Origin of the sequence: Rhodococcus sp. 1R11, from assembly GCF_004563845.1 — a bacterium.
In the GTDB taxonomy this organism is placed as follows: domain Bacteria; phylum Actinomycetota; class Actinomycetes; order Mycobacteriales; family Mycobacteriaceae; genus Rhodococcoides.
Window position 1 is genome coordinate 115,161 of the sequence record NZ_SPNG01000007.1, and the last position, 200,833, is coordinate 315,993.

A 200,833-nucleotide genomic window follows, 5' to 3' on the forward strand; every position below is an offset into this window, starting at 1 on the left:
TGTTCGAGTGCTGCGCTGGATAACTGCCGGAGAATCCCACGGACCCGCTCTCGTCGCCATTCTCGAAGGAATGGTCGCGGGAGTCGAGGTGACCTCGGACGACATTGCTCGCCAACTCGCTCGCCGTCGCCTCGGCTACGGCCGCGGTGCCCGTATGAAGTTCGAAGCGGACAAGGTGACCCTCACCGGTGGTGTTCGACACGGCCGGACCATGGGCGGGCCGGTGGCGATCGAGGTCGGCAACACCGAATGGCCGAAGTGGGAGCAGGTGATGTCGGCCGACCCCGTCGACGAAGCCGTCCTGGCCGATCTGGCCCGCAACTCTCCGCTGACTCGGCCTCGGCCCGGGCATGCCGACTTCTCCGGGATGCTCAAGTACGGCTTCGACGACGCACGTCCAGTGCTCGAGCGCGCCAGTGCGCGTGAGACCGCGGCGCGTGTAGCAATCGGAACGGTTGCGCGACTGTTCCTGAAGCAGGCGTTCGGCGTCGACGTCGTCTCGCACGTGATCTCCATCGGTGCCTCGGATCCCTATGTCGGCCCGCCGCCCGCGGGCGCGGACATCGATGCCATCGACGAGTCTCCGGTGCGGGCCTTCGACAAGGCCACAGAGGAGTCCATGATCGCGGAGATCGAAGCCGCGAAGAAGGACGGCGACACCCTCGGCGGCATCGTCGAGGTGGTCGTGCACGGACTCCCGGTCGGCCTCGGCTCGTTCGTCTCGGGTGAACGCAAGCTCGACGCCAGACTTGCAGCTGCGCTGATGGGTATTCAGGCAATCAAGGGTGTCGAGGTCGGTGACGGTTTCGAGACCGCACGTCGACGCGGCAGCGTCGCACACGACGAGATCAAGCCAGGGCCCGACGGAGTTCTCCGCTCTACGAACCGTGCAGGCGGGATCGAAGGTGGAATGACCAACGGTGAGGCGCTGCGGGTGCGTGCCGCGATGAAACCGATCTCCACGGTTCCCCGTGCTCTGTCGACGGTGGACATGTCGACCGGTGACGAAGCTGTGGCCATTCACCAGCGCTCGGACGTGTGCGCTGTTCCGGCCGCCGGAGTTGTGGCGGAGACGATGGTTGCCCTCGTGATCGCGCAGGCCGCGTTGGAGAAGTTCGGTGGAGATTCGCTGGCGGAGACGACGAGCAACGTCGACCACTACGTGAAGGGCACCGCCGCCCGACCCCCGCGATGAGCCCGTACGCGGTCCTCGTCGGACCGCCGGGTGCAGGAAAATCGACCATCGGACGGCGGTTGGCCCAGGCGTTGAATCTGGATCTGTTCGATACCGACGTGGCCATCGAGCGAGACACCGGGCGAACGATCGCCGATATCTTCTCGCACGACGGTGAGCCTGCATTTCGCGAGATCGAGGAGCGGATCGTCGCCGGTGCGCTGGCCTCGCACGACGGCATCGTCTCTCTCGGCGGCGGAGCCGTGTTGTCGGCTGCGACCCGAAAGCTGCTCGCCGCGCACACTGTTGTGTATCTGGAAATCAGTGTGTCGGAAGGGCTTCGGCGAACCGGAGCCAACACGTCTCGGCCGTTGCTCGCCGGCCCGGATCCACGTGCCAAGTATCAGGAATTGATGCGTCACCGCCGCCCCCTCTATCGCTCGGTTGCCACCGTGCGAGTGCGGACGGACAGTCGCAGTCCGGCCCGAGTCGTGGGCCAGCTGGTGGCCAAGCTCACTGCGCTCGCACCTGCGCCCGTCCGTGAAGTGAACGACGAAACCCCCAGTAGATGAAGGTGATTCGATGACAGAGCCCGTACGCGTCCAGGTCGAGAGTGCCAACCCGTACCCGGTGATCATCGGCCGAGGCCTGTTGACGGACCTCGTCGACGAGCTCGCCGGAACCGCGACGGTCGCGATCTTCCACCAGCCACCGCTGGCCGAGACGGCAGAAGCGGTACGAGCAGCGTTGGCGGACAAGGGGATCGATGCACACCGCATCGAAATTCCGGATGCAGAGGACGGCAAGGACCTCGCAGTCGCCGGATTCTGCTGGGAGGTGCTCGGACGCATCGGCCTGACCAGAAGTGACGCCATCGTCTCGCTCGGCGGCGGCGCGGCCACCGATCTCGCCGGTTTCGTCGCGGCGACGTGGATGCGTGGCGTGCGAATCGTCCACGTTCCGACGACTCTGCTGGCCATGGTCGACGCCGCCGTCGGCGGAAAAACCGGCATCAATACCGATGCCGGCAAGAATTTGGTCGGCTCGTTCCACGAACCGGCCGCGGTGCTGGTCGACCTCGCGACACTCGAGACCGTGCCGAAGAACGAGATCGTGTCGGGCCTGGCCGAGGTGATCAAGACCGGCTTCATCGCCGACCCGGTGATTCTGGACATCATCGAAGCAGATCCCGCTTCGGCGCTCGATCCGACCGGCGACGTATTGCCGGAGCTCATCAGACGGTCCGTAGAAGTCAAGGCCAGGGTCGTGGCCGCCGATCTGCGGGAATCGAATCTACGGGAGATCCTCAACTACGGTCACACCCTCGCCCACGCCATCGAGCGGCGTGAGCAGTACCGCTGGCGTCACGGCGCCGCAGTGTCGGTCGGTCTCGTGTTCGCCGCCGAGCTCGGTCGTCTGGCCGGTCGGCTCGACGACGCGACCGCAGACCGCCATCGGGCGATCCTCGAATCGGTCGGCTTGCCGGTGAGCTACGACGAGCACGCGTTCGCCGACCTGCTCAAGGGAATGCAGACGGACAAGAAGAACCGGGCCGGCTTGCTTCGCTTCGTCGTCCTGGACGGATTGGCCAAGCCCGGTCGCCTCGAGGGCCCGGACCCGGCTCTGCTCGTCGCTGCCTTCTCGGCCGTGGGTCGCGAGGCTCCGGCGGCCGGTGGTTCCGCCATCATGTTGTAGACCTGGGTGCTGTACGCCTGGGACACCCTCCGAACACACAACGGGCGGTGGTCGATGCACACACTGCATCGACCACCGCCCGTTGGACGTGTGCCGAGTGGATCAGGAGCCGTCGGCGCTCCCGTGGCGGTTGCTGCGCTTGTCCATCCGGGGCTTGCCGTCGGCGTCGACAGCCGAGAAGACCTCGGTGTCGGCCTCGCCGTGCTCGGGTGCCCATTGCGGTTCGGCCTGCGACCGCGTGCCCGCCTGGTCTGCCCGCTCGGCCGAGCGGGCGTTCACGAGCTGGCGCTCGTGCGTGCGCTCGGCGTCGGAGGCGGCCAACTTCTTCTTCGCCTCGCGGTTGACGATCTGCCTGCCGACGAACATCGCGATGCTCGCGACGACGAAGACCGTCAGGATCGTGAACGCCGCGCCCGAGGTCAGCTCGAAGATCAGTCCGTTCTGGCCCAGGCTGAAGTCGACGAAGAAATCGATGATCCAACTGAGCAGTCCGGCGAGCAGCCCGCCGACCACAGCAGCCTTGAGCCAGACCATCGTCAGGTCCTCGCCCTTGTCCGGGTCGGGGTTCCTGCGTCGGTCGCGGATCCCGTCGATGCCGGCCCAGACGGCAATGACGAGCACGACGAGGGCATACGCCACCCATCGCAGCGCCGAACCGCTCAGAGGCCACATCGACACCGCTGCCCCCAGCAGCAATCGAGCGACGACGTTGATCAAAGCCATACCTATGCCACGCACTGCCCACCCAGTCATGCGGCACAGCATATCCGCACGTGGCCGGTTGTGTGTCGGGGCCCACAGGTTCGCCGTGGGGGCGGCGCAGCCGAGGCTTCCGATCCGTTGCCGGCCGACCAGTAATGTCGGGAACATGTCTGCTGATTTCGGTGCCCGCCGCGGTGCCTTGCGAGAGCTGTTGACCCAGGACGGCCTCGACTCGATTCTGATCACCGACCTGCTCAATGTGCGCTACCTGACCGGCTTCACCGGTTCCAATGCCGCGCTGCTCGTGTCGACCGGTGGTGACGAGCGAACAGTGATCTGCACCGACGGCCGCTACGTCACCCAGGTCGCCGAGCAGGTTCCGGATCTGCGCGCGGAGATCGACCGGGCTTCGGCGCTGCACCTGCTCGGTGCCGGTATATCCGGTCGCGGCACCCGTGTCGGCTTCGAGAGTCATGTGGTCACGGTCGATGCCCATCGTGCGTGGGCTCAGCTCGACGGCGGCCTCGAACTGGTGCGTGCGCCCGGAGTCGTGGAATCGCTGCGCATGGTCAAGGACGAGTACGAGGTGGGTGTGCTTCGAGACGCGTGCCGCGCCGCCGACGACGCGCTCGCCGAGCTTCTGAGCGGCGGCGGGATTCGCGCGGGCCGGACCGAGCGCGAAGTGGCTCGCGAGCTCGAATCGCTGATGCTCGATCACGGAGCCGACTCCGTCTCGTTCGAGACCATCGTTGCCGCCGGGGCGAACTCCGCGGTGCCGCATCACCGGCCGACCGACGCCGTACTGGCCGAGGGGGACTTCGTGAAGCTGGACTTCGGCGCGCTGGTGGCCGGATACCACTCGGACATGACGCGCACCTTCGTCATCGGCGAGCCGGCGCAGTGGCAGCGGGAGCTGTACGAACTGGTGCAGCGGTCGCAGGCCGCAGGCCGAGAGGCGCTGGCACCCGGTATCGAGACCGCCTCGGTCGACGCTGCATCGCGGTCGGTCATCGAGGAGGCAGGGTACGGCGAGTACTTCCTGCACGGGCTCGGTCACGGAGTCGGCCTCGAAATTCACGAAGCGCCGGGAATCGCGAAGTCGAGCACCGGTACACTGCTGAGCGGTGCAGCGGTCACCGTCGAACCGGGTGTCTACTTCTCCGGCCGCGGCGGCGTTCGGATCGAGGACACACTCGTCGTTCGCGACGAGGGTCCGGAACTGCTCACCCTGACAAGCAAGGAACTCACGTCCGTCTAGCGCGCGGGCGGGAGCGAATCCCGCACGTGACCGACGGCGCGTCACGCGCACAAACGATTGAGGAGACGCGAAGCAAGTGGCTTCCACCAGCGATTTCAAGAACGGACTGGTTCTCAACCTGGAGAACCAGCTGTGGTCGATCATCGAATTTCAGCACGTCAAGCCCGGTAAGGGGCCTGCGTTCGTGCGAACCAAGCTCAAGAACGTGCTGTCGGGCAAGGTCGTCGACAAGACGTTCAACGCCGGTGTGAAGGTCGAGACCGCAACGGTCGACCGACGCGACATGACGTACCTCTACCACGACGGTAGCGACTACGTGTTCATGGATGCCGACACCTACGACCAGCTCTCCATCGGTGAGGCGACCGTCGGCGACGGTGCGCGATTCCTGCTCGAGAACCTCCGCGTCCAGGTCGCGATGCACGAGGGCGTTCCGCTGTACGTCGAGCTTCCCGTCACCGTCGAGCTCGAGGTCAAGCACACCGACCCCGGCTTGCAGGGAGACCGCTCGACCGGTGGCACCAAGCCGGCCACGCTCGAGACCGGAGCCGAGATCTCGGTGCCGTTGTTCATCAACACCGGCGACAAGCTCAAGGTCGATTCCCGTGACGGCAACTACCTCGGGCGTGTGAACTCCTAACGTGTCATCGAAGAAGTCGACATCCTCCGGTTCGCAGAACGGCGTCCCCGGCGCGAAGAAGCTGGGTGCGCGCCACAAGGCCCGCAAGCGTGCCGTGGATTTCCTGTTCGAGGCAGAAGCGCGCAACGTCGACCCGGTGAATCTGACCAGCGAACGGATCGAACTCGCCCGCGGCGACGACACGATCGCACCGGTCAGTGAGTACACCTCCACACTGGTCGAGGGGGTGGCGGAGAACCTGGACCGACTCGACGGCGTGATCGCCGATCATCTCAAGGACTGGACGATCGGCCGCCTGCCCGCGGTCGATCGGGCGATCTTGCGGGTCGCGGTGTGGGAGCTCTTCCACGCCACCGACGTCCCACCGGTCGTCGCTGTCGACGAAGCGGTGGAGCTCGCCAAGCAACTGTCCACCGACGATTCGCCGGGCTTCGTCAACGGTGTACTCGGCCAAATCGTGCTCGTGGCACCGCAGGTTCGCGCGGCTGCGGCTGCTGTGTCGTCGCGTACCCAGGCCGCAGGCCCGGACGATACGACGGTCGACTCCGATCAGTGACACACCCGTCCACGGGAGTGTGACCGAACGCTCTGCGATCCTGGTGAGTCCGGTTCGCAGGGCGTTGCTAGGCTTTGTGCAGTTCTAGAGTCAGACATCCTTTAACGATCCGTCCAGAGAGGCGGAGAAGGAGGTCGTAGTTTGCCTGCGCCCGAAAGTTCATCCGCCGATCCTGCCGTCCGTGAGCTGCTGTCCGCGGCCGATGTAGGTCGGACCATCTCTCGCATGGCTCACCAGATCATCGAGAAGACCGCGCTCGACGCCCCCGACTCACCGCGTGTCGTGCTGCTGGGCATTCCCACTCGCGGCACCACTCTGGCCGAGCGTCTCGCCGAACGTATCGAGGCGTTCTCCGGCGTGCGGCCCCCTCTCGGCTCACTCGACATCACCCTGTACCGCGACGATCTGCGCAACAAACCGCACCGTCCACTCGAACGCACCTCGGTGCCCACCGGCGGAGTGGACGATGCTCTGGTCGTTCTGGTCGACGACGTGCTGTTCTCGGGCAGAACAGTCCGCTCCGCGCTCGATGCGCTACGGGATCTCGGTCGTCCTCGCGCCGTGCAGCTGGCGGTTCTCATCGACCGCGGTCACCGCGAGCTTCCCCTTCGCGCGGACTACGTGGGTAAGAACGTTCCCACCGCGCGCACCGAAGACGTCTCGGTACTGCTGTCCGAGCACGACGGGCGGGACGGCGTCAGCTTGTCCGAAGGAGGATCGGCGCGATGAAACACCTGCTGTCGGTCGCCGACCTCACCGCAGAATCCGCCACCGAACTACTCGACGAGGCCGAACGTTTCGAGCAGGCACTGCTCGGTCGCGAAGTCAAGAAGCTGCCGACATTGCGCGGCCGGACGATCATGACCGTCTTCTTCGAGAACTCCACCCGAACACGGGTGTCGTTCGAGGTCGCGGGCAAATGGATGAGTGCCGACGTGATCAACGTCAGCGCCAGTAGTTCGTCGGTATCCAAGGGGGAGTCCCTCCGCGACACTGCGATGACCCTGCGCGCGGCCGGTGCCGACGCACTCATCGTGCGCCACCCTGCGTCCGGTGCTGCTCACCAGATCGCTCGGTGGACCGCCGATCAGGGGGCTGGCCTCGATGGTCGTTCCGCAGGCTCCACTCCTGGCGGCGGTCCGGCGGTCATCAATGCGGGCGACGGTACCCACGAACACCCGACTCAGGCGTTACTCGACGCTCTGACGGTCCGACAACGCCTGGGCGATATCGCCGGTCGCCGCATCGCGATAGTCGGCGATGTTCTGCACAGCCGGGTAGCGCGATCGAATGCAATTCTCCTGTCCACCCTCGGAGCCGACGTCGTGCTGGTAGCGCCGCCGACTCTGCTGCCGGTCGGTGTCGGGGGCTGGCCGGTTCGGGTCTCGCACGACATCGACGCCGAGCTACCCGGGTTGGATGCGGTGCTGATGCTTCGCGTGCAGGCCGAGCGGATGAACGGCGGGTTCTTTCCGTCGGCGCGGGAGTACTCGATCACGTACGGGCTCTCACAGCGCCGACTCGACTTGCTGCCCGAGCACGCCGTGGTGCTGCATCCGGGGCCGATGCTGCGCGGTATGGAGATCGCGTCCTCGGTGGCCGAATCACCCAAAACCGCAGTCTTGCAACAGGTTACGAATGGAGTTCACGTGCGGATGGCAGTCCTGTTCCGATTGCTGGTCGGTTCGGACGGGGGAGCATCATGACCGCTCCGGCACCGTCGGTATTGCTGCGCGGAGTCCTGCTGTACGGCGAGGGCCCCGAAACGAACGTCCTGATCACCGGCGAGGAGATCGTCGAGATAGGGCCCGATGTCGACGCCGACGGCGCCGACGTGGTCGAGGCGCGCGGCCAGGTTCTGCTGCCCGGATTCGTCGACATGCACACCCATCTGCGGGAGCCCGGCCGGGAAGACACCGAGACCATCGAATCCGGCTCCGCCGCAGCTGCTCTCGGCGGGTACACCGCCGTGTTCGCGATGGCCAACACCTCGCCGGTCGCGGATTCGGTCGTCGTGACCGACCATGTGTGGCGCCGCGGACAGGAAGTCGGACTCGTCGATGTCCACCCCGTCGGAGCCGTCACCGTGGGGCTGAAAGGCAAGCAGTTGGCCGAGATGGCCACGATGGCAGCCGGGGTCGGTCGGGTCAAGATGTTCTCCGACGACGGCCACTGCGTCGACGACCCACTGATCATGCGTCGCGCACTGGAGTACTCGAGTTCGCTCGGAGTGTTGATCGCCCAGCATGCGGAAGAGCCACGATTGACCGTCGGTTCGGTCGCTCACGAGGGTCCGAACGCCGCCCGGCTCGGTCTCACCGGATGGCCCCGTGCCGCCGAGGAATCGATCGTTGCACGTGATGCCCTGCTCGCTCGGGATGCGAATGCGCGCGTACACATCTGCCATGCCTCCACTGCCGGCACCGTCGAGCTGCTGAAATGGGCTCGGGGGCAGGGTATTTCGATCACCGCCGAGGTGACGCCCCATCACCTGCTCCTCGACGACTCGCGTCTGGAGACGTACGACGCCGTCAACAAGGTGAACCCGCCGTTGCGCGAGAAGTCCGACGTGGACGCGTTGCGCAAGGGACTGGCCGACGGTGTGATCGATTGCGTGGCAACCGATCACGCACCGCATGCCGAGCAGGACAAATGCTGTGAGTTCTCCATCGCCCGGCCCGGAATGCTCGGACTGGAGACCGCACTGTCGATCGTCGTCGACACGATGGTGAACCCGGGTCTGCTGGACTGGCGCGGTGTGGCGAGAGTCATGAGCGAACGTCCGGCCGAGATCGTCGGCCTCGCCGATCAGGGCCGTCCGATCGGGGTGGGCGAAATCGCCAACCTGACGCTGGTCGATCCGAAGGCCGACTGGACGGTGTCGGGCAAGAAGCTCGCGAGCATCGCACACAACACACCGTTCGAGGACATGAGCTTCTCGTCCAAGGTGACCACCACCGTCTTCCGTGGACGTATCACCGTCCGCGACGGAGTCGTGGCGAACAGGGCAGGGGAGTAGAGCCGTGGACAGAGTTCTCATCGTCATCGGCTTCATCCTGTTCTGGGCGCTGATGATCGCGCTGATCTTCTGGGGTTGGCGCGGGCGGCAGAAGCGCCAGGAAGGACGCATCGGCGAGTTCCCGGCCGTGCCGGACGACCTGGGTGCCAATCGAATTCAGCCGGCCACCGGGCTCTACGTCGGCAGCACCATTGCGCCGAGTTGGCAGGACCGCATCGCCGTGGGCGATATCGGCCACCGCGCCACCGGGGAGCTCTCCCGACACGACAAGGGAATCCTCCTCGACCGGGACGGCGAGTCACCCATCTGGATTCCGACCGAATCGATCCGGGCGATCCGTACCGAGCGCGGACTCGCAGGCAAGGTCATGACCAAGGACGGTCTCCTGGTGATCCGCTGGGAGTTGCCGACGGGGACCGAGATAGACACCGGCTTCAGGGCCGACGACAAGCAGATCTACCCGGTGTGGACAGAGAGTTTCACCGGAGAAACCAAGGAGGAAACCGCGTGAGCAGCGCAGTTCTTGTTCTGGAGGACGGCCGGACGTTCCGCGGCACCACGTTCGGGGCCCAGGGGCGCACGCTCGGCGAAGCCGTCTTCTGCACCGGTATGACCGGATACCAGGAGACGCTCACCGATCCGAGCTACCACCGCCAGATCGTGGTGGCCACGGCTCCGCAGATCGGTAACACCGGCTGGAACCAGGAGGATGGTGAGGCGGCCAGTGCCCAGGATCCCAACAAGATCTGGGTCGCCGGTTACGTCGTCCGAGACCCGGCGCGCCGGACGTCGAGCTGGCGCTCGACCGGAACGCTGCAAGACCAGCTCGAGGCGCAGAACGTCGTCGGCATCGCCGGAATCGACACGCGCGCTCTGGTGCGGCACCTGCGTACTCGCGGTTCGATGCGGGCGGGAGTGTTCTCGGGCGACTCCCTCGGCACCTCCGAGGAGATGCTCGAGCAGGTGACCGGGCAGCAGTCCATGCTCGGCGCGGATCTCGCCGGCGAGGTGACCACCGGTGCCGGGTACACCATCGAACCGACCGGCGACGCTCGATTCACCGTTGTAGCAGTCGATCTCGGCATCAAGACCAACACTCCGAGGATGTTCGCCGAGCGCGGTATCCGCGTGCACGTGGTGCCGTCGAACACCAGCATCGAGCAGGTTCTCGAACTGAACCCGGACGGTGTGTTCCTCTCCAACGGCCCGGGCGACCCGGCCACGGCAGACACCAGTGTCGCGCTGACCAGGCAGGTACTCGAACGAGAGCTGCCGTTGTTCGGCATCTGCTTCGGCAACCAGATCTTCGGGCGGGCACTGGGTCGCGGCACGTACAAGATGAAGTTCGGCCACCGCGGCATGAATATCCCGGTGATCGAGCACACCACCGGACGGATCGCGATCACCGCTCAGAATCACGGGTTCGCACTAGAAGGTGAAGCAGGCGAGGAATTCGACACCGACTTCGGTCGAGCACGAATCAGTCATACCTGCGCCAACGACGGCACCGTCGAGGGCGTCGAGCTGATCGGCGGCAGCGCCTTCTCAGTGCAGTACCACCCCGAGGCCGCGGCCGGCCCACACGACGCCGCCTACCTCTTCGACCGTTTCACCAGCGTCCTTCAGGAGAAGAAGTAATGCCACGCCGCACAGACCTGAACCACGTCCTGGTCATCGGATCCGGCCCGATCGTCATCGGCCAGGCCTGCGAGTTCGACTACTCCGGCACCCAGGCCTGTCGAGTGCTTCGTGAGGAAGGCCTGCGGGTCAGCCTCGTCAACTCGAACCCGGCCACGATCATGACCGACCCGGAGTTCGCCGACGCCACCTACGTCGAGCCGATCACCGCGGAATTCATCGAGAAGATCTTCGCCCGTGAGGCCGAGCAGGGCCACCCCATCCAGGCCGTGCTCGCGACCCTGGGTGGACAGACGGCTCTCAATGCCGCTGTCGCTCTGCACGATCAGGGCATTCTCACCAAGTACGGCGTCGAACTGATCGGTGCCGACTTCGACGCGATCCAGCGCGGTGAGGATCGACAGAAGTTCAAGGACATCGTCGCCAAGGTCGGTGGAGAATCCGCCAAGTCGGCCGTCTGCTACACGATGGACGAGGTACGCGAGACCGTCGCCGAACTCGGCTTCCCGGTCGTCGTCCGGCCGTCGTTCACGATGGGTGGTCTCGGTTCGGGACTGGCCTACAACGACGAGGATCTGACCCGGATCGCCGGCGGCGGCCTGGCGGCCTCGCCGACGGCCAACGTGCTGATCGAGGAGTCCATTCTCGGATGGAAGGAATACGAGCTCGAGCTCATGCGCGACGGCCGCGACAACGTGGTCATCGTCTGTTCCATCGAGAACGTGGACCCGGTCGGCGTGCACACCGGCGACTCGGTGACCGTCGCGCCCGCGATGACGCTGACCGACCGCGAGTATCAGAAGATGCGCGATCTCTCCATCGACATCCTGCGTGAGGTGGGCGTCGACACCGGCGGCTGCAACATCCAGTTCGCGATGGATCCGGCCGACGGCCGACTCGTCGTCATCGAGATGAACCCCCGCGTGTCGCGCTCGTCGGCGCTGGCGTCGAAGGCCACGGGCTACCCGATTGCCAAGATGGCCGCCAAGCTGGCCATCGGGTACACCCTCGACGAGATCGTCAACGACATCACCAAGGAGACGCCGGCCTGCTTCGAGCCGACGCTGGACTACGTGGTCGTCAAGGCACCGCGATTCGCGTTCGAGAAGTTCCCCGGTGCCGACGGCACGCTGACCACGACGATGAAGTCCGTCGGCGAAGCGATGTCCATCGGCCGCAACTTCACCGAAGCCTTCGGCAAGGTGATGCGCTCGCTCGAAACCAAGCGCGCGGGCTACTGGACCGGCCCCGAGGTCGAGGCAGAAAGTCTGGAAGCGTTGCTGCAGGACCTGTCCGTTCCTCAGGACGGTCGGATGTACGGGATCGAGAAGGCATTCGCTCTCGGTGCCACACTCGAGCAGCTGTTCGAGGCGACCAAGATCGACCCGTGGTTCCTCGACCAGTTCCAGCAGATCCACGAACTCGGCGTCCAGGTTCGCGAGGCCGCAGAATTCGACGAGGCGCTGCTGCGTCAGGCCAAGTACCACGGTCTGTCCGATCGCCAGATCGCCGCTCTGCGCCCCGAACTCGACGGTGAGGACGGAGTGCGGGCGCTGCGCGACGAGCTCGGTGTGCACCCGGTCTACAAGACCGTCGACACCTGTGCGGCGGAGTTCGAGGCCAAGACCCCGTATCACTACGGCACCTACGAGCTCGATCCCGAAGCCGAGACCGAGGTTGCCCCGCAGCCGGACCGCCCCAAGGTCCTGATCCTCGGATCCGGTCCCAACCGTATCGGTCAGGGCATCGAGTTCGACTACAGCTGTGTGCATGCGGCGCTGACGCTGTCCGAGGCCGGCTACGAGACGGTCATGGTCAACTGCAACCCCGAGACCGTCTCCACCGACTACGACACCGCCGACCGCCTGTACTTCGAGCCGCTGACGTTCGAGGACGTCCTCGAGGTCTACCGAGCAGAGGCGGCGTCGGGCACGGTTCGTGGAGTCATCGTGCAGCTGGGCGGACAGACCCCGCTCGGCCTGGCGAAGCGGCTGAAGGCCGCGGGCGTTCCCATCGTCGGGACCTCGCCCGAGGCCATCGACCTCGCCGAGGACCGTGGCGAGTTCGGCAAGGTCCTCGACGCTGCAGGCCTGCCGGCTGCCAAGTACGGCACCGCGACGACGTTCGACGGAGCCCGTGAGATCGCGTCGGGCATCGGCTACCCGGTACTGGTCCGCCCGTCGTACGTACTCGGCGGACGCGGAATGGAGATCGTCTACGACGAGGCATCACTCGCGACGTACATCTCCAATGCGACGGAGATCTCGGACGACCGCCCGGTGCTGGTCGACCGTTTCCTCGAAGATGCGGTCGAGATCGACGTCGACGCGCTGTGCGACGGAACCGAGGTGTACATCGGCGGGATCATGGAACACATCGAGGAGGCCGGTATTCACTCCGGCGATTCGGCGTGCGCGTTGCCGCCTATCACACTCGGCAAGACCGACATCGAGAACGTTCGGCGGTCCACCGAGGCTCTCGCGAAGGGAATCGGTGTGCAGGGCCTGCTGAACGTGCAGTACGCCCTCAAGGACGACATTCTGTACGTCCTCGAGGCCAACCCTCGGGCCAGCCGGACGGTGCCGTTCGTGTCCAAGGCGACGGCTGTGCAGTTGGCGAAGGCGTGCGCCCGAGTGATGTTGGGGGAGAGCATCGCCGAACTTCGGACGGCGGGAATCCTGCCGGCGACCGGAGACGGCGGCACCGTCCCGGCCGGAGCTCCTATCGCCGTCAAGGAAGCGGTGTTGCCGTTCAACAGGTTCCGCCGCGCGGACGGAACCGGCGTCGACACTCTGCTGAGCCCAGAGATGAAGTCCACCGGTGAGGTGATGGGAATCGACTTCGATTTCGGTACTGCCTTCGCCAAGAGTCAGACCGCCGCATACGGGTCGCTGCCCGCCGGCGGTGCGGTGTTCGTGTCGGTGGCGAACAAGGACAAGCGGTCGCTGATCTTCCCGGTGAAACGCCTCGCCGATCTCGGGTTCGACATCCTGGCCACCGAAGGAACCGCAGATGTGTTGCGGCGCAACGGAATCAAGTGCGAGCAGGTGTACAAGCAGTCGGGCGAGGATGTCCCGGAGGGTGAGCATACGATCGTCGACCGCATTCTGGCCGGCGACATCGCGATGGTCATCAATACCCCGTACGGCAACTCCGGTCCCCGCGTCGACGGATACGAAATCCGTAGTGCCGCTGTGGCGCAGAACATTCCGTGCATCACCACGGTGCAGGGTGCGTCGGCGGCGGTGCAGGGCATCGAGGCCGCCATCGCCGGTGGAATCGGTGTTCGCTCTCTGCAGGATCTGCATGCGGGTCTGAAGGAAGGCCTGGTTCTGCCGTGAGTCATCACCACAGTTGGTCGGACCGGCTCCGAGCAGCGGTCGCCGCGCGCGGTCGGCTGTGCGTCGGTATCGATCCGCATCCGGCTCTGCTCGAGGCGTGGGACCTGCCGCGGTCGGCGGACGGTCTCGAGGTGTTCGCCGAGCTGTGTGTTGAGGCGTTCGTCGGTGAGGTGGCTGTCGTCAAGCCTCAGGTGGCGTTCTTCGAGTCGTACGGTTCGGCCGGCTATGCGGTTCTCGAGCGCACCGTCGGGGTGCTGCGGGACGCGGGCACGTTGGTGATTGCCGATGCCAAGCGAGGCGATATCGGAACGACGATGGATGCGTACGCGCAGGCGTGGCTGGAGCCGGGTTCTCCGTTGTCGTCCGATGCCGTCACGGTGTCGCCGTACCTGGGGTTCGACTCCTTGGGTGCGGCTATCGACCGAGCTGTAGCTCACGACCGCGGTGTGTTCGTCCTTGCCCGGACGTCGAATCCGGAAGGCGCCGCGCTGCAGCACGCGTCGATGTCGGCGGGTGGGTCGGTTGCGCAGTCGATCGTCGACGCGGCGGCTGCGCGCAACCGTGCCGATGCAGACACGGTGGGCCTGGTGATAGGGGCCACCCGCGATCACGGCCTCGATCTGTCGAGCTACCGCGGGCCGGTGCTCGCGCCGGGCTTGGGTGCCCAGGGTGCCACGGTGAACGATCTGGCAGAGATCTTCCGTGATTGCCGAGAGCTGCTGTTGCCGAACTCCTCTCGGAGTGTGCTGGCGGCGGGTCCGTCGGTGACGGCGTTGCGTGCGGCGGCGACGCAGTTGCGTGACGAGATCGAAGCCGGTCTCGCATAGTCCATGGTCGCGTCGTCGAGCGTGTGGGGGTGGGTTAGCGGTGAGCGCCCGTCGTCGGTACGGTCGCTAACGCTGCCGACGACAATGCGAATCGACCGGGAACCCCCTGCACGGATGGTCCTCGGCAGGCACCTACCGATGAGCGGCGTACCGATCCTGATCGGACCGGTCGCTCGCCCCGAACGAGAAGACGGAGGAACCGACAGTGGCCCTTCCCCAGTTGACCCCCGAGCAGCGCGCTGCTGCCCTCGAGAAGGCAGCAATCGCCCGCAAGGCTCGCGCCGAGCTCAAGGAACGCCTCAAGCGCGGCGGCACCGACCTCAAGCAGGTTCTGAAGGACGCCGAGACGGACGAGATTCTCGGCAAGATGAAGGTATCCGCATTGCTCGAGGCGTTGCCGAAGGTGGGCAAGGTCAAGGCCGCGGAGTTGATGACGGAGTTGGAGATCGCGCCCACTCGTCGACTACGCGGACTCGGGGATCGACAGCGCAAAGCGCTGTTGACGAAGTTCGATTTCGAGGCCTGACGACGGTGACTGACACTGCGGCGACGTCCGTGCCGGAGAAGAAGCGGGGCCGGTTGGTGGTGCTGTCCGGCCCCTCCGGCGTCGGCAAGTCCAGTGTCGTTCGGCTCGTGCGCGCCGCTCTGCCGGAGCTGGTTTTCAGCGTATCGGTCACGACGCGATCGCCGCGGCCGGGCGAGGTGGACGGTCAGGACTACCACTTCGTGTCGTCCGAGGAATTCGACCGGATGATCGCCGACGGTGAGCTGTTGGAGTGGGCGAGTATCCACGGCGGCCTGCAGCGATCGGGAACACCTGCCGCCGCAGTGGACGCGGCCTTGGAGGCCGGCAGCCCGGTGCTGCTCGAGCTCGATCTGGCCGGTGCCCGCGCCGTTCGGGTGTCCAAGCCGGAAGCTCTGCTGGTGTTCATGGCACCGCCCACGTGGGAAGACCTGGTCTCTCGTCTGGTCGGTCGAGCGACGGAGGAGAGCGCCGCCACCGAGCGCCGATTGGAAACGGCGAGGGTGGAATTGGCGGCGCAGGACGAGTTCGACACGGTCGTTGTCAATACCGATGTCGACCATTCGTGCGAACAGTTGGTATCCTTGTTGGTCGGTAGGTCGTCGGTCGGCAACAGCTGACCATTTTCACGGCGCATGAGGCCCCGACCAGCTAGTTCGTAGCACCAACGATGCAATTTCAGGAGATCATCAGTGAGCAGCACTTCAGCGGCCGTTTCCGACTTCGACGGACGCAGCGCTCTGCCGGCCTACGACACGCCGCTCGGCATCACCAATCCACCCATCGACGAATTGCTTGCGCGCACCTCGTCCAAGTACGCGCTCGTCATCTACGCAGCCAAGCGCGCACGCCAGATCAACGACTACTACAACCAGCTCGGTGACGGCATCCTCGAATACGTGGGACCGCTGGTCGAGCCCGGTCTGCAGGAAAAGCCGCTGTCCATCGCGCTTCGCGAGATCCACGCCGACCTCCTCGAGCACACCGAAGGCGAATAAGAACCCGACAGGGGACACCTGACGTGCATGTGGTCGTCGGAGTAGGCGGCGGTATCGCCGCCTACAAGAGTTGTGCACTGATCCGAAAATTCACCGAGAACGGCCATCAGGTTCGAGTGATTCCGACTGCGTCGGCGCTCGAATTCGTCGGCCGCGCAACATTCGAGGCACTGTCCGGCCAACCGGTGCACACCGGTGTGTTCGCCGATGTGCCCGAGGTTCCGCACGTCCGGTTGGGGCAGGAGGCGGATCTCGTCGTCGTCGCGCCGGCCACCGCGGACCTGATGGCTCGAATCGCGGGTGGTCGAGCGGACGACCTGCTCACCGCAACGTTGTTGACCGCTCGGTGCCCGGTCGTACTGGCCCCGGCCATGCACACGGAGATGTGGGAACACCCGGCCACCGTCGCGAACGTCACCACGCTCCGATCGCGCGGTACCCAGGTGATCGAGCCTGCGTCCGGCCGGTTGACCGGACGCGACACCGGTTCGGGCCGACTACCCGAGCCCGAGGAGATATTCGCTCTCGCCATGCTGCTGACCGAACGTGCGGACGCGATGCCACGCGATCTTGAGGGACGGCGAGTATTGATCTCGGCCGGTGGCACCCGGGAACCCCTCGATCCCGTTCGTTTCTTGGGGAATCGGAGCTCCGGCAAGCAGGGGTACGCGTTGGCTCGAGTCGCTGCCCAGCGCGGTGCCCACGTGACCTTGATCGCCGGGTACACCAGCGACCTCGAGGCGCCCGCGGCGGTCGATGTGGTCCACGTGAAGACCGCGGCGGACATGCAGGACGCCGTGCGCTCGCATGCGACCGACGTCGACGCAGTCGTGATGGCGGCTGCGGTCGCCGACTTCAGACCCGAGTCCATCGCGAGCAGCAAGATCAAGAAGGGCTCGAACGAACCGTCGTCGATTCCTCTGGTCCGCAACGACGACATCCTCGCCGGTCTCGTGTCGGCTCGGCACAGCGGAGACGTCCGATCGTCGACGGTGATCGTCGGATTCGCCGCCGAGACGGGCGACGCAGACGGTGACGTGCTCACCTACGCGCGAGCCAAGCTCGAACGCAAAGGTTGCGATCTGCTCGTCGTCAATGCGGTGGGCGACGGCAAGGCCTTCGAGGTCGACCACAACGACGGCTGGTTGTTGGGATCCGACGGCTCCGAGGCCGCGCTGGGGGAGGGCTCGAAAGCCCTCCTCGCCAGCAGGGTGTTGGATTCGGTCGCCCAGATGCTTCGTTCCCGTGATACGCGGCCGACTTCGGAGACCCGCTGATGTCGAGGGTGCACGATCGATGTCGTAGCAGCTAGCGTTCTGGGTACCAGGGCGACAGCGCCGTAAAGGTTTGCGTGGCTCCCACAGGGGCGATAACACCGAGGGAACATCAATTTTCGTGGAGTGCTCGGCCGGCATCAGCCGTCGGGTCGGGCAAGAACATGCGTCGAGAGGAAGTCCGTGAGCAAGTCCGGTAGTCGGCTTTTCACCAGCGAGTCCGTTACAGAAGGTCATCCAGACAAGATCTGTGACGCCATCAGCGATTCCATCCTCGACGCTCTTCTCACCGAGGATCCGCGAGCCCGAGTGGCGGTGGAGACGCTCGTCACCACGGGCCAGGTCCACGTCGCAGGTGAGGTGAACACCACCGCCTACGCGGACATCCCGAAGATCGTGCGCGAGAAGGTGCTCGAGATCGGGTACGACTCGTCCGCCAAGGGGTTCGACGGAAACTCCTGTGGTGTGAACGTCGCCATCGGCGCACAGTCACCCGAGATCGCGCAGGGCGTCGACCATTCGCACGAGGCCCGCGTCGAGGGATTGTCCGACGACGAGATCGACCGTCAGGGTGCCGGCGACCAAGGATTGATGTTCGGCTACGCCAACACCGATACACCCGAGTTCATGCCGCTGCCGATTGCGTTGGCACACAGGCTTTCTCGGAGACTGACCGAGGTTCGCAAGAGCGGCGTGCTGCCGTATCTGCGTCCGGACGGCAAGACTCAGGTCACCATCGAGTACGACGGGGACGACGCCGTTCGTCTCGATACCGTCGTGATCTCGACGCAGCATGCGGCAGACATCGACCTCGACAACCTGCTCACTCCCGACATTCGCGAGAAGGTCCTGGGCTCGGTACTCGCAGAGCTGGACGTACCGACTCTCGACACCTCGAACGTCCGGTTGCTGGTCAATCCCACCGGAAAGTTCGTGCTCGGTGGTCCGATGGGAGACGCCGGTCTGACCGGCCGAAAGATCATCGTCGACACGTACGGCGGCATGGCTCGGCACGGCGGCGGAGCATTCTCGGGCAAGGACCCGTCGAAGGTCGACCGTAGCGCCGCATACGCGATGAGGTGGGTTGCCAAGAATGCGGTCGCAGCCGGTCTGGCCGACCGCATCGAGGTACAGGTGGCCTATGCGATCGGCAAGGCAGCACCGGTCGGTCTGTTCGTCGAGACGTTCGGCACCGAGAAGACCGATCCCGCGCGTATTCAGGCGGCGATCAGCGAGGTCTTCGACCTCCGTCCCGGTGCCATCATCCGCGACCTCGACCTGCTGCGCCCGATCTACGCGCAGACGGCCGCGTACGGTCACTTCGGACGTACCGACATCGATCTTCCGTGGGAATCCACCGATCGCGCTGACAAGCTCCGGGATGCGGCAGGCCTGTAGGTCCCTCCACTCCGGGAGCGACGCTGCCGCACGTACCCTGTTCGCACCGGCTCGGTGCTCCCACGGCGAGTGTGGGGTGACGATCGAGAAGGAGGTGCGGTGGCTGGAGTGACGCCGGTAGCGGCAACCGATCTGCCGATCGCGCGCATTCTTCCGATGCTTCCGCTGCCGCACCTCGACCGCGAGTTCGATTACCTCGTTCCCCAGGACGCCAGCGACGATGCCCAGCCCGGTGTGCGGGTGCGGGTGCGCTTTGCCGGCCGGCTCGTCGACGGGTTCGTGCTGGCCAGGTTGGCCGAGACCGACCATCCCGGTCGTCTCGGCTGGCTCGACCGGGTCGTGTCCGCCGAGCGCGTCCTGACTCCCGAGATCGCCGAGTTGGTGTCGGCGGTGGCCGATCGCTACGCAGGAACGCGAGCGGATGTGCTGCGTCTGGCTGTCCCGGCTCGCCACGCACGGGTCGAGGCAGAGTCCCCTCCGGTCATCGACGAGGCAGCAGAGCCGGTCGTCGATCGCACGGGCTGGGCGGCATATACCCATGGCTCCAATTTCCTCGATGCCCTTGGCGAGCACCGTGTTCCGCGTGCCGTGTGGCAGGCCCTACCCGGCGAGGTGTGGCCCGCTCGATTGGCCGAATTGGCTGCCGTCACCGTGGGGAGCGGACGGTCCGCAGTGGTCGTGGTGCCCGATCAACGGGATCTCGATCGTCTGGAGGGCGCATGCGCCGCGGCAGTCGGGACCGACCGCGTGGTGGCGTTGTCGGCCGGGTTGGGACCGGCCAAGCGCTACCGGCAGTGGTTGCGCTGTCTGAGGTCGGGCCCTGTGGTCGTGGTGGGGACCCGCAGTGCGGTGTTCGCGCCCGTGTCGAATCTCGGCTTGATCGCGATCTGGGACGACGGCGACGACAGTTTCGCCGAACCGCGCTCACCGTATCCGCATGCACGTGAGGTGGCGTTGCTCCGCTCGCACGTGTCGGGAACCGCAGTCGTCGTCGGCGGGCACTCCCGGACGGCCGAGGCCGAGGCCCTGGTCGATTCCGGCTGGGCCCACGACCTGGTGGCCCCACGTGAGCTGGTGCGTGAACGACAACCTCATGTGGTCGCGCTGGCCGATTCGGATCACGCCCTCGCTCGGGATCCGGCAGCCCGGGTCGCGCGGCTACCGGCGATCGCTTTCGAGGCCGCACGTGCGGCGCTGAAAGCGGATACCCCTGTGCTGGTTCAGGTTCCACGCGCCGGCTATGTCCCGTCGCTCGCGTGTGCGAAATGCCGCCATCCGGCTCGGTGTCGACGCTGCAACGGTCCGCTCGCCCTGCCCTCGGCTCCGGGCAGCGACGGGGCGGGCAGCCCGACGTGTTCCTGGTGCGGAATCGCCGATGCCGCACACCGCTGCACGGTCTGCGGGTCTCGCAACCTGCGCGCAGTGGTGATCGGAGCTGGACGCACGGCCGAGGAGCTCGGCCGTGCCTTCCCTGGCGTGCCGATACACAATTCCGGTGGGGCCACCGTCCTCGATACCGTGCGCCCCGGTGGCTCGCTCGTGGTGTCGACCGTCGGTGCCGAGCCGACCGTGGACGGCGGATACGGGGCTGCGCTGCTGCTCGACGGTTGGGCGCTGCTGGGCCGGGCGGATCTGCGTGCGGCAGAAGAGACACTGCGCCGCTGGATGACGGCTGCGTCGATGGTTCGGCCCGGGTCGGCTGGGGGACGTGTGGTCGTGGTGGCCGAGTCCGAGATCCCCACCGTCCAGGCCCTGGTGCGCTGGGATCCGCTGTGGCACGCCCGCAGTCAGCTGGACGAACGAGTCGAGGTTCGGTTTCCACCGGCCGTTCACGTGGCGGCGATCGACGGGACCACCGACGCGATCACAGCGTTGGTCGACAGTGCAGATCTACCCGAGACGGTCGAGGTACTGGGTCCCGTCGATCTTCCGGACGGTCAACGCGCACCGGCGGGTAGCGGCGAGGACGGGTTGTCCGGAGACGTGCAGCGGCTCCTGATCCGGGTCCCGCGAAGCACCGGAGCAGCGCTGGCGCGAGCGCTGTCGACTGCGCAGGCGTCCCGAAGCGCCAAGAAGCTCGGCGCGGGCGTACGGATTCAGATCGATCCCATTCGGATCGGGTGATTAGGTTTCTCTGTCCTGACGAAGTTTCCGACGGCGAGATACGGAGGCAACCTCAGGACTTGTCAAAGTGCTATTGCCGATATATCGTCGACTTGTTCAATCGATACGAAGGAGAACGAGATGAACTACGCATTCGAAGGCTTTGCACACGAATTCGGACGCCGCGGAGGTCCCCGGATGGGCCCTTTCGCAGGTAATCGGCACGGAGACCCGCGCCGACGTGGCGCGCCGTTCCAGATGTGGGTTGCGCAGGACGATGAGCACGGCCCCGCAGAAGACGGAGGACCGGAAGGCGGAGAACGACACGAGAGGGGTCGGGGAAGGAGAGGTCACGGAGAACACGGCAGACGTGGGGGAGGTCCTGTCGGGCGGGGGCGTGGCGGTATGTGGCCCGGTGGTGTCGGGGCCGGTGGTTTCGGGCCGAATGCCGACTTCGGTCGTGGTCGGGGTCGAGGTGGTCGGGGCCGACGCGGCGATGTACGCGCTGCGATCCTCCTGCTGCTCGAGGACCGGCCGATGCACGGTTACGAACTCATCCAGCAGATCGCCGAGAAGAGCAACGGCACCTGGAAGCCGAGTCCGGGATCCATCTACCCGGCCCTGTCGCAGCTCGAGGACGAGGGCTTGGTGCTGATCGACAAGGTCGCCGGCCGCAAGACGGCAGCACTGACGGCCGAGGGCAAGCGTCATGTCGACGACCACCGAGCAGATCTCGGCAGTCCTTGGGACGACGTAGCCGATTCCGTCGGCATCGATGCGCGTGATCTTCGGGCACTGATCGGACAATTGATGGGAGCGGCCGGTCAGGTGGCCGGAGTCGGAACCGTGCGTCAGGTCGACCAGGCAGCCGAGGTGCTCATCGAGGCACGCCGATCGCTGTACCGCATCCTGGCCGAGGATGCTCCCGACAGTTCCGACAGCACTGACGCGACGTGATCGTCGGTGCGGAATCGTCGCACGTAGCCGTGACTCCCTAGGATGGACAACCGACATCGTTTCGACCATCCCAGGGAGTTGCCTTCAGTGCGCGTCGTCTTCGCCGGAACACCGGAACCCGCGGTCCCGTCACTCGCGCGACTGTTGGAGTCCGAACGGCACGAGGTGATCGCCGTGGTCACCCGGCCCGACGCCGCAGCCGGCCGTGGACGCAAGACGGTGCGCTCTCCTGTCGGAGTGTTGGCGGACGAGCACGGCATTCCGGTGCTCACTCCCGCGAGGCCGTCGGACCCGGAGTTCGTGGCAGCACTGACCGACCTCGCCCCCGACGTGTGCCCGGTCGTTGCGTACGGCGCGTTGTTGCCGCAACAGGTACTCGACATACCTCGATACGGCTGGATCAATCTGCACTTCTCACTGTTGCCCGCGTGGCGTGGCGCGGCACCGGTACAGGCCGCGATCGCTGCAGGCGACGACGTCACGGGAGCATCGACGTTCCTTCTCGACGTCGGGATGGACACCGGTCCGGTACTCGGCGTCACCACCGAACGGATTCGGGATTCCGACACCACCGGTGATCTGCTCGGGCGTCTGGCGGCGAGTGGAGCCCACTTGCTCGCCGCGACGTTGGACGCGATCGAGGACGGAACGGCGGCAGCGCTACCGCAATCCGAGGACGGTGTGTCCTACGCAAGCAAAGTGACAGTCGATGCCGCGCGCATCGACTGGACGCGATCCGCGGCATTCGTCGACCGACACATCAGATCCGTCACCCCGGCCCCGGGAGCGTGGACGACCATCGGTGATCTCCGCGTCAAGATCGCTCCTGTTCAACTGTCGCCGGACACGTTGGAGCCGGGAGCAATCGACGTACGCAAGACCGGTGTACACATCGGAACCGGAACCGGCGCAGTCGTTCTCGGTGATATTCAACCTCAGGGCAAGAAGGTCATGAGGGCACTCGACTGGGCGCGCGGCGCTCGGCTGGACGATACGGCGGTGGCACGATGACAGAGCCCGACAGGCCTCGAAAGCGCGAGTCGAGCCAGCCCCGCAAGTACGTCAAGAAGTCACCGGGGGCACGTGGACCCAAGGGGAACCGGCCGCCGCAGGGCACCGGACCCCGTGCGGTCGACGCGATCGATCCGGCGCGGCGTGCGGCCAGAGACGTGCTCAAAGCAGTTCGGGAGCGCGATGCGTACGCGAACCTGGTGCTGCCCGGGTTGCTCCGCGAGCGCAAGTTGGATTCGCGCGATGCCGCGCTGGCCACCGAACTCGCCTACGGCGCATCTCGCGCTCGGGGTGTGCTCGACGCCGTGATCGCGCACGCGGCCGGGCGGCCTGCCGCAGAGATCGACGGACCACTGCTCGACATCCTCAGGCTCGGGGCCTATCAGCTGCTGCGCACCCGGGTTGCCCCGCACGCAGCCGTCGCTACGTCGGTAGACCTCGCCCGCTCCGAATTCGGTTCCGGAAAGGCAGGTTTCGTCAACGCCGTGCTGCGGCGGGTGTCCGAGCGAACCGCAGCGCAATGGGTGGACGAGCTGGCACCGGCGACGACGGCGGATCCGGTCGGTCACCTGGCATTCGAATACGCCCATCCCAAGTGGATTGCGCAGGCCTTCGCCGATGCGCTCGGAGCAGATGCCGGCGAACTCGCCGCGGTGCTCGAGGCAGACGACGCGCGTCCCTCGGTCCACCTCGTCGCGCGACCGGGAGAGATTTCCGCCGAAGAATTGGCGCTGATCACCGGGGGAGAGGAAGGCCCGTACTCGCCGTACGCGGTGCACCTCGACGGCGGCGACCCCGGCAAGCTCGATGCCGTCCGCGACGGTCTGGCCGGAGTTCAGGACGAGGGCAGCCAGCTCGTCGGGCGCGCGCTTACGTTGGCACCGTTGCTCGGCGACGACGGCGGCCGATGGTTGGACCTGTGCGCCGGTCCGGGCGGCAAGGCCGCCCTGCTCGGTGCCCTGGCGGAGATCGACGGCGCACGGGTCGATGCTGTCGAACCGACGCCGCACCGCGCCGACCTCGTGTCCAAGACCACCAAGGACCTACCGGTGACGGTCCACACCGTCGACGGCCGCGACTCCGGCCTCGACGCGGGTTACGACCGCGTACTCGTCGACGCGCCGTGCACCGGTCTCGGCGCGTTGCGTCGTCGCCCCGAAGCGCGGTGGCGTCGCCAACCGTCCGACGTGGCGGCATTGGTCACCCTGCAGAAGGAACTGCTGGCGGCAGCGATCGACCTGGTCCGGCCCGGCGGGGTGGTGCTGTACTCGACATGCTCGCCGCATCTGTCCGAAACGACGGCCGTCGTCGCCGACGCGGTTCGCCGTTACGGTGTCGAACAACTCGATACCCGCGCACTCGTGCCGGGCGTACCGCAACTGGGCGACGGCACGTCGGTGCAACTGTGGCCGCATCGGCACGGCACGGACGCGATGTTCATGGCGGCGCTGCGCAAGCCGGTCTGATCACCCTCCGGCCAGAAACGCCTCGGCCACGTCTGCGGGTGCGTACACCAGCCACCCGTCGACGAGGAGTTCGCGCAGTTCGTCGTCCTCGGCGTTGTCGACGTCGATCAGGACGGCGGAGAACCCGTCGAAGTGCGGGATCGTGAAGCACGAACGCGGATGAGCTGCAAGGATGGCTTCCTTCTCGTGGAGGTCGGCGGTCCTGACGGCCAGGATCGGTCCACTGGGCGGGGTGTCGTCACCGAATCGCTTCAGGTCCGCCTTGCTGAACGGCCGCACCCACGCGAACACGTTCTTACCGACGCCCCAGGCGGAATGCCCGTACCGAACGCTTTCGGTGATGTCGGGCAGTTCGGCGAGGATGGCGCTCGCGGAGTCCATGGTGGCCATGTCGGCACGATACCGGCTCGACTAGGCTCACCAGTCGTGGTTTCCCCGATGATCGCTCCCTCGATTCTGTCCGCCGATTTCGCGCGCCTTGCCGCCGAAGCAGATGCCGTCGCGGGGGCCGATTGGCTCCACGTCGACGTCATGGACGCACACTTCGTCCCCAACCTCACCCTCGGGCTTCCGGTGGTGGAGAGTCTGCTGAAAGCAACGAGCATTCCCCTCGATTGCCACCTGATGATCGAGGATCCGGCGCGCTGGGCTCCGCCGTATGCCGAGGCCGGGGCGTACAACGTCACGTTCCACGCCGAGGCGACGGATGACCCCACCGCCGTGGCGCGCGACATCAGGGCCGCCGGTGCGAAAGCCGGCCTGTCGGTCAAGCCGGGTACCCCCATCGAGCCGTACCTCGAGATTCTGCGCGATTTCGACACTCTGCTGGTGATGAGTGTGGAGCCCGGTTTCGGCGGGCAGTCGTTCATGCCCGAAGTTCTGTCCAAGGCCAAAGCTGTTCGGGCACTTGTCGATTCCGGAGATCTACGATTGGTGGTCGAGATCGACGGCGGCATCAACGCCGACACCATCGAGCAGGCAGCCGAAGCCGGCATCGATTGCTTCGTCGCGGGTTCGGCCGTGTACAACACTGCCGATCCCGCCGCCGCAGTGCGTGATCTCCGCGGCCGGGCCGCCCGCGCATCCCACCACCTGTCGTGACCGACGCCCCGGGCCCGGCCGTGTCGGTCGTCGAGGCGATGGCCCTCGCGGTCGAGGCATCCGAGGCAGCTCGGGGTATCAGCAGCCCCAACCCCGCGGTCGGTGCCGTGATCCTCGACGCCCGCGGCGTCGTGGTGGGCACCGGCTCCACCCGTCCACCCGGCGGCCCGCACGCCGAGATCGTCGCACTCACCGAAGCCGGCGACCGTGCACGCTGCGGCACCGCGGTAGTGACACTCGAGCCCTGCAACCACACGGGCCGCACCGGACCGTGCTCGCAGGCCCTCGTCGCTGCCGGGGTCGCGTCGGTCGTGTTCGCGGTGGCGGATCCGAACCCGCTCGCGTCCGGCGGGGCAGACGCACTGCGGAACGCCGGGATTCGCGTCGAACAGGGTGTGGGGGCGCGCGAGGTACAGCAGGGGCCACTGCGAGCCTGGCTGCACAAACAACGCACCGGACGGCCGCACGTGACCTGGAAGTACGCCGCAACCCTCGATGGGCGCAGCGCCGCCGCCGACGGGACGAGCCAGTGGATCACGGGTCCGCAGGCACGGGCACACGTCCACGTCGAGCGGGCCAAGCTCGACGCCATCGTCGTCGGAACCGGCACCGTGCTGGCCGACGACCCACGGCTGACCGCCCGTCGTCCCGACGGCACCCTGGCATCGCATCAGCCGGTTCGAGTCGTCGTCGGATCGAGGACCGTACCGGCGACCGCCGCGATACGCGGTCCAGAGGCACCGACGGTGTTTCTGGACACACACGACCCGGCCGCGGTGATCGACGCACTGGGCGAGTACACCGACATCCAGATAGAAGGTGGCCCGACTCTGGCCGGTGCGTTCTTGTCCGCCGGTCTCGTGGACCGCATCGTCGCCTACGTCGCACCTGCGGTGTTGGGCGCCGGCCCGGCTGCGGTGGAGAATGCGGGAATCGGAACAATGACCGACGCGATTCGGTTCTGCACGGAGACAGTCACCATGATCGGCAACGACGTTCTTCTGAGTGTCGTGCCCGAAGGAGCAAAGTAGATGTTCACCGGAATCGTCGAAGAGCTGGGCGAGATCGTGGCCAAGGACGAACTGCCCGACGCCGCTCGCTTCACAGTCCGGGGCCCGGTGGTGACCTCCGATGCCGGCCACGGGGATTCCATCGCAGTCAACGGCGTGTGTCTGACCGTCGTCGAAGTACTTCCCGACGGCGGATTCACCGCCGACGTCATGCAGGAGACGTTGAACCGATCGAGCCTCGGCGCTCTGGATGTCGGCAGCCGCGTCAACCTCGAACGGGCCGCGGCGCTCGGCAGCCGGCTCGGTGGACACCTCGTTCAAGGCCACGTCGACGGAACCGGAACCGTCGCCGGCCGCTCACCGTCCGAGAACTGGACCGTCGTACGGATCACCATGCCCACGTCGGTTGCGCGCTACGTCGTCGAGAAGGGATCCATCACGGTCGACGGTGTCTCGCTCACCGTGTCCGGGCTGGGAGTCGACGACGGCGTGCACTGGTTCGAGATCTCGCTGATCCCCACGACCCTCGACCTGACCACACTCGGCACGGCCGAGGTGGGTTCACCGGTCAACCTCGAAGTCGACGTCATCGCCAAGTACGTGGAGCGGCTGCAGGCGATCGACGCACAGTAAGTACTGTTGAAGTGCACGCAGGTAACGGTGCATCGGAGACATTTCCAGGGCGCTGAGCCAGGCCCGAGACCTATGGAGCGCACTTTCGTGACCAGGTTCGACAGTATCGAGCGCGCAGTTGCGGACATCGCTGCGGGCAAAGCAGTGGTGGTCGTCGACGACGAGGACCGCGAGAACGAAGGCGACCTCATCTTCGCCGCTGAGAAGGCCACCCCGGAACTGGTTGCCTTCATGGTCCGCTACACCTCGGGCTACCTCTGTGTCCCGTTGTCCGGTGAGGATTGCGACCGACTCGGCCTGCCGCCGATGTTCGCCACCAACCAGGACAAGCACGGAACGGCGTACACCGTCACCGTCGACGCGCGAGAAGGTATCGGAACCGGTATCTCCGCCTCCGACCGAGCAGCCACGATGCGCCTGCTCGCCGACCCCGACACCGGTGCGAACGACTTCACCCGCCCCGGCCATGTCGTCCCGTTGCGCGCCAAGGAAGGCGGCGTACTGCGCCGCCCCGGCCACACCGAAGCGGCCGTGGACCTTGCCCGCATGGCCGACCTCCGCCCCGCCGGAGTCATCTGCGAGATCGTCAGCCAGAAGGACGAGGGAGCGATGGCGCAGACCGACGAGCTGCGGGTGTTCGCTGACGAACACGACCTCGCACTGATCTCGATCGCCGATCTGATCGCGTGGCGTCGTAAGCACGAGAAGCACGTCGTCCGCGTCGCCGACGCGCGCATCCCCACCAGCCACGGCACCTTCCGTGCCGTCGGCTACCAGAGCATCTACGACGAGGTCGAACACGTCGCGCTGGTGCGCGGCGACATCTCCGGCCCCGACGCCGACGGCAGCGACGTGCTGGTCCGGGTGCACTCCGAATGCCTCACCGGCGACGTCTTCGGATCGCTGCGCTGCGACTGCGGCCCTCAGCTCGACGCCGCTCTCGAAATGGTGGCCGCCGAGGACAGGGGAATCGTGCTGTACATGCGAGGACACGAAGGACGCGGAATCGGCCTGCTGCACAAACTCCAGGCCTACCAACTCCAGGACGCAGGCTCGGACACCGTCGACGCCAACCTGCAACTCGGTCTGCCCGCGGACTCCCGCGACTACGGAATCGGTGCCCAGATCCTCGTCGACCTCGGGGTCTCGTCCATGCGCCTACTCACCAACAATCCGGCCAAACGAGTCGGGCTCGACGGCTACGGCCTGCACGTCACCGAGCGGGTGCCGATGCCGTTGCGCGCCAACGCCGAAAACCTCACCTACCTGCGCACCAAACGCGACCGCATGGGCCACGACCTGGTCGGCCTGGACGATTTCGAGCAAAATGACCCCGCAGGCTCCACTCCTGGTGACAACGGTCATTCCGCAGGCTCCACTCCTGCCCGCGAGAACGGGGTCAACCCATGAGCGGCGACGGCGAACCCACCCTCCAGCTCGTCGGCGCGAGTGATCTCAAATTGGCGGTCGTCGCCGGTCAGTGGCATCGGACGGTCTCCGAGGCGCTGCTCGCCGGTGCGCTCCGCAAAGCTGAGTCCGCCGGGGTACGCGACGTCACGATCATTCGCGTCGCCGGGGCCATCGAACTACCCGTCGTCGCCCAGGCCTTGGCTCGCACCCACGATGCCGTCGTCGCCCTCGGCGTGGTCATCCGCGGCGGCACACCGCATTTCGAGTACGTCTGCGATGCCGTCACAGCGGGCCTGACACGGGTGTCGCTCGACGAGGGCACTCCGGTCACCAACGGGGTGCTCACCACCAACGACGAGCAGCAGGCGCTCGATCGCGCCGGTCTGCCCGACTCGTTCGAGGACAAGGGCGGGCAGGCCACCGCGGCCGCCATCGACACGGCCTTGACCCTCAAGCATCTCCGGCAACCGTGGACGAACCAGGACTTTCAATGACGCGCGAGGAAGACACGTCCGAATGGGACATGGAAGTGAAGTCCCGTAAGTCGGCCCGGTTCGCGATCGCCGCCGCGGTGTTGCTCGTCGTCGCTCACTCGACCGTCGCGGTGCTTCTTCGGGTGTCGCCTACCGGGGTGTACTTCAGGACCGCCGATCAGCTGGCGATGGCTGGAATCGGACTGCTGCTGGCGGGCCTGGCCCTGCTGCTCACCCGCCCGCGCATTCGCGTCGGCCCGGCAGGTGTGGCGGTTCGAAACGTGTTCTCGGAGCGGATGATCGAGTGGGATCTCGTTCGCGGACTGTCGTTTCCCGATGGGGCGATGTGGGCCAGGGTCGACATCCCCGACGACGAGTTCATCAATGTGATGGCCATCCAGTCCAACGATCGTGAGCACGCTGTCGCGGCCGTTCGAAAGTTCCGTGCGCTCGAGCGCGAGTACGCGCCCGCTCGCGTCGATCAGGACTGACTCTCTGCCGCACGCTGTCGTGCACCGCTGCTGAGCTGGAGATGCGGAGAACGTCGGACCCGACCGCTAACGTGGAAGGCGTGTCCGACCCCGCTACCTATCGTCCGGCCACCGGAACCATCCCGGTGGAACCGGGCGTGTACAAATTCCGCGATCCACACGGTCGCGTCGTCTACGTAGGCAAAGCCAAGAGCCTGCGCAGCCGCCTCAATTCCTACTTCGCCGACGTGGCCTCGCTGCATCCGAGGACCCGGCAGATGGTCACCACCGCGGCGTCCGTGGAGTGGACGGTGGTCACCACCGAAGTCGAGGCACTGCAACTCGAGTACAACTGGATCAAGGAATTCGATCCACGGTTCAACGTCCGCTATCGCGACGACAAGAGCTATCCGATGCTCGCGGTGACGATGAACGAGGAGTTCCCGCGGCTGTTCGTCTACCGCGGACCCCGCCGTAAGGGTGTGCGCTACTTCGGTCCCTACGCTCATGCCTGGGCCATCCGCGAGACCCTGGACCTGTTACTGCGGGTGTTCCCGGCCCGAACGTGCTCGACCGGAGTGTTCAAGCGGCACAACCAGATCGGTAGACCCTGCCTGCTCGGGTACATCGACAAGTGCTCGGCGCCGTGTGTGGGCCGCGTCAGTGCCGAGGAACACCGCAATACCGTCGAGGACTTCTGCGACTTCCTTGCCGGCAAGACCGACAAACTCGTGCGGCAACTCGAGAAGAAGATGCAGGCGGCCTCGGAGGATCTCGACTTCGAGACCGCAGCACGCTTACGTGACGACGTGGGCGCGCTGCGTCGGGCGTTGGAGAAGCAGGCCGTGGTGCTCGGTGACGGTACGGACGCAGATCTGGTCGCGTTCGCCACCGATGCCCTCGAGGCCGCCGTTCAGGTCTTCCACGTCCGCGGTGGCCGCGTAAGGGGACAACGCGGGTGGGTGGTCGAGAAAGCCGGCGAGGTGATCGAGCGGCAGGACGAGGCAGACCTCCCCGCCCTCGTCGAGCAGTTCCTCACCCAGTTCTACGGCGAACAGGCTGCGTTGTCCGCGCAGACCCCGGGCGGCGACGACGGCGGGTCCAACGCGGTTCCGCGTGAGGTACTGGTGCCGGTGTTACCGGACAACGCCGACGAAGTGCAGGTGTGGCTCAGCGAGTTGCGTGGATCCAATGTCACGTTGCGGGTTCCGCAGCGCGGCGACAAGAAGGCATTGGCCGAGACCGTCGAACGCAACGCCAAAGAGGCTCTGCAGCAGCACAAGCTGAAGCGTGCAGGTGATTTCACGTCGAGATCTGCTGCGCTGCAAGGTATTCAGGAGGCGCTCGATCTCGATTCGGCACCGCTGAGAATCGAATGCATCGATATCTCGCACGTACAGGGCACCGATGTGGTCGCGTCACTGGTCGTGTTCGAGGACGGATTGCCTCGCAAGAGCGACTACCGCCACTACGCGATCAAGGAAGCGGCAGGCGACGGGCACTCCGACGACGTCGCCAGCATCGCCGAAGTGACCCGGCGTCGTTTCCTCCGTCATTCCGCAGACGGAGCCAACGCTGTCGGGAGCGGTGGCGATCTGGCTCCCGAAGCCGCGCTCGATCCCCAAACCGGGAGGCCACGCAGGTTCGCTTATCCGCCCAACCTGTTCGTCGTCGACGGCGGTGCACCGCAGGTCGCAGCTGCCGCAGCAGTGCTGGACGAACTCGGTGTCACCGACGTCGCCGTCGTCGGGCTCGCCAAACGACTGGAAGAAGTGTGGGTACCGGGGGAGGAGGATCCGGTTATCCTGCCGCGTACGAGCGAATCTCTGTACCTCCTGCAGCGAGTGCGCGACGAGGCGCACCGATTTGCAATCACCTTCCATCGGAGCAAGCGATCGCGCCGTATGACTGCGTCGGCCCTCGACTCGGTGCGCGGGCTCGGCGAGTCGAGGAGAACCGCCCTGGTGGCGCACTTCGGATCGGTGGCCAATCTCAAGAAGGCAACGGTCGAAGAAATCGTCGAGGTCCCCGGAATCGGCACCACCACCGCCAAGTCGGTGCTGGCCGCATTGGGTTCCGACCCGAGCGGGGCCGATGTAGGCGATGATGGCAGCGCAACGGCAACGACACCGGGCGAGAACACGGCCGACCATGCGATCGAACCGCGTGTGGAATCGGCGGGACAGGCTTCGTAGTGAGCGAACAACAGACACAGGCACACCCTCCGTCCGAGCCGCACCCCGGAAACCCCGACGAGCGGGCCGACTCGCCGCACGACGGCATCGAAGTGGCATTGGTCACGGGCGTGTCCGGCGCCGGGTTGCGCACGGCCGCCAAGATTCTCGAAGATCTGGGTTGGTACGTGGCCGACAACCTGCCGCCCGAGCTCATTTCCAAGATGGTCGATCTCGGGCTCGAATCGCAGCCCCGTATCGAGCGCCTCGCACTGGTGATGGACGTGCGCAGCCGCCTGTTCACCGGCGACCTGGGCTGGGTTGTCAAAGAACTCGACTCCAAGGGTGTGCGCAATCGCGTGCTGTTCCTGGATGCGTCCGACGCCGTGCTGGTCCAGCGATTCGAATCGAATCGGCGCAGTCACCCGTTGCAGAACGACGGCCAGGACGGAACCTTGACCGAAGGGATCACCGCCGAGCGTCTACGGCTCGCGCAGGTCAAGGCGGCTGCTGACCTCACCGTCGACACGACCTCGTTGTCGGTGCACCAGCTTCGGCGCAAGATCGAAACGGTCTTCGGGGACGCCGACACTGTCGGCGTCGGCGTGACGGTCCAATCCTTCGGCTTCAAGTACGGGCTTCCGATGGATGCCGACCTGGTCTGCGACGTGCGTTTTCTGCCCAATCCGCACTGGGTGCCCGAACTGCGCGAACACACCGGCCAGGACGCGGACGTACGCGACTACGTCCTGGAACAGAACGGGGCACACGACTACCTGCAGACGTACACGCACCTGTTGAATCTGACCATCGAGGGATACGTGCGGGAAGGCAAGCGATACATGACGGTGGCCGTGGGCTGCACCGGAGGAAAACACCGAAGCGTCGCGATGACGGAGGCCCTGGCCGGCATTCTCGCCGAGCAGGGGGACGTATCGGTCCGCGTATTGCACCGTGATCTGGGCCGCGAATGAGCGATACTGCGCACCGTCCGGACTCGGGTTCGAATCCCAAGATCGTCGCGCTGGGCGGCGGCCACGGCTTGTACGCGACGCTGTCGGCAGCGCGACTGCTCAGCAGCGATGTCACTGCAGTGGTGACGGTCGCCGACGACGGCGGGTCCTCGGGTCGTCTGCGTGCAGAACTCGGCGTCATCCCACCCGGAGATCTGCGGATGGCACTGGCTGCCCTGGCCCGCTCGGACGCCAGGACCCAGCTGTGGACCGACGTCATTCAGCACCGATTCGGGGGCACCGGTGCCTTGGCCGGCCACTCGGTGGGGAATCTGGTTCTCGCCGGGCTCACCGAAGTACTCGGCGACCCGATAGCTGCCCTCGACGAGATGGTGCACATGCTCGGTATCGACGGACGAGTGCTGCCGATGTCACCGATCGCGCTCGATATCGAAGCCGATGTGTCCGGCCTCGAGGACGACCCACGCGTGAGTCGCGTCATTCGCGGTCAGGTAGCCGTCGCCACGACGCCCGGCAAGGTCCGGCGCGTGCGGCTGTTGCCACCGGACCCGCCGGCCACGGCGGAGGCGCTGGCCGCCATCGCCGCAGCGGATCTGATCGTGCTCGGTCCCGGATCGTGGTTCTCGAGTGTCATTCCCCACGTGCTGGTGCCGGATCAGCTCGCTGCGCTGGCGCGCACGAGCGCGCCCAAGGTGCTCGTCCTCAACCTGGCACCGGAGCTGGGGGAGACCACCGGATTCTCTGCCGAGCGCCATGTCCACGTACTCTCCCAACACGCACCTGATTTGGGAATCGACCACGTGTTGGTCGATTCCGCCTCGGTCCCGGAGGGCAGCAACCGCGAGCACGTAGCGCGCGCCGCTGCCCGGCTCGGCGCTGGGGTCGTCTACGTCGACGTTGCCGAAACCGGCACTCACGCACATCATTACGGAAAGCTGGCTGCTGCTCTCGGAGCCATCGTGTCGTCCACCGACGGCTCGGCAACGACAGCGGCGCGCAGAGAGGGGATCACTTCGTGGCCATGACAGCGGAGGTCAAGGACGAGCTGAGCAGGCTCACCGTCAGTCAGGTCAGCTGCCGCAAGGCCGAGGTGTCCGCCCTGCTGCGCTTCGCCGGCGGGCTGCACATCGTCGCGGGTCGAGTGGTGGTGGAGGCCGAGGTGGATCTCGGGTCCATCGCACGGCGGCTGCGACGCGAGATCTTCGAGCTGTACGGCTACTCCTCCGACGTCCACATGCTCAGCGCCGGCGGCCTGCGCAAGACGTCGCGGTACGTGGTGCGCGTGGCCAAGGACGGAGAGGCTCTGGCTCGCCAGACCGGGCTGCTGGACCTCCGCGGCCGCCCCGTGCGGGGCCTGCCCGCTCAGGTCGTGGGCGGCACGGTCGGCGACTCCGAGGCCGCGTGGCGCGGCGCGTTTCTCGCCCATGGCTCGCTCACCGAACCGGGACGATCGTCTGCACTCGAGATCAGCTGCCCAGGACCGGAGGCGGCGCTCGCCCTCGTCGGTGCCGCTCGGCGCCTCGGAGTGGCAGCCAAGGCACGTGAGGTGCGCGGCACCGACCGAGTCGTCGTACGAGACGGCGAAGCCATCGGAGCGTTGCTCACGCGCATGGGCGCACAGGACACCCGGTTGGTGTGGGAGGAACGCCGGATGCGCCGCGAGGTTCGGGCCACTGCCAACCGTCTGGCGAACTTCGACGACGCCAACCTGCGCCGGTCCGCTCGGGCCGCAGTTGCTGCCGCCGCACGCGTCGAGCGGGCCCTGCACATTCTCGGCGAGGACGTACCCGATCATCTTGCTGCAGCGGGTTCCCTCAGGGTCCAGCACCGTCAGGCGTCACTGGAGGAACTCGGCCAGCTTGCCGACCCGCCGATGACCAAGGATGCGGTGGCCGGTCGGATCCGGCGCCTGCTGTCCATGGCAGATCGGAAAGCGAAGGAGACCGGCATACCCGACACCGAGTCGGCGGTCACCGCGGAGCTGCTCGACGAGGCGTAGAGCGCCTCGATCGAGTGATGCGCGCGCTCCGCCGGAGCGCACACTAGGGTAGGAACAGCGTGTGGCACCCCGCATGCAGGCACGACCAGACACTTGTTTTCACAACTTTTAGGAGCGAACAGTGACGATCCGGGTAGGCGTCAACGGCTTCGGCCGCATCGGGCGTAACTTCTTCAGGGCAGTCGACGCGCAGAAGGCGCTCGGTACCACCGACATCGAAATCGTTGCTGTCAACGACCTGACCGACAACGCATCGCTCGCACACCTGCTCAAGTACGACTCGATCCTGGGCCGCTTGCCGCACGACGTCTCGCTCGAGGGCGAAGACACCATCGTCGTCGGCGGCCAGAAGATCAAGGCTCTGTCGCTGCGTGAGGGACCGTCCGCACTTCCGTGGGGTGACCTGGGCGTCGACGTCGTCGTCGAGTCCACCGGCATCTTCACCGACGCTGCGAAGGCTCAGGGTCACATCGACGCCGGTGCCAAGAAGGTCATCATCTCCGCGCCCGCCAAGGGCGAGGACATCACCATCGTCATGGGCGTCAACGACGACAAGTACGACGGCAGCCAGAACATCATCTCCAACGCGTCGTGCACCACCAACTGCCTCGGCCCCATCGCCAAGGTTCTCGACGACGAGTTCGGCATCGTCTCGGGCCTCATGACGACCATTCACGCGTACACGCAGGACCAGAACCTGCAGGACGGCCCGCACAGCGACCTCCGTCGTGCACGTGCAGCAGCGCTGAACGTCGTCCCCACCGGTACCGGTGCGGCCAAGGCCATCGGCCTGGTTCTTCCGCAGCTGCTCGGCAAGCTCGACGGCTACGCGCTCCGGGTTCCGATCCCCACCGGCTCGGTCACCGATCTGACCGCTCTGCTGAAGAAGAAGGCCAGCGCGGACGACATCAATGCCGCGATGAAGGCAGCTGCAGAAGGCCCGCTGAAGGGCATTCTGAAGTACAACACCGATCCGATCGTGTCCTCGGACATCGTCACCGACCCGCACTCGTCGATCTTCGACGCGCCGCTGACGAAGGTCATCGACGACCAGGTCAAGATCGTCTCCTGGTACGACAACGAGTGGGGCTACTCCAACCGCCTCGCCGACCTCATCGGTCTCGTCGGCAAGTCCTTCTGACACCGATGGCTGTCAAGACACTGCAGGATCTGCTCGATGCCGGTGTCGAAGGCCGTGGCGTCCTCGTGCGATCGGACTTCAATGTCCCGCTCGAGGACGGCACGATCACCGATCCGGGCCGCATCCAGGCGTCGATCCCCACGCTGCGGGCGTTGGTCGAGGCCGGTGCCAAGGTCATCGTCACCGCTCACCTCGGTCGCCCCGACGGCAAGCCCGACGCGAAGTACAGTCTGGCTCCGGTCGCTGCCAAGCTCGGCGAGCTGCTCGGCCGGCACGTCCAGCTCGCAGGAGACGTGGTGGGTCAGGACGCCGAGGCACGCGCCGAGGGCCTGACCGACGGTGACGTACTGCTGCTCGAGAACATCCGCTTCGATCCGCGTGAGACCAGCAAGGACGAGTCCGAGCGTGCCGCTCTGGCTCGCGAGCTCGTTGCTCTGGCCGGCGACGATGCGGCATTCGTCTCCGACGGATTCGGCGTCGTGCACCGCAAGCAGGCGTCGGTCTACGACGTGGCGCAGCTGCTTCCGCACTACGCGGGCACGCTCGTCGCGGCCGAGGTCGAGGTGTTGGCCAAGCTGACCGAGGATGCGGCTCGTCCGTACGCGGTGGTGCTCGGCGGCTCCAAGGTCTCGGACAAGCTCGGCGTCATCGAGGCGTTGGCTCCCAAGGTCGACACCCTCGTCATCGGCGGCGGCATGGCGTTCACTTTTCTTGCCGCACAGGGTTATTCGGTCGGCAACTCGCTGTTGCAGGAGGATCAGATCGGGGTCTGCAAGGACCTGCTCGAGCGCTTCGGCGATGTGATCCACCTTCCGGTCGACATCGTCGTCGGAGACAAGTTCGCGGCCGACGCCGAGTCGAAGACTGTGAAAGCCTCCGAAATTCCGGACGGCTGGATGGGTCTGGACATCGGACCGGACTCGGTCAGTCGTTTCGCCGTCGTGCTGTCCAATGCGAAGACGATCTTCTGGAACGGTCCTGCAGGTGTCTTCGAGTTCGACAAGTTCTCGGCCGGTACCAAGGGCATCGCGGAAGCGATCGTCGGAGCCACCGAGAAGGGCGCGTTCAGCGTGGTCGGTGGTGGTGATTCCGCGGCTGCGGTACGTACCCTCGGACTGCCCGACGACGGCTTCTCGCACATCTCCACCGGTGGTGGTGCATCCCTCGAATACCTCGAAGGCAAGCAACTGCCCGGTCTATCCGTCCTGGAGGCGTAACGCATGGCACGTAAGCCGCTCATTGCGGGCAACTGGAAGATGAACCTCAACCACCTCGAGGCCATCTCTCTGGTGCAGAAGATCGCCTTCTCGTTGCCCGAGAAGTACTTCGACAAGGTGGACGTCACGGTCATTCCGCCGTTCACCGACATCCGCAGCGTCCAGACGCTGATCGAAGGCGACAAGCTCCTGCTCACCTATGGTGCTCAGGACGTCTCCGCCGAGGACAGCGGTGCGTTCACGGGCGAGATCAGCGGATCGATGCTGGCCAAGCTGGGATGCACCTTCGTCGTGGTCGGCCACTCCGAGCGACGCACGTTGCACAGCGAGGACGACGCCGTCGTTCTCGCGAAGACGAAGGCTGCTCTGAAGAACGGGCTGACTCCGATCGTGTGCATCGGCGAGGGTCTGAACATTCGTGAGGCCGGTGAGCACGTGGCGTACAACGTGGCTCAGCTCCGCGGTTCGCTCGACGGCCTCACGGCCGATGACATAGCCAAGGTCGTCATCGCCTACGAGCCGGTGTGGGCCATCGGCACTGGACGCGTGGCCTCGGCATCGGACGCTCAGGAAGTGTGCGGTGCCATTCGGGAGGAACTGAAGGAACTGGCGTCGGCCGAGGTCGCTGCCGGCGTCCGCGTGCTGTACGGCGGTTCGGTCAACGCCAAGAACGTCGGCGAGATCGTCGGCCAGCCCGATGTCGACGGTGCACTGGTCGGTGGAGCGTCGCTCAAGGCCGACGAGTTCGCGACGCTGTCGGCAATCGCTGCAGGCGGACCGTTGCCCTGATCGGCCATCGTCACTGCTGCACGGAACTGACTTCGGACATCCCGCTTCGGCGGGGTGTCCGAAGTCGTTCTCGGGGCCAGGTAGGCTGCTGAGGGCATCGAATCGAGTTTGAGGTGGACATGGATCTGTTTCTGGATATCCTGCTGGTCATCACCAGCCTGGCGCTGATCTTGCTGATCCTGCTGCATCGCGGCAAGGGTGGAGGTCTGTCCAGCTTGTTCGGTGGCGGCGTGCAGTCCAGTCTGTCCGGCTCCACGGTCGTCGAGAAGAACCTCGATCGCCTGACGGTCTTCACCGGCCTCATCTGGTTTATCGCGATCCTCGGCATCGGTCTCGAGATCAAGTTCACCTGATCCGATTCGGCTCCGAGTGCGAGTTGACGGCCGAGCGACGATACTGGGGGGATGAGCGAATCCTCTTACGAGTCAGTCGGTTCCCCGGCATTCGTCACACCGACAGCTCGTGGTCGAGAGTTGACCGAGCCGCTACGGGAGGACATCCGCTACCTCGGCGGCATTCTCGGTGAGATCATTCGCGAACACGAGGGCGACGAAGTCTTCGAGCTCATCGAGTCCGCACGAGTGGAGTCCTTCGCGGTGCGTCGCTCCGAAATCGAACGCGACGACTCTGTCGGCCGGTACAACGATGTCGAAGTGGCTCGAGCTGTTCCGCTGATCCGCGCGTTCAGTCACTTCTCGTTGTTGGCGAACCTTGCCGAGGACCTCCACCGCGAGCGTCGCCGAGCCATTCACCTGGACAACGGAGACCCGCCGCAGGACAGCAGCCTGGACGCAACGTGGTCGAAGATCGACGCCGCCGCTCCGTCGCGCGAGCAGGTCGCCGCCGCGTTGACCGACGCGTTGGTGGCACCGGTCATCACCGCGCACCCCACCGAAACGCGTCGCCGAACGGTGTTCGACGTCCAATCGAAGATCACCGCACTGATGCGTCGGCGCGAGGTCGCGTCGGCTGCCCCGGAGGGCAAAGCCGCCGGAGCCGCAAAGGAATTGGCCGCGATCGACGTGCAGATTCGCCGGCAGGTGCTGACGCTGTGGGAGACGGCCCTGATTCGGCTGTCGCGGTTGCGCATTCAAGACGAGATCGAAGTGGGTCTGCGCTACTTCGAGTCCTCGCTGTTCGATGTCATGCCCGCCCTCAATGCCGATGTCCGCGCGGCGCTGCGAGCGCGATGGCCGGAGGACGACCTGCTGCCTCGGCCGATACTTCGGCCGGGGTCCTGGATCGGCGGAGACCGCGACGGCAATCCGAACGTCACCGGCGAGGTGGTGCACACGGCCACCCATCAGGCCGGTTACGTGGCGTTCGAGCACTACCTCGACGAACTCGTCGCGCTGGAGAATGAGTTGTCGATGTCCGCGCGACTCGTCGCGGTCACCGAGGAACTCGAGGCTCTGGCCGAGGCGTCCGCGGAACCGGACGATCGCCGGGCCGACGAACCGTACCGCGTTGCCGTAGTCGGTATCCGGGCCCGTCTCACGGCCACGGCACGGGCGGTGCTCGATGCGGTTCCGGTGTCCGGAATCGATCTCGGTGCCAACCAGTATGCGAGCCCGCAGGAAGTACTCGACGATCTCGACACTCTCGACCGGGCGCTCCGGGCCGACGGAGACGGACTGATCGCCGACGATCGCCTGCTCCGGCTCCGGCAGTCGGTCGAGACGTTCGGATTTCATCTGCAGGCATTGGACATGCGGCAGAACTCCGAGACCCACGAGGAAGTGGTCGCGGAGCTGTTGGCCTGGGCCGGGGTTCATCAGGACTATATGTCTCTCGACGAGGACGAGCGTGTCTCGGTGCTCTCGCACGAACTCGCCACTCGGCGTCCCCTCATCGGGCCCACTGCGCAACTCAGCGACCTCGCTGCGAAAGAACTGGGCATCGTCAAGGCGGCCAAGGAAGCCATCGACCACCTGGGCCCGGACACCGTTCAGAACTACATCATCAGCATGTGTCAGTCGGTCAGTGACATGCTCGAGGCGGCCCTGCTGCTCAAAGAAGCAGGGATCTTCGATCCCGGCGTCGATGGTTCGGCACCGACCTCGACGGTGGGTGTCGTGCCGCTCTTCGAGACGATCGAGGACCTGCAGCAGGGTGCCGCGACGCTGCTCGCCACTCTCGACGTTCCGATCTACCGCGCTCTGGTGGCCGGTCGCGGCATGAACCAGGAGGTCATGCTCGGGTATTCGGACTCGAACAAGGACGGTGGCTATCTCGCGGCCAACTGGGCGCTGTACCGTGCCGAACTCGACCTGCTCGAAGCGTCCCGAAAGACAGGAATTCGGTTGCGGCTCTTCCACGGTCGCGGTGGCACCGTCGGGCGCGGCGGCGGCCCCAGTTACGACGCGATTCTGGCGCAACCGCCCGGTGTGGTGCAGGGATCGCTCCGTCTCACCGAGCAGGGTGAGATCATTGCAGCGAAGTACGCCGAACCGTCGATGGCGCGGCGCAACCTGGAATCGTTGGTCGCGGGCACACTCGAATCGACGCTGCTCGACCTCGAAGGATTGGGTGACGGCGCCGAGGCCGCCTACGACGTTCTGGACGATCTCGCGGCCAAGGCTCGGGCAGCGTATGGCCGGCTGGTGCACGAGGAGCCCGGGTTCGTCGAGTACTTCCGCACGTCCACGCCTGTTGCCGAGGTCGGCGAGCTGAACATCGGGTCGCGTCCGGCGTCGCGTAAGCCGACGAATTCCGTGTACGACCTGCGTGCCATCCCGTGGGTGATGTCGTGGAGTCAGTGCCGCGTGATGCTGCCCGGTTGGTACGGAACCGGATCGGCCTTCGAGGAGTGGGTCGGTGACGACGACGCCAGGCTGGAGGTACTCGCGGAACTGTATCGGAAGTGGCCGTTCTTCCGCACTGTGCTGTCCAACCTGGCGCAGGTCATGGCCAAGTCCGATCTGGGCATCGCCGCTCGGTATGCGGAACTCGTTCCCGACGCCGACCTCCGCGCACGCATCTTCGGCATGATCGAGGCCGAACACGCCACCACCGTTCGGATGTATCTGAAGATCACCGGTCACAGTCGATTGCTGGAGGACAACCCGGCGCTGGAGCGATCGGTACACAACCGGTTCCCGTACCTGGAACCTCTCAACCAGATGCAGGTCGAGATGTTGCGTCGATACCGCAACGGTGACGACGACGAACGGGTCAAGCGCGGAATCCTGCTGACGATGAACGGACTGGCCACGGCGCTACGCAACAGCGGCTAGAGCCGCACGTCTCGCTGAGCCGCCACGGAACCGGTGGCCGACGGTCTGCGTCCAACCGGGTATGAGGACGTGCAGAAACACTCTCGACGCGTGGCGGGACGGGACGGCGTATCGGGTGATCGCTCGATCGCGGTATGCGGACTTCCGAGACACGCTCGGTGACGTCGGCGAGTCCATGGGTGGTTCTACTGGGACTGGTTCGAATGGGACTGGTTCGAACGACTGCGGCGTCGATTCAGGGGAGTGAACTCCTGAATCGACGCCGCAGTACGTGTGCTGTCAGCTGTGGATCGAGGATGTCATCGGTCCAGCTGTGAGGCCGCGGCCTCGTCGACGAACCAGACCGTCGATTCCGCGCCGACGGCTCCGGCCGACGGCCAGTCGTCCGACGCTGCTCCGCCGACGGCGGCAGCTACCGCCTCGGCCTTGCCGTCGCCGGACACCAGCAGCCACACGTGCTTGGCCCTCCGGACGGCGGGCAGGGTGAGAGTGATGCGCACCGGCGGCGGCTTGGGGGAGTCCTCGACGGCCACGACGAAACGATGCTGCTCGCGGACCGCGTCGGTGCGCGGGAAGAGCGAGTTGATGTGGCCCTCGCCGCCCATACCCAACAGGTGGATGTCGAAATCGGGGCATTCACCGTCGGCGGCTCGTGAGTGCAGCGTCTGCGCATAGGCCGCTGCAGCCGTTTCCGGGTCCGAGCCGTACGCGCCGTCCGACGTCGCCATCGTGAACAGTCGATCCGGGTGCACGTCGACGTGCTTCAGCAGCGCGTCCGATGCCTGGACTTCGTTGCGCTCGGGATCTCCCGCGGGGAGAAAACGCTCGTCACCGAAATAGATGTCCACCCGTGACCAGTCGATGGTCCCGGAATCCGCGCGCAATGCCTCGAGGAGGGCGATGCCTGTCCCGCCTCCGGTCAACACCACCGACGCGACACCGCGCTCGGCTTGGGCCGCGACGACGACGTCGACGAAGCGAGTGCGGGCGGCATCGACCAGCCCCTGTGCGTCGAGGTATCGGAGGACCGACTGATTACTCATAGCTCACTTTCGACAGACCATGGAGGGCGAGTTCGTAGATTTCGTCCGTGTCGAGCCGCCGCAGTTCCTCGGCCAGGCACTCGCGGGTGTTGCGGCGCGCCAGAGCCACCTGGGCGTCGGGCTGACCGGTACGCCGCAGGGTGGCGGTCTTTCCGGTCTGCGGACGGGTCAGCGAGATGCTGCTGTTCTCCCTGTTCAGCTCCACCTTGAGCTCGCCTGCTCGGCGGTAGACCGGCACGTCGAGCTTCGCTGCCAGCCAGCCGGCCAGAATGTCGAGTGCGGGCTCCTCCGCCAGTCCCGACACGGTGGCCGAGGTGACTGGCTCGAACGGTGCCTGGTCGAGGGCAGTTGCCAGGAGACCGCGCCAGTAGGTGATTCGGCTCCAGGAAAGATCCGTATCGCCCTCGGTGTAGCTACTCAGCCGTCCCTTGATCGCTGCCTTGGTATCCGACGAGTTGGTAGCATCGGTGATCCGCCTGATCGCCAACCGGCCCAGTGGATCCTTCGCCGGTACCGTCGGTGCCTCGTCCGGCCACCAGGCCACGATCGGCGTATCCGGCAGCAGGAAGGGAATGACGACGCTGTGTTCGTGATCGGCGAGCTCACCGTTCAGCCGCAGTACGACGACCTCGGACGCGCCGGCGTCTCCACCGACGCGGATCTGGGCGTCGAGACTCGACTCGGCGGACCGATCACCGTGTATCAGGACGATGACGCGACACGGATGTTCCCGGCTCGCCTCGTTCGCGGCATCGATCGCTCGCTCGGCCTTTCTCGCATCACGGCTCGCGACGATCAAGGTCAGCACGCGGCCGATGGTGACCGCGCCACCTGCCTCACGAACCTCGACGAGCTTCTTGCCGACCTCGGCCGTCGTGGTGGCGGGAATGTCGACAATCACGGCCTTCTCCATTCGCGTCCGGTGCGGTGCATCATCTCGTCACCCGAGGACGGACCCCAGGTGCCGGCCTCGTACGGTTCGGCGGTGCCACCCGAGGCCCAGTACTCGAGAATCGGGTCGAGGATTTTCCACGACAATTCCACTTCCGCGTTGACCGGGAACAGCGAGGGCTCGCCCAGGAGAACGTCGAGTATCAGTCGCTCGTATGCCTCCGGGGAGGACTCCGTGAACGCCTGCCCGTAGCTGAAGTCCATGCTGACGTCGCGCACCTGCATGCTGGACCCGGGGACCTTGGAACCGAAGCGCATCGTGACACCCTCGTCCGGCTGGACTCGAATGACCAGCGCATTCTGGCCGAGTTCCTCGGTCATCGTGGCGTCGAACGGGAGATGTGGGGCGCGCTTGAACACCATCGCGATCTCGGTGACTCTGCGGCCCAACGCTTTTCCGGTACGCAGATAGAACGGAACTCCACCCCAGCGCCGAGTGTCGACCTCGAGGGTGATGGCGGCGTAGGTTTCGGTGTTCGACTCGGAGTCGAATCCCTCTTCCTCCTTGAGCCCCTTCACCTTTTGACTGCCCTGCCACCCGGCTGAGTACTGCCCGCGGGCGGACGTGCGATCGAGCGGCTCCGCGAGCTTGGTCGCCGAGAGCACCTTGATCTTTTCGGACTGCAGCTCGGTGGGATTGAAGCTCACGGGCTCCTCCATCGCAGTGATGGCGAGCAGCTGCAGAAGGTGGTTCTGAATGACGTCGCGGGCTGCCCCGATTCCATCGTAATAGCCTGCGCGACCGCCCAATCCGATGTCCTCGGCCATCGTGATCTGCACGTGGTCCACGTAGTGCGCGTTCCAGATCGGATCGAACAACTGATTGGCGAAGCGCAGCGCAAGGATGTTCTGCACTGTCTCTTTGCCGAGATAGTGGTCGATCCGAAAGACGGTGTCCTCCGGAAACACTCGGTTCACAATCGCGTTGAGTTCCTTGGCGCTCTGCAGATCGTGACCGAACGGTTTCTCGATGACGACACGTCGCCAGTTGCCGTCCTTGGCCTGAGCCAGGCCGGATCGCGAAAGCTGTTGCAGTACAACAGGGAACGCGCCGGGTGGGATCGAGAGGTAGAACGCATGGTTTCCGCCGGTACCGCGAGTGGCGTCGAGTTCGGTGAGGGTCCGCGACAACTCGTCGAATGCGGCGTCGTCGTCGAACGAACCCTGGACGAACCGGAAGCCCTCGGCAAGAGTGCTCCACACCTCTTCGCTGAACGGAGTCCGGGCATGATCGCGCACCGAGTCGTGCACGATCTTCTCGAAATCCTGGTTCTGCCACTCACGGCGGGCGAAGCCGACCAAGGCGAAACCGGGGGGTAGGAGCCCCCGGTTCGCCAGGTCGTACACCGCAGGCATGAGCTTCTTACGCGCGAGGTCGCCGGTCACTCCGAAGATGACCATGCTGCACGGCCCGGCGATGCGGGGGAGCCGCTTGTCTCGCGCGTCGCGAAGTGGATTGCGCCAATCCGCGGAATTCAGGTTTTCTGTGTCTGCGGTGGGCACAGGTCAGCTCTTCTGACCTGCTTGGCGGAGCTGCTCCTCGGTAGCTTCGAGCAACTCGTTCCAGGCACCCTCGAACTTCTGGACGCCCTCGTTCTCCAACGTCAGGAAGACGTCGGTGAGGTCGATGCCCAGGGCGGAGATGCGGTCGAAGATCTCCTGCGACTCCGGTCCCTTACCCGAGACGGTGTCGCCGACGATCTTGCCGTGGTCTGCGACTGCGTCCATTGTCTTCTCCGGCATCGTGTTCACGGTGTTCGGAGAGACGAGCTCGGTGACGTACATGGTGTCGGGGTAGGCGTCGGACTTCACGCCAGTCGAGGCCCACAGCGGGCGCTGCGGACGCGCGCCGTTGCCTGCGAGTTCGCGGAAACGGGGAGCCACCTCGAAGACCTGCTGGTACGCCACGTACGCAAGGCGTGCATTGGCCAGGGCGGCCTTGCCCTTGAGAGCCTCGGCATCGGGGGTGCCGATGGCGTCCAGCCGCGAGTCGATCTCGCTGTCCACGCGGGACACGAAGAACGACGCCACGGAATGGATCTTGTCGAGGTCGTGACCGGCGGCGCGGGCGGCCTCGAGACCCTCGAGGTACGCATTCATGACCAGCTCGTAGCGCTCGACGGAGAAGATCAGGGTCACGTTGACGCTGATTCCCTCACCGATCACCTTGGCGATGGCGGGGATGCCTTCTTCGGTTGCCGGAATCTTGATGAGGAGATTCGGACGGTCGACGATCTTCCACAGCTCGACGGCCTGCTCGTACGTCTTGTCAGCGTCGTGCGCCATGCGGGGATCGACCTCGATCGACACGCGGCCGTCGACTCCCGCGCTGGCCTCGTACTGCGGTACGAGGATGTCGCACGCCTCACGGACGTCGTCCGTGGTGACCGTGCGAATCGTGGTTTCGACATCGGCACCTTCGCCCGCAAGCTTGGTGACCTGCTCGTCGTAGGCGTCGCCCTTGCTCAACGCAGCCTGGAAGATCGACGGGTTCGTCGTCACACCGACGACGCTCTTGGTGTCGATCAGATCTTTGAGGTTGCCCGACCGAATGCGGTCGCGGGACAGGTCGTCCAGCCAGACCGAAATTCCGGCGGCGGACAGCTCGGCAAGGTTCTTGTTCTGGGTCATGAGTTATCCCTTCACGTTGGTGATGGAGCGCTGAGCGGCCGCGACGACGGCGTCGGCCGTGAAGCCGAACTCGCGGAAAAGTGTTGCCGCATCGGCAGATTCGCCGTAGTGCTCGAGCGAGATGATCTCGCCGAACCCGCCGACGATCTTCCACCACGGCATCGCGATGCCGGCTTCGATGGATACCCGCGCCTTGACGGTGGGCGGAATGACCTGGTCGCGGTAGTTCTGGTCCTGGCTCTCGAACCACTCGACACACGGCATCGACACCACCCGGGCAGCGATGCCCTGGGCCTCGAGCTGCTTCTGCGCTTCGACTGCGTACTGCAGCTCGGAGCCGGTGCCGATCAACACGACGTCCGGTGTCGCCTTGGAGGACTCGACGAGGATGTAGCCACCCTTCGAGACACCCTCGAAGCTGGTGCCGTCGAGAATCGGGATGCCCTGACGCGTCAGTGCAAGACCGACGGGACCGCTGCTGCTGGACTTCGCCAGCACGGCCTGCCACGCGAATGCGGTCTCGTTGGCGTCACCCGGACGCACCACCGACAGGTTGGGGATGGCCCGCAGCGCTGCGAGATGCTCGACCGGCTGGTGCGTCGGGCCGTCCTCGCCCAGACCGATGGAATCGTGGGTCCACACGTAGATGGGATCGATGTCCATCAGGGAAGCGAGCCGAACGGCCGGCCGCATGTAGTCGCTGAACTGCATGAACGTGCCACCGTAGGCGCGGGTCGGACCGTGCATGACAATGCCCGACAGGATCGCACCCATCGCGTGCTCACGAATGCCGAAGTGCAGCGTGCGGCCGTACGGCTCGGCGTCCCAGTCGTCGGTGGAGATCGACGTGGGGCCGAAGGACTTGGCACCCTTGATGGTGGTGTTGTTGCTGCCTGCGAGGTCGGCCGAGCCGCCCCAGAGTTCCGGCAGAACCGGACCGACTGCGTTGAGGACCTCGCCCGACGCCGCACGCGTGGCGACGGCCTTGCCGCCGGCCTCCCACGTGGGAAGTACGTCGGTCCAGTTCTCGGGCAACGTGCCCTGGGTGAGGCGGTCCAGCAGCTTCTTGCGCTCGGGCTCGCGTGCGGCCCAGGCGTCGAACTGGGTGGTCCACTCGGCGTGGGCGGTGCGGCCACGTTCCTGCAGCTTGCGGGTGTGCCCGATCACCTCGTCGGTGACCTCGAAGGTCTTGGAGGGGTCGAAATCGAGAGCCTGCTTGACCTTGGCGATTTCTTCGTCGCCGAGCGCGGCACCGTGGACGGCACCGGTATTCATCATGGTGGGGGCCGGGAAGCCGATGATGGTGCGAAGCACGATGATCGACGGCTTGTCGGTGACGGCCTTGGCTGCCTCGATGGCCTCTTCGATCGCGGTGACGTTCTCGCCGCCCTCGACCACCTGCACGTGCCAGCCGTAGGCCTCGTAACGGGCAGCCGTGTTCTCGGACAGAGCGATATCGGTCGAGTGCTCGATCGAGATCTTGTTGTCGTCGTAGAACAGGATCAGGTTGCCGAGCTGCTGCGTGCCTGCGAGCGACGATGCCTCGGAGGTGACGCCTTCTTCAATGTCGCCGTCGGAGGCGATCACGTAGATGAAGTGGTCGAACGGGCTCTCGCCGAGCGCAGGTTCGGGGTCGAACAGGCCGCGTTCACGCCGCGATGCCATCGCCATTCCCACAGCGGATGCCAGTCCCTGGCCGAGAGGGCCGGTGGTGATCTCGACGCCGTCGGTGTGGCGGAACTCGGGGTGCCCCGGGGTCTTGGACTTGTAGGTTCGCAGTGCTTCGATGTCTTCGAGCTCGAGACCGAAACCGCCCAAGTAGAGCTGCAGGTACAGGGTGAGGCTCGAGTGACCGCACGAGAGCACGAAACGGTCGCGGCCGATCCAGTGCGTGTCGGTGGGGTCGTGGCGCATGGTGCGCTGGAAGAGGGTGTACGCGAGGGGAGCCAAGCTCATCGCGGTTCCGGGGTGGCCGTTGCCGACCTTCTGCACTGCGTCCGCTGCCAGGACACGAACGGTGTCGACCGCCCGGGTGTCCAAGTCCGTCCAGTCGCTGGGGTGGTGCGCCGTGGTGAGGACGTCAATATCGTCTGTGATCGACACGAGCAGAAATCTCCTGACATTCGTTCGAGTTGTGGCTCCGAGGATTCGTCGCTCGGCGGTAACTGCACAGCGCCTGCGTGAGGCGTGAAAGTAGTCGATGCCGAAGGACGTCCCCCACCAGCCTAGTTCCGTCCGACCCTACTGTCGTGCCTTCCCCCGTCGGAGCACGAACCTGTGGTGTCGCCGCGTCGTTCCTCGGTTTGGGTGCCCTGCGAATTGGACGTGCAAACCCCGCCGTCTACCATCGTCCGTAGTAGGCGCATGTTCGACGGCTCCCGGGGGCAATTTCCGAACCGGGACCATCCGCGTGCGCGTCGGTGGCCGAGGTCCTCGTGAGGCGGGTTCTCCCAGGATCGGTCGGCCGCCAGGAACGAACCCGCGTGCCCGACGGCGCGTGGCAAGTGGCCGAGCGCCAGAGAACGACAGTCGTGCGAGGAGACGCAGTGCGAATTGGGCAGCAGCCGGGCGGACACGGTTTCGCCGGCGGCCCCGGATTCGGAGCAGACGACCAGGGCGACACCGAGCACACCGCACCGGCGTCGGCACCGCGCAGAGCGTGGGCTCTGTTCCTGGCCTATGTCGCGCTGACGAAGCCTCGGGTCATCGAACTACTCCTTGTCACGACCATTCCCGCGATGCTGCTGGCCGATCGGGGTCACGTGGACCCGTGGCTGATTCTCACCACTCTGTTCGGTGGAATGTTGGCCGCTGCCAGCGCGAACACCTTGAACATGGTGGTGGACGCAGACATCGACAAGGTGATGAAACGCACCGAGAAGCGGCCGTTGGCCCGCGGTGCGATGCCTGTGTCGCACGCACTGGTGTTCGGTCTGGTGCTGGGGGTGTTCTCGTTCTTCTGGCTCTGGGCGACGACCAACCTTCTCAGCGGCGTGTTGGCCGTCGTCACGATCTGCTTCTACATCTTCGTCTACACCCTGGTGCTCAAGCGTCGAACATCGCAGAACGTGGTGTGGGGCGGAGCCGCGGGTTGCATGCCGGTCATGATCGGCTGGTCTGCGGTCACCGGCACGATCGGTTGGCAAGCGCTCGTGATGTTCCTGGTCATCTTCTTGTGGACACCACCGCACACCTGGGCCTTGATGCTTCGCTACAAGGAGGACTACCAGGCGGCGAACGTGCCGATGCTTCCCGCCGTCGCGTCGGAGACCAAGGTCACCAAGCACATCGTGCTCTATGCGTGGGCCACGGTTGCTGCGACGCTGGCACTCGCGCCCGGCTCGGGCGTCGTCTACGCGGTTGTCGCAGTGACGTCGGGAGTCTGGTTCCTCGTCGTAGCGCACCGCCTGTACGCAGGCGTGCGTGCGGGAACTCCGGTGAAGCCACTCAAGCTGTTCATTCTGTCCAACGAATATCTGGCGCTGGTGTTCTGCGGTCTCGCCGTCGATTCTGTCCTCGGCTGGCAGACGCTCGCCCAGCTGGTCTCCTGAGCGAGCGCCTCCTTACTTCGGCACCTGCTCAGGGGACGAGAACGATCGATCCGGTCGTCTTGCGCGCCTGCAGGTCGGTGTGTGCCTGCGCGGCATCTTCGAGCGCATAACGGGCGCCGACCTCGACCGTCAGAGCGCCGCTCGACAACGCGTCGAACACATCGCCCGCACGCCATTCGAGCTCGGCTCGGTCCCGTATGTGATGCGCCAGGGTGGGCCTGGTCAGGAACACCGATCCGGCACCGTTGAGACGTTGCGGGTCGAGGGGCGGCACGGGGCCGCTCGCAGCACCGAACAAGGCCAACGTGCCGCTGATACGCAGCGACGCCAGACTTGCGTCGAACGTGTCGGCTCCGACACCGTCGTAGACGGCGTGGACGCCCTCGCCGCCGGTGAGTTCGCGGACCCGGGCCGCGATGTCGTCGTCGTAGCGAAGTACGTGGGCAGCGCCGGCCTGGGCGGACCGATCTGCTTTGGCATCGGTGGACACCGTCGTGATGACTCGCACGCCTTTTCTGACCGCCATCTGGGTCAGCAGAAGACCGACGCCTCCCGCGCCCGCGTGCACCAGGACCGTGTCGCCGCTGCGCGCCGGGTAGGTGGACTCGATCAGGTAATGCGCAGTAATGCCCTGGAGCAGCGCCGACGCCGCCTGATCGGGCGGAACGCCGTCGGGAACGGAGATGGCCGAAGAGGCGTCGACGAGCACGAATTCGGCGTAGCTACCCGGTGCCGCCGCCCAGGCGATGCGGTCTCCAGGAGCGAATGCGGTGACGTCCGGACCGGCCTCGTGGACAACTCCGGAACCCTCGTCGCCGGGGATGTAGGGCAGCGACCGTGGATACAGACCACTACGGAAGTAGGTGTCGATGTAGTTGATGCCGATGGCGTCGACTCGTACGAGAACCTGCCCTGGTCCGGGCTCGGGAATGGGAACGTCCACGACGACCAGGACTTCGGGTCCGCCGGTGTTGTCTACTCGAATGGCGCGCATACCCCTGTTCTACACGGGAGCGAAGTGAGTTCGAGGGCGGACGCGCGCTCCCAGGACGGGGGAGACAAGTTACCGAGCAGTAGCGATTCGTCGGGCCGATGCCGCCACGGTGGACGACCTCGGTATCGTGTCTGCATGGCTACCGAAATCGACAGTGCGGGCAACGAGAAGGACACGTCCAACGAGGTTCCCAAGGGAACTCTCGCGGCGGTGAAGGCTTTCCTCGCCGATCATGGCAACTCGGCCAACGTGGTGATCCAACCCATCGGTCGGGCGGGAACCCGGCTGACTCTCATCGGTGCCGACGGAGTGCTCGGAGATCAGGTGGTTCCGTCGACAGCGGTGGCACACGCGATCGTTGCCCGGTTCGACGAACTGACCGAGGCGGAGTGGGACCGCGAGCTGGTCAGTTCGGTCAATCCGGCACCCGGCCACTACGAGAAGATGGCCGGCTGGGTCGCCCGACAGAAGAAGTTCCCCAAGGCCCGTAATCAGGCCATCGTCGGGTAAACCCCGCTCGCAAAACTGTTTCGATTCGACGGGAACCATCTCGCCTGCCGGTGCGTCGAAGTCAGTGGAGGGGCAGTCGGCCATCTGAGGGGGAGGTCGGCTGCCCCTCCGCTGTAATTCGAAGCTGCTGTGTTTCGAAACCCAGTCTCCGAGCCGGTGTTCGCCAGTCGGCACCCGGAGACTGTTGGGCCTCAGGACGCTGCGGCGACCCTGTCGACGTCGTCTTCCCGGTCGGCAACCGCAGGGCCGCGTGTTCTGCACGAGGCCCACAGTGCAGCCGTGGCAGCCGTGCAGGCTCCGGCACCGGCAACGTGGAACGCGACGAGTACAGCGGGCACCCCGGTGAAGTACTGCACCAGACCGATCAGGGACTGGGCCAGCACGATCGCCACCAGAACGTGCAATCGCTTCTTGACCGCGGTCGGCGCGCCGACCGCGTACAGCGCGAAGCCGAGCCCGACGAGCAGCGCGAGATACCCGACCAAGAATTGTGAGTGCGCGTGCACCAGCGTGACGATCTCGATGCCCAGACGCGGTACCGGCTCTTCGATGCTCTTGTCGCCGGCGTGCGGGCCGGCACCGGTCACCATCGTCCCGGCGATCAGTACGCCGGTCAGCGCGACGCCGGACAGGGCAGTGAGCCCACGTAGCGCCGCGGGGACGGTGGGCAGCGAGTCCGGCGCAGCGTCGGTCTCACCCACCTTGACGAAGAGCAGAGTAGCCAGCCAGACCATCGCCATCGACACCACGAGGTGAATGGCCACCGTCCACCACAACAGTCCGGTCAGCACGGTGAAGCCGCCGATGACGGCCTGCACGACGGTGCCGAGCGGCATGAACCACGCGAACAGCAGGACCTCGCGCCGCCGAGCCGCACGGGTTACAGCGAGAACGACGGCCGCAGCGGCGATGACCACCACGAAGGTGAGCAGTCGGTTGCCGAACTCGACGGCCTGATGCAGCACCGGTACCTCGGACACTCCGACCGGCGTGAAACTTCCGGGGAAGCACTGCGGCCAGGTGGGGCACCCGAGCCCGGAGCCGGTCACTCGAACCACCGCCCCGGTGACGGCTATGCCGCCCTGGGTGAGGATGGCGATGAATGCCAGCACTCGCTGTACCCGCAGCGAGGTCAGGGGCAGATAGGCCACGAGGCGCAGAAATACGCCGTAGAGCTTCCGTAGGAGGTAGGGCACTCCACGATGGTAAACGCCGATCAACTACACAGCGTCGTTGGGTAGAGCGGCCGGCGGGAAGACTCGCTCAGGTGAATTTGAACGTTCGGACCGCGAGAGTGCCGCAGACTGCAGCCCAGACGATCAGCACGGCGACCCCGAAGAGGTCGAAGGACGAGGCCACGCCGCGGTTGAGCGCCTCGCCGAGCGCGCCGGACGGGACGATCCGTGCAACGTTCTGCAGGCCCTGCGGGATCTGATCGTCGACGAACACCGCGCTGCCGATCCCGAGCATCACGAACCAGGCGACGTTGGCCAGCGCCAACACGATCTCCGCCCGCAGAGTGCCGCCGAGCAGCAACCCCATCGAGGCGAACGTCACCGTTCCCAGAGCGATGACGACCGCGCCGAGCAGCAGGCCTGCCGCACTCGGTCGCCAGCCCAGCGCGACGCCGATCGCGCCCAGCAGAACCGACTGCATGATCACGACGATCACGACGGCTACCGACTTGCCGCCGATTATTCCCCAGCGGGGGAGCGGCGTGGCACCGAGTCTCTTGAGGGCACCGTACCGTCGATCGAACCCGACGGCGATCGCCTGTCCGGTGAATGCTGTCGACATGATGGCCACCATCATCACCGCCGGCACGACCCGCGCGACACGGTCGTCGCCGAGCTCGCCGAACGGCAGCAGGGTGAGTCCGATCAAGAGTGTGATCGGAATGAACATCGTCAACAGCAGCTGCTCACCGTTGCGTAGCAACAACTTCAACTCGAGACGTGACTGCGCGAACAGCATCCGTGCGGCCGACGCCGGCTGTGGGCGCGGCGCGAACAGTCCTGTCTCGAAACGGTTGTCGGCGAGCCGGGCTTCTCTGCGCACCGTCACATCCTCAATTCTCTGCCGGTCAGTTCGAGGAACACGTCCTCGAGCCGCCGCTGATCGACCTGCAACTCCGTCGCCAACACGTTCTGCTGTGCGCACCACGAGGTGACGACGACCAGGATCTGCGGCTCGATCACTCCGGTGACCACGTACGACCCCGGTGATGTCTCCGAAGGTACGTAACCGGAGGGCAGGGCCGCGTCGAGCAGGGACAGTTCGAGACCGGGGGGAGCGGAGAAGCGCAACTGTCCCTCGGCTCCTTGCTTGGTGAGCTCGGACGGAGATCCGGAGGCGACGACGCGACCGTTGTCGATGATCGTCAACCGGTCCGCAAGCTGCTCGGCCTCGTCCATCAGATGTGTCGTCAGCAGGACGCCGACGCCGTCGCGTCGAAGTGCGTCGATCAACTCCCACACCAGCAGTCGAGCCTGGGCGTCGAGTCCCGCTGTCGGTTCGTCCAGAAACACCAACTCGGGGCGGCCGACGATGGCACAGGCCAAGGCAAGCCGCTGCTGCTGGCCACCGGACAACCGGCGATAGGGCGTGCGGACCGCCGAGGTCAGGCCGAGGCAGTCGAGGAGCCACGCCGTGTCGAGAGGGTCGGCCGAGTACGAGGCGACGAGCTCGAGCATTTCGCCTGCCTTGGATCCCGGGTAGGCACCGCCGCCCTGAAGCATGACGCCGATGCGCGGTCTGAGCTGTGCGGATTCGGCTATGGGGTCGAGGCCCAGGATTCTGACCGTGCCGCTGTCGGGTACGACGAAGCCTTCGCACATCTCGACGGTGGTGGTCTTTCCGGCTCCGTTGGGGCCGAGCAGCGCGAGAACCTCACCGGCACCGATGCTCAGACTCAGTCCGTCGACGGCGGTGGTGCCGTCGTAGGACTTGCGCACGTCGGTCAACTGCACGACAGGTTGCGCTGCATTCGACATCCCGGAGATCACGAGGACTCAGCGTATTCGTCGGTGCGTCGCTCGGGTGCCGGTGGTCCGCTGCGCGTGGGCCACGGCAGCCGGTTCCGTGTCAGCAGATACAACACGACGATGGTCAGGATGGTCATCACTGCGGCCTGCACGATCTGGAACGGCTGGTACTCGCTGCCGTTCGGCATCAGGATCACGCTGACCAAGGACGAGAAGGCGATGGCAGGACGCCGGAAGGACGGAGTGGTGGCCCATGCGGCCAGCGGAATCACCGCCCACAGCAGGTACCAGGGCTGGACTACCGGGAACAGCAGAACCACTGCTCCCAGCGCCACCCCCAGCGCTCCCACCGAGTGCAGTCGGCCCCTCAGGACAGCGACGAGCATGCGGATGACGATGACGCCGGCGACGACGGCTGCGATCGGTCGAGTGAGACTCAACACAGCAGTGGTGTGATCGCCGAGGCCGAGCAGCACGCCGACGAATCCGGTAGCCAGGCCGAGAATCGTGGGAATCGACATCCAGCTGCGCACCACCCCCGCGGTACCCAGAGTGTGTATCCAACCGAATCCGAGTCCGCTACCCAGGCTCACGACGACTTGGACGGCGACGGCGATCGTGCCGAGCAGCAGCGCAGCGTATGCGACCGATCTCAGTGTGCCGCCCCACCGTCTCGACAGCGCCATGCCGACGAACCCCAGCGCGATCAGCGAAGGGATCTTGATCGTCGACGAAAGTGCGATCACACCCGCTCCGCCGACGAGGAACGCGATATCGGTGCTGCGCAAGGCACCCGGGCGCTCGATCGCACGCAGCGCCAGTTCGGTACCCGCAAGCATGAGACCGATCATCAGGGCCTCGTTGTGAATTCCGGCGACCAGGTGGAACAGCAACAGCGGGTTCGCGGCACCGAGCCACAGTGCCGTGACCGACGCGACTCCGCAGCGGCGCGCGAGACGTGGCAGCGCCCAGACGATCAGCGCGACTCCCGCCAACGCGAGCAGTCGGTGCAGGAAGATGCCGGCGACGATGTTCTCGCCGGTCAAGTACGTGATCCCGCGACCCATCCACAGGAACAGTGGGCCGTAGGGTGCGGGGGTCTCACGCCAGATGTTGGGGACTGTTCGGGTCAGGACGTTGTCGGCCCCGAGCGCGTTCACCGGGCCGATGTCGTAGGGGTCGAGGCCGCGGGCGGTGATCTCACTCTGCGCGAGGTATGAGTAGACGTCGCGCGAGAACATCGGCGGTGCAACCGTGAGCGGCAGGATCCACAGCAGCAGCGTCCGGTCCATCTGGGACCGGCTCAAACGGCGGGGAGTGGCCCCCGAACGCGTCTGCCCCAGTGCGAACCTGCCGAGCAGCAGCCACGCGAGCACCACGAGCACGGTCCCCGTCATCGTCACGGTCAGAGCCGACGTGGCCATGCGCGACGGCAGACTCAACAATCGGACGCCTGCGATGGGGTTCTGCAGCACCGGCTGCGCACCCGCGCCGAGAGCGCCGATCGCCATCAACAGGGCACCCGCGGCTCCGAAGCGGCGAATGTTGCGCAGTTGAACGGTCTCGGCAGGATCGAGACCGGGTGCCTCCGGCTCGTCGCCGTGCAGCGTGGCGACACCGGCACCCGGAGGGGTCTGTTCCAGGCCGAACACGCGCCGAGCAGGGGTGAGAATCACCCTCTGCAGCACGGTGGCGCGGTCGGATTCGGGGTGCTTCGGATCGGGGAACGAGCTGGCACCGGTCGCGGAAGGCGAGTTCTCGGAACTCTGCTCACTCTCGGTCGATGGCACAGTGGGAGCGTAACGGTGTGCCCGTGCGCGATTCACCCGGTCCTCCGGACTCCGCGGCCTGCGTCGCCCGGCCGGGAATCGCACATGGGATAGGGCACCCTTGCTGGACCAGGTAAAACAATTCCGTCACACTGGTGTTGTGAAAACAACCGAGAGTTCGCTCGTGCGTCCGGAAAGTGTCGATCCCTCGACCGCCGGAGCAGGCGCGTCGTCGGTGCGACCGGCATCGGCCCCCGAGGGTCAGACCCGGGGCGCGGTGGTCACCCTACTGCTCGAAGAAGGCCCCATCACCGCGTCGGACATCGGCACCCGCCTGGGGTTGAGTGCCGCTGGTGTTCGACGTCACCTCGACGCGCTCATCGATGCAGGCGAGGCCAGGATCACCACCCCGGCCGGAGCCCGTCAGCGTGGACGCGGCCGACCTGCCAAGCATTTCCAACTCACCGCCGCCGGCCGTAATCGCCTGGGCCACACCTACGACGATCTGGCCGGAGCTGCGATGCGGCAACTGCGCAAGATCGGCGGCAACGACGCGATCGAAACGTTCGCACGTCAACGCGTCAACACCATCGTTGCTGACGTCGAACCCGCAACCGGCTCCGACGCACATGCCGTGGAGACCGCGGCGGGACGAATTGCCGATGCGTTCAGCGCAGCGGGCTTTTCGGCCACCACGCGACAGGTCGGCAACGGAGTGCAGATCTGCCAACACCACTGCCCGGTCTCGCACGTCGCGGCGGAGTTTCCCGAATTGTGCGAGGCAGAACAGGCCGCGTTCGCCGAGATCCTCGGCACGCACGTGCAGCGTCTTGCCACCATCGCGAACGGCAACTGCGCCTGCACCACACACGTACCGCTCACCACGACCCGATCGAGGAGCGGTCGATCCGATACCGACGTATCGACAGATAGTTCACACAAGATGACCTCCGACACGCAGCCCCGCGTCGGAGAACGCACACGCCTCCGGAAGGAGCCCGCATGACCGTCACACCAGACCAGGTGACACCCGCCGCGCCGCTGACTCAGGACGAGACCATCGCCTCGCTCGGCACCTACGGATACGGCTGGGCCGATTCCGACGTGGCCGGCGCAAGCGCGAAGCGCGGCTTGTCCGAGGCCGTCGTTCGTGACATCTCGGCCAAGAAGAGCGAGCCCGAGTGGATGCTCGAAGCCCGCCTGAAGGCGCTCAAGGCCTTCGACCGCAAGCCCATGCCCAACTGGGGTTCCGACCTGGACGGCATCGACTTCGACAACATCAAGTACTTCGTGCGGTCCAGCGAGAAGCAGGCTGCCACGTGGGACGACCTGCCCGAGGACATCAAGAACACGTACGACAAGCTCGGCATCCCCGAGGCCGAGAAGCAGCGCCTCGTGTCCGGTGTCGCCGCGCAGTACGAGTCCGAGGTCGTCTACCACTCGATCCGTGAGGATCTCGAGGCGCAGGGCGTGTTGTTCCTCGACACCGACACCGCACTCAGGGAGCAGCCGGAGCTGTTCCGCGAGTACTTCGGCACCGTCATTCCGGCAGGCGACAACAAGTTCTCTGCGTTGAACACCGCAGTGTGGTCCGGTGGATCGTTCATCTACATCCCGCCGGGCGTGCACGTCGACATCCCGCTGCAGGCCTACTTCCGGATCAACACCGAGAACATGGGCCAGTTCGAGCGCACGCTGATCATCGTCGACGAGGGTGCCTACGTGCACTACGTCGAGGGCTGCACCGCCCCGATCTACAAGTCGGATTCGCTGCACTCCGCCGTGGTCGAGATCATCGTCAAGAAGGGTGGTCGTTGCCGGTACACGACCATTCAGAACTGGTCGAACAACGTCTACAACCTGGTCACCAAGCGCGCCAAGGCAGAAGCAGGCGCAACGATGGAGTGGGTCGACGGCAACATCGGCTCCAAGGTCACCATGAAGTACCCGGCTGTGTGGATGACCGGCGAATACGCCAAGGGCGAGGTTCTCTCGGTTGCGTTCGCAGGGCCCGATCAGCACCAGGACACCGGTTCCAAGATGCTGCACCTGGCACCGCACACGTCGTCGAACATCGTCAGCAAGTCCGTCGCCCGTGGCGGTGGACGGACGTCCTACCGCGGTCTGATCCAGATCAACAAGGGCGCTCACGGCTCGCGTTCGACGGTCAAGTGCGACGCCCTGCTGGTCGACACGATCAGTCGGTCGGACACCTACCCGTACGTCGACATCCGTGAGGACGACGTGTCGATGGGTCACGAGGCCACGGTCTCGAAGGTCAGTGACGATCAGTTGTTCTACCTGATGAGCCGCGGCATGACCGAGGACGAAGCGATGGCAATGGTCGTTCGCGGATTCGTCGAGCCCATTGCTCGCGAACTGCCGATGGAATACGCGCTCGAGCTCAACCGGCTCATCGAGTTGCAGATGGAAGGGTCGGTCGGATAAGTGAACAACCCCCTCACCGGAGTCATGGGTGCTGTGGCATCGGAAAACCCGGCATCCGAGAACCCCGATTCCGCCAAGGAAGACAAGTCGAAGCTCGTCGCGAACAAGGGCGCTCAGTTCACGTCGTACGACGTGAACGCGTTCGAGGTGCCGTCGGGCCGTGACGAGCTGTGGCGCTTCACGCCGCTGCGTCGCCTTCGCGGCCTGCACGACGGTTCCGCCGTCGCCGACGGGACCGCTCAGGTCACCGTCGGTGCTGCCGACCAGGTGGTCGTGGAGACCGTGGGACGCGATGACGATCGACTCGGGAAGGCCGGCGTGCCTGCCGATCGGATTGCTGCGCAGGCATACTCGGCCTTCGCCGAGGCAACGATCGTCAGTGTTCCGAACGAGGTCGAGGTAGCGGATCCGATCGAGATCACGATCGACGGACCGGGCGTCGACCACGTCGCCTACGGACACGTGCAGATTCGTCTCGGCACGTTTGCTCGCGCCACCGTGGTGATCGATCAGCGCGGCAGCGGCACGTACGCCGAGAACGTCGAGTTCGTGCTGGGTGACAGCTCGCAGTTGCATGTCGTGCTGATCCAGGACTGGCAGTCGGACGCTGTGCACGTGGCCGCTCATCACGCCCTGCTCGGACGTGACTCGGTGTTGCGCCATTACAACGTCAGCCTCGGCGGCGATCTGGTGCGCATCAGCCCGACCGTGCGCTACAGCGCACCCGGCGGTGACGCGAACATGCTCGGTGTGTACTTCGCCGACGCCGGCCAGCATCTCGAGCAGCGTCTGCTTGTCGACCATTCGGCTCCGCACTGCAAGTCGAACGTGATGTACAAGGGTGCGCTCCAGGGTGAAACCGGACCCGGCACCGTCGACGCGCACACCGTATGGATCGGCGACGTTCTCATCCGCGCCGAGGCCGAGGGCACCGAGACGTACGAACTGAACCGAAATCTCGTGCTCACCGACGGTGCCCGCGCCGATTCGGTGCCGAACCTGGAAATCGAAACCGGCGAGATCGTCGGGGCAGGGCACGCCAGTGCTACCGGCCGATTCGATGACGAGCAGCTGTTCTACCTGCGCGCTCGCGGCATCTCGGAGGAGGTGGCCCGCCGACTGGTCGTCCGCGGCTTCTTCCACGAAATCATCGACAAGATTCCGGTCCCCGCCGTACGCGAGCGTCTCGACGCTGCCATCGAGACCGAACTCGCCGTCGTCGGCGCGTAGGTCCACCCGAACCTTTCTCGACTGCACAAAGGAACTTTGATGTCCACACTCGAAATCCGCGATCTGCACGTCAGCGTCGCCAACACCGACTCGTCCGCCGAGCCGATCGACATCCTCAAAGGTGTCGATCTGACCGTGAAGTCCGGCGAGACCCACGCGATCATGGGGCCCAACGGCTCCGGTAAGTCCACCTTGTCGTACGCCATTGCGGGCCACCCGAAGTACACCGTCACCTCGGGCACCATCACCCTCGACGGTGAAGACGTGCTCGAGATGAGCGTCGACGAGCGCGCCCGCGCAGGCCTGTTCCTGGCGATGCAGTACCCGGTGGAGGTGCCCGGCGTGTCGATGTCGAACTTCCTGCGCACCGCCGCCACCGCCGTGCGCGGCGAAGCCCCCAAGCTGCGGCACTGGGTCAAGGAAGCCAAGACCGCCATGAGCGAACTCGAGATCGAGGCCAACTTCCTCGAGCGCAACGTCAACGAGGGCTTCTCCGGCGGCGAGAAGAAGCGGCACGAGATTCTCCAGCTGGGACTGCTCAAGCCCAAGATCGCGATCCTCGACGAGACCGACTCCGGCCTCGACGTCGACGCTCTGCGAGTGGTGTCCGAGGGCGTCAACAAGTATAAGGAACGCGAAAACGGGGGAGTGCTGCTGATCACGCACTACACCCGCATTCTTCGCTACATCAAGCCCGATTTCGTGCACGTCTTCGTCAACGGTGAGATCGTCAAGTCCGGCGGTGCCGAGTTGGCCGACGAGCTCGAGGCCAACGGCTACGCCGGCTACACGCAGGCCGCGACCACCGGAGCATGAGTATGGCTGCATCGGCAGCTGTGGCGGTAGCGGCATCGTTCGATGTCGCTGCCGTTCGCCGCGATTTTCCTATCCTCTCGCGCACCGTCCGCGACGGAAAGCCGTTGGTGTATCTGGATTCCGGCGCAACCTCACAGCGGCCGGTGCAGGTACTCGACGCCGAACGCGAGTTCCTCACCACTTGTAACGCGGCAGTGCACCGCGGGGCGCATCAACTGGCCGAAGAAGCCACCGACGCCTACGAGGGAGCCCGGGCGGCTATCGCCGAGTTCGTCGGTGCAGACGTCGACGAGATCGTCTTCACCAAGAACGCGACCGAGTCGCTGAACTTGGTGACGTACGTCCTGGCCGATCAGCGCTTCGATCGTCATCTCGGGCCCGGGGACGAGATCGTCGTCACCGAAATCGAACACCACGCCAATCTCGTTCCGTGGCAAGAGCTTGCGGCCCGTACCGGCGCAACCCTGCGGTGGTACGGCGTGACCGACGACGGTCGAATCGACCTCGACTCGCTGGAATTGTCGTCCGCGGTGAAGGTCGTCGCCTTCACCCACCAGTCGAACGTGACCGGTGCCGTCGCTCCCGTCGAGGAGTTGGTGCGTCGCGCCCGAGCTGTCGGCGCGCTCGTCGTCCTCGACGCGTGCCAGTCGGTGCCCCACATGAAGGTCGATTTCCACGACCTCGATGTCGACTACGCAGCGTTCTCCGGCCACAAGATGCTGGGACCCTCGGGTGTCGGAGTGTTGTACGGCAAGGCCGCATTGCTCGAGGCGATGCCGCCGTTCATCACCGGCGGGTCGATGATCGAGACGGTCACGATGGAGAAGACGACGTTCGCGCCGCCGCCACAACGCTTCGAGGCCGGTGTGCCCATGACGTCGCAGGTCATCGGGCTCGGTGCCGCCGTACGGTACCTCGACAACATCGGCATCGACGCCGTGGCAGCTCACGAAAAGACCTTGGTCGCAGCGACTCTCGCCGAGTTTGCAAAGATCGACGGCGTTCGAGTCATCGGCCCGACGGAGAACGTCGACCGTGGTTCTGCGGTGTCGTTCGTCGTCGACGGTATCCACGCACACGACCTGGGGCAGATTCTCGACGACGAAGGCGTCGCCATTCGCGTCGGGCATCATTGCGCATGGCCGCTGCACCGGCGCTTCGGAGTGGCAGCGACCGCGCGGGCGTCCTTCGCGTTGTACAACACCGTCGAGGAAGTCCAGGTGTTGGCGAACGCGATACGCCGCGCGCAAACGTTCTTCGGCACCGACCGCAGTGAGGAGGGACGCGCCTGATGCGAATGGAACAGATGTACCAGGAAGTGATTCTCGATCACTACAAGCATCCGCACGGTCGTGGACTGCGCGAGCCGTTCGGCGCGGAGGTGCACCACGTCAATCCCACGTGTGGTGACGAGGTGACTCTGCGGGTTCACGTGGACAACGGCACCGTTGCAGACGTCTCGTACGACGGCCAAGGTTGCTCGATAAGCCAAGCCGCCACGTCGGTGCTGACCGATCAGGTGGTCGGATTGTCGGTCGAGGACGCCTTGAAGACAGTGGATTCGTTCAGCGAGATGGTCGGCAGCAGAGGTACCGTCGAGGGAGACGAAGACGTCATCGGCGACGGCATTGCGTTCGCCGGTGTGGCCAAGTATCCGGCTCGCGTGAAGTGCGCCTTGCTGGGTTGGATGGCTTTCAAGGATGCGGTTGTTCAAGTAGTGGACGCAGATACGCCAGCTACGACGGGCGGGATCGCCCAGTCGGCACTTTCCGGAGGACAGCAATCATGACCGACGCAACAGAGACCACACCGGCTCCGACGACGACGCCGGTGGAACTCACCGCCGACGAGATCAAGGTGCTCGAGGACCTCGAAGAAGCGATGCGCGACGTCGTCGACCCCGAGCTGGGAATCAACGTCGTCGATCTCGGTCTGGTCTACGACATCAAGATCGACGCCGAGGACATCGTGACCGTCGACATGACACTGACGTCGGCGGCCTGTCCGTTGACCGACGTCATCGAGGATCAGGCCCGTGGTGCGCTCGTGCGCAGTGGGCTCGCCGCCGACCTGAAGATCAACTGGGTCTGGATGCCGCCGTGGGGACCGGACAAGATCACCGACGACGGACGCGAGCAGCTTCGGGCTCTCGGCTTCACCGTCTGACGGTCGACTCTCGCTGCCCCGTCATGCACCCTTCGCTTCATCGGTGGACGGGGCAGCCTTTTTCGCTGCGGCCTTCTTTGCCGGAGCTTTTTTCGCCGGGGTCTTTCGCGCGGTGGTCTTCTTGGCAGCAGTCTTCTTGGCCGGTGTCTTGGACGACGACGATTGTGACGTCGACGAATCGGACCCCGACTTCGCGTTCTTCCCCGCGGCTTCGACGCTGCGCTGGAGGGCCGCCACCAGATCCACGACCTCCGCGTCTTCGCCGTCGTCCTCGGATTCGGCCTCGGTGTGGATGACCTTCTCGCCACCGTTCGCCAGAGTCTCGTCGATCAGTTTGCGCAGTTCGATCTGGTAATCGTCGGTGTACTCCGTCGGATCGAACTCCGAGGACATACTCTCGACCAGCGACGTCGCCATCTTCACTTCTTGTGGACGCGCCGACGGTGCGTCGTCGAGTGACGGGAATTCTGCTGCCCGCACCTCGTCCGGCCACAGAAGAGTCTGGATGACCAGCACGTTGTCCCGGACCCGGAGTGCTGCCAGCCGCGTCTTCTGTCGCAGCGTGAAATGCACGAGCGCGGTGCGTTCGGTTTCTTCCAGCGTCTCACGCAGCAGTACGTATGCCTTGGGCGACGACGAGTCGGGCTCCAGGAAGTAACTCTTGTCGTAAAGGATCGGATCGATCTGCTCGGTCGGAACGAATTCGAGCACCGGGATCTCGTGCTTCTCGGCAGCGGGGAGTTTGTCGAAGTCGTCGTCGGTGAGGATCACACGCTCGCCGTCGGGGGAGTCGTACGCCTTGTCGATGTCGGCGAACTGAACCGACTTCCCGCACTCCTGACAGATGCGGTCGTACTTGATTCGTCCACCGTCCTTCGCGTGCACTTGATGGAACCGGATGTCGTGTTGCTCGGTGGCCGAGTAGACCTTGACCGGCACGTTGACGAGTCCGAAGGCGATCGAGCCTTTCCAAATGCTGCGCATGTGTTCATGATCGCCGACCGGGCACCTGTGTGTCGACCGTTGACGAGAAACTCAGCCGCGTCTCGGAGCGTGGACGACGGTGCGTGCGATGGCCAGCCTGGCCGAGACCGGAAGGGTGGGAAACATTCTCAGCATTGCGGTCATGGTCCCGATGGCGTCGTCGTGACCGGACAGGTACGAGCGTTGCAGTTCTACCGGCAGCGAGAAGAAGCTGGCGAAGAACTGCGGCACCATCTCCGGCTCGAGGCTCAGCGCAGTGCGCAGCCCCAGGTTGCGTAGCTTCTGCACCGTCCAGGTGTGGAGTGCGCGTCGGCTTCCCGGCTTGCCGGTACGAAATCCGTCGACCAGGTGATCCGCGGACGCCAACGACGCCGCGACGCTGTATCCCGTCGCTGGATGCATCAGATTCGACCGCGACCCGAACAAGACGGGCCCGCTTCGTGGGGTGCGCAGCCGCGAGCGCGGCGGAGGTTCGACCGAAAAGCGCACCCGCTCCACGTACTCGGTCCCGGTCGGCACGAGATCGCGTCGGGCGAGACGATGATGCAGACGAGTCCGGAGTGCATCGAGGTGGAGGGCAGGCCTGCCGACCAGACATGTTTCTTCGAGCAGAACGCGTCGATCGTCGAGCGCGACGGCATAGAGAAAACTCGGGACTTCACCGGGTCGTACGCCGTTGTCGGTGCGCCAGTCCATGAACCAGGCGTCGGAGCCTTCCAAAATGGGCTCAGCGCGTTCGCGATCTACGACGATTCCGTAGGCCGTCTGCTGCGCCAGATCACGCGAGTCGAGCGTCCCCCGCGCATCGACGACGTGGCGAGCAGTGACGACGGTTCCGTCGACGGTGGTGACGCGGGTGCCGGTGACATCGACTGCGGTGCCCGCTTGCACTCGGACGAGGTCGAGAGACAGTGAGGTCTGCAGGGCACGCGTGTCGAGCACGCAGTAGGTGCGGTCGATGACGCGGTGCCGATCGGTCCATACAGCGGGCCTGCACGCAGTCGAGGCGACTGCTGACTCCGACAGCCATGACGGCAATTCGTCCGCCCATGCCGAGTAGGTCGGCGTCCAGGTTCGAGACGGGTGCGGATCGACTGCGAGAACGTCCATTCCCGCGGCCGCGCAGCGGTGGGCGATCGCGCGACCCGCCGGTCCCAGGCCGACCACCGCGACGTCGGCTGACAGGTCGCTCACATTCCGCCGGTGGCGAGCAGGCCACCGTCGACGCGCACCGTCTCGCCGGTGATCCACGAGGACGCGTCCGAGACCAGGAACGCGACGAGCGATGCCACGTCATCTGGGGTACCGAGTCGCTTCATCGGGTAGCCGGCTGCTGCTGCTTCCTCGCCGCCGGCGAACAACGCCTCGGCGAACTTGGTCTTCACCACGCCCGGCGCCACCGCGTTGACGCGAATCTTCGGCCCGAGCTGCCATGCCAGCTCCTCGGTGAGCCGGATCAGCGCAGCTTTGGATGCGCCGTACGCGGCAATGACTCCGGTGGAGCGGATGCCTGCGACGCTGGCGATGTTGACGACCGCACCGCCGTGCTCACCCATCCACGCATGGAACGCGTTCTGCACGAAGCCGAGCGTGCCGACGACGTTGGTGTCGAAAATCTTGCTGACACCGACGAGGTCGGCATCCATCAGCGAGCCGTAGACGGGGTTGATACCGGTGTTGTTGACCAGGATGTCCAGCGAGCCGAAGGTCTCGACGGTGCGGTCCACCGCAGTGCGCCGGTGTTCCGAGTCGCCCGCGTTACCGTCCAGCGCGAGTACGGAGCCGCCGAGTTCCGCCGCGACGGCCAGCAACTGTTCCCGCTTGCGTGCAGTTATGGCCACGTTGGCGCCGCGTGCGAGCAGTTCTGCGGCGATCGCTCGGCCGATGCCTCGACTGCCCCCGGTGACCAGTGCGGTCCGTCCGGTGAGGTCGAGGGGCAGGGCTGGGCGGGCAGCGGCCGTATCGGGGACGTCGGTCATCGCTCAGACGTTACCGGGGTCACCTGCGTTCCTGGGTAGAGGCACGTGAATGCTGAGCTAAAATGGGGGTTTGCTGTGCCGACCTTCGGCGCTTTCATTGCTTGCTCGTCGGTCGACGAGCAACCATTTTGTTCGGCAATCGCTAGGAGCTCACGCGTGATCACCGCCACCGACCTCGAAGTTCGTGCCGGTGTGCGGACCCTTCTGTCCACCGAGGGGCCCGCGCTCCGCGTGCAGGCAGGTGACCGCATCGGGCTGGTCGGCCGCAACGGCGCCGGAAAGACCACCACGCTGCGCATCCTGGCGGGTGAGGGTGAACCTTATGCCGGCGAGGTAGTACGTACCGGCGACCTCGGCTACCTCCCGCAGGATCCCAAAGAGGGCGATCTGGACGTGCTGGCCAAAGACCGGGTGCTGTCGGCCCGCGGGCTGGACACCCTCCTGCACAGTATGGAGAAGCAGCAGGCGCTGATGGCCGAGGTTGCCGACGAGACATTGCTCGACAAGGCCGTCCGTAAATACGGCGAGCTGGAAGAGCGGTTCGCGTCCCTCGGCGGCTACGAAGCAGAGAGCGAAGCGGCCCGCATCTGCAACAGCCTCGGCTTGGCCGACCGCATTCTCGGTCAACCGCTGCGGACCCTGTCCGGTGGTCAGCGCCGACGCGTCGAACTTGCTCGCATTCTGTTCGCCGCGTCCGACGGCAGTGGCGGACGCTCGAACACCACATTGCTGCTCGACGAGCCCACCAACCACCTCGACGCCGATTCCATCACCTGGTTGCGCAGTTTCCTGCAGAACCACGAGGGCGGACTCATCGTGATCAGTCACGATGTCGAACTGCTCGGTGATGTCGTGAACCGGGTGTGGTTCCTCGATGCAGTGCGCGGTGAGGCCGACATCTACAACATGAACTGGAAGAAGTACCTCGACGCACGCGCCACGGACGAGCAACGGCGCCGTCGCGAGCGAGCGAACGCGGAGAAGAAGGCAGGTGCGCTGCGCGTCCAGGCCGCCAAGATGGGTGCCAAGGCAACCAAAGCCGTTGCGGCACAGAATATGGCGAAGCGAGCAGACAAGTTGATGGCCAACCTCGATGCGGAGCGCGTATCGGACAAGGTTGCGCACATTCGCTTTCCTGAGCCTGCCCCCTGCGGCAAGACACCGTTGATGGCCAAGAACCTGACCAAGATGTACGGGTCGCTGGAGATCTTTGCCGGCGTCGATCTGGCGATCGACCGGGGGAGCCGCGTGGTGGTGCTCGGGCTCAACGGTGCCGGTAAGACGACACTGCTGCGCATTCTGGCCGGAACCGAGAAGGCCGACACCGGAGAGATCGAACCCGGCCACGGCATGCGCGTAGGTTACTTCGCCCAGGAGCACGACACCCTCGACGACATGGCGTCGGTGTGGGAAAACATCCGGCATGCGGCACCCGACACCGGCGAGCAGGAGCTCAGATCGCTACTCGGTGCCTTCATGTTCACCGGACCCCAGCTCGAACAGCCCGCAGGAACGCTGTCCGGCGGCGAGAAGACGCGTCTGGCGCTGGCCGGGCTGGTGTCTTCGGCTGCGAACGTTCTGCTACTCGACGAACCGACCAACAACCTCGATCCGATCTCACGCGAGCAGGTTCTCGACGCACTGCGCAGTTACAAGGGTGCTGTCGTTCTGGTGACTCACGATCCGGGTGCCGCCGAGGCGCTCTCACCGGAACGAGTCATCCTCCTTCCCGACGGCACCGAGGACCACTGGTCGCAGGACTACCTGGAACTGATTCAGCTGGCCTGACCCGGGTCGCGCCTGCGCACCGATTCCTCGACCAGATCCAGAATCGCCGACAGGTTCGACCCGCCGTTACCCGACGCGATTCTGGCGACCAGACCGTCCAGAACCAGGTCCAGGTAGTCGGCCAGAACGTCGTTGGCAACGTCGTCGCGTAGTTTTCCTGCCGTCTTCTGGCGCTCGAGTCGGCCGAGCGTCGCGTCGGTCAGTTCGGCCGAACGCTCGGCCCAGCTGGTTCGGAAGTCGGCGTCGGTTCGTAGTCGTCGGGTGATCTCGAGCCGCGTTCCGAGCCACTCGAACTGCTCCGGCTGGGCCAGCATGTCTCGCATCACCTGAACCAGACCCTGCGTCGAGGCGACCTCTGCCATACGCCGGGCGTCCTCCTGCGCCAACGCGAGGAAGAGACCGTCCTTGTCCTTGAAGTGGTGAAAGATGGCTCCGCGGGAGAGGCCTGTCGCCTCTTCGAGGCGTCGCACCGTCGCGCCCTCGTAGCCGAACTCTCCGAAGCATTTACGCGCACCGTCGAGAATCTCGCTGCGGCGGGCCGCCAGGTGGTCTTCACTGACCTTGGGCACGTGTGAAACTCCTACTTTCCGATGAAGGGCCCGTACCGATACGGCGATGGGCCCGAAACACGTATCGAGTTCCGGGCCCATCGCTGTGCGTGGCGTCTGTCTACAGTGCCGTGTGACTAGCCTCTGATCATGTTGCGGAGGACGTACTGCAGGATTCCGCCGTTGCGGTAGTAGTCCGCTTCACCGGGGGTATCGATACGGACCACGGCGTCGAACTCGACCTTGGTTCCGTCCTCCTTGGTCGCGGTCACTGCCATCGTCTTCGGGGTGGTGCCCTCGTTCAGCTTTTCGACGCCGACGATGTCGAACGTCTCGGTGCCGTCGAGCTTGAGCGACGCTGCGCTCTCGCCGGCCGGGAACTGCAGCGGAACGACGCCCATGCCGATGAGGTTGGAGCGGTGGATGCGCTCGAACGACTCGGTGATGACGGCCTTGACGCCGAGGAGCGAGGTGCCCTTGGCCGCCCAGTCACGCGAGCTTCCCGAGCCGTACTCCTTGCCGCCCAGTACGACCAGCGGAATGCCGGCCTTCTGGTAGTTCTGCGACGCGTCGTAGATGAACGACTGCGGGCCACCGTCCTGGGTGAAGTCGCGGGTGTAGCCACCCGAGACGTCGTCGAGCAACTGGTTCTTCAGACGGATGTTCGCGAACGTTCCGCGAATCATGACCTCGTGGTTACCGCGGCGCGATCCGAGCGAGTTGTAATCCTTGCGCTCGACGCCGTGTGAATCGAGGTACTGAGCGGCAGGCGTGCCCGCCTTGATGGGTCCTGCCGGGCTGATGTGGTCGGTGGTGACCGAATCGCCGAGCAAGGCCAGCACGCGGGCACCCTTGATGTCCTCGACCGGAGCCGGGTCCATCGTCATGCCGTCGAAGTACGGAGGCTTACGCACGTACGTCGAGTTGGGATCCCACTCGAACGTGTCGCCCTCGGGGGTCGACAGGTTCTGCCAGCGGCTGTCACCGGCGAAGATCGTCTCGTAGGACTTACTGAACATGTCCCGGCTGATCGACGACTTGATGGTGTCCTCGATCTCCTGCGACGACGGCCAGATGTCCTTGAGGAACACCGGGTTGCCTTCGTGGTCGTTACCGAGCGCGTCGGTCTCGAAGTCGAAGTCCATCGTGCCCGCCAGGCCGTAGGCGATGACCAGAGGCGGCGACGCCAGGTAGTTCATCTTGACGTCGGGGGAGATGCGACCCTCGAAGTTGCGGTTGCCCGACAGCACGGCGGTCACCGAAAGATCGTTGTCGTTGATCGCCTTCGAGATCGGCTCGAGCAACGGGCCCGTGTTGCCGATGCACGTGGTGCAGCCGTAGCCGCCCAGGAAGTAACCGAGCTTCTCGAGGTACGGCCACAGGCCGGCCTTCTCGTAGTAGTCGGTCACGACCTGCGAGCCGGGTGCCATGTTGGTCTTGACCCAGGGCTTGGTGGACAGGCCCTTCTCGACGGCGTTGCGAGCGAGCAGTGCTGCGCCGAGCATGACCGACGGGTTCGAGGTGTTGGTGCAGGAGGTGATGCCTGCCACCACCACAGCACCATGGTCGAGAACGAACTCGCCTGCTTCGTCGGTGATGACACGAACCGGCTTGCTCGGGCGACCTTCGGAGCCGTATGCGGCCGACCGCACGTCGACTGCATCGTCTTCCGCGAAACTCAGCGAAGCGGGGTCGCTGGCCGGGAACGACTCGTTGAGGGCCTCGTCCAGCTTGCTGTCACCCTCGTGCGCCGGGTGGTTCTCCTCCACGTAGTTGTGGATGTCCTTGCGGAACGCAACCTTGGACTCGGACAACAGGATTCGGTCCTGCGGGCGCTTCGGGCCTGCGATGGACGGGACGACCGTGTTGAGGTCGAGCTCGATGTACTCGGAGTACACGGCTTCGTTCTTCGGGTCGTGCCACATGCCCTGTTCCTTGGCGTACGCCTCGACGAGAGCGAGCTGCTCGTCGCTGCGGCCGGTGAGGCGCAGGTAGTTGATCGTCTCTTCGTCGATCGGGAAGATGGCTGCGGTGGAACCGAACTCCGGGCTCATGTTGCCCAGGGTGGCGCGGTTCGCGAGCGGAACCTCGGCCACGCCCTCGCCGTAGAACTCGACGAACTTACCGACGACGCCGTGCTTGCGCAGCATCTCGGTCGCGGTCAGCACCACGTCGGTCGCGGTGACGCCGGGCTGGATCTCACCGGAGAGCTTGAAACCGACGACGCGGGGGATGAGCATCGAGACGGGCTGGCCGAGCATGGCTGCCTCGGCTTCGATGCCGCCGACGCCCCAGCCGAGCACACCGAGGCCGTTGACCATCGTGGTGTGCGAGTCGGTGCCGACGCAGGTGTCGGGGTATGCCTGGCCCTTGCGGGTCATGATGGTCGGTGCCAGGTACTCGATGTTGACCTGGTGCACGATGCCCATGCCCGGGGGGACGACTTTGAAGTCGTCGAAGGCGCCCTGTCCCCAACGCAAGAACTGGTAGCGCTCGCCGTTGCGCTCGTATTCGAGGTCGACGTTGCGCTCGAGGGCATCGGCGCGGCCGAAGACGTCGAGGATGACCGAGTGGTCGATGACCATGTCGGCGGGGGAGAGGGGGTTGACCTTGTTGGGGTCGCCGCCGAGGGTGGTGACGGCCTCACGCATGGTGGCGAGGTCGACGATGCACGGAACGCCGGTGAAGTCCTGCATGATGACGCGTGCAGGGGTGAACTGGATTTCGAAGCTCGGCTCCGCGGACGGATCCCACGAAGCGATCGAGCGGATGTGGTCGGCGGTGATGTTGGCACCGTCCTCGGTGCGAAGGAGGTTCTCCGCGAGGACCTTCAGCGCATAGGGCAGTTTCTCGGCACCGGGCAAGGCCGACAGACGGAAGATCTCGTACGAGTTCTCTCCGACTTCGAGGGTGCCCTTTGCACCGAATGAATTGTTACTTGCGGTCACTTCAGCTCCACTCGTCTATGAGGCACACCGCCGACGGGGCTGTGTCGACGGTTGAAGCGAGGCTCTGTCCGTGTGTCTCGGCATGGCATCCGGCGTACGTATTGCCTGCGGACGCTCGGGCAGTGTCTCGATGAAAGTCTAACAGTACGCTTGTCCTGTGAAAACGTGCGGGTTGTTTTCGCGGCGGACACCGAGAGAACGACCCGCGTCACAATCCTCACGTAGTGCTCCGTGCGACGCAATGAAGGGCGGCCTCAGTTTGCCGCGTCGGGTGTGCCTGCCTCCCGAGAATCGACTGCGCTGTGACGTAGGGTTCCACGCGACTGGTTCCTACCGACTGGACGAGAGATGCCTGAGCCGATCCACGCTGTTTCCCCGCTTGCCACCGATATCCCGGCAGGTGTGGACGTCGACTCCATCGTCGCCACGGTGCGTGAGTCGAGAGTCAGCGCTCCTGCGGACGAGCAGGACGGGCTGACTGCCGCCGTGAACCGAGCCGAGGACCACGGAATCGATCTGAGCATCGTGATCGTCCCCGACGAACCACGCCACGACTCGCAGCTGCGCGATCTCGCCACTGCGGTCGGTGCCCGCGAAGGCGGAACGGTGCTGGTGCTGAGCCCGGGCCAGGTCGGAACGTTCAGCGACTCGATCAGCCGAGTGACACTCGAAGCCGGACAGGATCGCACGTACACCGGGAATCACGTCGTCGCCGCCGACAACTTCGTCGACACCCTCGTCGAGGACCAGACTCCGTGGGGCTTGCTGACGGGCGGACTGGTGGTGATCGTCGCCGCCGTGGCCGCGTTGACAGCCGCCGTGAAGGTCCGGCGCTACCGCGCGCGGTCGGCCACTGCCGACCAGCACGACGCGCAGCCCGTCGAGCGCTGACGTAACGCGCAGATTCGTCATTCGACCGACCGACGCCGACGCGGTGGTGCTCCGCCGGACGTCGGTCCGGAAAAAGTTCGAAAAATTGTTTTCGGCAAACCCCGAGTTCACGGCATTGTGCCTGGTGGAATTACAAATGTGTCATTTGTGACTGGAGTTTCTTTAGTGTGCGAAGTGTCGTACGGTGCCATTGGCACTGCTGGGGAAGGAGTGTCGCAGAAGGCAGGTGTCATCCGTGGGGAACTCGGGAGGCCACTGCTTCGGGTGTGACTGACGTGGTTCGCACCTGTCGTGTCGCTGCGCGCCACTTTCCCGCCCGGCGAACATGTTCACCGTCACCTGCGATCGGGGTGGGAACGGGGAACGCCTCGACGGCACGACGGTCTTTTCGGGACCCGAGTGAATGCCGGACCCGAGGGAGACATTTGTGAGCCGACGTCCAGTTCGCGGCACGCGCCGCAGAGCGCTCGTCCGTACCCGATTCGTACTGGCAGGTGCCGGTCTGGTTCTCGCGCTGACCGCGACCATGCCTGGAGTCGCCGCCGCGGTACCGCCGCCTCCACCCAACCCGTCGGACACCGACATCGCCGCGGCCGGAAGCGCGGTCGACTCACGCCTGGGGCAGGTCGGGCAGCTGATCGACGCGATCGCATCCGCCAACCAACAACTCGCACAGCTCGACGACGAGGTCGCCGTGAAGCGAGAAGGCGTCAACAAGGCGCTGGTCGATCTGCAGAACGCACGGGACGCCGCCGACGTCGCCGCAGCAGTCGTGGGAGCAGCGCAGCAGGCCCTCGCCGATGCCGGCACCCAGATTCAGGCAGCCCAGCGCAAATTCGACGAATTCGCCAAATCGAGCTACACCCAGGGCTCGGGCGTCGCCTCGATGGCGTCGTTTCTCGGTTCGAGCGGACCGGACGACGTTCTCGACCGCGCCCAGGTTCTGAAGGTGCTGTCCAACAGCCAGAACGCCGTGCTCGACGGCCTCCAGCGGGCCCGCACCGAGCAGGCGAACCGGGACTCCGCCGCTCGCGAATCCAAGCAGCAGGCCGACGCGGCAGCGTCCGAAGCCGAGTCGAAGAAGGCCGAGGCCGAGCAGGCCATCGCTGCGGCGCAGGCGGCACTCCAAGCCGAAGCCGATCAGAAGGCCGCGATCGAGTCCCAGCGAGACGCCGCTCAGACCGAGCTCGACGCAGCACGGAGCAACGTTGCCGGTCTTCAAGGTCAACGAGCCGCGTACAGCGACTGGGAGGCGCAGAAGGCGGCCGAGGACGCAGCAATGGCCGCAGCAGCAGCTGCCGCTCGCGAGGCCGCGGTTCAGGCGGCGGCCCGGGTGTCGGCCAACCTGGCTGCGCAACAGCGAGCCGCCGCGATCGCCGAGGGCCAGCGCTCGCATGTGGATGTCGACGACGATTCGAATTCGTCCACCGACTCCGACAGTTCGAGCGGAACCACGACGACTCCGACCAAACCTGCCCCCAGTAAGCCCAAACCCTCGACCACTCCGTCGGTCACGGGCAGCGCGGCCGTCGAATTGGCGATCGACCGCGGGATGAGCCAGCTCGGTGTTCCGTATTCCTGGGGCGGCGGCGACGAGAACGGGCCGACCAAGGGAATCCGAGACGGCGGAGTCGCAGACAGTTACGGCGACTACAACAAGGTCGGCTTCGACTGCTCCGGACTCATGATCTACGCATTCGCAGGTCTGGGTATCTCCTTGCCCCACTACACCGGCTACCAGTACACGGCAGGTAAGCAGGTTCCGTCGTCGCAGATGAAGCGTGGCGACATGATCTTCTACGGACCGAATGCCAGTCAGCACGTCGCGCTCTATCTCGGCGACGGGAAGATGCTCGAGGCTCCGCAATCCGGATCGGTGGTCAAGGTCTCCGACGTCAGATACAGCGGTATGACGCCGTACGCCGTGCGCATGGTGTCCTGAGCTCTCTGTCACTCCCGAGGTCGATGTTGGGTACTTCTGCGTCGTTCCGCAGGCTCCACTCCGGCGCGCGGGTCAGGGGTGGGTTTCGGCGCGCGCGAGCATCACCTGGAATAGTTGATCGCGGCGGTAAGGAACGTGCCAGACGATGATCGACTGAAAGCGGTGAATTCTTGGTGACATCACGTGACGGCCGGATTTCGAATGACGAGGAGCCGACACAGATCGGGTCTTCGAGTCCGAATCCGCAGGGTGGGGAGCCGGAGCGGGTGGACAGTCCCGATCTCGCCGAGGACGTTCAGCTTCTCGAGAAGGCCGTGTACGAGGTCAAACGGGTGATCGTCGGTCAGGATCGCCTGGTCGAGCGCATTCTGGTCGGCTTGTTGGCCCGAGGTCACGTGCTGCTGGAAGGCGTTCCCGGGGTAGCGAAGACCCTCGCAGTCGAGACGTTCGCCCGCGTTGTCGGGGGCTCGTTCTCCCGCGTCCAGTTCACCCCGGACCTGGTACCCACCGACCTGGTCGGAACCCGTATCTACCGCCAGGGCCGCGAAGAGTTCGACACAGAACTCGGCCCGGTCGTGGCGAACTTCGTACTCGCCGACGAGATCAACCGGGCGCCGGCGAAGGTGCAGTCGGCACTGCTCGAAGTCATGGCAGAGCGGCACGTGACCATCGGCGGCAAGACGTTCCCCATGCCCGACCCGTTCCTGGTGATGGCGACGCAGAACCCCATCGAGAACGAAGGCGTCTACCCGCTCCCGGAAGCCCAGCGCGACCGCTTCCTGTTCAAGATCGTCGTCGACTATCCGACGGTGGAAGAAGAACGCGAGATCGTCTATCGCATGGGGATCAAGGCGCCCGAGCCCAAGCAGATCCTGGACCCTGTCGAGTTGGTCCGTCTGCAGAACCTGGCCAGTTCGGTGTTCGTGCATCACGCGCTCGTCGACTACGTGGTTCGGGTCATTGCCGCCACCCGCACACCCGAACAGTTCGGGTTGGACGACGTCGGCAGCTGGATCGCGTACGGGGCCTCCCCGCGTGCCACCCTCGGCATCATCGCTGCGTCCCGCGCTCTCGCCCTGCTGCGAGGCCGCGACTACGTCGTCCCTCAGGACGTGCTCGAGGTCATCCCCGACGTGCTTCGGCATCGGCTGGTGCTCTCCTACGACGCGCTCGCCGACGAGGTGACGCCCGAGACCGTGATTTCCCGCATTCTGCAGGCCGTCGGACTACCGCAGGTGTCGCCGCAGGCGGTTCCGATGTCGCACGACAACGGCACCTCTGCACTCGGTCAGCCCTTCGGTGGACAACAGGGCACACCGCAGTTCCCGGGAGCAGGGCCGCAGTATCCGGCCCAGGGACAGTTTCCGGGCCAGGGACAGGGTCCGGCCCAGGGGCAGTACCCGGGTCAGCCGCAGTTCCCCGGGCAAGGGCCCGGCTCGGCACCCCAACCGACACCTGAACAGCGCAACCCGAACGGCCCGGCCGGCGAACCTGCTCCGTCGCTGCACAAGCCGTCCGGTGATGCATCGTCGACCGGTTCGCCGGGTCAGTGAGCGCAGCCGACAGTGCCGGCCGAGGTGCGGTCTCACGGCCGCCGTCGTTTCGGTCCGGCGAGCTGCGTGATCCGAAGTTGGCCGCCGCGCTGCGCACGCTCGAATTGACCGTGCGTCGGCGTCTCGACGGGGTTTTGCACGGCGACCACCTGGGCCTGATCCCGGGCCCGGGGTCCGAACCCGGGGACGCCCGTGAATATCAGCCCGGCGACGACGTTCGGCAGATGGACTGGTCGGTCACTGCGCGTACGACGCATCCCCACGTGCGTCAGTCGGTGGCCGATCGCGAACTGGAAACGTGGCTGGTGGTCGATCTGTCGGCCAGCCTGGATTTCGGAACGGCCGGGTGCGAAAAACGCGATCTCGCCGTCGCGGCCTCCGCCGCCATCACCCATCTGACCGGCGGCGGCGGTAACCGGATCGGAGCCGTGGTGGCCACCGGAGCGACGACGACGCGAATCCCGGCGCGTGGTGGGCGAGTGCACAGCCAGTCGATGCTGCGGACGATCGCCACGACACCGTCCGCTGCGGACGGTGTCCGCGGCGATCTGCGCGATGCCGTCGAGGCGCTGCGGCGTCCGGAACGCCGCCGCGGTATGGCCGTGGTGATCAGCGACTTCCTCGGCCCGATCGACTGGGAACGATCGCTGCGAGCGATCTCCGCCAGACACGACGTCTTGGCCGTCGAGGTGCTCGATCCACGGGACCTCGAACTGCCCGATGTCGGCGACGTAGTCCTGCACGACCCGGAGTCCGGCCGTACCCGAGAGTTCGCTGCGACACCCCGGCTTCGCGCCGACTTCGCGCGAGCAGCCGCAGCACACCGCGACGATGTGGAGAAAGCGTTACGCCGATGCGGAGCACCGCGTCTGACTCTGCGCACCGACGGTGACTGGATCGCCGATGTCGTCCGCTTCGTCACTGCTCGCAGGCACACCATCGGGTCCGGTTTCACCAACACCGCTCGGGCAGGTTCGCGATGAGCCTCACCGATTTCTCCGCACCGTGGTGGCTCGCGTTTCTCGTCGTCGTCCTGGCCTTGACAGCGGGGTACGTCTGGATTCAACGCCGCAAGCAGAAGCACGTGCTGCGCTTCTCCAACATGGAGTTGCTCGAGTCGGTCGCGCCCAACCGGCCCAATCGTCTGCGTCATCTCCCGACCGCACTGGTACTGGTCGGGCTGCTGTTTCTGACCGTCGCGTTGGCCGGCCCCACCGCAGATCAACGTGTTCCTCGGAACCGAGCGACGGTGATGCTCGTCATCGATGTGTCGCTGTCGATGGAGGCGACAGACGTCGAACCCACTCGATTGGCTGCGGCGCAAGAAGCAGCCAAGTCGTTCGCCGACGGCCTCACGCCCGGCATCAACCTGGGTCTCGTCGCGTTCGCGGGCACCGCCTCGGTACTGGTCTCACCCACGGCCAACCGCGAAGCCACCAAGTCGGCAATCGACAAACTGCAGCTCAGCGAGCGTACGGCCACCGGTGAAGCAATCTTCACCTCGCTGCAGTCGATCGATACCCTCGGCGCGATCCTCGGGGGTGGCGACGCCGCGCCGCCGGCCCGCATCGTGCTGCTCTCGGACGGTAAGCAGACCGTGCCCCAGAACCTCGACGATCCACGGGGCGGCTACACCGCGGCACGCGCAGCCAAGGACAAGGGAGTGCCGATCTCGACGATCTCGTTCGGTACCAGCTACGGATCGGTCGAGATCGAGGACGAAGGTGGGGGCGGCGTCGAGCGCGTCCCCGTCCCGGTAGACGACCCGTCGTTGCGTGAGATCGCGACTCTGTCCGGAGGAAGTTTCTTCACGGCCTCCTCGCTCGAGGGCCTCCGAGACGTCTACGACACCTTGGAGGAGCAGATCGGCTTCGAGATCACCCGCGGGGACGCATCGCGACCCTGGTTGATCCTCGGCGTCCTGTGCATCTCCGCCGGGCTCGGTTCGGCGTTGGTGATGCGGCAACGATTGCCGTGATCGCTGTTATTACTCACCAGTAAGTTTCGCTTTGTCATTCCAGGACGAACAGATAGGTTGCTAGGCATGTCCAAACCTGACTTCATCGCGCGATCGGTACTCGTCACCGGAGGTAACCGGGGTATCGGTCTGGCCATCGCTCAACGGCTCAGTGCCGACGGACACAAGGTGGCCGTCACCCACCGCGGATCCGGGGCTCCCGACGGATTGCTCGGAGTCGTCTGCGACGTCACCGACTCCGATTCGGTCGACGCGGCCTTCAAGGAGGTCGAGGAGAAGCACGGACCCGTCGAGGTCCTCGTGGCCAACGCGGGCATCACCGACGACACCCTGCTGATGCGTATGACCGAGGAGCAGTTCCAGCGTGTCATCGATGCGAACCTGACCGGAGCCTTCCGAGTCGCCAAGCGCGCCAACCGGGCCATGCTGCGCGCGCGCTGGGGCCGGATGATCTTCCTCAGTTCCGTCGTCGCGATGGCCGGCGGGCCGGGGCAGATCAATTACGCGGCGTCCAAGGCCGGCGTCATCGGCATGGCCCGGTCGATCACGAGGGAACTCGGTTCGCGATCCATCACGGCAAACGTCGTCTCCCCGGGATTCATCGAAACCGACATGACCGCAGAGTTGTCGGACGATTTGCGCGGCAAGGCGAAGGAATACATTCCACTTCAGCGTCTCGGACAGCCCGAGGACGTCGCAGCAGTCGTGAGCTTCCTTGCGGGCCCGGACTCGTCGTACGTATCCGGTGCCGTCATTCCCGTCGACGGCGGCATGGGCATGGGGCACTGAGAATCGCTCTCGCACAACGATTTCGATAGATATTCACCTCCGAATTAAGGAACGCAGCATTATGGGCGGATTGCTCGAAGGCAAGACCATTCTCATCACCGGCATCATCACCGACGCGTCGATCGCGTTCCATGCCGCGGCCATGGCGCAGGAGCAGGGTGCCAAGGTGATCATCACCGGTTTCGATCGGCTGCGGCTCATCGACCGCATCGCGCAGCGGCTACCCGAGGAGGTGCCCCCGGCAATCGAGCTCGACGCCACCAACGAGGAGCACCTCGCCGCGCTGGCGGACCGAGTCCGTGAAGTAGCGCCGGAGGGTATCGACGGCGTTCTGCATTCCATCGCATTCGCACCTCGCACCCTGATGGGCCCTGATGCCAAGCCGTTCCTCGAGGGGCCGGGTCCCGACGCGGCGAGGGCATTCGAGATCTCGGCGTGGAGTTACGCGTCTCTCGCGCGCGCCGTGCTGCCGGTCATGAACGAGGGTGGCTCGATCGTCGGTATGGACTTCGATCCGCGTACCTCGATGCCGTATTACAACTGGATGGGCGTAGCCAAGGCGGCTCTCGAGTCGGTGAACCGTTACGTGGCACGGGAAGTGGGCGCAGCCAAGCGCATTCGATCCAATCTCGTTGCTGCAGGACCGATCAGGACTCTTGCCGCCAAGGCGATTGCAGGCACTGCGACCGGCGATGCGGCCAAGATGGACCAGCTGAACGTGTACTGGGACGGCGCAGCTCCCATCGGATGGGACGTCAACGATCCGACCGTCGTCGCCAAGTCGATCGTCGCCTTGCTGTCCGATTGGCTGCCCGGAACCACCGGGTCCATCGTGTACGTCGACGGCGGAGCGAGCCACAACACGTACCTGCCCGAAAACATGTGACACGTCGGTGAGCGGAGTCCGACGTGGGCTCGCTCACCGAAGGTTTCGTCGACCGATTGTGCCCCTGCCGCAGCCCTGCTGCGGCAGGGGCACAATGGATTCATGACCACCCCTGGAGATTTCGACGCACTGTTGGTGCTCTCGTTCGGCGGACCGGAAAAGCCTGCCGACGTTCGCCCGTTTCTCGAGAACGTCACTCGCGGACGCGGTGTGCCGCCCGAGCGTCTCGACGCCGTCGTCGAGCACTACATGCACTTCGGTGGCGTATCACCGATCAACGAACTCAATCGCGACATCATCGCCGCACTGCAGGCCGAGTTCGATTCGGCCGGAATCGAATTGCCGATCTACTTCGGCAATCGCAATTGGCATCCTATGGTCGAGGACACCGTTGCGACGATGAAGGCGGACGGCGTCCGCTCTGCGCTCGTCTTCCCGACTTCCGCGTGGGGCGGGTATTCCGGGTGCAGGCAGTACCACGAGGACATCGCGAGGGCCCGCGCGTCGGTGGGGGACGACGCCCCGCACTTGCTCAAGATCCGTCAGTACTACGACCACCCGTTGATGGTCGAGGCGTTCAGCGACGCCGTTGCATCGGCGCGAGCCTCACTGCCCGAGCAGCACCGCGCCGGTGCACGTCTGGTGTTCACTGCACACTCCATCCCCTCGGCCGCCGACGCCAACGCCGGCCCGCCCGAGGACGGCGGTCACCTCTACAGCCGTCAGGTGGCCGAGGCGTCGCGTCTGGTGGCGGCCGCATCCGGCAGCACCGAATACGACCTGGTGTGGCAGTCCCGTTCCGGACCACCGCAGGTTCCGTGGCTCGACCCCGACATCTGCGATCATCTCGAAGCGTTGTCGGAGAAGTCCGTCGACGCGGTGATCGTGTGCCCGATCGGATTCGTGTCCGACCACCTCGAAGTGGTGTGGGATCTCGACACCGAGGCCGAGGAGAAGGCCAGTGAACTCGGGATGGCGTTCGCTCGCGCGGGTACCCCCGGCTCCGATGCTCGATTCCCGAAGATGATCAGGGAGCTGGTGGACGAGTATCGCATCGGCGGCACGTGCCGAGGGCTCGGTAGCGTGCCCGGCTACGGTTCGACTCTCGACGGCAGTCGGTGTGCCGTCGGATGTTGCGAGCAGCCGACGCGTCCGTCGCGGCCTGCAGCGGCCCCTGCCTGACCGGTGGTGCCGGCCTGACTGGCGGCTCCCGCCTGAGGTTGGCCTCTTGCCTGTCTCGCGGCCCAGCCCCGACAGGACCGCTACGTGTCGGTCCTGTCGGTCCTGTCGGTCATCGGGCCGACTGCATCGAGGCACCGATGGACGTCGCCACGGCGATGGTGCGGGCCGTGCGCACAGCGGCCCACAGCGGCCGGACCAGTTCTTCGCGGGCTGCCGCCGCGGCGGCAGTCGGTGCCTCCGAGGGAGCCGATCCGGCTGCGACCGTGAGGACTGCCGCGACCCGATCGGCCGATTCGAGTACTCGGAAGGCGCGTTCGGACATCTCGGGGGGATAGCGGTGCCGCGCAGCGTCGGCGATGAGCTCGGCGATGCGAGTGCGCGGGTCCGCCTCGAGAGTGCGGGTAGGGAGCGATTGCATCCGAGCGAGTGCATCCGCCGCGCCGCGCACGGCCTCGCGCATCTCGTACTCGGCCTCACCCAGACCTCGATCTCGGTGGGCGTGAGCGGGAACGTCGATCGAATACACAGTCCAGCGCAGCACATCGGGACCTTCGACAACGGGAACCACGCCGATTCCGGACGAACCCGGAGTACCGATCATCACCGCCTGCTCGGCACCGATCGCTGCGCGAGAGAATTCGGTCCGGGCCGGCAGTTCGGCCACTGCGCCCGCTGCGGGCAGCACCAGACGTATCCGTTCCTCCCCGGCTGCGGGTGAGGGTCCTGCGTTTGCGGCGGTTCGGACAGCGGCGAGCGCCCCGGCGATGCCCTCTGCGTAACCCGGAAAGCGCAGCCCGTACGTCGTTGCTGCTTCGGCGTCACCGGCACCGACCAGATGCATCGGTGCCCACTCGGACAACGCGTCGATGACGTCGTCCGGCGAACCGACACCCGCCAACCAGGAACCGGCCCACAGGGCAAGACTTGCACTCGGAGAACACACGACTCACGAGCATAGGTCGGCGTGGCGAACCGTGCTCGGGACGCCGGTATCGCTAGCGTTGGTCGCCGTGAACGACATGTACGGCGGAGACATTCTCAAAGGGCACAGTCGCATGCGGAAGGTTCCGGCACCGGAGGTGCCGGCCGAGCGCGGCATGGTGGTCGAGGACGCGGGTTCGGGTTATTGCGGTGCTGTGGTCGGCTTCGAGCGCACGTACGACGGAGATTTCGTCCGACTCGAGGACGGTGCCCGAACGACGCGACTGTTCGCCTTGCGCGAGGCCGCATTTCTGATCGACGGCCGCCGGGTGACGCTGATCCGGCCGAAGCCCGCGACCGCGGCGAAACCGACCAGATCGGCGTCCGGATCCACCAAGGTCGAGGGCCTGCGAGCCCGGACGGCTCGCGCCAGCCGTATCTGGGTCGAGGGTGTGCACGACGCGGCCCTGGTGGAAAGCGTATGGGGACACGACCTTCGGGTGGAGGGCGTGGTCGTCGAACATCTCGAGGGCCTGGACAATCTGGGGGAGCGGTTGGCCGATTTCGGCCCGGGCCCGGGCCGCCGCGTCGGAGTTCTGGTGGATCATTTGGTGACCGGGTCCAAGGAATCGAAGATGACCAGATCCTTGGGCGAACACGTTCTCGTCACCGGCCATCCGTTCATCGACGTGTGGGAGGCCGTCAAGCCGTCGGCAGTCGGTATCGCGGCGTGGCCGAAGATCCCGCGCGGTCAGGACTGGAAGACCGGAATCTGTCGAGAGCTGGGGTGGGGAACTCCACAGGAGGGATGGCGTCGGGTCTACTCGTCCGTCTCGAGTTTCCGAGATCTGGAGGCTCCACTGATCGGTGCCGTCGAACAACTGGTCGATTTCGTCACCGAGTAGCCGTTCCGACCAGCTGATCCGTCGGTGGATGTCCGATTCGTGCCAGGATGGACCTTGTGGCAGCGATCTTGTGGCTCATAGCGGCGGTTGTGCTCGCCGGTGCCGAAGCACTGACCGGGGACTTCTTCCTACTGATGATCGCCGGCGGTGCGCTCGGTACCGCCGGGGTGTCGGCGTTGACCGACTTCCCGGTGTGGGCCGATGCAATCGTGTTCGGTGTGTTGTCGTTGGCGTTGGTCCTGGGTCTGCGCCCGATCTTGTTGCGGCGCTTCGCACATCCGCCGGAGACCCCGATGGGGGTCGCGGCTCTCACCGGTAAGAGTGCAGTCGTGCTCGAACAGGTCACTGCGCACGAAGGCCAGATCAAACTCGGTGGCGAGGTGTGGACCGCGCGTCCGTTGGACGAGACAGAGGTCTACGCCCCCGGTACCACAGTGACCGTGATGGAAATCGACGGTGCCACCGCCGTCGTATGGAAGGGACCGTAAAGCCAGTGGAAGCACTCATAGCACTGGCCGTCATCGTTGCGTTCGTCGCCGTGTTGATGGCCAAGTCCATCTCGATCATCCCGCAAGCCGAGGCAGCAGTGATCGAAAGACTCGGTCGGTACACACGTACCGTGTCCGGTCAGCTCACGTTCCTCGTCCCGTTCGTCGATCGCATCCGTGCGAAAGTCGACTTGCGCGAACGAGTCGTCTCGTTCCCGCCGCAGCCGGTGATCACCAAGGACAACCTGACGGTGTCGATCGACACCGTCGTGTATTTCCAGGTGACCAATCCTCAGTCGGCCGTGTACGAGATCAACAACTACATCGTCGGTGTCGAGCAGTTGACGACCACCACGCTGCGTAACGTCGTCGGCGGAATGACGTTGGAAGAGACTCTGACGTCCCGTGACTCGATCAACGGTCAGCTCCGAGTGGTGCTGGACGAGGCCACCGGCCGGTGGGGTCTTCGAGTCGCCCGCGTCGAGCTCAAGAGCATCGATCCGCCACCCTCGATTCAGGAATCGATGGAGAAGCAGATGAAGGCCGACCGCGAGAAGCGGGCGACCATTCTCACGGCCGAGGGCCACCGTGAATCGGCGATCAAGACAGCCGAGGGCGACAAGCAGAGTCGCATCCTCGCCGCCGAGGGCGGCAAGCAGGCGGCCATCCTCACGGCCGAGGGTGAGCGCCAGTCCAGAATTCTGCGTGCTCAGGGTGATCGCGCCGCGAAGTACCTCGAGGCGCAGGGTCAGGCGAAGGCCATCGAGAAGGTCTTCGGTGCCATCAAGGCCGGTAAGCCCACTCCGGAACTGTTGGCGTACCAGTACATGCAGACGTTGCCTCAGATGGCGCAGGGCGATGCGAACAAGGTGTGGATGATCCCGAGCGATTTCGGCGACGCTCTCAAGGGGTTCGCCAAGACACTCGGAGCCCCCGGCGAGGATGGCGTGTTCCGATACGAGCCCAACGAATCTGCGGGCAACGAGCCCAAGCCCGAGGACGACTCGGACGAGGTTGCGGAGTGGTTCGAGACGAAAACCGATCCGGCCGTAGCCGAAGCGGTCAAAGCCGCCGAAGCGGTGGCCCGCAAGCCGGTGGACACGTCGTTGGCTGCTTCTCCGGAGCTGTCCAAAGGTCTCGACCTCGGCGCATTGTCGGCATCTCCCGAGGCGGAACCGGAACCGCGCTGATCACGAGTTGATCGCGAATCCCACGCCCGCTGCCGCCAGTGCCCACAGAACGCTGGCGAAGGTGCCGATGATGAACTGTTCGGAGGCGTGGGATTCGCGCAGTTCGGGGTAGCGCGCAAGTCCTTTGACTGCAAGTACGATGGCAATTCCCTCGGGCCAGCCGGCGAGAATGGATACCGCGACGGCAACACGTTCGAGAATTCCTATCGTCAATCCTCCACGCAGCGGCTCGACCGGCTCGTCGTCGGTCGAGTCGTTCTGTCGTCTGGCGACACGAAAGACGCTGGGCACCACGGCGGTGCCGCCGACGGCGGCGACGACAACGCTCAGGACGACTCCGACTGCATGACCGACGCCGTGTGCCGGCCCGGCGAGGCTGGCAAGTACGGCGGCTGCGGTGAGCAGAGTCGACGCCACCGCAGTGGGGACCCACGGCCTGACGCGGTCGCCGGTCGGTACGAGGGCGACACCTGCCGTCAGAACCAATAGGACGAGGGCGACGATGATCATGACGTGTGACTTCCTGTCGCGTTCGCCGCGGTCAACAACCTCGCGGCAAGGGTACGGCCGGCATTTTCGACGTGCCAGCCGGCAACGGAAAGTCGTTGCGACATAGCCTGTTTGCTGATGTTCAGTCTTTCGGCTGCGTCGGTCTGCGACAAGCCCTCCGCCATGAGCGCAACCGCTTCTCGGCCCTGGTCCGAGCGTCGAACGACGAGCAGGGCCACCAAGGTCGACGCGGTTTCGGCGTCCTCGGCCGCTGCCGGCTCGGGTCCCGTGACGGCCAGCGCGGCGGGGGAGTTCTTTGCCCTGGTGACGGCGTCTCGGGCGGCCTCGAATGCCTGGCCACGGCCTGCGCGCGTCGTGTTGGGTAACGGGAGTTCGACCGATCCGACGCCGATCCCCACGCTCCAGTGTGGCGTCGCCACCAAGTCGAGAGCGATCGCGACGACGGTTGCTGCGTCGTCACAGACGGCCTGCACCTCGTCGCCTGCGGTGCGATCGAACGGCCGAACCAGATCGAAGTCGCGGTAGCGGTCCAACAGTTCGGGCACGCGATCGACATCGCGTCTGCTGCGACGCTGGTCGACGGTCAACACGAACATGCGACAAGGCTAGGTCGTTGATTTGACCAAGTCAAGCTTCAAGGCTTGATTATCCCAAATCAAGGTTCTCACCCTGACGCCCATTGTCGGATGCCGCCGCGGCCTCGGGCGTTCGCGACAACCGCCAGTCGACGAACAACCCGCTCACGCCGATCGCAATGCAGATCCCCGACAACACCAGCAGTGCCGGATGACTCTGCCCGCCGATGGCTCCACCGATCACCACGATCCCGAGGGTGCCGGGCAGCATGCCGACGGCCGTGGCCAGGGCGAAGGGGGCGAGCCGAACCGCGGACACACCGCAGGCGTAGTTCACCAGCGAGAACGGCACCGGTGCGATCAACCGCAAAGAGCCGACCGCGAGCCATCCTCGTCGACGCAGGCTCTCGTCGACCGAGTCGAGAGCCGAATGCGACATTCGAGCCGCCACGGCCTCTCGTCCGATCGCCCGAACCAACAGCAGGGCGAGGACTGCGCTGACCGTCGAGGCGCCGATCGTCACCGCCAGACCGGTGAAAGGCCCGAACAGCACTCCTGCGCTCAACGTGAACAGGGTTCTGGGAATGGGTGCAATGGTCACCAGTGCGTGGACAGCGAAGAACACGAGCGGAAACGCAGGACCGACCGAAGTGCCCCACTGGCGAATCTGCTCGACACTCGGATGCGGAGCGAACACTGCAACGACAGCCAGGACGACGATCACCGCCAGTAGCGCGATCAGTCGAAGGTCGCGCAGGTGCCGGGTCACGAGAGGCAAGAGTACCGGCGTGAGATGACAGAACGGTTCGGGAGCGGAGCCTGCGGAGTGACCCAGGGGTTTCGCGGGAGCGGAGCCTGCGGAGTGACCCAGGGTTTCGCGGGAGCGGAGCCTGCGGAGTGACCCAGGGTTTCGCGGGAGCGGAGCCTGCGGAGTGACCCAGGGTTTCGCGGGAGCGGAGCCTGCGGCGTGGGTCACCGAACGTGAGGTGATCCTCACGATAACCTGCCTGTAGGTGGGGTTAGCATCACTTCAAGTCGGGTGTAGGACTGCCCGCCGAACCGAGGGAGCAGCACACGTGTCCATCGCGTCGCAGGAGGATGCCGCACGCAGTGCCCACGCGGCCTGGCAGCAGGCGGTGGCCGGGGTCCTGGCCAAGTCTCGCCGGGTCGATGTGGCCGATCTGCCCGCCGATCCCGAACATCTTCTCGATTCCACGACGTACGACGGAATCACGGTGTCTCCGCTGTACACCGCGTTCGACGAGCGCCCCGAGGGTCCGTTGCCGGGGCAGTTTCCGTACCTGCGGGGGCGTGATCCGCATCGGGACGTCAACGCGGGCTGGAAGGTGTGCACGCGTCACGGTTCCGACGTTCGTGACGGTGTGCCCGCGCTGAACGGTCAGATCCTCGATTCGCTCGCCAACGGAACCAGTGCTCTCTGGTTGACGGTGGGGTCGCGTGGGTTGGATCCGTCGGATCTGCCGGAGGCATTGCGTGGTGTGCTGCTCGAGCTCGCCCCACTGACGATCGATGCCCGCAGGGACGTTCGCGCGGCAGCGACGGCACTGTTCGGCGTTCTCGACTCGGCAGATATCGAGGATCGCGCCGCCGTCGACGTCAGGCTCGGAGTGGACACTCTCACTGCTGCAGTGGCAGGCACGGAATCCATAGAGATGGCCGAGGCGCTCGACCTGGCCCGCGCGTGCATCGACCGCGCCGAGTCGATGCGTGCCATCACCGTCGACGGCACCGTGTTCCACAATCAGGGTGCGTCGGATGCGCAGGAACTGGGTGCGTCGATCGCTGCCGGGCTCGAGTACGTGCGATCGATGACCGAGAACGGTGTGACTGTCTCGGATGCTCTGCGCCAGATCGAGTTTCGATTCGCAGCAACCGACGACCAGTTCCAGACCATCGCCAAGTTTCGCGCCGCTCGCATTCTGTGGGCCCGGATTGCGCAGGTGTGCGGTGCGCCCGACGCCGGTGACGCTCCTCAGCATGCGGTGACGTCGGAAGCGATGATGTCGCAGCGCGATCCGTGGGTGAACATGCTGCGTACCACTCTTGCGTCGTTCGGCGCCGGAGTGGGTGGTGCGGATTCGGTGACGGTGCTGCCGTTCGACGCGGCACTGAACGGTGGCGCCGCCGGAGTGTCGAAGACGTTTGCTGCCCGTATCGCGAGAAACACTCAGTTGCTCCTGCTGGAGGAAGCCCATCTGGGTCGAGTTCTGGATCCGGGTTCGGGCTCGTGGTACGTCGAGGAACTCACGGCTGCGGTTGCCGCGACGGCGTGGGAGTTCTTCCGGGGCGTCGAGGCTTCGGGCGGATTCACTGCAGCAACCGCGGACGGTTCGCTGGTTGCCGAGATCGAGAAGACCCGTGCAGAACGCGATTCCGACATCGCGCATCGGATCACTCCGTTGACCGGTGTCAACGAGTTTCCCAATCTGGCCGAGGCCCCCCTGACTCCCGAGCAGACGCAGCCTGCCGGCTCGGCACCCGTGTATCGGTACGGCCGGGCATTCGAGTCGCTCCGAGATCGATCCGATTCTTATCTGGCCCAACATCATTCGCGACCCCAGGTACTACTCGTCCCATTGGGGACCGTCGCCGAGCACAACGTCCGTACGACCTTCGCGTCCAATCTGTTGGCGTCGGGGGGAATCGAAGCGGTCAACCCCGGACCCCTGGGCGTCGACGCTGTCGCCGGTGCTGTCGAAGCGTCGGGAGCCTCGATCGCCGTGGTGTGCGGCACCGACAAGCGATACAGCGACGAGGCCGTTACTGCCGTGGACGCTCTGCGTGCAGCTGGTGTCTCGCGGGTCTTGCTCACCGGCCCGGAGAAGATCTTCGCCGGCGTCGACGGCCCGTCCCGTCCCGACGGCTTCCTGACCGCCAAGGTCGACGCCGTCGCCGTGCTGACCGAACTTCTCGACACGCTGGGAGCCTCGAAGTGAGTACCGACGAGAACCGAATCTCGCACATCATCGGCAGTTTCGCCGACGTACCGCTGGTCGATCCCGACGAGCCGACGCCACCGCCGCCGTCCGCGGAGGACGTGGCCGCGCACGTGAAGAACGGTGCCAAGGCGAACTTCTACACCCCCGAGCAGGTGGTGTGGTCCACTCCCGAGGGCATCGACGTCAAGCCGGTGTACACCGAGGCAGACCGCGACGCCGCCGAGGCCGAGGGCTACCCGTTGCACAGCTACCCGGGTGCTCCGCCGTTCGTGCGGGGACCGTATCCCACGATGTACGTCAACCAGCCGTGGACCATCCGTCAGTACGCCGGATTCTCCACTGCCGCCGAGTCCAACGCCTTCTACCGCCGCAACCTCGCGGCCGGGCAGAAAGGCCTGTCGGTGGCGTTCGATCTGGCCACTCACCGGGGCTACGACTCCGATCACCCGCGAGTGCAGGGTGACGTCGGAATGGCCGGTGTCGCAATCGATTCCATCTACGACATGCGGCAGCTCTTCGACGGTATCGACCTGGGCAGCGTCTCGGTGTCGATGACGATGAACGGCGCCGTGCTGCCGATTCTGGCGCTGTACGTTGCCGCCGCGGAGGAGCAAGGCGTCGGGCCGGAGAAACTCGCCGGCACCATCCAGAACGACATCCTCAAAGAGTTCATGGTGCGCAACACCTACATCTATCCGCCGAAGCCGTCGATGCGCATCATCTCGGACATCTTTGCGTACACCAGCGAGAAGATGCCGAAGTACAACTCGATCTCCATCTCCGGCTACCACATCCAAGAGGCCGGTGCCACAGCCGATCTCGAACTCGCCTACACCCTCGCGGACGGTGTCGAGTACATCCGGGCCGGTCTGGATGCGGGTATGGACATCGATACGTTCGCACCGAGACTGTCGTTCTTCTGGGCCATCGGAATGAACTTCTTCATGGAGGTTGCCAAGCTCCGCGCCGGGCGGCTGCTGTGGGCCGAGCTCGTCCAACAATTCGAGCCCAAGAGTGCCAAATCCCGTTCACTACGCACTCATTCGCAGACGTCGGGCTGGTCTCTGACAGCGCAGGACGTGTTCAACAACGTCGCCCGCACCTGCGTCGAAGCCATGGCCGCGACGCAGGGCCACACCCAGTCTTTGCACACCAATGCGCTCGACGAAGCATTGGCGTTGCCGACCGACTTCTCGGCCCGGATCGCGCGCAACACTCAGCTGCTCATCGCGCAGGAATCCAACACCGTTCGGCCGATCGATCCGTGGGGCGGGTCGCATTACGTCGAGTGGCTCACCCATCAGCTGGCGAATCGGGCTCGCGCACACATCGCGGAGGTCGAGGAAGCGGGCGGTATGGCCCAGGCCATCGGCGAAGGCATCCCGAAGTTGCGCATCGAGGAGGCGGCCGCTCGCACCCAGGCGCGCATCGACTCCGGGCGCCAGCCTCTTGTGGGCGTCAACAAGTACGTGCCCGACGAGCCCGACACCATCGAGGTACTCAAAGTCGAGAACTCGAAGGTGCGAAAAGAACAGATCGAGAAGCTGGAGCGCCTTCGTGCCGAGCGGGACACCGCAGAGGTCGAGGCCGCTCTGGCGAACCTGACCCGGGCCGCAGCGTCGGACCAGCCGGGCATGGAGAACAACCTGCTCGCCCTCGCCATCGATGCCGCCCGCAAGATGGCCACCGTCGGTGAGATTTCCGACGCCTTGGAGAAGGTCTACGGGCGCCATCAGGCCGAAATACGGACAATCAGTGGTGTGTACCGCGACGAGGCAGGTAAATCGGACAACATCACCCGCGCCACCGCGTTGGTCGAACAGTTCGCCGAGGACGAGGGCCGTCGTCCTCGTGTTCTGGTGTGCAAGATGGGGCAGGACGGACACGACCGAGGCCAGAAGGTCATTGCCACGGCGTTCGCCGACATCGGCTTCGACGTCGACGTCGGTCCGTTGTTCCAGACGCCCGAGGAGGTGGCCCGCCAGGCCGCCGACAACGACGTCCACGTGGTCGGCGTGTCGTCTCTGGCGGCAGGCCATCTGACGCTGGTGCCCGCCTTGCGTCAGGCCTTGGCCGACGTCGGGCGCGAGGACATCATGATCGTCGTCGGTGGCGTCATCCCGCCGGGCGATTTCGACGAGCTCTACGCAGCGGGGGCTGCCGCGATCTTCCCTCCGGGCACCGTCATCGCCGACGCCGCGATCGGTCTGGTGGAGAAGCTGTCCGTCGCGCTCGGGCATGCACCACGCGAGGCCAACGCCTGAATATGAACTCTCCGAACAAGGGCCGCGTCATCGACATCGATGCGGTGGCCGAGTCGGTCCGAGCGAACGAACGATCCGGGCTGGCGCGTGCCATCACCCTGGTCGAGTCCACCCGCTCGGATCATCGCGATCTGGCGCAGCAGTTGCTTCTTCGGGTGCTGCCCGATGCCGGCGGCTCGCACCGGGTGGGCATCACCGGGGTGCCGGGGGTCGGCAAGTCGACCTTCATCGATGCGCTGGGCATGCGGTTGATCGAGAAGGGGCACCGGGTTGCGGTGCTGGCCGTCGATCCGTCGTCCACGCGCACCGGCGGTTCCATTCTGGGCGACAAGACCAGAATGTCGCGCCTGGCCGTACAGGAGAACGCGTACATCAGGCCGTCGCCGACGTCGGGAACGTTGGGCGGAGTGGCCCGGGCGACGCGGGAGACCATCGTATTGCTCGAAGCAGCGGGATTCGACGTGATCCTGGTCGAGACGGTGGGCGTGGGCCAGTCCGAGGTGACCGTAGCGAACATGGTCGACTGCTTCACGTTCCTCACGTTGGCGCGGACCGGGGATCAGTTGCAGGGCATCAAGAAGGGCGTTCTCGAACTCGCAGATCTGGTGGCCGTGAACAAGGCCGACGGCAAGCATGCGACCGATGCGAAGAACGCGGCCCGCGAGTTGGCGGGTGCGCTGCGGCTGATCTATCCACACGATGCGATCTGGAAGCCTCCGGTGTTGACGATGAGCGCCATCGAAGGCACCGGCCTCGACGAGTTCTGGAACACGGTGCTCCGCCACCAGCAGGTGCTCCGTGACGCAGGCGAGTTCGCCGAGAAGCGTCGCAAGCAGCAGGTGGACTGGACGTGGACGATGGTCAACGATCAGCTACTGCGTCGGTTGGCTCAGAGCCCGACAGTGAAGGCAATTCGACACGACGTCGAATCTCGCGTGCGCGACGGGTCGCTCACGGCGGCGTTGGCCGCTCAGGAGCTACTCGACGCGTTCGATTCCTGACGCCTGCTGTCACTGCTGGGCCGGGTACAGGGTGGCCGCCAGCTCGCCGACGCGTTCCACGAGCTGATCGAAGAACGCCCGAGGATCGGCGTGGGTGGCGATGGCGACGTTCGGCGGCTTGCCCCACATCCCGCGCCAGTCCGCCACCGTCGTTCCGCGAGTAAGGGTTCCGACCAGTTCCACGTCCACTGTCGCGTGCCGATAACTGGCGATATTCGGTTGCACCGCCACTGCTGCGGCGAACGGATCGTGCATGTGGGCCAGGAACCCCTGATCGTGATCGCGATGAAACTCGAAGTAGAAGCGGACCGCATCCGAGAAGTGGCGCACAATCGGGTTCGAGGCCGTCGATCGCGCCCCCGGCGCATCGGTCGGCGAGATCAGCTCGGCCGGAACGCTTCCGGCGCGTTCACCCAGAAGGCGAATGTGCTCGGGTGTCATCTCGATGGTCTCGGTGATGTCGAGTGCGCAGACGATCGGACGTCGGTCCTCGGGTAGTCCGGAGAACGCGGCGAAAACCTCCGCTGCAGCCTCGGGGTCCACCGCGATGTTCCACTCGCTCGTCGGCGTCGTGTTTCCCTGATGCTGAAAAGCACCACCCATCAACACCAATCGCTTCAACAGCCGAGGCAACTCGGGGTCTCGGCGAACCGCCAGCGCGAGATTGGTCAGCGGACCGGTGACGAGACCGGTGATCTCACCCGGGCGCGAGCGAACCAACTCGATCCACATCGTGGTGGCATCGCGTGCGGACAGGTCCCGACTCGAGACCGGCAGCTCCGCATATCCGATGCCCTGCGGTCCGTGTGTGTCCTCGGTGGTCATCAGTGGTGCCACCAACGGCACCTGCGCACCGAGCGACACTTCGATATCGGCCGCGCGGCACAGGTCGAGCCAGGCCAGGTTGTTCGCGGCGACCTGGTTCACCGGCACGTTACCGGCGGTGGACGCTATGCCGAGGATCTCGGCCTCGTCGGTGGCCAACAGGTAGAGCAGTGCAAGCGAGTCGTCGATCCCGGTGTCGACGTCGACGATCATCGGTACGGTCATGCGTTCACCTCGGTCGTCGGATTGTGGCGGACCGGGAAGTTGACCGATCGGGCGATGAAGCACTTGGCTGCGGCCTCGGCGTGCAGTTCCTCCGCACGGGTCACCATCGAGGACTCGGCGACCGTCACTACCGGAGCCAGGGTCACCTCGACGAACTGCCCCGAGCCGTCGGATTGCTCGGTCATGACCCCGGTGGGGGAGTCGACGTAGCCGGTGACGGTCACGTGCGATGCGGCAGCCAACCCGAGGTACCACAGCATGTGGCAGCTCGACAGCGACGCCACGAGTAGCTCCTCGGGATTCCACCGCTCGCGATCGCCGCGAAAGCTCGGATCGGAACTGGCCGCGAGATCGGGTTTGCCAGGTGCCGTGACGAGATGATCGCGGTCGTATGCGGCTGCATTCGCCGTCCCGTGTCCGCGATTGCCGGTCCAGCTCACGGCCAGGGCGTAGTCATGGGTGGGCATGTGTCCATCGTGCCAGGCCTGGTTGCACCGGACGTGATGCACGCCGAGGTGCCTGTCCGTATTGTGACCATTGCACCAATTGTCAAGGTAGTGACCAAGATTCGATCGACCGACCCTCACCTGGGGGAATGCGCACCTGTGCGCGTCCATGTCCGTTTCGGAGTTTGTTCGCTGGTCATTGTGCTCGCTAACGTTGCTGCAATGACGGTTGCGCAAGGTTCAGAATCGCCCGAGTCGTCACCCCAGATCCCGAAATGGGGCCAGCGCCACGTTCAGCGTCTGCGGCGTGACGCGTTCTTCAAACGTATGCGTCGCAAGCCGGCGATGTCGGAGGAGAGCATCACGGTCGTCGACCAGCCCATGCTCAAACGCGCCGTGTCTGCAGCGGCGCTGGGAAACACGATGGAGTGGTTCGACTTCGGCGTGTACGGCTATCTGGCCGCGACGCTCGGCAAGGTGTTCTATCCCGACGCGTCGCCGGCGGTCCAGTTGCTGTCGACCTTTGCCACGTTCGCGGCAGCGTTCGTCGTACGGCCACTCGGTGGACTCTTCTTCGGCCCGCTCGGCGACCGCATCGGACGCCAGAAGGTCCTGGCCGCCACCATGATCATGATGTCGATCGGCACGCTGGCCGTCGGCCTGATTCCCAGCTACGACTCCATCGGAATCTGGGCTCCCATCCTGCTGCTCGTCGCCCGCCTCGTTCAGGGATTCTCCACCGGTGGTGAATACGGCGGTGCCACCACGTTCATCGCCGAATACTCACCCGACAAGAGACGTGGTTTTCTCGGCAGCTGGCTCGACTTCGGCACTTTCGTCGGATACGCGATGGGGTCCGGATTGGTGACGATTCTGAATGCGGTACTGGGCGACGCCACCATGATCGAATGGGGTTGGCGCATACCGTTCTTCATTGCTGGTCCGATGGGCATCATCGGTTTGTACCTGCGCCTCAAGCTGGAGGACACCCCCGCGTTCCGCAAACAACTCGACGAGCACGACTCCAAGGTCAAGGCGCAGGAGACCGGACGCAGCTCGATCGGAAAGATCTTCACAGTCCATTGGAAAGCACTGCTCATCTGCATGGGAATCGTGTTGCTGTACAACGTCACCAACTACATGGTGACCTCGTACCTGCCCACGTACTTCACCGAGGTCGTCGGTCGCAGCCAGCTCAGCGCCGATCTGTTGGTCCTGTCCGCGATGGTCGTGGTCGTGTCCATCATCGTGGCGGTGGGTCGGCTGACCGACCGAATCGGCCGCAAGCCGGTGTTCGTGTTCGGTGCCATCGGACAGATCGTTCTCGCCATCCCGTGCTTCCTGCTGATCCAACGCAGCGGATGGATCGGGCCTCTGATTGCGTGCCTGCTTCTGGGAGTGGTGTTGGCGTGCTTCGCGGCACCCAGTGCCTCGACTTTGCCTGCTCTGTTTCCGACCCGCGTGCGCTACGCCGCACTGTCGATCGGATTCAACCTGTCGGTATCGATCTTCGGCGGCACCACACCGCTGGTCACCTCGGCCCTGGTCAGTTCCACCGGCAGCACCATGATCCCGGCCTACTACCTGATCATCAGCGGCGTCATCGGTCTGATCGCCGTCGGTTTCCTCCGCGAGTCGGCTACTCAGCCGCTCGACGGTTCTCCGCCCCAGGTGGATTCGACCGAGGAGGCCAAGGATCTGTACACCGAGGCGTCGGCGCTGACCGGGAGTAGCTCCGCAGACCGGTCAGCGCGGTAGCCAACCGGCGTCGTCGCTACCCCAGATGTGAGCGGGGTACGCGTAGTCGGAGTAACGGTCGAACACCGGTCGCGCTGCCGTCACCGAGCCGTGCGTGACCACGCACTCGGGTGGCGGTGGCGCGGCAGGGCGGTGTTCGGGGTCTCGCCCGGAAAGGTCGGTCAGCCACGCCGCTGTTCTGGCCAGCGCGACGTCGACCGGTGCCGCAGTGCCCGACCCTTCTGCGCGCGCCGCCAGTTCCGAGACGATTCCGGCAGCCAGTAGATAACCGCTCGCCTGATCGAGGGCCTGAGCCGGGAGCCGACCGGGCCGACCGTCCCGGCCTTCAAGAACCGAGATACCGCTCGCAGCCTGAACGAGGCTGTCGAAGCCGCGCCGCCGCGACCACGGACCCTCTGTGCCCCATGCGCTGATGCGCCCGTGGACGAGGTCCGTCCGGTGTTCGAGGCCGAAACGGTCGAGGGCCCCCGGCCGATACCCGGTGACGAGCACGTCGGCCGAGTCGAGGAGCCCGAGCACCCGATCGAGTCCCTCCGCCGTGTCCAGGTCCAGCAGGGCCGACCGCTTGCCCTGACCGTTCTCCAGATGCTGCCACGGCAGTTCCGGATGCCGGGGCGAATCGACACGGAGCACATCGGCACCGAGAAGTGCGAGAGCGCGGGTAGCGACAGGACCGGCAATCACGCGCGTCAGATCGAGCACCCGGATACCCGCCAACGGGTAATCGGCACCGTGTGGTGCGAACGACGGAATACGCACTCGGGCAGCCGGATCAGCCGCGCCTCGTGTGACGACCGGACCGGACCGTGCCGCGACACCAGCGGGGTGAGCGGACCACTGTTCCTCCGTGCGCACCTGCACGGCCAGAGCGCCCGACGCCGCACACAGTTCTTCGAGCTCGAACCCGGACATTCCGCGGAGTCGATCGCCGAACACGTCGATCGACTCCGCCGAGCCGGTGCCGCCGAGGCCCACCACACCGAGCAACGCCTCTCGGTGATGTGGGTAGTTGGCGTGGGTTCTCACCCAGCCGTCGGACACCGGGAAGAAGCCGGACAGATCGGCGAAAGCCTGCACCGGCTCGCCGTCTATCCGTAACACGGTGTCGCCCATGAACGACGCGGCAATACGCGCCATGGACGCTGTCGGCGTCATCGTCTCCGCATCCGTCGACACCGGCCCCACTGCGCTCTGCACTCGGGCGACGGCGGTGCCGAGGGCACCGACCGACTCGGCGGCGAGCGTAGCGACCGGAAGCGTCGATGCGAGATATCCAGTTGTGCCCGGCGTTCCCTGCACCGCAATCAGTTCCGCTTGGCCCAGATCTCCACGCCGGCCGCATTCAGACGGTCCACCAGAACGTCGCCCATCGCGGTCGCGGGAGTGAGAACTCCGCTGGCCTTCGGAAGTGCGTCACCGCCGAGAACCAGCGCGAGTGCGGACTCGGCGAGCATGACCGCCGTGGCCTTGTAGCCGGGGTCGCCGGAGGCCTTGACCCGGGCCCGGTACCGCGCCCCGGACGTGGTCAGGGTGTACAGATCGACCGTGAAATGGCCCTTCTCTCGGGCCTTTTCACTGGGGCCGCTGCCGGGCTTCGGCAGGATGCGATCGAGCACTTTGCCCGGAAGTACCGTCATGGCCGACACTCCGACGAACAGTCCTGCCGACAGTGCGCCGGCGAGCACCGGGCTGACGACGGACGAGCCGACGCTCATCACCTCGCTGTACCGGAACTGCTTTCCGTAGGCCCAGTCTCGAAGTGCATTGGTACGCCGCACGACTCGTGTGTTGTACGAGGCCATCACGAACGGCGCCTTCCACCCGCGCAGGCTCGGATCGATCTTCTTGCCGTCGATGAGCACGGTGTCGAGTTGGCGGCCGAGTTGGGGCTCGAGGCTTCGATCGGGGCTCAGTGAATACGGACGGGCCGCGATGCGCCTGGCCCGCTTGTCCTTCTTCATGGCCTCGATCTGGCCACGAAGCGAGTCGACGGTACCGCCGCTGACACCGCCCGACATCGAGGTGACCACGAGCGTCGTGTCGGTCAGTTCACCGGCGTTGTCCGCAGTCACCGCCTCGTAGAGAGCGTGGACACCGATGTCGGACGGCACCGAGTCGAACCCGCACGAGTGGACGATCCTGGCCCCGGTACGTTGAGCGATCTCGTGGTTGGTGTCGATGCTCTCGCGAGCGAAGAGCACCTCGCCGGTGAGGTCGACGTAGTCGGTTCCGGCCTCGGCGCACGCAGTTGCCAGAGGCAAGCCGTACTTGGCATACGGGCCGACCGTCGTGATGACGACTCGGGTCGATTCGGCCATGGATCGCAGCGCAGCGGTGTCGGCGGCGTCGGCTTCGATGACGGGCCAGTTCTGGGCGTTGGGTCCCAGTTCCTTTCGCGCTGCCTCGATGCGTCCGGTGGACCTGCCTGCCAGCGCGATACGGGTGTCGGCAGGCGCGTGTTCGGCGAGGTACTTCGCCGTCAGCTTTCCTACGAATCCGGTGACGCCGTAGACGACGATGTCGTGAGTACGGTCGGGGCCTGAGGTGAAATCCGAGTCGGACGTAGTCATGGTTACGACACTAACGCGGACGCTGCAGGCAGCGTCGGCTAGTGGGTCCAGGTGTGCACGGGTTCTCCTGCGTCCATCCTGTCGACGTAATCTCCCAACATCCCCGCGAGAGCCTGCTCCCGACTATCGCCTGCCCGTTCGCGCGCGACGACGGCGTCTCGCTGCCACCCCGATCCCGACTGCTTGGCCAGGCACCGCGCTTCGATGACGCCGAGATAGCGGTCACGTACGGCAGAGTCGACGCCGTACGCGGCGAGACCGGCCTCGGCCATCGGAAGCAATCGTCGCAGTACCAGCTCCTGCGGACTCACCCAGCCGACCTCGGGCCAGTAGAGCATCGAATCGAACCCGCCGCGGGCTGCGGAGTGCACGTTCTCCTCGGCGGCATCGAACGACATCTGCGACCACAGGGGCCGATCGGCATCCGCGAGAGCCCGTACGGTGCCGTAGTAGAACGCGGCATCGGCGAGGGTGTCGACGACTGTCGGTCCGGCAGGCAGAACGCGGTTCTCGAGCCGGATATGGTGCCCGTCGCCGGATCGATCGTAGATCGGCCGGTTCCACCGGTACACGGTTCCGTTGTGCATCCGCAGTTCCGACAGTGACGGCGTATCACCACGAGCCAGAGCGGCTTTGGGGTCCTCTTCGCTGCACACCGGGAGCAGGGCGGGGAAGTAGCGCGAGTTCTCCTCGAACAGGTCGAAGATCGAGGTGATCCATCGCTCCCCGAACCACACTCGTGGGCGAACGCCCTGGTTCTTGAGTTCCTGCGGCCTCGTATCGGTGGCCTGCTCGAACAACGGTATGCGGGTCTCGTGCCACAGTGCACGCCCGGCGAGAAACGGCGAGTTCGCGGCGAGCGCAACCTGAACACCCGACAACGCCTGTGCGGCATTCCAATACGACGCGAACTCGTCAGGGGCGACTTGCAGATGCAGTTGGACGGACGTGCAGGCCGCCTCGGGCAGAATCGTGTCGGTCACGATATCGAGATTCTCGGCGGTCGTAGACCCGGGCAGACGAACGCCCGCGATCTTCAGTTCGATGTCCTCACCACGGGCAGCGAAGATCTGCTGGTTCAGTAGGTCGTATCGCGGATTCGCCGACAGCCACCGATGCTCGAAGTGTTCCTTCGTCAGCGTCGGAAGCATGCCGATCATGGCAAGTCGACTACCCGAGCCACGGGCCCGCTCGTCGGCAGCATTCAACGATCGCCGCAGATCCCTTTCCAACTCGGCGATCGACGACCCCCGCAGCGGTCGAGGATCGACGTTGATCTCGATGTTGAACTGGCCCAGCTCGGTCTGATAATCAGGATCGGCGATGGCGTCGAGTACCTCGGCATTGGCCATCGACGGTGCCATGTCCTCGTCTACGAGGTTGAGCTCGATCTCCATGCCGATCTGGGGTTCGCCGACCTGGAACGTCTCGTCGGCCAACATGATGGCCAACGCGTCGAGGCAGTCCTGAACCTTCTGCCGAAACTGGTGTCGGTCCTGTCTGGTGAACTTTCGGCGTTCGACATCCTCGCCCATGGTGACCGCCTAACGCTGTGTCTCGGTGCCGTTCGCTCACGCGAGACGGCGTCGTTTCCGAGTATCGCAGCCCGGCCTGCTCCGGGGACGTCCACGTGCAGAATCACCCGAAGAAACGATCCCGGGGCCGATCGTCACCAGGGCGAGGGCTGGTAATCCTTGAGGAACGAGCCGTACAGATCGACTCCGAGTTCGCCCTGCACGATGGGGTCGTACACCCGCGCAGCACCGTCGACCAGATCCAGCGGCGCGTGGAAGCCCTCGTCGGCCAGCCGCATCTTGGTGGGGTGCGGGCGCTCGTCGGTGATCCATCCGGTGTCGACCGCGGTCATCAGGATGCCGCTCTCCACCATCTCCTTGGCACTGGTGCGGGTCAGCATGTTCAGTGCCGCCTTGGCCATGTTGGTGTGCGGATGCCCCGGGCCCTTGTATGCCCGACCGAACTGACCCTCCATGGCAGAAACGTTGACCACATACTTACGTCGAGCCTGTGACGCCTCCATCGACGCGCGCAGGCGTGAGACGAGAATGAACGGTGCCACCGAATTGCACAGCTGCACTTCGAGCAACTCGACCGGGTCGACCTGCTCGACGGTGTGAATCCAGCTGTTGGTCTCGGCGAGGTCGGGCACCAAGCCGCCCGCGTCGATCGCCAGTCCGTTCTCGATACGCTCCGCTGTCACCGAACCCGCCACCATCGCCAGGGACGCGACGTCGTCCGCACTCAGAGTCGCCGAGACCTGCTGACCGCCGATCGCCGTGGCCGGCAACGAACTGGCCAACGACGCAGGGTGTGCGTCGCTGGTCTTGCCGAACGTGATCCGTTCCGGCCCGGCACCGCCGGTCAATGCCGCGGGCAACGGCTCCGCTTCGGCGTCGGCCAGCGCGCTGTACGAGCCGGGGGAGCGCTTGACCGTCTGCGCAGCGTTGTTGATCAGGATGTCGAGCGGCCCCTCGGCAGCGACCGAATCGGCAAGTGCCACGACCTGAGCGGGGTCTCGTAGATCGATACCGACGACGCGCAAGCGGTGCAACCACTGATCGCTGTCGTCCATCGCAGCGAACCGGCGCACTGCGTCGTTGGGAAAACGCGTCGTGATCGTCGTGTGCGCGCCGTCGCGAAGCAGCCGAAGCGCGATGTACATGCCGATCTTCGCCCGTCCTCCGGTCAGCAGTGCTCGCCGTCCGGACAGATCGGTTCGTGCGTTTCGCTTGCCGCGGTTGAGCGTCGCGCACTCGGGACAGAGCTGGTGGTAGAACGAATCGACATCGGTGTAGCGCTGCTTGCAGATGTAGCACGGGCGCGCCCTGATCAAGGTGCCCGCGATCTCACCCTCGGCGCGCGAGGTGAGGGACAAACCTGCGGTCTCGTCGTCGATACGGTCCGGGGAGCCGGTTGCCGTGGCCGCCACGACGGCCCGGTCGGCTGCGCTGACGGCGTTCCGTGCGGCGACGCGTCGAGCACGCTTGAGATCTTTGAACATGGCACCGGACGCCCGCTGGACGGCGATGGAATCCGGATGATTCTTGTCCAGCTCGGCGGCTTGGGCGAGCACCCGCAGACACGTGTCGAGATCGGTGGGGTCGATCGAGTCCATCTTCAGTCTCCTAGCATCGGCCCGGTCGAGCCGTCGACGTGAGAACAACGAAAAAGACCCCGATTCCGAAGAATCAGGGTCAGTTTCGTCTGTCTCAACTCAGATCTTTGAAAATCTTTGTCTGTGAAAAACATTCAGACGGTGTCCGAGGGGGGACTTGAACCCCCACGTCCGTTAATAGGACACTAGCACCTCAAGCTAGCGCGTCTGCCATTCCGCCACTCGGACATGTGCGACCGTTGCCGCATATTCTCTTGTTGCTCTCACAGCTGGTCGCTGTGCGCTGCGTAAGATTATCCGACGGGTTCCCGATAACCCAAATCCCCACGTCAGTTCATGCGTCGAGCGGTTTTCGGTGGTGCCCCGGCCCCTCGGTGATGGTAGGAACGACGATGTGGCAAACGATTCGAACGACCCCGAAGTGAACAATGCCCGAAGCCGAGGAGAACGCACCCCCACCGTCGCTCTCGACGAAGTCGTGGAGCTGGTCAGCTCTCTGATCAGGTTCGACACCTCGAACACCGGCGAACTCGACACCACGGTCGGCGAGAAGGAATGCGCCGAATGGGTGGCGAGCAAGCTCGAAGAGGTGGGATACGAGACCGAGTACGTCGAATCCGGCGCCCCCGGACGCGGCAACGTCTTCGCCTGGCTGCGCGGCGCCGACTCGTCCCGAGGAGCTCTGCTGGTACACGGACACCTCGACGTCGTTCCGGCCGAGCCGGCCGACTGGAGTGTGCACCCGTTCTCCGGAGCCGTCGAAGACGGCTACGTCTGGGGTCGAGGTGCCGTGGACATGAAGGACATGGTCGGGATGGCACTGGCGCTGGCCCGCCAGTTCAAGTCGAACGGCACGGTTCCGCCCCGCGACATCCTGTTCGCGTTCCTCGCCGACGAGGAGGCCGGCGGCAAGTACGGATCGCACTGGTTGGTCGACAACCGACCGGATCTGTTCGAGGGCGTGACGGAAGCAGTAGGCGAGGTCGGCGGGTTCTCGCTCACGGTCGCTCGACCGGACGGCACCGAGAAGCGGCTGTACATGGTCGAAACCGCGGAGAAGAGTCTGGCGTGGATGCGGCTGACCGCAAAGGCGCGGGCCGGACACGGATCGTTCCTGCACGACGACAACGCCGTGACCTATCTGGCCGAGGCCGTCGCGAAACTGGGCAATCACACATTCCCCCTGGTGCTCACCGAGTCGGTATCGCAGTTCTTGCAGGCGGTCTCCGAGGAATCCGGACTCGACTTCGATCCGACGTCACCGGACATCGACGGCACGCTGCTCAAACTCGGCAGCATCGCCCGCATCGTCGGCGCGACCCTGCGCGACACGGCGAACCCCACGATGCTCTCGGCCGGCTACAAGGCCAACGTGATCCCGCAGACCGCGACGGCCGTGGTGGATTGCCGCGTGCTGCCCGGACGCCAGGCCGCCTTCGAGAAGGAGGTCGACGAACTGATCGGCCCGAATGTCGAACGGGAATGGATCACCAAGCTGGAACCGTACGAGACCACGTTCGACGGGGATCTCGTCGACGCGATGAACGACGCCGTCCTCGCGCACGATCCGAACGGCCGAACTGTTCCGTACATGTTGTCCGGCGGCACCGATGCAAAAGCGTTCGCGCGCATCGGGATTCGTTGCTTCGGGTTCGCCCCGCTCAAGCTTCCGCCGGAACTCGATTTCGCGGCGTTGTTTCACGGCATCGACGAACGAGTACCCGTGGAATCGTTGGAGTTCGGCACACAGGTGCTCGAGCACTTCTTGATGCACAGCTGATACGAAAGGAACCATCGTGGCGTACAACCCATACGACTCGCTTCCGGACCTACCGTCCTTCGAGTTGACGTCCGAGGATGTGGAGGACGGCAAGCCTCTGAAGGCACAGCAGGTCAGCGGAATCATGGGAGCCGGTGGACACGACAACTCCCCGCAGCTGTCCTGGTCCGGATTTCCCGAGGGCACCAAGAGCTTCGCGGTGACGGTCTACGATCCCGACGCCCCGACCGCCTCGGGTTTCTGGCACTGGGCCGTGGCGAACATTCCGGTCGAGACCACGTCGCTGGTCTCGGGAGCAGGCGACGACGGTGGAACCGGGGTGCCCAGCACGGCGGTGACGCTGAAGAACGACGCGGGCCTGTTCCGGTACATCGGGGCGGCCCCGCCCGCAGGCCACGGCCCGCACCGCTACTTCATCGCGGTGCACGCCGTGGACGTCGATCGGCTCGAGGTCGACGAGACGGCGACCCCGGCGTACCTCGGGTTCAACCTGTTTTCGCACGCCATCGGACGTGCCGTGATCACGGGTACCTACGAGGCCTGACTGCGGTCCCGTCGTGCGCGTTCTGCGTAGCCCCAGCTACGCAGAACGCGCACGACGAGGGGCTGTCAGAGCGTGTTCTCCGAACCCACTGCATCGGAGAGCGTGGCGAATCCGTGCTGCTCGAGTCTCGACGCCAGACCACGGTTGATGTTTCTGATCCACAGCGGTCCGCCGTAGATGAACCCGGTGTATCCCTGCACCAGTGACGCACCGGCGACGATGCGCTCCCAGGCCTGCTGCTCCGTTTCGATTCCTCCCACCGAGATCAACGTCAGCTGTGTACCGACCCGGCGGTAGAGGCGCCGGATGACGTCGAGCGAGCGAGCTTGCAGGGGAGCACCGGACAGCCCGCCTGCACCGATTGCCGCCACCGCCTCGGCGTCGGTGCGGAGCCCCTCGCGAGAGACAGTGGTGTTGGTCGCCACGATGCCGTCGAGCCCGAGTTCGACAGCCAGATCTGCGACGGCGTCGATGTCCTCGTCTGACAGATCCGGCGCAATTTTCACCAACACCGGTACCGACACCACCGACTGCACGGCAACCAGAATCGGCCGCAACGACTCGACGGCCTGCAGGTCCCGTAGACCGGGAGTGTTGGGGGAGCTGACGTTGACGACGACGAAATCAGCAAGAGGTCCCAGCAAACGGGCGCTAGTGGTGTAATCGGCGGCGGCGTCCGCGGGCTCGACGACCTTCGTCTTGCCGATGTTCGCACCGATGGGGATCCGGGTTCTGCGCGAGCGCAGTTTGGCGGCCGCATACTCCGCACCGTGGTTGTTGAAACCCATCCGATTGATGATCGCGCGGTCGAGCGGCAGCCGGAACAGTCGAGGCGTCGGATTTCCGGGTTGACCCTGCGCAGTCACGGTGCCGATCTCGGCGAAACCGAAACCCAGCGGTGCCCACGCATCGATACCGTCTGCATTCTTGTCGAACCCGGCCGCGAGCCCGAGGGGTGCCGGGAATTCGATGCCGAATGCCGTCGAACGTAACCGCGGATCGTCGACGACGAACAGTGCGCTGGCCAGCTTCCGAAGCGGAGGGAGAGCGGCAACGACCCGAAGTACACGGAAGGCGAGGTGATGGATCCTTTCCGGTGATACGAGAAACATCAGGCGCAACAGGACGCGGTACAGGCGGTCTCCCACGGTCTTCTTTCCGGTCGGTACTTCTGGGTCAATGTTCGGAGTCGATCGATCACGCCGTCGAGAGGGTCAGATTCCGGGCTCCGGCACATGATGTGCGGTCTTCTTGCGCTTGAGCAACACGCGGCGACTTCCATCGTTGTACAGACGGACCCGAGACAGCTCCCAGCCGCCGAATTCGGCCTGAATCGCGAGCCGCATCGATGCGGTCACCCGAGTGACTTCGGGTGGCAACCGGAGAGGGACGTACTCCCAGTCGTCGGACGGGGACACCTCCCACCCGACGGGCATCTTCGCTCGGCCCGGCATCGAATTCTCGTGTGCGTTCACGTGCCTCCACCATTCTCGAGGGTCGTTCTGCGGGTACCGTCTCCTGCCGATTCAGCAGTTCAACGGCCCGCGGCGGGGATGCGCTGCAGCCCGTCCCCGGTCGCCGATCCCACGTACAGATCGCCGGTCTCCGCGTCGACGGCAACCGAGTTCGGCTGTCGCACAGTGGGCAACCGTTGCGCCTCGACCGGAATTCCGGTGTCGAGTGTGTACCCGACCACCTCGTTGCGAGCCGGCAAGGTGACCCATGCAATACCGGATTGTTCATCGTAGGCGATCGCCCAGGGCGCGGACCCGACCGGAAACCGTTGCCGCATCAGCAGATCGTGCGAGGTGAAGACCAGCAGCTCCGTGCCGGTCGAGTCGGTGACCAGAAGTCGTCCGTACTCGTCGCTGGTCATCTCGGCGGCGCCTTCACCCGCGCGCAGGGCCACACCGAGGGTGTCGTCGTCGAGATTGAGATCGGTGATCGAGGTCTGGCGGCGATCGAGTACCGAGACACCGTCCGGTGTACTGGCCAACGCGTCGGCCGAGGTCACCCCCGGTCCAGACACGGTGCCCGTCACCTGCCCTGCTGCGTCGAGAATGCGGATACGTCCGGTGGCGTCACCCACCGCCGTGGTGCCGTCGGGTAGATCGGCAGCCGACAGAGCTCGGCCGTCGACGGGGGTATCGGTGCGCTGAGCGTCTGCCACGGTGATCCTCGAGAGAACCCCGTCCATCGGAACCAAGACACTCGAGTCGCGTCCGGCGACCAGCTCTGCAGCGGATCCGCCCAGATCAACCACGCGGGGCTCGCTCGACGCCTCCCCGTCCACCAGGCTCACGGTGGTCGACGCGTCGGTCAGGGCAACCAACGTGCGCGTCGCAGAATCGAAGGTCAGTGCGTCCACGGGAGCGAAGGCGCGGACGACTCCGGCCGGAGCCACTGCGGTCGCCGGGGACAAGGCCGGAGGCCGTGGCTCGACGGAGGTCTCGTCGACGTTGTCGTCGTCGCTCGAGCAGCCACCCAAACTGACCAGTGTGACGACGGCGAGCGCGGACGCCACTGCCGTCCTGGCCGTACGTGCCGACGGTGTTCGCATGGAACCGAACCTACTTCCTGTGGTGACTGCTCCTGGTAGGGCGCTGACACATCTGTACCAGCGCCCGTCGACCTCGACGAAATCGACAGCCCGGGACTCGGTGCCGTTCGGCGGCGGCGCGAAGACGGTAGCGTGTTCGATCGGCATCGAATTCGTGAACGAGCACGACATGGGAGCGAATGTGGGATCCGAAGGAACGCACTTCGTGGTCGAGGAAGTGAATGCGGGTACGCACGCCAACGGTTTCGGCAGAACCGACGACGGGCGCGCGTTCGCGTTCAGAGTTCAGCGCAGCACGCTCTACGTGAAGATCTATCGAGCCGATGTCGTGTCGGCCGTGCCGGATCCGACCGAGGTGGACGCCGTCGCCGAGCACTCGGTCACCGAGATCGATCTGACCGACGAACGCAGCATCATCGGGGTGGTTCGTGATGCAGTCGCTCATGCTCAGCAGCTGTCGGATGTGTCACTGCGCGACACCGCAGTGCGGGCCTTCTTCGCCCGCGTCAACTCAGCGCTCGAGGGTTTCTGAAGCGCTTCGGGATCACCAGCTGCTCACCGGTGACAGGGTGGTCGAAGACATCGACCGGGTGTCTGTAGATCCGGCCGAGCCGTTCGGCGGTGAGTACCTCCCGGGGCGGTCCCGTTGCCACCAGCTCGCCCGCGTCGAGAATCGCGACCCGATCGGCGTAGGCCGCAGCAAGACCCAGATCGTGCAGTACGACAACCACGGCACGACCGGAGGCGGCCAGTGAACGCACCACGGCCATCACCGACTCCTGGTGCCCCACATCGAGTGCCGCGGTGGGTTCGTCGAGCATGATCGTGGCGGTGCGTTGTGCCATGACACGTGCCAACGCGACTCGGGACTGCTCGCCGCCGGACAGGGCTCCGAACGGACGCGCGGCGAATTCGGATACATCGCAGGCGGCCATGGCGGCGGCCACCTGCGCGTCGTCCTCGCGTGCCGCCGACGTGCCGGTCCACGGTGCCCGGCCCATCCGCACGATCTGCTCGGCGGTGAACGCGAATCCGACTGCGTGCTGTTGCGGGAGCACGGCGCGTCTCCGCGCGAGGTCGACCGGCCGGAAGTAGGACAATGGTCGCTCTCCGAGCAGTACCGAACCGGAACTGGGCTCGGTGTCTCCGGACAGGACCGACAGCAACGTGGACTTCCCCGCCCCGTTCGGGCCCACGAGAGCCAGAATCTCTCCCGCGACGACCTCGAGATGCACATCGTTCAGAACGGCACGATCACCGCGGCGTGCACCGACCCCTACGGCGACCAGGGTGCGCGAACCCGGTGTCGGGTCGGCAGGGATGTCGGAACGGTGTCCACCGAATTTCCCGATCATGCCCACCCGCCCTGACGAGCCCGGGTGCGGCGCAGCAGCCAGAAGAAGAACGGTGCGCCCGCCAACGAGGTCACCATCCCGAGCGGAAGGTCGACATTCGCCACGAGCGTCCGCGTGACGAGATCGGCACCGAGGAGGACCACGCCTCCCGCGAGTGCGCTGGCAGGGATGAGTACCCGGTGCGCCGGACCGAGCACCATGCGCATGGCGTGGGGCACCACGAGACCCACGAACAGGATGATCCCGGTGAACGCCACACCCGACGCGACGAGCAGTGCGACGACCACGATGGCGAACTGTCGTAGGCGCTCGACATTCACGCCGAGATGGCGCGCCACGTTCTCACCGAGTGCAAGCAGGTCGAGCCGGCCGGCGATCATCGACGACGCGCCGATCCCGAGCAGCGCCAGCGGACCGACCACCGCCACCGACTGCCACGTGGCACCGGCAAGGGAACCCAACTGCCAGAAGACGATCTGGTCGCGAGCGGCCGGGCTGGCGACGAACGTGAAGAACGCGATCACACCGCCGGCGAACGCATTGACGGCGACTCCGGTGAGGATGAGGGTCACCACCTCGGTTCGGCCGGCATTGCGAGCCAGGAAGTACACCGCAATCGTGGTGACGAGTCCGCCCACGAAGGCTGCGAGCGCCACGGTCCAGACCCCGGCAAAGCTGCCGCCCAGGACGAAGACCGAGCTCGCACCGACAGCCGCGCCGGACGACACGCCGACGACACCGGGTTCGGCGAGCGGGTTGGCGAACACACCCTGGAGCAACGCACCCGCGCACCCCAGACAGGCGCCGACGAGCATCGCGAGGGTCAGCCGAGGAAACCGGACCTGCCAAAGGGTCACCTCGCCGCTGGGGTGAGCGGGCATCGGACCGATGTCGAGGCCCACCCGATGTGTCAGACTTCCCAGCACTTCCGCCGGAGTCGTCGGTACCTGTCCGACGACAGCTGACATCAGGGCCAAAACCACCAGAACGATCGCCAGCACGACGAAGGTCGAGACCACTCGCGTCGTACCCGACCGCGACCGTGCAGACGACACGTCGCTCATGAGGCAGGTTCGTAGACGGCCTTCGACAAAGCAGCCAGCACCTTTCCGGTGTTCGGACCGAAACTGAGAACGGTGCCGTCGTCCATGTCGACCACCCGACGCTGCTGACCGGCGGGCGTCTGCGCGATACCGGGTATCTGCTCGAGCCCGTCGATCCCGCCGATCGATTGCAGCCCCTTGGTCATCATGAGAATGACGTCGGGTGCCGCAGCGATGAGTGCCTCACTGGTCACCGGGACGAACTGTTCGGTCAGACCCGATTCGACCCCTGCATCCCGAGCACCGATCGCCTCGATGAGAGCGTCCGCTCCCGAACCCGGTCCGGCGAGCATCTTGATCGCCGGACCACGCATGTACAGAAACGCAACCTTCAGCGGCTCGTCGGATCGGGGCGCGTTCTGTGTCGCCGCGGCAATCTCTTCGGTTGCCCGTTGCGCCAGTGCGGAACCGGCGTCGGGAACCCCGAGAGCCGCCGCAACAGCGTCGATCTGTCCTGCTACCCCGGCCAGAGTTCGAGCGGGGTCGAAGTAGACGACCGGAATTCCCGCGGCCCGAATCTGATCCTGGACAGCGCGCGGGCCGATACTGGTGTCGGTCAGGACGACCGTCGGCGACAGCGCAAGAATGCCTTCGGCACTGAGCGAGTGGCCGGTAGGGGTGACGTCGGGTACGTCTGCTGCCGCGGGAAACGACGCCGAAGTGTCGCGCCCGACGAGATTGTCGCCGAGTCCGAGCGCGAACACCGTTTCGGCGAGGGTGCCGTACTGGTCGGCCGCCACGATCCTGCTGTTGTCCGAAATGGTGACGGGCACGCCGTCGAAACCGGTGACGGTGACCGGGAGTTCGGCAACCGGATCGACCGCGATGGGCGTCGGATCAGGGTCGTCGACGACGGCGGTGCGGGGGCCGATCGTGCCGGAGTCCGGTGCTGCGGAGGTGTTCACCGAACACGACACCAGCAGTCCGGCCGTCAGCAGCGCGGCGGCGAGGCGTTTGACGATCACAACCATAGGTTAGCCTGCCCGACCTTCGGTCGACCTCACCCCAGGCCGAGCAGCACCTGCGATCAACCGCTGACGTCGTCCAGGGCCGACGTGATGGCAGCCGGCAGTTCGAGCTCCTCGGCCATCAGAGCACCCATCAACTGGGCCAGATCGCGGGCACCGACGATCGCACTGCTCACCCCGGGACGATCACGAGCCCACGCAAGTGCGACGACCAGGGGAGAGGTGGCAAGGCCATCGGCGGCCGTGACCGCCGCATCGACGACGCCTACCGCCGAATCGGTCAGGTATGCATTCACCGCGTCGGCGTGTAGCTCGTCGGCCCCGCGAGAATCGGCCGGAATCCCGTTGCGGTACTTACCCGTCAGGACCCCACCGGCCAGTGGAACCGCCGCGAGGATTCCGATGCCGTGGTGAACAGCGGCGGGAACCAGTTCGTCCTCGATCCCGCGGGCCAACAGTGAGTACTCCGCCTGCGTCGACACGATCCGTCCGACACCGGCCGAACCCGCAGCCGTAGCCAACTGCCAGCCCAGATACCCGCGGGCACCGGTGTAGCGAACCCGGCCACTCGAGACGGCGTAGTCGAGTGTTGCCGCCACCTCGTCCACCGGAGTCATCGGATCCCAGGTGGCCACCTGCCACAGGTCGAGATAGTCGGTACCGAGCTCACGCAGCGTGGCGTCCAACTGACCGAGCAGTCCACGCCTCGAGCAATCGACGTGATATCGGCCGTACCGCGAACCGACCCCCGCGGCACTGCTGATCACCAAGTCCTGCCGAGGAACCACATCGTCGAGCAACTCCGCGAGCACTCGCTGAGCTCGACCGTCGCCGTACGCCGGAGACGTATCGACCAGGGTGCCGCCTGCCTCGGCGAACGCCGACAACTGCGCCGCAGCGTCGTCGCCATCGGTCCCGCTGCCCCACCCGAGAGTGCCGAGGCCGAGCCTCGACACCCGAAGTCCGCTGGTGCCGACCGATCTCTGCTTCATATGTGCCGAATGTCCTTTTACCTGTGATCGTCGGGTTCGTACTGGCCTGCCGCCAGTGCACAGTAGTGCGCCGCGCCGCTCGGTGCGCAAGTGCCGCGCCGGGTACGGTCGTCCCCGTGAATCGCGAATCCAGGGGGCGGGCACTCGCCCACGCGCCGGCAACAATCGAATCGTCCGCTTCGACGCTGGAACGGGGTGCCGCATGATCGACATGACGTGGCTGCAGGCGATCATCCTCGGCGCTGTCCAGGGACTGACGGAATTCCTTCCGATTTCCTCTTCCGGGCATCTGCGAATCGTGTCCGGGGTGTTCTGGAACGAGGACGCCGGTGCGTCGTTCACCGCGGTGACGCAGCTGGGCACCGAAGCCGCTGTCTTGCTCTTCTTCTGGCGTGACATCGTCAGAATCATCAAGGCCTGGTTCGTCGGACTGCGCAGGAAAGAAGAACGGGGTCTCGATTACCGCATGGGGTGGTACGTGATCATCGCCACCATCCCGATCGGCATTCTGGGTCTGTTGTTCAAGGATCAGATCCGCACCGGTGCACGCAATCTCTATCTCATCGCATTCATGCTGATCGCTTTCGCCGTAGTGATCGCCGTCGCGGAGAAGCTGGGCCGTAAGGAACGGCCGATCGAAGAACTCACCACCAGGGACGGCATCGTCATGGGTCTCGCTCAATGCCTGGCGCTGATTCCTGGAGTGTCCCGCTCCGGAGCCACCACCAGCGCCGGCCTGTTCCTCGGACTCGAACGCGAAGCTGCAGTGCGTTTTTCGTTCCTTCTCGCCATCCCGGCCGTCACGGCGTCCGGCTTGTTCTCGCTGCCCGACGCCTTCGAGCCGGTCGGCTCCGGCCTCGCCGCGTCGGGAGCACAGCTGCTGGTGGCCACGATCATCGCGTTCGGCCTGGGTTATGCCTCGATCGCCTGGTTGCTCAAGTTCGTCGCGAACCATTCGCTGTACTGGTTCGTCGGTTACCGCATCGTGCTCGGTGTGGTTGTTCTGGGTCTGCTGGCCGGCGGGGTTGTCTCGGCTACGTGAACCGTTCCTCGTTAGGCTCGGAGCAATGACAGTCATCTTGCTTCGCCATGGACGTTCGACGTCGAACACTGCGGGCACGCTCGCAGGTCGGAGTGAAGGGGTGGAGCTCGACGACCGGGGCCGCGAGCAGGCGCAGGCGGTTGCCGAACGGCTGGGCGTCCTCCCGGTCGTGGAGATCGTGCGCTCTCCGTTGTTGCGGTGCGAGCAAACCGTGGAACCGCTGGCCACGCGGTTGGGGCTGACACCCATGGTCGAGGACAGGATCGTCGAGGTCGATTACGGGCAATGGACCGGTCGAACCATCAAGGAGCTGCTTGCCGAGCCGCTGTGGAAGGTCGTTCAGCAGCATCCGTCCGCGGCGGTGTTCCCCGAAGGAGAAGGCTTGGCGACGGTGCAGCAACGCGCGGTCCAGGCGATACGGGAGCACGATGCGCGGCTGGCCGCCCACCACGGCCGGGATGTGCTGTGGGTGGCCTGCTCTCACGGGGATGTGATCAAGTCGGTGCTGTCCGATGCGATGGGTGCCCATCTCGATTCTTTCCAGCGGATCGTTGCCGATCCGGCGTCGATCAGCGTCGTGCGCTACACCTCGACTCGGCCGTTCGTGTTGCGGACCAACGACACCGGATCCGACTTGAGCGTGTTCGTGCCGAAGGCGGAAGAGCCGACGTCCGACGAAGCCGGCGCGAAACCCGACGTTGCGGACACGTCCGATGCAGTGGTGGGCGGCGGCGCGGGCACCTAGAGATGCCGGTTCGCCGCCGATCTCCCGATCGGTGGCAGGCTGGAGGGCAAGCAATACCGTCCACGGTCGATCTGTGGCCGATAATGGAAGTTCGCGATTCGTTTCGCGGAGCTTTTCGAGTCATTAGGAGGTGCAATGCCGCGCGCCATACACGTTTTTCGCACCCCTGATCGTTTCGTCGCCGGGACCGTAGGTGAGCCGGGTGACCGAACGTTCTTTCTCCAAGCGGTGCACGATGCCCGAGTGGTGTCGGTCGCGTTGGAGAAGCAGCAGGTACAGGTGCTGGCCGATCGAATGGGACTGCTGCTCGAGGAGGTGCAGCGTCGCTTCGGTACCGATGTGCCGACCGAGGAGACCGAGACCCTCGACACCAGTCCGTTGGTGACCCCGATCGACACCGAATTCAGGGTCGGCACGATGGGGTTGGGCTGGGACGCAGACGCCAATGCCGTCGTCGTGGAGTTGTTGGCCGTCAGTGAGGTCGAGGTCGACGAATCCGTCGTGCTCGACGACACCGACGAGGGCCCCGACGCGGTTCGAGTGTTTCTCACTCCCGTTCAGGCTCGCGAGTTCGCGGCGCGGTCCGAGCTGGTCGTGGCGGCCGGACGAGCACCGTGCCCACTGTGCGGCCTGCCGCTCGCCCCCGAGGGACACGTCTGCATCAGGACGAACGGCTACCGCCGCGGTGCCACCTTCGGTCCGGTGACAGAGGTCGACGAGTCTTGACCGTCGAACTACCTCCCTTCGAGGGCCGCGGGACCATGGAGACCGGCGAGCTGACTGTCGTCGGCCGGGTGGTTTCGGCGTCCAACGCCACCCTCGTGTGCGAGGCGGGCGACGGCGACTCGGCAGTGCGGTGTGTGTACAAACCCGTGCGCGGGGAGGTGCCGCTCTGGGACTTTCCCGACGGGACCCTCGCCGGGCGGGAGGTGGCGTCGTACGAGATCTCCGAGGCGCTGGGGTGGGGTGTGATTCCGCCGACGGTGCTGCGCGACGGTCCGTTCGGTCCCGGCATGGTGCAGAAGTGGATAGATACTCCCGAGGAGCGGGTCGAGGGCCGCGTGGACCTGGTCGACATCTGCCGTCCCGATCTCGTTCCGGCGGGCTGGATTCCGGTGTTGCAGGCCTACGACGGCGATGGCGAAGAGATCGCTCTGATCCATGCCGACGATCCACGCCTGCAGCGGATGGCGGTTCTCGACGTCATTCTCAACAATGCAGATCGCAAGGGTGGGCATGCCCTCGAAGGTCTCGACGGTTATGTCTACGGGGTGGATCACGGCATCTGCCTGCACGCCGAGAACAAGCTGCGCACGGTTCTCTGGGGGTGGGCAGGTCAGGCGGTCGACGATGCTCTGATGGCCGACGTCGTGCGGTTCGTCGAGACCTTCGACACCGTCATCGCTCCGCGGCTGGTGGACAAGATCACGCTGGCCGAAACCATTGCGGTGTTGGATCGTGCCCAGCAGCTGATCGCGCGCCCGGTCATGCCGGAACCTCGATCGAGCAGACCGATACCGTGGCCCGCCTTCTGAACGGGCTCGGATAGGCTCGGCTGCATGCATTCTTGGTCCAGCCCGGAGATCCCGACAATCCCAGGACAGGGTCCAGCGCTTCGGTTGTTCGATACCGCAGACCGCCAGGTCCGTCCGGTCACCCCCGGTTCGACCGCACGCATGTACGTCTGCGGAATCACCCCGTACGACGCCACCCACCTCGGTCACGCGGCAACGTATCTGACGTTCGATCTGATCAACCGCTTGTGGCGGGATGCGGGTATCGAGGTGCACTACGTGCAGAACGTCACCGATGTCGACGATCCACTCTTCGAGCGCGCGGATCGCGACGGTGAGGATTGGCGCGATCTCGGTGCGCGCGAGATCGAGCTGTTCCGCGCCGACATGGAAGCTCTGCGCGTCGTGCCTCCGCAGGACTACATCGGTGCCGTCGAGTCGGTCGACGAGGTCGTCGAACTGGTGGAGAAGCTGGTGGCGTCGGGCGCGGCCTACGTCGTCGACGACGCCGAGTACCCCGACGTGTACTTCCGTGCCGACGCCACCGAGCAGTTCGGCTACGAATCCGGCTACGACCGTCCCACCATGGACACGTTCTTCGCCGAACGCGGCGGAGATCCCGATCGTGCGGGCAAGCGCGATTCACTCGATGCGCTGCTGTGGCGCGCGGTACGTCCCGGCGAACCGTCGTGGCCGTCGCCGTGGGGCCCCGGCCGACCGGGCTGGCACATCGAATGCGCGGCCATTGCACTCAACCGCATCGGAACCGGTTTCGACATCCAGGGCGGCGGAAGCGATCTCATCTTCCCGCACCACGAATTCTCGGCGGCACACGCCGAAGCAGCAACCGGTGACCCTCGGTTCGCCCGGCACTACGTGCACACGGGAATGATCGGTCTCGACGGCGAGAAGATGTCCAAGAGCCGCGGCAACCTGGTGTTCGTCTCGAAGCTCCGCGCAGAGAACGTCGATCCGGCCGCGGTGCGGCTGGGCCTGCTCGCGGGCCACTACCGGCAGGATCGGCCGTGGTCCGACGAGGTCCTCGAGCGAGCACACACCCGCCTCGCGCTGTGGCGTCGAGCAGCGGCGCTCGAGTCCGCAGCGTCGGCGGAGGACGTCGTCAACCGCCTGCGTCAGCATCTGGCCGACGACCTGGACACACCCAAGGCTCTCGACGCCCTCGATGCGTGGGCAAGTTTGGCAGTCGAGCGCGGTGGATCGGATGCGAGCGCACCAGGCACTTTCGCCGATGCGGTCGATGCGCTGCTAGGGGTTCCGCTGCATTAGTCCGCGGGCCCCAGGCGTAGATCCGCCAGCAGATCCGGGATCAGGCGTTCTTCCATGACCGCTCGCCCCGAATCACGCAGTGCCGCAGCCAGTTCCGGGTCCCACGGAGTGTCCGTGGGATACCCCTTCAGTGGTTCCGAGTTGCGCGCGTCCAGTGCGCGGCGGTACGAGTCGACGTCCATTCGCCACGGCACCGCGTCGTACCGGGCTAGAGCACGGGTCACCATGTGCACTCCTGCCCAGTCGAAGTCGGCACGCCATTCGATCACCGTGCCAGGGGCGCGCGCAGCAAGAAGCCGATGCACGGCGGCCGAGGGCTGACCGTCGGTGCAGATCAGGCTCGCACAATTCGAGCCGAGAGAGCGGGCTGCGGCCGCGAGCACCGCGACGTTCTCGCACACGAACACTCTCGACGAGCTGTTGGTGAGCGGGCCGCGCGCGAGCATGTCCACGGTGACAGGAAAGGGCACGCCCTCGTCGGCTGCTTCGTTGAGCCAGCGAGCAACGGTGTGGGTCTCTGCGACGCGGTAGCCGAGGACCAGCACCCGACTCGACAGTGCGTCGACCGACACCCCGGCCGTTTCCCACAGTGCCCGGATGCCCACGGGATCGACGGGCCGAGGCACGTTCTCGCGCAACGACAGTGCATCGAGGACGAGTTTCGCGGCACCGCCGCCCGTGAGGGCCTTGGTATCACCGGTGGCCAGTTCCGCCAGCTCGGTGAGCGACATCCCGTCCACCGGAAGGAGCGCCAGGACCTGTGTTGCGACCCCGAGCGCGTCGACGGCGACGCGGCCGCCGAGGGTACCGTCCTGATTGAGCAGCGACGCGATCCAGTGCTCGATCCACTCGCGGTCGGTACCACCGCCGAGTACCTCACGTGCCCGATCGAGCGCATCGGCGCGCACCTGAGCCTTGTCGGCCGCAATGCGCTTCTTGTCCTGCAGCGGTGCCTGCCCGGCGAGGGTGTCGATCAGACCGATACCGCCGTTGGGCGGATGGCTCAGCCACGCGTCGAACCGCTCGAGATCGAGCCGGGTGCTCCGTGCCCGAGAGTGCAGGCTGGAGTTGGACTTCGAGATGGCACTGCACAGACGCCACAGTTCCGGGGCATCACTCAAGTCGACGGTGATGTTACCGCCGACCCGAAGCCAGTTGGACTCCAACTTCTTTCGCGCAGCGTCCAACAGCGCCGCCAATTCGGCGCTGCCTCGCCACTCACCGTTACCGGCCAAACTCCAGCCCACCTTCGGTTCGGGTCGGCACCCGGCGGGTCAACGGTGATCCGAGGGCGGCTGCGAGGTCGGTGCCGTCGTGTTCGGCGAACAGTTCACCGTTCTCCCACACCAGAAGGGCTGCGCTGACGGTGTTCTCGGCGGTCGAGTGCGCCAAATCGTAGTGTGCACAACCGGGGACATCCGCGTAGGTGATCCACAGGTCGTAACCGGTCATGAACAGATCCAGGTCGAATTGCACACTCAGGCCGAGCAATTCGCTACGGCCGTTGTCGTCGACACCGGCGAACGCCTCGTCCAGCGCCAGGAGCCGCGGTGAATGCGGATCGGCGGACGAGAGCATTACGTGCGCCGCGGCGAACAGCGGCAAATGCAGCGACACCGACTGCTCACCGCCCGAGAGCGCACTGTGACGAGCGACGGTCAGACGATCCTCGTTGCCGTCGCCGCTGATGAGCGTGAACGCGAACACCCGCCAGCGACGATAGTCCAGTGTCGCGGACAGGATCTCGGGATACGACCGTTCCGGATGTGCCGCACGAGCGATCCTGATCTCCGATGCGAAGTGTGCGCGCATCGCGGCCAGATCGTCCTGGCTCAGCGCCGAGGTATCGCGGTCGAGCAGCTTGGACACCGCCCGCGCCCCGTCGTCGAGGTTGTCCGCCAGCACCCAGTGCACGCCGATCGTGTTGCCCGAGGACATACGGCGTTGCTTCATCTCGGCGGACATCTGGGCGATCAGCTCGCGTGCGTCGACGGTGCGCTCGTGTATCTGCTGCGCCAACCCGGTCAGCAGCGCGTCTTCGAGAATTCGGCGTTCCTGCTCGGTCAAGAGCAGTTCCTGGTCGGCCCTGGCGGCACCGATGCGGTCGGCGAAGTCTCCGACCGAGGAATAGCCCTGTTCGTCCTGCACGCGTACCACCGTCAACCCGTCCGGTGCGTCCCACTGCAGCCGGTAGTCCTGACCGGAAGCGGCCAGTTGCGAGTCGAACTCCTGCAGCGCACTCGTCAGCGCCGTTCGTGTCGACTTCCGGCTCGAGTCGGTCACCTTCACCGACGCCGTCGCCGTGTCGAGTGCCGAATGCAGCGCGAGCACCACCGGTGGTAGCACCGGGACTTCGTCGTCGGGGCCGGCGGCCTGCTGAACTCGATACAGGATCTGATCGACCGTCAGCCACGCCGAGTCGCTGGCCGGCCACGTGTACGTCTCGTGCACGCCGAGGATGGCCAGCAGATCCTTGCGGGCGTACGGTGCCAGTCGGACGGCATCACCCAAGGTCTCGGTCACGGCCGCGCGCAGGCTTTCGAGCGCCGTGTTGCATGCACCCTCGGCCTTGCCGATCGCCTCGCCGGCTTCCTTGTCCGCCTTTCGGGCTGCTCGCTGCTCGGCTCGGCACTTCTCGATGCGATCACGCGCATTGTCGAGATCGGTGTCGATCTGTTCGGCCGTGGCACCGAGTTTCTCGCTCAGCAATTCCAGACGCTGCAGCTGTTGCCGGTAGCTCTCCTCGGCTATTGCAGCTTCCTCGGCGAGTTCCTCGGCCAGGCCGGTCGCTTCCTCGAGGCGATTGGTGGCCTCGCGCGCCCGCTCGGTCTCGCGTGCATGGTCGCTGCGCTTACGGATGACCGCTGCACCCTGGTGCTCGAAATGGCGAATCGCTGCGGCAAGGGCGTCGACATCGCGGCCCAGGTGCGGGGTGCGATGGGCCACGGCGACGGACCGCAGTTGCTTCTCTTTCGCGGACAGGTCGGCGATCGCCTGGTCGAACTCGCGGTCAGCCGCTGCAGACGCATCTTTCGAGGTGCGCAGCGCGCCTGCGGCTGCCGTGACGGCACGTTGCGCCTTCACGATGGCCGAGACTCGGGGGAGCTGCTTGGCGGCCGCGTTCAACGCCTGCACCAGCTCGCGCGCCGCCAGCTCGTCGGCGGTCGCGGTCGCGAGTTCGGCTGTCGCGGAATCGATCGCCGCACCGAGATCGGCGATGCGCTGCTCCCGCCTGCGGGCCCGCGCCGTCGCACCGATGTACTCGGCATCCGGTTTCGCGTGGCGACCCTGCTGCACTCCCTGCCAGTACCGACCGTCGACGCCTATCGAGACAGAACTGTTCGATCGGTCGTTCCGATCCTGCTGCAATGCAATCGAATTCAGTACATCGAGGATGCGCGATTCCTGGACGGCAGTACCGGATTCGGGTTCCAGCACGGACGCGAGCGTCGACCCGGTCGGCCTCGCGGCCACCGGTAGCGGCGACAGATATTGCTCCGACGTCGCGTCGACGGGGGAGTCTGCGGTCGGGTGGATCCATCCGTCGAGCAGGTTCGCGGCCTGCAGTGCGGATTCGATCCCCGCCGCGTCGGCGGAGGAGACCGCATCGGCAAACCGAACCAGTTGCCACAGCGGTGCGCCCGAGAGATCGGCACGGCTGTCGGTGCGCGCTACGAACGGTGGTGGGGCATCGTCGTGTTCGGCCCGCACCAGGGACAGTTCGTCGCGCAGCGCCTTCACCTCGGCCTCGCGCGCGGCCACGTCGACGCGTGCCTGTGCCTGCCGGGCGCGAATCGCGTCGATACCGTCCGAGGTCTGCTCGGCGAGCACCGATTCGAGGCTCGGGGCGTCGTCGTCGCCGATGCCTGCCAGGGCTGCGTCGAGGGCCTCGAACACAGCGGAGGTGATGCCTGCGGAGGAGTAGAGCGACGAGTTGCTCGACCACCAGGCCCGCAGGCCCGAAGCGAACTGCGCCTTCTCCAGGTCCACCGTCGCCTCGGCCTCGGTGACGGCAGCCGCGGCTGCTTCGAGCAACTCGCGCGCCTTCGTGGCGGCCTTCTCCGCGCGAGCGCGTTCCGTCGACGCCTTCTCGACGGTGGCCAGCGCCTCACGCACTGCGCGTACGTCGCCGTCCCGTTCCTCGGCGTGCCCGCGAAGTGCAGTACTGATCTGATCACTGCGCGCCGTACCGGGCAGTGGTGTCCACACGATGCCCGCGTCCTCGGCCGCAGTCTGCAGCTCGTCCTCCGCGCGAGTCACTCCGGCAACGGAGTCCCGGAGTGCGGAGTCCGCCCGGGCGGCCTCGGCCGTGCGCTGCTCCAGTTCTGCTTGCGCTTTGCGTGCTCGGTCGGCCTGCTGCGCCGTCGAGACCTCCAGCTTCGCCGCGGATTCGGCGAGATCGTCCAGTTGCTGCTTGCCCTCGTACGCGCTCGATCGCTGCAGCGTTTCTCGGTCTGCGACGGCTTGATCGAGCGCACGCTCGGCCTCGTCGAACCGCGTCTCGGCTGCCGCCCGTTCCAGCAGGCGCCGGTCCTTCAGGGCGGCCGCGGCGAAATGCGCGGTGGTCGCGTGCGTCACTGCTTCGAGCCGACGCGAGACTTGCTCGACATCCGAACGGGTTTGTACGCGAAGGTATTTGGAATAGACCGACACGAAGTTCCTGGCCGCCTGATCGGCTTGGGCCAGTCCCTCCAGCGCGCGTCCGACTTCCTCCATGTCGCTGAAGGAGCGTGCCGCCTCGAGCACCAGTTGCTCGTCGAGGGGACGTAGACCGTCGGTCAGGGCTTGGGACAACCCTTTCGGGTCGAGATTCTTGGCCAACTGCGGACGGCGAAGTGTCAGAATCAGATTGATCAACTGGTCGTACCGTTGCGCGCCGAGCCCGAACATCCGGGCATCGATCGCGGCGCGGTAGTCGACCGGACGATCGGTCAGGGCATCGCTGCCGAGTTGTTCGGCCAATTGCTTCTTCGTCAGCGGCCGGTCGTCGGAGCCCAACAACGAGAAGTCGACGCCCACTCGGCCGTCGGCCACGAAGTACCAGCGCGTCACCTTGTCGTTGTGGCGGCTCGCTCGCATACCGATTCCGACCGTCACCGATTCGGGGTCCTCGCGCGAGCCGCGGCCGAACTCCATCCACACGTACGAATGGGCGCTTTCCTGGCCTCGGTAGAGCAGGTTGGACTTCATCGTTCGTTCTTCACCGGCGAACGGGTTGAGTCTGCGCGGCTCGATCCGGCCGTCGAGGACGAAGGGAAACAGCACTTCGAGCGCTTTGGTCTTGCCGGATCCGTTGGGTCCACGCAGCACCAATCGACCGTCGGCGAAGGAGAACTCCTGATCTCGGTAGTCCCACAGGTTGACGATTCCGGCGCGCGTGGGCCGGAAGCGATTCGAGTGTGCGGTCATCTACTCAGGCCTCTACTTCGGATGGATCGGTACTGGGGGCTTGTTCGGTGCCGAAGAGCGAGTCCTGCGGGACTCGGTCACGCACGCTGACCATCACGTCTCGGTACCGAGCGATCACCGGTAGCACCAATACGCCGCCGGATACGCTGTGTATCAAGCGAAGTCGATGCAACAGCGCTATCGCACGGATGCGCAGACCGTCCCGGTCGGTCTGCCACTGCGCTGCGAACGTGCGACCGAATCGGTCCACGAGATCGTCGACGATCGAGACCAGCCAACTGTCCTCGATCAACGGATACTGTGTGCGCTCCGCCGAGTTCTCGACCGTCCTCGGATCGGCGGGAAATCCGAAGTCGGCCAGGTCACCGAAGATTCCGCCGCCGGGGATCGCGTCGTCCAACTGTTCGACGAGTAGGTCGCTCGCGGGCAGCGGATACGTGGTCAGTGCCGGAGCATCCGGATCCACCACCCGATCGGAGATTTCTCCCGCGATGAGCAACGCAACCTGGGCGATCGTTCCGGTGCTGGGAAAGCGGTGGTCGGACAACCGTCCAGAGGTGTCGATGAGGGCCACGCCCTCGGCGCGACGCTCGGCAACGAGACCGGTGAGCAACTCGACGTCGGCGACGGTGCGCGAGGCGGTCAGGGCGGTGCGTGCGTCTCCATCGAGATCGTCGAGATAGACGACGGGGTGCTCGACCAGCGCCCGGCGGACCGCGCGCAGAACTTCTTTCGGATCTGTGTCCCGCGCGGAATCGGAATGGCCGAGATCGGGGTCCTCGGGATCGAGTGGTGCATCCGAGCCGGCCAGCAGGCCGCGAATCGAACGCAGGTGCTGCACGGCACGCGGAGGCCGAAACATTGCGACGACCACCGATCTGTCGATGTCGTACAGGGCCTCACCGGCCGTTGGATTGTTCGCCCAGCCGGTGGCGTCGCCGTCGGCCAGCGAGATTGCACCACGCGTGGCCAGCCATCCGATCGCGTCGACGAATGCGTCTCGGTCGCTCGCGCGGTCGGTCGTGAGTTCGACGCCATCCACCTGACTCGACTCCGTCGCAACGTGATCGGCGAGTTCGGACAGAGTGATCTGGTTACCGGCACGACCGAGCGCGGCGAGCGCCAACGCCAGGTACGCGTACCTGCGGCGGTCGAACACCCGCTCGGAGGGCGTTCGCGCGGGTTGACTGTCGTCGAGGCGATCGATCACGGGGAACAGACGGGCGGTCGTCTCGGTGACCTCGAAGCGATAACCGAACAGCTCGAGGAGGTCCTCGCGCAGTTCGGTTGCCCACCTGCGCAGCAGCGGTAGCGCAATTCGATCGGGGTACGTCGCGGTAACCAGGTGATTGGACAACGCAACGCGGGCGGCGCGCTGGTAGGAATCCAAAGCGAGCGAGGAGATTTCACGTGCTCTCATCGACGTGCCACCTCACTGACGTCGAGGGCGAGGCGGTCCAGATGCAATCGGCCTCGGCTGGTGCGCACGATCGTCGAACGGTCGCTGTCGCTCAGCGTCAGGCGCACGCCGCTGTCCGATCCGGACGAGTCCGAGGTGCGTCCGCTCACGCGTACCCGGGCAGTCAACGCGGCGTTGAGCAGGCTCAGCAACACTTCGGTTTCCTGCTCGTTCAGAATTCTGTCGTGGATTCCGGCCGAGGCGAGGGACTGCGCGGCGGCACTGCGCGATCGCTGCGACTCGAGTTGTTGCTCCCGCAGTCGTCTGATGCTGCCGTCGTTGCGCTGCACGCGTCCCGGAACGCCGGGGGTCGGTGTGCGTCCGGTCTCGGCCAGCGTGCGCGAAATCTCGACCGGCGGTGCTTCCCACCACGATCGGGATGTGGAGATGATGTCGGCGTCGGGATGAACCATCGACAGGTGCCGGGGCCGGCCGAGACCGAACACTGCGTGAAACAGAGCATGCGCGCTGTCCTCGGTGGGGGCAGCGGCGAACCAGCCGGCCAGGTGACGCAGTTGGCTCTCCCGACTCACACCGCCCTTACGAGTTTCGGTGACGCGTCGCAGCAGTGACAGCACAGCAGCGATTGCGCTCATCGTGCCCTCGCGGAGGCGCTCGGATTCGCTGAGCTCGGATTCGGCCGCGACGAACCAGTGCGACAACCCGGCCCATCGGTCGGTCCAGTCCGCTCGCCGTTCGTCGACGGAGAGAAAGACTCGTTCGTCGCTGATCGCGGCACGGTCGACGAGTTCCTCGATGCCGGTGCTCTCGACGAGTGCGATCGCTTCTGCCAACTTGGGGGCGTAACGGGTGAGATCCGAGCTGAACTCGCGCATGTGCGTCAGCAACGCGTCCTTGTGGACCAGAAAAGACTCGGGAGTGATCTCGGTCGTGCGCACGAGATCACCCAGGACCAGGTAGAAGTGGGCGGCGCGGGTCGCCATCTCCGACAACGTCGAATCGAGTCTGCTGAGCTTGCGGTAGATGCGGTCGCCGTCGGCCTGACGGTTCGCCTCGGCCAGCTCGTGCATGTCGGCCAGCAGCTCGGGCAGCACCAGCCGGGACAGCGAGGCGTCGTCCAGGCGGGCACCGAGCACGTCCTCGACCGCGCGGTAGGCCTTGTAGCCGGCCTGACCGAACTGGTAGACGAAGTGCCGGTTGCGGTATTCGGCAAGGGTCGCGGCGCGGGTGCCGTCGTAGCTGCGTTCGAGCAGACCCCAGGCGTGGAGCTGATCGAGCAGGGGTGCGATGTCCAGTGTGGTCAGCGCGTTGTGACGCCCGGGGCTACGAGCGAGGAGATCGGCGACGTCGCCCGAGTGCAGTAACACCACGTAGTTCGCGCGAGCGGTGTCGAACGCCCGCAGTACTGCCAGGTATTCGGATCTTTTCTCGGCGACGGCGAACGAGAAGAGACCGAGACGGTCTTCCTCCACGAACGCGTTCGCGGCACCCAGCCGTGCGTCCTCGCCTGATTCGGTCACTGGAACAGGGTAGGGGGTAGGAGTGGAAGCCTGCGAAACGACCAGGCGGTGCAGGGTCTCGGTTGTTCAACCGTGCCGGTTACAGCTCCACGGTCACTTTTCCGTTCACCACGGCCGCGAGGTAGGTGCGCACCGAGTCGATTCCACTCGGGCAGGTGCCGTCGTCGAGCGAGAAGGCGTACTGATGAAGTGGGCAGACGACAACGGACCCGTCGATCTGGCCGTCGGCCAGTGGTCCGCCCCGGTGCGGGCAGACGGCGTCCATCGCGCGCACCGAGCCGTCACCGAGCAGGAACACCGCGACCTGCTTGCCGTCGACGACGTAGGCCCGTCCCTCGCCGGGAGTCAGGTCTTCCAACGACCCCACCGGGACGCTCATCGGACCGGCACCTGGGGCAGCGGGAGCAGTGGCAGCGAGGGTGCGAACTGCGCGGGCGATTTGGGCGCTGCACGGTCCTGCCATGGGTCGACGTAGCCGTCGACCGATGTCTGCAGTCGCTCGTCGAGTCCGGCGACGATGCCGTCACGGTCATCGATCAGAAGGCTCTGCAGTTCCTCCAAGCCGACGCGCGGAACCCAGGCGTACGTCCGTTCGAGCCACTGCGCGTTCTCTCGATAGTGTTGGATGAATCTGCCTGCCACTGTCATCACCCCCTCGGCTCCTGTCACGGTGGCCAGCAGATCTCCCTTGCGGATGTGAGCCCCGGCCGCGCCGCCGACGTAGATCTCCCACCTGTCCTCGCCGACCGAGACCACGCCGAAGTCCTTGCACAGCGCCTCCGAGCAGTTGCGCGGGCAGCCGGCGACCGCGAGTTTGAGTTTCGCGGGAGTCTCCAAGCCTTGGAACCGCTCTTCGAGCGCGATGCCGAGAGCGGTCGAGTCGCCGAGACCGAAGCGGCAGAAGTCGCTGCCCACACAGGTTTTCACCGTGCGCATGCTCTTGCCGTAGGCGAAGCCGGAGGGCATGTCCAGATCGCCCCATACCTTGGGTAGGTCTTCCTTCTTGATCCCGAGGAGGTCGATGCGCTGTCCGCCGGTGACCTTGACCAGCGGCACGTGGTACTTGTCGGCGACGTCGGCGATCTTGCGCAGTTGATCCGGGGTGGTGACGCCACCCTTCATCTGCGGTACCACCGAGAACGTGCCGTCCCGCTGGATATTGGCGTGCACCCGGTCGTTGATGAACAGTGCGCCGCGCTCGTCCACCCAATCCGGACCCCAGACGGTGCGCAGCAGTGACGCCAGCGGCATCTTGGCGGCGGCATCCTCGATGCCGTCGGTCGCAAGCGCCGTGAACACCTGCGAGACTGCCCGGAGGTCTTGCGACCTGATCGCATCGATCAGTTCCGGCTTCGTCATCGGGATGCAGGGGACGTACCGGTCCGCCGTGGGATCGGCCTCGACGGCACCACCGGCTGCGCACGCGATGATGTCTTTCACCAATCCCTTGCAGGACCCACATCCCTTGCCTGCACGGGTCTTCGCGGTCACGTCGCTCAGATTCTTGGCACCGGCGTGCACGCAGGCCACGATGGTGCCCTTGGTGACGCCGTTGCAGTTGCACACCTGAACGTCGTCTGCCAGTTCGGCGGCTCCTGTTGCCGCAGAGGGCGTTCCCATGTCGAAGAGCATGCTGATGCGCTCGTCGGGCAGCGGCACCTTCTCGTCGAACGCCTGGGTGAGAAAGTTGGCCTTGGAGATGTCGCCGAGCAGAGTGGCGCCGACGAGCTTGTTGTTCCGCACGATGACCGATTTGTAAGTGCCACTACGGGGTTCGTAGAACTGAACGAATTCGTCGTCGTCGCGCTCGGGCGCAGTGATCCCCATCGACGCGACGTCGACGCCGGCCACCTTGAGCTTGGTCGTCAGACGCGAACCGTGATAAGCGGCAGCGGGATCTGCCCCGGTGAGTACATCGGCCAAGACAGCGGCCTGCTCCCAGAGGGGCGCGACGAGGCCGTACACCTCACCGCGGTGCTGACAGCATTCGCCGACGGCATAGATGGAACCCTCGTCCTCGCAGCGCAATTGGTCGTCGACGACGATTCCGCGTTCGATGACCAGGCCGCCGGCGCGGGCGAAATCGACACTGGGCCGAATTCCGGCGGTCACGACGACCATGTCCGCGTCCAGCGAGGTGCCGTCGTTGAAACCGACGCCGGTGACGGTACCGTCGTCCGAGCGCAACACCGAGGTGGTTCTCTTCGAGGTGTGGACACCGACGCCGAGTGACTCGATCTTGTTGCGCAACACCCGTCCACCGCGCTCGTCGAGCTGCTGGTTCATCAGGTGCCCGGGCGAGTGCACCACGTTCACCTCCAGCCCCTGCGTCCGCAATCCGTACGCTGCTTCGAGGCCCAGCAGACCGCCGCCGATGACGACCGCCGACACGTCGTCGCGCGACTGTGCCATCTGCAGCATGCCGTTGGTGTCGGCGATCGTGCGGAATCCGAACACCCCGCGTGCCAGCCTGCCATCGGACTCGCGCAGACCGTCCATGTTCGGGAAGAACGTGTTGCTGCCGGTCGCGATGATCAGTACGTCGTAGTCGACGGAGCGACCGCTTTCACAGACAACCGTCTTGGAGAACCGGTCGAGCGAGACGGCTCGATCGCCCACGTGCAACGTCACGCCGTTGTCGCTGTACCAACTCATGGGATTGAGAACGAGATCCTCGTCGTCGACTGTAGCCTCACCGGACAACACGTGGGAGAGCATGATGCGGTTGTAATTGCCGTACGGTTCGTCGCCGATCATCGTGATGTCGAACAGCGAGCTGCCGTCTCGCTCGAGGATCTGCTCGACCGTCCGGGCACCGGCCATTCCGTTGCCGATCACCAGCAATCGCTGTTTTCCCGCAGTCATCAGACCAGCACCAGACCGAAGTCGACGACGACCTCTCCGCTGGTTCCGGCAGGGGCCGCGACCACCAGCTCGAGCACGGTATCGGGATCCACGTCCTCGACGACCCGCAGCGGGATGTTGACGCCGGTCTTGGCTCCCATCGGGAACATACGCATCGGACTGCCGTCGCGCAGCAACGTCACGACCACGAGTTCGGCGCTGGAGTTCCCGCCGCGGAAGTACAGCGGCTGGGCCGTCACCCCCTCGGGGACGACGAAACTCAGGCTGGGATCGATCAACTCGGGCTTGTCCAGACCATTGCCGGAGAAGGAGAAGACGCCTTGCAGAAATCGCGGTGTGCTGGCCATACCCACGAGGCTCCGGTGTCGGGGTGACGCCACCGCTGCGGTGACGTTACGTCGGGATCAGAAAGACCTCACCGGCTCCGGGCACCTCGTGTGCGCTTCGGTCAGAGTCCGAAGTTGCCCGGGCCGCGTCGCCGGAGGTACTTCTCGAACTCGGCGGCGATGGCGTCACCGTCGATCTTGGCGATCGCATCGGACATGTCCACCTCCGCGTCACCACGCTCCTCGAGGCTGCGCACGTACTCGCTGATCTCCTCGTCCTCTTTGGTCATCTCGTTGACCGCCTCCTCCCACTCCTCGGCCTGCGTGGGCAGCTCGCCGAGCGGCACCTCGATGTCGAGTACGTCTTCGACCCGCTGCAGCAACGCCACGGTGGCCTTCGGGTTCGGTGGCTGCGACACGTAATGGGGGACGGCAGCCCAGAACGACACGGCCGGCACCCCGGCCTTGACGCATTCGTCCTGCAGAACGCCGGTGATGCCGGTGGGCCCCTCGTAGCGGGTCTGCTCGAGGTTGAACTGTTCGGCCGACTCGGTGCTGTACGCGGTCCCGGTCACCGGGACGGGGCGTGTATGCGGCGTGTCAGCCAGCAGCGCGCCTAGAATGACGACGGTCTCGACGCCCAGCTGCTCGACGAACTCGAGCAGGTCGTCGCAGAAGCTTCGCCACCGCATGTTGGGCTCGATACCACGCAACAAGACCACGTCACGGTCGCTACCGGGCGGTGAACACACCGACAATCGGGTCGACGGCCACTCGATCTCGCGGGTGACCCCGTCGACCTGGCGAACGGTCGGCCGATTGACCTGGTAGTCGTAGTAGTCCTCGGAGTCCAGCTCGGCCAGCGGGCTGGCATCCCAGATGAGCTCCAGATGTTCGACCGCGCCGCTCGCCGCGTCGCCTGCGTCGTTCCAGCCCTCGAAAGCGGCGACCAGTACCGGGGAACGCAGCTTGGGAATGTCGTCGTTCGGATCGTCCTCGTCGTAGTCGGCGTCGACGTCTGTGGCGTTCGCCACAGCATCCTGCACGGCCTCGATCAGCGCGGCGTCCAAAGGGATGTCCGCGTCGGCACCTGATTTGTCCATTTTGTCGGTACCGTCGTCGGGCGGGGACTGATCATCGAGGTTTCGGGGACTCACCACGACAGCCTACGACTCGAGGTATCCGTGGTGCCCACTACTCTGTAGTGATGCCCGATCAACACAAGCCCGGTCTGCTCGATGCGATTTCACGTCGCGTTGTCATCGGCGACGGAGCAATGGGCACGATGCTCCAGGACGCCGACCTCACTCTCGACGACTTCCTCGGCCTCGAGGGATGCAACGAGATTCTGAACCACACCAGGCCCGACGTGCTGCGCGAGATTCACCGCGAGTACTTCGCGGCCGGCGCAGACGCCGTGGAAACGAACACGTTCGGTTGCAACCTGCCCAACCTGGCCGATTACGACATCGAGGATCGAATCCGCGAGTTGGCCGAGAAAGGCACCCGCCTCGCCCGGGAGACTGCGGACGAAATGGGACCCGGCCGCGACGGGATGGATCGGTACGTCCTGGGTTCCATGGGACCCGGAACCAAGCTCCCCACACTCGGCCACGCCCCGTTCGCACGGCTGCGCGACGCGTACACCGAAGCCGCTCTGGGAATGATCGACGGCGGTGCCGACGCCATTCTGGTCGAGACGTGCCAGGACCTGCTGCAGGTCAAGGCCGCGATCATCGGTAGCCAGCACGCCATGGACAAGCTCGGTGTGCGAATCCCGATCATCACCCACGTGACGGTCGAGACGACGGGCGCAATGCTGGTCGGCAGCGAGATCGGTGCAGCCCTCACTGCGCTCGAACCGCTGGGCATCGACATGATCGGGCTCAACTGCGCCACCGGCCCCGCCGAGATGAGCGAACACCTGCGCCACCTGTCCAAGCATTCGCGACTGCCGGTGTCGGTGATGCCCAATGCCGGACTGCCCACGTTGGGCGCGAAGGGTGCCGAATACCCGCTGACCGCCCCCGAATTGGCCGACGCTCTGAGCGGTTTCGTCCGCGAGTACGGGCTGGCACTCGTCGGCGGATGCTGCGGCACCACCCCCGAACACATTCGTCAGGTTGCCGACATGGTGCACGGGGCGACGAAGCTGGAACGGAAGCCGGCACCGGAGCCAGGCGTCTCCTCGCTCTACACCGCCGTGCCGTTCGAGCAGGACGCCAGCATCCTGATGATCGGTGAGCGCACGAACTCCAACGGCTCCAAGGCATTTCGTGACGCGATGCTCGCCGAGGACTACGAGAAGTGCCTCGACATCGCCAAGGATCAGACGCGCGACGGCGCGCACATGTTGGACCTCAACGTGGACTACGTCGGCCGCGACGGTGCCGCCGACATGGCGGCACTGGCAAGCAGATTGGCGACTGCGTCGACGCTGCCGATCATGCTCGACTCCACCGAACCGGCCGTGCTCGAGGCCGGCCTCGAGCACCTCGGTGGACGTAGCGCCGTCAACTCGGTCAATTACGAGGACGGCGACGGACCCGACTCGCGGTTCCAGAAGATCATGCGTCTGGTGAAGGAACACGGTGCCGCCGTCGTCGCTCTCACCATCGACGAGGAGGGGCAGGCGCGTACTGCCGAGTGGAAGGTGCGTGTCGCAGATCGCCTGATCACCGACATCACCGAGAACTGGGGCCTGCGCCACGAGGACATCATCGTCGACACCCTCACCTTCCCGATCTCGACTGGCCAGGAAGAGGTGCGACGCGACGGCATCGAGACCATCGAGGCCATCCGCCAGCTCAAGGAGAAGTACCCCAAGGTGCACACCACCCTCGGGTTGTCGAACATCTCGTTCGGCCTCAATCCTGCTGCGAGGCAGGTGCTGAACTCGGTCTTCCTGCACGAATGCACCCAGGCCGGTCTCGACACCGCCATCGTGCATGCCTCGAAGATCTTGCCTATGAACAAGATTCCCGACGAGCAACGCGAGACCGCTCTGGATCTGGTGTACGACCGCCGCCGCGAAGGCTACGACCCGCTGCAGAAGCTCATGCAGCTCTTCGAAGGCGTGTCCGCGGCATCGGCCAGAGAGTCGCGTGCCGAGGAACTGGGTCGGCTGCCGTTGTTCGAGCGACTCGAACGGCGCATCGTGGACGGCGAGCGTAACGGTCTCGACGCGGACCTCGACTCCGCGATGGCCGAGAAGCCACCTCTCGAGATCATCAACGAGACGCTGTTGTCGGGCATGAAGACCGTCGGCGAGCTGTTCGGTTCCGGCCAGATGCAGTTGCCGTTCGTGCTCGCGTCCGCCGAGGTGATGAAAGCTGCCGTGGCCTATCTCGAGCCACACATGGAAGCGACGGACGACGACGGCAAGGGCCGCATCGTGCTCGGCACCGTCAAGGGCGACGTGCACGACATCGGCAAGAACCTCGTCGACATCATCCTGAGCAACAACGGCTACGAAGTTGTCAATCTCGGTATCAAGCAACCGATTTCGACCATTCTCGAAGCCGCGTTGGACAAACGAGCCGACGTCATCGGAATGTCCGGTCTACTGGTGAAGTCGACGGTCGTCATGAAGGACAACCTGATCGAGCTGAACTCCCGCGGCGTGGCCGAGAAATTCCCGGTGCTGCTCGGCGGCGCTGCGTTGACCCGGTCGTACGTCGAGAACGATCTGCAGGACGTGTACGAAGGCGACGTTCACTACGCGCGGGACGCGTTCGAAGGCCTGCGTCTGATGGATACCATCATGACCACCAAACGCGGTGGCGGCCCGGCTCCCGACAGTCCCGAGGCACTCGCTGCGAAGGCGAAGGCAGCCGAACGCAAGGAACGCCACGAACGGTCCAAGCGCATCGCCGAGAAGCGCAAGGCCGCCGAGGCTCCGGTCGTGGTACCCGAGCGATCCGACGTCGCTGCGGACATCGACATTCCCGTACCACCGTTCTGGGGAACCCGCATCGTCCGAGGCGTGTCCCTGGCCGATTACTCGGGTCTGCTCGACGAACGTGCACTGTTCCTGGGGCAGTGGGGCCTACGAGGAGCCCGCAAGGGTGAGGGTGCCACCTACGAGGATCTGGTGGAATCGGAAGGCAAACCGCGCCTTCGGTATTGGCTGGACCGCCTGAGCACGGACGGCATTCTCGCGCACGCCGCCCTGGTGTACGGATACTTCCCGGCCGTTTCGGAGGGCGACGACGTCATCGTTCTCACCGAGCCCGAACCCGATGCGCCCGAACGCTTTCGGTTCACGTTCCCGCGTCAGCACCGCGACCGATTCCTCTGCATCGCCGACTTCGTTCGGTCTCGTTCGGCTGCAAGGGAATCCGGCCAGGTCGACGTGCTGCCGATGAACCTGGTGACGATGGGCCAGCCCATCGCGGACTTCGCGAACGAATTGTTCGCAGCCGATGCCTACCGCGACTATCTCGAGGTACACGGAATCGGAGTGCAGCTCACCGAGGCTCTCGCCGAGTACTGGCATCGCCGAGTACGCGAGGAACTGAAGCTGTCCGACGGCAACTCGGTCGCCGCGGACGATCCCACCGAGGCCGAGGGGTACTTCAAACTCGAATATCGCGGTGCGCGTTATTCGTTCGGCTACGGGGCATGCCCCGACCTCGAGGACCGCATCAAACTCGCCGCACTGCTCGAACCCGAACGAATCGGCGTCAAGCTCTCCGAGGAATTGCAGCTGCACCCCGAACAGTCGACCGATGCGTTCGTTCTTCACCACCCGGAGGCCAAGTACTTCAATGTCTAGAACCCGCCTGCACGGTGTCCTGTGGGACATGGACGGCACACTGCTCGACTCGGAGAAGATCTGGGACGTCGCCATCGGTGAGTACTCCCGCACGTTGGGAACCGAACTCAGCGCGGAGGTCCGCGAGAGCACCCTCGGCAACTCGATGCACGACGCGTTGCGCAAAGTGCTCGCCAACGCCTCGGTTTCTGTCACCGACGACAACCTGGCCGAAGGCCGTGAATGGCTGACCACACGCGTCGGCGACATGTTCGCCGACGGTATTCCGTGGCGGCCCGGCGCCAAGGATGCTCTTGCCCGCGTACGCGACATGGGCCTGGCGACCGGGTTGGTCACCAACACCGAACGTGGACTGGTCGAGCGTGCACTGGAGACTCTCGGCCGCGAGTACTTCGACATCACCGTCAGCGGCGACGAGGTCGAGTTCGGGAAGCCGCACCCGGCGCCGTACCTGCGGGGTGCCGCGCTGCTCGGCGTGGACGTCGGTGCCTGCCTTGCGGTGGAGGATTCTCCGACAGGCTCACTGTCGGCACATACAGCCGGCTGCCCGGTGCTGGTCGTCCCGTCGGAAGTGGCGGTTCCGGCAGCGCCGGGTTACACCATCCGCGACGGTCTGGTCGGACTCACCGCCGACGACGTCCAGCGGGCCTGGGCAGCCTGACTCCTCGAATCTCGACCGAATTGATTCCGCTGGATACCGACGTGAAAGAATACGAATCCGTGAAGACTTTCGATTCCCTGTTCGCCGAGCTCACCGACCGCGCGAAGACCCGCCCCGAGGGCTCGGGCACTGTCGCTGCGTTGGACGCAGGAGTTCATTTCCAGGGTAAGAAGGTCCTCGAAGAGGCCGGCGAGGTGTGGATCGCTGCCGAACACGAGAGCGACGCTGCACTCGCCGAAGAAATTTCGCAGCTACTGTACTGGGTTCAGGTCATGATGGTGGGTAGGGGAATCGAGCTCGAGGACGTCTACCGACATCTGTGAGGTAGGGCCCGAACGTCTCCTGTGAACTCACCGATGAAGGAAAACTCCATGCTGCGTGTAGCCGTACCCAACAAGGGCGCGTTGTCCGAATCCGCCGCCGAGATCCTCAGCGAGGCCGGCTACCGGCGTCGGAGCGACTCCAAGGATCTGACCGTCCTCGACCCTGCCAACGGGGTCGAATTCTTCTTTCTCCGTCCCAAGGACATCGCCATTTACGTCGGGTCGGGGCAGCTCGACCTGGGCATCACCGGACGAGACCTGGCTCTCGATTCCGGGGCAGCCGTCGAAGAGCGCCTGGCGCTCGGATTCGGCCGGTCGACGTTCCGCTACGCGGCACCCGCAGGCAAGGAATGGGCACCCGAGGACTTGGGCGGCCTGCGCATCGCCACCTCGTACCCCAATCTCGTGCGTAAGGACCTGGCCGAGCGCGGCTTGGAGGCCACGGTGATCCGTCTCGACGGGGCCGTGGAAATTTCCATTCAACTCGGTGTCGCCGACGCCATCGCGGACGTGGTCGAGTCGGGTCGCTCGCTGCGTCAGAACAATCTCGTCGCATTCGGCGAATCACTGTGCGATTCCGAGGGTGTTCTCATCGAGCGCGCCGGCACGCCGGGCACCGACTCGGCGCGTAAGCAGTTGATCGCTCGCGTACAGGGAGTCGTCTTCGCTCAGCAGTACCTGATGCTCGATTACGACTGCCCCAAAGCGATCCTCGACGAAGCCGTCAAGATCACCCCGGGAATCGAATCACCCACCCTCGCACCGATGGTCGACGACAACTGGGTTGCCGTGCGCGCCATGGTCTCTCGCAAGGTCCACAACAACGTCATGGACGAGCTCGCGGAGCTGGGCGCCAAAGCCATTCTCGCCTCCGACATCAGGTCCTGCCGAGCGTTCTAGGTGCGTGGCGGAACGCCCGTCGTTCCGCCACGATCACGCGCGCCGGCGAACCAGCACTGTTTGGGCGATGCGCCCTACCGGTCCCAGTTCGTCGCTGAGGGTGCCTGCGCACATGGCGATCCCGTCCGGACCGGTGGAGGTTTCCGCCGAGACTCCGACCCAGTCACCCTGAGGCACCCTGAACACGTGCACCGTCAGGTCGGTGTTCAAGAAGGTCCATTCGTCGATCGGGAGCTTCGCGCCGATTCCGTTCGCGATGTCCGCAATCGAGAACAGTCGCTCCATCGGAGTCATGGATTCACCCTGGACGAGAACAGGTTTGGGCCTGGCCCAAACCTCACCGGGACCAACGGCACCGAGCCCGGTGAGAATCTTGAACTCGACGGCGTCGAGATAGCCCGACGACCACGTGCCCCCGAAGGTGTAGTCGACTCCGCCTCCCACCGGCTTCATCACTGGGTCGCCGACGTGTTCGACGTCCTCCGTCGGTGTGGTGCGCATACGCCACGCGCTGCCGCGAGCCACCGCTCGAGCAGTGCCGGACGAACTTTCCGCCCACAATTCGGCAACGACGAGTTCGACGTTGCCCCCGGGGCGCTCCGTCCATGCCCGAATCTCGATGTCCGCGACCGGAATCGGACCGAGTATATCGACCGCGACTCGACTGATACGGGTGTCCTGTCGAGCGTCGACACGCTCGAGTGCACGCACCAACAGAGCGGACGGCGGAGCGCCGTGCTGCATCGTCGGTGCCCACAGACTGACGGTGTGCTCGGTGGCCGTGACCCTCTCGAAGCCGTCCTTGCCGACACCGGCGGGAACGAAGAAGGCGTCCGGACTCGTCACAGTTCGGGCTCCGACTGTCCCGATGCGGTCTGCGGCCAACCCGGGTACGGCGGGGGAGTGCCGCCGAACTCGGGGCACAATGCCTGATGATCGCACCACTTGCACAGTGCGCCCTTCTTGGCGCGGAAGTCACCGGTCTCACCGGCCGCCAGAATCGCCTTCCAGATGGCCGAGAGCATACGCTCGAAGCGCAGCAGCTCACCCTCGTCGGGGGCATACGTCAGCTCCTGCTTGTCGGCCAGATACATCAACTTCAGCTGCGCGGGAACGACTCCGCGCATGCGCATGATCATCAGCGCATAGAACTTCATCTGGAACAGCGCTTTGGATTCGGTGAACTCACGCGGCGCACGTCCGGTCTTGTAATCGACGACGCGAATCATTCCGTTGGGTGCGACGTCGATCCGGTCGATGAATCCGCGCAGCGGCGTTCCGTCGTCCAACGCGATCTCGACGCGCTGTTCGCAGGACTCGGGATCGAAGTGCGTGGGGTCTTCGAGTTCGTAGTACCCGTCCACCAGGGCACGAGCCCGGTCGAGAAACGCCGGACGGTCGTCCGCCGGAACCAGCGACGCGATGTCGGGTGACTCGGCCACGACCCGATCCCAGGCCGGGTCCACCAAGTCGCGGGCGGTGGTGGGCACTCGATCGCGGGCAGGTAGTGCGTACAGGGCCTCGAGTGCGGCATGCACCACAGTTCCCTTCACCTGAGCTTCGGTGGAGACCTCGGGGAGCCGGTCCACGGCACGGAAGCGATACAACAGTGGGCACTGCTTGAAATCACCTGCGCGAGAAGGGGACAGAGCCGGAGTACTGCGGCTGCCGGACCTCGAACGCGGTACGTCGGCGCAGTCACCGACATCGAGAAGAGGTAAGTCGATGGGGCTCGACACGGAAATACTCACGACTGCGAGACTATGCCGCTGGTCCGACATCTTCGGTGAAGGCCGTAGTCTGGCACGTCGAGTCGTCCCCCGACGCCTGCCGATCGAGGCCGAGCGTCACATCGCAACGAAAGCAGGTCCGCTGTGTCCTCCGGTGATTCCACATCCGCGTCGACCGACGGATTCGAGGCCGACGCCACGGCCGACGCATCGCTGCCCAGTGCGGACGACGTGGTCACTGCCACGACCGACGAGATCGAACTCGACCCGAATGTCACGTCCGGCGCGGAGGTCACTCCAGCTGCCGACGCCACAGCTGCCGACGCACCGGCGGAGACCGGTCCCGCCCGCACTGGGCCGTTTCGAGTCGGCGATCGAGTTCAGCTCACCGACGGCAAGGGTCGTCACTACACGGTGGTGCTGGAAGCCGGTAAGGAATTCCATACGCACCGCGGCGGCATCACTCACGACAAACTGCTCGGTGCCGACGAGGGCAGCGTCGTCACCTCCGTCAACGGCACCCCCTACCTCGCGCTGCGGCCGCTGCTGACCGACTACGTGCTCTCGATGCCCCGCGGCGCCCAGGTGATCTACCCCAAGGACGCGGCGCAGATCGTGCACGAGGGTGACATGTTTCCCGGTGCGCGCGTGCTCGAGGCCGGTGCCGGATCCGGCGCTCTGACGTGCTCACTGCTGCGTGCAGTCGGTACAGAAGGAACGGTCATCTCCTACGAGATCCGCCAGGACCATGCCGACTACGCGATCAAGAACGTCGAGACGTTCTTCGGCGAGCGCCCGTCCAACTGGCACTTGACCGTGGCAGACGTCGACCAGTTCGGTGTCGATCGTCCGGGTGAGCAGGTCGATCGGGTGGTTCTGGACATGCTCGCGCCGTGGGACGCATTGCGCGCGGTGTCGAAGGCCCTCGTCCCCGGCGGAGTGCTGCTGGTCTACGTGGCAACGGTGACGCAGCTGTCCAAGGTCGTCGAAGCCCTACGCGCGCAGGAGTGCTGGACCGAACCTCGTTCGTGGGAGTCGATGGTTCGCGGCTGGCACGTGGTGGGGCTCGCGGTTCGCCCCGAGCACCGCATGCAAGGTCACACGGCATTCCTCGTCAGCGTTCGACGCCTCGCCGAGGGCACTGTCACTCCGAAACCGCAGCGTCGTTCCGGTAAGGGCTGATGCTGCCGGCTCGGCTGCCGAGCTAGACGCAGGGTGCCTGGCCCATCGCGAGGATCTGGCAGGTGCTGGCATCCGACAGCTTCCACGTGCCGTCGATCAGCACCCAGGTCTGCGGTGCCGGAGCCGCAGTTCCGCGCGGGGTGGCGATGGCGACGTCCGCGGTGGACGTCTCGCCTGCGACGGTCGGCTCCGACACCTCGAAGGTGATCGCTCCGTAGTTCGCCAGTGCAGCGGTCATCGTCTCCAAGTTGGTCAAGCGCGCCTGACCGTTCTCCACTGCCGCCGCTTTGGTCGCGGCGTCCACGTCCGGTGCCACCAATTGCTGCAGTGAGCTCTGCAGCTCGGCGACGGTCGGTGCTGTGACAGCGGGACCCGCGGTGGTCGTCTGCGTGGTGTCGCTGCTCGACGCCGAATTGTGATCGGCGTGATCGGATTCATCGCTCGAACTGCACCCTGCACCCACCAGAGCCACCGCGGCTACTGCGACGCTTACCGAGAGAATACGCATTTTCACTGGTGAGGCCCCTGATTCCATCGTCTGTCCATCGTTTGGTCAGGTGAGGCTAACATGAACTGGGATGGCCTTTCGGGGCCGGCGAGCAGAGTGGATGCCGACCCCGTTCGAGGTGTCGGTCCGCATCTCCGCGCCGCTGCCGGTAGCGTTGATAGATCGTCACTGGGAGGAGTCGCTCATGAGCTCAACAGACAATCCGGATGTGGCCGCGGCCAGAGCCGAACTGGACGCCGTGCGAGCCGAAGTCGCGTCGCTACGACGCCAACTGGGGGAGTCCCCCGAGCAGGTACGTGAGCTCGAGGGCCGGGTCGATTCCTTGTCGCTGCGCAACACGAAGTTGCTCGACACTCTCAAGGAGGCCCGGCAACAGCTCATCGCGCTGCGCGAGGAGGTGGACCGTCTCGGCCAACCGCCGAGCGGCTACGGCGTCCTGCTGAGCGTGTTCGAGGACGGCACCGTCGACGTGTTCACGTCCGGTCGCAAGATGCGGCTGACGTGCTCACCCAACATCGAGGCCGACACACTCGCTCCGGGACAAACCGTCCGGTTGAACGAGGCGTTGACCATCGTCGAGGCGTGCACCTTCGATCAGGTCGGCGAGATCAGCACTCTCCGAGAGCTTCTGGGGGACGGATCGCGCGCTCTCGTCGTCGGACATGCCGACGAGGAACGGGTCGTCTGGCTGGCCAAGCCGTTGATCGACATGGTCAACGACGACGGCCCGATCGACCCGGACGAGCCGTCCCGAAAGCTGCGTCCCGGCGATTCACTGCTGGTCGACACCAAGGCCGGTTACGCGTTCGAGCGAGTTCCCAAGGCCGAGGTGGAGGATCTCGTCCTCGAGGAGGTGCCGGACGTCGGATACGAGGACATCGGCGGTCTCGGGCGGCAGATCGAGCAGATCAGGGACGCCGTCGAGCTGCCTTTCCTGCACAAGGATCTGTTCCGCGAGTACTCACTGCGTCCGCCGAAGGGCGTGCTGCTGTACGGCCCTCCCGGGTGCGGAAAGACGCTTATTGCCAAGGCCGTTGCCAACTCGCTGGCGAAGAAGATCGCCGAGGCACGTGGTCAGGATGCGCGGGAGGCGAAGTCGTTCTTCCTCAATATCAAGGGTCCCGAGCTGCTCAACAAGTTCGTCGGTGAGACCGAGCGTCACATCCGCATGATCTTCCAGCGGGCGCGCGAGAAAGCGTCCGAGGGTACGCCGGTCATCGTGTTCTTCGACGAGATGGACTCGATCTTCCGTACCCGTGGCTCGGGCGTCTCGTCCGACGTGGAGACGACGGTCGTTCCGCAGCTGCTCGCCGAGATCGACGGTGTCGAGGGCCTCGAGAACGTCATCGTGATCGGTGCGTCCAACCGCGAGGACATGATCGACCCCGCGATCCTGCGACCCGGCCGGCTCGATGTGAAGATCAAGATCGAGCGTCCCGACGCCGAATCGGCACAGGACATCTTCTCGAAGTACCTGACCGATTCGCTTCCGGTCAACGCCGACGATGTCGCCGAGTTCGGCGGCGATCGCGCGGCGTGCATCCGGGGCATGATCGACCGTGTCGTCGAGCGCATGTACGCCGAGAGTGACGACAATCGGTTCCTCGAGGTCACCTATGCCAACGGGGACAAGGAAGTTCTGTACTTCAAGGACTTCAACTCCGGCGCGATGATCCAGAACATCGTCGACCGGGCGAAGAAGTACGCCATCAAGTCGGTTCTCGAAACCGGAAACGCCGGTCTGCGGATTCAGCACCTCTTCGATTCCATCGTCGACGAATTCGCCGAGAACGAAGATCTGCCGAACACCACGAACCCGGACGACTGGGCTCGCATCTCCGGTAAGAAGGGCGAGCGAATCGTCTACATCCGCACGTTGGTCACCGGCAAGAACGCCAGCGCGAGCCGGGCGATCGACACCGAGGCCAACACCGGTCAGTACCTGTAGATCCACCATCGAGCAGTTTTCGGGGCGCGTCCGCACAGGGCGCGCCCCGAACTGCATCTGTCGGCCGTCTAGGCTCGACTTATGCAGCGCATCATCGGTATCGAGGTCGAGTACGGCATTTCTTCACCGACCGAACCCACCGCCAACCCGATCCTGACGTCCACCCAGGCGGTGTTGGCATACGCGGCAGCCGCAGGAGTACCCCGTGCCAAGCGCACGCGCTGGGACTACGAGGTGGAATCACCGCTGCGCGATGCCCGAGGCTTCGATCTCGGACGGTTCAGCGGACCGGCCCCGGTCATCGACGCCGACGAGATCGGCGCAGCGAACATGATTCTCACCAACGGTGCCCGCCTGTACGTCGATCACGCGCACCCCGAGTACTCGGCTCCGGAGGTGCGGGATCCACTGGACGCAGTGATCTGGGACAAGGCCGGCGAACGCGTCATGGAAGCGGCCGCACGCCATGCGTCGAGCGTCCCGGGGGCTCCGCGACTGCAGCTGTACAAGAACAACGTCGACGGCAAAGGCGCGTCGTACGGCACGCACGAGAACTACCTGATGTCACGCGAGACGCCGTTCTCGGCGGTGATCGCGGGGCTCTCGCCGTTCTTCGCCTCCAGGCAGGTCATCACCGGTTCCGGCCGAGTCGGTATCGGCCAATCGGGCGACGAGGCCGGGTTCCAGCTCTCCCAACGAGCGGACTACATCGAGGTGGAGGTCGGACTCGAGACCACTCTCAAGCGCGGCATCATCAACACCAGGGACGAACCGCACGCGGACGCAGACAAGTACCGACGTCTGCACTGCATCATCGGCGACGCCAACCTGGCGGAGATGTCGACCTACCTCAAGGTGGGAACCACGGCCCTCGTGCTCGACCTCATCGAGGCGGGCGTCGATCTGTCGGATCTGCAGCTGGCCAGGCCGGTCACGGCTGTCCATCAGATCAGCCACGATCCCACCCTGCGCAAGGCCGTGGCACTCGCCGACGGCCGCGAACTGACAGGCCTTGCGCTGCAGCGGATCTACCACCAGCGGGCGGCGAAGTTCGTGGCCGCCGAGGGCAGCGACGACGCACGAGCACTGGACGTGCTCGACAAGTGGGCAATGGTGCTTGACCTGCTCGAGCGCGATCCCATGGAATGCGCGCATCTGCTGGACTGGCCGGCGAAATTGCGACTGCTCGAAGGGTTCCGACAGCGTGAGGGCCTCGGCTGGTCTGCGCCGCGGTTGCACCTGGTCGACCTGCAGTACTCCGATGTTCGCCTCGACAAGGGGCTCTACAACAGGTTGGTCGCCCGCGGTTCGATGGATCGTCTCGTGACCGAGCAGCAAGTTCTCGATGCGGTCGGTACACCGCCGGACGACACGAGGGCCTACTTCCGCGGCGAATGCCTGCGCAAATTCGGTGCCGACATCGCTGCAGCGAGCTGGGACTCGGTCATCTTCGACCTCGGTGGCGATTCCCTGGTTCGGATTCCGACGCTCGAGCCGTTGCGGGGAACGAAATCCCACGTCGGTGCCCTGCTGGAGTCCGTGGACAGTGCAGCGGAACTGGTCGACCAGCTCACCACCTGATCGGCCAGGGCATTCGGTTCGGTCGTTCGGCGGTGTCTTGCCAACCGGCGAGGTCGGACTGTCGGTAGGGTAAAGGTCCGTGCACTTTCGGCGGAACGTTCGGTAGCACTTGCACATCCACGCCGGTGCGCCTCGGATGACCCGGCGAGCGTGCAGTAGATGTGTTTTCTCGATACACGGAGGAGGTCGGCGACTATGGCTCAGGAGCAGACACGGCGCTCGGGCGGCGGCGACGACGACGAGGTCCCAGGCGACACGGGGGCCGGTGGCCAGGAACGGCGCGAGAAGTTGGCCGAGGAGACCGACGATCTTCTCGACGAGATCGACGACGTGCTCGAGGAGAATGCCGAGGACTTCGTCCGCGCCTACGTTCAGAAGGGCGGCCAGTGACGGTGGATCGTTCGGACCCACGGTCGGCAGGCGACGGACCGGCGATTCCGCTGGGGTCCAGTAGCTCGTCCTTCTCCGACTACCTCCGGCAGCACGCCCCGCACCTGCTGCCGGAGAGCGGCCTCGCCGCGGACCTGGCGTCCCACGCCGCCAACGGCACCACCGACAAGTCCGGCATCGCTCCGCACGGGACGACGATCGTCGCCCTCACCTACGCGGGCGGGGTGCTGATCGCCGGTGATCGGCGCGCCACTCAGGGCAATCTGATCGCCAACCGTGACATGCAGAAGGTCTACGTCACCGACGAGTACTCCGCTGCCGGTATCGCCGGAACTGCCGGTATCGCAATCGAATTGGTTCGCCTGTTCGCTGTCGAACTCGAGCACTACGAGAAGATCGAGGGCGTACCGCTCACCTTCAACGGCAAGGCCAACAAGTTGTCGTCGATGGTCCGCAGCAATCTGGGTGCGGCGATGCAGGGACTCGCTGCGGTGCCGTTACTGGTCGGATTCGATATCGACATCTCCGATCCCGACAGAGCCGGACGCATCGTGTCGTACGACGTGGTCGGCGGGCGTTACGAGGAGCGGTCGGGCTATCACGCAGTGGGTTCGGGTTCGTTGTTCGCCAAGTCTGCGCTGAAGAAGTTGTACCGCCCCGGAATGTCCGAGGACGAGGCGCTTCGTGCTGCAGTCGAGTCGCTGTACGACGCCGCCGACGACGACTCGGCCACCGGTGGTCCCGATGTCACCCGCGGCATCTACCCGACAGCAGTTGCCATCACGAGCGTCGGAGCGGACGACGTCGCGCACGATCGAATATCGGCTGCTGCCCGATCGGTTCTGGCAGAACGAACCGAGAGCGCAGCACACACCGGCGGCGCGGACCACCACACCCGAGCCGGCCAGGAAGTCAGCGAAGGGGGTAGCGCGCTATGACGATGCCGTACTACGCATCTGCCGAGCAGATCATGCGCGATCGTTCGGAATTGGCGCGCAAGGGAATCGGTCGCGGTCGCAGTGTCATCGTGCTGGCCTACGCCGACGGGGTCCTGTTCGTCGCCGAGAATCGCTCGACCGCGCTGCACAAGGTCAGTGAACTCTACGACCGCATCGGATTCGCTGCCGTCGGCAAGTACAACGAGTTCGAGAACCTACGCAAAGCCGGCATCCAGCACGCGGACATCAAGGGATACACCTACGATCGACGCGATGTTACCGGCCGGTCGCTGGCGAAGACCTACGCCCAGGCGCTGGGCACGATCTTCACCGAGCAGCTCAAGCCGTACGAGGTCGAGATCTGCGTCGCCGAGGTGTCCCATCAGGACGAGCCGATGGCCACGCAGCTGTACCGCATCACGTACGACGGCTCCATCGTCGACGAACAGGATTTCGTCGTCATGGGCGGGACCACCGAGCCCATCGTGGCCGCGCTGAAAGATACTTACCGTTCCGGCCTCGGGTTGGCGGACGCGGTTCGGATTGCCGTCGACGCGCTCACCGCCGGTCCGACGTCGCCTGCGACTGCCGGCGCAGAGCCCGAGAAGAAGGTCCTCGAGGTGTCGGCCCTGGAAGTAGCTGTCCTGGATCAGGGACGGCCGCGTCGAGCATTCCGGCGTATCGCCGGAGCTGCTCTGGCGGACATGTTGCCGGCATCGGCCGAGACCGTCGACGGCACTGCTGAACCTGAGACTCCGCAGTAGCTTCGACATTTCGGATCGAGGCGACGGCCTCGTGCTCTATCGCTTCCGATAGAGCACGAGGCCGTTCTTGTCGCTGGTGAACTGGAATGTCGTGCCGTCCCCGACGACCTCGCCGTCGGCTGCGAGGGCAACCGGGGCACCGTCCACCTCGACGGTCAATCGTTGCGCCACACTGCGCACGTAGGCAGGCGACGAGCCGAGCGTTCCGGTGATCGTCGCCCACAGCAGTCGTGTTCTCGATGCCTTGGGCTCCGACGGGAGAAAGCGAACATCGAGGGTGCCGGTATGAATGCTGCTGCGCGACATGGGAACTTGATCGATCGGATCGTAGGTACCGTTGCCGACGAAGAGCATCCACACCGAGTGAGCCACCCCGTCGAGTCGAATGTTCAGTGGCTCTGCAGCCGCGAGCACTCTCGTCATCGCAACCGCAGCGGCCGGCCACTTACCGATTCGCTTCTGCAGCTTCTGCCGTAACCGCACCGAGTCGGGGTACCCCCCGAACGTCGCGGTGTTGACGAACGACACACCACGGCCGTCGACGTCCACCTCGGCGATATCGACCAGTTCGGCGGTGCCCGCCTCGACGGCGGCAGCGGTGTCCTCGACTGCGGTCAGACCGGTATCGCGAGCGAAGTGGTTGAGAGTGCCCCCCGGAAACGCCGCGAGCGGCAAGCCGTTACGGGCAGCCGAGGCGGCGACGCTGACGACCGTGCCATCGCCTCCGCACACTCCGAGAGCACGCGGCGTCGTGTCCCGAATTCTCTCTTCCAGTTGCTCGTTGAAGTCCCTCTCGGGATCGGGAACGAACAGGTCTGCGTCGGGGAGCTCGCGACGGATGGCGTCCGGTACCGCCTCCGAACCGTCACCGGATCCGGGATTGACCAGCACCAACAGTCCCCGTCCGCCCGGTAGCGCCTCGACCTCGACCGGCGAGCCGAGATCGGCGGGCTTCGCGGAACGCACGGCCCACCAGCGTCGGGTCGACAGCGCGATCGCCGAGCCGAGCGCCGCTCCGGCGACGACATCGGTGGGCCAGTGGACGCCGACGTGAACCCGGGAATAGCAGACTGCGGCGGCGACCGGAGCCAGCAGCAATCCTGCCTGCGGTGATTCGATGGCGACCGCGGTGACGAAGGCGGCCGCGGACGCCGAGTGACCGGAGGGAAACGACGAGGACACCGGCGGGGCGAGCACCCGGCGCAGCACGGGAACCAGCTCGGTAGCCGGCCTCGACCTCGGGAACAACGGCTTGAGCAGACCGTTCGCCACGGCGCTCGCGCCCGCCACGGCGATCAGCCCCCGCACGCCGCCGCGTCGGGCCGAACCACCGGCCGCGCCGAGAAGTGCCGCCGCGCCGAGCCACAGGCGACTGTGATCGGCGGCCGTGCTCAGCGCGCGCAGACCCGCGTCGGCCCTGCTCGAGCGCAGTGCTGCGCTTCGCGCAACCAGGGACAGGTCCCACGCGTGAACCGAGGCCGCAACAGACGTAGGCGTGGAAGTCATGGGGCCCAGCCTAGGCATGTGCGCCATCGAGGCGCTCCGACACATCCATCGGTGGGTTGCGTTGTAGTGTCGAAGTGTGCAGCGACGAATTATGGGCATCGAGACCGAGTTCGGTGTCACATGTACCTTTCACGGACATCGACGGCTGAGTCCGGACGAGGTGGCCCGCTACCTCTTCCGTCGCGTGGTGTCGTGGGGCCGCAGCTCGAATGTGTTCCTCCGCAACGGCGCTCGCCTCTATCTCGATGTCGGTTCGCATCCCGAGTACGCCACTGCCGAGTGCGACAGCCTGCTGCAGTTGGTCACGCATGACCGCGCGGGCGAGCGGGTACTCGAGGATCTGCTGATCGACGCCGAACAGCGTCTCGCCGAGGAGGGCATCGGCGGAGATATCTACCTGTTCAAGAACAACACCGATTCGGCGGGTAACTCCTACGGTTGCCACGAGAATTTCCTCGTCCAGCGAGCAGGCGAATTCTCCCGCATCTCGGATGTGCTCCTACCGTTCCTGGTCACCCGCCAATTGATCTGTGGCGCAGGCAAGGTGCTGCAGACACCCAAGGCCGCGACGTTCTGCCTCTCGCAGCGCGCCGAACACATCTGGGAAGGCGTGTCGTCGGCCACCACTCGATCGCGGCCGATCATCAACACCCGCGACGAGCCGCACGCCGATGCCGAGAAGTATCGCCGGCTCCATGTCATCGTCGGCGACTCCAACATGGCCGAGACTTCGACCATGCTGAAGGTGGGGACGGCCGCACTCGTACTCGAGATGATCGAGGCAGGCGTCTCTTTCCGAGACTTCGCGCTAGACAATCCGATTCGGGCCATTCGCGAGGTCAGCCACGATCTTACCGGCCGTAGGCCGGTCCGCCTCGCCGGTGGTCGTCAGGCCAGCGCACTCGAAATCCAGCGTGAGTACTACGCCAGGGCCGTCGAGCATCTCCAGACGCGGGAGCCGAATGATCAGGTGACCCAGGTGGTCGATCTATGGGGCCGCACACTCGATGCCATCGAGTCGCAGGACTTCGCCAAGGTCGACACCGAAATCGACTGGGTCATCAAACGCAAGCTGTTCGAGCGGTATCAAGACCGCTACTCGATGGAACTCTCCGATCCCAAGATCGCTCAGCTCGACCTTGCCTACCACGACATCAAACGCGGACGCGGAGTGTTCGATGTGCTGCAGCGCAAGGGCCTGGTCAAGCGGGTGACGGAGGACGAGCAGATCGACGAAGCGGTGAATCTGCCGCCGCAGACGACCCGCGCGAAGCTACGCGGCGAATTCATCACCGCGGCCCAGGAAGCCGGACGCGACTTCACCGTCGACTGGGTGCACCTCAAACTCAACGATCAGGCGCAGCGAACGGTGTTGTGCAAGGACCCCTTCCGTTCGGTCGACGAGCGCGTCGAGCGACTCATCGCATCGATGTAGTACGAACGCGACTCGGCTGGAGGCAAGGTAGCGACTCAGGCAACTCGGGTCGCTACGGCTCCGGTGGTCGGTGAACAACTAGGCTCGACTGTCGTGGCCACCACCAAAGTCGAACGCCTGATGAACCTGGTCATCTGTCTGTTGTCGACGCGTCAGTTCCTGACCGCGGAGTGGATCCGCGAGAGCGTCGCCGGGTACGACGACTCGACGAGCCTCGAAGCGTTCAGCAGGATGTTCGAACGCGACAAGAACGAACTACGCGATCTCGGGGTGCCGCTCGAGACCGGCATCGCCACGCGGTTCGGTGGTGTCGAGGGCTATCGCATCAACCGAGATGCCTACGAGCTGCCGGACATCGATCTCAACAGCGAGGAATCGGCTGCGGTCGCGGTGGCCGTCAAACTGTGGGAATCACCGGAGCTGACGTCCGCGGCGCAGAGTGCGCTGCTCAAGCTTCGCGCCGCAGGTATTCAGGTCGATCAGAACGAGTCGGCTGCTGCCGTCACAGCCGTCCCCGCTCGAACCCGCGGGTCCGAGCCCGCACTGGGTGCCCTGCTCGCAGCGATCGACCAGGGGAAGTCGGTGCGGTTCGAGCATCGACCGTCGTTGACCGAGCCGTTCGTCACTCGAACCGTCCAGCCGTGGGGCGTTGTGACGTTCCGGGGACGGTGGTACCTCGTGGGACACGACGTGGACCGAGACGACACCCGAACCTTCCGACTGTCTCGGATCGGCGACGACGTCAAAGCCTTCGGTTCACCGCAGAGTGTCCGCAAGCCCGACGATATCGATCTACAGGACATCGTTCGCCGCGTCGCGGGCACGTCCTCGGTATCGGGTACCGCGCGAGTGTGGCTGCAGGACGGTCGAGCGACGGAGCTGCGGAGGATGGGCACCGTGGTAGGGGAGCAGACGGTGGGCTCGCGTACCGGAACGGTCGTCGAGGTTCCGGTACGGTCCTGGGATTGGATTTCGCGGCTCATCGCCGGTCACGGTCCCGACGCGATGGTGTTGGCTCCGGCAGAGCTGCGGGCCGATGTCATCTCGACCTTGCAGACTGCAGCCGAACTGGAGAACGAACGATGAGCGCGCGTCTGTCGGTGCGGTTGGCCCGCCTGCTCAACATGGTGCCCTTCTTCATGGCCAATCCGGGGTTGAGCGCCGAGGAGGCCGCTCGGGAACTGGGCGTGACCACGGCGACGCTGATGGCCGATCTCAATCAGCTCTGGATGTGCGGTCTGCCTGGGTACGGACCGGGTGACCTCATCGATCTGTCGTTCTCGGAGGAGAGCATCGACGTCACCTTCTCCGCCGGGATCGACAGGCCGCTGCGGTTGACGTCCACCGAGGCCACGGCACTGTTGGTCGCACTTCGGTCGTTGACCTCGATGCCGGGGATGGTCGATCCGTCGGCTGCTCAGCGGGCGATCGCGAAGATCGAGACCGCAGCCGGGTCGGCAGCGGCGAACGTGCCGCTCTCGTCCGACCACGACACGGCTGCGGAGGAGGAAGGTCCGGTGTCGAGCACCGTCCGGTCTGCGCTCCGAGCCCGGCACGCACTCGAACTCACCTATTACTCGGCGTCGCGAGACGTGCTCACCGAGCGCATCGTCGATCCGATCAGGACCGTGGTGGTCGACGACAACAGTTATCTGCAGGCTTGGTGTCGCGGTGCCGAGGGCGTTCGTCTGTTCAGGTTCGACCGCATCGACTCGGCCACCGAACTCGACGAACCGTCGTCGCCGCCGGAGTCGGTCCAGGACGAGGACGCGTTCGAGATCTTCAACGACGACCCCTCACTGTCCCAAGCGCGGTTGCGCGTCTCACCTGCGTTCACCTGGATCCTCGACTACTACCCGATGACGCAGGTAGCCGCCGATTCGGACGGGTCCATCGAGGTGACCATGCGTTTTGCGACGCTGCAGTGGATGACCCGGTTGACCCTCGGGTTCGGCGGTGGCGTCACCGTACTGGGACCTGAATCCTTGGTGAATTCCGTCCGCGATCGCGCGCGGTCCGCCCTGAATGCCTACGCGGAGCTCGACGCCACCGACACCGGCGGCACTGTTGCAACATGAACGTGAGGTGAAGCGGTGCGCTCCGTTGCCGAGCGCACCGCCCGCCGTCGGGTACGCTCGATTCATCTGATCTCAGGAGGTTCACATGGGATTCACCAGTCCCTGGCACTGGGCCATCGTCGCGGTGGTCGTCATCATTCTGTTCGGTTCCAAGAAGCTGCCCGAGGCTGCGCGTGGACTCGGACGCTCGTTGCGCATCTTCAAGAGCGAGGTCAAGGAGATGCAGAACGACGGCAAATCCGACACCGACACCGCGACTGCACAGCAGCCGGCCGCACCCGCTCAGCTGCCCTCGCCGGCACCCGTGGCGCAGACCGAGAGCACACCCCAGCACGACGCGAAGTCTGCCTGAGCGACGCCGCTCAGCACACCTGCGGTGCCGCGTCGGCACCGCAGGTTCACTGCTGTCGGTGACGGCCTCGTGCCGCCTGCCGACCTAAGAAGGCTGACCGTAGAACACCATGCGCATTCCGTTCGATCCACGGCGCAGTAAGCGTCGAGTCAATCCCGACGGCACGATGTCGTTGGTCGATCACCTGTACGAGCTGCGAACCCGGCTGCTCTGGTCGCTGCTGGCCATCGCGGTGACCACTGCATTCGGATTCTTCTGGTACTCACACTCGATCTTCGGCGTCGAAAGCCTCGGCGATCTGCTGCGAGGCCCGTACTGCACGTTGGACCCGAGCCTACGTGCGGATCTGAGTAACGACGATCAGTGCCGCCTGCTCGCCACCGGCCCGTTCGACCAGTTCCTGTTGCGCTTCAAGGTGGCCTTCACCGCAGGCGTCGTCCTTGCCTGCCCCATCTGGCTGTACCAGATCTGGGCATTCATCACTCCCGGCCTGTACGCCAACGAACGCCGTTATGCTGTCTCCTTCGTCACCGGTGCAGCTGCGCTGTTCGTGACGGGAGCGATTCTGGCGTATTTCGTCGTCGCCAAGGGCTTGCATTTTCTGCTGTCGATCGGTGACAACGTCCAGATCACGGCATTGAGCGGCGATCAGTACTTCGGCTTCCTGATCAACCTTCTGATCATCTTCGGTGTCAGCTTCGAAATACCGTTGCTGGTCGTCGGGTTGAACTTCGTCGGTGTTCTCACCTACGAGCGCCTGAAGGCGTGGCGACGCGGGCTGATTTTCGGACTGTTCGTGTTCGCCGCGATCGCAACGCCCGGACAAGACCCCTTCTCGATGCTGGCCCTGGCGCTGGCTCTGACGGTGCTCTTCGAGATGGCAGTGCAGATTGCGCGGATTCACGACAAGCGTAAGTTGCGCAAGAGAAGAGACGAATGGGGTGATGTGTCAGATGACGAAGCAACACGCATCGAAGGCGCGAGTTCTATCCAGGCCCCACACGCTGTCGCTCCGACACCGCCGGTGGGCGATATCGGCATTGCGTCCCGAACACAGGCCCGGTACGACGACACGATCTGATGTAGGTCCCAGCGTCTGGGCGCGACCATGAGCGAGGCTGTTGTCGACACCCAGTCCAGGCCAGAACCCACTGAACTGCAACGATTTTCCGCGGAGCTGAGTTTCCCGCTGGACCGCTTCCAGGTGGATGCATGCACTGCGTTGGAGAACGGTCACGGTGTGTTGGTCTGCGCCCCGACCGGCGCAGGCAAGACGGTGATCGGCGAATTCGCGGTGCACCTGGCCCTCGCGGCCGGTCGCAAATGCTTCTACACCACCCCCATCAAGGCGCTGAGCAACCAGAAGTTCGCCGAGTTGACTGCGCGATACGGGCGCGACACGGTCGGTCTGTTGACCGGAGATTCGTCCATCAACCCGGATGCACCCATCGTCATCATGACGACCGAGGTGCTGCGCAACATGCTCTACGCCTCCTCCGACGCGTTACGCGGACTCTCGCACGTGGTGATGGACGAGGTGCACTACCTCGCCGATCGGTTCCGAGGTGCGGTCTGGGAAGAAGTGATCCTGCATCTCTCGGACGACGTGCGTCTGGTGAGCCTGTCCGCAACGGTCAGCAATGCCGAGGAGTTCGGCGCGTGGATGAGTACCGTTCGCGGCGATACGTCGGTGGTCGTGGACGAGAACCGTCCTGTTCCGCTCTCCCAGCACATCATGGTGGGACGTCGGTTGTTCGATCTTTTCGACACCCGAGCTCAGTCACCGGACGGCCACCAGAAGGTCGTCGTGGACCGAGAACTGGTGCGTCACGTCAAACAGCGTCAGTCGTTGGACTCGATGGATCGATGGCACGCGCCGCACAGTCGAGGACGCGGAGGTCGAAGCGGGGGCGGCGGCCGCGGCGGACACCAGGGCGGGGGAGGTGCCAACCGTCCGCTGGCTCGTCCCGACGTGATCGCCAAGCTCGACGAGGAAGGTCTGCTCCCGGCCATCACGTTCATCTTCAGTCGAGCAGGGTGCGACGGGGCCCTGACTCAGTGCATGCGTTCGCGCCTGGTTCTGACGACACCGGAGCAGGCCGAGGAGATCAGGTACATCGTCGAGAAGCACACGTCCGAACTCCCTCGCGAGGATCTGGAGGTGCTCGGCTTCTGGGAGTGGCGAGATGCGCTCGAACGGGGGTTCGCCGCGCACCACGCCGGAATGCTGCCGGTCTTCCGCCACACCGTGGAGGAGTTGTTCGTCAAGGGATTGGTCAGAGCGGTGTTCGCCACCGAAACTCTGGCTCTCGGGATCAACATGCCTGCCCGAACCGTGGTGCTCGAGAAGCTGGTCAAGTTCAACGGTGAGACGCACGCGGAGTTGACACCGGGGGAGTACACCCAGTTGACCGGCCGGGCCGGGCGACGCGGCATCGACGTCGAGGGGCACGCGGTCGTGCTGTGGCAGCCCGGTACCGAACCGACCGAGGTGGCCGGGCTCGCGTCGACGCGAACGTTTCCCCTCCGTAGCTCCTTCGCGCCCGCGTACAACATGTCCATCAATTTGATCGAACAGTTCGGGGCGACGGATTCGCGCCAGTTGCTCGAACGGTCGTTCGCGCAGTTCCAGGCCGACCGGTCCGTCGTCGGCATGGTCCGCGGTATCGAGAAGAACATGAAGACGTTGGAGACGCTCGGCGCAACGCTCGGTGGCCCCGATGGGGAGTACTTCGAGTATGCGCGACTGCGCGAGCGTCTGAAGGATCGAGAGAAGACCCTCGAGCGTCAGAACAGGTCCGATCGGCGGGACAAAGCCGTCGACTCGTTGCGCGCGTTGCGCCGCGGCGACGTGATCTCGGTGCCGTCCGGGCGGCGCAGCGGACTGGCAGTCGTACTCGAACCGGACGACGATCGCGGCGATCCGCGGCCGCTGGTGCTGACCGAGGACAAATGGGCCGGTCGCCTGTCCGCCGCCGATTTCCCCACGCCTGCAACGCCTCTCGGCTCGATGCGATTGCCACGGTTCGTCGATCACCGCACCGCCAAGACCCGTCGGGATCTGGCGGCGGCGCTGATCACCCGCGGTATATCCCAGCCTTCGGATCGTGTGGGACGAAAGTCGACTGCCGCCGACGACAAGGAGTTGGCAACCTTGCGGCGGGCCATCCGCTCGCATCCGGTGCACAGCCGGCCGGATCGTGAGGAACTCTCGCGAACCGGTGAGCGCTACAACCGGCTGGCGCGGGAGACCGAGTCGATGCGGCAGAAGGTGTCGGCCACCACGAACTCGCTGGCCCGAACGTTCGACCGCATTCTGGCCCTGCTGGCGGACCGCGGTTACGTGACCCCAGGCAAGGATCCGAAGGTGACCGACGACGGAGCGCGGTTGAGCCGGATCTACTCCGAATCAGATCTTCTGGTCGCGGAATGTCTCCGGGGTGGTCTGTGGCAGGGGCTGTCGGCTGCGGAGTTGGCGGCAGTGGTCTCGGCCGTGGTCTACGAGTCTCGCTCCGAAGGTGACATCACCCCGCACGGCCCAACCGGACCCATCAGGCACGCGTTGACCGAGACCGTGCGGGTGTGGCACGAGCTGCGGGCCGACGAGGTTCGGCACAAACTGCCACCGACCAGGGAGCCGGACATGGGCTTCGTCAAGGCGATCTACAAGTGGGCATCCGACCATTCGCTCGTCGACGCGCTGGTCGCGGCGGGCGACAACGGCAAGGCGCTGTCCGGCGGCGACTTCGTGCGATGGTGTCGGCAGGTCATCGACCTCCTCGACCAGGTGCGGCTCGCCGCTCCCGAACCCGAGCTGTCGCGAACCGCCGCCCGTGCCGTTGCCGCGCTGCGACAAGGAGTGGTGGCCGTCGATGCTGCGTGACCGGCGCTGCGTGACGGGCCGAAACCGGACTGCTGGGTCGGTACGGCGGACGCAGCGACAAGCGGGATACTGTACCCCCGACGGATTCGAGATTTCAGTGGAGGCGAGATGAGCGGCCCATACGGTCCGACCGACCCCGACAACAGTTGGTCACGCACGCCGGACCAGGACGGTGCCGCGAAGGACGCACCGGAAGCATCCACCGGCGACGCAGCGTCGACGTCCGAATCGCAGACTCCGACTCCGTCGGCGTGGGGACAGTACGCGCCGCCCACCGGCGGCTCGACCACGCAGTACGGCGAACCTTCCGGAGGCGCGTACGGCCCGTCTCCACAGGGGCAATCTGCGCAGGGCCAGTATCCGCAGGGCGGGTATCCCCAGGGGCAATACCCCCAGGGCGCGTATCCGGCCGGGCCCTACCCGCAGCAGGTTCAGGGTCCGCAGGGGCAGTACCCGCAGGGCTACAACCCGCAGAATCCCACCGCGCAGAATCCCACCGCGCAGAATCCGACCGCGCAATACCCGGCGGGACAGCCGTACGGGGCACCGTATCCGGGGCCCGGACAGCAGCCTGCCGGTGACGCCGCCTACCAGAATCCCTACGCACCACAACAATTCGGTGCCAGCGGGCAGTTCGGTGCCGGCCAGTACGGCCAACAGCCTCCCTTCGCGGGCGCGCAGAATCCGAACCAGCAGTATCCCGGTCAGCCGTATCCCGGACAGCAGTATCCGGGCCAGTACCCCGGCCAGTACTCCGGGCAGTACCCGGGCCAGCAGCCAGGCCCCGGTCGCAGTGGCGCACAGTCCAAGAAGCCACTGATCATCGCGGGCTCCGTCATCGCCGTCGTGGCCGTGGTCGCGGCAGTGCTGTACTTCGCGTTCGGGCGCACGACCACCCTCGATACGACAGCCGCTCAGGACGGTATCCGCACGGTGTTGACCGAGTCCTACGGTGCCACGAACGTCTCGGGAGTGTCGTGCCCGCAGAACATCGAAGTCAAGAAGGGTGCCAGCGTCGATTGCACTCTGACGGTCGACGGGGCGTTCAAGAAGGTGACGTTGACCTTCCTCAACGACGACGCCGACTACGAGGTCTCGCTCCCGAAATAGACCCGGTCAATTCCGCGACGCCGTGGCCGCCATCGCCGAGACGAGGCGGTCCACGGCGTTTCGGATTCCCAGGGTCTCCGCGAGCCGGTCGAGTGCCGCGAGATCTGCCGGTTCGGCCGGAATCTCGTCCGACCTCGACAGGACGACGTCGGCATCGGTGACGACCCGCACCACCGGGAGTGCCGCATCGAGGTAGTCGCCGGCGTTGGCCAGCTTCGCCCGAATCCCCTTGGCCATGTCCGACTCCGGATCGAGTGCCGCTGCACGCAGGGCCGCGACGGACTCGTACTGCAGCATGAGTGTGGAGGCCGTCTTCTCGCCGACACCCTTGACACCCGGTAACCCGTCCGACGCATCGCCACGCAGAAGCGCCAACTCCGCGTAGGCCGCTCCCGCGCGGTGCAACGGGACGCCGTACCGCTCGGCCACCTCGGCCGGGCCGAAGAGTTCGGCCTTGGCCAAGCCACGACCCACGTACAGCACCCGTACCTCGTTCGGTTCGTCCGCCGCCACCTGCAACAGATCTCGGTCGCCGCTGACCACGACGACGGGATCGCGTCGTTCCTGTGCAGCCAAGGTTCCGAGCACGTCGTCGGCCTCGAGACCGTCGGCCCCCGCGGTGGCAATTCCCAACGCCGCCAGGACGTCCATGATCATGTCCACCTGTGGCGTCAGGGTCTCGGGAACCTCTTCGCTCTCGGCCACATCCGGCGCGGCGTCGGCAACCCGGTGAGCCTTGTACGAGGGAACGAGGTCCACTCGGAACTGTGGACGCCAGTCGAGGTCGAGGCACACAGCCAATCGGCTCGGTTCGGTTCGCGTGATCAGGGCCGAGATCATGTCGAGGAAACCTCGCACAGCATTGACGGGACGGCCGTCGGGCGCCGTAATCGACTCGGGCAGAGCGTAGTAAGCCCTGAACCACAGGCTCGCGCCGTCGAGGAGCAGCAACGGCGACTTTCCGGGGGTGGTCATGGGGCTCATCTTGCCGTACGGCATTAGCCTGAAGGTATGAGTGTCGATTCTTCTCGTTTTCCCAGCGATGTCTACGCCTCCAGGCTCGCGCGCGCAGCCCGCCTGACGTCGGACGCAGGCTTGGACGCCTTACTGATCACTCCGGGCCCGGATCTGCAGTATCTGATCGGGTCCACGGCCAGCTCGTTCGAGCGCCTCATCGCGTTGGTGGTGCCGGCCGACGGCAGCACTCCCAGCATCGTCGTGCCGCGGCTCGAGCTCGCCGCGCTGGGTGACTCCGCCGCCGAGGACCTGTCACTGACGCTCGTCGATTGGGTGGACGGCGTCGATCCGTACGCGCTCGTGGCTGCGGCCGTACCGGCCGGCAACAAGACCGCTGTCGCCGACGCAATGCCCGCCTTGCACTTCGTGCCGCTGGCAACGATTTTCGGGACCGTGCCGGTGCTGGCGACAGACGTTCTGCGACAGCTGCGGATGATCAAGGACGACGCCGAGATCGATGCTCTGCGTCGAGCCGGTCATGCCATCGACCGGGTTCACGCCCGGATGGGCGAGTGGCTCCGAGTGGGCCGAACCGAAGCCGAGATCGCGGCAGACATCGCGACGGCGATCGTCGAGGAAGGCCACACCGCACCGGAATTCATCATCGTCGGCTCCGGTCCGCATGGTGCCGATCCGCACCACGAGGTCTCCGATCGCGTCGTCGAGGCCGGCGACGTGGTCGTCGTCGACATCGGTGGACCCGTTGCGCCGGGATACAACTCGGACTCCACTCGCACCTACAGTCTCGGCGAGCCTTCGGCTGAGGTCGCTGCCCGGTACGCGGTGCTCGAGCGAGCCCAGAAGGCGGCAGTCGACGCCGTGTCGCCTGGGGTGAGCGCGGAGTCCATCGACGCGGCGGCACGCGAGGTGTTGGTCGAAGCCGGTCTGGGAGAGGCGTTCCTGCACCGCACCGGACACGGTATCGGCCTGTCGGTGCACGAGGAGCCGTACATCGTGGCGGGCAACGACATCACTCTCACCGAGGGAATGGCGTTCAGCATCGAACCCGGCATCTATTTTCGTGGGCAGTGGGGTGCCAGGATCGAGGACATCGTCGTCGTGACGGCGGACGGATGCGAATCGGTCAATCTTCGTCCTCACGGACTGGCCGTGCTGCCGGTGTGAACGATAGCCGTGAGGCCGAGTTCGTCTCCGTAGTCAGGGCGAATCCGATTGTGGCCGAAGTGCTTCGGCGTGCGCCGCGGCTCGGGCTCCCGGGTTGGTACCTGACGGCGGGCGGTCTGTTCCAAACCGTGTGGAACCACGTCGCGGACCGATATGCCGGAGCCGGAATTCGCGACTACGACTTCTTCTACTTCGACGACACGGATCTGTCGTACGCCGCCGAGAACGACGTGATCGAGACCGCGGCCGATATGTTCGCCGACCTCGGGGTCGACGTCGAAGTGCGCAATCAAGCGCGTGTACACCTGTGGTACGAGCAGCATTTCGGAGCAACGTTGGCTCCGTACCGAAGCTCCGAGGATGCCATCGACCACTTCGTATCGACCACGTGCTGTTTCGGGATCACCGTGGACTCCCACGGTATGGACCGCGTCTATGCCCCACACGGCTTCGACGACCTGTTCGCAGGGATCGTCCGGCCGAATCCGCGATTACCGATGCGGCACGTCTACGAAGCGAAAGCCGCGCGGTGGACCACCGAATGGCCGAACCTGACCGTTCTACCCTGGCCGACGGACGACTAGCGTCGCAGCAGCGAGCGGCTGCCCAGTACCCGCCGCACCGCTATCTCGACGACGACGCGAGTCGGATTCTCCCGCGGCACTCGATAGCGTCGGGAATATCGGTTCTCCGCATCGGCGACCGACTCGTGGTCGTCACGAACGGTGGCAGGGCCCTCCAACGTCAGCCAGCGAGCACCGTCGATCTGGGTGACGGCGGCGTAGGCACCGCGGCCGGCGTTGATCGCCTTCTGCGACACGTTGTTGGTGATGACACGGGCGACGTGCGCGTCCGCGTCGTAGGTGAACCCGACGGCGACGACATGGGGCGTGCCGTCCGGACGCAACGTCGTCAGCGTGGCGAGGTGCCGTTCGGTGAGGAATTCGATCGCCTCGTCGGTGAGGGCAGTCGCGTCAGCGGGGGTAGCGGCCATGACTCGACTGTAGTGACGTGCCCCGACTGCCACGAGCGGGGCTCGATCGGAGAGACTGTTCGGCGTGAGCAGACGATCTGAACCCGCCTCGGGAACGTTGTTGTTGCTCGGCGGCCGAAGCGAGATCGGTCTCGAGGTCGCCACTCGGCTGGCACCGGGACGAACCGTCGTACTGGCCGCTCGGCGCAGTTCCGACCTGGCGACGCACAGGTCACTCGTGCTGCAGGCAGGCGCGACGACCGTCGATGCGGTGGAGTTCGACGCGAACGCCATGGACACCCACGAGGAATGCCTGCGCTCCGTCGTGGAACGGCACGGACCCATCGGAATCGTGGTGTTGGCGTTCGGGATTCTGGGAGATCAGAGCCGCGCCGAGGACGACGCGGCGCATGCGCTGGAGGTGATCACGACCGACTTCCTGGCCCAGGTTTCCGTCCTCACCCACGCCGCGAAGGTACTGCGGGCGCAGAAGAGCGGCGATCTGGTGGTCTTTTCCTCCGTCGCGGGTGTCCGGGTCAGGCGGGCCAACTACGTCTACGGCTCGGCCAAAGCGGGTCTGGACGGCTTCGCCAGCGGACTGAGCGATTCCCTGCACGGCAGCGGCGTTCATCTGTTGCTCGCGCGCCCAGGGTTCGTCATCGGTTCCATGACCGAGGGCATGGACCCGGCACCGATGTCCAGCACACCCGATCAGGTGGCTGCCGCGGTGGTGGCTGCGCTGCGCAGCCGGAAGTCGACGGTGTGGATCCCCGGCACTCTTCGCCCGGTGTTCTTCGCGATGCGACTGCTTCCGCAATGGCTGTGGCGCAGGATGCCGCGCTGATGGCGGAGCCCAGCCCTCACCCCATCGCCGTGGTGGGAATCGGCGCAGACGGTTGGGACGGACTGTCTGCTGTCGCACGTGTCGTGGTCGAGCAGGCCGATGTCGTCTTCGGGTCGGCGAGGCAGCTTGCCGGCGTGGGGGACAGGTGCGCCGACGCTCGTGCGTGGCCCAGTCCGTTGCTGCCGAGCCTGCGGCCGATGATCGACTCCTGTGACGGCCGGACCGTGTGTGTGCTGGCCAGTGGCGACCCGATGTTTCACGGTATCGGTGTGAGCCTGGCTCGCGAATTCGGCGCCGAACGATTGAGGGTGTATCCCGCACCGTCGTCGGTTTCGCTCGCCTGCGCCCGTCTGGGCTGGTCGCTCGCGCACACCACGACGGTGTCGTTGGTGAACAGCCCGGTCGAGACCGTCCTCCCGGAACTCGGCCACGGTCGTCGACTTCTCGTGCTGAGCCGAGGCAGCTCGACACCGGGTGACGTGTGTGCCCTGTTGCGTGACAACGGTTTCGGTGCCAGTACGGTGAGTGTGCTCGAACAACTCGGCGGCCCGGCCGAACGCGTCGCCCGGGGGACGGCAACGGACTCGACGTTCGCCGATGCCGACCCGCTGAACGTCGTCGCGCTCGAATGCGTTCGAGATCGCGGTGCCACCAGACTCACTCGCGTTCCGGGCCTGCCCGATTCGCAGTACACCGGCGACGGTCAGATGACCAAGCAGGAAGTGCGCGCACTGACGCTGTGTGCGTTGGCGCCCGGACCCGGCGAGGTCCTGTGGGACGTCGGCGGGGGCTCGGGGACGATCGCCATCGAATGGATGCGCACCGATCCATCCTGTCGCGCAGTGACATTCGAGTCGTCCGCGGACCGTCGACACCAGATCACGACCAACGCACAACGGCTCGGGGTGCCCGGGTTGGCAGTGCTCGGCACCGCGCCCGGAGCTTTCGACGAGGTCCCCGGCAGTGCAGGCGTTCCGGACGCGGTGTTCGTCGGCGGCGGGGCGACCGAGCCGGGCATGATCGAGCGGTGCTGGGCGGCCGTGCGTCCCGGTGGCCGATTGGTCGCCAATTCGGTGACCGCAGAATCGGATTCACTGCTGCTCTCGGCAGCGGCACGATACGGCGGCAGGCTGCGCCGGTTCCAGATCTACCGGGGTGAGCCGTTGGGGTCCTTCACCACCTGGCGACCACAACTGCCGGTCACCCAGTGGTGCGTGACGAAACCATCGGGTGCGCCCGACGGGGCGGATGCGGACGAGCAGTGAAGGTCCTACTCCTGGGCGGCACGTCCGAATCCAGGCAACTCGCCGTCGCCGTGGCCGGCGTGCCCGGGATCGAGTTGATCACCTCGCTGGCCGGGCGCGTCGCCGAGCCGGCACCGGTGTCGGGCCATACCAGGATCGGCGGTTTCGGCGGTGCCGACGCATTGGCACAGTGGATTCGAGACAACGCCGTCGACGCACTGGTCGACGCGACGCATCCGTTTGCCGCCACCATCACCGCGCATGCCGACTACGCCGCTCGGTCAACCGGTGTCGCTCATCTCGTGCTGACCCGGCCGCCGTGGATCGCGTCGACGGACGACCAGTGGACCACCGTGGCATCCCTACCCGAGGCGGCCGCATCGATAGAACCGGGTAGTCGGGTGTTCCTCACCATCGGCAGGCAAGGCGTGCACCATTTCGCCGGAGTCGCCGATGCGTGGTTCCTGATTCGTTCGATAGATCCACCGACCGGTGCCGTTCCCCCTCGCGCCACCGTCGAACTCGGCCGCGGACCGTTCGACCTCGCGCACGAGTCGGCGATACTGGCCGACAACCGGATAGACGTGCTGGTCACCAAGAACAGCGGCGGAAACATGACCCGCGCCAAGCTGGACGCGGCGCGATCGGCATCGATTCCCGTGCTGATGGTCTCGCGACCGACCGTCGACACCTCGGCATCGACGGTCGACGAGGTCGATGCCGCCGCTCGGTGGTTGATCGAACGCCTACGCGTCACTCCCTGACGGGTAGCGCCGCGACGTGAACACTCTCGGACCGCTTCCGGTCTCCACCACCGTCGTCATCGAGGAGCCGATGATGAGCAGGCACCGCATGTCGATCGACTCGGGATCGAGTTCGCCGAGGGTCACGGTGCGCACCGATTCCTGCGCACTGCCTACCGCGCGCCCGATCACCACCGGCGTCTCCGGTGAACGATGTTCGAGCAGAACATCTTTCATGGCCGCGACCTGCCAGGTGCGAGTCTTCGAAGCCGGGTTGTAGATCGCGATCGCCATGTCGGCTTCGGCCACTGCCGAGAGCCGTCGGGCCACCACGTCCCAGGGCTTGAGGCGATCGGAGAGGGAGATGACGGCGTAATCGTGCCCGAGCGGCGCGCCGACGCGGCTGGCCACAGCATTGGCTGCCGTCATTCCCGGCACCACCCGTACCGGTACCGAACTCCACTGCTGTTCGGCTGCAACCTCGATGACCGCTGTCGCCATCGCGAACACACCCGGATCACCCGAGGACACCACGGCGACGCGGCGACCCTGTTTGGCGAGGTCGAGGGCGAATGCCGCGCGCTCGGATTCGACCTTGTTGTCGCTCGCATGCCGAATCTGGCCGGGTCGCTGAGGAACTCGATCGATGTAGGTGATGTACCCGACCAGATCGGTCGCTGCCGCGAGTTCGGCTCGCACTTCGTCCGTCGTCCACACGTCGTCGCCCGGACCGAGACCGACCACGACCACTTCGCCCGTGCTGGTGGGAACTTCGGTTCGATTCGACGGACTCGGCACGACGATCATCGAGAAGTACGGCACGTTGTCCGCGTCGGCGGCATCGAGGACGCGTTGCTCGGCCGTGCTGGCCCGCTCGACGTACCGCGCTTCGTCCAGCCTGCCGGATCGTTCCAGTGCGTCGAGCACGGTCGGATAGGTTCGACCGAGTTTCATGATGACCGCGGCGTCGGTGCCGCGGAGTCGGCGAGTGAGTTCGTTCACGGGCAAGGTGCCGGGCAGGACGGTGAAAACCTCGTCGCGCTCCACCAGTGGAGTCGCCAGTGCGGCCGACGCAGCACTGACCGAGGTCACGCCGGGAACCACCTCGACCTCGAACCGGTGCGCCAGGCGTTTGTGCATGTGCATGTACGAGCTGTAGAACAGCGGATCGCCCTCGGCCAGAAGCACGACCGATCGTCCGGCGTCGAGATGAGCGGCGAGTCGCGCCGCAGCGGACTCGTAGAACTCGTCGATGGCCCCCTGGTATCCACCGGGATGAGCCGTCGCCTCCGTGGTCACCGGGTATACCAGGTGTTCCTCGAGCTGCCCGTCGCGCATGTAACCGGCCGCGAGGGCGCGCGAGATGCTGCGTCCGTGCCGAGCACTGTGGAAGGCGACGACGTCGGCCTCGCCGATCACGCGAGCGGCCTTGACGGTCAACAACTCCGGGTCGCCCGGGCCGACGCCCACACCCCACAACTTTCCGCTGGAGCTCATTCTTTTTCGCTCGCAATGGCATTGACCGCAGCGACGGTGATGGGGCTGCCGCCGCGTCTGCCTCGAACGACCAGATATTCCACGCCGAGGTCGGCGGCGATCAGATCTTCCTTGGACTCCGCCGCGCCGATGAATCCGACCGGGCCGCCGACGATGGCTGCCGGCTTCGGAGCTCCGGCCGCGAGCATTTCCATGAGGTGGAACAGGGCGGTCGGCGCATTTCCGATCGCGACGACGGCACCGCCCAGCTTGTCACCCCACAACTCCAGCGCGGCAGCGGTTCTCGTGGTGCCCATACTCCGAGCCAAGTCCGGTACCCGAGGATCGGACAGGGTGCACAGCACCTCGTTGTCGGCCGGAAGACGGCGACGAGTGATACCGGCGGCGACCATGTTGGCGTCGCACAACACGGGTGCCCCTGCGCGCAGAGCAGTTCGGGCGGACTCCACCACGTCGGGCGTGAAGCCGATCGTCTCGGTCAGGTCGATCTCACCGACAGCATGGATCATGCGCACGACGACCTGGGCGACATCCGGGGTGAACCGAGACAGATCCGCTTCGGCGCGGATGGTTGCGAAAGACTGGCGGTAGATCTCCGCGCCGTCGCGGATGTAGTCGTGCATGCGTGTCACGATAGGGGAGAGGGACCCCTCAGTCGGAAGCCGGTCTCAGGGTGCTCAGGACACCTGGTAGCCGATTCCTGTCGCGATCACGTCGGTCACCTCGCCTTTCGGACGGCCACATCGACGCTCGCACCCGGACCAATGCTGTCGCTCGTCCCGCGGCGTCATCCGTGCGTCGACCGCGGCCGCGAGGTCGGCTCGGACGTCGGCGAGGGACTTCTCGCAGCCGGGCGATCCGGTGCACGCACTGACTCGGATCCACGGTGATGCGGCGTCGAAGATCAGGCCCATGGGTGCGAGAACTCGAACGACCTGTTCGGCCGGTTCCTCGTCCAGATCACCCACGACCAGCGATCGCCATGGCGTCACGATCAGCGGACGGTCGACGGCCGCGAGGAATTCGGCCAACCGCGCGCCGAGGACGCCGTTGGCCAGCCCTGCGCCGAGCGCAACGTGGCCGTCGTCCTGATCCAGCCAGCCGATCGGCGGCACCTCGACCGGCGCGGGCATGGCCAGTACCGGTCCGGCCTGCAAGCCGAGCACGTCGACGATGCGCTCGGCACCGCCGTCCAGTTCCGCCAGTCGCCATTCCTTGTGGCGCAACCGGACGAAGGCATCCGCGCAGTCGAGCAGAGTCGAGACCACGTGCTGGCGGTCGACGCGTACACCGCTGTCGCGCCCTGCCAACAGCACTGCGAACGACCCGTCGGCCTGGGCGTACACCCCGAAGTCGGGTTCGAGTCCGCACAGATCCCCGCGGCCGTCGTCCAGGGCGAACAATGTCCGGCCGGGTAGTTCGGCGAGCTCGGGGCGAGCGCACACGGCAGCGTCGAGCTCACCGACGAGACTGCGGACGTCGGTGAGTCCGCCGACCCGGCCCGACAGCGGCGAGGCGAGGATGTTGCGCACGCGCTCGTGCGTCGGAGACGGCAGCAACCCGGCCGCGGCCAACCTGTTCGCGAGCTCGTCCGGGTCCGAGACCGCACGAACCTGGATGTTGCCCCTCGACGTGAGTTCGAGCGAGCCGTCACCGAGCTCGGCCGCGACCTCGGCCAGGACCTGCATCTGCTCCGGCAGCACGAGGCCGCCCGGGAGCCGGATTCTGGCCAACGGACCGTCCGCCGCGCGGTGCGTCGACAGAGCTCCGGGGCAGCCGTCGGGCACGGACCTACTGGGCGAACTCATGTTCACCAGGCTACAAGTGCGACGGGTGGCCCGATCTCGTCCCGGCACCGGTAGCATTCGATGTTCACGGCTCCGGCCGGGAGGAAACCGGTGAAACCCCGGTACGGTCGCGCCACCGTGACCGCCCTGTAGTTCGTCGAGAACAGCTCGTCGGGAATGGTTCTCGGGACCTGTTCTCGAGGATCGTGCCTTCGGGATGGGGCGGGAGTCGGACCCTCTCACCGACGAGCTCGGACGATTCACCGATCCAGGGGCGCGAAACCCCGAGGAGGGCGTTACCCGTGTTTCTGTTGCTGTCCACATCGGACACCGATCTGCTCAGTGCCCGCGCCAGTGGGGCCGATTTCACGTGGGGCAATCCGTCCCGCCTGCTGGCCGAGGACATCCCGTCGATGGCCGAATCGGCCGAGCTGATCATCGTGCGCATTCTCGGATCGCGCCGCTCGTGGGAGTCGGGAATCGACGCCGTCCTGGCCACCGGTTTGCCCGTGGTCGTGCTGGGCGGCGAGCAGGCCCCGGATGCGGATCTGATGGAGATCTCCACGGTGCCCGCCAACGTCGCCGCCCAAGCACACAACTATCTGGCCGAGGGCGGCTCGGGCAACCTTCGGCAGCTGTACAACTTTCTGTCCGACACAGTGCTGCTCACCGGTCACGGTTTCGATGCACCTCGACACCTGCCGACGTGGGGCCACCTCGAGCGGAACTCCGCCCAGCACTCCGAGGGCCCGACGGTGGCGATTCTGTACTACCGCGCTCAGCATCTCGCGGGAAATACCACCTACATCGATGCCCTCGCCGCCGCAGTCGAGAACGCCGGGGCGAACGCACTGCCGATCTACTGTGCGTCACTGCGCACGGCGGAAGCCGACTTGCTGGAGACGCTGAAGTCGGCGGATGCCTTGATCGTGACCGTGCTGGCTGCAGGCGGTACCAAACCCGCCGGCGCTTCGGCCGGCGGCGACGACGAAGCCTGGGATGTCGCCGAACTCGCCGCCCTCGACGTTCCCATCCTGCAGGGTCTGTGCCTGACGAGTTCCCGCGCGACGTGGTCCGAGAACGACGACGGACTCTCGCCCCTCGACGTGGCCACGCAGGTCGCTGTCCCGGAATTCGACGGCCGACTCATCACGGTTCCGTTCTCGTTCAAGGAGATCGACGACGACGGCCTCACCACGTACGTTCCGGACCACGAGCGAGCAGCACGCGTCGCCGGCATCGCCGTCCGCCATGCGCGGCTCCGACACATCCCGGCCGCCGACCGCCGAATCGCCTTGATGTTCTCGGCGTATCCCACCAAACATGCCCGCATCGGCAATGCCGTCGGCCTCGACACTCCCGCCAGCGCGATCGCGTTGATGTCGGACATGCGTGAGGCCGGCTACGACCTCGGACCGCTCGAGGGCCCGGATTCGGTGCCCGGTCTGGCGGCCCGAGACGGTGACGCACTGATCCACGCTTTGATCGCCCGTGGCGGTCAGGACCCCAACTGGCTCACCGACGCCCAGCTCGAGGGCAATCCTATTCGCATTTCGGCGGCCCGTTATCGAACCTGGTTCGAGCAGCTTCCCGACGACCTTCGCGAGGGTGTGATCGAACATTGGGGACCGGCACCGGGTGATCTCTACGTCGATCGTTCTGCCGATCCCGACGGTGAGATCGTCATCGCAGCAATGCAATTCGGCAATGTGGTCATCATGGTTCAACCGCCGCGCGGATTCGGTGAGAAGCCCGTCGCGATCTACCACGACCCGGATCTGCCGCCGAGCCATCATTATCTGGCCGCCTACCGGTGGATCTCCGCAGCCCGCGAGGACGGCGGTTTCGGGGCCGACGCGATGGTTCATCTCGGCAAGCACGGAAACCTGGAATGGCTCCCCGGCAAGACCCTCGGCATGTCCGCCTCCTGCGGCACCGACGCTGCACTGGGCGACTTGCCGCTGATCTATCCCTTCCTGGTCAACGATCCGGGGGAGGGCACACAGGCCAAACGGCGAGCCCACGCCACTCTCGTCGACCACCTCATACCCCCGATGGCGCGCGCGGAGAGCTACGGAGACATCTCGAGGCTCGAGCAGCTGCTCGACGAGCACGCGAATATCTCGGCGCTCGATCCAGCCAAGCTGCCCGCTATTCGTCAGCAGATCTGGACGCTCATGACCGCGGCTCAGATGCACAAGGACCTGGGGCTCGAGGAGCGCCCCGACGAGGAAGTTTTCGACGACATGCTGCTCAACGTCGACGGATGGCTGTGTGAGATCAAGGACGTGCAGATCCGCGACGGACTGCACATCCTGGGTCAGGAGCCCGTCGGCGACGCCGAGGTCGAGCTGGTGCTGGCGATGCTGCGCGCCCGGCAGATGTGGGGCGGCGAACAGACGGTCCCCGGACTTCGCGAAGCTCTCGGCCTCAGCGAGGACGGCGACGAGGAACGCACGCGTGTCGACAGCATCGAGGCCGTGGCGCACGGGCTGGTCGCGGCCATGCAGGCCACGCAGTGGAATCCGGACGAGGCCGAGCGCGTCGCGGGCGAACACGGCGACGTGGTCGCAGAGATCTTGAAGTTCGCAGCCGCCGAGGTGGTTCCGCGTCTACGCGGAACTTCCCGCGAGATCGAGCAGGTGTTGCACGCTCTCGACGGCGGGTTCATCGCGGCGGGCCCGAGCGGTTCGCCGCTGCGCGGCCTGATCAACGTGCTTCCCACCGGCCGCAACTTCTACTCGGTGGACCCGAAGGCCGTGCCGTCGAAACTGGCGTGGGAGACCGGTCAGGCCATGGCAGAATCCCTGCTCGCACGCTACCGCCAGGATCACGGCGAGTGGCCGAAATCGGTCGGTCTCTCGGTGTGGGGCACCTCGGCCATGCGCACCTCGGGCGACGACATCGCCGAGGTGTTCGCTCTGCTCGGAGTCTCCCCGGTGTGGGACGAGGCCTCGCGCCGGGTGACGCGCCTCGAGGTGATCGACCTCGACGAGCTCGGCCGCCCTCGCATCGATGTGACGGTACGGATCAGCGGCTTCTTCCGTGACGCGTTCCCGCACGTGCTCGCCCTTCTCGACGACGCGGTTCGGATGGTTGCCGCATTGGACGAGGAGCCCGAGCAGAACTACGTCCGTGCACATGCGCAGGCCGATCTGGCCGAACACGGTGACGAGCGACGTTCCACGACAAGGATTTTCGGATCCAAGCCGGGAACGTACGGTGCCGGGTTGCTTCAGCTGATCGACAGCAAGACGTGGCGCAGCGACGACGATCTCGCTCAGGTGTACACCACCTGGGGCGGCTTCGCCTACGGCCGCGGACTCGACGGAGTACCCGCGTCTGACGACATGCGCACCGCGTACAAGCGTATTGCCGTGGCCGCCAAGAACACCGATACCCGTGAGCACGACATCGCAGATTCCGACGACTACTTCCAGTACCACGGCGGCATGGTCGCGACCGTTCGCGCGCTGACCGGAAAGTCGCCCGAGGCGTACATCGGCGACAGCACGCGTCCGGAATCGGTACGCACGCGCACACTGTCGGAGGAAACCGCGCGAGTGTTCCGCGCCCGCGTGGTGAACCCCAAGTGGCTCGAGGCCATGCGCAGGCACGGCTACAAGGGCGCCTTCGAGATGGCGGCGACGGTGGACTACCTGTTCGGTTACGACGCCACCACGGATGTCGTGCAGGACTGGATGTACGAGAAGCTGGCCGAAACGTACGTGCTCGACGAGCAGAACCAGAAGTTCATGCAACAGTCCAATCCCTGGGCACTGCACGGTATTGCCGAACGACTGCTCGAGGCCGCGGAGCGCAAGATGTGGGCCGAGCCGGACAAGCAGGTTCTCGACGGCTTGCGCCAGGTGTACCTGGAAACCGAAGGAGAGCTCGAGGGGAGTAGCGACGTACCCTTCTCTGTATGACTGCCACCTTCGAGGACATTGCCAAGGGCAAGTACGTACTGCTGACGACGTTCAAGAAGGACGGCACCGCCGTACCGACCCCGCTCTGGGGTGCGCTCGACGGAGATCGGCTGCTCGTGTGGACGGTGTCGGATTCGTGGAAGGTCAAGCGCATTCGCCGCAACTCGAAGGTTCTGCTCGCGCCGTGCGACATGCGCGGCAAACCCCAGGGCGACGCAGTCGACGCGACAGCCGAGATCCTCGATGCAGCCGGCACCGAGAAAGCGCGCGCGGCGATAGTGTCGAAGTACGGCATCCTGGGCTGGCTCACCGTGAAGGGCAGCGTTCTTCGAAGGGGCAAGAGCGGCTCGGTCGGGCTCGCGATCACTCCCGCGTAACCGGTCTGCACGACGACACCATCGTTGGTATGCGCAGTTCCGAATGCTTCGTGAGGCGGCTTCCCCTGCTGCCGGAACGGAGCACCACGTGCCTATTGCAGTGACCGATTACAACCATGTCCGACTCACCGTCAGCGACATCGACCGATCCCGATCGTTCTACGACTCGGTGTTCGGCTTCGAGGTCGCCTACGCCTGGGATCCCGACGCGGACGAGGAGACCAAGAAAGCCCTGTGGTTCCTCTTCGGCGGCGTGATCTACAAGTTCGGCGGGGGTTTGCTCGGTCTGCGCCCGGTCGCGCCGAGCGACGACACCTTCGCCGAAGATCGTTGTGGGCTGGACCACCTCAGCTTCACCGTCGATACCCGTGCCGCGCTCGAGGATGCAGTCAAGACGCTCGATGAGCTCGGCATCGCGCACGAGGGCATCAAGGACGCAGGGCCCGGACTGTCCATCGTGGAGTTCCGCGACCCCGACAACATCGCTCTCGAGTTGTCCGGACCCGACAAGTAACGGTCGGACGCAGGGCCTGCGGGAACGACCCCGCAGACCCTATTGCGCGGCGCTGACCGAGGACATGTGAAAGTCCGGAATGCGCAGCGGCGGCATTGCCGTGCGAGTGAACCAGTCCTTCCACTCGCGCGGCAGTGTCGCCTCGGTCCGTCCGGCCTCGGTGACACGTCGCAACAGATCCAGAGGACTCTCGTTGAACCGGAAGTTGTTGACGGCTCCGATGATCCGGCCGTCCTCGATGGCGTAGACACCGTCGCGGGTGAGACCCGTGAGCAGCAACGAGGTCGGATCGACCTCTCGGATGTACCACAGTGTCGTCAGTAACAGCCCGCGCTCGGTCGACGCGACCATCGCGTCGATCCCGGTGTCGCTGCCGCCGGTGAGGATCAGATTCTCCCCGGGGACGGCAACGGGTACCTCGAACTTCCGGGCTCCGGCGCGTGTATAGGCCAGTGCTGCGATCGCGCCGTCCCGGATCCAATCGACCCGGTCGATGCCGAGACCGTTGTCGAACACCGACACCGCATCACTGGAGGAGCCCGCCGCGACGAACGGCGCGTACCCGAGACCGGGCTCGCGCGGGTCGGAGTGCAGCGTCAGCGGCAGCTCGGTGAGCTTCTCGCCGACTCGGGTGCCACCGGCCCGCGAGAGTGCGGTGCGCCCCTCCTGGGCCCCGCGCCCCTCCATGGTCCACATCAGGTAGATCATCAGATCGGCCACGGCGGAGGGCGGCAACACCGTGTCGTACCGACCGGCGGGACGCTCCACGGTGTTCTGCGCCCAGCCCAGCCTGGTGGACAATTCTCCGAGCATCGATGCCGCCGACACGTCGCGGAAATCGGCTGTACCTTTCCCCACCCAGGCACTCGCCCCGGACCGCTTTCCGTTGATCTCGATCGACCCGGTCGGCTGTGTGAACGTGCGTCGCACTCCGGTCGAGGTTCCGAGCCACACGTTGTCGAAGCGATGCTCGGCGAATCCGTACAACGTGTCTCGGCCGTCGAATCCGACGTTCAGTTCCGTTGCCAGCGAACCGAACACGTCGATGGACGTGTCCTGCGCGCGTCGATCCCAGCCGTCCGGCTCGGAATCGGGGGTCAGCAGCGGCATCGCGTCGTCCGCAGGCTCGGCGGCGCGGGCCGCTGCTTCACTGGCACGCACGATGTCCGCGATCTCGTTCGGATCGACACTGGTGGACGACACCGAACCCACCCGCGCCACGTCCCCGGTCCGGACGATGGACACCACCACCCACTGCCTCGAAGTGGAGACGCCGTTCGTGGTCATCGAATTGCCCGCCCACCGAAGCGTCGCGTCGCTGGAGTCGGTGACGAGAACGACGGTGTCGTCGACGCTCGCGCACGCCAACGCACGTTCGATCACCTGCTGCGGCTCGATCATCGACCTGCCTCCGATCGGGTGTTGAGGACGTTGACCCCGCGGAAGAGTGCGACCGGGCAACCGTGGCTGACCGCGGCGACCTGACCGGGTTGGGCCTTGCCGCAGTTGAATGCCCCACCGAGTTTCCAGGTGGAGCGACCTCCGAGCAGTTCCATCGAACCCCAGAAATCCGTCGTCGTCGCCTGATAGGCGACGTCGCGCACCTGGCCGTCGAGCACACCGTTTCGAATCCGGTAGAAGCGTTGTCCGGTGAACTGGAAGTTGTACCGCTGCATGTCGATCGACCACGATTTGTCGCCGACCACGTAGATACCGTCCTCGACCGCGGCGATGACCTCCTCGGTCGACCGGTCGGTCTCGGGATCGGGCTGCAACGAGACGTTCGCCATGCGTTGGATCGGAACGTGATGTGCGGAGTCGGCGTAGGAGCATCCGTTGGACCGCTCCAGTCCGAGCCTCGGGGCGAAGACCCGGTCGAGTTGGTAGCCGACGAGTGTTCCGTCGCGAACCAGATCCCACTTCTGCGCGGCCACGCCGTCGTCGTCGTAGCCGATACTGGCGAGACCGTTCACCTCGGTACGGTCTGCAGTGACGTGCATGATGGGCGAGCCGTAACGCAAGGTTCCGAGCTGATCGGGTGTGGCGAAGGACGTCCCGGCGTAGGCGGCCTCGTACCCGATCGCTCGGTCGTATTCCGTTGCGTGTCCGATGGATTCGTGGATGGTGAGCCACAGGTTGGTGGGATCGATGACGAGATCCGTCGGCCCTGCCACCACCGACGGGGCCTTGACCTTCTCGGCCAGCCACTCCGGGATGCGCGCGAGTTCGTCCGCCCAGTCCCACGTGCTGCGTTCACCGAGGTATTCCCAGCCGCGTCCGACGGGCGGTGCCAATGTCCGCATCGAATCGAACGCACCGGCCGCTCGGTCCACGGCAGTGGCCTCGAACTGCGGGTGTAGTCGTACCCGTTGCTGAGTGATCGAGCTGCCCGCCGAATCGGCATAGAACGACTGTTCCTTCACCTGCAGCACCGACGCCGTGACGTGGTCGACGCCGTCCGAGGCGGACAACCTGGCCGAGTACTCGGCTAGCAGCGCCACTTTGTCGGTGGTGGGAACGTCGAACGGGTCGATCTCGTACTGCGAGACCCACACTGCGTCCGAGTACACCGGTTCGGACGCGAGTTCGACGCGTTCGCGGTTGAGCACGCGTAACGCCGTCGCCACCTCGGCGGCACGCCGCGCCGTGGTGGCAGCCGCGTCGGTACTCAACTCCGCGTGGGAGGCGAAGCCCCAGGTGCCGTCGACCACCACCCGCACAGCCAGCCCGATTTCCCCGGCGTCGACGGCGGATTGCACCGAGCCGTCGCGCAGTGAAATCGACTGGGTCGTCAGCCGCTGCACCCGGAAATCCGCATGCGAGGCTCCGGCCGTGCGCGCCGCGCTCAGGGCGGCGTCGGCCAGTTCTCGCAGGGGGAGGGCGAGGAAGTCGGCGTCGACCGACCGGTCCGATGGTGTCGTCACGACTGTGACGCTAGCCGAATTGTTGCCAGCCGAGGCGTAGCACCATGCCGATCACGACGACGAGCAACACGATCCTGACGAAGCCTGCGCCCCTGGCGACCGCCGTCCTCGAACCGAGTACCGCACCGACGACGTTGCAGGCGGCCATCGCAGCACCGAGTTGCCAGTACACACTGCCGGTGAATGCGAAGTAGGTCAGCGCACCGACATTGGAGCCGACGTTGATCACTTTGGCCATCGCAGCGCTGCGGACGAATTCGGTGCCCAGCATCGTCGCGAAGACGATGATGAGGAAGGTGCCGGTGCCGGGTCCGAGAATGCCGTCGTAGAACCCGATACCCGCTGCGGCGAGGCCGATGACGATCAGAACCTTCCGATGTGTCGGGGGCGACGGTGCCGCGGTACGACCGATGGTCGGTCGGCAGGTCACCAGTACCGCAACGCCGACCAGCACGACCATGATGATCGGCACGAAGAGGTCGCGGTCGATCAACGACACCGCGGCAGCGCCCGCCGCCGAGGTCGTCGCCGCGATCGCGCCGGCAGGAACGAGCACCTTCCAGTCGAGCGAGACCTTGCGGGCGAACGTGACGACGGCGGCGACTGTTCCGAAGACTGCGGTCGCCTTGTTGGTCGCGAGGGCTGCCTGCTGTGTCAGTTGCGGTGCCACGAGCAAGATCGCCGGCAACAGAATGAGACCGCCTCCGCCGACCACGGCGTCGACCCATCCTGCTGCTGTCGCGGCGGCCATCAACAATCCCCAGTCCGCGACAGTCATACGGCAAACTCAATCACATGCGTCGATTCAGCCTGTGGCTCCGTGGCCAACCGTTCGTGGCCGACGCACTGCTCGCCGGTGGGCTTTTCGTCATCGAGATTCTCGTTTTCGTGAGTTCGGCCGACGGCCTGAACGGGCCGTTGTTTCTGGCCTTCTCGGTGGTCCTGACCGTTCCCGTCGCGTGGCGGCGTCGGTTCCCCAGGTCCGTGGCGGCCGTGGCGCTCGTGTCGACGTTCGTCGCCGACGTGTGGGGAGCCATGGTCGGGGATACCTCCAACGGCCATCCGGCCGCACTGGCGTTGCCGATCATGCTCTACACCCTGGTGGCCTACGTCGGCCGCGCGCAGGGGGCCGTCTACGCCGCCGGTGTGGCCGCCTACTCGGTGTCGTCGTTGTTGCTCTTCCACCAGCCGTTGTTCACGACGCTGCTGTTCAGCGCTCTGCTGTACGCACTGTCGTGGGTCGCTGCCGAATTCCTCGGTGCCCGACGCGCATACGACGAGGCGATGGAGGCCCGCCTGATCGTGGCCGAGTACGACCGGGATCGCCGCGCCGAGGAGGCGGTGCTCATGGAAAGAACACGCATCGCGCGCGAGCTGCACGATGTCGTCGCCCACGGGGTGAGCGTGATGGTGGTCCAGGCCGACGGGGCGTCGTATGCCATCCGGCGCAACCCCGAACGTGCCGAGCAGGCGGTGGCCAACATCTCGGCAACGGGCCGGCAGGCGCTGGCCGAACTGCGCAGAACGGTCGCGCTGCTGCGGACGACCCCCGACGCGGACGACATGCCCGAGTACGGCACGGCCGGTCTGGCCCGCGTCGTGGAAATGATGAGTCGAGCCGGCTTGAACGTCGAGTTGGAACAGACGGGCAATCTCGACGACATCAGTCCGGCGATCAGTCTCGGCGTACACCGACTCGTCCAGGAATCGCTGACGAACGTTCTTCGGCACGCCGGCCATGCCCCGCGAGCCGTCGTGCGGGTCGCACGCGAAGCAGACACCGTCACCGTCGAAATCTCCGACAACGGCACCGGCAGTGCGGCGCCACCGACCGGTGGCGGAGGACACGGACTGGTGGGGATGCGGGAGCGAGTCGCGGTGTTGCAGGGCACGTTGCAGGTCGGTCGAACACCCCAGGGCTCCTGGCTCGTGCGGGCGAGACTGCCGATCGAGTAGGCGTTAGGTTGTGACGGTGCCGATCACCGTTGTCGTCGTGGACGACCAGGAACTGATGCGAATGGGCCTGAACATGGTGCTCGAAGCCCAGGACGACATCGAGGTGGTCGGTGAAGCATCCGACGGCTCCGGTGCCATCGAAGCCGTGGCACGGCTGGCGCCCGCCGTGGTCTTGATGGACGTCCGCATGCCCGGGATCGACGGGGTCTCCGCCACTCGAGCGATCACCGAATCAGGATCGGACACCAGGGTTCTGGTGATGACGACGTTCGATCTCGACGAGCACGTTCTCGGTGCCCTCAGGGCAGGAGCCAGTGGGTTTCTGCTCAAGGACACACCGCCCGAGGATCTGGTATCCGCGATCAGGAGCGTCGCTGCGGGCGACGCCGTCGTATCACCGAAGGTCACCAAAAGGCTGTTGTCACGATTCGTCGAGCGCACCGAGCCGGCCGTCGACCCCTCGGTACTGGACGGCCTCACCGGGCGTGAGCGAGAGGTCATGGCGCACCTGGCAACCGGGCTGTCCAATGCCGAGATCGCGACGGTGTTGCACCTGTCCGAGGCGACGATCAAGACCCACATCGGCCGCATACTGACCAAGTTGGGAGTGCGTGACCGAGTGCAAGCCGTCGTACTGGCCTACGAATCCGGTCTCGTCAGGCCTGGTTCCTGAGAATCTCCCGGCAAACGGGACGCATCGGGAGAAAAACGACTGTGCCGGACGTTGTACGGACGAAGCGAAGAAAGGACCGTCATGCTCGCTCTGTTCGTACTCTACGTCGTGGTCGAGGTGGCAGCGCTGGTCGCTGTGGGCAGTGCACTCGGTGTGCTGTGGACCGTGGTGCTGCTCGTCGGCGGATCGTTGGTCGGTTCGTTGTTGGTCCGTTCGCAAGGCCGTCGAGTGCTGTACGGCCTGCGACGCGCATCGCAGGGTGAACGCTCGGCCGAGGGAGCCGTGGCCGACGGCGCACTCTTCGCTGCAGGGTCGGTGGCCATGTTCGTGCCCGGTCTGGTGACCACGGTGGTAGGTCTGTTGCTGTTGATCCCACCGACTCGCTGGCTGCTCCGGCCTGCCGTGCTGTGGGCTGCCGCGCGGTGGCTGCCCCGAGCCTCGGCCTCCACCCGGCGCATGCGCCCCACGGTCATCGACGGTGAGGTACTCGACGACCGTACGGCCGGCGAGAACCGCGGACCACGAACCACCGGGCCGTCGCTCGTTCTCGAGGGTGAGGTGATCGACCCGGGCCGCGTCGATCCCGCTGCCGGGGATTTCCCCAAGTACCACCGGTAGGGGCAGACTGGTCGCTCGTGACCACCGAATTGTTCTGCGGCGGACGGATCTACAGTCCTTCGGCTCCCGATGCCACCGCCATGGCCGTGACCGACGGAATCATCAGCTGGATCGGTGAGGATCGCACCGGAAGAGCCTTGCATCCCGGCGTTCCCATCATCGATCTGGCCGGTTCGTTCGTCGCTCCGGCATTCGTGGACACGCACGTTCACGTGACCGACCTCGGACTGTCGCTGATCGGCCTGGACCTGAGCCGGTCCACGTCGGTCGAAGACTGCATGCGCATGGTGCGAGAACATGCGGCGTCCTCGCAAGAAGAACTGCTCTGGGGTCACGGTTGGGACGAGTCCACCTGGTCCGAACAACGTCCTCCCACCACCGCCGAACTCGATGCGGCCGCTCCCGGACGAGCGGTGTACCTCACCCGAGTCGACTCGCATTCTGCCGCCGTATCCACCCGGTTGCGGGTCGCCGCGTCCGCTGCCGACGCCACCTCCGGTTACTCCGAACAGACTCCGCTGACCGCAGACGCCCACCATCGTGCTCGGCAGACCGCTCGTTCGCTGCTCACGGCCGACACCCGACGCCGAGCCAGGGCTGCTGCGCTCGATGACGCCGCGGCGCACGGAATCGTCGCGGTTCACGAATGTGCGGGGCCGTTGGTGTCGGGCATCGACGATTTCCGCGAACTGATGAACACCGAGCACGGCGTAGAAGTACGCGGCTACTGGGGCGAGCTGGCCGATACCGCCGAACGCGCCCGCGAATTGCTCGAAGAGACCGGTGCCCACGGATTGGCAGGCGATATCTTCGTCGACGGATCCCTCGGGTCGCACACCGCATGGTTGAGCTCGCCGTACGCCGACGGTCCAGGAACCGGTGTGTCGTACGCAGATGTCGACGCGATAGCGGCACACATCGCCGTCTGCTCGACGGCCGGAATTCAGGCCGGCTTCCACGTCATCGGCGACGCCGCTGTGTCGGCCGCCGTCACTGCATTCGGCCGCGTGGTTGCCGATCTGGGCACACCCGCCGTCGCGGCCTGCGGGCACCGGCTCGAGCACGTGGCAATGGTGTCCGCGGAGCAAGCCGGCCTGTTGGCGTCGTGGGGCGTCATCGCCAGCATGCAGCCGGCGTTCGACGCCGCGTGGGGCGGAGCCGACGGCCTCTACGCCGCGCGTCTGGGTTCCGAGCGCGCGGCCGAACTCCATCCGTTCGCACGCCTGGCGTCTGCGGGAGTCTCGCTGGCGTTCGGCTCGGATGCGCCGGTGACGCCCCTCGATCCATGGGCAACGGTAAAAGCTGCTGCGAACCACCGCACTCCGGGGAGTTCGGTGTCGCCTCGTGCTGCGTTCTCGGCTGCCACGCGCGGTGCCTGGCGGGCGGGGGGAGTGCGCGACGGTTTGGCCGGCACACTCGTGCCGGGAGCGCCCGCGTCCTTCGCGGTGTGGGACGTCGACGAGCTCGTCGTGCGAGCACCGAAGGACAGCGTTCAACGGTGGTCGACCGACCCCCGTGCGGGCGTGGCACCGCTGCCCAGCCTCGAGGCGTCGTCCGTCGGTCCCCGCTGCTCGATGACGGTGCACCGTGGCCGGGTCGTCCATGAGCAGTGAGAACCCCCCGACCGCGCGACGGACCCGGCTGTACGGAACTGCGCTGTCGACCGTCCTGGCCGCCGTTGCCGGCGCGCTCGTCTTCGCCAGTTTTCCGCCGCGAACGCTGTGGTTTCTGGCACCCGTCGGTATCGCAGTACTGGCACTGGTTCTGACGGGGTTCGGCGGTCGGCGATCGGTGTCGCTGAAAGGCGGATTCGGATACGGCTACGTGGCCGGCCTCGCCTTCTTCGTTCCTCTGCTTCCGTGGATCGGCGTCTATGTCGGCCCGGTGCCGTGGCTCGCGCTGGCCGCAGCCGAATCGGTCTTCCTCGGTCTGTTCGGTATGACGGCCGTGCTGGTTGCGCGGAGCGCATGGTGGCCGCTGTCGATGGCGCTGATGTGGAGCGCAGCCGAGTGGCTTCGGTCGAGCGTTCCTTTCGGAGGATTTCCGTGGGGCCGGTTGGCCTTCGGACAACCCGAGGGCTGGTTGCTTCCGCTGGCAAGCATCGGAGGCGCACCGCTCCTCAGTTTCGGGGTCGCGCTCAGCGGTACCGGACTGGCCGCGCTGGTGCTGACACTCACCCGCCGGGTCACCGCCCGAGCACTCGTCGGACCGGTCGTGACCACGGCGATCGCGTCGATCACTGCGGTGTCGCTGATCCCGACTCTGCACACCAACGACGCCGGTGACGGCGAGCGAACGGTGACGATCGCTGCGATTCAGGGCAGTGTTCCGCGCCTGGGGCTGGACTTCAATGCGCAGCGGCGCGCGGTGCTGGACAACCACGTGCGCGAAACGATGGCGCTGGCCGCCGATGTCGACGCAGGCCGACAACCCGCGCCGGATCTAGTCGTGTGGCCGGAGAACGCATCGGACATCGACCCGCTGCGCAACTCCGACGCTGCGACGCTGATCACACAGGCGTCGGTTGCCGTCGGCGCCCCGATTCTGGTGGGCACCGTCCTGGTCAACGCGAACAAGACGAACACCAATTCCGTCATCGCGTGGAACGGCGCCGACGGACCAGGGGAGCGGCACGACAAGAAGATCATTCAGCCCTTCGGTGAATACTTGCCTTACCGAAGTTTTTTTCGGCTGTTTTCGGAATACGCCGATCGAGCGGGTTATTTCGTTCCTGGAAATGGAAACGGTGTCGTACACGCTGCAGGAATAGCGGCCGGAATAGCCACATGCTACGAAGTCGCGTTCGATCGGGCCCTCGACGAGTCCGTTCGTTCGGGCGCGCAATTCATCGCGATCCCCACCAACAACGCCACGTTCGGCGACACGGAAATGACGTATCAACAGCTGGCGATGTCGCGGGTGCGAGCCGTTGAACACGGACGCACGGTCGTGGTCGCGGCCACGAGCGGTGTCAGTGCCGTGGTCGGACCCGAGGGGGACGTCCTGCAGCAAACTCCGCTGTTCGAGCCGGATGTACTGGTATCGACGGTCGAACTGCGAAGCTCGCTCACGCTGGCAACACGCATCGGATTCGGGGCGGAGCTTGCGCTGATCCTGGCCGCAGCAGTGGGGTTGGTCGCCACGCTCGTCGACGTCCGACGTCGACGGCTCCGTGAATGAAACAGTCGTCAAGTTCGTTCGGGCCGACATTCGACGCATTCACGGTCCGAATCACCGTCATTCGTTCGATCTAAAAACAGCGGCCAGGTGGCGCACACAATCGATCTTGTAACAAGCTTCCCGAAACAATCGATGCCCACTAGGACTACCGCACAAAAGAACTTCGCCGATGTTGTATCTTTGTAAGCCGCTGGAGGTGTTGGAGGTCCAGGATGCGGCCGCCGTCGTCCCCCCGAACGCCGCCTCGGTCACGATGTCAGGGGAGCGAACAATCGGCATCGATGCCGCGTCCGGATCGAGCGCCTGACAGGGAGGGGGAACCGTGTTCCTGAGTTCATGGACACCGTCGATCGGCTCTAGTTCGCGTGGGGTTCCCGCGATGCAGCCCGCCCGGTGAAAACGGGGGTCTTCCCTGTTTCAATCCGACAAGCTCCAGGCGACGAATCCAAACAGCCCCACAACCGCCATCGAGTGTGTGTGGACCGATACGAACGCAGACCAGAACGGACGCCAGAATTGCTCAATCGCGCGCAGACGCCGCCGCGGCCGGAGATCTCTCATCAGGCCGAAGGCTCCGATTCCACGGGTTCGACGTCGGCTTTTGCCGGTGTCGCCGTCCCGCCGAAAGGCAAGTGAATGCGCGCAGTGACCACCGGCGGCTCTCAGGTCCCGCCGACCGGAACAGGGTTCGACAATGCCTTCCCGCTGTCCTCAGCGCAGCGCGGAATGTGGTTTGCGCAACAACTCGCGCCTGACGTCGCTGTCTGTATCGCCCAATACGTCGATCTGCGCGGACCACTCGACATAGCGGTGCTCCAGGAGGCGTCGGCCCGCGCCGGGCACGAGTTCCAGTCGGCCTACCTACGCCTGGCCCAGGTCGACGGGGAGCCGGTTCAGACGGTCGACCACGGCATAGATCAGTCGGTGCACTACCTGGATCTTCGCGGCGAAGACGATCCGATGGCGTCGGCGCTGGCGTGGATAGACGAGAACTACGTCAAGCCGGTCGACATGGAGAACGATCCGCTCGTCGACAGCTGGATCCTTCAGGTCGAGGACGAGCGCAACCTTTGGTACAGCAAGATCCACCACGTCGCCCTCGACGGCTACGGTGCCATGACGCTGGTCCAGCGCACCGCCGCGCTCTACACCGCTGCGGTCGAGCAGGTCGTACCCGAGCCGAACAAGGCAGCCGAACTTCGGCGACTGTACGACCTCGATCAGGAGTACCGGACGTCCACTCGTTTCGAGACGGACAAGGAGTACTGGACATCGCGGGCCGCGGGCATCCACGACGGTGCCACCCTGTCCAACACACCAGGTCGTACCATCGCGGCCAGCAAGCTCCGCAGTGTCGCACTGCCCGCTGACGTCGTCACCGAACTCGAAGCGTCGGACTCGACGAAGGGCGGGACGGCCGCCGCGGTGTTCATCGCTGCATTCGGCTGTTACCTCTCGCGCATGACCGGGCGAGAAGACGTCCTGGTCAACATCCCTGTGTCCGCGCGCACCACGGCCCTCCTCCGTCGATCCGGCGGAATGTTGGTCAACGTCGCACCCATTCCGATGCGCGTCTCCGAGAAGGCCACCGTCGGTGAACTCGTACAGCAGGTACAACTCGAGCTGATGGGTGCGTTGCGGCACCAGAGGTTCAGCATCGAAGACATCCGGCGCGAGTTGGCAGCCACGGGAAGCGACAAACAACTCGCCGGCCCGATGGTCAACATGATGCTGTTCCATCAGCAGATTCAGCTCGGCTCGATCGTCGGCGAATTCAACATCGTCACGTCCGGCCCGGTCGAGGACCTCCTGGTCAACGTCTATCAGAGTGGCACTCCCGCAAGAACTTTCGTCGATTTCCGGGCAAACCCCAACCGCTACGACGACAACGACCTGACGGCGCATCACTCCAGTTTCGTCGACATGGTCACCGAATTCATCGCGTCCGGCCCGGACGTGCCCGTCCTGCAGGTGCATCCCGACAGCGCCCTCGAAGGTCGTCGCCGCCGCCGCGCTGCGGCGCACGTGGCCCATTGGGTCGATCGACTGGCCGATGCACCGGACGTGCTGGCGTTACCGACCGACCGTCTCCGGCCTTCTCGCATCGGACATGTTCGAGCGTCCCACGAGGTTGCCCTCGGGTCTGCAGCGTGGGATGCGGTGAGCCGACTCGCCGACGACAGCTCGACCACCCCGTTCGTCGTGCTCGAATCCGCTGTGGCCGTTCTCCTTTCACGTCTAGCTTCCACCGACGACGTCTCGATCGCAGTACCCTCCGGCCGCGGCGAGACGGTTGTGCTGCGCACCCGCCCCGACGGCCGCCAGCCGTTCGCGGACTTCGTCGGTGCCACCGCGGCAGAGTTCGTCGATGCGTCCGCCCACGCCGATGCCACCTTCGCCGAGATAGCCCGAGCACTCGGCTCGGCCGAAACCGGCTCGCACAACCCCCTCGCCCAGGTCGCGCTCCGCTTCGGGGAGTCTCCGCTTCCGCGCGACGGAATAGATTTCGATCTCGTCGTCACCGTTCACGAGTCCGAATCTCCGCATGTCGTAATCGATTACGCCACAGAACTGTTCGATGCCGGCAGTGTCGCTCAGATCGGTCGTCGTCTGGTGCGCATCGTCGACGCACTGACGAGTGACCCACAGCGTGCCGTCGGTGACGTGGAGTTGCTCTCCACCGCCGAACGTGCGCGTCTGGCTCCGGTTCGTGGTCCGCGTTCGGTGGCGGGTGTGGTGTTGCCGGAGTTGTTGGCTGGTGCGGTCGGTGTTGCTGGTGTCGGTGGTGTTGCGGTGGTGTCGGGTTCGCGGGTGCTCTCGTATGGGGAGTTGGATGCGGCGTCGTCGCGTTTGGCGCGGGTGTTGATGTCGTGTGGTGTGGGTCCGGGGTCGTTCGTGGCGTTGGCGTTGTCGCGGTCGGTGGAGTCCGTGGTGGCGGTGTGGGCGGTGGCGAAGGCCGGTGGTGCGTTCTTGCCGGTGGATCCGAATTATCCGGTGGATCGGATCGAGCACATGTTGGTCGATTCCGGTGCTGTGGTGGGTGTGACGTTGGGTGCGCATCTGGATGCGGTGTCCGGTGTGGGTGGGGTGTCGTGGGTGGTGCTCGACGATGCCGATGTGGTTGCGGATCTGGCGTTCGCTTCGCCTGCTCCGGTGTTGGATGCGGAGCGTTCGGGTGTGTTGCGTCTCGATGATGCGGCGTATCTGATCTATACCTCGGGGTCCACTGGTGTGCCCAAGGGTGTGGTGGTCACTCATCGTGGTGTGGGGAACTTGGCTGCCGAGGAGCGGGTTCGGTTCGGTGTGGGGCCGTCGTCTCGGGTGTTGGCGTTCGCGTCGCCGAGTTTCGATGCCTCGATTCTCGAGTTCGTGTTGGCGTTCTCGGGTGGGGCGACGATGGTGATTGCGCCGGCGATGGTGTTCGGTGGGGTGGAGTTGGCGTCGTTGCTCGCCGAGGAGCGGGTCACGCATGCGTTCGTGACTCCGGCGGCGTTGGCGTCGGTGGATCCGGTGGGGTTGGATTCGGTGGAGGTCGTGGTCACCGGTGGTGATGTGTGCGCGCCGGAGTTGGTGGCGCGGTGGGCGCCGGGTCGGCGGATGTTCAATGCGTACGGTCCGACGGAGGCGACGATTTTCTCGTCGATTTCGTCGGCGTTGGTGGTGGGGGAGTCGGTCGATATCGGTTCGCCGACGATCGGTTTCGCGGAGGTGGTGTTGGATGCGCGGTTGAATCCGGTGCCCGTCGGTGTGGTGGGTGAGTTGTATCTGGCGGGTCCGGCGTTGGCTCGTGGGTATCACGCGCGGTCGGGGTTGTCGGCGGAGCGGTTCGTGGCCAATCCGTTCGGTGGTGCGGGTTCGCGGATGTATCGCACCGGTGATGTGGTGCGGTGGAATGCCTCGGGTGCGTTGGAGTATGTGGGGCGCAGCGATTTTCAGGTGAAGGTGCGCGGTTTCCGCATCGAGTTGGGTGAGATCGATTCGGTGTTGGCGGCGGTGTCGGGTGTCGATTTCGTGGTCACTGTCGGGCGTGAGTCCGCGGCGGGGTCGACGGTGTTGGTGTCGTATGTGTTGCCGGTGGCCGGTGCGTCGTTCGATGCCGGTGTGCTGCGTGATCATGCGGCGTCGGTGCTGCCTGCACACATGGTTCCCTCGGCGTTCGTGATGTTGGAGTCGATCCCGTTGACTCCGGCCGGCAAACTCGACCGCAAAGCCCTCCCCGAACCCGAACTCGGTTCCCAGAGCGCAACGGAGTCGCCGGAAACCGAGTACGAGGCGGCTGTGGCTGCCGTGTTCTGCGACGTACTGGAGCTCGATCGCGTCGGCGTCACCGACAGCTTCTTCGATCTCGGCGGAAACTCCCTTGTCGCAACACGTTTGATTGCACGCGTCAACGCAGCTCTGGGCACGGATCTGCGAGTTCTCGATCTTTTCGAGGCCTCGACGGTTCGCACCCTCGCCGACCGTGCGGAGTCGACGGGCGCATCGCTGCACCGTCGCCCAGCACTGGTTCCCGCCGATCGGCCGGACTCCGTTCCGCTGTCGCTGGCGCAACAACGCATGTGGTTCATCAATCAGTTCGATGCATCCTCGCCTGCGTACAACATTCCTCTTCTCGTTCGCCTGACGGGCCGGCTGGACGTCGATGCGATGTCCGATGCCGTCGGCGACGTGCTGACTCGACACGAGTCGCTGCGCACGGTGTTCCCCACAGTGGGCGACCTGCCGAACCAGGTGATACTGCCGCCCGAGAGCGTCACCGGATCGAACCTTCCGCTACGTGTCGTCGATGTGGAGGCCGAGGACGTCGACGCACTCGTACGCACTTCTGCCACAACGGGATTCGACGTCACCGTCGATCTGCCTTTCCGGGCGGTCCTGTACCGCACCGGCGCGGAGAGCTTCGTGCTCTCGATCGTGGTCCATCACATCGCGGCCGACGGTGCTTCGATGGCACCGCTCGCCCGCGATGTCATGGTCGCCTACAGTGCTCGATCCGCGGGTTCGCAGCCCACGTGGACGCCACTGCCGGTGCAGTACGCGGACTTCGCGCTGTGGCAGCACGCGGTACTCGGCGACGAGAACGACCCCACGTCGGTGGCGGCACGCCAGATCGAATTCTGGAAGTCTGCGCTGACCGATCTGCCCGACGTACTACCGATGCCGCTCGATCGACCGCGGCCCACCCGTCAGTCGATGCGCGGAAGCGTCACCCCGTTCACCATCCCGGCCGATGTCGCAGCTCGCCTGTCTTCTGTTGCTGCCGAACACGAGTCGACCCTGTTCATGGTGGTGCACTCCGCTCTGGCCGTGCTCCTCGCGCGCCTGAGCGGCACCCAGGACATCGCCATCGGCACCCCGATCGCCGGCCGAGGGGACGCAGCACTCGACGATCTCGTCGGAATGTTCGTCGGAACCCTCGTTCTCCGCACGCAGGTCGAGCCACAGGCCAGCTTCGCCGAACTGCTCGCCGGCGCTCGTAGCTCCGACCTCGCGGCCTTCGACAACACCGACATTCCGTTCGAGCGGCTCGTGGACGTACTCGATCCCGCCAGGTCCACCGATCATTCACCCCTGTTCCAGGTGCTCCTCGAGTTCCAGAACAACGCCACCGCTGTGCTCGAGCTACCCGAACTCGTCGTCGAATTCGAGGAGATCGGTACCGACACTGCGAAATTCGATCTGCAGCTTCGGGTCGACCAGGAACCGGTCGACGAGTCCGGAGCCCTGTCGGCGTCGTTCACGTACGCAACGGATCTGTTCGATCCCGAGACCATCGACCGTTTCGTCGACCGGTTCCTGAGGATCGTCGCGACCATCGGCAGCTCGACGGACGTTCGTAACGGCGACATCGACATTCTGTCCCCGGCCGAACGAGAACTCGTACTGTTCGAGTGGAACGACACCGCACGTCTCATCGAGGATCCGGTCCACCGACAGCTCCACACCGGGACCGTCGAGATGACTCTGAGCAGTCTGTTCGACCGTCAGGTGCTGCGTGGTCCGTACTCGACCGCCCTCGTCTTCGAGGACGAGCACATCACCTACCTGGAGCTGGACGAGCGCGCCAATCAGCTTGCGCGGCATCTCATTTCACTGGGCGTAGGGCCCGAGTCCCACGTCGGGCTCGCGATCCGACGTTCGATCGATCTGCTCGTGGGTATGTACGCGATCGTCAAGGCCGGCGGTGCCTATGTACCGATCGACCCCGATCACCCGGTCGAGCGATCGTCCTACGTGCTGTCGAGCGCTCAGCCGGTGTGCATTCTCACCACGAGCCGCGATTGGATCGACATCGCGGTCGCCACTCCTGTTCTCGCAGTGGATCTTCTCGACGTCTCCGATCGCGACCGCTCCTCGATCACCGACCAGGACCGCCTCGGAAGCCTGCACGGAGCCAACACGGCCTACGTGATCTACACCTCCGGCTCCACCGGCCGACCCAAGGGCGTCGCCGTCACGCACTCGGCCATCGTGAATCGACTGCTGTGGATGCAGGACGAGTACCACCTCGAGCCCGCAGACACGGTGTTGCAGAAGACTCCGGCCACGTTCGACGTATCGGTGTGGGAGTTCTTCTGGCCGCTACAGGTCGGTGCCAAGCTCGTCGTGGCGGAGCCCGACGGCCATCGCGACCCGGTGTACCTGTCGAAGATCATCGCGGCCGAACACATCACCACGGCGCACTTCGTGCCGTCGATGCTCGCGGTGTTCGCAGCCGGAGCTCGGGCCGCGGACTGCGTGTCACTCCGGCTCGTCTTCTGCAGTGGTGAGGCACTTCCGCCCGCCACCGCGGCGCAGTTCGCTCAGTTCTCACAGGCCGACCTGCACAACCTCTACGGTCCTACCGAGGCGGCCGTGGACGTCAGCTACTACCACGTCACCGGCGACGACGGCGTGTCGATTCCCATCGGGTCACCAGTCTGGAACACCCGTCTGTACGTGCTCGACGCGTCGCTTCGACCGGCGCCGATCGGTGCTCCCGGCGAGCTGTACCTGGCCGGAGTTCAGCTCGCTCGCGGCTATGTCGGGCGCGGCGATCTCACCGCCGATCGCTTCGTCGCCGATCCCTTCGGAGAGCCGGGCGAGCGTCTCTACCGCACCGGCGACCTGGTTCGTTGGCGCGCCGACGGCGAACTCGAGTACATCGGCCGTACCGACTTCCAGGTGAAGCTGCGTGGTCTGCGTATCGAGCTTCCCGAGATCGAAGCGGTGTTGCTGCGCTCGGAGTCCGTCGCCCAGGCAATCGCTCTGGTGCACAAGGATCCGAACACCGGCGAGACGTTGGTGGCCTACGTGGTCTCCGCGTCCGGTCATGCGGTCGACTCGGCCGAGGTGATCGCCGAAGCCGGACGTCGGCTGCCGGGGTACATGGTGCCCTCGCATGTGGTCGTACTCGACTCACTTCCTCTCAATGCCAGCGGCAAGCTCGACCGAAAGGCGCTGCCGGCCCCCGAATTCACCGTTGCTGCGTCCGAATTCGTCGGACCGGAGAATCCGGTCGAAGAGATCGTCGCGGGCGTCTTCGCGGATCTGTTGGGCGTCGCACAGGTCAGCGCGACCTCGAGCTTCTTCGAGATCGGCGGCAACTCGCTGATCGCGATGCGCCTCGTCGCACGCGTCAATGCCGCCCTCGGAACCGACATCGGCATCAGAGATCTGTTCGATTCGCCGACTGTTCGATCGCTGTCCGCGGGCATCGACGTCAGCACACAGGACTCCGCACCGACGCCTCGGTTGGTGCCACAGGAACGGCCCGCGGTGGTGCCGCTGTCTCTGGCACAGCAGCGGATGTGGTTCATCAATCAGTACGACACCGAGTCGGCTGCCTACAACGTCGCATTCGCGATGCGCCTGAGCGGCATCCTCGACGTCGACGCGATGCGCTCTGCCATAACGGACGTGCTCACACGCCACGAGTCTCTTCGAACGATGTTCCCGCTCACCGACGACGGCCCCGTGCAGTCCGTCCTCGACGTGGCATCGGCCGTGCCGGATCTGACTCCGGTTCCCGCTGACGGCGACCGGCAGGTCGCCGAGCTCATCGGCGCCGTCGCCGGTGCCGGCTTCGACGTCGTGGCCGATGTTCCGTTGCGCGTACGCCTGATCCGTCAGGACGAGAACGAACACGTACTCGTCATGGTGGTCCATCACATCTCCTCCGACGGCTTCTCCAGCGCGCCGCTCGCCCGCGACCTGATGGTGGCCTACAGCGCCCGAGCTGCAGGTCATGCGCCGAGCCAGGAACCGTTGCCGGTCCAGTACGCCGACTACGCGCTGTGGCAGCGCCGTTTCCTCGGCGAGGAATCCGATCCCGACTCCCTGATGGCGAAGCAGGTGACGTACTGGGTCGACGCGTTGGCGGGTAGCCCGGAAGTGCTGCCGCTGCCTACCGATCGCCCGCGTCCGGCAGTGGCGTCCTTGCGCGGCGACACCGTCTCGTTCGCGATCGATCCTGCTGTGCATGCTCGGCTCGTCGCCGTTGCTGCCCAGCACAATTCGAGTTCGTTCATGATCGTGCACGCCGCACTGGCCGTGCTGCTGTCACGGCTGTCCGGCACCGAGGACATTTCGGTCGGCACACCGATCTCCGGTCGAGGCGATGCCGCACTCGACGAGCTCGTCGGCATGTTCGTCAACACGCTCGTTCTCCGTACCCAGGTGCCCGGGTCCACTCCGTTCGAGGATCTGTTGGCGGATGTGCGCACCGTCGACCTGGCGGCCTTCACCCACGCGGACGTGCCGTTCGAACGGGTCGTCGACGCCGTCGACCCCGCCAGGTCCACCGCTCACGCCCCGTTGTTCCAGGTGATGCTCGAGTTCCAGCACACCGATCGACCGACGGTGACCTTGCCGGGGCTGTCGATCGAGGGCATCGAGCTGCCCAACGACATCTCCAACTTCGACCTGCAGCTCACAGTTTCCGAGGAGTTCGACGCTTCCGGGAACCCGGTCGGCATCGAAGCCAGCTTCCGTTACGCCACAGAACTGTTCGATGCCGACACCGTGCGCGTCATGTCCGATCGTCTGGTGCGGATCCTCGACGCTGTGACGGCCACGCCGTCCGTTCGCGTCGGCGACATCGACATCCTCTCGACCGACGAGTACACCGCTTTGGCTCCGGTTCGTGGTCCGCGTTCGGTTGCGGGTGTGGTGTTGCCGGAGTTGTTGGCTGGTGCGGTCGGTGTTGCTGGTGTCGGTGGTGTTGCGGTGGTGTCGGGTTCGCGGGTGCTCTCGTATGGGGAGTTGGATGCGGCGTCGTCGCGTTTGGCGCGGGTGTTGATGTCGTGTGGTGTGGGTCCGGGGTCGTTCGTGGCGTTGGCGTTGTCGCGGTCGGTGGAGTCCGTGGTGGCGGTGTGGGCGGTGGCGAAGGCCGGTGGTGCGTTCTTGCCGGTGGATCCGAATTATCCGGTGGATCGGATCGAGCACATGTTGGTCGATTCCGGTGCTGTGGTGGGTGTGACGTTGGGTGCGCATCTGGATGCGGTGTCCGGTGTGGGTGGGGTGTCGTGGGTGGTGCTCGACGATGCCGATGTGGTTGCGGATCTGGCGTTCGCTTCGCCTGCTCCGGTGTTGGATGCGGAGCGTTCGGGTGTGTTGCGTCTCGATGATGCGGCGTATCTGATCTATACCTCGGGGTCCACTGGTGTGCCCAAGGGTGTGGTGGTCACTCATCGTGGTGTGGGGAACTTGGCTGCCGAGGAGCGGGTTCGGTTCGGTGTGGGGCCGTCGTCTCGGGTGTTGGCGTTCGCGTCGCCGAGTTTCGATGCCTCGATTCTCGAGTTCGTGTTGGCGTTCTCGGGTGGGGCGACGATGGTGATTGCGCCGGCGATGGTGTTCGGTGGGGTGGAGTTGGCGTCGTTGCTCGCCGAGGAGCGGGTCACGCATGCGTTCGTGACTCCGGCGGCGTTGGCGTCGGTGGATCCGGTGGGGTTGGATTCGGTGGAGGTCGTGGTCACCGGTGGTGATGTGTGCGCGCCGGAGTTGGTGGCGCGGTGGGCGCCGGGTCGGCGGATGTTCAATGCGTACGGTCCGACGGAGGCGACGATTTTCTCGTCGATTTCGTCGGCGTTGGTGGTGGGGGAGTCGGTCGATATCGGTTCGCCGACGATCGGTTTCGCGGAGGTGGTGTTGGATGCGCGGTTGAATCCGGTGCCCGTCGGTGTGGTGGGTGAGTTGTATCTGGCGGGTCCGGCGTTGGCTCGTGGGTATCACGCGCGGTCGGGGTTGTCGGCGGAGCGGTTCGTGGCCAATCCGTTCGGTGGTGCGGGTTCGCGGATGTATCGCACCGGTGATGTGGTGCGGTGGAATGCCTCGGGTGCGTTGGAGTATGTGGGGCGCAGCGATTTTCAGGTGAAGGTGCGCGGTTTCCGCATCGAGTTGGGTGAGATCGATTCGGTGTTGGCGGCGGTGTCGGGTGTCGATTTCGTGGTCACTGTCGGGCGTGAGTCCGCGGCGGGGTCGACGGTGTTGGTGTCGTATGTGTTGCCGGTGGCCGGTGCGTCGTTCGATGCCGGTGTGCTGCGTGATCATGCGGCGTCGGTGCTGCCTGCACACATGGTTCCCTCGGCGTTCGTGATGTTGGAGTCGATCCCGTTGACTCCGGCCGGCAAACTCGACCGCAAAGCCCTCCCCGAACCCGACTGGTCCGCTCAGGTCACCTCGGGACGCGACGCCGACAATGCCGTCGAGAAGACGCTTGCCGGTTTGTTCGCCGAGGTGCTCCGCCTCGATCGCGTCGGAGTCGACGATTCCTTCTTCGCGCTCGGCGGAGACAGCATCATGTCGATTCAGCTCGTCTCCCGAGCGAAAGCGGCCGGGCTGGCTCTGTCGCCGCGAGATGTGTTCGAGCACAAGACCGTTGCGGCACTGGCCGAGGTCGTCGCCGCCGGCGACGGGACCGTTCCGCTCGTGCTCGACGAGCTGCCCGGCGGTGGCGTCGGAGTCGTCCCGCTCACCCCGATCGTGCACTGGATGCTCGACCGCACGTCGGTACTCGACAAGCACACACAGACTGCCGTGCTGACTCTGCCGTCCGATATCGAGCTCGACGTTCTCGAAGCAACCGTTCAAACCGTGCTCGATCACCACGACATGCTCCGTGCAGTTCTGCACCGTGCCGGAGAGCCGTCGATGGAGGTACTCCCGATCGGTTCCGTGACGGCGCAGTCCGTCGTCCGCCGGGTGGAGTCGAACAGTGTTCGGGGACCGGAGTTCTCGGATCAGGCCAGGTCGGAAGCCGCTGCAGCAGTGGATCGTCTGGCACCCGATGCCGGTGTCATGATTCAGATGGTCTGGTTCGACGCCGGCTCCGAAGGCAGCCGACTGCTCGTCGTCGCGCACCACCTCGTGATCGACGGCGTCTCGTGGCGAATTCTCGTGCCCGACCTCGCGTCGGCGTGGGCTCAGATCATCGGCGGCAGCACACCGGAACTGGCCCCGGTCGGTACCTCGATGCGTCGTTGGGCGCACGGCCTGCGTGAGGTCACTGCAACACGTTCGGCCGAGCTCGCAGTGTGGCGCGATGCGCTCGCCGAGCCCGATCCGCTGATCGGTTCGCGCGCACTCGACCGCGAGATCGACGTCTACCGAACGGTGGACAAGGTCGAGGTGACCCTGACGACCGATGTCACCGAGGGCCTGTTGACGGCTCTGCCGGAGGCGTTCCACGGCAGCGTCAACGACGGTCTGCTGGCCGCTCTGGCTCTGGCGACCGCTGTGTGGCGACGCAACCGCGGTGTCGTCGTGTCCGACGCACTCATCTCCCTCGAGGGCCACGGCCGTGAGGACCATGTGGTTCCGGGGGCCGATCTCAGCCGCACCATCGGTTGGTTCACCACCATCTACCCACTTCGACTGACCCTCGACGGGATCGACCTCGACGACGCTCTCGCCGGCGGGGACGCGGCAGCAGCGCTGGTCAAGTCCGTGAAAGAGCAGCTGCTCGCCGTTGCCGATCACGGTATCGGGTACGGCATGCTCCGCTACCTGGACGAGGAGGCCGGTGCGACGCTGCGTGACTTCCCGGCACCCCAGGTCAGTTTCAACTACCTCGGTCGATACAGCACCGACGTTCCGGACGAGCTCCGCGGACACGGCTGGCTCCCGGTCGACGACTCCGGCGTCGGCGATTCCCAGGACGAGGACCTGCCGGTCGCCGCTGCACTCGACATCAACGCGGTCACCACGGCGACACCGACCGGACCTCGGTTGGAGGCGACCTTCGCATTCCCGACCGGCGTGCTCGACGCCGACGAGGTCATCGAACTCGCCGAGTTGTGGAAGCAGGCTCTCACCGTACTGACACAGCTCGCTCAGCGACCGGGGACCGGCGGTTTCACCCCGTCCGATCTCGATCTGGTGAGCCTCGACCAGAAGTCCATCGACGATCTCGAGCGGGTGTACCCGACTCTCGACGACATCTGGTCGATGACGCCTCTGCAAGCCGGTTTGCTCTTCCATGCCGAACTGTCGGATCAGTCCGTCGATGCCTACATAGTGCAGCTGGTTCTCGACCTCCGCGGGGAGGTCGACGAGGCTCGCTTCCGCCGCGCTGCCCAGGCTCTACTGCGACGCCACGCGAACCTTCGCACGGCGTTCGTCCACAACAACGACGGCGAATCCATCCAGATCGTGCATCACGACGTCGATGTGCCGTGGACCTCGGTCGATCTGTCGTCGCTGAGCGTCGACGATCGCGCAGCCGAGCTCGAGCGAATCGAACACGACGACCGCGCAACGCGATTCAACATGGCACAGGCGCCGTTGTTGCGCTTCATGCTCGTGACGCTGGCCCCGGGCGAGTGGCGTCTGGTGATGACCAACCACCACATCCTGCTCGACGGATGGTCGACGCCGCTGCTCCTGAAGGACCTGCTCACGCTCTACGTCGTGGACGGCGACGACGCCGTTCTTCCGCGCGTACCTGCGTACCGCGACTACCTGTCGTGGTTGTCGCGGCGTGATCACTCGGCAGCTCGTGCGGCATGGACGGAAGCCCTCGCGGGTCTCGCCGAACCCACCCTGCTGACGCCGGTCGAGAGCCGTCGCCAGGAGTCGACCTTGGCCGGCCGCGCGTTGGTTTCCCTGGACACCGAGCAGACCGAACGACTGCGCAGTCTCGCGCGGGCACGCGGCATCACGATGAACTCGATGGTGCAGGCCTCATGGGCGATGGTGCTGGGCACGTTGACCGGTCGCACGGACGTCGTGTTCGGTGCCACCGTCTCGGGACGTCCGCCGGAGGTCTCGGACATCGAGTCGATGGTCGGTCTGTTCATCAACACGCTGCCGGTGCGCATCGTGCTCGATCCGGCCGAGACACTCGGCCAGTACCTCGATCGGGTGCAGGCCGAACAGGCTGCGCTGCTCGATCACCACTACCTGGGCCTGACCGATATCCAGCGTGCCGTGGGTCCCGCGGTCGCGTTCGACACGCTCACCGTGTTCGAGTCGTATCCGATGGATCGTGCGGGTCTGTCGGCCGAGACCGATCTCGCCGGCATGCACGTACACGACGTGCACGACGGCAGCGACACCGCGCAGTATCCGCTGACCCTGGTCGCGATGGTCGACGACCGATTGCACATCGAAGCCAAGTACCTGCCCGAGCTGTTCGAGCACAGTGTCGTCGTCGCAACCGTCGACCGAATCGTGCGTGTTCTCGAGGCGGTCGCGACCGACACCGACCGACGGGTCGCATCGCTGTCGCTGCTGTCCTCGGACGAATCGAACAGGCTGTCCCCGGTACGTGGTCCCGCTTCCACGACCGAGCGCCTCCTGCCGGACATCCTCACCGATGCTGCTGCCCGCAACCCCGGTGGTACGGCGGTGTGGAGCGCAGGTCGGACATTGACCTACACCGAATTGGACACTCGGTCGTCCGCGCTTGCGCGTGCGTTGATCGCCCGCGGAGCAGGTTCAGAAACCGTTGTGGCACTTGCGTTGCCGCGCTCCATCGAATCGATTCTCGCAATTTGGGCCGTGGCCAAGACCGGTGCGGCCTTCCTGCCGATCGATCCGAGTTACCCCCGTGATCGAATCGAGCACATGCTGGTCGACTCCGGCGCGTCCATCGGCGTCACGTCGACCGAGCACGTCGGTGCCGTCGAGGGTCTGGGCTCGGCGACGTGGTCCGTCCTCGACCACGACGACACTCGCCGCGATCTCGCGAACCGCTCGACCGCGCCGGTTCTCGACTCCGACCGCACTCGACCGGTACACATCGATCAGGTCGCGTACTTGATCTACACCTCCGGTTCCACCGGAGTTCCCAAGGGCGTCACCGTCACTCATCACGGCCTGGCCAACCTGGTCGAGGAGGAACGGTCTCGCTTCGAGGTGACTCCGAACGCTCGGGTTCTCGCGTTCGCGTCACCGAGCTTCGATGCATCCATTCTCGAGCTGGCCATGGTGATCTCGGGTGCCGCCACGATGGTGATCGCACCCACCTCCGTCTACGGCGGCGTGGAGCTCGGCGAGCTCTTGGAACAGCAGCACGTCACGCATGCGTTCGTGACTCCTGCGGCCCTCGCATCGGTGGACCCCGACGGTCTGACCGAACTGAGTGTCGTTGCAACCGGCGGCGACGTGTGTCCGCCCGAGCTCGTCGCACGGTGGGCACCGGGCCGGCGCATGTTCAATGCGTACGGCCCCACGGAGGCCACCATCTTCTCCTCCGTCAGCGACCAGCTGCACGTGGGCTCGCCGATCGACATCGGTTCGCCCACAATTGGTTTCGGTGAAGTAGTGCTGGATTCGCGTCTGCATCCGGTACCGGTCGGTGTCGCAGGAGAGCTCTATCTCGCCGGCCCCGCCCTGGCGCGTGGCTACCATTCGCGATTCGGTCTGACCGCCGAGCGTTTCGTCGCGAACCCGTTCGGCGAGCCCGGCGAGCGGATGTACCGAACCGGCGACGTCGTGCGGTGGACCGAGTCGGGCACCCTCGAGTACGTCGGACGCAGCGACTTCCAGGTCAAGGTGCGCGGTTTCCGTATCGAGCTCGGCGAGATCGACGCGGTGCTGACCGATGATCCGACAGTCGAATTCGCTACGACGATCGGTGTCGACGGACCTTCCGGAAACACGATCCTGGTCGCCTACGTTCTCCCACGGCCAGGCCACGAAATCGATGTGCCGACGCTGCGCACTCGGGCGTCGAGTTCACTTCCGACACACATGATTCCGACGGCATTCGTCGCTCTGGAGTCGATCCCGCTCACGCCTGCGGGCAAGCTCGATCGACAGGCGCTGCCCGCCCCGGATCTGCACCTCGGCAGCGACTCGCGCGCTCCACGCAACGAGACCGAGCGGATCATCGCCGACATCTTCGGCGAGGTTCTCGGCGTCGACAGCGTCGGCATCGACTCGAGCTTCTTCGATCTCGGCGGAGACTCGCTGAGCGCCACCCGTCTCACTGCCCGGGTGAACGCAGCCCTCGACACCGCTGTCAGCGTTCGCGCGTTGTTCGAGGCACCCACGGTCGAGTCGTTGGCGGTGCGAGTGCACAGCAACCCGGCCGGTTCCGCGCGCCGACCGGCGCTCACTGCGAAGCCTCGCCCGAGCTCGATTCCGTTGTCGATGGCTCAGCAGAGAATGTGGTTCATCAACCAGTTCGACGTCGACTCGGCCGCCTACAACATCCCGCTCGCGGTTCGATTGACCGGCCGTCTCGACATCGAGGCAATGAACGCTGCGATCGGTGACGTGTTGGCGCGGCACGAGTCGCTGCGCACCGTGTTCCCTTCGCACGGCGATCGCCCCGAGCAGCACATCCTCGGCACCGACGCGGCGACGACCGATCTGCACGTCGTCGACGTCGATGCCACCGAGATCGTCACCGCGATCTCGTCCGCTGCCGCCCGCGGATTCGACGTGTCGAAGGACCTGCCCTTCCGGGCCGTTCTGTACCGGACGGCACCCGAGGATTTCGTGCTGTCGATCATCGTGCATCACATTGCCGCCGACGGCGCGTCCATGGCACCGCTGGCCCGAGACGTCATGGTGGCGTACGGATCTCGCGTGTCGGGAGTAGCTCCGATGTGGGCACCGCTCGACGTTCAGTACGCCGATTTCGCGATGTGGCAACGCTCGGTCCTCGGCGACGAATCCGACCCGAGCTCGGTGGCAGCACAGCAGCTCGAGTTCTGGAAGTCCACTCTCGCGGATCTACCCGAGCTGCTGCCGCTTCCCCTCGACCACCCTCGCCCGGCACGGCAGTCGATGCGCGGCAACAGTGTTCGGTTCGAGATCGAGCCAGACGTCCACGCCGGTCTGGTGGACCTCGTCCGTGCGAACGACGCGACCGTGTTCATGGCCATGCATGCAGCATGGTCGATCCTCATGGCTCGCCTCAGCGGGACCGAGGACATCGCAGTCGGCACGCCCATCGCCGGGCGTGGCGACGCGGCGCTCGACGAGTTGGTCGGCATGTTCGTCGGGACGCTGGTTCTGCGCACCGAGGTAGCGCCAAATCTCTCGTTCACCGAGCTGCTCCGCCGGACCCGTACGGCGGACCTGGCGGCGTTCGACAACACCGACGTGCCGTTCGAGCGTCTCGTCGACGTCCTCGATCCGGCCCGTTCCACCGATCACTCGCCGTTGTTCCAGGTACTGCTCGAATTCCAGAACAACACCTCGGCGGCACTGGAGCTACCCGAACTCACGGTCGAGGCCGTCGACATCGACGCCCACGTCGCGAAGTTCGACCTCCAGCTGACCGTCGCGGAACGGTTCGACGACTCCGGCGCTCCGGCAGGTATGACCGCTGCGATCACCTATGCGGTCGACCTGTTCGACGAGACCTCCGTGGACGAGTTCTCGACTCGATTCGGCGCCGTCCTCGCCGGCGTGACCACCGATCCCGATCGCGCTGTCGGCGACATCGACATCCTGTTGCCGGGTGAATTCGACGCCATGGCCCGGCAATGGAACCACGACGGACACACGGCGACCGATGCGACACTGGCCGACCGCTTCGCCGCTGCCGCGGCGCAGTTCCCCGAAGCACAGGCAGTCGTGTTCGGCGATCGCTCGCTGACCTACGCCGAGCTGGACGACCGCTCGAACCGACTTGCACGAATCCTCGTGGCTCGGGGTGTGACGTCGGAGTCACTGGTGGCGGTTGCAATGCCGCGCACCGAGGAGCTGATCGTTGCTCTGCTGGCGGTCGTCAAATCCGGCGGCGGCTACCTCCCGATCGACGTCGGCTATCCGGCCGACCGGCTCGCCTTCATGCTCGACGACGCGTCACCGGTCTGTGTGATCTCCACCGTCGCCGACAGTGCATCGGTGCCTGCTTCCGATGTCGAGATGCTGCTGCTCGATGCACCCGAAGCGGTCGCCGAGCTGGCAAGCGTGTCCGGAGCCCCGCTGACCGACGCCGACCGCATCGGCACCACCGATGCCGATTCGATCGCCTACGTCATCTACACCTCGGGTAGTACCGGACGTCCCAAGGGTGTGCAGATCGCGCACCGTAATGTGGCGACGCTGTTCGCGAACACCACGGATCTGTTCCACTTCGACGACCGCGACGTGTGGACCATGTTCCACTCCTACGCGTTCGACTTCTCGGTGTGGGAACTGTGGGGACCACTGCTGCACGGCGGCACTCTCGTGGTCGTCGACTACTACACCGCACGCTCGCCGGAACTGTTCCGCGAGTTGCTGATTCGTGAGAAGGTCACGGTTCTCAACCAGACACCGACGGCGTTCTACCAGTTCGCCGAAGCCGATCGTGTGGCAACCGCGGCCGGTGGATCCGCCGACGGATCGGACGCACTGTCGCTGCGGTACGTCATCTTCGGCGGAGAAGCACTCGATCTCGGGCAGCTCGGTCGCTGGTACGCACGGCACGAGGAGACCTCGCCGACCCTGGTCAACATGTACGGCATCACCGAGACGACGGTCCACGTGAGCCACCTGGCTCTGACCGAGCAGTTCGCGGCGTCCGCTTCGGCCAGCGTCATCGGCCAGGCGATCCCGGCTCTGCGTGTCGCAGTGCTCGACACCCGTCTCAATCCTGTTCCGCCCGGCGTCGTGGGGGAAATGTACGTCTCCGGGGCACAGCTCTCTCGCGGCTACCTCGGCCGAGCAGGGCTGTCCGCAACGCGTTTCGTTGCCGACCCTTCCGGCGATGCGGGTGCGCGTATGTACCGCACCGGTGACACCGCCAGGTGGAACCGCGATGGGGCTCTCGAATATCTGGGTCGAAGCGACATGCAGGTCCAGTTGCACGGCTTCCGTATCGAATTGGGCGAAATCGAAAGCGCGCTACTGGCATTCGACGGGGTAGCGGCTTCCGTGGTCGCTGTCCGCGACGACGGTTTCGGTGACCGTCTGATCGGCTACGTCGTGGCCGAGGCCGGTCGCGCACTCGACCATGCGGCCGTTCTCGACTTCGTGGGCAACTCGTTGACCTCGTACATGGTGCCCGCAGCGTTGATCGTCCTGGACGAGCTGCCGCTGACCGCCAACGGCAAACTCGATCGCCGCGCACTCCCGGCACCGGACTTCTCGGCAAACGTCACCGAAAGCCGTTTGCCTGCAACCGAAGTCGAATCGATCCTGGCCGGTCTCTTCGCGGACGTTCTCGGGCTCGACAGCGTCGGCGTCGACGATTCGTTCTTCGCACTCGGCGGCGACAGCATCATGTCGATCCAGTTGGTCTCGCGCGCCAAGGCGGCCGGGCTGGTGCTGGCTCCCCGCGACATCTTCGAGCGCAAGACCGTGGCCGCTCTCGCCGAGGTTGCTGTTCTCGGCGGCGACGCCGTGGTGCTCGAGGAACTCGACGGTGGGGGAGTCGGCCCGATGCCGCTCACCCCGGTCGTGCGGTGGATGTTGGACCGCAGCACCGAATTCGGCCGTTACACCCAAACAGCGCTGCTCCAGCTTCCGGTCGGCATCGAGCGCGAGACGCTCGAACGCACGGTGGCAGCGGTGCTCGATCGTCACGACATGCTGCGTGCGCGCCTCTACCAGGACGCGGACGGGGAGTGGCACGAGGAAGTGTCTCCGGTCGGAACAGTCTCGGCTGCGAGCGTCCTTCACGCGGTCTCGGTCGAATCCGTCGACGGCCCCGAATTCTCCGTCGTCGCCGCGGCCGAGCTCGACGCCGCTGCCGATCGCCTGGTTCCGGCCGACGGCGTCATGGTGCAGATGGTGTGGTTCCAGAGCCCCAGTGGCTCGGGTCGACTGCTCGTGGTCGCGCACCACCTCGTGATCGACGGCGTGTCCTGGCGCATTCTGGTTCCCGACCTCGCGACGGCATGGAGTCGGATCGTCGCCGGCCAGGAGCCTGGATTGGCTCCGATCGGTACGTCGATGCGTCGGTGGTCCACCGGACTCACCGAGGTCACGGCCGTCCGAACCGACGAGCTCGGACTGTGGCGTCGGATCCTCGACGGAGCCGACCCGACTATCGGTTCTCGCCCGCTCGACAAGAGAATCGACGTCGACGCCACCGTGCAGCGTGTCCGCACGTCCCTGCCCGTCGAGGTCACCGAGCGCCTGTTGACCACCGTCCCGGAGGTGTTCCGCGGCAGCGTCAACGACGGCCTGCTGGCCGGTTTGGCTCTGGCCCTGACGGCGTGGCGTCGCGAACGCGGCGACGCGGTGCGGGACGCTCTCGTGACTCTCGAGGGCCACGGCCGCGAGGACGCGGTGGTACCCGGTGCCGATCTCGGTCGGACCGTCGGCTGGTTCACCACCATCTTCCCCGTACGTCTCGATCTCGGGTCGCTCGACGTCGCCGACGCTCTGGCGGGCGGTGCGTCGGCCGGTGCCCTGGTCAAGACCATCAAGGAACAGCTGCTCGAGATCCCCGATCACGGCATCGGCTACGGCATGCTGCGGTACCTCGATTCCGCTGCAGCCGAGGCTCTGTCCGGCTTCGCCGCCCCACAGGTCAGCTTCAACTACCTCGGCCGGTTCTCCACCGGATCCACCGAAGGCATGGACGACGTGGGTTGGATCCCGGTGGCCGACGCAGAGCTCGGCGACGCGCAGAATCCGGACATGCCGGTGCCTGCGGCGCTTGACATCAACGCTGTCACCACCTCGACCCCCGACGGCCCGCAGCTCGACGCGACGTTCGCCTTCCCCGCGGGCGTTCTCGACGCCGACGAGGTCGGCAGGTTGATCGAACTGTGGACGCAGGCCCTCACCTCGATCACCGAGCACGCCTCGGCCGACGGTGCGGGCGGTTTCACGCCGTCGGATCTCGAGCTGGTCGATATCGATCAGACATCCATCGATGCTCTGGAAGAGCAGTTCCCGAATCTCGACGACGTGTGGTCGTTGTCGCCACTGCAGGCCGGCTTGCTGTTCCACGCTCGCCTGGCCGGCGAAATCGGCAGTGCCGGTTCGGGTGTCGACGCGTACATGGTTCAGCTGGGCCTCGAGCTCCGGGGAACCGTCGATGCAGCGCGGATGCATACTGCCGTCGACAAACTGGTCTCTCGCCATCCCAACCTGCGAGCAGCGTTCGTACACAACAGCAATGGCGAGTCACTGCAGATCGTGCAGAGCTCGGTCACGGTTCCGTGGTCCGAGATCGATCTTCGGGGCGAGCCCGATGTCGAGGTGGCCCTCGAAGCAGTTCTCGAGGCAGACCGTGCGGTGCGCTTCGAGATGAACCGGGCGCCGCTGCTGCGCTTCACGCTCATCACCCTGGCCGACGATCACTGGCGTCTGCTGTTGACCAACCACCACATCCTGTTGGACGGGTGGTCGACGCCACTGGTCGTCAAGGAACTCATCACGCTCTACGTCACCGAGTCCGACGACTCGATGCTGCCGCGCATTCCTGCCTACCGGGATTACCTGGCGTGGATGCGCCAACGCGACGTGGCGATCTCCACTGCGCAATGGGTAAGTGCGATGGCCGGCGTGGAAGAACCCACGCTGTTGGTCACCGACGATCGTGGCCGGCAACTGTCCACAGTCTCGCAGGAGACCGAGCGGTCGTTGTCCGTCGAGACCACCGCGGCACTGCGTGACTTCGCTGCTCGCCGTGGATCTACCCTCAATACCCTCGTCCAGACCGCATGGGGCGTCGTGCTGGCCACCCTCACCGGACGCGAGGACGTCGTGTTCGGTGCGACGGTGTCGGGTCGTCCGCCGGAGGTTCCGGGTATCGAGGGCATGATCGGGCTGTTCATCAACACCCTGCCCGTCCGGGTCACGCTCGACCGGAGCGAAACGCTGGGTGCACTGGTCGATCGGGTTCAGGCCGAGCAGGCATCGCTGTTGGATCACCACTACCTCGGCCTGACCGATATCCAACGCGCAGCGGGTGCAGGCGTGGCTTTCGACACCTTGACGGTGTTCGAGTCGTACCCCGTCGACCGGGCCGGTGCTTCTGCGGCAACCGATTTCGCCGGTATGCAGGTCACCGACATTCTCGGAACCGACGCAGCGCACTACCCGCTGACTCTGGTCTCGTCGGTCGACGAGCGCCTGAACCTGAAGGCGAAGTACCTGCCGGAACTGTTCGACGTCGATGCCGTGCACGCCATCGTCGATCGCGTCGAGCGTGTCCTCGACGCCGTGCTCGAGGACGAACAGCAGCCACTGGGACGGCTCAGACTGCTCGGCGACGCCGAGTTCGCCTCGCTGGCACCGGTGTTCGGACCCGATGGACGCTCGGCCCGGCTGCTTCCGGAGATCTTCTCCGACGCTGCCGCGGTGAACCCGGACGCCATCGCACTCCGCAGCACCGACGGCGAAATGACGTACCGGGAGTTGGACGGTCGGTCCAACCGACTCGCTCGAATTCTGCTGGGCCACGGCGTGCGCACCGAGACCTTCGTGGCACTCGGCATCGCACGATCGATCGAATCGGTGCTGACGGTCTGGGCCGTCGCAAAATCCGGCGCGGCATTCGTTCCGGTGGATCCGAACTACCCGGCCGATCGCATCGAGCACATGTTGGCCGACTCCGGAGCAACGTTCGGCGTCACAACCCGCGCCCATCTCGACGACCTGCCGTCGACCGTCCCCTGGATCGTCCTCGACGATCTGGCGACGGACGGCCCGAACGCATTCAGCGACGAGCCGATCGACGCCACCGAGCGGAACGGACGCATCGCCTTCGAGAGCGCGGCGTACACCATCTACACCTCGGGTTCGACGGGTGTGCCCAAGGGTGTCGTCGTCACGCACTCCGGTCTCGACAATTTCGCAACCGAGCAGCGCGAGCGATACCGAATCACGAAAGATTCACGCACACTGCACGTCTCGTCCCCGAGCTTCGATGCATCCGTGCTCGAGTACCTACTGGCCTTCGGCGTCGGTGCGACGATGGTCATCGTGCCGCCCACCGTGTACGGCGGCAACGAACTCGCGGCACTGTTGGCGGCGGAGTCGGTCACCCACGGCTTCATCACCCCGTCGGCTCTGGCGTCGGTCGACCCGGCAGGGCTCGACACGTTCGCCGACGTCGTCGTCGGCGGCGAGGCCGTACCGGCCGAGTTGGTCGCGAAGTGGGCCCCCGGCCGGAATCTGTACAACGGCTACGGTCCGACCGAGGCCACGATCATGTCCAACATCAGCACGCCGATGACTGCAGGTGAGACCGTCTCGATCGGTGGTCCTGTTCGCGGCGTGTACGAGGTGGTGCTCGATTCACGGCTGCAGCCGGTTCCTGTCGGCGTCGCAGGTGAGCTCTATCTCGCGGGTGTCGGACTCGCCCGCGGTTACCACGATCGATCGGGCCTGACGGCGGAGCGATTCGTCGCCGACCCGTTCGGCGCACCCGGTGCGCGGATGTACCGCACCGGAGACGTGGTGCGGTGGTCGCACAACCTGACCATCGAATATGTCGGTCGAAGTGATTCGCAGGTCAAGGTTCGCGGCTTCCGCATCGAACTCGGCGAGATCGACGCGGCGCTCGCATCGCATCCGTCCGTGGACTTCGCCGCGACCTTCGGCACTCCGGGTCCGTCGGGAGCGACCGTTCTGGTGTCGTACGTACGAACCACCGAGGGCGCGGCGGACGCGTTCGATACCGGTGTCCTGCGTGACCACCTGGCCGGCATGTTGCCGTCGCACATGGTTCCCGCAGCCATCGTCGTGCTCGACGCCATTCCGCTCACGCCGGTCGGAAAACTCGATCGGTCCGCGTTGCCGGTGCCCGAGTTCGGGTCGGCGACGTCGTACCGCGAGCCGAGCACGCCGGCAGAGCTCACCGTGGCCGCCGTGTTCGCCGAGATTCTCGACGTCGATCGGGTCGGTGCCGACGACAGCTTCTTCGAGCTCGGTGGCGACTCACTCAGCGCCACCCGTGTCATCGCTCGCGTCAATGCCGAACTCGGCACCACGATCGGTGTGCGCACGATCTTCGAGATGCCGACGGTCGCCGGATTGGCGAGCGCGGTCGGCGCTACGCCCACACGGGCGCAGCGTCCGAATCTCGTTGCGGCACAACGTCCTGATCACATCCCGCTGTCTCTTGCACAGCAACGCATGTGGTTCATCAACCAGTTCGACACCACCTCGGCGGCGTACAACGTGCCACTGGTCGTCAAGTTGACCGGGCAGCTCGATACTGCGGCCCTCGCCGCGGCAGTCGTGGACGTCCTCGAGCGGCACGAATCGCTGCGCACGACGTTCCCGGACGGACCGGACTTCCCGGTCCAGCTCGTACATCCGGCCGTCGAGGTAGCTCCGGTGGTCGAGCCGAAATCGATCGATGCCGGTGTGCTGACCGACCGGGTGGCGCACCTGGCAGGTCGTGGATTCGACGTGACCACCGAGATTCCGGTGCACGTCGAGCTGTTCCACGTCGTCGGTGCCGATACCGATGCCGAGCCCGTCTTCGTACTGGCGATGGTGGTGCATCACATCGCGGCCGACGGAGCCTCGATGGCACCGCTGGCACGAGACGTGGTGCTCGCGTACTCGGCGCGCACCGCGGGAGGAGCGCCGGGCTGGGAGCCCCTGCCGGTGCAGTACGCCGACTACACGCTGTGGCAGCGTTCGTTGCTCGGTGACGAGAAGGACGAGTCGAGCGTGGCCGCGGCCCAGCTCGAGTACTGGTCGACAGCGCTCGCAGGTCTACCCGATCTGCTGCCGTTGCCCACCGATCGCCCGCGGCCCACCACGCAGGATTTCCGGGGTGGCCGGGTTCGCTTCACCGTCGACGCCGAGATCCATCGGGCACTCGTCGAGATCACCCGCGAGCAGAACGTCAGTATGTTCATGGTGTTGCACGCCGCGTTCGCGGTTGTGCTGGCGCGCCTGAGCGGTACCGACGACATCGCGATCACCACTCCGGTGGCAGGGCGCGGCGACGCGGCACTGGACGATCTCGTCGGCATGTTCGTCAACACCTTGGTGTTGCGCAGCCGGATCGACGACTCCACCTCGTTCGTGGATCTGCTCATGCAAGTGAAAGCACACGACCTCGACGCCTTCGATCACACCGAGATGCCGTTCGAGCGCATCGTCGAGGTGCTCAATCCCACGCGATCGACGGCGTATGCACCGCTGTCGCAGGTGGCGTTGTCGTTCCAGAACAACGAGAAGGCGTCACTCGAGCTACCGGATCTGCGCGTGGAGGGTTTCGACTTCGACGTTCCCGTGGCCAAGCAGGATCTGCAACTCCTGGTGTCCGAGACCTTCGACGACGACGGGCGGCCGACCGGATTCGAGGCAGCGTTCGATTACGCCACCTCGCTGTTCGATGCGGCCACCGTCGATGCGATCGCGGCTCGACTGGTTCGCGTGCTCGACGCCGTCGGCAACGATCGACTCGCCGCGGTGGGGGATATCGACATCCTCGGTGCCGACGAGAAGCAGGCTCTGGCACCGGCTCGCGGGCCGGCCGACGTCGCGCTGCGAACGTGGCCGGAAATGCTTGCCGCATCGGTGGCGCTCGACCCGTACGCGGTCGCCGTCACGTATCGGGGCGTGAGCCTGTCCTACGCCGACCTCGACAGTTGGTCGAACCGAATCGCGCGAATGCTCATCGACTACGGAGTCGGACCGGAAACGTTCGTCGCCTTGGCACTGCCTCGGTCCATCGAGTCGGTTCTGTCGGTGTGGGCGGTCGCCAAGACCGGTGCGGCATTCTTGCCGGTCGACCCGAACTACCCGGCCGACCGCATTGCGCACATGCTCGAAGATTCGCGTGCGGCAATGGGATTGACCGACGTCGACAGTCGGCAGTCGCTGCCCGACACCGTGCCGTGGCTCGTTCTGGACGATCCCGAGACGTCATCGGAGCTGTCTCGCTATCCCGTGGCCGCAGTCGCCGATGCCGAGCGCACCGCGACTCTGCACCTCGACCACCCGGCGTACCTGATCTACACCTCGGGTTCGACCGGTCGCCCGAAGGGCGTCGCAGTGCGGCACCGGGGCCTGGCCAACCTGCAGGCCGAGGTGATCGACCGATTCCGTCCCACCCGGGATTCGAGGGTGTCGCACATCGCCTCGCCGAGTTTCGACGCGTCGGTGTACGAGCTCACGATGGCGTTCGGCGTCGGTGCCACCGTGGTGATCGTGCCGCCGGGAACGTTCGGTGGCAGCGAACTGGCCGACCTGCTCGAATCGGAACATGTCACGCACGCGTTCCTGACTCCGGCGGCGTTGTCCTCGATCGACGAGACCCGTCTGGGCACCGTCCGCGTCCTCGCCGTCGGCGGCGAGGCCTGCACTCCCGAGCTGGTGGCGAAGTGGGCACCGGGCCGCAAGATGTTCAACGGCTACGGTCCGACCGAGACGACCATTCAGGCGAGTGTCGGCGGTCCGTTGATGCCAGGCGGCACGGTGGACGTCGGCCGGCCGGGTACCGGATTCCGGTTCCTCGTGCTCGACGCACGTCTGCGGCCTGTCCCGGCCGGGGTGTCGGGCGAGCTGTACATCGCAGGCCCCGGTACGGCACGCGGTTATCTGCGACGGTTCGGGCTCACGTCCGAACGCTTCGTCGCAGACCCGTTCGGTACCGCCGGTGAGCGGATGTATAGAACCGGTGACGTCGTGCGCTGGGGGAGTACCGGTGTGCTCGAGTTCGTGGGACGCAGCGACTTCCAGGTCAAGGTCCGCGGATTCCGTATCGAGCTCGGCGAGATCGACTCCGCGCTCACCGATCACGACGAGGTCGGCTTCGCGGCGACCATCGGTCACAATGCGGCGTCGGGAGATACGGTTCTCGTGTCCTACGTCCTGCCGGCCGAGGGTGCATCGGTGGACGTCGAGGCATTGCGCGACAGTGTCGCGACCGTGCTTCCGCGCCACATGGTCCCGTCGACCATCATCGAACTCGCCGACATCCCGCTCACTCCGGTGGGCAAGCTGGATCGACGCGCGCTTCCGGTGCCGGAACTGACGGTATCGACGACTCCGTATCGGGCACCGAGCACCGATCTCGAAGCAGCCGTTGCCGACGCGTTCGCCGAG

At 65.5% G+C, this 200,833-nt stretch carries 156 protein-coding genes, 1 tRNA gene and 1 riboswitch; of the genes, 102 read left to right on the forward strand and 55 right to left on the reverse strand.

From position 1 onward, the window contains the following. The first annotated feature begins 7 nt into the window (after positions 1-7). From aroC to aroB, 3 genes are read left to right on the forward strand one after another with little or no spacing between them, the layout of a single operon-like run. Positions 8-1,195 (forward strand): chorismate synthase, encoded by a 1,188-nt coding sequence (aroC, locus tag E4P29_RS14305; RefSeq protein WP_135045631.1) that lies wholly within the window; start codon positions 8-10, stop codon positions 1,193-1,195. Then, a complete protein-coding gene (locus tag E4P29_RS14310) occupies positions 1,192-1,746 on the forward strand; it encodes a shikimate kinase (RefSeq protein ID WP_135045633.1) in 555 nt (184 codons plus the stop codon). The genes aroC and E4P29_RS14310 overlap by 4 nt, the downstream gene beginning before the upstream one ends. 10 nt (positions 1,747-1,756) lie before the next feature. Continuing rightward, positions 1,757-2,869 (forward strand): 3-dehydroquinate synthase, encoded by a 1,113-nt coding sequence (gene aroB / locus E4P29_RS14315; RefSeq protein WP_135045634.1) that lies wholly within the window; start codon positions 1,757-1,759, stop codon positions 2,867-2,869. Positions 2,870-2,971: 102 nt separating this feature from the next. Here the strand turns inward: aroB and E4P29_RS14320 are convergent, their stop codons facing one another. Next, complete coding sequence (locus E4P29_RS14320; protein WP_135045636.1) at positions 2,972-3,622, reverse strand: B-4DMT family transporter; 651 nt, start codon at positions 3,620-3,622, stop codon at positions 2,972-2,974. A 115-nt stretch (positions 3,623-3,737) separates the two neighbouring features. Here E4P29_RS14320 and E4P29_RS14325 point away from each other — a divergent pair, with 115 nt between their 5' ends. The 19 genes from E4P29_RS14325 (at position 3,738) to E4P29_RS14415 (ending at position 24,580) form a co-directional block, all read left to right on the forward strand. Further along, complete coding sequence (locus tag E4P29_RS14325; protein ID WP_135045638.1) at positions 3,738-4,829, forward strand: Xaa-Pro peptidase family protein; 1,092 nt, start codon at positions 3,738-3,740, stop codon at positions 4,827-4,829. Positions 4,830-4,905: 76 nt separating this feature from the next. Beyond that, on the forward strand, positions 4,906-5,469 hold the full coding sequence (gene efp, locus E4P29_RS14330; protein ID WP_027496978.1) for an elongation factor P: 564 nt from the start codon (positions 4,906-4,908) through the stop codon (positions 5,467-5,469). Between the two features lies 1 nt (position 5,470). After that, complete coding sequence (nusB, locus tag E4P29_RS14335) at positions 5,471-6,025, forward strand: transcription antitermination factor NusB (RefSeq protein ID WP_135045640.1); 555 nt, start codon at positions 5,471-5,473, stop codon at positions 6,023-6,025. A 141-nt stretch (positions 6,026-6,166) separates the two neighbouring features. Beyond that, positions 6,167-6,754, forward strand: coding sequence for a bifunctional pyr operon transcriptional regulator/uracil phosphoribosyltransferase PyrR (gene pyrR / locus E4P29_RS14340; RefSeq protein WP_135045642.1), 588 nt, complete (start codon positions 6,167-6,169; stop codon positions 6,752-6,754). Continuing rightward, the gene (locus E4P29_RS14345; RefSeq protein WP_135045644.1) at positions 6,751-7,731 is read left to right on the forward strand and encodes an aspartate carbamoyltransferase catalytic subunit; all 981 of its coding nucleotides are present in this window, start codon (positions 6,751-6,753) and stop codon (positions 7,729-7,731) included. Before pyrR ends, E4P29_RS14345 begins: the two co-directional genes overlap by 4 nt. Further along, positions 7,728-9,044, forward strand: coding sequence for a dihydroorotase (locus tag E4P29_RS14350; RefSeq protein WP_135045646.1), 1,317 nt, complete (start codon positions 7,728-7,730; stop codon positions 9,042-9,044). Before E4P29_RS14345 ends, E4P29_RS14350 begins: the two co-directional genes overlap by 4 nt. 4 nt (positions 9,045-9,048) lie before the next feature. Next, positions 9,049-9,555 carry a transporter gene (locus E4P29_RS14355; RefSeq protein WP_135045647.1) on the forward strand — a complete coding sequence of 169 codons (507 nt, stop codon included), beginning with the start codon at positions 9,049-9,051 and terminating at the stop codon, positions 9,553-9,555. After that, the gene (gene carA, locus E4P29_RS14360; RefSeq protein WP_135045649.1) at positions 9,552-10,682 is read left to right on the forward strand and encodes a glutamine-hydrolyzing carbamoyl-phosphate synthase small subunit; all 1,131 of its coding nucleotides are present in this window, start codon (positions 9,552-9,554) and stop codon (positions 10,680-10,682) included. The genes E4P29_RS14355 and carA overlap by 4 nt, the downstream gene beginning before the upstream one ends. Then, positions 10,682-14,023 carry a carbamoyl-phosphate synthase large subunit gene (gene carB / locus E4P29_RS14365; protein WP_135045651.1) on the forward strand — a complete coding sequence of 1,114 codons (3,342 nt, stop codon included), beginning with the start codon at positions 10,682-10,684 and terminating at the stop codon, positions 14,021-14,023. Before carA ends, carB begins: the two co-directional genes overlap by 1 nt. Continuing rightward, on the forward strand, positions 14,020-14,850 hold the full coding sequence (gene pyrF, locus E4P29_RS14370) for an orotidine-5'-phosphate decarboxylase (RefSeq protein ID WP_135045653.1): 831 nt from the start codon (positions 14,020-14,022) through the stop codon (positions 14,848-14,850). The genes carB and pyrF overlap by 4 nt, the downstream gene beginning before the upstream one ends. 205 nt (positions 14,851-15,055) lie before the next feature. After that, entirely contained in the window at positions 15,056-15,376 is a 321-nt protein-coding gene (mihF, locus tag E4P29_RS14375) for an integration host factor, actinobacterial type (protein WP_027496987.1), read from the forward strand. Between the two features lie 5 nt (positions 15,377-15,381). Then, positions 15,382-15,993: a guanylate kinase gene (gene gmk, locus E4P29_RS14380; protein ID WP_167735484.1), complete on the forward strand. Its 612-nt coding sequence runs from the start codon at positions 15,382-15,384 to the stop codon at positions 15,991-15,993. 72 nt (positions 15,994-16,065) lie between these two features. Then, positions 16,066-16,371 carry a DNA-directed RNA polymerase subunit omega gene (gene rpoZ, locus E4P29_RS14385; RefSeq protein ID WP_008716576.1) on the forward strand — a complete coding sequence of 102 codons (306 nt, stop codon included), beginning with the start codon at positions 16,066-16,068 and terminating at the stop codon, positions 16,369-16,371. A 23-nt stretch (positions 16,372-16,394) separates the two neighbouring features. After that, complete coding sequence (gene coaBC, locus E4P29_RS14390; protein ID WP_135045655.1) at positions 16,395-17,648, forward strand: bifunctional phosphopantothenoylcysteine decarboxylase/phosphopantothenate--cysteine ligase CoaBC; 1,254 nt, start codon at positions 16,395-16,397, stop codon at positions 17,646-17,648. A 180-nt stretch (positions 17,649-17,828) separates the two neighbouring features. Beyond that, positions 17,829-19,043, forward strand: a complete 1,215-nt coding sequence (metK, locus tag E4P29_RS14395) for a methionine adenosyltransferase (protein WP_032365746.1) — start codon at positions 17,829-17,831, stop codon at positions 19,041-19,043. Between the two features lie 156 nt (positions 19,044-19,199). Beyond that, on the forward strand, positions 19,200-21,167 hold the full coding sequence (locus tag E4P29_RS14400) for a primosomal protein N' (protein WP_209205413.1): 1,968 nt from the start codon (positions 19,200-19,202) through the stop codon (positions 21,165-21,167). Positions 21,168-21,404: 237 nt separating this feature from the next. After that, positions 21,405-22,103 (forward strand): PadR family transcriptional regulator, encoded by a 699-nt coding sequence (locus E4P29_RS14405; protein WP_135045897.1) that lies wholly within the window; start codon positions 21,405-21,407, stop codon positions 22,101-22,103. A gap of 87 nt (positions 22,104-22,190) precedes the next feature. Next, positions 22,191-23,114 (forward strand): methionyl-tRNA formyltransferase, encoded by a 924-nt coding sequence (gene fmt, locus E4P29_RS14410; protein WP_032388416.1) that lies wholly within the window; start codon positions 22,191-22,193, stop codon positions 23,112-23,114. Then, complete coding sequence (locus tag E4P29_RS14415) at positions 23,111-24,580, forward strand: transcription antitermination factor NusB (RefSeq protein ID WP_135045657.1); 1,470 nt, start codon at positions 23,111-23,113, stop codon at positions 24,578-24,580. Before fmt ends, E4P29_RS14415 begins: the two co-directional genes overlap by 4 nt. Here the strand turns inward: E4P29_RS14415 and E4P29_RS14420 are convergent, their stop codons facing one another. Then, entirely contained in the window at positions 24,581-24,970 is a 390-nt protein-coding gene (locus E4P29_RS14420; RefSeq protein WP_135045659.1) for an MmcQ/YjbR family DNA-binding protein, read from the reverse strand. A 36-nt stretch (positions 24,971-25,006) separates the two neighbouring features. On the opposite strand from E4P29_RS14420, the gene rpe reads away from it, so the two are divergent. The 15 genes from rpe (at position 25,007) to ppc (ending at position 41,207) form a co-directional block, all read left to right on the forward strand. Beyond that, on the forward strand, positions 25,007-25,681 hold the full coding sequence (gene rpe / locus E4P29_RS14425) for a ribulose-phosphate 3-epimerase (protein ID WP_135045661.1): 675 nt from the start codon (positions 25,007-25,009) through the stop codon (positions 25,679-25,681). A gap of 38 nt (positions 25,682-25,719) precedes the next feature. Next, positions 25,720-26,712 carry a bifunctional diaminohydroxyphosphoribosylaminopyrimidine deaminase/5-amino-6-(5-phosphoribosylamino)uracil reductase RibD gene (ribD, locus tag E4P29_RS14430; protein WP_135045899.1) on the forward strand — a complete coding sequence of 331 codons (993 nt, stop codon included), beginning with the start codon at positions 25,720-25,722 and terminating at the stop codon, positions 26,710-26,712. Beyond that, positions 26,713-27,324: a riboflavin synthase gene (locus tag E4P29_RS14435; RefSeq protein ID WP_135045663.1), complete on the forward strand. Its 612-nt coding sequence runs from the start codon at positions 26,713-26,715 to the stop codon at positions 27,322-27,324. It begins immediately after the preceding gene. Between the two features lie 87 nt (positions 27,325-27,411). Further along, positions 27,412-28,734 (forward strand): bifunctional 3,4-dihydroxy-2-butanone-4-phosphate synthase/GTP cyclohydrolase II, encoded by a 1,323-nt coding sequence (locus E4P29_RS14440; RefSeq protein ID WP_245154329.1) that lies wholly within the window; start codon positions 27,412-27,414, stop codon positions 28,732-28,734. Beyond that, a complete protein-coding gene (gene ribH, locus E4P29_RS14445; RefSeq protein WP_135045667.1) occupies positions 28,731-29,228 on the forward strand; it encodes a 6,7-dimethyl-8-ribityllumazine synthase in 498 nt (165 codons plus the stop codon). The genes E4P29_RS14440 and ribH overlap by 4 nt, the downstream gene beginning before the upstream one ends. After that, entirely contained in the window at positions 29,225-29,698 is a 474-nt protein-coding gene (locus E4P29_RS14450) for a PH domain-containing protein (protein ID WP_135045668.1), read from the forward strand. Before ribH ends, E4P29_RS14450 begins: the two co-directional genes overlap by 4 nt. An 80-nt stretch (positions 29,699-29,778) precedes the next feature. Further along, positions 29,779-31,872 (forward strand): excinuclease ABC subunit UvrC, encoded by a 2,094-nt coding sequence (uvrC, locus tag E4P29_RS14455; protein ID WP_135045670.1) that lies wholly within the window; start codon positions 29,779-29,781, stop codon positions 31,870-31,872. A gap of 86 nt (positions 31,873-31,958) precedes the next feature. Continuing rightward, on the forward strand, positions 31,959-32,825 hold the full coding sequence (gene rapZ, locus E4P29_RS14460; protein WP_135045901.1) for an RNase adapter RapZ: 867 nt from the start codon (positions 31,959-31,961) through the stop codon (positions 32,823-32,825). Further along, a complete protein-coding gene (gene yvcK / locus E4P29_RS14465; RefSeq protein WP_135045672.1) occupies positions 32,822-33,850 on the forward strand; it encodes a uridine diphosphate-N-acetylglucosamine-binding protein YvcK in 1,029 nt (342 codons plus the stop codon). The genes rapZ and yvcK overlap by 4 nt, the downstream gene beginning before the upstream one ends. Continuing rightward, a complete protein-coding gene (gene whiA, locus E4P29_RS14470; protein ID WP_135045674.1) occupies positions 33,841-34,824 on the forward strand; it encodes a DNA-binding protein WhiA in 984 nt (327 codons plus the stop codon). The genes yvcK and whiA overlap by 10 nt, the downstream gene beginning before the upstream one ends. Before the next feature lie 121 nt (positions 34,825-34,945). After that, complete coding sequence (gap, locus tag E4P29_RS14475) at positions 34,946-35,965, forward strand: type I glyceraldehyde-3-phosphate dehydrogenase (RefSeq protein ID WP_135045676.1); 1,020 nt, start codon at positions 34,946-34,948, stop codon at positions 35,963-35,965. A 5-nt stretch (positions 35,966-35,970) separates the two neighbouring features. Then, positions 35,971-37,182 (forward strand): phosphoglycerate kinase, encoded by a 1,212-nt coding sequence (locus E4P29_RS14480; RefSeq protein ID WP_135045678.1) that lies wholly within the window; start codon positions 35,971-35,973, stop codon positions 37,180-37,182. A 3-nt stretch (positions 37,183-37,185) separates the two neighbouring features. After that, on the forward strand, positions 37,186-37,971 hold the full coding sequence (tpiA, locus tag E4P29_RS14485) for a triose-phosphate isomerase (protein WP_135045680.1): 786 nt from the start codon (positions 37,186-37,188) through the stop codon (positions 37,969-37,971). A 119-nt stretch (positions 37,972-38,090) separates the two neighbouring features. Beyond that, positions 38,091-38,324 (forward strand): preprotein translocase subunit SecG, encoded by a 234-nt coding sequence (gene secG / locus E4P29_RS14490; protein WP_135045682.1) that lies wholly within the window; start codon positions 38,091-38,093, stop codon positions 38,322-38,324. Positions 38,325-38,375: 51 nt separating this feature from the next. Continuing rightward, on the forward strand, positions 38,376-41,207 hold the full coding sequence (ppc, locus tag E4P29_RS14495) for a phosphoenolpyruvate carboxylase (RefSeq protein ID WP_135045684.1): 2,832 nt from the start codon (positions 38,376-38,378) through the stop codon (positions 41,205-41,207). 299 nt (positions 41,208-41,506) lie between these two features. Here ppc and pgl read toward each other — a convergent pair whose 3' ends face one another. The 5 genes from pgl to tkt are packed head-to-tail and all read right to left on the reverse strand — an operon-like array spanning position 41,507 to position 47,935. Further along, positions 41,507-42,250, reverse strand: coding sequence for a 6-phosphogluconolactonase (gene pgl, locus E4P29_RS14500; RefSeq protein WP_135045686.1), 744 nt, complete (start codon positions 42,248-42,250; stop codon positions 41,507-41,509). Then, complete coding sequence (gene opcA, locus E4P29_RS14505; protein ID WP_209205408.1) at positions 42,243-43,151, reverse strand: glucose-6-phosphate dehydrogenase assembly protein OpcA; 909 nt, start codon at positions 43,149-43,151, stop codon at positions 42,243-42,245. Before opcA ends, pgl begins: the two co-directional genes overlap by 8 nt. Continuing rightward, positions 43,148-44,704, reverse strand: a complete 1,557-nt coding sequence (gene zwf / locus E4P29_RS14510; protein WP_135045690.1) for a glucose-6-phosphate dehydrogenase — start codon at positions 44,702-44,704, stop codon at positions 43,148-43,150. The genes opcA and zwf overlap by 4 nt, the downstream gene beginning before the upstream one ends. A gap of 3 nt (positions 44,705-44,707) precedes the next feature. Next, on the reverse strand, positions 44,708-45,832 hold the full coding sequence (gene tal, locus E4P29_RS14515; RefSeq protein WP_135045692.1) for a transaldolase: 1,125 nt from the start codon (positions 45,830-45,832) through the stop codon (positions 44,708-44,710). 3 nt (positions 45,833-45,835) lie between these two features. Beyond that, on the reverse strand, positions 45,836-47,935 hold the full coding sequence (gene tkt / locus E4P29_RS14520; protein ID WP_135045694.1) for a transketolase: 2,100 nt from the start codon (positions 47,933-47,935) through the stop codon (positions 45,836-45,838). A 443-nt stretch (positions 47,936-48,378) separates the two neighbouring features. Here tkt and E4P29_RS14525 point away from each other — a divergent pair, with 443 nt between their 5' ends. Then, entirely contained in the window at positions 48,379-49,383 is a 1,005-nt protein-coding gene (locus E4P29_RS14525) for a heme o synthase (protein ID WP_135045696.1), read from the forward strand. Between the two features lie 28 nt (positions 49,384-49,411). Here E4P29_RS14525 and E4P29_RS14530 read toward each other — a convergent pair whose 3' ends face one another. Next, positions 49,412-50,377, reverse strand: coding sequence for a quinone oxidoreductase (locus tag E4P29_RS14530; RefSeq protein ID WP_135045698.1), 966 nt, complete (start codon positions 50,375-50,377; stop codon positions 49,412-49,414). A gap of 135 nt (positions 50,378-50,512) precedes the next feature. On the opposite strand from E4P29_RS14530, the gene E4P29_RS14535 reads away from it, so the two are divergent. Further along, positions 50,513-50,887, forward strand: a complete 375-nt coding sequence (locus E4P29_RS14535) for a hypothetical protein (RefSeq protein ID WP_135045700.1) — start codon at positions 50,513-50,515, stop codon at positions 50,885-50,887. Between the two features lie 191 nt (positions 50,888-51,078). Here the strand turns inward: E4P29_RS14535 and E4P29_RS14540 are convergent, their stop codons facing one another. The 4 genes from E4P29_RS14540 to mptB form a co-directional block, all read right to left on the reverse strand. Further along, positions 51,079-52,083, reverse strand: coding sequence for a heme A synthase (locus tag E4P29_RS14540; RefSeq protein WP_135045702.1), 1,005 nt, complete (start codon positions 52,081-52,083; stop codon positions 51,079-51,081). A gap of 67 nt (positions 52,084-52,150) precedes the next feature. Continuing rightward, entirely contained in the window at positions 52,151-52,951 is an 801-nt protein-coding gene (locus E4P29_RS14545; protein WP_135045704.1) for an ABC transporter permease, read from the reverse strand. Further along, positions 52,948-53,880, reverse strand: a complete 933-nt coding sequence (locus E4P29_RS14550; RefSeq protein WP_135045903.1) for an ABC transporter ATP-binding protein — start codon at positions 53,878-53,880, stop codon at positions 52,948-52,950. Before E4P29_RS14550 ends, E4P29_RS14545 begins: the two co-directional genes overlap by 4 nt. An 8-nt stretch (positions 53,881-53,888) precedes the next feature. Next, positions 53,889-55,523, reverse strand: coding sequence for a polyprenol phosphomannose-dependent alpha 1,6 mannosyltransferase MptB (gene mptB, locus E4P29_RS14555; RefSeq protein WP_209205414.1), 1,635 nt, complete (start codon positions 55,521-55,523; stop codon positions 53,889-53,891). 241 nt (positions 55,524-55,764) lie between these two features. Here mptB and E4P29_RS14560 point away from each other — a divergent pair, with 241 nt between their 5' ends. From E4P29_RS14560 to E4P29_RS14590, 7 genes are read left to right on the forward strand one after another with little or no spacing between them, the layout of a single operon-like run. Then, on the forward strand, positions 55,765-56,646 hold the full coding sequence (locus tag E4P29_RS14560) for a metalloregulator ArsR/SmtB family transcription factor (RefSeq protein WP_209205415.1): 882 nt from the start codon (positions 55,765-55,767) through the stop codon (positions 56,644-56,646). Continuing rightward, positions 56,643-58,088, forward strand: a complete 1,446-nt coding sequence (sufB, locus tag E4P29_RS14565; RefSeq protein ID WP_135045709.1) for a Fe-S cluster assembly protein SufB — start codon at positions 56,643-56,645, stop codon at positions 58,086-58,088. The genes E4P29_RS14560 and sufB overlap by 4 nt, the downstream gene beginning before the upstream one ends. After that, on the forward strand, positions 58,089-59,318 hold the full coding sequence (sufD, locus tag E4P29_RS14570; RefSeq protein ID WP_245154330.1) for a Fe-S cluster assembly protein SufD: 1,230 nt from the start codon (positions 58,089-58,091) through the stop codon (positions 59,316-59,318). Positions 59,319-59,357: 39 nt separating this feature from the next. Beyond that, positions 59,358-60,134: a Fe-S cluster assembly ATPase SufC gene (gene sufC / locus E4P29_RS14575; protein ID WP_135045711.1), complete on the forward strand. Its 777-nt coding sequence runs from the start codon at positions 59,358-59,360 to the stop codon at positions 60,132-60,134. A gap of 2 nt (positions 60,135-60,136) precedes the next feature. Then, a complete protein-coding gene (locus E4P29_RS14580) occupies positions 60,137-61,426 on the forward strand; it encodes a cysteine desulfurase (RefSeq protein ID WP_135045713.1) in 1,290 nt (429 codons plus the stop codon). Then, complete coding sequence (gene sufU / locus E4P29_RS14585) at positions 61,426-61,923, forward strand: Fe-S cluster assembly sulfur transfer protein SufU (RefSeq protein ID WP_135045715.1); 498 nt, start codon at positions 61,426-61,428, stop codon at positions 61,921-61,923. The genes E4P29_RS14580 and sufU overlap by 1 nt, the downstream gene beginning before the upstream one ends. Continuing rightward, positions 61,920-62,300, forward strand: coding sequence for a metal-sulfur cluster assembly factor (locus E4P29_RS14590; RefSeq protein WP_135045717.1), 381 nt, complete (start codon positions 61,920-61,922; stop codon positions 62,298-62,300). Before sufU ends, E4P29_RS14590 begins: the two co-directional genes overlap by 4 nt. 21 nt (positions 62,301-62,321) lie before the next feature. Here E4P29_RS14590 and E4P29_RS14595 read toward each other — a convergent pair whose 3' ends face one another. Genes E4P29_RS14595 through E4P29_RS14605 form a run of 3 tightly spaced genes read right to left on the reverse strand, consistent with a single transcriptional unit; the run spans position 62,322 to position 65,263 of the window. Next, positions 62,322-63,284, reverse strand: coding sequence for a Ku protein (locus E4P29_RS14595; RefSeq protein WP_135045719.1), 963 nt, complete (start codon positions 63,282-63,284; stop codon positions 62,322-62,324). A gap of 51 nt (positions 63,285-63,335) precedes the next feature. Then, positions 63,336-64,478 (reverse strand): lycopene cyclase family protein, encoded by a 1,143-nt coding sequence (locus E4P29_RS14600; RefSeq protein WP_245154331.1) that lies wholly within the window; start codon positions 64,476-64,478, stop codon positions 63,336-63,338. Beyond that, complete coding sequence (locus tag E4P29_RS14605) at positions 64,475-65,263, reverse strand: SDR family oxidoreductase (RefSeq protein WP_135045723.1); 789 nt, start codon at positions 65,261-65,263, stop codon at positions 64,475-64,477. The genes E4P29_RS14600 and E4P29_RS14605 overlap by 4 nt, the downstream gene beginning before the upstream one ends. Before the next feature lie 156 nt (positions 65,264-65,419). On the opposite strand from E4P29_RS14605, the gene E4P29_RS14610 reads away from it, so the two are divergent. Then, positions 65,420-67,051, forward strand: coding sequence for an ABC-F family ATP-binding cassette domain-containing protein (locus E4P29_RS14610; protein ID WP_027497030.1), 1,632 nt, complete (start codon positions 65,420-65,422; stop codon positions 67,049-67,051). Here the strand turns inward: E4P29_RS14610 and E4P29_RS14615 are convergent. Further along, positions 67,039-67,620, reverse strand: a complete 582-nt coding sequence (locus E4P29_RS14615; protein ID WP_135045725.1) for a TetR/AcrR family transcriptional regulator — start codon at positions 67,618-67,620, stop codon at positions 67,039-67,041. The genes E4P29_RS14610 and E4P29_RS14615 overlap by 13 nt on opposite strands. 116 nt (positions 67,621-67,736) lie before the next feature. Beyond that, on the reverse strand, positions 67,737-70,547 hold the full coding sequence (locus E4P29_RS14620) for an aconitate hydratase (RefSeq protein WP_135045727.1): 2,811 nt from the start codon (positions 70,545-70,547) through the stop codon (positions 67,737-67,739). Between the two features lie 348 nt (positions 70,548-70,895). On the opposite strand from E4P29_RS14620, the gene E4P29_RS14625 reads away from it, so the two are divergent. The 8 genes from E4P29_RS14625 (at position 70,896) to E4P29_RS14660 (ending at position 79,768) form a co-directional block, all read left to right on the forward strand. After that, positions 70,896-71,438: a DUF6676 family protein gene (locus E4P29_RS14625; RefSeq protein WP_135045729.1), complete on the forward strand. Its 543-nt coding sequence runs from the start codon at positions 70,896-70,898 to the stop codon at positions 71,436-71,438. Positions 71,439-71,964: 526 nt separating this feature from the next. Beyond that, entirely contained in the window at positions 71,965-73,380 is a 1,416-nt protein-coding gene (locus E4P29_RS14630) for an NlpC/P60 family protein (RefSeq protein ID WP_245154341.1), read from the forward strand. A 266-nt stretch (positions 73,381-73,646) separates the two neighbouring features. After that, on the forward strand, positions 73,647-74,933 hold the full coding sequence (locus E4P29_RS14635) for a MoxR family ATPase (RefSeq protein WP_209205409.1): 1,287 nt from the start codon (positions 73,647-73,649) through the stop codon (positions 74,931-74,933). Then, positions 74,930-75,916 (forward strand): DUF58 domain-containing protein, encoded by a 987-nt coding sequence (locus tag E4P29_RS14640; protein WP_135045733.1) that lies wholly within the window; start codon positions 74,930-74,932, stop codon positions 75,914-75,916. The genes E4P29_RS14635 and E4P29_RS14640 overlap by 4 nt, the downstream gene beginning before the upstream one ends. Continuing rightward, positions 75,913-76,911 (forward strand): VWA domain-containing protein, encoded by a 999-nt coding sequence (locus tag E4P29_RS14645; protein WP_135045735.1) that lies wholly within the window; start codon positions 75,913-75,915, stop codon positions 76,909-76,911. The genes E4P29_RS14640 and E4P29_RS14645 overlap by 4 nt, the downstream gene beginning before the upstream one ends. 66 nt (positions 76,912-76,977) lie before the next feature. Further along, the gene (fabG1, locus tag E4P29_RS14650) at positions 76,978-77,700 is read left to right on the forward strand and encodes a 3-oxoacyl-ACP reductase FabG1 (RefSeq protein ID WP_135045736.1); all 723 of its coding nucleotides are present in this window, start codon (positions 76,978-76,980) and stop codon (positions 77,698-77,700) included. A 61-nt stretch (positions 77,701-77,761) separates the two neighbouring features. Next, positions 77,762-78,586, forward strand: coding sequence for an NADH-dependent enoyl-ACP reductase InhA (inhA, locus tag E4P29_RS14655; protein WP_135045738.1), 825 nt, complete (start codon positions 77,762-77,764; stop codon positions 78,584-78,586). A gap of 102 nt (positions 78,587-78,688) precedes the next feature. Further along, entirely contained in the window at positions 78,689-79,768 is a 1,080-nt protein-coding gene (locus E4P29_RS14660) for a ferrochelatase (protein ID WP_135045740.1), read from the forward strand. A 109-nt stretch (positions 79,769-79,877) separates the two neighbouring features. On the opposite strand, the gene E4P29_RS14665 is transcribed toward E4P29_RS14660, so the two are convergent. Next, positions 79,878-80,711: a hypothetical protein gene (locus E4P29_RS14665; RefSeq protein ID WP_167735485.1), complete on the reverse strand. Its 834-nt coding sequence runs from the start codon at positions 80,709-80,711 to the stop codon at positions 79,878-79,880. A 76-nt stretch (positions 80,712-80,787) separates the two neighbouring features. Between E4P29_RS14665 and E4P29_RS14670 the strand changes: the two genes are divergently transcribed. From E4P29_RS14670 to E4P29_RS14680, 3 genes are read left to right on the forward strand one after another with little or no spacing between them, the layout of a single operon-like run. Next, positions 80,788-81,594 carry a DUF3097 domain-containing protein gene (locus E4P29_RS14670; RefSeq protein ID WP_135045910.1) on the forward strand — a complete coding sequence of 269 codons (807 nt, stop codon included), beginning with the start codon at positions 80,788-80,790 and terminating at the stop codon, positions 81,592-81,594. Positions 81,595-81,650: 56 nt separating this feature from the next. Beyond that, positions 81,651-82,082, forward strand: coding sequence for an NfeD family protein (locus tag E4P29_RS14675; protein WP_209205410.1), 432 nt, complete (start codon positions 81,651-81,653; stop codon positions 82,080-82,082). Positions 82,083-82,087: 5 nt separating this feature from the next. Further along, positions 82,088-83,272, forward strand: coding sequence for an SPFH domain-containing protein (locus E4P29_RS14680; protein WP_135045744.1), 1,185 nt, complete (start codon positions 82,088-82,090; stop codon positions 83,270-83,272). On the opposite strand, the gene E4P29_RS14685 is transcribed toward E4P29_RS14680, so the two are convergent. Genes E4P29_RS14685 through E4P29_RS14695 form a run of 3 tightly spaced genes read right to left on the reverse strand, consistent with a single transcriptional unit; the run spans position 83,273 to position 85,126 of the window. Further along, a complete protein-coding gene (locus tag E4P29_RS14685) occupies positions 83,273-83,782 on the reverse strand; it encodes a hypothetical protein (RefSeq protein ID WP_135045747.1) in 510 nt (169 codons plus the stop codon). It abuts the gene before it with no gap. Beyond that, a complete protein-coding gene (locus tag E4P29_RS14690) occupies positions 83,779-84,378 on the reverse strand; it encodes a hypothetical protein (RefSeq protein WP_135045749.1) in 600 nt (199 codons plus the stop codon). Before E4P29_RS14690 ends, E4P29_RS14685 begins: the two co-directional genes overlap by 4 nt. A 49-nt stretch (positions 84,379-84,427) precedes the next feature. Then, the gene (locus E4P29_RS14695; RefSeq protein ID WP_135045751.1) at positions 84,428-85,126 is read right to left on the reverse strand and encodes a TVP38/TMEM64 family protein; all 699 of its coding nucleotides are present in this window, start codon (positions 85,124-85,126) and stop codon (positions 84,428-84,430) included. A gap of 307 nt (positions 85,127-85,433) precedes the next feature. Between E4P29_RS14695 and mutA the strand changes: the two genes are divergently transcribed. Genes mutA through meaB form a run of 3 tightly spaced genes read left to right on the forward strand, consistent with a single transcriptional unit; the run spans position 85,434 to position 90,582 of the window. Next, positions 85,434-87,314 carry a methylmalonyl-CoA mutase small subunit gene (gene mutA, locus E4P29_RS14700; RefSeq protein ID WP_135045753.1) on the forward strand — a complete coding sequence of 627 codons (1,881 nt, stop codon included), beginning with the start codon at positions 85,434-85,436 and terminating at the stop codon, positions 87,312-87,314. Beyond that, on the forward strand, positions 87,311-89,581 hold the full coding sequence (scpA, locus tag E4P29_RS14705) for a methylmalonyl-CoA mutase (protein ID WP_135045755.1): 2,271 nt from the start codon (positions 87,311-87,313) through the stop codon (positions 89,579-89,581). The genes mutA and scpA overlap by 4 nt, the downstream gene beginning before the upstream one ends. A 2-nt stretch (positions 89,582-89,583) precedes the next feature. Next, a complete protein-coding gene (gene meaB, locus E4P29_RS14710) occupies positions 89,584-90,582 on the forward strand; it encodes a methylmalonyl Co-A mutase-associated GTPase MeaB (protein ID WP_135045757.1) in 999 nt (332 codons plus the stop codon). A gap of 9 nt (positions 90,583-90,591) precedes the next feature. Here meaB and E4P29_RS14715 read toward each other — a convergent pair whose 3' ends face one another. Together E4P29_RS14715 and E4P29_RS14720 are read right to left on the reverse strand one after the other, a co-directional pair. After that, a complete protein-coding gene (locus E4P29_RS14715; protein ID WP_135045759.1) occupies positions 90,592-91,632 on the reverse strand; it encodes a nucleoside hydrolase in 1,041 nt (346 codons plus the stop codon). Continuing rightward, positions 91,629-92,099 (reverse strand): OsmC family protein, encoded by a 471-nt coding sequence (locus tag E4P29_RS14720; RefSeq protein ID WP_135045761.1) that lies wholly within the window; start codon positions 92,097-92,099, stop codon positions 91,629-91,631. Before E4P29_RS14720 ends, E4P29_RS14715 begins: the two co-directional genes overlap by 4 nt. Positions 92,100-92,300: 201 nt before the next feature. On the opposite strand from E4P29_RS14720, the gene proP reads away from it, so the two are divergent. Continuing rightward, a complete protein-coding gene (gene proP, locus E4P29_RS14725) occupies positions 92,301-93,836 on the forward strand; it encodes a glycine betaine/L-proline transporter ProP (RefSeq protein WP_135045763.1) in 1,536 nt (511 codons plus the stop codon). On the opposite strand, the gene E4P29_RS14730 is transcribed toward proP, so the two are convergent. From E4P29_RS14730 to E4P29_RS14750, 5 genes are all read right to left on the reverse strand, one after another. Further along, complete coding sequence (locus tag E4P29_RS14730; RefSeq protein WP_135045765.1) at positions 93,825-95,135, reverse strand: CoA transferase; 1,311 nt, start codon at positions 95,133-95,135, stop codon at positions 93,825-93,827. The genes proP and E4P29_RS14730 overlap by 12 nt on opposite strands. Before the next feature lie 5 nt (positions 95,136-95,140). After that, entirely contained in the window at positions 95,141-96,406 is a 1,266-nt protein-coding gene (locus E4P29_RS14735) for a saccharopine dehydrogenase NADP-binding domain-containing protein (protein WP_135045766.1), read from the reverse strand. A 38-nt stretch (positions 96,407-96,444) separates the two neighbouring features. Then, on the reverse strand, positions 96,445-97,941 hold the full coding sequence (locus E4P29_RS14740; RefSeq protein ID WP_135045768.1) for a glutamate-cysteine ligase family protein: 1,497 nt from the start codon (positions 97,939-97,941) through the stop codon (positions 96,445-96,447). A 134-nt stretch (positions 97,942-98,075) separates the two neighbouring features. Further along, positions 98,076-99,539, reverse strand: coding sequence for an SDR family NAD(P)-dependent oxidoreductase (locus tag E4P29_RS14745; protein WP_135045770.1), 1,464 nt, complete (start codon positions 99,537-99,539; stop codon positions 98,076-98,078). Positions 99,540-99,681: 142 nt separating this feature from the next. Beyond that, a tRNA-Leu gene (locus E4P29_RS14750) sits at positions 99,682-99,767 on the reverse strand. A 193-nt stretch (positions 99,768-99,960) separates the two neighbouring features. Here E4P29_RS14750 and E4P29_RS14755 point away from each other — a divergent pair. Next, on the forward strand, positions 99,961-101,319 hold the full coding sequence (locus E4P29_RS14755) for a M20/M25/M40 family metallo-hydrolase (RefSeq protein ID WP_135045914.1): 1,359 nt from the start codon (positions 99,961-99,963) through the stop codon (positions 101,317-101,319). Between the two features lie 16 nt (positions 101,320-101,335). Beyond that, complete coding sequence (locus E4P29_RS14760) at positions 101,336-101,863, forward strand: YbhB/YbcL family Raf kinase inhibitor-like protein (RefSeq protein WP_094717474.1); 528 nt, start codon at positions 101,336-101,338, stop codon at positions 101,861-101,863. Between the two features lie 65 nt (positions 101,864-101,928). Here E4P29_RS14760 and E4P29_RS14765 read toward each other — a convergent pair whose 3' ends face one another. From E4P29_RS14765 to E4P29_RS14775, 3 genes are all read right to left on the reverse strand, one after another. After that, positions 101,929-102,999 (reverse strand): quinone-dependent dihydroorotate dehydrogenase, encoded by a 1,071-nt coding sequence (locus E4P29_RS14765; RefSeq protein WP_135045916.1) that lies wholly within the window; start codon positions 102,997-102,999, stop codon positions 101,929-101,931. A 78-nt stretch (positions 103,000-103,077) separates the two neighbouring features. After that, on the reverse strand, positions 103,078-103,317 hold the full coding sequence (locus E4P29_RS14770) for a DUF5703 family protein (RefSeq protein ID WP_135045918.1): 240 nt from the start codon (positions 103,315-103,317) through the stop codon (positions 103,078-103,080). Positions 103,318-103,397: 80 nt separating this feature from the next. Beyond that, positions 103,398-104,423 (reverse strand): hypothetical protein, encoded by a 1,026-nt coding sequence (locus E4P29_RS14775; protein WP_135045772.1) that lies wholly within the window; start codon positions 104,421-104,423, stop codon positions 103,398-103,400. Between E4P29_RS14775 and E4P29_RS14780 the strand changes: the two genes are divergently transcribed. Then, positions 104,422-104,955: a hypothetical protein gene (locus tag E4P29_RS14780; RefSeq protein ID WP_245154332.1), complete on the forward strand. Its 534-nt coding sequence runs from the start codon at positions 104,422-104,424 to the stop codon at positions 104,953-104,955. The two genes, E4P29_RS14775 and E4P29_RS14780, sit on opposite strands and share 2 nt — an antisense overlap. Here the strand turns inward: E4P29_RS14780 and E4P29_RS14785 are convergent. Genes E4P29_RS14785 through E4P29_RS14800 form a run of 4 tightly spaced genes read right to left on the reverse strand, consistent with a single transcriptional unit; the run spans position 104,930 to position 108,841 of the window. Continuing rightward, positions 104,930-105,778, reverse strand: coding sequence for a heme ABC transporter ATP-binding protein (locus E4P29_RS14785; protein WP_135045774.1), 849 nt, complete (start codon positions 105,776-105,778; stop codon positions 104,930-104,932). The genes E4P29_RS14780 and E4P29_RS14785 overlap by 26 nt on opposite strands. Further along, on the reverse strand, positions 105,775-106,842 hold the full coding sequence (locus E4P29_RS14790; protein WP_135045776.1) for an iron ABC transporter permease: 1,068 nt from the start codon (positions 106,840-106,842) through the stop codon (positions 105,775-105,777). Before E4P29_RS14790 ends, E4P29_RS14785 begins: the two co-directional genes overlap by 4 nt. Further along, positions 106,839-107,852, reverse strand: a complete 1,014-nt coding sequence (locus tag E4P29_RS14795; protein ID WP_135045778.1) for an ABC transporter substrate-binding protein — start codon at positions 107,850-107,852, stop codon at positions 106,839-106,841. The genes E4P29_RS14790 and E4P29_RS14795 overlap by 4 nt, the downstream gene beginning before the upstream one ends. A 56-nt stretch (positions 107,853-107,908) precedes the next feature. Continuing rightward, on the reverse strand, positions 107,909-108,841 hold the full coding sequence (locus tag E4P29_RS14800) for an aldo/keto reductase (RefSeq protein WP_032372436.1): 933 nt from the start codon (positions 108,839-108,841) through the stop codon (positions 107,909-107,911). A gap of 202 nt (positions 108,842-109,043) precedes the next feature. Here E4P29_RS14800 and E4P29_RS14805 point away from each other — a divergent pair, with 202 nt between their 5' ends. From E4P29_RS14805 to mshC, 5 genes are all read left to right on the forward strand, one after another. After that, entirely contained in the window at positions 109,044-109,883 is an 840-nt protein-coding gene (locus tag E4P29_RS14805) for an undecaprenyl-diphosphate phosphatase (protein WP_209205411.1), read from the forward strand. Positions 109,884-109,908: 25 nt separating this feature from the next. Further along, a complete protein-coding gene (locus E4P29_RS14810) occupies positions 109,909-110,628 on the forward strand; it encodes a histidine phosphatase family protein (protein WP_135045780.1) in 720 nt (239 codons plus the stop codon). A gap of 135 nt (positions 110,629-110,763) precedes the next feature. Then, entirely contained in the window at positions 110,764-111,354 is a 591-nt protein-coding gene (locus E4P29_RS14815; protein ID WP_135045782.1) for a DUF3090 domain-containing protein, read from the forward strand. A 35-nt stretch (positions 111,355-111,389) separates the two neighbouring features. Continuing rightward, complete coding sequence (locus E4P29_RS14820) at positions 111,390-112,163, forward strand: SCO1664 family protein (RefSeq protein ID WP_167328042.1); 774 nt, start codon at positions 111,390-111,392, stop codon at positions 112,161-112,163. A 24-nt stretch (positions 112,164-112,187) separates the two neighbouring features. Next, the gene (gene mshC, locus E4P29_RS14825) at positions 112,188-113,429 is read left to right on the forward strand and encodes a cysteine--1-D-myo-inosityl 2-amino-2-deoxy-alpha-D-glucopyranoside ligase (RefSeq protein ID WP_135045786.1); all 1,242 of its coding nucleotides are present in this window, start codon (positions 112,188-112,190) and stop codon (positions 113,427-113,429) included. On the opposite strand, the gene E4P29_RS14830 is transcribed toward mshC, so the two are convergent. The 8 genes from E4P29_RS14830 to E4P29_RS14865 all read right to left on the reverse strand — a co-directional run bounded on the left by E4P29_RS14830 (position 113,426) and on the right by E4P29_RS14865 (position 126,072). Then, positions 113,426-114,664, reverse strand: coding sequence for a DUF2399 domain-containing protein (locus E4P29_RS14830; RefSeq protein WP_245154333.1), 1,239 nt, complete (start codon positions 114,662-114,664; stop codon positions 113,426-113,428). The two genes, mshC and E4P29_RS14830, sit on opposite strands and share 4 nt — an antisense overlap. Further along, a complete protein-coding gene (locus E4P29_RS14835) occupies positions 114,654-118,838 on the reverse strand; it encodes a TIGR02680 family protein (RefSeq protein WP_135045790.1) in 4,185 nt (1,394 codons plus the stop codon). The genes E4P29_RS14830 and E4P29_RS14835 overlap by 11 nt, the downstream gene beginning before the upstream one ends. 4 nt (positions 118,839-118,842) lie before the next feature. Beyond that, the gene (locus tag E4P29_RS14840) at positions 118,843-120,258 is read right to left on the reverse strand and encodes a DUF2398 family protein (RefSeq protein WP_135045792.1); all 1,416 of its coding nucleotides are present in this window, start codon (positions 120,256-120,258) and stop codon (positions 118,843-118,845) included. Then, a complete protein-coding gene (locus tag E4P29_RS14845) occupies positions 120,255-121,730 on the reverse strand; it encodes a TIGR02677 family protein (RefSeq protein ID WP_348539768.1) in 1,476 nt (491 codons plus the stop codon). Before E4P29_RS14845 ends, E4P29_RS14840 begins: the two co-directional genes overlap by 4 nt. A gap of 127 nt (positions 121,731-121,857) precedes the next feature. Next, complete coding sequence (locus tag E4P29_RS14850; protein WP_135045796.1) at positions 121,858-122,157, reverse strand: Rieske 2Fe-2S domain-containing protein; 300 nt, start codon at positions 122,155-122,157, stop codon at positions 121,858-121,860. Further along, positions 122,154-124,643 carry a nitrite reductase large subunit NirB gene (gene nirB / locus E4P29_RS14855; protein ID WP_135045798.1) on the reverse strand — a complete coding sequence of 830 codons (2,490 nt, stop codon included), beginning with the start codon at positions 124,641-124,643 and terminating at the stop codon, positions 122,154-122,156. The genes E4P29_RS14850 and nirB overlap by 4 nt, the downstream gene beginning before the upstream one ends. Continuing rightward, a complete protein-coding gene (locus E4P29_RS14860; RefSeq protein WP_135045800.1) occupies positions 124,643-124,990 on the reverse strand; it encodes a molybdopterin oxidoreductase in 348 nt (115 codons plus the stop codon). The genes nirB and E4P29_RS14860 overlap by 1 nt, the downstream gene beginning before the upstream one ends. A gap of 101 nt (positions 124,991-125,091) precedes the next feature. Then, positions 125,092-126,072, reverse strand: coding sequence for a PAC2 family protein (locus E4P29_RS14865; protein WP_245154342.1), 981 nt, complete (start codon positions 126,070-126,072; stop codon positions 125,092-125,094). 104 nt (positions 126,073-126,176) lie between these two features. On the opposite strand from E4P29_RS14865, the gene metH reads away from it, so the two are divergent. The 4 genes from metH to hisG are packed head-to-tail and all read left to right on the forward strand — an operon-like array spanning position 126,177 to position 131,630. Beyond that, complete coding sequence (metH, locus tag E4P29_RS14870) at positions 126,177-129,746, forward strand: methionine synthase (protein WP_135045802.1); 3,570 nt, start codon at positions 126,177-126,179, stop codon at positions 129,744-129,746. Beyond that, complete coding sequence (locus tag E4P29_RS14875) at positions 129,739-130,407, forward strand: HAD family phosphatase (RefSeq protein ID WP_135045804.1); 669 nt, start codon at positions 129,739-129,741, stop codon at positions 130,405-130,407. The genes metH and E4P29_RS14875 overlap by 8 nt, the downstream gene beginning before the upstream one ends. A gap of 41 nt (positions 130,408-130,448) precedes the next feature. After that, entirely contained in the window at positions 130,449-130,730 is a 282-nt protein-coding gene (locus E4P29_RS14880) for a phosphoribosyl-ATP diphosphatase (protein ID WP_197077479.1), read from the forward strand. Between the two features lie 48 nt (positions 130,731-130,778). After that, on the forward strand, positions 130,779-131,630 hold the full coding sequence (gene hisG, locus E4P29_RS14885; RefSeq protein ID WP_048318520.1) for an ATP phosphoribosyltransferase: 852 nt from the start codon (positions 130,779-130,781) through the stop codon (positions 131,628-131,630). 33 nt (positions 131,631-131,663) lie between these two features. Here the strand turns inward: hisG and E4P29_RS14890 are convergent, their stop codons facing one another. After that, positions 131,664-132,476, reverse strand: coding sequence for a thioesterase family protein (locus E4P29_RS14890; protein ID WP_135045806.1), 813 nt, complete (start codon positions 132,474-132,476; stop codon positions 131,664-131,666). After that, positions 132,473-133,279, reverse strand: coding sequence for a RecB family exonuclease (locus tag E4P29_RS14895; protein ID WP_245154343.1), 807 nt, complete (start codon positions 133,277-133,279; stop codon positions 132,473-132,475). The genes E4P29_RS14890 and E4P29_RS14895 overlap by 4 nt, the downstream gene beginning before the upstream one ends. A 225-nt stretch (positions 133,280-133,504) precedes the next feature. On the opposite strand from E4P29_RS14895, the gene E4P29_RS14900 reads away from it, so the two are divergent. Continuing rightward, positions 133,505-134,542: a tRNA (adenine-N1)-methyltransferase gene (locus E4P29_RS14900; protein WP_245154334.1), complete on the forward strand. Its 1,038-nt coding sequence runs from the start codon at positions 133,505-133,507 to the stop codon at positions 134,540-134,542. 22 nt (positions 134,543-134,564) lie between these two features. Here E4P29_RS14900 and E4P29_RS14905 read toward each other — a convergent pair whose 3' ends face one another. Beyond that, entirely contained in the window at positions 134,565-135,050 is a 486-nt protein-coding gene (locus tag E4P29_RS14905; RefSeq protein WP_135045926.1) for a hypothetical protein, read from the reverse strand. Between the two features lie 184 nt (positions 135,051-135,234). Here E4P29_RS14905 and arc point away from each other — a divergent pair, with 184 nt between their 5' ends. The 5 genes from arc (at position 135,235) to prcA (ending at position 140,671) form a co-directional block, all read left to right on the forward strand. Continuing rightward, positions 135,235-136,998 carry a proteasome ATPase gene (gene arc, locus E4P29_RS14910; RefSeq protein WP_135045810.1) on the forward strand — a complete coding sequence of 588 codons (1,764 nt, stop codon included), beginning with the start codon at positions 135,235-135,237 and terminating at the stop codon, positions 136,996-136,998. An 81-nt stretch (positions 136,999-137,079) separates the two neighbouring features. Beyond that, entirely contained in the window at positions 137,080-138,579 is a 1,500-nt protein-coding gene (gene dop / locus E4P29_RS14915) for a depupylase/deamidase Dop (protein ID WP_027497085.1), read from the forward strand. A gap of 195 nt (positions 138,580-138,774) precedes the next feature. Next, positions 138,775-138,969 carry a ubiquitin-like protein Pup gene (locus tag E4P29_RS14920; protein WP_008716348.1) on the forward strand — a complete coding sequence of 65 codons (195 nt, stop codon included), beginning with the start codon at positions 138,775-138,777 and terminating at the stop codon, positions 138,967-138,969. Then, positions 138,966-139,907 carry a proteasome subunit beta gene (prcB, locus tag E4P29_RS14925; RefSeq protein ID WP_135045812.1) on the forward strand — a complete coding sequence of 314 codons (942 nt, stop codon included), beginning with the start codon at positions 138,966-138,968 and terminating at the stop codon, positions 139,905-139,907. The genes E4P29_RS14920 and prcB overlap by 4 nt, the downstream gene beginning before the upstream one ends. Further along, complete coding sequence (gene prcA, locus E4P29_RS14930) at positions 139,904-140,671, forward strand: proteasome subunit alpha (RefSeq protein WP_135045814.1); 768 nt, start codon at positions 139,904-139,906, stop codon at positions 140,669-140,671. Before prcB ends, prcA begins: the two co-directional genes overlap by 4 nt. A gap of 36 nt (positions 140,672-140,707) precedes the next feature. On the opposite strand, the gene E4P29_RS14935 is transcribed toward prcA, so the two are convergent. Continuing rightward, positions 140,708-142,177 carry a bifunctional phosphatase PAP2/diacylglycerol kinase family protein gene (locus tag E4P29_RS14935; protein WP_135045816.1) on the reverse strand — a complete coding sequence of 490 codons (1,470 nt, stop codon included), beginning with the start codon at positions 142,175-142,177 and terminating at the stop codon, positions 140,708-140,710. Between the two features lie 76 nt (positions 142,178-142,253). Between E4P29_RS14935 and pafA the strand changes: the two genes are divergently transcribed. The 7 genes from pafA (at position 142,254) to E4P29_RS14970 (ending at position 151,035) form a co-directional block, all read left to right on the forward strand. Then, positions 142,254-143,612 carry a Pup--protein ligase gene (pafA, locus tag E4P29_RS14940; protein ID WP_209205412.1) on the forward strand — a complete coding sequence of 453 codons (1,359 nt, stop codon included), beginning with the start codon at positions 142,254-142,256 and terminating at the stop codon, positions 143,610-143,612. Between the two features lie 93 nt (positions 143,613-143,705). Beyond that, a complete protein-coding gene (locus tag E4P29_RS14945; protein ID WP_135045818.1) occupies positions 143,706-144,698 on the forward strand; it encodes a YafY family protein in 993 nt (330 codons plus the stop codon). Further along, positions 144,695-145,690, forward strand: a complete 996-nt coding sequence (locus E4P29_RS14950) for a YafY family protein (protein ID WP_135045820.1) — start codon at positions 144,695-144,697, stop codon at positions 145,688-145,690. The genes E4P29_RS14945 and E4P29_RS14950 overlap by 4 nt, the downstream gene beginning before the upstream one ends. 85 nt (positions 145,691-145,775) lie before the next feature. Beyond that, complete coding sequence (tatA, locus tag E4P29_RS14955; RefSeq protein WP_135045822.1) at positions 145,776-146,042, forward strand: Sec-independent protein translocase subunit TatA; 267 nt, start codon at positions 145,776-145,778, stop codon at positions 146,040-146,042. A 109-nt stretch (positions 146,043-146,151) separates the two neighbouring features. After that, positions 146,152-147,123 (forward strand): twin-arginine translocase subunit TatC, encoded by a 972-nt coding sequence (gene tatC, locus E4P29_RS14960; protein ID WP_135045824.1) that lies wholly within the window; start codon positions 146,152-146,154, stop codon positions 147,121-147,123. 27 nt (positions 147,124-147,150) lie between these two features. Then, positions 147,151-149,925, forward strand: coding sequence for a DEAD/DEAH box helicase (locus E4P29_RS14965; protein WP_135045826.1), 2,775 nt, complete (start codon positions 147,151-147,153; stop codon positions 149,923-149,925). 108 nt (positions 149,926-150,033) lie between these two features. Beyond that, positions 150,034-151,035 (forward strand): DUF4333 domain-containing protein, encoded by a 1,002-nt coding sequence (locus E4P29_RS14970; protein ID WP_135045828.1) that lies wholly within the window; start codon positions 150,034-150,036, stop codon positions 151,033-151,035. 6 nt (positions 151,036-151,041) lie between these two features. Here E4P29_RS14970 and E4P29_RS14975 read toward each other — a convergent pair whose 3' ends face one another. After that, complete coding sequence (locus E4P29_RS14975; RefSeq protein WP_135045930.1) at positions 151,042-152,019, reverse strand: 5'-3' exonuclease; 978 nt, start codon at positions 152,017-152,019, stop codon at positions 151,042-151,044. A 27-nt stretch (positions 152,020-152,046) separates the two neighbouring features. Here E4P29_RS14975 and E4P29_RS14980 point away from each other — a divergent pair, with 27 nt between their 5' ends. Further along, entirely contained in the window at positions 152,047-153,177 is a 1,131-nt protein-coding gene (locus E4P29_RS14980; RefSeq protein WP_135045830.1) for a Xaa-Pro peptidase family protein, read from the forward strand. Beyond that, positions 153,174-153,761 (forward strand): nucleotidyltransferase family protein, encoded by a 588-nt coding sequence (locus E4P29_RS14985; protein WP_245154335.1) that lies wholly within the window; start codon positions 153,174-153,176, stop codon positions 153,759-153,761. The genes E4P29_RS14980 and E4P29_RS14985 overlap by 4 nt, the downstream gene beginning before the upstream one ends. Here E4P29_RS14985 and E4P29_RS14990 read toward each other — a convergent pair. Further along, the gene (locus tag E4P29_RS14990; RefSeq protein ID WP_135045834.1) at positions 153,758-154,171 is read right to left on the reverse strand and encodes a TIGR03618 family F420-dependent PPOX class oxidoreductase; all 414 of its coding nucleotides are present in this window, start codon (positions 154,169-154,171) and stop codon (positions 153,758-153,760) included. The genes E4P29_RS14985 and E4P29_RS14990 overlap by 4 nt on opposite strands. A gap of 64 nt (positions 154,172-154,235) precedes the next feature. Here E4P29_RS14990 and E4P29_RS14995 point away from each other — a divergent pair, with 64 nt between their 5' ends. The 3 genes from E4P29_RS14995 to E4P29_RS15005 are packed head-to-tail and all read left to right on the forward strand — an operon-like array spanning position 154,236 to position 157,002. After that, the gene (locus tag E4P29_RS14995) at positions 154,236-154,994 is read left to right on the forward strand and encodes an SDR family NAD(P)-dependent oxidoreductase (protein WP_135045836.1); all 759 of its coding nucleotides are present in this window, start codon (positions 154,236-154,238) and stop codon (positions 154,992-154,994) included. Continuing rightward, entirely contained in the window at positions 154,967-156,259 is a 1,293-nt protein-coding gene (cbiE, locus tag E4P29_RS15000; protein WP_245154336.1) for a precorrin-6y C5,15-methyltransferase (decarboxylating) subunit CbiE, read from the forward strand. Before E4P29_RS14995 ends, cbiE begins: the two co-directional genes overlap by 28 nt. Beyond that, on the forward strand, positions 156,256-157,002 hold the full coding sequence (locus E4P29_RS15005; RefSeq protein ID WP_135045837.1) for a cobalt-precorrin-6A reductase: 747 nt from the start codon (positions 156,256-156,258) through the stop codon (positions 157,000-157,002). The genes cbiE and E4P29_RS15005 overlap by 4 nt, the downstream gene beginning before the upstream one ends. On the opposite strand, the gene E4P29_RS15010 is transcribed toward E4P29_RS15005, so the two are convergent. Genes E4P29_RS15010 through cobG form a run of 3 tightly spaced genes read right to left on the reverse strand, consistent with a single transcriptional unit; the run spans position 156,985 to position 160,286 of the window. Beyond that, positions 156,985-158,478 (reverse strand): precorrin-2 C(20)-methyltransferase, encoded by a 1,494-nt coding sequence (locus tag E4P29_RS15010; RefSeq protein WP_135045840.1) that lies wholly within the window; start codon positions 158,476-158,478, stop codon positions 156,985-156,987. The two genes, E4P29_RS15005 and E4P29_RS15010, sit on opposite strands and share 18 nt — an antisense overlap. After that, entirely contained in the window at positions 158,475-159,101 is a 627-nt protein-coding gene (locus E4P29_RS15015; RefSeq protein WP_135045842.1) for a precorrin-8X methylmutase, read from the reverse strand. The genes E4P29_RS15010 and E4P29_RS15015 overlap by 4 nt, the downstream gene beginning before the upstream one ends. A 54-nt stretch (positions 159,102-159,155) precedes the next feature. After that, the gene (cobG, locus tag E4P29_RS15020) at positions 159,156-160,286 is read right to left on the reverse strand and encodes a precorrin-3B synthase (protein WP_135045844.1); all 1,131 of its coding nucleotides are present in this window, start codon (positions 160,284-160,286) and stop codon (positions 159,156-159,158) included. Between the two features lie 82 nt (positions 160,287-160,368). Continuing rightward, a riboswitch (cobalamin riboswitch) is annotated at positions 160,369-160,500 on the forward strand. Between the two features lie 67 nt (positions 160,501-160,567). Here cobG and cobN point away from each other — a divergent pair. From cobN to E4P29_RS15035, 3 genes are all read left to right on the forward strand, one after another. Continuing rightward, on the forward strand, positions 160,568-164,194 hold the full coding sequence (gene cobN, locus E4P29_RS15025; RefSeq protein ID WP_135045846.1) for a cobaltochelatase subunit CobN: 3,627 nt from the start codon (positions 160,568-160,570) through the stop codon (positions 164,192-164,194). After that, positions 164,191-164,571, forward strand: coding sequence for a PPOX class F420-dependent oxidoreductase (locus E4P29_RS15030; RefSeq protein WP_027497107.1), 381 nt, complete (start codon positions 164,191-164,193; stop codon positions 164,569-164,571). Before cobN ends, E4P29_RS15030 begins: the two co-directional genes overlap by 4 nt. An 88-nt stretch (positions 164,572-164,659) precedes the next feature. After that, a complete protein-coding gene (locus E4P29_RS15035; protein WP_027497108.1) occupies positions 164,660-165,085 on the forward strand; it encodes a VOC family protein in 426 nt (141 codons plus the stop codon). Between the two features lie 39 nt (positions 165,086-165,124). Here E4P29_RS15035 and E4P29_RS15040 read toward each other — a convergent pair whose 3' ends face one another. From E4P29_RS15040 to E4P29_RS15050, 3 genes are read right to left on the reverse strand one after another with little or no spacing between them, the layout of a single operon-like run. Then, entirely contained in the window at positions 165,125-166,486 is a 1,362-nt protein-coding gene (locus E4P29_RS15040) for a metallopeptidase TldD-related protein (RefSeq protein ID WP_135045848.1), read from the reverse strand. Continuing rightward, positions 166,483-168,009: a TldD/PmbA family protein gene (locus tag E4P29_RS15045; protein ID WP_135045850.1), complete on the reverse strand. Its 1,527-nt coding sequence runs from the start codon at positions 168,007-168,009 to the stop codon at positions 166,483-166,485. Before E4P29_RS15045 ends, E4P29_RS15040 begins: the two co-directional genes overlap by 4 nt. 10 nt (positions 168,010-168,019) lie before the next feature. Further along, positions 168,020-168,787 carry a TSUP family transporter gene (locus E4P29_RS15050; protein ID WP_032370548.1) on the reverse strand — a complete coding sequence of 256 codons (768 nt, stop codon included), beginning with the start codon at positions 168,785-168,787 and terminating at the stop codon, positions 168,020-168,022. Between the two features lie 17 nt (positions 168,788-168,804). On the opposite strand from E4P29_RS15050, the gene E4P29_RS15055 reads away from it, so the two are divergent. The 7 genes from E4P29_RS15055 to E4P29_RS15080 form a co-directional block, all read left to right on the forward strand. Beyond that, the gene (locus E4P29_RS15055; protein ID WP_032372415.1) at positions 168,805-169,965 is read left to right on the forward strand and encodes a histidine kinase; all 1,161 of its coding nucleotides are present in this window, start codon (positions 168,805-168,807) and stop codon (positions 169,963-169,965) included. 16 nt (positions 169,966-169,981) lie between these two features. Then, positions 169,982-170,638, forward strand: coding sequence for a response regulator transcription factor (locus E4P29_RS15060; RefSeq protein WP_135045852.1), 657 nt, complete (start codon positions 169,982-169,984; stop codon positions 170,636-170,638). Between the two features lie 81 nt (positions 170,639-170,719). Continuing rightward, positions 170,720-171,256 carry an FxsA family protein gene (locus E4P29_RS15065; protein WP_135045854.1) on the forward strand — a complete coding sequence of 179 codons (537 nt, stop codon included), beginning with the start codon at positions 170,720-170,722 and terminating at the stop codon, positions 171,254-171,256. A gap of 17 nt (positions 171,257-171,273) precedes the next feature. After that, the gene (locus E4P29_RS15070; protein WP_135045856.1) at positions 171,274-172,869 is read left to right on the forward strand and encodes an amidohydrolase; all 1,596 of its coding nucleotides are present in this window, start codon (positions 171,274-171,276) and stop codon (positions 172,867-172,869) included. Beyond that, positions 172,859-174,436: an apolipoprotein N-acyltransferase gene (lnt, locus tag E4P29_RS15075; protein ID WP_135045858.1), complete on the forward strand. Its 1,578-nt coding sequence runs from the start codon at positions 172,859-172,861 to the stop codon at positions 174,434-174,436. Before E4P29_RS15070 ends, lnt begins: the two co-directional genes overlap by 11 nt. 477 nt (positions 174,437-174,913) lie before the next feature. Continuing rightward, complete coding sequence (locus E4P29_RS25945; protein ID WP_167735486.1) at positions 174,914-175,072, forward strand: hypothetical protein; 159 nt, start codon at positions 174,914-174,916, stop codon at positions 175,070-175,072. Then, positions 175,073-200,833 (forward strand): non-ribosomal peptide synthase/polyketide synthase (locus E4P29_RS15080; RefSeq protein ID WP_135045860.1); only part of this gene is annotated, 25,761 nt, incomplete at its 3' end. It lies immediately after the preceding gene.

Bases quoted from the DNA above. Each gene is read 5' to 3' on its own strand.
- E4P29_RS14310 (WP_135045633.1), top strand. From the start codon at position 1,192: ATGAGCCCGTACGCGGTCCTCGTCGGACCGCCGGGTGCAGGAAAATCG.
- aroB (WP_135045634.1), top strand. From the start codon at position 1,757: ATGACAGAGCCCGTACGCGTCCAGGTCGAGAGTGCCAACCCGTACCCG.
- E4P29_RS14320 (WP_135045636.1), bottom strand. From the start codon at position 3,622: ATGACTGGGTGGGCAGTGCGTGGCATAGGTATGGCTTTGATCAACGTC.
- E4P29_RS14325 (WP_135045638.1), top strand. From the start codon at position 3,738: ATGTCTGCTGATTTCGGTGCCCGCCGCGGTGCCTTGCGAGAGCTGTTG.
- E4P29_RS14345 (WP_135045644.1), top strand. From the start codon at position 6,751: ATGAAACACCTGCTGTCGGTCGCCGACCTCACCGCAGAATCCGCCACC.
- E4P29_RS14350 (WP_135045646.1), top strand. From the start codon at position 7,728: ATGACCGCTCCGGCACCGTCGGTATTGCTGCGCGGAGTCCTGCTGTAC.
- carB (WP_135045651.1), top strand. From the start codon at position 10,682: ATGCCACGCCGCACAGACCTGAACCACGTCCTGGTCATCGGATCCGGC.
- E4P29_RS14400 (WP_209205413.1), top strand. From the start codon at position 19,200: ATGCTTCCGCTGCCGCACCTCGACCGCGAGTTCGATTACCTCGTTCCC.
- E4P29_RS14405 (WP_135045897.1), top strand. From the start codon at position 21,405: ATGTGGGTTGCGCAGGACGATGAGCACGGCCCCGCAGAAGACGGAGGA.
- E4P29_RS14415 (WP_135045657.1), top strand. From the start codon at position 23,111: ATGACAGAGCCCGACAGGCCTCGAAAGCGCGAGTCGAGCCAGCCCCGC.
- E4P29_RS14420 (WP_135045659.1), bottom strand. From the start codon at position 24,970: ATGGCCACCATGGACTCCGCGAGCGCCATCCTCGCCGAACTGCCCGAC.
- ribD (WP_135045899.1), top strand. From the start codon at position 25,720: ATGGCCCTCGCGGTCGAGGCATCCGAGGCAGCTCGGGGTATCAGCAGC.
- E4P29_RS14435 (WP_135045663.1), top strand. From the start codon at position 26,713: ATGTTCACCGGAATCGTCGAAGAGCTGGGCGAGATCGTGGCCAAGGAC.
- ribH (WP_135045667.1), top strand. From the start codon at position 28,731: ATGAGCGGCGACGGCGAACCCACCCTCCAGCTCGTCGGCGCGAGTGAT.
- E4P29_RS14450 (WP_135045668.1), top strand. From the start codon at position 29,225: ATGACGCGCGAGGAAGACACGTCCGAATGGGACATGGAAGTGAAGTCC.
- yvcK (WP_135045672.1), top strand. From the start codon at position 32,822: ATGAGCGATACTGCGCACCGTCCGGACTCGGGTTCGAATCCCAAGATC.
- E4P29_RS14480 (WP_135045678.1), top strand. From the start codon at position 35,971: ATGGCTGTCAAGACACTGCAGGATCTGCTCGATGCCGGTGTCGAAGGC.
- tpiA (WP_135045680.1), top strand. From the start codon at position 37,186: ATGGCACGTAAGCCGCTCATTGCGGGCAACTGGAAGATGAACCTCAAC.
- secG (WP_135045682.1), top strand. From the start codon at position 38,091: ATGGATCTGTTTCTGGATATCCTGCTGGTCATCACCAGCCTGGCGCTG.
- ppc (WP_135045684.1), top strand. From the start codon at position 38,376: ATGAGCGAATCCTCTTACGAGTCAGTCGGTTCCCCGGCATTCGTCACA.
- pgl (WP_135045686.1), bottom strand. From the start codon at position 42,250: ATGAGTAATCAGTCGGTCCTCCGATACCTCGACGCACAGGGGCTGGTC.
- tal (WP_135045692.1), bottom strand. From the start codon at position 45,832: ATGACCCAGAACAAGAACCTTGCCGAGCTGTCCGCCGCCGGAATTTCG.
- E4P29_RS14530 (WP_135045698.1), bottom strand. From the start codon at position 50,377: ATGCGCGCCATTCGAGTAGACAACACCGGCGGACCCGAAGTCCTGGTC.
- E4P29_RS14535 (WP_135045700.1), top strand. From the start codon at position 50,513: ATGGCTACCGAAATCGACAGTGCGGGCAACGAGAAGGACACGTCCAAC.
- E4P29_RS14550 (WP_135045903.1), bottom strand. From the start codon at position 53,880: ATGTCGAATGCAGCGCAACCTGTCGTGCAGTTGACCGACGTGCGCAAG.
- sufB (WP_135045709.1), top strand. From the start codon at position 56,643: ATGACCGTCACACCAGACCAGGTGACACCCGCCGCGCCGCTGACTCAG.
- sufC (WP_135045711.1), top strand. From the start codon at position 59,358: ATGTCCACACTCGAAATCCGCGATCTGCACGTCAGCGTCGCCAACACC.
- E4P29_RS14580 (WP_135045713.1), top strand. From the start codon at position 60,137: ATGGCTGCATCGGCAGCTGTGGCGGTAGCGGCATCGTTCGATGTCGCT.
- sufU (WP_135045715.1), top strand. From the start codon at position 61,426: ATGCGAATGGAACAGATGTACCAGGAAGTGATTCTCGATCACTACAAG.
- E4P29_RS14590 (WP_135045717.1), top strand. From the start codon at position 61,920: ATGACCGACGCAACAGAGACCACACCGGCTCCGACGACGACGCCGGTG.
- E4P29_RS14595 (WP_135045719.1), bottom strand. From the start codon at position 63,284: ATGCGCAGCATTTGGAAAGGCTCGATCGCCTTCGGACTCGTCAACGTG.
- E4P29_RS14605 (WP_135045723.1), bottom strand. From the start codon at position 65,263: ATGACCGACGTCCCCGATACGGCCGCTGCCCGCCCAGCCCTGCCCCTC.
- E4P29_RS14625 (WP_135045729.1), top strand. From the start codon at position 70,896: ATGCCTGAGCCGATCCACGCTGTTTCCCCGCTTGCCACCGATATCCCG.
- E4P29_RS14630 (WP_245154341.1), top strand. From the start codon at position 71,965: ATGCCTGGAGTCGCCGCCGCGGTACCGCCGCCTCCACCCAACCCGTCG.
- E4P29_RS14645 (WP_135045735.1), top strand. From the start codon at position 75,913: ATGAGCCTCACCGATTTCTCCGCACCGTGGTGGCTCGCGTTTCTCGTC.
- fabG1 (WP_135045736.1), top strand. From the start codon at position 76,978: ATGTCCAAACCTGACTTCATCGCGCGATCGGTACTCGTCACCGGAGGT.
- inhA (WP_135045738.1), top strand. From the start codon at position 77,762: ATGGGCGGATTGCTCGAAGGCAAGACCATTCTCATCACCGGCATCATC.
- E4P29_RS14660 (WP_135045740.1), top strand. From the start codon at position 78,689: ATGACCACCCCTGGAGATTTCGACGCACTGTTGGTGCTCTCGTTCGGC.
- E4P29_RS14670 (WP_135045910.1), top strand. From the start codon at position 80,788: ATGTACGGCGGAGACATTCTCAAAGGGCACAGTCGCATGCGGAAGGTT.
- E4P29_RS14685 (WP_135045747.1), bottom strand. From the start codon at position 83,782: ATGATCATCGTCGCCCTCGTCCTATTGGTTCTGACGGCAGGTGTCGCC.
- E4P29_RS14690 (WP_135045749.1), bottom strand. From the start codon at position 84,378: ATGTTCGTGTTGACCGTCGACCAGCGTCGCAGCAGACGCGATGTCGAT.
- meaB (WP_135045757.1), top strand. From the start codon at position 89,584: ATGAACTCTCCGAACAAGGGCCGCGTCATCGACATCGATGCGGTGGCC.
- E4P29_RS14715 (WP_135045759.1), bottom strand. From the start codon at position 91,632: ATGACCGTACCGATGATCGTCGACGTCGACACCGGGATCGACGACTCG.
- E4P29_RS14720 (WP_135045761.1), bottom strand. From the start codon at position 92,099: ATGCCCACCCATGACTACGCCCTGGCCGTGAGCTGGACCGGCAATCGC.
- proP (WP_135045763.1), top strand. From the start codon at position 92,301: ATGACGGTTGCGCAAGGTTCAGAATCGCCCGAGTCGTCACCCCAGATC.
- E4P29_RS14735 (WP_135045766.1), bottom strand. From the start codon at position 96,406: ATGACTACGTCCGACTCGGATTTCACCTCAGGCCCCGACCGTACTCAC.
- E4P29_RS14740 (WP_135045768.1), bottom strand. From the start codon at position 97,941: ATGGGCGAGGATGTCGAACGCCGAAAGTTCACCAGACAGGACCGACAC.
- E4P29_RS14745 (WP_135045770.1), bottom strand. From the start codon at position 99,539: ATGGACTCGATCGACCCCACCGATCTCGACACGTGTCTGCGGGTGCTC.
- E4P29_RS14770 (WP_135045918.1), bottom strand. From the start codon at position 103,317: ATGCCGGGCCGAGCGAAGATGCCCGTCGGGTGGGAGGTGTCCCCGTCC.
- E4P29_RS14780 (WP_245154332.1), top strand. From the start codon at position 104,422: ATGGAACCGAACCTACTTCCTGTGGTGACTGCTCCTGGTAGGGCGCTG.
- E4P29_RS14775 (WP_135045772.1), bottom strand. From the start codon at position 104,423: ATGCGAACACCGTCGGCACGTACGGCCAGGACGGCAGTGGCGTCCGCG.
- E4P29_RS14785 (WP_135045774.1), bottom strand. From the start codon at position 105,778: ATGATCGGGAAATTCGGTGGACACCGTTCCGACATCCCTGCCGACCCG.
- E4P29_RS14790 (WP_135045776.1), bottom strand. From the start codon at position 106,842: ATGAGCGACGTGTCGTCTGCACGGTCGCGGTCGGGTACGACGCGAGTG.
- E4P29_RS14795 (WP_135045778.1), bottom strand. From the start codon at position 107,852: ATGGTTGTGATCGTCAAACGCCTCGCCGCCGCGCTGCTGACGGCCGGA.
- E4P29_RS14800 (WP_032372436.1), bottom strand. From the start codon at position 108,841: ATGAAGCAGAGATCGGTCGGCACCAGCGGACTTCGGGTGTCGAGGCTC.
- E4P29_RS14805 (WP_209205411.1), top strand. From the start codon at position 109,044: ATGATCGACATGACGTGGCTGCAGGCGATCATCCTCGGCGCTGTCCAG.
- E4P29_RS14810 (WP_135045780.1), top strand. From the start codon at position 109,909: ATGACAGTCATCTTGCTTCGCCATGGACGTTCGACGTCGAACACTGCG.
- E4P29_RS14815 (WP_135045782.1), top strand. From the start codon at position 110,764: ATGCCGCGCGCCATACACGTTTTTCGCACCCCTGATCGTTTCGTCGCC.
- E4P29_RS14820 (WP_167328042.1), top strand. From the start codon at position 111,390: ATGGAGACCGGCGAGCTGACTGTCGTCGGCCGGGTGGTTTCGGCGTCC.
- mshC (WP_135045786.1), top strand. From the start codon at position 112,188: ATGCATTCTTGGTCCAGCCCGGAGATCCCGACAATCCCAGGACAGGGT.
- E4P29_RS14835 (WP_135045790.1), bottom strand. From the start codon at position 118,838: ATGACCGCACACTCGAATCGCTTCCGGCCCACGCGCGCCGGAATCGTC.
- E4P29_RS14840 (WP_135045792.1), bottom strand. From the start codon at position 120,258: ATGAGAGCACGTGAAATCTCCTCGCTCGCTTTGGATTCCTACCAGCGC.
- E4P29_RS14850 (WP_135045796.1), bottom strand. From the start codon at position 122,157: ATGAGCGTCCCGGTGGGGTCGTTGGAAGACCTGACTCCCGGCGAGGGA.
- nirB (WP_135045798.1), bottom strand. From the start codon at position 124,643: ATGACTGCGGGAAAACAGCGATTGCTGGTGATCGGCAACGGAATGGCC.
- E4P29_RS14860 (WP_135045800.1), bottom strand. From the start codon at position 124,990: ATGGCCAGCACACCGCGATTTCTGCAAGGCGTCTTCTCCTTCTCCGGC.
- E4P29_RS14865 (WP_245154342.1), bottom strand. From the start codon at position 126,072: ATGGACAAATCAGGTGCCGACGCGGACATCCCTTTGGACGCCGCGCTG.
- metH (WP_135045802.1), top strand. From the start codon at position 126,177: ATGCCCGATCAACACAAGCCCGGTCTGCTCGATGCGATTTCACGTCGC.
- E4P29_RS14875 (WP_135045804.1), top strand. From the start codon at position 129,739: ATGTCTAGAACCCGCCTGCACGGTGTCCTGTGGGACATGGACGGCACA.
- hisG (WP_048318520.1), top strand. From the start codon at position 130,779: ATGCTGCGTGTAGCCGTACCCAACAAGGGCGCGTTGTCCGAATCCGCC.
- E4P29_RS14905 (WP_135045926.1), bottom strand. From the start codon at position 135,050: ATGCGTATTCTCTCGGTAAGCGTCGCAGTAGCCGCGGTGGCTCTGGTG.
- arc (WP_135045810.1), top strand. From the start codon at position 135,235: ATGAGCTCAACAGACAATCCGGATGTGGCCGCGGCCAGAGCCGAACTG.
- dop (WP_027497085.1), top strand. From the start codon at position 137,080: ATGCAGCGCATCATCGGTATCGAGGTCGAGTACGGCATTTCTTCACCG.
- E4P29_RS14920 (WP_008716348.1), top strand. From the start codon at position 138,775: ATGGCTCAGGAGCAGACACGGCGCTCGGGCGGCGGCGACGACGACGAG.
- prcA (WP_135045814.1), top strand. From the start codon at position 139,904: ATGACGATGCCGTACTACGCATCTGCCGAGCAGATCATGCGCGATCGT.
- E4P29_RS14935 (WP_135045816.1), bottom strand. From the start codon at position 142,177: ATGACTTCCACGCCTACGTCTGTTGCGGCCTCGGTTCACGCGTGGGAC.
- E4P29_RS14950 (WP_135045820.1), top strand. From the start codon at position 144,695: ATGAGCGCGCGTCTGTCGGTGCGGTTGGCCCGCCTGCTCAACATGGTG.
- tatA (WP_135045822.1), top strand. From the start codon at position 145,776: ATGGGATTCACCAGTCCCTGGCACTGGGCCATCGTCGCGGTGGTCGTC.
- tatC (WP_135045824.1), top strand. From the start codon at position 146,152: ATGCGCATTCCGTTCGATCCACGGCGCAGTAAGCGTCGAGTCAATCCC.
- E4P29_RS14965 (WP_135045826.1), top strand. From the start codon at position 147,151: ATGAGCGAGGCTGTTGTCGACACCCAGTCCAGGCCAGAACCCACTGAA.
- E4P29_RS14970 (WP_135045828.1), top strand. From the start codon at position 150,034: ATGAGCGGCCCATACGGTCCGACCGACCCCGACAACAGTTGGTCACGC.
- E4P29_RS14975 (WP_135045930.1), bottom strand. From the start codon at position 152,019: ATGAGCCCCATGACCACCCCCGGAAAGTCGCCGTTGCTGCTCCTCGAC.
- E4P29_RS14980 (WP_135045830.1), top strand. From the start codon at position 152,047: ATGAGTGTCGATTCTTCTCGTTTTCCCAGCGATGTCTACGCCTCCAGG.
- E4P29_RS14990 (WP_135045834.1), bottom strand. From the start codon at position 154,171: ATGGCCGCTACCCCCGCTGACGCGACTGCCCTCACCGACGAGGCGATC.
- cbiE (WP_245154336.1), top strand. From the start codon at position 154,967: ATGGCTGTGGCGCAGGATGCCGCGCTGATGGCGGAGCCCAGCCCTCAC.
- E4P29_RS15010 (WP_135045840.1), bottom strand. From the start codon at position 158,478: ATGAGCTCCAGCGGAAAGTTGTGGGGTGTGGGCGTCGGCCCGGGCGAC.
- E4P29_RS15015 (WP_135045842.1), bottom strand. From the start codon at position 159,101: ATGCACGACTACATCCGCGACGGCGCGGAGATCTACCGCCAGTCTTTC.
- cobG (WP_135045844.1), bottom strand. From the start codon at position 160,286: ATGAGTTCGCCCAGTAGGTCCGTGCCCGACGGCTGCCCCGGAGCTCTG.
- E4P29_RS15030 (WP_027497107.1), top strand. From the start codon at position 164,191: ATGACTGCCACCTTCGAGGACATTGCCAAGGGCAAGTACGTACTGCTG.
- E4P29_RS15040 (WP_135045848.1), bottom strand. From the start codon at position 166,486: ATGATCGAGCCGCAGCAGGTGATCGAACGTGCGTTGGCGTGCGCGAGC.
- E4P29_RS15050 (WP_032370548.1), bottom strand. From the start codon at position 168,787: ATGACTGTCGCGGACTGGGGATTGTTGATGGCCGCCGCGACAGCAGCA.
- E4P29_RS15055 (WP_032372415.1), top strand. From the start codon at position 168,805: ATGCGTCGATTCAGCCTGTGGCTCCGTGGCCAACCGTTCGTGGCCGAC.
- E4P29_RS15065 (WP_135045854.1), top strand. From the start codon at position 170,720: ATGCTCGCTCTGTTCGTACTCTACGTCGTGGTCGAGGTGGCAGCGCTG.
- lnt (WP_135045858.1), top strand. From the start codon at position 172,859: ATGAGCAGTGAGAACCCCCCGACCGCGCGACGGACCCGGCTGTACGGA.